Here is a 183749-nt window from a genome sequence, read left to right as displayed (position 1 = left end):
ATTTTCTGACCCGATTCCCTGTCGGCGGGATTGCCGCAGACCTACTCGCTTTCGCTCGTCGGCCTTTCGACATTCACTACGTTAGCCGATTCCCCCGGCGATCTCATAATCGAGATCCGCGGGTTCGAATTCGAACGTGCGGACACGTCGAAAGCGACCCCGCTGAGGGGAAGTCGTTGGTAGTGGGTTGGCCGCTCCGGCTGCAGGCGATCGCCGTACCCGGTTCAGCGGCTCGGGCCACATTACGCGGCCCCCCGGGCGGAGTCAACTTCGGCGCCGCCGGGGGACGTGGGCCCGGTAGGGGCTCACTGTGGGGTCGTCGGCGACCCAGAACCGCCAGGGGTGGACGCCTCCCTCGCCGGCCACACCCGTGCGTGGTCCGTTGCGCACCTGGTCGCGCTCGACGGGGGTGCCGGTGAGCACCCGCAGAGGGGTGTCGCCGGTGGCGCACGCGTCCGTGCCGTCGAGGCTGCGGTCGATCCCGAGGGCCGTCGCCAGGCGGGCCGGGCCCTTGGCGAGTTCCTTGTCGTTGCGGGCCGAGAGCCGGCGGGTGCGGGCCAGTTCCGCGCCCTCGACGATCTCGCCGGCGCGTAGCAGGACCGCGCTGGACCGGCCCTCGGGGCCACAGACGAGGTTCATGCAGTGCCACATGCCGTAGGTGAAGTAGACGTACACGTGTCCGGGCGGCCCGAACATCACCGCGTTGCGGGGGGTGCGGCCGCGGTACGCGTGCGACCCGGGGTCGTTCTGGCCGTCGTAGGCCTCGACCTCCGTCAGGCGCAGGACGATCGGACCGTCGGGGGTCTCACGGACGAGGAGGCGGCCGAGGAGGTCGGGCGCGACCTGGAGGACGGGCCGGTCGAAGAAGTCCCGTGGGAGGGGCGTACGGTCGGGGGTCGCGATCATGCCCTCCGAGCGTAGTGCAGCCGCACGCGTGCACGGGGTGGTCAGGGGGCGTCCGGCTTTGCCAGGGTGGGGGCGCGGAACCGGCCACGGTCGGATCGCGTTGGTAGGGGGCAGGGGATCACACCGGTCGCAGGTCGTTCGGGGTCCGCCGCCACGGTCACAAGGGAGAGTCATGGCGTTCAAGAAGCTGCTCGCGAGTCTGGGGGCCGGCGGTGCCTCGGTCGAGACGGTGCTGACGGAGGTCAACGTCGTTCCGGGCGGCGTCGTCCAGGGTGAGGTGCGGATCCAGGGCGGGTCCGTGAACCAGGACATCGAGGGTCTGTCCGTGGGGCTGCAGGCCGTGGTCGAGGTCGAGGGCCAGGACACGGAGTACAAGCAGAACGTCGAGTTCACCAAGGTGCGGCTGGGCGGTGCCTTCGAGCTGCAGGCGGGCGCGGTGCACGCGGTGCCGTTCGGGATCGAGATCCCGTGGGAGACGCCGGTCACGATGATCGACGGGCAGTCGCTGCGCGGGATGAGCATCGGGGTGACGACCGAGCTGGCGATCGCGCGGGCGGTGGACTCCTCCGACCTGGACCCGATCAACGTCCACCCGTTGCCGGCGCAGAAGGCCATCCTCGACGCCTTCATCCAGCTGGGCTTCCGCTTCAAGAGCGCGGACATGGAGCGCGGCCACATCCGGGGCACCCGGCAGACGCTGCCGTTCTACCAGGAGATCGAGTTCTTCCCGCCGTCGCAGTACCGGGGGCTGAACCAGGTCGAGCTGAGCTTCGTGGCCGACGAGCACGCGATGGACGTGGTGCTGGAGATGGACAAGAAGCCGGGTCTGTTCAGCGAGGGCAGCGACACGTTCCGCTCGTTCCAGGTGGGGCTGCACGACTACCAGTCGACCGACTGGGCCGGGTACCTCAACCAGTGGCTGTCGGAGGTCGGCAGCCGGCGCAACTGGTTCTAGGCTCGGTCCCGTACCGGACGCACCGATTCAGGAGGTACCGAGGTGACCGAGCTCAAGCGGCGGCCGCTCCCCCACGACTTCCACCCGCCCGTGCCGTCGTTCACGGTGACGAGCCAGGACGTCGAGGAGGGCGGGACGCTCAAGAGCGACCAGGTCCAGGCGGAGGGGAACACCTCTCCGCACCTGCGCTGGGAGGGTTTCCCGCCGGAGACCAAGAGCTTCGCCGTGACCTGCTACGACCCGGACGCGCCGACCGGCAGCGGGTTCTGGCACTGGGTCCTGTTCGACATCCCGGCCTCCGTCACGGAGCTGCCGGTGGGTGCGGGCGGCGGGAAGTTCGAGGGGCTCCCCGAGGGCGCCGTCCACGCGCGGAACGACTACGGCTCGAAGGACTTCGGCGGTGCCGCGCCGCCGCCCGGGGACGGACCGCACCGGTACGTCTTCACGGTGTACGCGGTGGACCAGGAGAAGCTGGGCCCCGACGCGGACGCCTCGCCGGCCGTGGTGGGCTTCAACCTGCGGTTCCACACGATCGCGCGCGCCCAGCTGATCGGTGAGTACGAGAATCCTGCCGCAGGATGAGTCATCTCGCCATTCACTGAACGTTTGCCCGCCCCTGGCTTTGGAAGTGATCAGGGGCGGGCATTTTTGTCGCCGGGGGTCCCGGGGGTCACCCCTCGTGGGAGCAGCAGATATTGCGTTGTCCATCTCGGCGTGCCCGGCCAGAGTTGTCCCAGCCCGCCACGGGGTGGGCCGGTGCACGGGAGGTGGGCTGGTAATGCGGGACACGCTGGTGCTGAACGCGAGCTTCGAGCCGCTGTCGACGGTGACGTTGAACCGAGCCGTCGTGCTGGTGCTCCAGGACAAGGCCGTCGTCGAGCAGGCCCACCCCGAACTGCGGATGCGCGGCGCCGCGGTCGACATACCGGCGCCCCGGGTGATCAGGCTGTGCAGGTACGTACGGGTGCCGTTCCGAAGACAAGCCCCGTGGTCACGGCGGGGTGTGCTGGTGCGGGACCGGCACCGGTGCGCGTACTGCGGGCGGCGGGCGACGACCGTGGACCACGTGGTGCCGCGGTCCCGGGGCGGGCAGGACTCGTGGCTGAACACGGTGGCCTCGTGCGCGGAGGACAACCACCGCAAGGCGGACCGGACTCCGGACGAGGCCGGGATGCGGCTGCTGCGGGAGCCGTTCGAGCCGACGCCGGCCGACGCGATGCTGCTGGCGCTGGGGGCGGAGGACCTGTCGGCGCTGCCGGAGTGGCTGGCCGGGGACGCGGCCTGACGTAGTCGCCGTCGGGCGCTGGACGCGCGGTTCCCCGCGCCCCCTTGAGGGGCACGGGGAACGTTGCTGTGCGGGACCTTGCGCCGGGCCGGCGGGCCGTCGGTCGGTCGTCAGTCGATCGTCGGTCGCTCGCGGCGCTCCGTGCCGGAGGAGTTGCCGCCGTTGTTGTTGCCGTTGCCGCCACCCGAACCGCCGCCCAGCGGGCCGAAGTTGCCCATGGCGCCGGACAGGCCCTTGAGGGCGTCGCCGATCTCGCTGGGGACGATCCAGAGCTTGTTGGCGTCGCCCTCGGCGATCTTCGGGAGCATCTGGAGGTACTGGTAGCTGAGGAGCTTCTGGTCGGGGTCGCCGGCGTGGATGGCCTCGAAGACCGTGCGGACGGCCTGGGCCTCGCCCTCGGCGCGCAGGGCGGCCGCCTTGGCCTCACCCTCGGCCTTGAGGATCGCGGACTGCTTCTCGCCCTCGGCGGTGAGGATCGCGGCCTGGCGCGTGCCTTCGGCGGTGAGGATCGCGGCGCGCTTGTCGCGGTCGGCGCGCATCTGCTTCTCCATCGAGTCCTGGATGGAGGTCGGGGGCTCGATCGCCTTCAGCTCCACGCGGTTGACGCGGATGCCCCACTTGCCGGTGGCCTCGTCGAGGACGCCGCGCAGGGCCGCGTTGATCTCCTCGCGGGAGGTCAGGGTCCGCTCGAGGTCCATGCCGCCGATGATGTTGCGCAGCGTGGTGACCGTCAGCTGCTCGATGGCCTGGATGTAGCTGGCGACCTCGTAGGTGGCGGCCCGGGCGTCGGTCACCTGGTAGTAGATGACGGTGTCGATGTTGACGACCAGGTTGTCCTGGGTGATCACCGGCTGGGGCGGGAAGGGGACGACCTGTTCGCGCAGGTCGATGCGGTTGCGGATGGTGTCGATGAACGGGACGACGATGTTGAGGCCCGCGTTCAGCGTCCGCGTGTAGCGGCCGAAGCGCTCGACGATGGCCGCGCTGGCCTGTGGAATGACCTGGATGGTCTTGATCAGGGCGATGAAGACCAACACCACCAGAATGATCAGGACGATGATGACCGGTTCCATCGAATTCCCCGTACCCTTCTCCGCCTCGGCGCCTTCGGAAGATCTTATGGGTGTTGAAGATCTTGCTGGTCGAGTCTGACAGACCGTCGCGTGCGTTGGGGCCGTGTTGGGCGCAGTCGCGCCAACTGACCGTCGTACGAGGTCACATGACGATCGCCGTGGCCCCCTCGATGTCCACGACGTCGACCTGCTGACCCGGTTCGTAGCTCTGGTCGCCGTCGAGTGCGCGGGCCGACCAGACCTCTCCGGCGAGCTTGATGCGGCCGCCGGAGCCGTCGACGCGCTCCAGGACTACGGCCTGCTTGCCCCTCAAGGCGTCGACACCCGTGGCGAGTTGGGGCCGCTGTGAGCGGTGCCGGTTGGCGATGGGCCGGACCACGGCGATGAGCGCGACCGAGACGGCGACGAACACGAGCACCTGGGAGACGGCGCCGAAGCCGACCCCGGCGGCCGCGGCGGCGGCGATGGCGCCCACCGCGAGCATGCCGAACTCGGGCATCGCCGTGACCACGAGGGGAATTCCGAGCGCGGCCGCGCCGACCAGCCACCACACCCATGCGTCGATGTCGTTCACATGGTCATGGTAGGACCGCGCGTGCGGCGCGGACAGGGCGCGAGGGGGGCGGTGCGGGGGCGTCGGGGCCCGTGCGGTCCGGGTCTGGCCCGGTGCGGCGGACGGCCGTTCAGGACATCGGGAGGCCCTGCGCCGTCCAGCGGTCGCCGACCTGCTCGACGACGAGCGGGAGGCCGAAGCAGTGGGAGAGGTTGCGCGAGCTCAGTTCGAGCTCGATGGGGCCGGCGGCGAGGACCTTGCCCTGGCGGATCATCAGGACGTGGGTGAAGCCGGGGGCGATCTCCTCGACGTGGTGCGTGACCATGATCATCGAGGGGGCGATGGGGTCGCGGGCGAGCCGGCCGAGGCGGCGCACGAGGTCCTCGCGGCCGCCGAGGTCGAGTCCGGCGGCGGGCTCGTCGAGGAGCAGCAGCTCGGGGTCGGTCATCAGGGCGCGGGCGATCAGGGTGCGCTTGCGCTCGCCCTCGGAGAGGGTGCCGAACTTGCGGTCCAGGTAGTCGCTCATGCCGAGGCGGTCGAGGAAGGCGCGGGCGCGCTGCTCGTCGATCTCCTCGTACTCCTCCTGCCAGGCGGCCGTCATGCCGTACGCGGCGGTCAGCACGGTCTGCAGGACGGTCTGGCGCTTGGGGAGCTTGTCGGCCATGGCGATGCCGGCCACGCCGATGCGGGGGCGCAGCTCGAAGACGTCGGTGCCGGGGCGGCCGAGGGTCTCGCCGAGGATGGTGGCGGTGCCCTTGCTGGGGTAGAGGTAGCTGGACGCGACGTTGAGCAGGGTGGTCTTGCCGGCGCCGTTCGGGCCGAGGATGACCCAGCGCTCGCCTTCCTTCACCGACCAGGAGACCTGGTCCACCAGAGCCCGGCCCTCACGGACCACGGATACGTCCTGAAGCTCCAGAACATCGCTCATGAGCGCGTTGTCTCCCCTTGCAGTGTGGCCGGTCTCGGCTGTCGCGTACGCCAGTGGCTCGGTCCGCCGCGCCGGTGGGCACGGCCCTCGAAGAAATCTACGCCACCGGCCGGGCGGCCCGTTCCATCGGTGGGGTCCTTAGGGTGGAGGGCATGCACTCGGAACCTCGCTCGGGTCGCCTCGCGGCCTGGGGAAATGCCCTCTTGGCCGGACTTGTCCCGCCGGACGACGCCGTGCTCGCCATCGTCGGCGAGGACGCGGTGCACCGGGTGGAGGGGCTGCCCGGTGAGCCGGTGCCCGTCGGGCTGTCGCTGGCGCTCGGACGCCTGCGGGCGCTGGGGGTGACCGGGCTGCGGGTGGCGCTGCCGGCGCCCGGGCACCCGCTGGGGCTCAGCGGTCCGCCCGAGTTCAACGCGCGGGCCCTGGAGGCCGGGGAGGCGGTGGTCGCTCACGGGGTCGCGCTGGGGCTGGTGCCGCAGGTGCACGAGGCCGGCCCCGAGGGTGACGTGCACGTGGAGGTGGTCTGGCACTGCCTGCCGGTGCGGGAGGCGCCGCCCGCGGACGTGCCGTCGCTGGGCGAGGCGGAGCGGGAGCTGGCGGAGGCGCTGCGGGGCGCCACGGAGGTGCTGACGCGGCTGGACGTGGCCGGGTCGGGGCCGGTGGCCGCGGCGGCGATCGAGGCGTACCGGGCGCGGGCCGAGCGGGAGCGGGAGGCGCTGGCGCCGGGGTACCCGCCGCGGGCGGTGCGGGTGCTGGAGCTGGCCGAGCGGGTGGGGCTGCTGGTCTCGCTGGCGTACGGCAACGGGCACGGGGGCGCGGTCAGCGCGTCCGAGATGGCGGCGCGGACCCACGCGCTGCGTCCGGTGGAGCGGACGGCCCGGCGGGCGCGGGTGGCGGCGTACAACGCGTACGTGGAGGAGCGCGAGCGCGGGGTGCGCTGAGCGTACGCGCGCGTACGGCGGCGGGGTGGGCCCGGAGCGGCGGTCGGCGTACGGCGCCGGGACGGGCGTACCGCGGCGCCGTACGGCCGGGGAGCTGTGGCCGGACCGGTCGTCGTCAGCCGGCCATGCCGTGGCGTACGGCCCACAGCGCCGCCTGGGTGCGGTCGGCGAGGTCGAGCTTCATGAGGATGTTCGAGACGTGGGTCTTGACCGTCTTCTCGGACAGCACGAGGGCGCGGGCGATCTCCCGGTTGGAGCGGCCGTCCGCGATGAGGCCCAGCACCTCGCGCTCCCGGTCGGTGAGCGAACCGCCCCTGCCCTGGCCGCCGCCCGCCTCCTCCTGGGACAGCAGGGCGCCGGCGACCTCGGGCTGGAGCAGCACGTGGCCGGCGTGCACCGAGCGGATGGCGGTGGCGAGGGCGTCCGGGTCGACGTCCTTGTACACGTACCCGGCGGCGCCCGCGCGCAGGGCGGGGACCACCGTGCGCTGCTCGGTGAAGCTGGTGACGATCAGCACGCGCGCGGGGTTGTCGAGCTCGCGGAGCCGGCGCAGGGCGTCGACGCCGTCCAGGCCGGGCATCTTGACGTCCATCAGCACGACGTCGGGCCGCAGCTCCTCGGCGCGGTCGACCCCTTCCGCGCCGTCGGCGGCCTCGCCGACGACCTCGATGTCGTCCTGCACCTCCAGGAAGGTGCGCAGGCCCCGGCGGACGACCTGGTGGTCGTCGACGAGCAGCACCCTGATTGCGTCAGCCACCGGGGACCTCCATCTCGATCACGGTGCCCTTGCCGGGCGCCGACTCCACCGTCAGTGCGCCGCCGACGCCGCTCGCGCGGTCCCGCATGGAGACGAGGCCGAGGTGGCGGCCGGCCCGGCGCACCACCCGGGTGTCAAAGCCGCGGCCGTCGTCGGTGACGCGCAGGACGGCGCCCTGGCCGTGCTTGTCCAGGGTGACGTCGACACGGGTCGCGTCCGCGTGGCGCAGGGCGTTGTGCAGGGCTTCCTGGGCGACGCGCAGCAGGGCCTCCTCCTGGGCGGCGGGCAGGGCGCGCACCCCCTGGCTGCGGAAGGTGACGTGCGCGGTGTGGGCGCGGTCCAGGACGTGCACCTGGGTGCGCAGGGTGGCGACGAGGCCGTCCTCGTCGAGGGCGGCGGGGCGCAGCTCGACCACGGCGGCGCGCAGCTCGTCGGCGGCCTCGGCGGCGAGCTGGGCGACCTGCTGGAGCTCGCCCTTGGCGCGGGAGGGGTCCCGGTCGACCAGGGCGGTGGCGGCCTGGGCGGTCAGGCGCAGGGAGAACAGCTTCTGGCTCACCGCGTCGTGCAGCTCGTGGGCCAGCCGGGAGCGCTCCTCGGCGATGGTCAGCTCGCGGCTGCGCTCGTACAGGCGGGCGTTGGTCAGGGCGATCGCGGCGTGCTGCGCGAGGATCGACAGCAGCTCCTCGTCGTCCTCGGTGAAGCCGCAGCCGCCGTCGGGCTTGGGGCAGTCCTTGTTGGCGAGGAACAGGGCGCCGATGACCTCGTCGCCGTCGCGGATGGGCAGGCCCAGGAAGTCGGACATCTCGGGGTGCGCGGACGGCCAGCCCTCGAAGCGGGGGTCCTCGCGCACGTCGGCCAGGCGCTCGGCCCTGGCCTCGTGGAGCATCGCCGCGAGGATGCCGTGCTGGCGGGGCAGGGGCCCGATGGCCCGCCACTGCTCGTCGCTCACCCCGTCGACGACGAACTGGGCGAAGCCCCCGTGGTCGTCCGGCACGCCGAGGGCCGCGTACTGCGCGCCGAGCAGCTCGCGGGCCGAGGCGACGATCGTCTTCAGGACGTCGCGCACCTCGAGGTGCCTGCTCATGGCCAGCAGCGCGGAGCTCACCGCGGCGAGGCCGGACCGGGGGCCGTGACTCATGGTCCTCACGGTACCGGCGGGCCGTGACACCGCGGATCGGGCTGTGGACGGCACCGTCTCGGGCGGGGGTCCTAGGCCTAGTCCGGGTCGTGGGCCGGGCCGGGTCCTAGGCCGCTGGTCGCGGGCTCGGCGGCGTAGGGCGAAGGGCCCGCGCGGGGCGAGTCCGCGGTCCGACGCGGTGGCGGTCCCGGCGTCCCTACGGTGACGGCACCGCCGAGGTGCGGCGGAGCGGACGAGGGGACGGGCGTCATGCCGGTTGCGATCATCACGGGGGCGTCGAAGGGACTGGGGCGCGCGCTGGCCGAGGGGCTGGCCGCGCGGGGCTGGGACCTGGTGCTGGACGCCAGGACGGCGCCGGAGCTGAAGGAGGCGGCGGGGGCCCTCGCCGTGCACGGCACGCGCGTGGAGGCGCTGCCGGGCGACGTGACGGACGCCGCGCACCGTGCGGAGCTGGTCGGCGCGGCCCGGCGGCTGGGCGGGCCGGACCTGGTGGTGCACAACGCGAGCGCACTGGGCGCCGAGCCGCTGGTGCCGCTGGCGCGGCTGCCGCTGGACGGGCTGCGCCGGGCGCTGGAGGTGAACGTGGTGGCCGCGCTGGGGCTGGTGCAGGAGGCGCTGCCGTCGCTGCGGGCGTCCGCGGCCGGCGCGGTCGTCGTGGTGAGTTCGGACGCGGCGGTCGAGGCGTACGGCACGTGGGGCGGGTACGGGGCGTCGAAGGCGGCCGCGGACCACCTGGCGGCCGTGCTGGCCGTGGAGGAGCCGCGGCTCCGGGTGTGGGCGGTGGACCCCGGGGACCTGGCCACGGACCTGTACGCGGCGGCGGTGCCCGACGACGGCGCGCCACGGCCCGAGCCCGCCGCGGTGGTGCCGGGCTTCCTGCGGCTGCTGGACGAGCGGCCGACGAGCGGCCGCTACAGCGCGCCGTCGCTGGTGGAGGGACGATGACCGCGGCGCTGCGGGTGCCCGAGGAGCTGTCCGCGCGCGTGCCCGCGGAGCAGCGCGGTCCCGGGCTGCGCCGGGACGACGTACGGCTGCTGGTGTCGCGCGGGGCGGAGGTGGCGCACCACGCGTTCCGGGAGCTGCCGGAGCTGCTGCGGGCCGGGGACGTGCTGGTCGTGAACACTTCGTCCACGCTGGCCGCCGCCGTGGACGGGTGGGTCGGGACCGCGCGCGTGGTGGTGCACTTCTCCACGCGCGGGGACGACGGACGGTGGGCGGTCGAGCTGCGGGAGCCGGACGGGAGAGGAACCACGCGTGCGCGTGCGGGCGGCCCCGCGGGCACGCGCGTGCGGCTGCCGGGGGCCGTGCTGGTGCTGGAGGAACCGCTGAGCGGGCGGGGTGAGCGGCTGTGGTGGGCGCGGGTGTCGGCGCCGGGCGCCCCCGCGCGGGCAGCGGGGCGGGGGTCCGCGGGGGCCGACCCCGCGCGCGGGGTCGTGGCCGACGTCCCGGCGCTGCTGCGGGAGCACGGGCGGCCCATCCGCTACTCCTACACGGAGCGGGACCAGCCGCTGTCGGTCTACCAGACGGTGTTCGCCCTGCCCTCGCCGGACGGTTCGGGCAGCGCGGAGATGCCGAGTGCCGCACGTCCCTTCACGGCGGCTCTGGTGGCGGAGCTGGTGAGCCGGGGGGTGCAGTTCGCGCCGGTCACGCTGCACACCGGGGTGGCGTCGGCGGAGGCGCACGAGCCGCCGTACCCGGAGCGGTTCTCGGTGCCGGAGGCGTCGGCGCGGCTGGTGAACGCGGCGCGGGCCGGGGGCGGCCGGGTCGTCGCCGTGGGGACGACGGCGGTGCGGGCGGTGGAGTCGGCGGCCGGCCCCGACGGCGTGGTCCGCGCGCGGGAGGGGTGGACGGACCTCGTGGTGACGCCGGAGCGCGGTGTGCGGGCGGTGGACGGGCTGCTGACCGGGCTGCACGAGCCGGAGGCCTCGCACCTGCTGATGCTGCGGGCGGTCGCGGGGCGGGCGGTGGTGGAGCGCAGTTACGAGGCGGCGCTGAACGGGCGCTACCTGTGGCACGAGTTCGGGGACGTCCACCTGCTGCTGCCCGGCAACCGCGTCACGCACAGCATTGCGCCAGCAACGCGCGGTGAGAACGCTGTGTCCACGGTGTGAGCCCGCACATAGGGTCCACATCACGTACGAAGGACATTAGGAGACAAAGGGATTCGTCGCGAGCGGGGCAGACGGCATGGTCTGTCCCGCTTTGCCCTTGCCTGATCCACTACCCGGCATCGTAGGTCACACCTTTGCCTGGCGATTTTGCGGCCGCTAAGAATTGCTCTCGTCGCTCAGCGCCGCGGAGTCTTCCCCGCGGCGTTCGTGCCGAAACGCAGCCTTTGTCCCCACGGCCGCCGAGCGACCTCCGCGCTATTCGAAGAGGTCCATCCCGCCATGCCCAAGAACACCCACAAGATCGCGCTCGCCGGAGTCGCCACGCTCGGCGCCGCCGCCGTCGCCTTCACGGTGGTCCCGGCCGACGCGCAGACGACCACCCGCGAGGCCGCCGCGTCGACCCGTGTGGCGTACAGCTCCGAGCAGCTCACCGGCGTCAAGGCCGACATCACCGACCAGCTCGCCGGCAGCAGCGTGAAGGTCGACGCCATCGAGGCGAAGAAGAAGGCGGCCGCCGACGCCGTGAAGAAGGCCGCTGCCGCCAAGAAGGCCGCCGCCGCGAAGAAGGCGGCCTCCGCCGCCGCCGCGAAGAAGGCCGCGGCCAAGAAGGCCGCCGCCGCGAAGAAGGCCGCTGCCGCGCGCAAGGCCAAGGCCGCGAGCCGCTCCGCGCACCGCCCGCAGGTCAAGCAGGTCGCCGTCAAGACCTACAGCAACAACCTGGACGGCTGGATCCGGAAGTCCCTGGACATCATGAAGTCCAAGGGCATCCCGGGCAGCTACAGCGGTCTGCACCGCAACATCATGCGGGAGTCCTCGGGCAACCCGTACGCGATCAACGACTGGGACATCAACGCCATCAACGGCATCCCGTCCAAGGGTCTGCTGCAGGTGATCCCGCCGACGTTCGCCACGTACCACGTGGCCGGCACGTCCTGGAACATCTACGACCCGGTCGCCAACATCACGGCCGCCGCCAACTACGCGGCGCACCGCTACGGCTCGATCGACAACGTGAACAGCGCCTACTGACCGGCGCCCCCGAAACGCCGAAGGGCGGCCCCCACCTGACCGGGGGCCGCCCTTCGGGGCGTCCGGGACCTCACTCCCGTACGCCTGCTACTTGCGCATGACCTCGGGCTCGTGGCGGCGCAGGAAGCGGGCCACGAAGAAACCGCAGACCACGCCGAGGGCGAGCAGGGCGGCCATGTCCAGGCCCCAGGCGCCGACCGTGTGGTCCCACAGCGGGTCGGTGTCCCCGGCCGTCTCCGGCGGGCTGATCCTGTTGAAGTCCAGCGTGGCGCCCGCCGCGGCGACCGCCCAGCGCGAGGGCATCAGGTACGAGAACTCATTGACGCCGATCGAGCCGTGCAGGGTGAACAGGCAGCCGGTGAAGACGACCTGGATGATCGCGAACATCACCAGCAGCGGCATCGTCTTCTCGGCGGTCTTCACCAGCGAGGAGATGATCAGGCCGAACATCATCGAGGTGAAGCCCAGCGCCATGATCGGAACGGAGAGTTCGAGCATGGTGGCGCCGCCGAACACGAGGCCCTTCTCGGGGATCTCGCGGCTGGAGAAGCCGATGACGCCGACCAGCAGGCCCTGCAGCACGGTGATCATGCCGAGCACGAACACCTTCGACATCAGGTACGCCGAGCGCGACAGGCCGGTCGCCCGCTCCCGCTCGTAGATGACCCGCTCCTTGATCAGCTCGCGGACCGAGTTGGCGGCCCCCGCGAAGCAGGCGCCCACGGCGAGGATCAGCAGGACCGTCGTGGCCGTGCCGTTGGGGATGATCCGGCCGGTGTCCGGGTTCGCCGGGTTGGGCAGCAGGCCCTTGTCGGAGTCGATCAGGAGGCTCACCGCGCCGAGCACCGCCGGCAGGATCACCATCAGGCCGAGGAAGCCCTTGTCGGACGCGATCACCGAGACGTAGCGGCGCACCAGCGTGAGGAACTGGCTCAGCCAGCCCTGCGGCTTCGGCGGCTTCATCGCCTGCATCGGCGGCACCTGTACGGCCTGCGGCGCCACCGCGTCGATGTCCGCGGCGTACATCTGGTAGTGCTGCGAGCCCTTCCAGCGGCCCGCCCAGTCGTAGTCGCGGTAGTTCTCGAAGGCGGAGAAGACGTCGGCCCAGGTGTCGTAGCCGAAGAAGTTCAGCGCCTCCTCGGGCGGCCCGAAGTAGGCGACCGCGCCGCCCGGCGCCATCACCAGCAGCTTGTCGCACAGCGCCAGCTCGGCCACGGAGTGGGTCACCACCAGGACCGTGCGGCCGTCGTCGGCGAGGCCGCGCAGCAGCTGCATGACGTCGCGGTCCATGCCCGGGTCGAGGCCCGACGTGGGCTCGTCGAGGAAGATCAGCGACGGCTTGGTCAGCAGCTCCAGGGCCACCGAGACGCGCTTGCGCTGGCCGCCGGAGAGCGAGGTGACCTTCTTGTCCTTGTGGATGTCGAGCTTGAGCTCGCGCAGCACCTCGTCGATGCGGGCGTTGCGCTCGGCGCCCGTGGTATCGGCCGGGAAGCGCAGCTTGGCCGCGTACTTCAGGGCCTTCTTGACGGTCAGCTCCTTGTGCAGGATGTCGTCCTGCGGGACCAGACCGATGCGCTGGCGCAGCTCGGCGAACTGCTTGTACAGGTTGCGGTTGTCGTAGAGGACCTCGCCCTGGTCGGCGGGCCGGTACCCGGTGAGCGCCTTCAGCAGCGTCGACTTGCCGGAACCGGACGGGCCGATGACCGCGACCAGCGACTTCTCCGGGACGCCGAACGAGACGTCCTTGAGGATCTGCTTGCCGCCGTCGACCGTGACGGTCAGGTGGCGGGCCGAGAAGGAGACCTCACCGGTGTCGACGAACTCCTCGAGCCGGTCGCCGACGATGCGGAACGTCGAGTGGCCGACGCCGACGATGTCCGTCGGGCCGAGCAGCTGCGTGCCGCCCTTGGGGATCGGCTGGCCGTTGACGTAGGTGCCGTTGTGCGAGCCCAGGTCGCGGATCTCCATGCGGCCGTCGGGCGTCGCGTGGAACTCGGCGTGGTTGCGCGAGACCTGCAGGTCGGAGACGACCAGGTCGTTCTCCAGCGCACGGCCGATGCGCATCACGCGGCCCAGCGAGAACTGGTGGAACGTGGTGGGGCTGCGGTCGCCGTGGGCCGGCGGTGCCCCCGCGGCACCACCGGGGACCTGCTGCGCGAACTGCCCGCCCGGGCCCGGCTGATGGGGGACGGGCGAGGCGGGCTGCGGCGCCTGGTGCGGCTGCTGCCAGCCCTGCTGCGGAACCTGCTGCGGCGGTGCCTGCTGCGGGACCTGCTGCGGCGGAGCCTGCTGCGCCCAGCCCGGGTTCGCGCCCTGCGCCGCGTACGGCTGCTGCGCCTGCGGCGCCGGTACGGCGGCCCGGCCGGCGGTGAGGTTCAGGCGGGGGCCGTCGGTCGCGTTGCCCAGGTGCAACGCCGTGCCCGGGCCCAGCTCCAGCTGCTGGACGCGCTGTCCCTGCGCGTACGTGCCGTTGGTGCTGCCGTGGTCCTCGATGACCCAACCACGGCCGTTGAAGCTGACCGTGGCGTGACGCCAGGAGACCCTGGCGTCGTCGAAGACGATGTCGCCCTGCGGATCACGTCCGAGGGTGTAGGCCCTGGACGGATCGAGCGTCCAGGTACGTCCGTTTGTTTCCAGTACGAGTTCCGGCACTCCATGCCCCACTGAGTTGTCCCCCGAATTGCCCCCGTCGCGGGGAGTCTAGGGATGTCGAACATCGGGGGGAACTATTTCAGGAGTGGCCCTCTGACCGAAAGTCGGGCCTTGTGAACGGAGCCGGCCTCCTCATCGGCCGTTCCCGTTGACGGGGTTGAAACCTGCCCGGAGAGTGGTAAACGCACGCGAGGGGGACACGGGCGGCCGTACCGCACCGGAGTGCGTCGCCCCGCGTCGCGGATCGGGGGGTCTGCATGGGTGCCGGGACGGAGACCGGGACGGCCGGGAACGCGCGCCGCCCCCGGGGGGTGCCGTGGGGGGACGTGCTGCTGTCCGCGATCGCCGCGGTGAGCTGGGCGTTGATCGGGATGGCGGGCGTGGCGGCCCTGGGGCTGCACCTGCTGGAGGCCGACGCCGAGGGCTCGTTGGGCCCGATGACGGCGGCCGTGGTGGCGCTCGGGGCCGGGGGTTCGGTGACGCCGTCGGGCGACGTGTCCGCGTTCGGGCTGTCCGGCGCGCGGACGGCCACCGCCATCGAGATCACGCCACTCGGGGTCGGTCTGGTCGGCGCGCTGCTGCTGTCGTGGTTCTTCCTGCGCTCCCTGCGCGCGGCCGGGGCGGTGGTCGCGCCGGCCGAACTCCTCGCCCGCGCGGGCGCGGTGGTCGCCCTGTTCGTGGCGATGCTCGGCGGACTGGCGTGGGCCGGGCACGACGTCGTCACGCTCGACGGCGGCTCGCTCGGGCTGGACGACCTGCCCGGCGGGAGCGGCCGGACCGGGGTGACCCTCCCCGGGGTCGGGGACATCGGGGGGCTGCTGCCGGACCGGCTCGGCGACCTGGTCGACGCTAAGGCGGCCGTCGGCTTCACGGTGGACACCGCGCCGACGCTGCTCGGCGGGCTGGCCTGGTCGGCCGGGGTGCTGCTGATCGCCCTGCTGGCCTCGCGCCGCACACCGCTGCCGCGTGGCTGGGAGGCCGTGCACCGGGTGGTGCGGCCGGCCGTGTCCGCCCTGGTCACCGTGGTGCTGACGGCGGTTCTGGCCGGTCTCGCCGCGGCGGCCTACGCGGCCGTCGGCGACGCGCACCCGCAGCGGATCGCGGGCGCCGCGCTGCTGGGGGCGCCGAACGGGGTGTGGCTCGGGGTCGACGTCGGCCTGCTGGTGCCGTTCGACGGGCGGGCGTCCGGGGCCCTGACGAAGGTGCTGCCCGACCCCTTGGACGACCTGCTGGGCTCGGGCGGGGACCGGTCGGTGACCCTGGCGCGGCTGGCCGAACTGGACGGCCGGGTGTGGCTGTTGGGGGTCGCGGCGGGGCTGATGATGCTGCTGGCGGGGGTGTTGGTGGGCGTACGGACGCCGGTGGGGGGTGTCGGCGGGGGTGCGCGGGGAGTCGGCGCGGGGGCCGGGCCCGGCGGTGACGGCGGTCCTGTCCGGGTCGGCGGGTTCATGGGGCGCTGCGCGCTGCGGCTGGGGGTCGCCACGGCCGTGACGCTTCCGCTGCTGGCCTGGCTGACGGAGGTGTCGGCGGACGCGTCGCTGTCGGTGCTGGGCTTCGACGCGTTCGGTGCGGGGATCGAGCTGCGGGGGCGTCTCGGGACGGCGCTGGTCTGCGGGGCGTTGTGGGGCGCGGGTGCGGGAGCGGTCGGGGGCTGGCTGGCGTGGGTGTGCGGGGCGGCGGGGGCGCGGGCGGTGCCCGTGCGGACGGCAACGGCGGGGGTACGGGGTGGGGCGGCCGTCTCCCCCGGTGCGGGCGCCGGTCCGTACGCGCCGGGTACGCCGTACCGGCCGCCGAACCCGGGGACGAACCCCTACCTGCGGCTGCCGGAGGAACTCCGGGAGCAGCGGGACGGTGAGCCGGAGCCGCTGGGCGGTGAGCCGGAGCCGCGCGCCGGTGAGCCGGAGCCGCAGGACGCCCTGCCACCGGCCTGGGGGGACGCGTCGGGTGCGCCGACGGTAGCGGGGCCGCTCGGGCCGCCGCCGGGGCGGAAGCCGCGGACCTCCTGGGGCGACGGTCCGCCACCGCCGCCCCCTCCCCCGCCGGTGGGCCCGCCGAAGGGGCCGAAGGGGTAGGGGCGGCGGGGGCGGTGCCCCGTCGGCCGTGGGCGCATCCGCCCTCCCGCCGCGTCTGCCATGGCCCGGGGGTCCGTCACCACGGCGGCCGGCCGTTCCGTCGCCACCTCGTCGTCACCCACTGTTCCGTGTCCGCCAGACGGACCGGGGCGGCGGGAGGCACCGAGTGCCGGATACGGTGGTCACACCATGAGCGCTTCGCAGACTCCGCCCGCCGACGTTCCCACTCTGCTCGTCAAGATCTTCGGCAAGGACCGGCCGGGCATCACGGCCGGCCTCTTCGACACCCTCGCGGCCTACTCCGTGGACGTGGTCGACATCGAGCAGGTCGTCACCCGTGGCCGCATGGTGCTGTGCGCGCTGGTCACAGCACCGCCGCACGCCCTGGAGGGCGAGCTGCGGTCGACCGTGCACAGCTGGGCCGAGTCGATGAAGATGCAGGCGGAGATCATCTCCGGCACCGGTGACAACCGTCCGCGCGGTCTGGGCCGGTCCCTCGTCACCGTGCTGGGCCACCCGCTCACCGCCGAGGCCACCGCCGCCGTCGCCGCGCGGATCGCGAAGGCCGGCGGCAACATCGACCGTATCTTCCGGCTCGCCAAGTACCCGGTCACGGCCGTCGAGTTCGCCGTGTCCGGCGTGGAGACCCCGCCCCTGCGCACCGCCCTGGTCACGGACGCCGCCGCGGTCGGCGTGGACGTCGCGGTCGTCTCGGCCGGCCTGCACCGGCGGGCCCAGCGGCTCGTGGTGATGGACGTCGACTCGACGCTGATCCAGGACGAGGTGATCGAGCTCTTCGCGGCGCACGCCGGCTGCGAGGACAAGGTCGCCGAGGTCACGGCGGCGGCGATGCGCGGTGAGCTGGACTTCGAGCAGTCGCTGCACGCGCGCGTGGCGCTGCTGGAAGGGCTGGACGCGTCGGTGGTGGAGAAGGTCCGCGCCGAGGTGCGGCTGACCCCGGGCGCCCGCACGCTGATCCGCACCCTGAAGCGCCTCGGCTACCAGGTGGGCGTCGTCTCCGGCGGGTTCACCCAGGTCACCGACGACCTCAAGGAGCGGCTGGGCCTCGACTTCGCCCAGGCCAACACCCTGGAGATCGTCGACGGGCGGCTCACCGGCAGGGTGACCGGCGAGATCGTGGACCGCGCGGGCAAGGCGCGGCTGCTGCGCCGGTTCGCCGCGGAGGCGGGCGTGCCGCTGTCGCAGACCGTGGCCATCGGCGACGGCGCCAACGACCTGGACATGCTGAACGCGGCCGGCCTCGGGGTCGCCTTCAACGCCAAGCCCGTGGTGCGGGAGGCCGCGCACGCCGCGGTGAACGTGCCGTTCCTGGACACCGTGCTGTACCTGCTGGGCATCACCCGCGAAGAGGTCGAGGCGGCGGACACCCACGACGAGCAGTGACGGGACGCGGCTGACGGTCCCCCGCCCGACGGGTCGCCGCCCGCGGCCCGGCCGACGCGGACACCCCGTCGGCCGGCCGGATCCGCTCGGCGGGTCAGTCGCTCGGGGCCCAGTAGTCGCGCAGGGTCGCCACCCGGGGTTCCAGGGACTTCCAGGGGCCCTCGAAGGACAGGACGGCGAAGGCGGCGGCCGGGAAGCCCCGGCGGTCCATCCGTTCGCCGGCGTCGGGCTCGGCGGAGCCCGCGAGGATCTCGGCGAGGCCGTGCACCCCCGGGTTGTGGCCCACCAGCAGGAGGTTGCCGACGTCGTCCGGGGTCTCGTTGAGCAAGGCGATCAGCTCACCCGGCGAGGCCTCGTAGATCCGCTCCTCGTAGATGGTCTTCGGCCGGTGCGGGAACTCGTGGACGGCCAGTTTCCAGGTCTCCCGGGTCCGGGTCGCGGTGGAGCACAGCGCCAGGTCGACGGCGACGCCCGTGTCGAGCAGTCTGCGTCCGGCCTCGGCCGCGTCCTTGCGGCCGCGTTCCGCGAGCGGTCGCTCGTGGTCGGTCACCTGGGGCCAGTCGGCTTTCGCATGCCGGAAGAGGACGATCGTGCGGGCTTCTGCGGCGCTCATGACTCCCAGCTTCGCACGAAACACGCCACCGGGCTCAGGGAGTTGGCGGGCGGCTTCACCCGCGCCGCCGGCTACCGGGCGAGCAGGTCCCGGAGCCGCTCCAGGACGTGGGCGAGGACCGGGTCGCCGGTGGCCGCCTGGGCGTCGGCCGGGTTGAGTATCAGCGCGAGCAGGGTGATGAAGGCGAGCGTGGGCAGGGCCAGGGCCCACCAGGGCAGCCGGGTGCCGACGCCGCCCGTGGTCGCCGGGTGGGGCCGGGTGTGCGTAGGGGCCGACATGGGTGCCTCCGCGGGTCGCCGATCGTCTCCGAGTGGGTGCGGACCGCCGTCCGCGGCCACATCTCGACGCTACGGAATCCGCGGGCCGCGTCCCATCCGGTGATCCACCCACTTGACCCTGACCCTGGCCCCCTAGGGGACAGGGGGGCTAGCACCACCCCGACGGGCGGGAGCGACGGCTCAGGGCGAGGCGATCGTCGCGATGACGGCGATGACCACGAAGATGGCGAGGAACGAGCCGAAGACGATCAGCATCTTCTTCTGGCCGTTCTGGGGATTCGGATCGAGCACGGGCATGCGGTCAGTCTCCCACCCCGTGCGCCCGGTCCGTCCCCCGGGGCCCGCGCGCCGCCGCCTCGTCCTCGATCGTGCGGTCGCGGCCCGCGAGGACGCCGACGACCATCTGCGGCACCATCAGGGCCGCCATCAGCGCGAGCGGCACGCCCCAGCCGTCGGTGGCCTCGTAGAGCACACCCACCAGGAGCGGGCCGGGGATGGAGATCAGGTAGCCGGTGCTCTGCGCGAAGGCGGACAGCTGGACCACGCCCGCGCCCGTGCGGGCCCGCATCCCGACCATGGTGAGGGCCAGCGGGAAGGCGCAGTTGGAGACGCCGAGCAGCAGGGCCCACGCCCAGGCGCCCGCCGCCGGGGCGAGGTACAGGCCGGCGTAGCCGACGAGGCCGCAGACGCCGAGCACGACGACGATCGGGCCCTGCCGGGGCAGCCGGGCGGCCACGCGCGGGATGAGGAAGGCCAGCGGGACGCCCATCACCATGGTCACCGCGAGCAGCAGCCCGGCGGTGCCGGCGGCGACGCCCGCGTCCCGGAAGATCTGCGCCATCCAGCCCATCGTGATGTAGGCGGCGGTGGCCTGGAGCCCGAAGAACACCGCGAGCGCCCAGGCGGTGCGGCTGCGGGTGATGCGCAGCGGCGCCGACGGCTCCACCCGCGCGGTGCGCGCCTCGGTCACGGCCCGCCGCTCCGGTGCGCCGGACTCGTCACCCCGGTCGCGGACGAGCAGCAGCCAGGGCAGGACGGCGACGCCGGCCAGTCCCGCCCACACGGCGAGCCCGGTCTGCCAGCTGCCGCCCAGCGACTCGGTCATCGGCACGGTCGCCGCGGCGGCGAGGGAGGTGCCGAGGGCCAGGGCCATCGAGTACAGCCCGGTCATGGAGCCGACCCGGTCGGGGAAGTGCCGCTTGACGATGACCGGCATCAGCACGTTGCTCACCGCGATGCCCATGAGGGCCAGGGCGCTGGCGGCCAGGAAGCCCGCCGTACCGCCCGCGTAGGGGCGCACGAGCAGGCCGGCCGTGATGGCGACCATGCCGGCGCACACCACGGCGCCCGGGCCGAAGCGGCGGGCGAGGCGCGGCGCGGTGACGCCGAAGACGGCGAAGCACAGGGGCGGCACGGAGGTGAGCAGCCCGGCCACGCCGCCGCTCATGCCGAGTCCGTCGCGCACCTCCTCCAGGAGGGCGCCGAGGCTGGTGATGGCCGGACGCAGGTTCAGGGCGGCCAGGACGATGCCCACGACCACCAGCCGGGTCCGCCACACGCGCGGGGCCGAGGGGCGGTGCGCGTCGGCGGCCGGGGCTCCGGCGGGTGCCGGGGCGGGGTGGGGGGCGGATGTCGTCGTCCGGGTCTCCTCGGGTGCCATGGCGCCATCATAGAATCATGGGATGATTGGTTGTCCACTCCCGGTCGGCCCGGGTGGCCCCGCCCCGGCCCGTTCGTGCGAAGGTGTGCCATGCCTCTGAGCCATCCCCGTCGCTCGGCGCTGTCCGAGCAGGTCATCTCCGCGCTGCGACACCAGATCACCTCGGGCGAGTGGCCGGTCGGCTCGCGCATCCCGACCGAGCCGGAGCTGGTCGAGCAGCTCGGGGTCGCCCGCAACACGGTGCGCGAGGCCGTCCGGGCCCTCGCCCACAACGGCCTGCTGGACATCCGGCAGGGTTCGGGCACCTACGTGGTCGCGACCAGCGAGCTGGCGGGCGTGATGCACCGCCGGTTCGCCGACGCCGACCCCCGCCACATCGCGGAGCTGCGGGCCACCCTGGAGTCGAGCGCGGCCCGGATGGCCGCCGAGCGGCGCACCGAGAAGGACCTCAAGCAGCTCGACGCGCTGCTGCTGCGCCGCGAGGAGGCGTGGGAGTCCGGCGACGCGGAGGCGTTCGTGGCGGCGGACGCGACGTTCCACCTGGCGGTCGTGGCGGCCTCCCACAACGACGTCATGACGGCGATGTACGCCGACCTGGGCGAGGTGCTGCGGGACTGGCTGCGCGAGGACGTCGGCCGTGAGCTGACCCCGGAGACCCGCATGGACCACACGCGGCTGGTCGACGCCGTCCGCGCGGGTGACGCGGAGGCCGCGGCGGCGGAGGCCGCGAGCTACCCCTTCCTGTGCCGCCCGGGACGCTTCACCGCCACCGGCTGATCGGGGCGGCGCACGCGCCGCCGCTCACGCCTTCTCGTGGCTGACCCAGGCCCTGCCGACCTCCATCCAGCAGCGGCCGGTCAGCCGTACGGTCTCGGCGGGTCCCGCCTCGACGGGGGCGCCGTCGGTGTCCAGGTCCCACCAGCGGGCGCATTCGACGTGCAGCCGGACGCGGTCCGTGTCGGCATAGGGGTTGTGGCAGTCGGCGACCACGTGGGAGCCCTGCACACGCGTGCGGCACTCCGCCCCGAACGGCGCGGCGGAGGCGTCCACGCGTGCGTGCGAGACCGCGTCGTACGGCGCGCACAGGACGAGGGCGGCGGCGACGGTCACTGGGGCCAGGCTTCGGGACAGGCGCACAAGGGGCCTCCTCGGACCGTGCGGCGGCGGGGCGGTGCGGGGCGGGCGGTGCGTCCTCCCAGCGTGCCGTGTCACCCGTACGGACCGCCCGGCCGACTGGGCCGAACGGGCGACGCCCCGCCCCCCGCGCGCTGCGGGGGACGGGGCGTCGGGGCCGGTGTGCGGACCGGTCAGGCACCGATGGCGTGCAGGCCGCCGTCGACGTGGATGATCTCGCCGGTGGTCTTCGGGAACCAGTCGCTCAGCAGGGCGACGACGCCGCGGCCGGCCGGCTCCGGGTCCTTCAGGTCCCACTCCAGCGGGGAGCGGCTGTCCCACACGGCGGCGAGGTCCGAGAAGCCCGGGATGGACTTGGCGGCCATGGAGCCGATCGGACCCGCCGAGATGAGGTTGCAGCGGATGTTCTGCTTGCCCAGGTCGCGGGCCACGTAGCGGCTGGTGGCCTCCAGGGCGGCCTTGGCCGGGCCCATCCAGTCGTACTGCGGCCAGGCGTACTGGGCGTCGAAGGTGAGGCCGACGACCGAGCCGCCGTTCTGCATCAGCGGCAGGCAGGCCATGGTCAGCGACTTCAGGGAGAACGCCGAGACGTGCATGGCGGTGGCCACCGACTCGAACGGGGTGTTGAGGAAGTTGCCGCCGAGGGCGTCCTGCGGGGCGAACCCGACGGAGTGCACGACGCCGTCGAGGCCGCCGAGCTCCTCGCCGACCACGTCGGCCAGCCGGGCGAGGTGCTCGGCGTTGGTCACGTCGAGCTCGATGACCTTGGTGGGCTTGGGCAGCTTGCGGGCGATGCGCTCGGTCAGCGTGGGCCGCGGGAACGCGGTCAGGATGATCTCGGCACCCTGCTCCTGGGCCAGCTTCGCGGTGTGGAAGGCGATGGAGGACTCCATCAGCACACCGGTGATCAGGACGCGCTTGCCCTCGAGAATTCCGCTCATGGTGATCAGTGACCCATTCCCAGTCCGCCGTCAACGGGGATGACGGCTCCAGTGATGTACGAGGCGTCGTCCGAGGCGAGGAACCGCACCGTCGCGGCGATCTCCTCCGGCTTCGCGTACCGTCCGAGGGGCACCCCCGCGAGGATGCCGGCGCGCTGCTCGTCGCTGAGCGCCTTGGTCATGTCGGTGTCGACGAAGCCGGGTGCGACGACGTTGAAGGTGATGTTGCGCGAGCCCAGCTCTCGGGCCAGGGAGCGCGCGAAGCCGACCAGGGCGGCCTTGGAGGCGGCGTAGTTGGCCTGGCCGGGCGAGCCGAGCAGGCCCACCACGGACGAGACGAGGACGACGCGCCCCTTCTTGGCGCGCAGCATGCCGCGGTTGGCGCGCTTGACCACGCGGAAGGTGCCGGTGAGGTTGGTGTCGATGACCGAGGTGAAGTCCTCCTCGGACATCCGCATCAGGAGCTGGTCCTTGGTGATGCCGGCGTTGGCGACCAGGATCTCGACGGGGCCGTGCTGCTCCTCGATCTCCTTGTAGGCCTGCTCCACCTGCTCGGGGTCGGTGATGTCGCACTTGACCGCCAGGAAGCCCTCCGGGGGCTCGCCCGAGCGGTACGTGATCGCGACCTTGTCGCCGGCGTCGGCGAACGCGCGGGCGATGGCGAGGCCGATGCCCCGGTTGCCTCCGGTGACGAGAACCGAGCGGCTCAACGGATCACCCTTTCGATAGGGGTCTGACACACCCGCCCGATGACGTGGATGACAGGCGGCTTCACCTGAAACCTATCGGTCCGCCCGCGCCCGCGGACATTGGGGCACCGACAGTGGCGCAGGGGCCGCGCTGTGGGGTCCCTACAGAAAGTTTGCGGAACGGCGCCGGAAACGTGTGGTCCGCGGGGCGGTCGGCGCGACATGATCGGAGGCTCACGGCCGCGGTGTGACGATCACCGTCCGTCGCCCCCACCGGTCCTCGGTCGTCCCCGGTCGTCATCGGTCGTTCACGGTCGTCCCGTCGGCAGAAAGAGACGCAGGTGCCTCATACCATCGACGAAGCCTTCACGGCGCTCCCCCTACGCGCCCTGGCCGACGCCGCGCTCGCCCGCGCGCGTGCGCTGGGGGCCCAGCACGCGGACTTCCGGTTCGAGCGGGTGCGCAGCGCGTCCTGGCGGCTGCGGGACGCCCGGCCCGCGGGGACGTCGGACACGACCGACCTCGGGTACGCGGTGCGGGTCGTGCACGGCGGGACGTGGGGGTTCGCCTCGGGCGTGGACCTGACCATGGACGCGGCCGCCCGGGTCGCGGGCCAGGCCGTGGCGATGGCGAAGCTGTCCGCGCAGGTGATCAGGGCGGCGGGCTCGGACGAGCTGGTCGAGCTGGCCGACGAGCCGGTGCACGCCGACCGGACCTGGGTGTCGTCGTACGAGACCGATCCGTTCGCCGTGCCCGACGCGGAGAAGACCGCGCTGCTGGCCGACTGGAGCGACCGGCTGCTGGCGGCCCGCGGGGTGGACCACGTGGACGCCTCGCTGCTCACCGTCCACGAGAACAAGTTCTACGCCGACACGGCGGGCACGGTGACCACGCAGCAGCGGGTACGGCTGCACCCGCAGCTGACCGCCGTGTCGGTGGACGAGTCCAGCGGCGAGTTCGACTCCATGCGCACCCTGGCGCCGCCCGCGGGGCGCGGCTGGGAGTACCTCACCGGCACCGGCTGGGACTGGGACACCGAGCTGGAGCAGATCCCCGAGCTGCTGGCCGAGAAGATGCGCGCGCCGAGCGTCGAGCCGGGCCTGTACGACCTGGTCGTCGACCCGTCCAACCTGTGGCTGACCATCCACGAGTCGATCGGGCACGCCACCGAGCTGGACCGGGCGCTCGGCTACGAGGCGGCCTACGCGGGCACCTCGTTCGCCACCTTCGACCGGCTCGGCACGCTGCGCTACGGCTCCGAGCTGATGAACGTGACCGGTGACCGCACCGCCGAGCACGGCCTGGCCACCGTCGGCTTCGACGACGAGGGCGTCGAGGCGCAGTCCTGGGACCTGGTGAAGGAGGGCACCTTGGTCGGCTACCAGCTCGACCGGCGGATCGCCCGGCTGACCGGGTTCGAGCGGTCCAACGGGTGCGCCTACGCCGACTCCCCCGGCCACGTGCCGGTGCAGCGCATGGCGAACGTGTCGCTGCGGCCGGACCCGGCCGGGATGTCGACGGAGGACCTGATCGGCGGTGTCGACCGCGGCATCTACGTGGTGGGCGACCGCTCCTGGTCGATCGACATGCAGCGCTACAACTTCCAGTTCACCGGGCAGCGCTTCTTCCGGATCGAGAACGGGCGGCTGACCGGGCAGCTGCGGGACGTGGCCTACCAGGCGACGACCACCGACTTCTGGGGCTCGATGGCGGCCGTCGGCGGCCCGCAGACCTACGTGCTCGGCGGCGCCTTCAACTGCGGCAAGGCCCAGCCGGGGCAGGTGGCCGCGGTGTCGCACGGCTGCCCGTCCGCCCTGTTCAAGGGCGTCAACATTCTGAACACCACGCAGGAGGCCGGTCGATGAGCGCCCCCACCCCCAAGCCGCACGAGATCGTCGAGCGGGCCCTGGAGCTGTCGCGGGCCGACGGCTGTGTCGTCATCGCCGACGAGGAGTCGACGGCCAACCTGCGCTGGGCGGGCAACGCGCTCACCACGAACGGCGTGACGCGCGGCCGGACGCTCACCGTCGTGGCGACCGTCGACGGCCGCGAGGGCACCGCCTCGGGCGTGGTGTCGCGGTCCGCCGTGACCGTGGACGAGCTGGAGTCGCTGGTGCGGGCCGCCGAGGCCGCCGCGCGCGGCGCCGGCCCCGCCGAGGACGCGCAGCCGCTGATCACCGGGGTGCCGCAGGCGCCGGAGTTCACCGAGCCGCCCGCCGAGACGTCCTCCGCGGTGTTCGCCGACTTCGCGCCCGCGCTGGGCGAGGCGTTCGCCCGCGCGCGGGCCGGCGGACGCGAGCTGTACGGCTTCGCCAACCACGAGATGGTCTCCACGTACCTGGGCACCTCGACCGGGCTGCGGCTGCGGCACGACCAGCCCACGGGCACGCTGGAGCTCAACGCCAAGTCGCCGGACCGCACGCGCTCGGCGTGGGCGGGGCGCTCCACGCGCGACTTCAAGGACGTCGACCCGGGCGCGCTGGACGCCGAGCTCGCCGTCCGCCTCGGCTGGGCCGAGCGGCGCGTGGACCTGCCGGCCGGGCGGTACGAGACGCTGCTGCCGCCGACGGCCGTGGCGGACCTGCTGATCTACCAGATGTGGTCGGCGTCGGGCCGGGACGCGGTCGAGGGGCGCACGGTGTTCTCCCGGCCCGGCGGCGGCACCCGGCTCGGCGAGCGGCTGACCGGGCTGCCGCTGACGCTGCGCAGCGACCCGCACGCGCCGGGGCTGGAGTCGGCGCCGTTCGTCGTCGCGCACTCCTCCGGCGGCGACCAGTCGGTGTTCGACAACGGCCTGCCCGTGCCGGCCACCGAGTGGATCGCGGACGGGGCGCTGAAGAACCTGGTCACCAGCCGGTTCGCCGCCGCGCTGACGGGGCTGCCGCTGGCGCCCTCGCTCGGCAACCTGATCCTGGACGGCGGCGAGGACCGGTCCCTCGAGGAGATGGTCGCGGGCACCGAGCGGGGCCTGCTGCTGACCTGCCTGTGGTACATCCGCGAGGTCGACCCGGCCACGCTGCTGCTGACCGGGCTGACCCGGGACGGGGTGTACCTCGTGGAGGACGGCGAGGTCACCGGCGAGGTGAACAACTTCCGGTTCAACGAGTCGCCGGTGGACCTGCTGGGGCGGGCGACCGAGGCCGGGCGCACCGAGAAGACGCTGCCGCGCGAGTGGAGCGACTGGTTCACCCGGGCCGCGATGCCCGCGCTGCGGGTGCCCGATTTCAATATGAGCTCTGTCAGCCGGGGCGTATAACCTCGTAGGCGTTCACCGACGGGCGGCGCTCGCCGCCCGGGACCATCCAAGGAGACACGAGAACCGTGACGGACATCGTCGACGAGCTGAAGTGGCGGGGCCTGTTCGCCCTGTCCACCGACGAGGACGCCTTGCGCAAGGCGCTCGCGGACGGTCCCGTCACGTTCTATTGCGGCTTCGACCCGACCGCGCCCTCCCTGCACGTCGGGCACCTGGTCCAGGTGCTCACCGTGCGCCGGCTCCAGCAGGCCGGGCACCGGCCGCTGGCGCTGGTGGGCGGCGCGACGGGCCTGATCGGCGACCCCCGCCCGACGGCGGAGCGCACGCTGAACGACCCGGAGACGGTGGCCGGCTGGGTCGGCCGGCTGCGCTCCCAGATCGAGCCGTTCCTGTCCTTCGAAGGCGAGAACGCCGCCGTGATGGTGAACAACCTCGACTGGACCGCCGGGCTGTCCGCGATCGAGTTCCTGCGGGACATCGGCAAGCACTTCCGCGTCAACAAGATGCTGACGAAGGACTCCGTGGCCCGCCGCCTGGAGTCCGACCAGGGCATCAGCTACACGGAGTTCAGCTACCAGATCCTCCAGGGCATGGACTTCCTCCAGCTCTACCGGCGCTACGGCTGCACGCTCCAGCAGGGCGGCAGCGACCAGTGGGGCAACCTCACGGCGGGTCTGGACCTGATCCACCGGCTGGAGCCGGAGGCGAGCGTGCACGCGCTGGCCACGCCGCTGATGACGAAGGCCGACGGCACCAAGTTCGGCAAGACCGAGGGCGGCGCGGTCTGGCTGGACCCGGAGATGACGACGCCGTACGCGTTCTACCAGTTCTGGCTGAACGTGGACGACCGGGACATCTCGCGGTACTCGCGCATCCTGTCCTTCCGGTCCCGCGAGGAGCTGGAGGAGCTGGAGCGGCAGACCGAGGAGCGTCCGCAGGCCCGGGCCGCGCAGCGCGCGCTGGCGGAGGAGCTGACGACGCTGGTGCACGGCGCCGACCAGACGGCCGCGGTGATCGCCGCGTCCAGGGCGCTGTTCGGACAGGGCGAGCTGGCGGAGCTGGACGAGCGGACGCTGGCCGCGGCGCTGTCGGAGGTGCCGCACGTGCGGGTCGCCGAGCCGGCCCCGGTGGTGGACCTGCTCGCCGAGGTGGGCCTGGTCGCCAGCAAGTCCGCGGCGCGGCGGACCGTGAAGGAGGGCGGGGCCTACGTGAACAACGTCAAGGTGACCGCTGAGGACGCGGTGCCCTCGGCCGAGGACCTGCTGCACGGCCGGTGGCTGGTGCTGCGGCGCGGCAAGAAGAACCTGGCGGCCGTCGAGGTCACCGGGGCGTAGTCGTCGACACGGCGCGGGGCGGGTGCGGGCTCATGGCCCCGCACCCGCCCCGCGCCGTTGACGGGCTCCTGCCGTTCAGGCCCGCTGCTGCTTGCGCTTGCCGAGCGTGGCCATGTAGGCCATGTCGCCCAGGCCGACGATGACGATCGCCGCGATCAGCTGGAAGATGTGGCGGCTCCAGTCGATCCCGGGCGTCTCCTCGACGCCGAAGCCACGGGCGATGGCGTTGCCCACGATCGCGCCGAGCATGCCGAAGATCGTCGTCAGCCACAGCGGGCTGTGCTGCTTGCCGGGAATGATCGCCTTGGCGATGAGGCCCAGTACGAATCCCACGATGATCGCCCACAACCAGCCCATGGCTGCCTCCTCGTCGGCTCAGGGGTGAGCAGTGCCCCCAGTCTGTTTCCGGGGGCCCTACGCCGCATGCCGGGTACCGCCGTACGCGGGACGGCGCAGCCGGCTCGCCCGGCCGGGGGGCCACCCGGTCTCGAAGGCGGCGCACCCCCGGCGTACCGTGGAGGGGCAGGTCGCGACGCGGGCGGATGGTGGAATGTGATGCGGAAGCAGGGTGGCGGGACCGGCGTCCAGGTGTTCCGGATCACCGGGGCGCGGCAGGGGTTGCAGGAGGACGTGCGCGGACGGCAGCGGCGGTACGTCATCTCGATGACGGTCCGTACGCTGGCGGTGATCCTCGCGGCGTCGCTGTGGAACGTCGAACGGCACGTGGCGCTGGTGGCGCTGGTGCTCGGCGCGGTCCTGCCGTACATCGCGGTGGTGATCGCGAACGCCGGGCGGGAGAACGCGCCGGGCATGCCCACGACGTTCGTGCCCACGCCCCTGCCGCTCGGCACGCCGCACGCGCTGCCGGGCCCGGCGGAGACCACCGTGCCGCACGGCGCGCGGCCGAAGGCGGAATCCGTCCCGGAGGACGGGACCCGTGGGCCGGGCGAGCGGCCCTGAGTCATACGCGTGCGAAGCTCAAGAAAACCTCAGATCCAATCATGTGGTTGAGGTGCCCCGGGGACGGTCCTCCGTGACATACTGCGTACGCGCTCCGCATCCCCCGTCGGAGCGACGGACCGACGCCGGGCAGCTCCCCCCGTGGCTGCTCGGCGTCGCCTTTGTGTGCGGGGACGTTCGGAAGTGATCAAGTGCGCGGGGAGCGCGAGTGGGCGGGACACAGGGTGTGCGCAGGGGCGGAGCGAAGCGGTGAGTGACGAGACCCCGGTCTGTTCCGCCAAGGGCTGCCGCACCGCCGCGGTGTGGGTGCTGGCCTGGAACAACCCGAAGATCCACACGCCGGAGCGCCGCAAGACGTGGCTGGCCTGCGAGGAGCACCGCGAGCACCTGTCGCAGTTCCTCGGGGTGCGGGGCTTCCTCAAGGACGTCGTGCGGTTCGAGGACTGGCGGGAACCCGAGGGCTCCTAGGGCGCGCCCCCGTGCTCAGCCGCCGATCGCCGACATCGGGCGGTCGGGCTGGACGAACGACGGGTCGTCGAGGCCGGCGCCCGCCTTCTTGCCCCACATCGCCAGCCGCCACAGGCGGGCTATCTCCTCGTCGGGGGCCCCGGAGCGGAGCGCGGCGCGCAGGTCCGTCTCCTCGCGGGCGAACAGACAGGTGCGGACCTGGCCGTCGGCCGTGAGGCGGGTGCGGTCGCAGGCCGCGCAGAACGGGCGGGTGACGGAGGCGATGACCCCGACCACGTGCGGGCCGCCGTCCACCAGCCAGCGCTCCGCCGGTGCCGAGCCGCGCTTCTCCTCGCCCTCGGGGGTGAGGGTGAAGCGGGTGCGCAGGGAGGTGAGGATGTCGCCGGCGGTGACCATGCCGTCGCGCTTCCAGCCGTGCTGGGCGTCCAGCGGCATCTGCTCGATGAAGCGCAGCTCGTAGTCGTGCTCGACGGCCCAGGCGAGCAGGTCGGGGGCCTCGTCGGCGTTCAGCCCGGGCATCAGGACCGCGTTGACCTTGACCGGGGTCAGGCCCGCCTCGCGGGCGGCCTCCAGGCCGGCCAGGACGTCCTGGTGGCGGTCGCGGCGGGTGAGCGTCTTGAAGACGTCCGGTCGCAGGGTGTCCAGCGAGACGTTGACCCGGTCCAGGCCGGCCGCCTTCAGGGCCGTCGCCGTGCGCCGCAGGCCGATGCCGTTGGTCGTCAGGGACATCTGGGGGCGGGGCGTCAGGGCGGCGACGCGCTCGACGATGCCGACCAGGCCGGGCCGCAGCAGGGGCTCGCCGCCGGTGAAGCGGACCTCCTCGATGCCGAGGGTGCGCACGGCGACGTCGATGAGGCGGACGATCTCGTCGTCGGTGAGCAGGTCGGGCTTGGCCAGCCACTGCAGGCCCTCCTCGGGCATGCAGTACGTGCACCGCAGGTTGCACCGGTCGGTCAGCGAGACCCTCAGGTCGGTGGCCACCCGGCCGTAGGTGTCGATGAGCACGTGGGCCCCCTCCCTCGTCGCGAACGTCATCTCTTCCGTCACCTGCGAGCCTACGTGACGCCGCTGACAACGACAGTTCCCGATCCCACAGGTACGACACGGCCGCGTCGTAGGGACCTACGACGCGGCCGTGGGGTGCGTTCCGTGCGGCGTGGGCTCAGTGGGCTCAGTGGGCGCCGGTGCCGGTCAGGGAGCGGACCTCCAGTTCGGCGTACTTGCGGGTGTCGGGCTCCTCCTTGGACAGCAGGGTGCCGACGATGCCGAGCAGGAAGCCGACGGGGATGGAGATGATGCCGGGGTTCTCCAGCGGGAACCAGTGGAAGTCGACGTCCGGGAACATCGAGGTGGGCTTGCCGGAGACGACCGGGGAGAACAGCACCAGGCCGACCGCGGTGACCAGGCCGCCGTAGATCGACCACAGGGCCCCGGCGGTGGTGAACCGCTTCCAGAAGAGGCTGTAGAGGAGCGTCGGCAGGTTGGCGGAGGCGGCGACCGCGAAGGCGAGGGCGACGAGGCCGGCCACGTTCAGGTCGCGGGCGAGGGCGCCCAGCAGGATCGAGACGGCGCCGATGCCGACGGTCGCCCAGCGGGCCGCGCCGATCTCCTGCTTCTCGGTGGCCCGGCCCTTCTTGATGACGTTCGCGTAGATGTCGTGGGCGAACGACGAGGACGAGGCGAGCGTGAGGCCCGCGACGACCGCGAGGATCGTGGCGAACGCGACCGCGGAGATGGTGGCGAGCAGGACGGCGCCCCAGTTGGAGTCGACGCCGCCGAGGTGCAGGGCGAGCAGCGGGGCCGCCGTGTTGCCCGCCTTGTTGGACGCGACGATCTCGTCCGGCTTGATCAGGGCGGCGGCGCCGAAGCCGAGCGCCAGGGTCATCAGGTAGAAGGCGCCGATCAGGCCGATGGCCCAGATGACCGACTTCCGGGCGGCCTTGGCGGTGGGCACGGTGTAGAAGCGGATCAGGATGTGCGGCAGGCCCGCGGTGCCCAGGACAAGGGCGATGCCGAGCGAGATGAAGTCCAGCTTGGTGGTGCCGGTGGCGCCGTACTTCAGGCCGGGCTCCAGGAACGCGGCGCCCTTGCCGCTGTTGTCGGCGGCCGAGCCGAGCAGGTCGGAGACGTTGAAGTCGAACTTCAGCAGGACCAGGAAGGTCAGCAGCAGCGCGCCCGCGATGAGCAGCACCGCCTTGACCATCTGGACCCAGGTGGTGCCCTTCATGCCGCCGATGGTGACGTACACGATCATCAGCACGCCGACCAGCGCCACGATGCCGATCTTGCCGCTGTCGCTGGTGATGCCGAGCAGCAGCGAGACCAGCACGCCGGCGCCGGCCATCTGCGCGAGCAGGTAGAAGATCGACACGACGATCGTGGAGGTGCCGGCCGCGGTGCGCACGGGGCGCTGGCGCATGCGGTACGCCAGCACGTCGCCCATGGTGTAGCGGCCGGAGTTGCGCAGCGGCTCGGCGACCAGCAGCAGCGCGACGAGCCAGGCGACCAGGAAGCCGATGGAGTACAGGAAGCCGTCGTAGCCGAAGAGGGCGATGGCGCCGGCGATGCCGAGGAAGGACGCGGCGGACATGTAGTCGCCGGAGACGGCGAGTCCGTTCTGGAAGCCGGTGAACTGCCGTCCGCCGGCGTAGAAGTCGGCGGCGTCCTTGGTCTGGCGGCCGGCCCACACGGTGATGACGAGGGTCGCGAGGACGAACACCGCGAACAGGCTGACGATCAGCCCCCGGTGCTCGCTGGCCTCTCCGGCGGCGAGCAGGGTGTGCTGGTGTACGGGGCTCATGCGCCGCCCTCCATCCGGGACTTGATGGACTCGGCCCGCGGGTCGAGCTTGGCGGCGGCGTGGCGCGCGTACCACCAGGCGATGAGGAAGGTGGTGAGGAACTGGGCGAGGCCCAGCACGAGGGCCACGTTGACGTTGCCGGCCACCTTGGTGCCCATGAAGTCGCCCGCGTAGTTGGACAGCAGGACGTACAGCAGGTACCAGACGATGAAGGCGAGCGTCAGCGGAAAGGCGAACGAGCGGTGGGCGCGGCGCAGTTCACCGAACTCCGCGCTCTCCTGCACCGCGACGAACTCCTCGGCGGAGGGGAGTTGGGCTGGGGTTCTCGAGGGGGGCGGTGTCTCGGTGGCCACGGAGTCTCCTCGTGTTGCGGGTGGCTGGAATCCGGGGGCTCGACGGTCCTCGGGCTCCCTGTTCAACGTCACGGCGCCACGGATGGACCGGTTCAACGGGCCCGGGTTCTTTCGCAAGTGCGTGCACGAGATCGCCGTAAGTCATTGCTGGCCAGCGACTGCGGGAGATAGCTTCGGTGCCTGCACCACCCGTCATGTACCTGCCCGAGCACACCTGCGTCTCGGGCCGGTTTCGTTTCAGGATGATGTGGAGACCCCATGGCTCATCTGCCTTCCAGACGCCGACTCGCCCTCGCGGTGCCGGTCGTGCTGTCCCTGACCGCCTCCCTCGGCTTCCTGCCGGCGGCGGCCTCGGCGGCCCCGGCCACGACCTCCGCCACGCAGGCGGCGGACGCCGGCACGCTGGCGTACGTCGTCAACACCAAGGTGGACCACCGCACGATCGAGTCGGTGAAGAAGGCGATCGCCGCGGCCGACGGCACCGTCGTCGCCACGTACGACAAGATCGGCGTGATCGTCGTGCACTCCGCCAACCCCTCCTTCGGCGCCCAGATACGCGCGGTGCGCGGGGTGCAGTCGGCGGGTGCCACGCGGACCTCGCCGCTCAGCCCCGCGGGGACCACGGACGAGGGCGCGGCGCAGCCCCTGTCGCAGGCCGAGGCCGCGAAGGCCGCCGCCGCGTCCGCCGCGGCGGGCCAGAGCGAGCCGCTCGAGGCCGACCAGTGGGACCTGCGCGCGATAGGCGCCGACAAGGCGGCCGAGATCAACCCCGGCAGCAGCAAGGTCACCGTCGCGGTGATCGACACCGGTGTGGACGACACCCACCCGGACCTCGCGCCGAACTTCTCGGCGTCCCAGTCGGCCAACTGCGTCGGCGGTGTCGCGGACACCACCCCGGGGGCCTGGCGGCCCTACAACCCGACCGAGGACTACCACGGCACGCACGTCGCCGGTGAGATAGCCGCGGCCCGCAACGGCATCGGCGTGGCCGGTATCGCGCCCGGCGTGAAGGTCGCCGGCATCAAGGTCAGCGACCCGACGAACGGCCTGTTCTACCCGGAGAACGTGGTCTGCGCGTTCGTGTTCGCCGCCGACCACGGCGTGGAGATCACGAACAACAGCTACTACGTCGACCCGTGGCTGTACAACTGCATGGACGACCCGGACCAGAAGGCCATCGTCGACGCGGTCAACCGGGCGCAGCTGTACGCCCAGCGCAAGGGCACGCTCAACCTGGCGTCCGCCGGCAACTCCGCCGACGACCTGGACTCCGACGCGATCGTGGACGACAGCAGCCCCGACGACGCGACGCCGGTGACCCGCACGATCGACCCGCACGAGTGCTTCGACGTGCCGACCCAGCTGCCGGGCGTGGTCACGGTGAGCGCGACGGGCGTCAAGAACGACAAGTCGTACTACTCGTCGTACGGCTACGGCGTGATCGACGTGGCCGCGCCGGGCGGTGACCGGCTCTACCAGATCCCGACCGACACCCCGTCGGCCAACGGCCGCATCCTGTCCACGATGCCGGGCGGCGGGTACGGCTGGCTCCAGGGCACCTCGATGGCCTCGCCGCACGCGGCGGGCGTCGCGGCGCTGCTGAAGTCCAAGCACCCGTGGGCGACCCCGGCGCAGCTGCAGGCGCTGCTGAAGGCGCAGGCGGTCAACCCGGGCTGCCCCGCGTCGTACGACCAGGACGGCAACGGCACGCAGGACGCGACCTGCGTGGGCAACAAGCGCGTCAACGGCTTCTACGGCTGGGGCATCGTCAACGCGCTGCGGGCCGTCAAGTAATCGGTCCGGCTGAGGGTCGGGGCCGGACGGGGAACCGTCCGGCCCCTTCTTCACGCCGGGATTCATATTGATTCGATCAATCATGCATAGTGGCAGTCATGACAGCCATGCCTGACATCGGGTCCGTCTGGGGGGAGCTGGGCGGCGACCCCGCGCTCCTCGCGCGCGTGTCGACCGTCGTCCGGCCGGGCGCCCTGCCCGCGCGGCTGCCCGTGCGGGAGCTGGCGCGCGCCTGCGTCGGCGCGTGCGCGCTGGCCGCGGCCGAACTCGGGGCCCACCGGGCCGGTCGCGCCGGGGTGCCGCGGGTGACGGTCGACGACGGGGCCGTGGCCACGGCGTTCACCGGCGAGCGGCACCTGCTCGTCGACGGACGCGCGCCGCAGGCCTTCGCCCCGCTGTCGCGGTTCTGGCGGACCGCGGACGGCTGGGTGCGCACCCACGCCAACTACCCCCACCACCGGGCCCGGTTGGTGCGCACCCTGGGCGTCCCCGAGGACCCGGCGGCCGTGGAGTCCGCCCTGCGGGACCGCCTCACCCTGGAGGTGGAGGAGACCGTGTACGCCGCCGGCGGCCTGGCCGTGGCGCTGCGCACGCCCGCGGAGTGGGCCGCGCACGGCCAGGCGGCGGCCCTCGCCACCCGGCCGCTCGTCGAGCACGTACGCCTGGACACCACGCGCGCGCGGGCGCTGCCGCCCCTCGACGGCACTCCCCTGCTGCCCGCCGCGGGACTGCGCGTCCTGGACCTGACCCGGGTCCTCGCCGGGCCGGTGGCCACCCGTACCCTCGCGCTGCTCGGCGCGGACGTGCTGCGCCTGGACGCGCCGCACCTGCCCGAACTGCCGGACCAGCACGCCGACACCGGGTTCGGGAAGCGGTCGGCGACGCTGGACCTCGCGGTCGGCGGCGACCGGTTCGCGGAGCTGCTCGCGGCGGCGGACGTCGTCGTGACCGGCTACCGGCCGGGCGCGCTGGACCGCTTCGGCCTCTCCCCCGAGGCGCTGGCCGAGCGCAGGCCGGGGCTGGTGGTGGCGCAGGTGTCGGCGTGGGGCGCGTACGGGCCGTGGGGCGGGCGGCGCGGCTTCGACAGCCTGGTGCAGGTCGCCACCGGCATCGCGGCCGTCGAGGGCTCCCCGCAGCGCCCGGGCGCCCTGCCGGCCCAGGCCCTCGACCACGGCACGGGGTACCTGCTGGCGGCCGCCGTCCTGCGGGCGCTGACCGAGCAGGCCTACGGCGACGCGGCGGGCCGGGGGCGGCTCGTCCGGCTGGCGCTGGCCCGGACGGCGGCGTGGCTGCAGGACGGGAGCCATCGCCCCGAGGACGGCGCGGCGGCGCACGGTGCGGGGGCGGACGGCGCGGGGGCGGACGGTGGGGAGGCGCCCGGCGCGGGGGGCCGCGTCGCCCCGTACGACGGCCCCGCGCCGTGGCTCGCCGAGACCGACAGCCCGGTGGGACGCCTCAGGTACGCCCGCCCGGCCGTGTCGTTCGCGGACGGACCGCACGACTGGGCACGCCCGCCGGGGCTCTGGGGCGCGGACGCGGCGCGCTGGTGAGCCGGTCGCGCGCCGGGACGGGCGGGCGACCGGTGCCGGTCGTCGCGGGACGCCCGGGCGGGCGGCCGGGTCAGTTGGTGACGAGGACCTTCAGCGCGGTGCGCTCGTCCATCGCCTTGTAGCCGTCCGGCACGCCCTCGATGCCGACGGTCAGGTCGAACACCGGCGACGGGTCGATCGTGCCGTCCAGCACGTCGGGCAGCAGGTCCGGGATGTACGCGCGGACCGGGGCGACCCCGCCGCGCAGGGCGACGTTGCGGTCGAACAGGACGCTCAGGTCGACGCCCGTGCTGCTGCCGTGCGGCACGCCGACGAAGCCGACCGCGCCGCCGTCCCGGGCGACGCCGATCGCCGTGCGCATGGACTGCTCGGTGCCGACGGCCTCGACGACGGCGTGCGCTCCCTGGCCCCGGGTCAGCTCATGGACGGCCTCGACCGCCGCGTCACCGCGCTCGGCGACGACGTCGGTGGCGCCGAAGCGGCGCGCGATGCCGGTGCGGACCTCGTGCCGGCCGAGCGCGATGATCCGCTCGGCGCCCAGCCGCTTGGCGGCCAGCACCGCGCACAGGCCCACCGCGCCGTCCCCGACGACGGCGACCGTGGCGCCGGGGCGGACGCCCGCACCGAGCGCGGCGTGGTGACCGGTGCCGAGGACGTCGGAGAGGGTCAGCAGCGCGGACAGCAGGTGGTCGTCGGAGGCGGCGTCCTTGGGGAGCTGCACGAGGGTGCCGTCGGCGAAGGGCACGCGCACGGCCTCGCCTTGACCGCCGTCGTAGCCGACGGAACCCCAGAAGCCGCCGTGCTCGCAGGACGTCGTCAGGCCCTCGCGGCAGTAGTCGCAGACGCCGTCGGACCACATGAAGGGGGCGACCACCAGGTCACCGCGCCGGACCGTGGCCACCTCGGAGCCGGTCTCCTCGACGACGCCGAGGAACTCGTGCCCGATCCGCTGGCCCGGCTGCCGGGCCGCCTCGCCCCGGTACGCCCACAGGTCGCTGCCGCAGATGCAGGCGCGCAGCACCCGGACCACGGCGTCGGTCGGCAGCTGCACGACGGGCTCGGGCACGTCCTCCACGCGCATGTCGTAGGGGGCGTGGATGGTGGTGGCGCGCATGGGCGGGGGTCCTTCTCGTGCGGGGTGGCCGACGGTGAACGCTGCGCTCGACGGGGTGGGTGAGCGCACTTCACCGTACGCCGCGCCGGACGCGGGCCGCGCGCCGAGGGGGCTCGAGCTGCGTCCCGACGGCGTGGGTCGGAGGCCCGCCGCCCCCGACGGCGTCCCCACGGCGTGGGTCAGACGCCCGCCGCCCCCAGCAGCGTGCCGACGGCGTAGGTGACCCCCATCGCCAGCGCGCCGCCCGCCACGTTGCGCACCACGGCGCGGCCCGGGGGCGCGGCGCCCAGCCGGGCGCTCGACCAGCCGGTGAGGACGAGGGCGGCCAGGACGGACCCGACCGTGACCCACAGCCGCCACCCGGCGGGCGGCAGCACGATCGCGAGCAGCGGCAGCAACGCGCCCACGGTGAAGGCGAGGAAGCTCGCCCAGGCCGCGTGCCAGGGGTTGGTCAGGTCGTCGGGGTCGATGCCGAGCTCCACGCGCGCGTGGGCGCGCAGGGCGTCGCGCTCGGTCAGCTGTTCCGCGGCCTCGCGGGCCACCTCGCGGCTGAGCCCGCGCTCCTGGAGGAGGTCGGCCAGCTCCTCCAGCTCCGCCTCGGGCTGGTCGCGCAGCTCCCGCTTCTCCAGGGCGAGGGCCGCCTTCTCGGAGTCCCGCTGGGTCGACACGGACACGTACTCCCCCGCCGCCATCGACATCGAGCCGGCGAGCAGTCCGGCCAGGCCCGCCGTCAGCAGCGCCGCGCGGTCGTCGGTCGCGCCGGCCACGCCGACCACCAGGCCCGCCGTGGAGACGATGCCGTCGTTGGCGCCCAGGACGGCCGCCCGCAGCCAGTTCAGCCGGGCACCGAGGGTGCCGCCGTGGGCCTCGTCGTGCGTCGGTGCGTTCACACGGGGAGGATGCCACCCCTGGTGCAGGGGCGCCCGCACCGACTCCGGCCGGACGGCCCGGCCCCGGCCGACCGTGCGAACGTCCATCCGATCGTGGAGAGTTGCCGCAGCGCATCCGCGGGTCGGCGTCACCGCAGGCACGCAGATCCGGCCGCCCCGCACCTGACACACCGCCAGGAGACCACCCCCCGCGCGCCGCAGGCGGGGGTCCGGCTGTCGGTCCCGGCCCGTATCCTCAGTGACCATGCTCGAAGACCGCACCACAGTGTCCTCCCCCACCGGGTGGCCGGCCGCGTATCCCCAGGGGTACGCGGTCGTTGACGTGGAGACCACCGGCCTGGCCCGCGACGACCGGATCATCTCGGCGGCCGTGTACCGGCTGGACGCGCGCGGCGAGGTCGAGGACCACTGGTACACGACGGTCAACCCGGAGCGGGACCCGGGACCGGTGTGGATCCACGGTCTGACGAGCGAGGCGCTGGAGGGCGCGCCCCTCTTCCAGGAGATCGCCGAGGAGTTCGCGGCCCGGCTCGCGGGCCGGGTGCTCGTCGCGCACAACGCCGTCTTCGACTGGCAGATGATCGCCCGGGAGTACGCGCGGGCCCGGTCCGAGGCCCCGGTGAAGCACCGGCTGTGCACCATCGCGCTCGCCAAGGAGCTGCGGCTGCCGCTGCCCAACCACAAACTGGAGACGCTCGCCGCCCACTTCGGGGTCGTCCAGCAGCGGGCCCACCACGCGCTGGACGACGCGCGCGTGCTGGCGGAGGCGTTCCGGCCGAGCCTGCGGGCCGCCGCGGCGGGCGGTCTGCGCCTGCCGCTGCACGAGTGCCGGCCGCTGACGGAGTGGCAGGACCGCCCGGCGCCGCTCATCGGCCGCCAGGCGGGCGGCGGTTACGGCGGCGGGGGGTACGGCGGCCACGGCGGTCAGCGCGGCGGGGGGTGGCGCCCGTCCCGCAAGAGGCCCGCGTGCCCCTATCCCAACCCGGGGCGCTACGAAGCGGGCAAACCGCTCAAGCAGGGCATGCGGGTCGCCTTCTCGGGTGACACGTCGGTCGAGCGGGAGCTGCTGGAGGACCGGGCCACCGAGGCCGGGCTGCACGTGGCGACCAGCCTGTCCCGGCTGACCAGCCTGCTGGTCACCAACGACCCCGACTCGGGCACCTCGAAAGTGGTCAAGGCCCGGCAGTACGGCACCCCGGTCGTCGACGAGGCGGCGTTCGGGCAGCTGCTGGGCGACGTGGAACCGGCCGACGCGTGACCGACCCGGGTCCCTCCGGGTGATTTGCCGCGCGACTCGCCCCGCGTCCGCCCGCCCCCGCCGCGGGGACGGCCCACCCTGTGGCGCATGGCGAGATGCGAAGTATGCGGCAATGACTACGGCATGACCTTCGAGGTGCACGCGCAGGGCGCGGTGCACGTCTTCGACTGCTTCTCCTGCGCGATCCACCGCATGGCCCCGATCTGCGAGCACTGCCGGGTCCAGATCATCGGGCAGGGCGTCGAGGTCGACGGCCACTGGTACTGCGGCGCCCACTGCGCCCGGGCGGAGGGGAGGGCGGGAATCGTGGACCGCGTCTGAGGCCCCCTGCGCGCACCACCCCACGGTCCGAGTTGTACGGTCGTGGGGTGTACCGCTTCCTGTTGTCCCGGCAGTGGGTGATCCTCACGCTGGTCGCCCTGCTGCTCATCCCCACGATGATCAGGCTGGGCGTGTGGCAGATGCACCGCTACGACGAGCGGTCCGCGCGCAACCAGCTCGTCTCCGACGCGCTCGGCGCCGATCCGGTGCCGGTGGAGCGGCTGACCTCGCCCGGGCACACGGTCACCACCGGCCAGCGGTACCGCACGGTGACCGCCACGGGCCACTTCGACACCGCGCGCGAGGAAGTCGTGCGGCGCCGGGTCAACGGCGACGAGCAGGTCGGCTTCCACGTACTGACCCCGTTCGTCCTGACGGACGGCAGCGTCGTCCTGGTCAACCGGGGCTGGATCCCCGCCGACGCCCCCAGCCAGACCGCGTTCCCGAAGGTCCCCGCGCCGCCGGCCGGCCGGGTCACCGTCACCGGGCGGCTGATGCCCGACGAGACGACCGCGGCCAGCGGCATCAAGGACCTCAAGGGGCTGCCGGCCCGGCAGGTCATGCTGATCAACAGCGAGCAGGAGGCCCGCCGCCTCGGCGCCCGGGTGCTCGGCGGCTACCTCGCCCAGACCGCGCCGGAGCCCCGGGGCGGCACCCCGGAGCTGGTCGGCAGGCCTGGCATGGAGAACGCCGCCCTGAACTACGCGTACGCCATCCAGTGGTGGCTCTTCGCCGCGTGCGTCCCGGTCGGCTGGGTGGTCCTCGCCCGCCGCGAGGCCCGCGACCGCGGCGAGACGGCGCGCGCCTCCCAGGAGGAGACCGAGCCGGCGCCGGTGTGACCCCGGACCGTCACTCCCCCGGCCGCACCCCCTGATTGCCCCCGGGGCCCGCCGGGAACCCGGTCCTGCGTGCAACCCCGCATCGAGGACTACGCCCTGATCGGTGACGAGCAGACCGCCGCCCTGGTCGGCCCGGACGGTTCCGTCGACTGGCTCTGTCTGCCGCGCTTCGACTCCGGCGCCTGCTTCGCCCGGCTCCTCGGCGACGAGGACAACGGCCACTGGCGCATCGCCCCCAAGGGCGTCCGCGGACCCTGCACCCGCCGCGCCTACCGCCCCGACACCCTCGTCCTGGACACCGAGTGGGAGACCGACGAGGGCGTCGTCCGGGTCACCGACCTGATGCCGCAGCGCGACGTCGCGCCCGACCTCGTCCGGATCGTCGAGGGCGTCCGCGGCCGGGTCACCGTGCGCAGCACGCTGCGGCTGCGCTTCGACTACGGCGCGGTCATCCCCTGGATGCGCCGGGCCGACGGGCACCGGGTGGCGATCGCCGGCCCCGACGCGGTGTGGCTGCGCACCGAGCCGCCCGTGCGCACCTGGGGCGAGGACTTCGGCACCCACTCGGAGTTCACGGTGGCCGAGGGCGAGCGGGTGGCGTTCGTCCTGACCTGGCACCCCTCGCACCACCCGCGCCCGCCGCTGGTCGACCCCTTCGAGGCCCTGCGCACCAGCGTGGAGGACTGGCGGGCCTGGGCGGCCCGGTGCACGTACGACGGCCCGTACCGGGACGCGGTCGTCCGCTCCCTGATCACCCTGAAGGCGCTGACGTACCGCCCTACTGGCGGGATCGTCGCCGCGGCCACCACCTCGCTGCCGGAGCAGCTGGGCGGGGTGCGCAACTGGGACTACCGGTTCTGCTGGCTGCGCGACTCCACCCTCACCCTGGGCGCCCTGCTGGCCGCCGGGTACCACGAGGAGGCCGAGGCCTGGCGGAACTGGCTGCTGCGCGCGGTCGCCGGCGACCCCGCCGACCTGCAGATCATGTACGGCCTCGCGGGTGAGCGCCGGCTGCCCGAGGCGGAGCTGCCGTGGCTGTCCGGGTTCGCGGGCTCGGCCCCGGTCCGCATCGGCAACGCGGCCGTGGAACAGCTCCAGCTCGACGTGTACGGCGAGGTCATGGACTCGCTCTCGCTGGGCCGCAGGGCGGGCCTGTCGCCCCGGCCGCACGTGTGGTCGCTGCAGTGCGTGCTGATGCGCTGGCTGGACGAGAACTGGCGGCAGCCCGACGAGGGCCTGTGGGAGGTGCGCGGCGGCCGCCGGCAGTTCGTGCACTCCAAGGTGATGGTGTGGGTGGCCGCCGACCGGGCGGTGCGCGCCCTGGAGGAGCACCCCGAGCTGCGCGGCGACCCGGACCGCTGGCGGGCGCTGCGCGACGAGGTGCACCAGGAGGTGTGCGAGAAGGGCTACGACCCGGAACGGAACACTTTCACGCAGTCCTACGGCTCCCGTGACCTGGACGCCTCCCTGTTGCTGATCCCCCGCGTCGGCTTCCTGCCGCCCGACGACCCGCGCGTCGTCGGCACCGTGGACGCGATCCGCGACGAGCTGGGGCACGGCGGGCTGGTGCGCCGCTACACCACCGACGGCGCCACGGTCGACGGCCTGCCCGGCGACGAGGGCACCTTCCTGGTGTGCTCGTTCTGGCTGGCGGACGCCCTGCACATGACGGGCCGGACGAAGGAGGCCCGGGAGCTGTTCGAGCGGCTGGCAGGGCTGGCCAACGACGTGGGCCTGCTGTCCGAGGAGTACGACCCGGTGGCCGGCCGCCACGTCGGCAACTTCCCGCAGGCGTTCAGCCACATCGGGCTGGTGAACACCGCCCTCACGCTGTTCGCGGACGAGGCAGGATAGGTCCATGGATCTTGGACTGAAGGACCGGGTGTACGTCGTCACCGGAGCGACCCGCGGCCTCGGCAACGCCGTGGCGCGTGAGCTGGTCGCCGACGGGGCGAAGGTCGTCGTGACCGGGCGGGACGAGCAGCGGACGGCCGAGGCGGCGGCCGCGCTGGGGCCGAACGCGGTCGGGGTCGCCGTGGACAACGCCGACCCGGGGGCGCCGCAGCGGCTGGTCGCGGCCGCGCGGGACGCCTTCGGGGCGTTCCACGGGGTGCTCGTCAGCGTGGGCGGGCCGCCGCCCGGGTTCGTCGCCGACAACACCGATGAGCAGTGGCAGACGGCGTTCGAGTCGGTGTTCCTCGGCGCGGTGCGGCTCGCCCGCGCAGCGGCTGCCGAGCTGGACGCCGGGGGTGTCATCGGGTTCGTGCTGTCGGGGTCCGTGCACGAGCCGATCCCCGGGCTGACCATCTCCAACGGGCTGCGGCCCGGGCTCGCCGGGTTCGCGAAGTCGCTCGCGGACGAGCTGGGCCCGCGGGGCATCCGGGTCGTGGGGCTGCTGCCCGCGCGGATCGACACCGACCGCGTGCGGGAGCTGGACGCCCTGTCCGCCGACCCCGAGGCCACCCGCGTGGCCAACGAGTCGCGCATTCCGTTGCGCCGGTACGGGACGCCGGAGGAGTTCGGGCGGACGGCGGCGTTCCTGCTGTCGCCGGCCGCCTCCTACCTGACGGGGATCATGGTGCCGGTGGACGGCGGGATGCGGCACGGGTTCTGACGCCGGGGGCGGGACGGGCGCGTCAGGTGACCCGTTCCGCCTTGTGGCTGACCGCGCGCAGGCGGACCTCCGCCGGGAGCGCGGGCAGCGCCGCCGCGTCGCGCGCGTGGGCCAGGGGCCCGTCCGCGAGGTCCCGCAGCGTGGTCCCGGGGTCGACGTGCGGCTCCGTCCGGAGCCTCAGGCGCGCCTCCGGTGCCGTGCGGCGGCCCCTCAGGTGGGCCCGGGCGTGGGCCACGCCGTCCAGTCCCGCGGCGTCGGCGCCGAGCGCGTGCTCCAGGGCGCGTCCGCGCAGCGTCGCACCGGCGCCGTCGCCCGTGTCGACCAGGACCTCGCGCAGCCTGCGGCGGCGCAGGACCGCCACCAGCCACCACAGGGCGAGCAGCACCAGCACCGCCAGGGCTGCGATCACCACCGGCCACCACCAGTCCTCACCGCGCCAGCGGGTGCGCTCGGCGGTGGACAGCAGCACGTCGTGCCGGCCCTGGTGGATCCACCAGGAGGGCGACTGCGCGCCGAAGCCGACGGCGAGCACCGCGCCGCCCACGGCCAGCAGCACCAGCCCGACCAGGGCCAGCAGGACGCGGTTGACCGTCCTCAGCACCGCCCTCACCCCTTCTTCCCGGGTCGCCGCACGCGCACCGACAGCTTCGGCGGGCGCGACAGGCCCAGTCCGGTGACCGCCTCGGTGAGCGCGGTGTCCAGGTCGTCGTGCACGTCGTCCAGTTCACGGAAGTGCGCGAGCGCGCGCACGTCGGCCTTGCGGCGGTGGACCCGGACCCGCGCCGACTGCACGCCGGCCACCTCCATGGCCCGGTCGCGCAGCACCTGAGCGGCGGCGTCCCGGTCCAGTCCGGCGCGCAGGTCCGGGTGGACGGGGCGCATGGGCAGCAGGGAGCGCAGTCCGGGGGTGAGGGCGAGGAGCAGCAGCCACAGGCCGAGGGCCGCGGCGACGCCGGCGCCCACCCGCACCCAGATGTCGTCCAGCGGGCGTTCGGCGAGCTCCCGCGCCAGGGTGCGCCGCCAGGACAGGGCCTGCCGGTCGGCGCGCACGGCGGCGATGTCGTAGAGGAAGGCCCCCGCGACGACGAAGAGGGCGACGGCGACGATGCCCGCGGGCACACGGCGCGCCGACCAGAAGCGGTGGGCCCGGGAGGGCAGTTCCTCCGACCGGGCGGGGGGTGCTCCCTGGCTCTCGCGGCCGGTCGGGGCTCCCTCGCGCTCCTTCTCGAGGACCGGCAGGCGCTGCGTGGTGTCACCGGGTTCACGGGACTCGCGGGGTTCGCGGGGTTCGCGGGGTTCGCTCATCGCGGCCTCCCCGGCGCGGGGCCGGCCGTCGCCGTCAGGTGCAGGTGCTCCACCTGCACGGCGACCTCCGGCACCTCCATCGACGTCCCCGTGCGTACCCGCTCGGCCACGTTCCGGCGCACCGCGTGACAGCGGGCGCCGATGTCGCACGGGTAGTCGAGGTCCAAGTGCACGCGCACGTAGGCGGCACGGCTGGGGGCCGTGCCGCCGCCGGGGTGCGCGTGGGGGCGCACCACGACGGTGGCGTGCGGGGGCGCGGCGTCCGGCGGCAGCGCGCCGACCGCCTCGCGCGCCGCTTGGGAGGCGATCTTGGCGACGACCCGGTCCGCGATCCGGGTCGCGCCGCGCTCGGCCGCCGGGACGACGCTCCCGCGCCGGCCGGTCGCGACGGTCCCTTCGCTCACCGGGTCACCGCCGTCGGTCCTCGCGCGTGCGGAAGAAGTCGCCGAACTCCAGGTCCCCTTCCAGGAACCGGCCGGCGACGAACCCGACGGCGCCGAGCGCCGCCACCAGCAGGAAGGCTCCGAAGCCGCCGAAGTACCCGGCGAAGCCCAGCACCATGCCGGCGATCAAGCCGACCACGGCCATGCTCAACGTGCTCTCCCCTCAGCCGTACGGCTGTCCGGCCGCCGACGGGTCACTGGATCCGGGGCTCCGGCTCGTCTTCCTCTTCCTCGGGCAGCTTGACGTCGCTCACGGCGATGTTGACCTCGACGACCTCGAGGCCGGTCATCCGCTCGACGGCCGCGATGACGTTCTCGCGCACGTCGCCCGCCACGTCCGCGATCGCGACGCCGTAGTCCACCACGATCTCCAGGTCGAGCGCGGTCTGCACCTCGCCGACCTCGGCCTTCACCCCGCGCGCCGCGGACTTCGAGCCGCCGGGCACCCGGTCCCGCACGGCGCCGAAGGTGCGGCTGATGCCGCTGCCCATGGCGTGCACGCCGACGACGTCGCGTGCCGCGAGGCCTGCGATCTTCTCCACCACCCCGTCCGCGATGGTGGTCCGGCCCCGTCCGGCCGGGTCACCTCCGCCGCGCCTCGGGGTCTTGCGGACCTGTCCGGGCGTGTCCACGCCGTCGTCGGGGGTCTGCGTCCGGTTCCGCTCCGTCATCTCGGTCATCGCCGTACGTCCCTTTTTCGATGGTCGTCCTGTACCCACCGTAAGCGCGGTTGTCCGACTTCGCTCCGGGGATGCGGCAGGCTGGAGGAATGACGACGGCGGACGATTGGACGCGGGCGGTGCGCGCGCAGGTGGGTCTGGGCAGGCTGCTGCCCCTGGGCGGGCCGCGGGACGGCGCGTGGATCACGGAGGACGCGGTGGCGACGGTGCTGCGGGCGGCGGGGCGGGAGGTGCCCGGGGTGCGCCTGGGCAGGCTCCGGGTGGGCCCTGCGGACGAGCAGGGCACGACGGAAGCGGCCGATGCCGGGCAGGAGGCGCACGGGCCCGTCGTGCCGGTTCCGCCGAGCGGGTTGCCGCCGGGGCCGTTGCGGGTGTCGGCGGAGTGCGCGGCGGGTCCGGCGGAGCCGTTGCCCTCGGCGGCGGCGCGGCTGCGGGCCGTGCTGTCCGCGGCCGCCGCCGAACGGCTGGGCCTGACGGTGACCGAGGTGGACGTGCGGGTGACGAGGCTGCTGGACGAGGACCCGGCACCCGAACCCGCGCCGGAGCCCGGACGGGAGCCTGAGGCGGCGCGGCTCGACGTCCCCGACGGCGGCGACGAGGCGCGCGTGGCGCTCGTCGCGCTCGACGTTCCCGGGGTGGCCGGGCTGACCGGCCGCCTCGGCGGGCTCGGCCGGGCCGTCCACCTGGAGTACCCCCGTCCGGGTGAGACCCGGGAGGCGGCGGCCCTGCCGCGTCGTCACGCGCGCGTGGAGCTTGCCCTGCGCCCCGGCCACCGGGCCGTGGACGTGGCCCGGCAGGTCAGGACGGCGGTGAGCGACGCGCTCACCGACCATCCGACCGTGGCCGTGGTGATTACGGCGATCGGGTGAACGCGCGGTGAGCCGGCCGGCTCACCGCGCGTTCACCCGAGGTCAGTCGCCGAGGCCGGCCAGGTCGCGCAGGCGGCGGGACTGGGCGGCGCGTTCGGCCGCGCGCTGCTCGTCGTAGGTGCGGTCCGCGGCGCCCTGGAGCAGCGCCTTGGTCTCGATCACCGCGTCGCGCGGAGCCGCGAGGATCGCGGACGCCAGTTCGGTGACGGTCGCGTCGAGCTGGTCGACGGGCACGGCGATGTTCGCCAGCCCGGTGCTCACCGCCTCCGCCGCCTGCACGAACCGCCCGGTCAGGCACATTTCGACCGCGCGGCCGTAGCCGACGAGGGAGACCAGCGGGTGGGTGCCCGTCAGGTCCGGGACCAGGCCCAGACCGGTCTCACGCATCGCGAACTGCACGTCGTCGGCGACGACGCGCAGGTCACAGGCGAGGGCCAGCTGGAAGCCCGCGCCGATGGCGTGCCCCTGGACGGCGGCGATCGACACGAGGTCGCTGCGCCGCCACCAGGTGAAACCCTCCTGGAACCGCGCGATGGCGGCGTCGAGTTCGGCGTCGCCGCTGCGCGCGAGGTCGATGAAGGACGGCTCGCCCTCGATGCCCTCGGGCGTGAACATCTGCCGGTCGAGGCCGGCGGAGAAGGACTTGCCCTCGCCGCGCAGCACGACGACCCGCACGGCGCCCGGCAGCAGCCGGCCGGCCTCGGCCAGCGCACGCCACATCGCGGGGCTCTGGGCGTTGCGCTTGGCCGGGTTGGCCAGCGTCACCGTGGCGAGCGCGTCGTCGACGGTGAGACGTACGCCGTCCTGGTCGAGGAGCGGGTCGGACGAAGCCATGCGGTGCCTCCGGTGGGTGCGGTCAGTCAGCGGTCAGCTAAGTGACTGCACAGTAACCACCCGGCCGGGCGGGAACACCCCCAGGGCCCCTGTGGGGCCGCGGTGGAATCAGGGGGTCCGGCCGACCGGGTGGCCACCGGCGGAGCCGATGGGCCGCCCGGGCTCAGGACGCCGGGGTCTTCTTGCCCCGCGTCGCCCCGCCACGCCCACGGAGCGTGACGCCCGACTCGCTGAGCATCCGGTGGACGAAGCCATACGAGCGGCCGGTTTCCTCGGCCAGCGCTCGGATGCTCGCACCGGAGTCGTACTTCTTCTTCAGGTCTGCCGCGAGCTTGTCGCGCGCGGCGCCGGTCACCCGGCTGCCCTTCTTCAGAGTCTCGGCCACCCGTGCCTCCTCATGGGAAGTGCGCTCTGGTCTCCTCATGATCACCCCTCCGGGGCGTGATGGCCACCCATTCGGCAAGGTCCGTGCGACCTGGTTGTGACGACAGGAGTGCGTCCCCACGAACGGAATATGTGATTCCGCACACATCCGTCCGCAGGGTCGAACGTCCGTCCACACGAATCAGCAGGTCAGGGACGCACCGCGGCCGGTCGCCCCGGGTGAGGGGGACCGGCCGGAAAATGCGTGTACGACACACCTCGATACGAGGAGATCTCACACAGATGAGGGATCACCGATGGGCCGAATGATCCACCCGGAGTGGATCACTCACGCCAGCGCGACCAGGTCGGCGTAGTCCGAGCCCCACAGGTCCTCGACGCCGTCGGGCAGCAGGATGATCCGCTCCGGCTGGAGCGCCTCGACGGCGCCCTCGTCGTGGGTGACGAGGACGACGGCGCCCTTGTAGGTGCGCAGCGCGCCGAGGATCTCCTCGCGGCTGGCCGGGTCGAGGTTGTTGGTGGGCTCGTCGAGCAGGAGGACGTTGGCCGAGGAGACGACCAGGGTGGCGAGGGCCAGCCGGGTCTTCTCGCCGCCGGAGAGGACCCCGGCCGGCTTGTCGACGTCGTCTCCGGAGAACAGGAACGAGCCGAGCACCTTGCGGACCTCCACGAGGTCCATGTCGGGGGCGGCCGAGCGCATGTTCTCCAGGACCGTGCGGTCCGGGTCCAGGGTCTCGTGCTCCTGGGCGTAGTAGCCGAGCTTGAGGCCGTGGCCGGGGACGACCATGCCGGTGTCCGGCTGCTCGACGCCGCCCAGCAGCCGCAGCAGCGTGGTCTTGCCGGCGCCGTTGAGTCCGAGGATGACGACCCGGGAGCCCTTGTCGATGGCCAGGTCGACGTCGGTGAAGATCTCCAGCGAACCGTACGACTTGGACAAGCCCTCGGCCATCAGCGGGGTCTTGCCGCAGGGCGCGGGCTCGGGGAAGCGGAGCTTGGCCACCTTGTCCTGCATGCGGACGTCGTCGAGACCGGCGAGCAGCTTGTCGGCGCGGCGGGCCATGTTCTGCGCGGCGACCGTCTTGGTGGCCTTGGCGCGCATCTTGTCGGCCTGCGAGTGCAGGGCGGCGGCCTTCTTCTCGGCGTTGGCCCGCTCGCGCCTGCGGCGCTTCTCGTCGGCCTCGCGCTGCTGCTGGTAGAGCTTCCAGCCCATGTTGTAGACGTCGATCTGGGAGCGGTTGGCGTCCAGGTAGAACACCTTGTTGACGACCGTCTCGACCAGGTCGACGTCGTGGGAGATCACGATGAAGCCGCCGCGGTAGGTCTTGAGGTAGTCGCGCAGCCAGATGATCGAGTCCGCGTCGAGGTGGTTGGTCGGCTCGTCGAGCAGCAGGGTGTCCGCGTCGGAGAACAGGATGCGGGCCAGCTCGATGCGGCGGCGCTGACCGCCGGAGAGCGTGTGCAGGGGCTGGCCGAGCACCCGGTCGGGCAGGTTCAGCGCGGCGGCGATGGTGGCGGCCTCGGCCTCGGCGGCGTAGCCGCCCTTGGTGAGGAACTCCGTCTCCTGGCGCTCGTACTGCTTCATCGCCTTGTCGCGGGTGGCGCCCTGGCCGGTGGCGATGCGCTGTTCGTTCTCGCGCATCTTGCGCAGCAGGACGTCCAGGCCGCGCGCGGAGAGGATGCGGTCGCGGGCGAGCACGTCGAGGTCGCCGGTGCGGGGGTCCTGCGGGAGGTAGCCGACCTCGCCGGAGCGGGTGATGGTGCCCGCGGCGGGGAGGCCCTCGCCCGCCAGGCACTTGGTGAGGGTGGTCTTGCCGGCGCCGTTGCGGCCGACCAGGCCGATGCGGTCGCCCTTGGCGACACGGAAGGTGGCGTTCTCGATGAGGACGCGGGCGCCGGCGCGCAGCTCGATACCGGTGGCGGAGATCACGGACAGACTCCAGGGCGGGGAAAGGGGCGGGATGGACGGCTGAGGACGATCCCGTCGTCTAATGCGCGAGGAGAATGGCCATGGGGCCCAGTCTAACGGGGGTGTGCAACGGCTTTTCCCGGACCGGACGGACGATCACCGGACGATCACCAGGGACCACACGGTGGACCAGCGACGGACCACGAGGGAGTGAGCGGTATGACCGGCACGAACGGCACCCGGCCCAGCATCTACCCGACCCTGCTGTACGCCGACGCGAAGGCGGCGATCCGGCAGCTCACCGAGGCACTCGGGTTCACGGAGCTGTCGGTGTACGAGGGCGAGGACGGCACGGTGCTGCACGCCGAGCTGGTGCAGGGCAACGGCGTGGTGATGCTCGGCTCCCGGGGTCGCGGCGGCGTGTTCGACGCGGCGATGAAGAACGCGGGCACCACCGGGGTCTACGTCGTGGTGGACGACGTCGACGGGCACCACGCGCACGCGGTGGAGCACGGCGTGGACGTCCTGATGCCCCCGACCGACCAGGAGTACGGCTCCCGGGACTACATGGCCCGGGACCTCGAGGGCAACGTGTGGAGCTTCGGCACGTACGCCCCCGAGATACCGGCCTGACGGGACCGGCCGGCCCGCATGCGCTAGTGGCCGCCGGTGTGCACCTGGAAGGCGGCGCGGCGGACGGCCTTGGCGAGCGCCGGGTCCGGGTGGGCGGCGGCCAGCGCGACCAGCACCTGCACGGTGCGCGGGTGCCCGACCGCGCGGACCTCCTTGAGCAGCGCGGGCACGGTCGGCTGGAGCGCCGACTCCAGGTGCCGCACCAGCATCGGGGCCTCGCCGTGGTCCGCGACGGCCGCCGCGGTGTCGACCCACAGCCAGGTGGCCTCCTCGCGGGTCAGCACCTCGTGGGCGTCCTCGGGGTCCACGCCGTCGTGCTCGGCGAGCCACAGCAGGGCGTACGGCCGCAGCGCGGGCTCCTCGACGACCGCGCGGACGTCGGGCTCGGCCGGGGCGCCGACCACGCGCAGCGCCTCGAAGGCCAGGCCGCGCAGCAGGGCGTCCTCGCCGCGGGCGGCGGCCAGCAGCTCGGTGACGGCGCTGCCGACGGGGCGGGCGGCGAGCCAGGCGCGGTACTCGGCGCGGGCGGCGTTGGGGCGCAGCTGGGCGCAGCCGCGCAGCATGTCCTCGGCGGACTGCTCGATGTTGCCGGCGGGGCTCTGCGCGGCCACGCAGATCTGCTCCAGCTTGACCCACACCGCCCAGTTGCCGAGGGGGGTGAGGGTGGCCTGCCCGTCGCCGTAGGTGAGGGCGCCCACGGAGGCGAGGGCGTGCAGGGCCCAGTCCAGGAGCGGGGCCAGTTCGGCGGCCTGCGCGGGGTCGGCCGGTTCGCCCTCGGTCTCGGCGGGGCCGGCCGCGGCGGCCAGGGCGGGGCGCGCGGGGGTGTCCGCGGCGGCGGTCCCCGGGTCGGCGGCGGCGTCCGCGTCGTAGACGACCTCGCAGCGCTCGGTGCGCAGTTCGGTGACGCGCTGGCGCAGCAGGTCCAGGAGCTGGTCGACCGGGACGGATCCGGCGGACAGCTGGAGGAAGGAGAGCACCTGGGGCATGGCCGAGACGACCTCGGCGACGGTGGCGGGCTCCTGGTCCCCGGGTTCGGGGGTGGCCAGCGACCAGGCGTCGAACAGGGCGACCCAGCCGCGCAGCACGGCGCTGTCGTCGCGGTCCCAGGCGCGCAGCCGCCAGCCGGGGCGGGCGCTGGCGCCGTGCACCTCGATCAGTCCGGCGAGGCGGGCCGTGTCCCAGTCGGCCCGGACCCGGTCGGGGGTGAGGCCGAGGTCGCGGGCGGCGCGCTCGGCGGTCGCGTCGGCCAGGGTGGCCTTGCCGTCGGCGGTCGCCGCGTCGCTGCCGGGGCCGAGGGCCGCGTCGGCCCAGCGGGCGACCCGGGCGGCGGGGGCCAGTCCGGAGCGTGCCATTCTGGCCAGCTCCGCGGGGGCGGGGGTGCCCTCCGGCGGGCGGGGCGCGGGGCGGCGCGGGCGCCGCTGGTTCACAGCTGAGGGGGCGGCGGCCAGGGGTCGGGGGCGGACGAGTCGAAGCCTGGAGTCGCGCGGGATACGGGACGTCACGGGTGCAGTCTTCCGGTTGACGGTCCGAAAACCCAAACGGAACGTCACGGGGGGCTACGGGACTGGCCAAGGGGTGGCGCCGGGAGGGGAGGTGAAGGGGGTGTTCCGGCCAGTCGTACGGCGCTAAACGGAACCGTTCCGCCCGCCCCGCACGTGCGGGTGGCGGCGCGGGCGGCGGGGGCTCACATCAGGGGGGTGAGGAAGCGGCGCAGGACCTCCTCGTAGGCGCCCGGGTCGGCGTTCCACATCGCGGCGTGCGGGGCGTCCCGGACGGTGTGCAGGGAGACGAGGTCGGGGCGCCGGGCGGCGAGGCGGCGGGAGAGCCGCCACGGGGCGACCGTGTCGTCGGGGCCGTGGAGGACCAGGGTCGGCACGGCCAGCCGGGCGGGGTCGAACGCGGGCCGGCCGCCGTCGGGGCCGATGCCCAGTCCGGCGCGGCCCTGAGCGGCCCGCACGGCCAGCGGCAGCAGGGCGCCCGGGGTGTGGCGGGCGGCGGCGAGGGCGCGCAGGGTGGTCTGCCAGTCGAGGACCGGGGAGTCCAGCACCAGGCCGCTGATCCGGTCGCGCAGCCCGGAGCGGTCGGCGGCGCGCAGCGCCATGGTGGCGCCGGTGGACCAGCCGAGCAGGACGACGCGGACGGCGCCGTGGCGGACGGCGTAGCGGATCGCGGCGTCCAGGTCGCGCCACTCGGTCTCGCCGAGGTGGTTCAGGCCGTCCGGGGAGCGGGGCGCGCCCAGGTCGCCGCGGTGGGCGAGGGCGAGCACGGGCAGGTTGCGGCCCGCGAGGAAGCCCATGAGGTTCAGGGCGTGCTCCCGGGTGGTGCCCAGGCCGTGCACGGCGATCACCCAGGTGCGGCGGGAGCCGGGCAGGAACCAGGCGGGCAGCGGGCCGAGTTCGCCGGGCACGTCGACGTCGGCGTGGTCCAGGCCGAGGGCGCCGCGCGGGTCGCCGACGTAGAGGTTCGGGGTGAGCCAGACCGCGTCGCCGGGGCTGAGGCTGCCGTGGGTGACGCGTTCGAGCCGGCGCACGACCGTGTCGGCGGACGGGGCCGCCCGGTCGAGGACGGGCCCGACGACCGCGTGGGAGCCGTCGCCGGCCAGGCCGTAGGTGCCCGGGCGCAGGCTGGCCAGGTGGCGGGTGAGGACGATCTGGCCCGCGGCGGTGCCGTGCACGGTGAGCCGGGGCTCGGTCGGCAGCGGGCGGCCCGGGGGCGCCTTCAGGGCGGCGTCGCTGGCGAGGCGGCCGGCGGCGACGCTCGCGGCACCGGCGGCGAGGGCTGCGGTGACGGCGACGGCCGTCGCTTTGACAGGGCGCACGGGTCCAGTGTCCAGGTCCCGTGCGCGTAGGGCCAGCGGTGGGCCACGAGGGGTCACCGGGGGTGGGGCGGCTGCGTCCGGCCGGGGTGGGGGTGCGGTCGCGTCGGCGGGTGCGGGTGCGTGGGGGTGTTCGCGCAGTTCCCCGCGCCCCTTGAGGGACGGACAGCGGGCCGGGTACGGAGCTCGTCCATGTCCCCCGCGTCCGGTGCAGCCATGGGCCTCAGGCCCGTTGGCCGTAGTCGCGGAGCTTTTCCGTGGCCTCGGTCAGTTGGTCGGGGGTCAGGAGGGTGGGGGTCAGGTGGGGGACGGAGGACGCCGTCAGCCAGAGGCGGCACATCCACTCCAGCTGGGCGGTGCGGTCGTAGGCCTGGTCGAGGCCGGTGCCGTGGGTGAGGGTGCCGTGGTTCCGCAGGAGGCAGCCGGTGCGGCCGTCGAGGGCGCGCAGGGCGTTCCGGGCCAGTTCGGCGCTGCCGTACGTGGCGTAGGGGGCGACCCGGACGGGGCCGCCGAGCGCGGCCGCCATGTAGTGGACCAGCGGCAGCTCCTCCACGAGCGTGGAGACGGCGGTGGCGTGCACGGCGTGGGTGTGGACGACCGCGGTGGCGTCCGTCGTTTCGTATACGGCGAGGTGCAGCGGCAGTTCGCTGGTGGGGACGAGGGTGCCGAGCACCTGGCGGCCGTCGAGGTCCACGCCGGTCACGTCGTCGGGGGTGAGCCGGTCGTAGGGGACGCCCGAGGGGGTGACCAGGACGAGGTCGCCGACGCGTACCGAGACGTTGCCGGAGGTGCCGACGACCAGTCCGTCGGTGACGGTGCGGCGGGCCGTCGCGACCAGCGCCTCCCAGGCGGCGGAGACGTCGCCGTGATCGCCGTGGTCCGTCCGGTGGTTCCGCTGCTCGCTCATGCGGTGATCCTCCCAGGTCGCCGCGCGGTCCGGTGGGCCCGCATGTGACGGGAATCTCCTCATCCGTCCCCCCGGCCCGCCGCGCCCGCTCCCCCCAAGCCCCGGCGCGGGCGGTGCGGCCGAGAACCGGCCGGACGGACACCACGGCGCCCTCCCCAGTTCATCTTCCGTTCACCCACGTTGCCTACGGTCAACCGACCGATGACTTCGAACGATTGCCTGGGTAAATGGAAAGCTTCTCGCTGATCCTCGCGATTGTGGTGGTAACCGCACTCGCGTTCGATTTCACGAACGGTTTCCACGACACCGCCAACGCGATGGCCACGACCATCTCGACCGGCGCTCTCAAGCCCAAGGTCGCGGTGGCCATGTCCGCCGTGCTCAACCTGGTGGGCGCATTCCTCTCGGTGGAGGTCGCCAACACGATCTCCAAAGGTCTCGTCGACGAGACCGGCATCCGTCCCGAGGTCATCTTCGCCGCCCTGGTCGGCGCGATCCTCTGGAACCTCCTGACCTGGCTGGTGGGCCTGCCCTCCAGCTCCTCCCACGCCCTGATGGGCGGCCTGGTCGGCGCCACCATCGCCTCGGCCGGCTTCGGCGCGGTCCACGGCGAGGTGCTCGTCACCAAGGTGCTGATCCCCGCGGTCGCCGCGCCGATCGTGGCCGGTGTGGCCGCGGCCGTCGCGACCCGCCTGTCCTACCGGGCCGGCCGCAGCGCCGACGGCAAGGCGGCCGAGAAGGGCTACCGCGCGGGCCAGATCGCCTCCGCCGGCCTGGTCTCCCTCGCCCACGGCACCAACGACGCCCAGAAGACGATGGGCATCATCACCCTCGCGCTGGTCGCCGGCGGCGCCGTCGCCCCCGACTCCGACCCTCCCACCTGGGTCATCCTGTCCGCGGGCCTGGCCATCGCGCTCGGCACCTACATCGGTGGCTGGCGCATCATCCGCACCATGGGCAAGGGCCTGACCGACCTGGCGCCGCAGCAGGGCTTCGCCGCCCAGACCAGCGCCGCCACCGCGATCCTGGCCTCCTCCCACCTGGGCTTCTCGCTGTCCACCACGCACGTCGTCTCCGGCTCGGTGATGGGCGCGGGCCTCGGCCGCAAGGGCGGTGTGGTGCGCTGGTCCACGGCGACCCGGATGTTCGTCGCCTGGGGCCTGACGCTGCCGGCCGCCGCGCTGGTCGGCGCGCTCGCCGAGTCGGTCACCGACCTCGGCGACTGGGGCACGGCCGTCGTGGCCGTCTTCCTGATCGCCTCCAGCGCGGCCATCTGGAAGCTCTCCCGCCGCCAGGTCGTCGACCACACCAACGTCAACGACGCCGAGGAGCCGGCCGGCGTGGTCACCGCCGCGATGGCCGCCGTCACCCCGCCCCCGGCGGGCCTCCCGGCCACCGACGAGCCGTCGGCGGTCATCCCGTCCCCGGCCATGGCCTCCCCGGCCGTCGCCGCCCCCGCCGTCGCCGCCCCCGCCGTGGCCGCCCCCGTCGGGGCCACGGCGACCGCCGCCGTCGCCGCGGAACCGGCCGCCCCGCCGGCCGCCGTCTGAGCCCGCCCGGCCGGAAGGAAGAGAAGCAGCATGAAGATCGACTGGGCAGCCCTGGGCTCCGTCTTCGGCGTCAGCCTCGTGGTCACCGTGGGCCTCGTGGCCCTGTTCACCCTCGGCGTGGCCGGCCTGTCCGCCCGTGAGCGGGCCCAGGCCCGGGGCGGCTCGGCCGCCCTCGCGGTCACCGGCGCGTACGCCTGCTTCGCGGCGTGCGCGGCGGCGGTGGCGTACGGCATCAGCCTGATCGTCGCCTGAGCCGGACGTTTCGCCGGCGCAGGACCACACGACGCGGGGTGCCCCTCGGGCACCCCGCGTCGCTGTGACCCCGCAGGCCCCTTCCGTGTGGGCCTCCACACACTCCTCCGCCCCAGGTCAACGGCAAGTTGACGGTCGTTCGGGGGGCGTGGTGGACTGCCGGGGCCATGTACGGCGGCAAGGAGAGGAAGCCGGTGCGAATCCGGCGCGGTCCCGCCACTGTCACCGGGGTGCGAACCCCGGGAGCCAGGAACTCTCACCGCCGGTCTCGTCGAACCAGGGCGTGGACACCCTGAGTGAGGACATACCGCCATGCTCGGCTGCCATGTGAGGACCACCCCCCGGCCCGCCCCCGCGCGCACGGCCGGCTGAGCCGATGGGTGCCGATCGCTCGTATGCGTACGGCGCCGCCGCCGGACTCCTCGGTGACCTGCTCCTCGGTGACCCGCGCCGCGGGCATCCGGTCGCCGCGTTCGGACGCGCGGCCGGGGCCGTGGAGCGCCTCCTGTGGCGCGACCACCGCGGCTGGGGCGCCCTGCACACCGCCGTGTGCGCCGGAGGCGCCGTCGCCCTCGGGGTCGTCGCCGAACGGGCCGTGCGCCGCTCCCCCGCCGCCTCCGTCGCCCTGACCGCCGCGGCGACCTGGGCGGTCGTCGGGGGCACCTCGCTCGCCCGCGAGGCCGGGGCCGTCGGGCGGGCGCTGCGGGACGGGGACGTCGAGGCGGCCCGCGCGCGGCTGCCGCACCTGTGCGGCCGCGACCCGCAGGCGCTGGACGCCGACGGGATCGCCCGGGCCGTCGTGGAGTCCGTCGCCGAGAACACCTCCGACGCGGTGGTCGGCGCCCTGGTGTGGGGTGCCGTCGGGGGGGTGCCGGGGCTGCTCGGCTTCCGCGCGGTGAACACCCTGGACGCGATGGTCGGCCACCGGTCGCCGCGCTTCCTGCGCTACGGCTGGGCCTCCGCCCGCCTCGACGACGTCGCCGGCTGGCCGGGGGCCCGGCTGACCGCCGTGCTCGCCGCGCTCGCCGGACCCGACCCGCGCGGCGCGGTCCGCGCCTGGCGCGCCGACGCCGGCCGCCACCCCAGCCCCAACGCCGGCCCCGTGGAGGCCTCGTTCGCGGGCGCGCTCGGCGTGCGCCTGGGCGGGACGCTCTCCTACGGCGGCCGGGTCGAGCACCGGCCGGTGCTCAACGGGGCCGCCGGGCGCCCCGTCGCCGTCACCGACATCGACCGGGCCGTACGGCTGTCCCGGCGCGTCGGCCTGCTCGCGCTCGGCGTCACCGCCGGGGCGCGCCTGCTGTGGAAGGGACGTGGGAAGTGAACGGGGGGCTCCTGGTCGCCGGTACGACCTCCGACGCCGGCAAGAGCGTCGTCACCGCCGGGATCTGCCGGTGGCTGGTGCGCCGCGGCGTGAAGGTGGCGCCGTTCAAGGCGCAGAACATGTCGCTGAACTCGTTCGTGACGCGCGAGGGCGCCGAGATCGGGCGGGCGCAGGCGATGCAGGCGCAGGCCTGCCGGATCGAGCCGACCGCGCAGATGAACCCGGTACTGCTCAAGCCCGGGGGCGAACAGAGCAGTCAGGTCGTGCTGTTGGGCAAGCCGGTGGGCGAGATGAGCGCCCGCGGCTACCACGGCGGACGCCAGCAGCGGCTGCTCGGCACCGTGCTGGACTGCCTGGCCGAGTTGCGGGGCACGTATGACGCGGTGATCTGTGAGGGGGCGGGCAGCCCGGCCGAGATCAACCTGCGGCGCACCGACATCGTCAACATGGGGATCGCGCGGGGCGCGCGGCTGCCGGTGCTGGTGGTCGGCGACATCGACCGCGGTGGCGTCTTCGCCTCCTTCTTCGGCACCGTCGCCCTGCTCGCGCCCGAGGACCAGGAGCTGGTCGCCGGGTTCCTGGTGAACAAGTTCCGCGGCGACGTGTCGCTGCTGGAGCCGGGCCTGGACATGCTCCACGGCCTCACCGGACGGCGCACCTACGGCGTGCTGCCGTTCCGGCACGGGCTCGGCATCGACGAGGAGGACGGACTGCGTGTGTCGCTGCGCGGCACCGTCCGCGAGTCCACGGTCAGCCCGCCCGTCGGCGAGGACGTGCTGCGGGTCGCCGTGTGCGCGGTCCCGCTGATGTCCAACTTCACCGACGTGGACGCCCTGGCCGCCGAACCGGGCGTCGTGGTGCGGTTCGTGGACCGGCCCGAGGAACTGGCCGACGCCGACCTGGTGATCGTCCCGGGCACGCGCGGCACCGTGCGGGCGCTGGCCTGGCTGCGCGAACGCGGCCTGGCCGACGCCCTGGTGCGCCGGGCCGCCGAAGGACGCCCGGTCCTCGGCATCTGCGGCGGCTTCCAGATCCTCGGCGAACACATCGAGGACGAGGTCGAGTCACGGGCCGGCGCGGTCGACGGGCTCGGTGTGCTGCCCGTGCGGGTGCGGTTCGCCCGCGAGAAGACCCTCACCCGGCCGGCCGGACAGGCCCTCGGCGAGCCGGTCGAGGGGTACGAGATCCACCACGGTGTCGCCGACGTGCGGGGCGGGGAGCCCTTCCTGGACGGCTGCCGCGTCGGCCACACCTGGGGCACGCACTGGCACGGCTCGCTGGAGTCGGACGGCTTCCGGCGGGCGTTCCTGCGCGAGGTGGCCGCCGCCGCGGGCCGCCGCTTCGTGCCGGCCCCCGACACCTCGTTCGCCGCGCTGCGCGAGGAGCAGCTCGACCGGCTCGGCGACCTGATCGAACAGCACGCGGACACGGACGCGCTGTGGCGGCTCATCGAGTCGGGCGCGCCGCAAGGACTGCCTTTCATTCCACCGGGAGCGCCCGCATGAGCACAGTGTTGTTGTTGTCGACCGCCGACACCGATCTGCTGGCGGCCCGGGCCTCCAGCGCCGACTACCGCATCGGCAACCCCACCCGCGTCGACGTCGCCGGGGAACTGCCGGACCTGCTGCGCGGCGCGGACCTCGCCGTCGTACGGCTGCTCGGCGGCAAGCGCGCCTGGGAGGACGGGCTGGCCGCGCTGAAGGCGTCCGGCGTGCCGACCGTGCTGCTGGGCGGCGAGGCCGTGCCGGACGCGGAGCTGATGGCCGAGTCCAGCGTGCCCGCGGGTGTGGTCGCGGAGGCGCTGAAGTACCTGGTCGAGGGCGGTCCCGCGAACCTGCTGGAGCTGTCCCGGTTCCTCTCCGACACCGTGCTGCTGACCGGCGAGGGCTTCGCCGAGCCGCACCGGATGCCGGAGTACGGCGTGCACGAGGGGTACGCGCTGCGCGACGGACGCCCCACCGTGGGCGTGCTGTTCTACCGGGCGCACGAACTGAGCGGCAACACCGCCTTCGTGGACACCCTGTGCGAGGCGATCGAGGCCCACGGGGCCAACGCCCTGCCGGTGTACTGCGGTTCACTGCGCGGCGCCGACGCCGGGCTGTACGAGCTGCTGGGCCGCGCCGACGCACTGGTCGCCACCGTCCTCGCGGCCGGCGGCACGCACGCCTCGCAGGCGTCCGCGGGCGGCGACGAGGAGGCGTGGGACGTCGGCGCGCTCGCGGAGCTGAACGTCCCCGTGCTGCAGGGCCTGTGCCTCACCTCCTCGCGGAGCGCCTGGGAGGAGTCCGACGCGGCCCTCGCGCCCATGGACGCCGCGATGCAGGTCGCGATCCCCGAGTTCGACGGCCGGCTCATCACCGTGCCGTTCTCCTTCAAGGAGCAGGGCCCGGACGAGGTCCCGGTGTACGTGGCCGACCCCGAGCGGGCGTCCCGCGTCGCCGGGATCGCCGTCCGGCACGCGCGCCTGCGGCACACGCCGAACGCCGAGAAGAAGGTCGCGCTGGTCTTCACCGCCTACCCGACCAAGCACTCCCGGGTCGGCAACGCGGTCGGCCTGGACACGCCCGCCTCGGCGGTGCGGGTCCTCGACGCGCTCCGCGACGCGGGCTACTCGCTCACCGAGTACCCCGACGGCGGCGACGAGTTGATCCACCGGCTGATCGAGGCCGGCGGGCACGACGTGGAGTGGCTGACCGAGGACCAGCTCGCCGCCGCGCCCGCCCGGGTGCCGCTCGCCGACTACCAGGAGTGGTTCGGCCGGCTCGACCCGGAGCTGCGGGACGCGATGACCGAGGCGTGGGGCGAGCCGCCGGGCTCCCTGTACGTCGACGGCGACGACATCGTGCTGGCCTCCCTGCAGTTCGGGAACGTCGTCGTGATGATCCAGCCGCCGCGCGGCTTCGGCGAGAACCCCATCGCCATCTACCACGACCCCGACATGCCGCCCTCGCACCACTACCTGGCCGCCTACCGCTGGCTGGACAACAGCTTCGGCGCCGACGCGATCGTGCACATGGGCAAGCACGGCACGATGGAGTGGCTGCCCGGCAAGGGCCTCGGCCTGGGCGCCGGGTGTGCCCCGGACGCCGTGCTCGGCGACCTGCCGCTGGTCTACCCGTTCATCGTGAACGACCCCGGTGAGGGCACCCAGGCCAAGCGGCGCGGGCACGCCACGGTCGTCGACCACCTGGTGCCGCCCATGGCCCGCGCCGACACCTACGGCGACCTCGCCAAACTGGAGCAACTCCTCGACGAGTACGCCCTGGTGAGCGACCTCGACCCGACCAAGGCGCCGGCCGTGCGGGCGCAGATCTGGACGCTGGTCAAGGCGGCCGAGCTGCACCACGACCTGCACGTCGACGAACAGCCGGACGACGAGGCGTTCGACGAGTTCGTCATGCACATCGACGGCTACCTGTGCGAGATCAAGGACGTCCAGATCCGCGACGGCCTGCACGTCCTCGGCGGCGGTCCGGTCGGCGAGCCCCGGGTGAACCTGGTCCTGGCCGTGCTGCGCGCCTCGCAGGTGTGGGGCGGGCAGGCGAACGCGCTGCCGGGTCTGCGGGCCTCGCTGGCCGCCCACTTCGGGCTGGACGAGAAGGAACTGCTGGCCGAGCCCGGCGCCCCGGTGAAGGTGCCGGTGGAGCTGACCGACCTGGTGGAGGGGCCGGCGCGCACCGCGTCCGACGCGGTCGACCTGCTGGAGCAGCTGTGCCGGCGGCTCGCGGAGGGCCTGGAGGAGCGCGGCTGGGACGTCTCCGCCGTCCGGTCCCTCGTCGCGGACGTGGTCGGCACCGAACTGCCCGACGCCGTCGCCGTGCTGGAGTTCGCGTGCACCGAGGTCGTGCCGCGCCTGGCCCGCACGACCGACGAGATCGGGCACATCCTGCGGGCCCTGGACGGCGGTTACGTGCCCGCGGGCCCCTCCGGCTCGCCCACCCGCGGCCTGGTCAACGTGCTGCCGACGGGCCGCAACTTCTACTCCGTCGACCCCAAGGCCATCCCGTCCCGCCTCAGTTGGGAGGTCGGGCAGTCCCTCGCCGACTCCCTGGTCGCCCGGTACCTCCAGGACACCGGGGAGTACCCGAAGTCCGTCGGGCTCACTGTCTGGGGCACCTCCGCGATGCGCACCCAGGGCGACGACATCGCCGAGATCCTGGCGCTGCTGGGCTGCCGCCCCGTGTGGGACGACGCCTCGCGCCGGGTGACCGGCTTCGAGGTGGTGCCCCTCGCCGAGCTGGGCCGGCCGCGCATCGACGTGACGGTCCGTATCTCCGGGTTCTTCCGGGACGCCTTCCCGCACGTCGTCGGGCTGATCGACGACGCGGTGCGGGCCGTCGCCGAGCTGGACGAGCCCGCCGACCGCAACTTCGTCAAGGCGCACGCCGACGAGGACACCGCCGGGCACGGCGACCGGCGCCGGGCCACGGCCCGCGTCTTCGGCTCCAAGCCGGGCGCGTACGGCGCCGGCCTGCTGCCGCTGATCGACGCCCGCAACTGGCGCTCCGACGCCGACCTCGCCGAGGTGTACGCGGTGTGGGGCGGCTACGCCTACGGGCGCGGGCTCGACGGGCGGGCGGCGCGCGGGGACATGGAGACCGCGTTCAAGCGGATCGCGGTGGCGGCGAAGAACGTCGACACCCGCGAGCACGACCTGGTCGACGCGGACGACTACTTCCAGTACCACGGCGGCATGGTCGCCATGGTCCGGCACCTGACCGGCGCCAACCCCGAGGCGTACGTGGGTGATTCGGCCACCCCGGACCAGGTCAGGACGCGCACGCTGGGCGAGGAGACGCACCGTGTGTTCCGGGCCCGCGTGGTCAACCCCCGCTGGATGGCGGCGATGCGCCGGCACGGCTACAAGGGCGCCTTCGAGATGGCGGCGACCGTGGACTACCTGTTCGGCTACGACGCCACGGCGGGCGTGGTCGACGACTGGATGTACGAGAAGCTCAGCGCCGAGTACGTCTTCGACCCGGAGAACCGGGACTTCATGAAGCAGTCCAACCCGTGGGCGCTGCGCGGGATCACCGAGCGGCTGCTGGAGGCGGCGGACCGGGGCCTGTGGGCCGAGCCGGACGCGGACACGCTGGAGCGGCTGCGGGCCACCTATCTGGAGCTCGAAGGCGACCTGGAGGGCGACGACCAGTGACCACCCCCTTTCCCTTCACCGCCGTCGTCGGTCAGGACGACCTGCGGCTCGCGCTGCTGCTGAACGCCGTCTCGCCGGCCGTCGGCGGGGTGCTGGTGCGCGGCGAGAAGGGCACCGCGAAGTCCACCGCCGTGCGCGCGCTGTCGGCGCTGCTGCCCGAGGTGGCCGTGGTGCCCGGCTGCCGGTTCTCCTGCGACCCGGCCTCCCCCGACCCCTCGTGCCCGGACGGGCCGCACGAGGCGGGGCTGGGCGCGCACCGGCCCGCCCGGATGGTCGAACTCCCCGTCGGCGCCTCGGAGGACCGGCTGGTCGGCGCGCTCGACATCGAGCGGGCGCTCGCCGAGGGCGTCAAGGCGTTCGAGCCGGGCCTGCTGGCCGACGCGCACCGCGGCATCCTGTACGTCGACGAGGTCAACCTGCTCCACGACCACCTGGTCGACCTGCTCCTGGACGCGGCGGCGATGGGCGCCTCGTACGTGGAGCGCGAGGGCGTCTCGGTGCGGCACGCGGCGCGGTTCCTGCTCGTCGGCACCATGAACCCCGAAGAGGGCGAGCTGCGGCCGCAGTTGCTCGACCGGTTCGGGCTGACCGTGGAGGTCGCCGCCTCCCGCGAGCCCGACCAGCGGGTGGAGGTGGTCCGGCGCCGGCTCGCGTACGACGACGACCCGGCCGGCTTCGCCGCGCGCTGGGCCGGCGAGGAGGCCGCCGTACGGCAGCGGATCGTGGCGGCGCGGGAGCTGCTGCCGCAGGTGCGGCTGGGCGACGGGGCGCTGCGGCAGATCGCGGCGACCTGCGCGGCGTTCGAGGTGGACGGCATGCGCGCGGACATCGTGATGGCGCGCACGGCGACCGCGCTGGCCGCGTGGGCCGGGCGGACCGACGTGCTCGCCGAGGACGTGCGGCAGGCGGCGCTGCTCGCGCTGCCGCACCGGCGCCGCCGCAACCCCTTCGACGCGCCCGGGCTGGACGAGGACAAACTGGACCGGACGCTGGAGGAGTTCTCCGGCGAGTCCCCCGACGACGACCCCGACCCCGACGGTCCGGGCGGCGGCGGTGGCGGGCCGGCGCCCGACGCGGGCCCGCAGGGCGGCGGCGACACCGGGGCGCGCCCCGAGGAGGGCGACGGCGGCGAGCCGCAGCCGTCCGGAGCGGGCGCGGGCGAGCAGCCGGCGGCGCGGGCCGCGGAGCCGTTCCGCACCAAGGCGCTGAGCGTGCCCGGCATCGGCGAGGGCGCCGCCGGGCGGCGCTCGCGGGCCCGGACCGAACACGGCCGCACCACCGGGGCCCGGCGCCCGCGGGGCGCGCTGACCAAGCTGCACCTGGCCGCCACCGTGCAGGCGGCGGCCCCGCACCAGCGGGCGCGCGGCCGGTCCGGGCCGGGTCTGGTGATCCGCCGGGACGACCTGCGGCAGGCGGCGCGGGAGGGGCGCGAGGGCAACCTCGTGCTGTTCGTGGTGGACGCCTCCGGGTCGATGGCGGCACGGCAGCGGATGAGCGCCGTGAAGGGCGCCGTGCTGTCGCTGCTGCTGGACGCCTACCAGCGGCGGGACAAGGTGGGGCTGGTGACCTTCCGGGGCTCCGCCGCCGACGTGGCGCTGCCGCCGACCTCGTCGGTCGACGCGGCCGCGGCACGGCTCGAGTCGCTGCCGACCGGTGGCCGCACCCCGCTGGCCGCCGGGCTGCTGAAGGCGCACGAGGTGCTGCGCGTGGAGCGGCTGCGGGACCCGGCGCGCCGGGCGCTGGTCGTGGTGGTGACCGACGGCAGGGCCACCGGTGGTCCCGAGCCGGTGGCGCTCGCCGGGCGGGCGGCGCGGCTGTTCGCGGCCGAGCAGGTCGCGTCGGTGGTCGTGGACTGCGAGTCGGGGCCGGTGCGGCTCGGGCTCGCGGGACAGCTCGCCGCCGAGCTGGGCGGCACGGCCGTCACGCTCGACGAGCTGCGGGCGGACGCGATCGCCGGACTGGTCAAGGACGTTCAAGGGACGAGCAGGAGGGCAGCGTAATGCCGCAGGGACAGCCGAGTGTCGTACCGGACGACGGCCTGACGACCCGTCAGCGACGCAACCGTCCGCTGGTCGTGGTGCACACCGGCGTCGGCAAGGGCAAGTCGACGGCCGCCTTCGGGCTCGCGCTGCGCGCCTGGAACCAGGGGTGGCCGATCGGGGTGTTCCAGTTCGTCAAGTCGGCGAAGTGGAAGGTCGGCGAGGAGAACGCGCTGCGCGTCCTCGGCGCCTCCGGCGAGGGCGGCACCGTCGACTGGCACAAGATGGGCGAGGGGTGGTCCTGGGTTCAGCGGGACGCCCAGATGGACAATGAGGAGAAGGCCCGCGAGGGCTGGGAGCAGGTCAAGCGCGACCTGGCCGCCGAGACGTACCGGCTGTACGTGCTCGACGAGTTCGCCTACCCGATGCACTGGGGGTGGGTCGACACCGACGAGGTCGTCTCCGTGCTGCGGGACCGGCCCGGCACCCAGCACGTGGTGATCACCGGGCGCAACGCCCCGGAGAAGTTGGTGGACTTCGCCGACCTCGTGACCGACATGTCCAAGGTCAAGCACCCGATGGACGCCGGCCAGAAGGGCCAGAAGGGCATCGAGTGGTGACCTCCCCGTCGTCCGTGCCCCGGCTGGTGGTCGCCGCGCCCTCCTCGGGCAGCGGCAAGACCACCGTCGCCACCGGGCTGATGGCCGCGTTCGCCGCGCGGGGGCTCGCCGTGTCCCCGCACAAGGTGGGCCCGGACTACATCGACCCCGGGTACCACGCGCTCGCCACCGGGCGGACCGGCCGCAACCTCGACGCGTACCTGTGCGGACCGGAGCTGATCGCCCCGCTGTTCCTGCACGGCGCGCGCGGGTGCGACCTCGCCGTGGTCGAGGGCGTGATGGGGCTGTACGACGGGGCCGCCGGGGAGGGCGAACTGGCCTCCACCGCGCAGGTCGCCAAGCTGCTCGGGGCGCCGGTGGTGCTGGTGGTGGACGCCTCCGCGCAGTCGCGGTCGGTGGCGGCGCTGGTGCACGGGTTCGCCTCGTGGGACCCCGGGGTGCGGATCGGGGGCGTGATCCTGAACAAGGTCGGCTCGGACCGGCACGAGGCGCTGTTGCGGGAGGCGTTGGAGTCGTGCGGGGTGCCGGTGCTGGGCGCCCTGCGGCGGGCCGAGCCGGTGTCCACGCCGTCGCGGCACCTCGGGCTGGTGCCCGTGGCCGAGCGGCGGGCCGCCGCGGTCGACTCCGTCGCGGCGATGGCCGACCTGGTCGTACGGGGGTGTGATCTGGATGCCCTCGAAACACTGGCCCGGGGTGCCGGTGCCGTACCAGGGGGCTCCGCCCCCTGGACCCCCGGCTCGCCCACCCACGACCGCCCGCCTCGGTCGGTCGAGGGGCGCGGGTCGAAACCCGTGGTCGCTGTTGCCGGTGGTGAGGCGTTCACCTTTTCCTACGCCGAGCACGCCGAGCTGCTCGCCGCCGCCGGGGCCGAGGTCGTCACGTTCGATCCGTTGCGGGACGAGCGGCTCCCCGAGGGGACGCGGGGGCTGGTGATCGGCGGCGGGTTCCCGGAGGTGTACGCCGGCGAGCTGTCCGCCAACGAGCCGCTGCGCAAGGCCGTCGCCGACCTGGCGTACTCCGGCGCCCCCGTGGCCGCCGAGTGCGCGGGGCTGCTCTACCTGTGCCGGGAGCTGGACGGGCGGCCGATGTGCGGGGTGCTCGACGCGACCGCCCGCATGACGGACCGGCTGACGCTCGGCTACCGGGACGCCGTGGCCGTCGGGGACAGCGCGCTGGCCGCGGCCGGCACGCGGATGCGGGGCCACGAGTTCCACCGCACCGTCGTCGAGCCCGGCGCCGGTGCCGCTCCCGCCTGGGGCGTGCGGACGCCCGTGCGGCGGGTCGAAGGCTTCGTGCAGCACGGCGTGCACGCCAGTTATCTGCACACGCACTGGGCGTCCGAGCCCGGTGTCGCCCGTCGGTTCGTGGAGAGGTGCCGGACGTCATGAGCAGCGGCAGGTTGATCGGCATCGGGGTCGGTCCCGGGGATCCGGAGCTGGTGACCGTCAAGGGCGTCAACGCCCTGCGGGCCGCCGACGTCGTCGTCGTGCCGGTGATGGACACCGGGGAGCGGGGGCGCGCGGAGGCGACGGTGCTGCACTACGTGCCCGCGGAGAAGGTGCTGCGCGTGGTGTTCGCGCTGAACGAGCGGACCGACCGGGCGCGCCGCGAGGCCGCCTGGGACGAGGCCGGCCGGCAGGTCGCCGAGCTGCTCGGGCGGCACGGCACGGTCGCGTTCGCCACCATCGGCGACCCGAACGTGTACTCGACGTTCACCTACCTCGCGCACACCGTCGGGGAGCTGGTGCCGGGCGTGGCCGTGGAGACGGTGCCGGGCATCACCGCGATGCAGGACCTGGCCGCGCGCTCGGGCGCCGTGCTGACCGAGGGCACCGAACCGCTGACGCTGGTGCCGGTGACCGCCGGGTCGGCGGTGCTGAAGGACGCGCTGGCCGGGCCGGGCACCGTGGTGGCGTACAAGTTCGGCCGGCACGCCGCCGAGGTCGCCGAGGTGCTGCGGGAGACCGGGCGGCTCGACGACGCCGTGTGGGGCGCCTCGCTCGGGCTGCCCGGGGAGAGCATCCGGCCGGCGGCCGGGATGGACGCCGAGCCGCTGCCGTACCTGTCGACGCTCATCGCGCCCGCGCGGCGCGACGGCGGGCGGGGCGGCAAGCTGTGAGCCCCGCCGTCGCCCGGTCAGCTCGCCAGGCCCACCACCAGCCAGATGAAGGCCGTACCGGCGACCGTGCACAGCAGGGTCGAACGGGCCGGGTGGGCGTGGTGGGCCTCGGGCAGGATCTCGGCGGCGGCGAGGTAGAGCAGCGCTCCGCCGAAGAGGCCGAGGTAGCCGCCGAGCAGTTGCTCCGGAATGGTGACGAACGCCGTCGAGGCGGCGCCGGCCACCGGGGCCACGGCGTCCGCGAACAGCATGGTCAGTGCCTTGCGGCGGTCGTTCCCGTACAGGCTCGTGATCGTGTACGTGTTGAAGCCGTCGGCGAAGTCGTGGGCCACGACCGCCAGCGCGACCGCGGTGCCCATGCCGCCGCCGACCTGGAAGGCCGCGCCGATCGCCACGCCGTCCATGGCGCTGTGGCCGACCATCGCGGCCGCGGCCGTCAGGCCCACCTCGGGGACGCGGTGGCCGTGCTCCCCCGCGCCGTGCGCGGCCGTGCGCCCGGCGAGCAGGTGCTCCATCAGGTGGGCCAGCAGGAAGCCGGCCACGAACAGCAGCAGCGCGGCCGGGACGCCGAACACCTCCGCGCCGGCCGCCTCCAGGGCCTCCGGCAGCAGGTCCAGGCCGACCACGCCGAGCATCAGCCCGCCGGCCAGGCCCAGCACCAGGTGGCGACGGTCGGTCACACGCTGTGCCGTCCAGCCGCCGGCCAGCGTCATCAGGAACGCGCCGAGCGCGACGAGGACCGCCATGGCCCCTTCGTATCCGATCAACCCCCGGCCGCGCACATCCGGCCACCCCGGGACGGCTGATCCGTCCCGCGACGCCCGTTACATCCCTGCTTGTTCCGCACGTTTCGAGAGGACCGAACCCATGGCCGATGCCCCCACCGGCAAGGTGACCTTCGTCGGTGCCGGCCCCGGCGCCGCCGACCTGCTGACGTTCCGCGCCGCGCGCGCCATCGCCGAGGCCGACGTGGTGATCTGGGCGGCCAGCCTGGTCCAGGCGGAGGTCCTCGAGCACGCGCGCGAGGGCGCGGAGGTGCTGGACTCGGCGACCATGTCCCTGGAGGACGTCGTCGCCGTGTACGAGCGGGCCCACCGCGAGGGCCTGCGCGTCGCCCGCATCCACTCCGGCGACCCGGCGCTGTGGGGCGGTACCCAGGAGCAGCTGGACCGCTGCCACGCGCTGGGCATCGCGACCGAGGTCGTCCCGGGGGTGTCGTCGTTCTCGGCGGTGGCGGCGCTCGCGCAGCGCGAGCTGACCATCCCGGAGGTCGCCCAGTCGGTGGTGCTGACCCGGCTCGGCGGCGGCAAGACGCCCATGCCGCCCGGTGAGGAGGTGCGGGAGTTCGCCCGGCACGGGACCACCATGGCGGTCTTCCTGTCGGCCGCTCGCAGCGGGCAGCTGGTGCGGGAGCTGCTGGAGGGCGGCTACCCCACGGACACCCCGGTCGTCGTCGCCCACCAGGCGACCTGGCCGGAGGAGCTGGTCGTGAAGTGCACGATCGGCACGCTGGAGGAGACGGTCAAGGAGCACAAGCTCTGGAAGCACACGCTGTTCCTGGTCGGGCCGGCGCTGGACGCGCACGGCACGCGCTCGCACCTCTACCACCCGGGGCACTTCCACGGCTTCCGCAAGGCGGACCCGCAGGCCCGCCGGGCGCTGCGCGAGCGGGGGGCGAGTACGTGATCACGGTCGTGGGCACGGGGACGGGCGGGCCGGCCGGCGCGGACGCCTCCCCCGACGTCCTGGCGGGCGCCGAGCTGGTCGTGGGCGGCCGGCGGCACCTGGACGCGGCCGCGGTGCCGGGGACGGCCGAGCGGGTCGTGCTCGGGCCGCTGGCCCCGGCGCTGGACGCGATCGAGGCGTCCGTCCACGCGGGGCGCCGGGTGGTCGTGCTGGCCTCCGGCGACCCGGGGTTCTTCGGGATCGTACGGGTGCTGGCCGAGCGGTTCGGCCCCGACCGGCTCACCGTGCGGCCCGGGGTGTCGTCCGTCGCGGCGGCGTTCGCGCGGCTCGGGCTGACCTGGGAGGACGCCGTCGTCGTCAGCGCGCACGGGCGGGACCTGCGCACCGCGGTGAACGTGTGCCGGGCGCAGCCGAAGGTGGCGGTGCTGACCGGCCCGGGCGCGGGCCCGGCGGAGATCGGTGCCGCGCTGCGGCCGTACGCACGCACGCTGGTCGTGGCGACCGCGCTGGGCTCCCCGCAGGAGCGGCTGGAGCGGGTGACGCCCGCCGAGGCCGCGGAGCGCGACTGGGGCATGGCGGTGAGCGTGGTCGTCAGCCTGGACGAGCGGCGCACGCCGGGCGGCGGCGCGCGGACGCTGGCGGGGCGGGGGCCGGGGCCCGCGGGCTGGGCCCTGGCGGAGGAGGCGTTCGCCCACCGGGACTCGATGATCACCAAGTTCGAGGTGCGGGCGCTGGCCCTGGCCCGGCTGGGGCCCCGCCCCGGCGACCTGGTGTGGGACGTCGGCTCGGGCTCCGGCTCGGTGGCCGTGGAGTGCGCGCGGCTGGGCGCCGCGGTCTCGGCGGTGGAGAAGGCCGCCGACGGGGCCGGGCGGATCCGCGCCAACGCGGCCGCGCACGGCGTCGACGTGCACGTGGTGCACGGCACCGCGCCGGAGGCGCTGGACGCGCTGGACGACCCCGACGCGGTGTTCGTCGGCGGGGGCGGGCGCGAGCTGGCGGACGTGGTGGCCGCGTGCGCGCGGCGGGCGCGCCGGACCGTGGTCGTGGCGCTGGCCGCGCTCGACCGGGTGCCGGCGGCCCGGGCGGCGCTCACCGGCGCCGGGTTCGCCTGCGACGGCGTGCTGCTGCAGTCGTCGCGGCTGGCGCCGCTGCCCGGGGACGTGACCCGGCTGGCCGCCACCAATCCCGTTTTCCTGCTGTGGGGGGTACGGCCCCCCGCGACGAACGAAGGAGTTGCTCAGTGATCGGCCTGATTTCCGCCACCGCGGCGGGGGCGGCGGCGCGCGACCGGCTGGCCGCGGCGTGGCCGGACCGCACGCGCGTGTACGAGGGTCCCGTGGCGGACGCCGTGCGGCGGGCGTTCGCGGAGTGCGAGCAGCTCGTGTGCTTCCTGGCCACGGGGGCGGTCGTCCGGCTCGTGGCGCCGCTGCTCGCCGGCAAGGCGGCCGACCCCGGGGTGGTGTGCGTCGACGAGGCCGGCCGGTTCGCCGTGTCGCTGCTCGGCGGCCACGGGGGCGGCGCGAACGCCCTCGCCGTCGAGGTCGGCGAGGTGCTGGGCGCCCGCCCGGTGGTGACCACGGCCACCGACGCCGTGGACCTGCCGGGCCTGGACACCCTGGGCCTGCCGGTCGAGGGCGACGTCGCGGGCGTGAGCCGGGCGCTGCTCGACGGCGAACCGGTCGCGCTCGACGCGGAGGTGACCTGGCCGCTGCCGCCGGTGCCGTTCGCGGACGGGCCCGCGGCGCACACGGTGCGGCTGACGGACCGTGCCGTCGAGGCGGGGCCGCGCGAGGTGCTGCTGCGTCCGCCGACCCTGGTCGTCGGCGTCGGCGCTTCCCGGGGCGTCCCGGCCGACGAGGTGCTGGGCCTGGTCGAGGAGGCGCTGCGGGACGCGGGCCTCTCGGCGCGCAGCGTGGCCGAACTGGCCACCGTGGACGCCAAGTCGGACGAGCCGGGCATCCTCGCGGCCGCCGCGAGGCTCGGGGTGCCGGTGGTGACGTACTCCGCCGGGGAGCTCGCGGCCGTCGACGTGCCGAACCCGTCGGCGGCGCCGCTCGCGGCCGTCGGCACGCCCTCGGTCGCGGAGGCCGCCGCCCTCGTGCGGGGCGGGCAACTCCTCGTGCCCAAGCGGAAGTCGGCCATGGCCACCTGCGCCGTCGTCCGGCGGCCGGGGCGCGGACGGCTCGCGGTGGTGGGCCTCGGGCCCGGCGCCCGGGACCTGCTCACCCCGCGCGCCCGGGACGAACTGCGGCGCGCCTCCGTGCTGGTGGGGCTCGACCAGTACGTCGACCAGATCCGCGACCTGCTGCGGCCCGGCACCCGGGTGCTGGAGTCGGGGCTCGGCGCGGAAGAGGAGCGGGCCCGCACCGCGGTCGCCGAGGCCCGCGCGGGCCACGCGGTGGCGCTGATCGGCAGCGGCGACGCGGGCGTGTACGCGATGGCCTCCCCGGCGCTCGCCGAGGCGTCCGACGACATCGACGTGGTCGGCGTGCCCGGCGTCACGGCGGCCCTGGCCGCCGCCGCGATCCTCGGGGCGCCGCTGGGCCACGACCACGTGTCGATCAGCCTGTCCGACCTGCACACGCCGTGGGAGGTCATCGAGCGGCGGGTGCGGGCCGCGGCCGAGGCGGACCTCGTGGTGACCTTCTACAACCCCCGCTCGCGCGGCCGGGACTGGCAGCTGCCCAAGGCGCTGGCGGTCCTCGCCGGGCACCGGACGCCGGACACGCCCGTCGGCGTGGTGCGCAACGCCTCCCGGCCCGACGGGTCCGCGCGGCTGACCACGCTGGGCGCCCTGGACCCGGCGACCGTCGACATGATGACCGTGGTGACCGTGGGCAACACCGCGACCCGGGACATCGCGGGCCGCATGGTGACCCCGCGCGGCTACCGCTGGCAGGAGGGGGCCGAGTGAACCGCGTCGTCCACCCCATCGAGGAGGAGTCCTACCGGCGGCTGCGCGCCCGGCTCGACACCTCGCACTTCCCGCCGCTGACCCGGGCGGTGGTGGAGCGGGTGATCCACTCCGCCGCCGACCTGGAGTACGCCGACGACCTCGTCATGGACGAGGCCGAACTGGTCGCGGCGCACGCCGCGCTGCACGCCGGGGCGCCGGTCGTCGTCGACGTCGAGATGGTCGGCGCCGGCATCACCCGCCGGGAGACCGTGTGCCGGCTGGGGGACGCCGTCGCCGGTCCCGGACTGACCCGGTCCGCGCACGGCGTCCGGCTCGCGTACGAGCAGGTCGGGCCCGGCGCCCTCTGGGTGATCGGCAACGCGCCGACCGCGCTGGAGGAACTGCTCACGCTGGACGCGCGGCCCGCGCTCGTGATCGGGCTGCCCGTCGGCTTCGTCGGCGCCGTCGAGTCCAAGGCCGCGCTGCGCGAGAGCGGGCTGCCCGCCGTGAGCAACGTGTCCGAGAAGGGCGGGTCGGCGGTGGCCTCGGCCGCGCTCAACGCCCTGCTGTACCACCCCACTTCCGTCGAGGAGACATCGTGACCACCCCGCCGCCCGCCCTGCTCATCGCCGGCCACGGCACGCGAGACGACGCCGGAGCCGAGGCGTTCCGCGACTTCGTCCGGGAGCTGGGGCGCCGCCACCCCGAACTGCCCGTCGCGGGCGGGTTCATCGAGCTGTCGCCGCCGCCGCTGGGCGACGCGGTCACCGACCTGGTCGAGCGGGGCGTACGGCGCTTCGCCGCCGTCCCGCTGATGCTGGTGTCCGCCGGGCACGCCAAGGGCGACATCCCGGCCGCGCTGGCCCGCGAGAAGGAGCGGCACCCGGGGATCTCGTACACCTACGGCCGTCCGCTGGGCCCGCACCCGTCGCTGCTGCGGGTCCTGGAGCGCCGCCTGGACGAGGTGCTGGACGGGGTGGACCGCGCCGAGGTGACCGTGCTGCTGGTCGGGCGCGGTTCGACCGACCCGGACGCCAACGCCGAGGTGTGCAAGGCGGCCCGGCTGCTGTGGGAGGGGCGCGGGTACGGCGCGGTGGAGACGGCGTTCGTGTCGCTGGCGGCGCCGGACGTGCCGAGCGGCCTGGAGCGGTGCGCGCGGCTGGGCGCGCGGCGGATCGTCGTGCTGCCGTACTTCCTGTTCACCGGCATCCTGCCGGACCGGGTGCGCCGGCAGACCGAGGAGTGGGCGGCCGCGCACCCGGACGTGGACGTGCGCTCGGCGGACGTCATCGGGCCGGAGCCGGAGCTGCTGGACCTGGTGATGGAGCGGTACGCGGAGGCCGTGAAGGGCGACCTGCGGATGAACTGCGACTCGTGCGTGTACCGGATCGCGCTGCCCGGGTTCGAGGACAAGGTGGGGATGCCGCAGCAGCCGCACTTCCACCCGGACGACGACGGCGACCACCACCACGGGCACGGGCACCACCACGGGCACGGTCACGCCCATGCCCACTGAGCACGACCTGCGCCACCACGGGGACGCGGAGGTCCGCGACGACGGGGCGGCGCTGGTCGACCTCGCCGTGAACGTGCGGGCCGGCACCCCGCCGCCCTGGCTGCGCGAGGTGGTCGCCGGTTCGCTGGCCTCCCTGGCCGCCTACCCCGACGGGCGGGCGGCGCGGGCGGCGGTGGCCGCGCGGCACGGGCTGCCGGCCGAGCGGGTGCTGCTGACGGCGGGCGCGGCCGAGGCGTTCGTGCTGCTGGCCCGGGCGCTGCCGGTCCGGCGGCCGGTCGTGGTGCACCCCCAGTTCACGGAGCCGGAGGCGGCGCTGCGGGACGCGGGGCACGAGGTGGGCCGGGTGCTGCTGCGGGCGGAGGACGGCTTCCGGCTCGATGCGGGGGCCGTGCCCGAGGACGCCGACCTGGTGGTGATCGGGAACCCCACGAACCCGACGTCGGTGCTGCACCCGGCGGACGTGATCGCCGGGCTGGCCCGGCCCGGGCGGACGCTGGTCGTGGACGAGGCGTTCATGGACGCGGTGCCCGGCGAGCGGGAGGCGCTGGCCGGACGGACCGACGTACCCGGCCTGGTGGTGCTGCGCAGCCTCACCAAGACGTGGGGGCTGGCGGGCCTGCGGATCGGGTACGTCCTGGCCGGGCCCGGGACGATCGCGGCGCTGGAGCGGGCGCAGCCGCTGTGGCCGGTGTCGACCCCGGCGCTGGCGGCGGCCGAGGCGTGCGTGTCCGCGCGGGCCCTCGCGGAGGCGGACCGTGCGGCACACCGGGTGGCGACCGACCGGGCCCATCTGGTGGCCGGGCTCGAGGAGTTCGCCGCGGACGGCGTACGGGTCGCGGGCCCGGCCGAGGGGCCGTTCGTGCTGCTCGGCGTCCCGGGTGCCACGGCGGTACGACGGCGGCTGCGCGACCTGGGCTTCGCGGTGCGGCGCGGAGACACGTTCCCGGGGCTGGGCGAGGACTGGCTGCGGGTGGCGGTGCGGGACCGGGGGACGGTGAACGCGTTCCTCCAGGCCCTGGACAAGGCCCTGACGTCCCGCACCTGACCCCGCCCCTGTCCCCGCCGCTCCCCCGGCGTCAGTTCCTGCGCCGCGCCAGGGCCACCGCTCCCGCCCCCGTCGCCAGCAGGACCGTCGCGCCCGCGGCCAGCCACGGGGTCACGGAGGTACCGCCCGTCTCCGCCAGGTCGGCCGTCTGCGGGGCGCCCTGGGGCTTCACCTCGGGCTTCGGGGCGGGGTGGGACGCGGGGCGGGGCGGCGGGGCCTCGCACGCCGCCTCGGCCAGGGTGAGGGTGCCCTCGACCTCGGCCACGTTCAGGTGCAACGGGTTGACCGTGACCCGCAGTCGGAGTGCGGTCGCCGCCGCGGTCCGGGACGTCGTCGCACGGTGGGCGAAGTCGAGGCGGACCTCGCCCACGCCGGGCACCTTCACGTCGGTGGTGCCGCCGGTGGTCACGGAGACGCGCTTGCCGAGGACGGTCACGGAGGCCGGGAGCGTCGCGGAGGCCACCGGGGCCGCGCCCCGCGCGCAGGTGGCCTTCGCGGTCACCGCGTCCACCTCGACCACCGACAGCAGCGGCAGGCCGGGGACGTGGAGGCGGGCCCGGGCCAGCCGGGTCGACGCCTCGGCCCGGTCCGCGGTCACCGTCGCCTCCGCCCGGGCGACCTCCGCCTTCAGCACGTTGAAGGGGCGGCCCCCGTCGACGCCGTCCAGCGTCGCCGTGAGCGAGGTCTTCTCCGCGCTGCGCGGGGCCCGCACCTCGTCGAGGGAGAGCGCCAGCGGGACCTGGACGGTCTTGTTGAGCAGGGACACGTCCAGGCCGGTGCGCAGGACGGCGGCGCGCGCGCTGCCCCGGTCGCCGGTGGCGTGGGCGGGCGCCGCGCCGGCCAGGACCGCGGGACCCGCGGCGAGGGCGGTGGCCGCCGCGGCGGCGGCGAGACGGTGTGCGGGCATGCGGAAGGTGGTGCCGTTCACGGTGTGGGACCCCCAGAGGAGACAGTCTCGGGACCAGCACAGAATTACGCACTCCGGGTGAACGGGCGGCGATCCGGACGGACTTCACCCCATCGTGGGGTTTCCGCGCGCAGTTTCGAATCCTGCGGCACGGGTGTTCCCTTCCGTCGCGCGCGTCCCTCCGGACGGGCGGGCCGGCCGCTCGACGCCCGGCGCGCGGGACGGAGTGCACAACGCCCGCCGGCCCGCGGGGTCACGGTCCGTCAACCCGTCGGCTGTCAGCCGACCACCGTGCCGTTCAGCACGATGCGGCGCGGTGCCGCGAGCACCCGGACGTCCTCGCGCGGGTCCGTGTCGTAGACCACCAGGTCGGCGGGGGCGCCCTCGTCGAGCCCGGGGCGGCCGAGCCAGGCGCGGGCCGACCAGGTGGCCGCCGCGAGGGCGTGCAGGGGCGGCAGGCCCGCCGTGACGAGTTCCCCGACCTCGGCGGCCACCAGGCCGTGCGGGAGGGAGCCGCCGGCGTCGGTGCCGACGAACACCGGGACGCCGGCGTCGTACGCGGCGCGCACGGTGTCGTAGCGGCGTGCGTGCAGCCGGCGCATGTGGGCCGACCAGGCCGGGTACCTCTGCTCGCCGCCCGCGGCGAGGTCGGGGAACGTGGCGATGTTGACGAGCGTCGGGACGATGGCGACACCGCGCTCGGCGAACAGCGGGACCAGGTCCTCGGTGAGGCCGGTCGCGTGCTCGACGCAGTCGATGCCCGACTCGACCAGGTCGCGCAGCGAGTCCTCGGCGAAGCAGTGCGCGGTGACCCGCGCGCCCAGCCGGTGCGCCTCGGCGATGGCCGCCTCCGCCGCCTCGCGCGGCCAGCAGGCGGCCAGGTCGCCGAGGTCGCGGTCGATCCAGTCGCCGACCAGCTTGACCCAGCCGTCGCCGCGCCGGGCCTCACGGGCGACGTACGCGACGAGGTCGGCGGGTTCCACCTCGTGGGCGTAGCCGCGGATGTAGCGGCGGGTGCGGGCGATGTGCCGGCCCGCCCGGATGATCTTCGGGAGGTCCTCGCGGTCGTCCACCCAGCGGGTGTCCGAGGGCGAGCCCGCGTCGCGGATCAGCAGGGTGCCCGCCTCGCGGTCGGTCAGGGCCTGCTTCTCGGCCACGTCGGCGTCGACCGGGCCGTGGGCGCCGAGGCCCACGTGGCAGTGGGCGTCGACGAGTCCGGGCAGGGCCCAGCCCTCGACGGTGGTGACGTCCCGGGCGCCGGCCGGGCGGTCGTAGGAGACCCGGCCGCCGACCACCCACAGCTCGTCCCGGACGTCCTCGGGCCCGGCCAGGACCCTGCCCCTCACGTGCAGCACCGCGCGATCGCTCATGCACCGCACCTTAGCCAGCGGGCCGGTGCCCGGTCACCGCCCCCGGGAAGGGCGGCACGGCGGTCGGGTCAGCCGTCCTTGCCGACCTGGTCGGAGGTGCCCTCCTCGACGTCGGCCATCGCCGGGTCGAGGAGGCGGGACAGGAAGTGGCGGGTGCGCTCGTGGCGGGGGTGGGCGATGACCTGCCCGGGGGCGCCGTCCTCGACGACCACCCCGCCGTCCATGAAGACGACCCGGTCGGCGACCTCGCGGGCGAAGGTCATCTCGTGGGTGACGACCATCATCGTCATGCCCTCCTGCGCGAGCATGCGCATCACCGCGAGGACGTCCCCGACCAGTTCCGGGTCGAGGGCCGAGGTGGGCTCGTCGAAGAGCATCACCTCGGGGCCCATGGCGAGCGCGCGGGCGATGGCGACGCGCTGCTGCTGGCCGCCGGACAGGGAGGACGGGTAGGCGTCCGCCTTCTCCGCGAGGCCGACCCGCTGGAGGTTCTCGGCGGCGACCCGCGCGGCCTCGGCCTTGCCCCGCCGCAGCACCCGGCGCTGCGGCAGGGTGAGGTTCTCGGTCACCGTGAGGTGCGGGAACAGGTTGAACTGCTGGAAGACCATGCCGATGCGGCGGCGTACGGCGTCGATGTCGACGTCCGGGTCGGTGACCTCGGTTCCGCCGACGACGACCTGCCCCTGGCTGGGCTCCTCCAGCAGGTTGACGCAGCGCAGCAGGGTCGACTTGCCGGAGCCGGAGGGGCCGATGACGCAGACGACCTCGCCCTGGCCGATCTCCAGGTCGATGCCGCGCAGCACGTGGTTGTCGCCGAAGGACTTGTGCAGGCCCTTGATCTCGATCTCGGGTCGGCTCACTTGACGGCCTCCTGGGCCTTGGCCTCCATGCGGCGCACGACGAAGCCGAGCGGGATGGTGATCAGCAGGTAGCACAGGCCGGCCACCAGGATCGGCGTGGAGTTGGCGGTGGTGCTGGCCAGGTCGCGGCCGTACTTGGACAGTTCGCGCTCCTCCAGGGTGACGCCGAGGAAGAGGACCAGCGAGGAGTCCTTGAACAGCAGCACCAGTTCGTTGGTCAGCGGCGGGAGGATGATGCGGAACGCCTGCGGGATGATGATCGAGACCATCGCCCGGGCCGGGGAGAAGCCCAGCGAACGGGCCGCCTCCATCTGCCCCTTGGGCACCGCCTGGATGCCGGCACGGATCGTCTCGGCCATGTAGGCGGCGGCGACCAGGCCGAGCGCGAGCGCGACCTTGCCGTAGGTGCCGCCGACGATCTCCGTGCCGGGGAAGGCGAGCGGGACCGCGACGCCGATGAAGATGAAGATCAGCAGGGCGGGCAGGCCGCGGAAGATCTCGATGTAGATCCCGGCCAGCCAGCGGTAGGGGCCCACCGACGACAGCCGCATCAGCGCGACGATCATGCCGAGCGCGAGTCCGACGACGAAGCCGGACACCGTGTACAGCACGGTGTTCTTCAGCGCGAGCGTGATGACGTCGGGGAACATCTGCCGGGCGATGTCCCACTGCGCGAACTGGTTCTTCAGCCGTCCCCAGTCCGCCGTGACCGCGAGGGCGACCACGGCGGCGACGAAGACGACGTACTGCGCGCCGCGCGACAGACGGCGCTTCTGACGCCGGGTCAGCCCCTTGGCGCGGGGCTGGAGTTCGGTGTCGGTGGCGGTCATGAGGCCGACGGGGAGGCCGCGGACGCGTCGTACGGGCCGATCCACTTCTCGTACAGCTTCTTGTACGTGCCGTCCGCCTTGGCGTCGGCGATGGCCTTGTTGATGGCGGTGCGCAGCTTGGTGTTGCCCTTCTTCACCGTGAAGCCGTACTCCTCACCGGTGTTGAGGTTGTCGACCACCTTGAACGCGGAGGCGTTGGCCTTGTCCTTCAGCCAGCCCTGCACCACCGGGTAGTCGATGATGACGGCCTTGACCTGGCCGGTGCGCAGGCCGTTGAGGACGGCGTCGGAGGACTCGAAGGAGACCGGGTCGAAGCCCTGCTTCTTCGCGTAGTCCTCACCGGTGGTCTGCGCCTGGGCGCCGAGCTTGACGCCCTTGGCCTTGACGTCGGCGAGGGAGTTGACGCCGCTCTTCTTGTCGACCAGGACGGCCTGGGTGGCGTCGAAGTAGGGGTCGGAGAAGTCGACGTTCTTCTTGCGCTCCTCGGTGATGGTCATGCCGGCGGCGGCCAGGTCGCACTCACCGGAGTTGAGGAACGCGCCGGTCTTGAAGTTCTCGAACGGCGTGTCGAGGATGCTCTGCTGCACGCCGAGGTCCTTGGCGACCAGGTCGATGAGGGAGACGTCGAAGCCCTGCACCTTGCCGTCGATCTCCGACTGGAAGGGCGGGTAGGGCAGGTGGGTGCAGGTGGTGAGCCGGCCGGCCTTGACGAGCTCGACCCCGCCGGCGGCGGTCTTGGAGCCGCTGCCGCCGTCGTCGCTCGACGTGCAGCCGGCCACGAGGACCAGTCCGGCCGTCGCGGTGGTGGCGGCCAGGATGCGGGCGCGGCGCCCGAGGAGCGTGTTCATGGGGGAATCTCCCTGGGTGGGAACTGTGCGTTCCGATTATAAGGAGGCGTTTGGGGGCCTCAAACCAAACCGATGGTACGGGGGCCGTCCGGCCTAAGAAGTCGCCGGTCGCCCCGCGCGGGGACCAGGGACCGGGTGCGGCGGACCAAGGATTAGGCTCGGGCGGGTCGACCCTGCGAGCGAAAGAGCACTGCCGTGACCCATCCCTTCCTGGACCTCGCCCCGCTGAGCGCCGCCCGCTTCGCCTCCATCGAGGACCGGGTGGCGAAGCTGCTCGACACCCGCCAGGACGTCGTGGTCACGCAGGGCGAGGCGCTGCTGCCGCTGGAGGGCGCGATCCGCGCGACCGCCGGTCCCGGCACGACCGCGCTGAACGTGATCACCGGTCCCTACGGGCAGACGTTCGGCGACTGGCTGCGGGACTGCGGCGCCACGGTGATCGACCTCGCGGTGCCGTTCCACACGGCGGTCAAGGCCGCGCAGGTCCGGAAGGCGTTCGCCGAGCACCCGGAGATCGACTTCGTGTCGCTGGTGCACGCCGAGGCGGCGACCGGCAACACCAACCCGGTCGCGGAGATCGGCGAGGCGGTGCGTGCTCAGGGCGCGCTGTTCTACCTGGACGCGGTGGCCTCCGTCGGGGCCGAGCCGGTGCTGCCGGACGCGTGGGGCGTGGACCTGTGTGTCATCGGGGCGCAGAAGGCGATGGGCGGCCCGGCAGGAGTGTCCGCGGTGTCGGTGAGCGAGCGGGCGTGGGCCCGCATGGCGGCGAACCCGAGGGCGCCGCGCCGCTCCTACCTGTCGCTGCTCGACTGGAAGGAGCGCTGGATCGACGGCGGCCGCAAGGCGCTGCTGCACGCACCCGCGCAGCTGGAGATGCTGGCGCTGGAGGCGTGCCTGGAGCGGATCGAGGCGGAGGGCCTGGACGCGGTGACGGCCCGGCACTCCTCGGCCGCGGCGGCGACCCGGGCGGGCGTGGCCGCGCTCGGCGGCGGCCTGGAGCCCTACGTCCACGAGGCCGGTGAGGCGGCCCCGGTCGCCACGACGCTGCGCACGCCGGACGGGGTGGTGGCCGCCGAGCTGGTGGCGCGGGCCCTGGCGGCGGACCCGGCCGTTCCGCTGGCCGCGGGCGGCGGCGCCCTGGCCCGGGAGATGATCCGGGTCAACCACTACGGCCCCGACGCGACGCCGGGCGCGGTACGGGCGTGCCTGGCAGCCCTCGGCACGGCGCTGGCGGAGTCCGGCGCGCAGGACGTGGACCTGACCGGCGCCCTGCGGGCGGCGTCGGAGGAGTGGCGGTAGGACGCGCGGGGGCATAGGGGAGGAGCGGCGCGGGCGGCCGGTGGAGCCATCCGGCACACCGGGCGCCCCTCCCCCGCCCCCGTTGTCACACCCCCGTGCCATGCTCCGCGCATGACCACTGACACGTCCGGCGACCCGTCCCGCGACACCTCCGGCGCCCTGCCCGACGGCCGTCCCGTCCCGCCGCTGACCGGCGACGAGCGGTCCCAGCTCCTCGGCTGGCTCGACTTCCACCGCGCCACGCTGGAGGCGAAGTGCGCGGGGCTGGACGACGAGCAGCTGCGGCGCGCGTCGGCCGAGCCGTCGACGCTGACGCTGCTGGGACTGGTGCAGCACCTGGCCGAGGTGGAGCGGACCTGGTTCCAGCGCGTGTTCGCCGGTCTGGACGTGCCGCCGGTCTTCGAGGAGGGGACGGGGTACGCGCTCACTCCGGAGCGGGGTCTCGACGAGGTGCTCACCGCCTGGCGCGGGGAGGTCGCCCGCGGCCGGGAGCTGATCGCCGGGCGGTCCCTGGAGGACACGGGGCGGCTCGTGGATCCGCCGATGGCCGGTCTCGAGGTCGGTCTGCGCTGGGTGCTCCTGCACCTGGTCGAGGAGTACGCGCGGCACAACGGGCACGCCGATATTCTTCGCGAACGCATCGACGGAGTGACCGGGGTCTGAGTCCACGCTATTCCAGCGCATTCACCGGGGAATTCCACGAGGTGGTTTCCCGCTTTCTCCTGCCCGGTTTCCCGTGGGTCAAACGCGAAGATTTCGCGAACACCGTCCGCAGGATTCCGGGCGGGTTCCGTGATGGTTCCGATCTTGTGACGGGTTCCACATGGCGTCCGTTTTGCGCCGTAATACACCGACATAGCCGGGCAGGATACCGGCGGTCCGCGCGCTCGCACCCACCCGCGCGATAACACATAGGCCCGCCCCGCCCAACCCTCTCCGGCCATGCATTTTTGCATTTCGCTCGGTAAATTCGTTCCGCATGACCGCCGCACATGCAGACCTGCTCACCGACCGTCTCGCGGACCGGCCCTCGCTCGCGGACGGGGCCGCGCTCTGGCGAATCGCAAAGGACTCCCGGACCCTCGACCTGAACTCGTCGTACAGCTACCTGCTGTGGTGCCGTGACTTCGCCGGCACCTCCGCCGTGGCGCGCGGCGAGGACGGGACGCCCGTCGGCTTCGTCACGGGCTACGTCCGGCCGGACGCCCCGCGCACCCTGCTGGTCTGGCAGGTGGCGGTCGACGCCGCGCAGCGCGGGCGCGGGCTCGCGGCGGCGATGCTCGACGGCCTGGTGCGCCGGCTCGCCGCCGAGCAGGGGGTGGACACCGTCGAGACCACCATCACCCCCGACAACACCGCCTCCGAGCGGCTGTTCACGTCGTTCGCGGCCCGCCACGGCGCGCAGGTCACGCGGGAGGTCCTGTTCGGTACGCCGCTGTTCCCGGACGGTCCGCACGACCCGGAAGTCCTGTACCGCATCGGGCCGTTGCCCCCGCCCCAGCACTGATCCAGGCGCGCGCGGGCACCTGTCCCGCCCGCGTCCCCGGCACGAGCACCAGCCCACCCCGACCGAGGAGTTCCTTCACCGTGACCATCACCCAGCCCGACCTGAGCGTCTTCGAGACCCTGGAGTCCGAGGTGCGCAGCTACTGCCGCGGCTGGCCCGCCGTCTTCGACCGCGCGCAGGGCAGCCGGATGTACGACGAGGACGGCCACGCGTACCTGGACTTCTTCGCCGGGGCCGGCTCACTGAACTACGGCCACAACAACCCGGTCCTCAAACGGGCGTTGATCGACTACCTGAGCCGGGACGGCGTCACCCACGGGCTCGACATGTCGACCGTCGCCAAGCGGACGTTCCTGCAGACCTTCCAGGACCTGGTGCTGCGGCCGCGTGACCTGCCGTACAAGGTCATGTTCCCGGGCCCGACCGGCACCAACGCCGTGGAGTCCGCGCTGAAGCTGGCGCGGAAGGTGAAGGGGCGCGAGGCGATCGTGTCGTTCACCAACGCCTTCCACGGGATGTCGCTGGGGTCGCTCGCCGTGACCGGCAACGCCTTCAAGCGGGCCGGGGCCGGTGTCCCGCTGGTGCACGGCACGCCGATGCCGTTCGACAACTACTTCGACGGCCGGGTCCCGGACTTCCTGTGGTTCGAGCGGCTGCTGGAGGACCAGGGCTCCGGGCTGAACAAGCCGGCCGCGGTGATCGTGGAGACCGTGCAGGGCGAGGGCGGCATCAACGTGGCCCGGCCCGAGTGGCTGCGCGCGCTCAAGGAGCTGTGCGAGCGGCAGGACATGCTGCTGATCGTCGACGACATCCAGATGGGCTGCGGCCGTACCGGCGCCTTCTTCTCCTTCGAGGAGGCGGGCGTCACCCCGGACGTCGTCACCGTGTCCAAGTCGATCAGCGGCTACGGGCTGCCCATGTCGCTGTGCCTGTTCCGGCCCGAGCTGGACGTGTGGGAGCCGGGCGAGCACAACGGCACCTTCCGCGGCAACAACCCCGCGTTCGTCACCGCCGCGGCCGCGCTGGAGACGTACTGGACCGACGGCGCGGCGATGGAGAAGCAGACCCGTGCGCGCGGCGAGCAGGTCGAGCAGGGGCTCATCGCGATCTGCGAGGAGAACCTGGCCGACGTGAAGGAGTACCGCGGGCGCGGCCTGGTGTGGGGCCTGGAGTTCCACGACCCGGGCCGCGCCGAGCGGGTGGCCCGGCGCGCCTTCGAACTGGGCCTGCTGATCGAGACGTCGGGCCCGCGCAGCGAGGTCGTCAAGCTGCTGCCCGCGCTCACCATCGGCCCGGACGAGCTGGACGAGGGCATGAGCGTCCTCGCCCGCGCCGTCCGGGAGACCGTCTGACCCGCCCCCCCACAGAAGGGATCGCACCACGTGATCGTCCGTTCGTTCAAGGACATCGAAGGCACCGACCGGCACGTACGGGCGGCGTCCGGCACCTGGGAGAGCAAGCGCATCGTGCTCGCCCGGGAGCGGGTCGGCTTCTCGCTGCACGAGACGGTCCTCCACGCGGGGACCGAGACGTCCATGTGGTACGCCCACCACGTCGAGGCCGTCGTGTGCGTGGAAGGCGAGGCCGAACTCACCGACCACGAGACCGGGCAGACCCACACGATCACCCCCGGGACCATGTACCTCCTGGACGGCCACGAGCGGCACACGCTGCGCGTCAAGGAGGACTTCCGCTGCATCTGCGTGTTCAACCCGCCGGTCACCGGCCGGGAGGACCACGACGCCGACGGCGCCTACCCCCTGCTCACCGAGCCCGAGGAGGTGTGAGCCGGCCATGACCACCCTCACCGATCCCTACCCCACCCGGGGCACCACCGAGGTGGCCGTGCCCCGCCAGGACCCGGTCGTCTGGGGCGCCCCGGACACACCCGGTCCCCTCCCCGAGACCGACCTGCGGGCGTTCGAGCGCGACGGCTTCCTCACCGTCGACCAGCTGATCACGGACGACGAGGTCGCCGTGTACCGGCGCGAGCTGGAACGGCTGGTCGCCGACCCGGCGGTCCGGGCCGACGAGCGGTCGGTCGTGGAGCCCGGGAGCGGGGAGATCCGCTCCGTGTTCGAGGTGCACCGGCTCAGCGCGGTCTTCGACCGGCTGGTGCGGGACGAGCGGGTCGTCGGGCGGGCCCGGCAGATCCTCGGCTCGGACGTGTACGTCCACCAGTCGCGGATCAACGTCAAGCCGGGCTTCGGGGCCGGCGGCTTCTACTGGCACTCGGACTTCGAGACCTGGCACGCCGAGGACGGGCTGCCGGGCATGCGGACGGTGTCCGTCTCGATCGCGCTGACCGAGAACCACGACACCAACGGCGGGCTGATGATCATGCCCGGCTCGCACCGCACGTTTCTCGGGTGCGCGGGCGCCACCCCGCGGGACAACTACAAGAAGTCGCTGCAGATGCAGGACGCGGGCACCCCGTCCGACGAGGCGCTGACGACGATGGCCTCGCAGTTCGGCATCAAGCTGTTCACGGGCCGGGCCGGCTCGGCGACCTGGTTCGACTGCAACTGCATGCACGGCTCCGGTGACAACATCACGCCGTTCCCGCGCAGCAACGTGTTCATCGTCTTCAACAGCGTGGAGAACACGGCGGTCGAGCCGTTCGCGGCGCCCGTACGGCGGCCGGAGTTCATCGGGGCGCGGGACTTCACACCGGTGCGCTAGGGACGCCCTGCGGCGGCTCGCGCCGCCCTCCTCGACCCCGGGCCGGGGCCTCCTCGTGGGACGGGAGGCTCCGGCCCGGTCGGTGTCAGCCGGCCAGGGCCGCGAGCAGCCGGTCGACGTCGTCGGGGGTGTTGTACAGGTGGAAGGCCGCGCGCAGGTTCCCGGCGCGGTCGGAGACCTCGATGCCGGCCCGGCTCAACTCGCCCTGGCGGCCGCCCAGTCCGGGCACCGAGACGATCGCGGAGCCCGGCGCGGGCACCGGCGTGTGACCGAGGTCGGCGAGCCCGGCCCGGAACCGGTCGGCGAGCGCCACGTCGTGGGCGTGGACGGCCGCCACGCCCAGCTCCTCGATCAGCTCCAGGGAGCGGCGCAGGCCCGCGAAGGTGAACAGGGCCGGGGTGAGGTCGAACCGCCGCGCGGAGCGGGCGAGTTCCTGGACGGGGCCGTAACAGCTGTCCCAGGGCGCCTCGCCCGCGACCCAGCCCGCGAGCACCGGGGTGAGCCCGCCGAAGTCCTCGGGGACCACCAGGAAGGCCGCCCCGTGCGGGCCGAGCAGCCACTTGAAGGAGACCGAGGCGCTGAAGTCGAAGGCGTCGGCGGCCATCGGCAGCCACCCGGCGGACTGGGAGAAGTCCACGTAGGTGCGGGCGCCGTGCTCCCGGGCGGCCTCGCGCAGGGCCGGGAGGTCGGCGACGCGGCCGTCGGCGGACTGGGCGGCGCTGACCGCGACGAGGGCGGTACCGGGCCGGACGGACTCGGCGATCCGCTCCAGCGGCACCGCGCGCACCTTGAGGTCGCCACGGACGTGGAACGGGTTCAGCACGGAGGTGAAGTCGTCGTCCGCGGTGAGGACTTCGGCGCCCGCCGGCAGGGAGGCGGCGATCACCCCGGTGTGCGCGGCGACGCTGGCGCCGGTCGCCACCCGGGTGACCGGGACGCCCGCGAGCCGGGCGTACGCGGCGCGGCACGCCTCGACGTCCTCGTGCAGCGGGGTCAGCGGGCGGCCCTCGGCCCGCAGCACGGCCGCCTCGTGCAGGGCGGCGACGGTGCGGGCGGGCAGCAGGCCGTTGCTCGCCGTGTTGAGGTAGGTGCTCCGGGGAGCGAACTCGGCGCGGACGAGACGGTCGAACGTCTGCGTGGTCTCCATGGCTCCACTGTGCGGTCCACGGCAGTTCACGTCCATTGCGATTTTTTGCGCGGTTTCCCCAAGCGACGCTTATGGAACCGCGCCGAGCTGCGGTTTCCCGGGGTCGGTCCGGGCGGTCCGGGTGCTCCCCGGGTCAGTGCTGCGGCACCGCGCAGCCGTCCGGGCCGCACGCGTCGGCGTCGCCCTGGTCGAGGAGGGTCAGCGGGGAGCGCTCGCCCCACGCCTGGGTGAGCGCCTGGGCGAACACCTCGGCGGGCTGGGCGCCGGAGACGCCGTACCTGCGGTCGAGGACGAAGAAGGGGACGCCGTTCGCGCCGAGCTCGGCGGCCTCGCGCTCGTCGGCGCGGACCTCGTCGGCGTAGGCGGCCGGGTCGGCGAGCACCGCGCGGACCGCGTCGGCGTCCAGCCCGGCCTCGACGGCCAGCTCGACGAGGCGGTCGTCGCCCTCGGTGAACAGGGACCGCTCCTCGGCGAAGTTCGCCCGGTAGAGGATCTGGACCAGCTCGTCCTGCCGGCCGTGCTCCTTGGCGAGGTGCAGCAGGCGGTGCAGGTCGAAGGTGTTGCCGTGGTCGCGGCCGCGGGTGCGGTACGCCAGTCCCTCGGCGGCCGCCTGGGCGCCGAGGTTGTCCTCGCCGGCCCGGGCCTGCTCCTCGCTCAGCCCGTACTTGCGGCTGAGCATGGTGATCACGGGCTGGACGTCGTCCTTGGCGCGGCCGGGGTCCAGCTCGAAGGAGCGGTGCACCACCTCGACCTGGTCACGGTGCGGGAAGGTGGCGAGCGCCTTCTCGAAGCGGGCCTTTCCGACGTAGCACCACGGGCAGGCGATGTCCGACCAAATCTCGACGCGCATACTGTCGGCTCTTCTCCAGGTCTCATCGGTACGGGGGCTCTCTCCGTACCGGGTTCCTGAACGTTCAAGCAGTGCCGTTCATTCCCGCGGCGGCACGGCGTAGCGCAGGTACAGGTGGTGGTCGTCCTCGGCCGGCGGGTTCTCCGGGTCCGGGCTCCAGCCTTGGCGGGCGTAAAACGCCTGGGCGCGCCGGTTGTCCACGTGCACGTCGAGGACGGCCGTGCGCCTGCCCTCGGCCCGCCACTGGTCGACGCAGGCGGCGTGCAGGCGGGTGCCGATCCCGGTGCGCCAGCGGTCGGGGTCGACGTGGAACTGGAACAGCTTCACCATGTCGGCGGGGGCGTCCTGCGGTGTGCGGAAGGAGGCGAGGGCCACGATCCGGCCCTGCTCGACCGCGCACAGCACCTGGCCGTCGGCGCGTGCGACGGCGGTGCGCCAGGCGGCGGCCCAGTCGAAGCCGTCGTCGGGGAGCCCGTCGGGGTAGTACGTCGCCCGGGCCCGGGCGTGCAGCGCGGCCACGGCCGGTGCCTCGGCGGGCACGGCGGTGCGGATCACGAGGGTGCGGGGCAGCCGGTCACGGATCATGCCACGGAGGACGAAGCGGCCCGCCCGGCGGTTCCGAGCCGGCTGAACTGGGCCCGGTAGGCGCTCGGGGTGAGGCCGGTGCGGCGCAGCACGTGGGCGCGCAACGAGTCGGCGGTGCCCAGGCCGCAGGCGCGGGCCACCTGGTCCATCGGCAGGGTGCTGGTCTCCAGGAGTTCCTTGGCGCGTTCGACGCGCTGGTGCAGCAGCCACTGCAGCGGGCTCACCCCGCTCTCGGCGTGGAAGCGGCGGGTCAGGGTGCGCACGCTCACCCCGGCGTGCCGGGCGAGGTCGGTGAGGGTGAGCGGCGTGTCGAGGTGGCGCATGGCCCAGCCGCGCACGTCGGCGCAGGCGGTGCCGCGCTCGGGCGGCAGCGGCGTCTGGGTGAACTGGGTCTGCCCGCCGGGGCGGACCGGGGCGACGAGGGCGAGCCGGGCCACCCGGTTGGCGACGGCGGCGCCGTAGTCGGTGCGGATGACGTGCAGGCACAGGTCGATGCCGGCGGCGTAGCCGGAGGCGGTGAGGTAGGGGCCGTCCTGGACGTAGAGGACGTCGCCCTGGAGGTCGACCTGCGGGTAGCGCCGGCGCAGTTCGTCGGCGTGCTCCCAGTACGTGGTGGCCCGGCGGCCGTGCAGAAGGCCGGCCTCGGCGAGCTGGAACGCGCCCGTGCACAGGGACGCGATCCGCTTGCCGTCGGCGGCCGCGGCGCGCACGGCGGCCACGATGCGGGGGTCCGGCTCGAAGGGCGCCCCGGTGCCCGCGACGATCACCGTGTCGGCGTCCTCCAGCGCGTCGAGGCCGTGGGGCACGTACAGGTCGAGTCCGCCGGTGGTGGGGACGGGCCCCGGGTCGGCGGTGCACACCAGCACCTCGTAGCCGGGGCGCCCCTCCGTCTCGACCTTGCCGAACAGCATCTCCGGAATGGCCAGGTTGAACATCGACACGGGCGAGGGCGCGACGACGGCGACACGGTGCGCGGACATGGCCAGAACCTCCGGGTGCATGGCATTCGGGCCACTACTGTACGGGGCTCGTCCTGCGGAGCATGGACGCATGACGACGAACCCCACCCTCGACGAAGACGAACGCAGCGCCGATCAGGCGGAGTTGGCGCCTCCAGGGCGTTCCTCGCCGGCCCTCGCCCTGACCGCCGGGCTGCTCGGCTTCACCCTGGTCTGCCTCGACGCGTCCGTGGTGAACGTGGCGCTGCCCGCGATCGGTTCCTCCCTCGGGGGCGGGATGTCCGGGCTGCAGTGGGTGGTCGACGCCTACACGCTCGCCTTCGCGGCGCTGATGCTGTCCACCGGCGCCTTCTCCGACCGGGCGGGCGCGAGCCGGGCGTACGCCCTGGGCACGGCGGTGTTCACGCTCGCCTCGGCCGCCTGCGGGCTGGCGCCGGGCCTGCCGTCGCTGATCGGCGCGCGGGTGGTGCAGGGCGTGGCGGCGGCCGTGGTGCTGCCGGCCTCGCTGGCGCTGGTGCGGCAGGCCTACCCCGATCCGGCGCGGCGGGCGCGGGCGGTGGCCGCCTGGGCGGCGGGCGGTTCGGCGGCGGTGGCGCTGGGGCCGGTGGCCGGCGGGGTGCTGACCTCGGCGTGGGACTGGCGGGCGATCTTCTTCGTCAACCTGCCAGTGGGCGCGGCGATCCTGCTGCTGCTCCTGCGCGCCCCGCGCTCCGAGCGCCGTCCGGCGCCGCTGGACCTGCCGGGGCAGGTGACGGCGGTGGTGGCGCTGACCGCACTGACCTTCGCGGTGATCGAGCGCGGGGCGACGGGCGCGGTGGCGCTCGCGGTGGCCGTCGTGGCGGGGGTGGTGTTCTTCCGCGTGGAGGCCCGCGGGCCGCACCCGGTGGTGCCGCTCGGTCTGTTCCGGGACCGGACGGTGGCCGTGGCGGTCGCGACGGGCGCGGCGGTGAGCGTCGCCTTCTACAGCGTGGTGTTCGTCTTCTCGCTGTACTTCCAGCAGGTGCGCGGGCTCGGGCCGCTCGCGGCGGGGCTGGCGTTCCTGCCGATGACGGGCCTGATCGCGGTGACGAACGTGGTGGCGGGCAAGCTCGCGGGGCGGTTCGGGCCACGGCTGCCGATGGTGGTGGGCCAGTGGGTGGCGGTCGCCGGGCTGCTCCTGCTGCTGTCCGTCGGCGCGGACACGCCCGCGCCGCTGGTGGCCGTGGAGCTGGTGCCGCTGGCGCTGGGCTGCGCGCTGACCGTGCCGCCGCTGACGGCCGCGATGATGGACGCCGTCCCGGCCGAGCGGGCGGGACTGGCGGCCGGGGTGCTCAACGCGGCGCGTCAGGTGGCGGGCGGTCTGGGCATCGCGGTGTTCGGCACGCTGGTCGCGGACGGGTTCGCCACGGGGATGCGGCTGAGCCTCGCGGTCGCGGCCGTCCTGCTCGCGGTGACGGGCGCGTTCAGCTTCCGTCTCGCAGGTCGTCCGGCCACGCGTCCCTGAACTCCAGGTGGTCGTACGTCACGACGCAGCCCTCGCCCAGCGGCGCCTGCGTCATGAAGCCGACCAGGGCCGCCCCGGTCTCCTTCTCGTCGCCGAGGGTGAACAGCCGGACGAACACCCAGCGCCGGCCGTCCCGGGAAGCGTGGAAGGCGAACGCCCGCCCGGTCCTGCTGACCCGCAGCCAGACCGAACTTCCCTCCACGGTGAAGGAGTTGGCGTCGTCGGAGTGGCCCCGGGTGACCACCGTGCAGACGGTGGGCACGTCCGGGGAGTACTCCAGGCACAGCTTGGCCCAGGCCCGCTCGCCGACGTGGACGTACAACACGCCCGCGTCGAAGGAGGAGTTGAACCCCACGGTGACCCGCGCGATCAGCTGGAAGTCGCCCTCCGGCGCCCCCAGCAGCCGGGGGGCGTCGGAGGCGGGCTCCAGCGCCTCCCCGGTGGGTGTCACGAACCGGTCCTGCCGGGCCCCGGCCCAGCCGGTGAGCACACCGTCCTCGTAGGACCAGTGCCCGTCGGGTCCGTAGGTGCGCAACGAGAAGGGGAGTTCGGGGAGTTCGACGTCCATGGGGGCGAGTTTTCCAGTCCGCCGGCCCGGGTCGGTTGCCGGGGGGTGGCTCAGTGTTCGAGGCGGCCGTTGAAGCGCCGCGGCAGGCCGAGCGGGTTGTCGTCGCGCAGCTCGGGCGGCAGCAGGGCCTCCGGCGCGTTCTGGTAGGCGACCGGCCGCAGCCAGCGCTCGATCGCCGTGCCGCCCACGGAGGTGGACGTGGACGTCGTGGCGGGGTAGGGCCCGCCGTGGTGCTGCGCGGGCGCGACGGCGACACCGGTCGGCCAGCCGTTCACCAGCACGCGCCCGGCCAGCGGGGTCAGCTCCGCCAGGATCTCCGCCCCGCGGCCCCGCCCCTCGGCCTCCTCGGTGGAGAGGTGGACGGTCGCGGTGAGGTTGCCGGGCAGCCGGGACAGCACGGCCCGCGCCTCGGCCTCGTCGTCGTAGCGCGCGACGACGGTCACCGGGCCGAAGCACTCCTCCAGCAGGACGTCGTGCTCGCCCTCGTCGGCCAGCTTCCCGGCCGGCACCGTCAGGAAGCCCGCGCTCACCGTGTGCTCGCCGCCCGCGCCGGGCGTCACCGGCGACTGGACGTCGGGCAGCTGCGTGCGCTCGGCGATCCCGGCGAGGAAGTTGTCGCGCATGCGGTGGTCGAGCAGGACCCCCGTGTCGGTGTCGCTGACCGCGTCGGTGAGGGACTTGACCAGTCCGTCGCCCGCCGCGCCCGACGGCACCAGCACCAGGCCCGGCTTCACGCAGAACTGCCCGACGCCCAGCGTCATGGAACCGGCCAGCCCGGCGCCGATCGCCTCGGCGCGCTCGGCGGCGGCCGCCTCGGTGACCACCACCGGGTTGAGCGAACCGAGTTCGCCGTGGAAGGGGATCGGCACCGGCCGCGCGGCCGCCGCGTCGAACAGGGCGCGGCCGCCCTTGACCGAGCCGGTGAAGCCGGCCGCCGCGACCAGCGGGTGGCGGATCAGCTCCAGGCCGGCCTCGAAGCCGTGCACCAGGCCCACCACCGCGTCGGGGACGCCCTGTTCGCGGGCGGCCCGGCGCAGCACCTTGGCGACCAGCTCGGACAGGCCCGGGTGGTCCGGGTGCGCCTTGACGACGACCGGGCAGCCGGCCGCGAGGGCGCTCGCCGTGTCACCGCCGGCGACGGAGAACGCGAACGGGAAGTTGGAGGCGGAGTACACGGCGACGACGCCGAGCGGCACCTTGTAGCGCCGCAGGTCCGGGACGGGCGGGGTGGCGGTGTCGTCGGGGTGGTCGATGACGACGCCGAGGAAGGCGCCCTCGTCCACGATGTCCGCGAAGGCGCGCAGCTGGTAGCAGGTGCGGGCGAGTTCGCCGGTCAGCCGGACCGGGCCGAGCGCGGTCTCCGCGTCGGCGGTCTCCACGAGGCCGTCCCGGGCCGCCTCCAGCGCGTCGGCGGCGCCGCGCAGGAAGGCGGCGCGCACGGCGCGGTCGGCGAGGGAGCCGCGCACCTCGTGGGCGGCCCGGACGGCGGCGTCCACCTCCTGGGCCGTGGCCTCCACCGCAACCTGCTCGCGCTGCTTCCCGGTACGGGGGTCGACACTCCAGACTGGTGCTGCCACAGCGGGTCCCTTCCACATCGATGCCGCAGGCAATGCCGCAGTGTGTACGTCAGCCACCAGGACTGTTCGATATACTGAACGCTGTCTCTGATGGTGAATGCTGTGGAGACTATTTCTCGTCGAACGAAGGGGTCAAGGGCGATGTCGGCAGGCGAGACGGGGGGCGGGTCCCAGGTCAAGTCCGCGGTGCGGACGGTCGAACTGCTCGAGTACTTCGCCGGGCGGCCCGGCATGCACTCCCTGGCGTCGGTCCAGGAGGCCGTCGGCTATCCCAAGTCCAGCCTGTACATGCTGCTGCGCACCCTGGTCGAGCTGGGCTGGGTGGAGACCGACGCGACCGGCACCCGGTACGGCATCGGCGTGCGGGCGCTGCTGGTCGGCACCTCCTACATCGACGGCGACGAGGTGGTCGCGGCGGCCCGCCCGACCCTGGACCGGCTGTCCGACGACACCACCGAGACCATCCACCTGGCCCGGCTGGACGGCACCAACGTCGTCTACCTCGCCACCCGGCAGTCCCAGCACTACCTGCGGCCCTTCACCCGCGTCGGCCGCCGGCTGCCCGCCCACTCCACCTCGCTGGGCAAGGCGATCCTCGCGAGCTACACCGACGAGCAGGTGCGCAAGCTGCTCCCGGAGACGCTGCCCGCGCTCACCGAGAACACGATCACGGACCGCGAGAAGCTCATCGAGGAACTGCACCAGGTCCGCGAGCAGGGCTTCGCCGTCGACCGCGAGGAGAACACCCTGGGGCTGCGCTGCTTCGGCGTGGCGATCCCCTACCGCACGCCGGCCCGCGACGCGATCAGCTGCTCCGTGCCGGTGGCCCGGCTGACCCCGGCGCACGAGCAGATGGTCAAGGACGCCCTGTTCGACGCCCGCGACCGGCTGACCCTCGCGACGCGCAGGCTCTGAGCGCACGGGCGCGCTCCCGCCCGGGTCCGCGCCCGCTCCCGCCGTGCCCCGCCCGTTGTCGGTGCCCTCTCGTAGGCTCGGGGCATGGAGATCGCCCTTCGTCCGGTGCACGACAGCGACCTGCCGGTGTTCTTCCGGCAGACGAACGACCCCGAGGCCCTGCGCATGGCGGCCTTCACCCCGAAGGACCCGGCCGACCGGGACGCCTTCGAGGCGCGGTGGGTGCGCATCCGCGCCTCCGACGCCGTCACGCGCACGGTCCTGGCCGACGGGGACGTGGTCGGCAGCGCCGCGGTCTACGGCGCGCCCGGCGAGCGCGAGGTCACCTACTGGCTGGACCGGGCGTACTGGGGGCGCGGCATCGCCACGAGCGCCCTGCGGGCCCTGCTCGCCGAGGTCACCGAGCGCCCGCTGTACGCCCGCACCGCCACGGACAACACCGGGTCGCTGCGGGTGCTGGAGAAGTGCGGGTTCCGGGTGACCGCCACGGCCTCCGGGTACGCCGAGGCGCGCGGCGCGCAGACCGACGAGTTCGTGCTCGTCCTGGACTGACGCCCGCCGGCCGGGACCTACTTGGTCGCCCCCCGGGTGAAGCCGTTGTAGATGTAGCGCTGCAGGAAGAGGAAGACCAGCAGGGTCGGCAGGATGACCAGGATCGCTCCCGCCGAAATGGTCTCCCAGTGCGCGCCGTAGGGGCCCTTGAACCGGAAGAGGGCGGTGGAGATGGTGCCGAGGTCCTCCGAGGGCATGTACAGGAAGGGGATGTAGAAGTCGTTGTAGGTGGTGATGCCCTTGATGATGACCACGGTCGCGATCGCCGGCTTCAGCATCGGGAAAATGATCTTCCGGTAGATCGTGAACGCGTTGGCCCCGTCCAGGCGTGCGGCCTCGTCCAGGGACCTGGGGATGCCCCGGATGAACTGCAGGAAGATGTAGATCGAGACGATGTCCGTGCCCATGTAGAGCAGGATCGGGGCCCAGCGGGTGTCGATCAGGCCGAAGCTGTTGATGACCTGGAAGGTCGCCACCTGCGTGGTGACGCCGGGCACCAGGGTCGCGATCAGGAACAGGGCCATGACGGCCTTCTTGAAGCGGAACTCGAAGCGGTCGATGGCGTAGGCGGCCATGGAGCCGATCACCACGGTGCCGGTGATCGAGAACAGCAGGATGAACGCCGTGTTCCCGAAGGCCATGAGCATGTGGCCGTCGGTGAAGGCAGTGCCGTAGTTGGAGAAGTTCAGCCAGTCGTGGGGCAGGCCCAGCACGTCGGTGCCGTCGGCGACTTCGTCCGACGTCTTCAGCGAGGTGAGGAAGACGACCAGGAGCGGCACGAGCACCACGAGTGAGGCGGCCACCAGCGACGCGTAGGTCAGGACGGTGCTGACGCGTGGGGGCCTGCGCCGGGCCGGCCGGTCGTCGACGGGGGCGGACGTGCGCGCGGGGACGGAGGTGCGGGCAGGGGCGGTCATACGAGGTCCACCTTCTCGTCGGGCACCAGGCGCCGCTGGACCCAGGTGACGGCCAGGATGATGAGCAGCAGCACGACGGCGCAGGCCGAGGCCAGGCCGGTCTTGTTGAACTGGAAGGCGAGCTTGACCGTCTGGATGACGAAGGTCTGGGTGCCGGTCGCGCCGCCGGTCATGATGAACGGGATCTCGAACACCGACAGGGAGCCGGAGATCGCGAGGATGACGCTGAGGCTGAGCACCGGCCGGATGCCAGGGGCGATCAGGTGGCGGAACTGCTGCCAACGGGTGGCGCCGTCGATCTGCGCGGCTTCGTACAGCTCACCGGGGATGGACTGGATCGCACCGAGGAACAGCACGAAGTTCAGCCCGGTGAAGCGCCACACCGAGACCCCGGCCAGGGCGGTGTTGGCGGACTGCGGATCACCGAGCCAGGCGTGGTCGCCGTCGGTGCCGAGGAGGGACAGGACGGAGTCCAGGGTGCCGCCGTCCTGGAAGAAGTAGAGGAAGACGAAGCCGATCGCGACCCCGTTGATCAGGTAGGGGAAGAACAGGATGCCCTTGAACAGGTTGCGCAGCCGCAGGTCGAAACTGAGGATCGTCGCGAAGTACAACGCGGCGGCGATCTGCACGACGGACGCCGCCAGGTAGTACAGGCCGACCGCGAAGACGCGGAAGAGCTCGGGCCGGGTGAACAGTTCCTCGTAGTTGTCACCGCCGACGAAGGAGCGGTCGGGGCTGACGCCGTCCCAGTCGGTGAAGCTGTAGTAGACCATGTTGCCCACCGGCACGTACGTGAACGTGATCAGCAGGGCGAGCGGTACCAGCAGGAACAGCCACGGAGTGGCGCGGCGCAGCGGGTGGTCCTGCCAGGAGCGGCGCCGGGAGCGCCCGTCGGCCGGGCGGTGCCGGGGACGGTGGGCGGGGGGCGGCCCGGTGAGCGGGTCGGGCGGTGGTGCGGTGCGGGTGGAGTCGGTCATGGCGGGGCCTTTCGTCGTCCGCGGACAGCGCTCGTCGGTCGGCCCACCGGGCTCGCCGTTCGCCCGGCCGTCGGGCGTGGGGCCGGGAGCCCGGTGGCGCGGCCGGTTCAGGAGCCGGCGGTCTGCTTGGCGTCGGCCCACCGCTTGTTCAGGTCGGCGAAGTAGTCCTCGAGGGAGCCGCTCTGCGCGCCCCGGGCGATGTCGATCAGCTTCTGCCGGTAGTCCTGCTTGTTCAGCCCGATCTCCGAGGCGTTGTCGATGGCGTTCACCTCTGCGGTGTCGGCCTCGGACCGTTCCACCAGGGTGACATCGTTATCAACGAATTCCTTGAGCGTTGCGGGCAGGGGGGCGGAGCGCAGGGCCGAGACCGCGCCCTGCGCCTCGGAGAAGCCGGACTTCTCCGTGAACCAGTCGATCCAGGCCCGGGCGGCGGCCTTGTGCGTGGAGTGGATGTTCACGGCCTGCTGGTAGTCGGACAGCAGGGTGGAGCAGTACGTGCCGCTCTTCTGCACGGGGAAGGGCATGAAACCGATCGAGTCGGCCCCGGCGCCGGCCTTCTTCGCGGCGTCCTGCATCTGCGTGATCGCCCAGGAGCCCAGGACCATGCTGCTGATCTTGCCCTTGGCCAGGAGGCTCTTGGAGTTCTCCCAGTTGGTGGTGCTCGGGTCCTTCTCGGCGAGCTTGTCGTGGACGATGTCGTACAGGAGGGTGTCGATCACGTTGAGGTCCGTGCCGGCGCCCCAGGGCTTGTCGGTGATGGCCAGGTTGTCGGAGGCCTTGGCGTCGCAGCTGACCGAGCCGATGCTGTTGGTGAAGGGGCTGACGAGCGGCCAGCCGTCCTTGAAGTTCGTGTAGTAGGTGGCCCCGGTCCTGTCCTTCACCGTCTTGAGGTCGGCGAGGAACTCCTGCGGGCTCGTCGGCCACTCGGTGATGCCGGCCCGCTTCCACAGGGCCTCGTTGTAGACCACGCCGTTGGCGGTGCCGAAGTTGGCGATGCCGTACGTCCGGCCGTCGACGTCGGTCTTGTCGGTGAAGCGGTACTTCTGCTCCATCGTCCCGGTGGAGCCGAGGGGCGCGAAGAACTTCGGGTAGTCACCCTTGGCGACCGCCGCGGGGATCAGCAGGACGTCACCGTACTTGTCGGTGTTCATACGGATCTTCACCTCCCCCTCGTAGTCGGTGATGCCCTCGAACTCCACCTTGACCTTGGGGTACTCCTTGCCGAAGGCAGCCGCGTACTTCTTCATCGTGCCGTCCTGCACGAGGTCGGTGCGGTTGGTCAGCACCTTGATGGTTCCGCTGACGCTGGTCGCGTTCAGCGGTGGCGCGGCGGTCTCGTCCGAGCTGCCCGTCCCGCCCCCGCCGCACCCCGCGACGGCCAGCAGTGCGGTGGTCGTCAGCAGTGCGGTGCCGAGGATCTTCCTACCCATGTGCCCAACTCCCTCTGTGGATTACGGCTCGGGCTGCCTGGCTGATCGGCACTATGTCAGCCACTCATGAACCGGTAAAGCTACTGAGTTGGCCGCGATACATAATCGTTACCCGGATCCGCCGTCGGGCAGCAGATCAAGCCTCCTACCTGCATCGTGTGGTCCGGCCACGATTCATGGCGGGGTCTAGACCGGTTAATCAACGCGGGTTAGGTTGGGGGCGTTCTTGCCCGACCAGCGTCGTACGCACCAGGCCGGCCGCCATGAGGAGCCGCACATGAAGGACGTCATCCAGCTCACCGGGGAGTGGACTCTCCAGCACGACGGGGCGCGCCTGCCCGCGCAGGTGCCCGGCTGCGTGCACACCGATCTCCTGGCCGCGGGTGTGATCCCCGATCCGTACCTCGGACTCAACGAGATGGACGTCGCGTGGGTGGGCCGCCGGGCGTGGACGTACAGCCGCCCGCTGGACCCGCGGGACACGGAGAGCGACGGCCACGAGCGCACCGACCTGGTCTTCGACGGCCTCGACACCGCGGCCGTGATCACGGTGGACGGTCGCGAGCTGGGGCGCACGCGCAACATGCACCGCAGCTACCGCTTCGACGTGACCGGCGCCGCCGGAACGCTCGACGTGCGGTTCGCGTCCGCCTACGACGAGGCCGACGCCGTGCGGGAGCTGACCGGTGAGCGGCCCAACGTGTATCCCGAGCCCTTCCAGTACATCCGCAAGATGGCGTGCAGCTTCGGCTGGGACTGGGGGCCGACCCTGGTCACCGCCGGCATGTGGCGGCCGGTCCGGCTGGAGCGGTGGTCGACGGCCCGTCTGTCGGACGTGCGGCCGCTGGTGACCGTCACCGACGGCACCGGGCGCGTGGAGATCCACGTGGGCCTGGAGCGCACGGCCTCAGCCGCCGGCCGCAGCCTGGCCCTGCGCGCCTCGGTCGCGGGCAGGCAGGCGCGTGCGGAGGTGGAGGGTGATCGCGCCGTCGTCACCCTGGAGGTGCCCGACGTCTCCCTGTGGTGGCCCCGCGGACACGGGGAGCAGCCGCTGTACGGGCTCGACCTGGTGCTCGAGGACGGCGAGGGCCGGCCGCTGGACTCCTGGCGGCGGCGGATCGGCTTCCGCACGGTCCACGTCGACCGTTCCCCCGACGCGCACGGCAGCGGGTTCACCTTCGTGGTCAACGGCGTGCGCCTCTTCACGCGCGGCGTGAACTGGATCCCCGACGACGTCTTCCCCTCCCGCGTCACCCCCGAGCGGTACCGCACCCGGTTGCGCCAGGCGGCCGGGGCGGGCGTGGACCTGGTGCGGGTCTGGGGCGGCGGCATCTACGAGGACGAGGCCTTCTACGACGCCTGCGACGAACTCGGCCTCATGGTCTGGCAGGACTTCCTGTTCGCCTGCGCCGCCTACCCCGAGGAGCAGCCGCTGCGCGGCGAGGTGGAGGCCGAGGCGCGCGACAACGTCGTCCGCCTCATGCCGCACCCGTCGCTGGTGCTGTGGAACGGCAACAACGAGAACCTGTGGGGCTTCAAGGACTGGGAGTGGGAGCCCGCGCTGGCCGGCGACTCCTGGGGCGGCGGCTACTACCTGGACCTCCTGCCCCGCGTCGTCGCCGAACTCGACCCCACCCGTCCCTACACCGCGGGCAGCCCGTGGTCCGGTTCCTGGGAGCACCACCCCAACGACCCGGCGCACGGCACCCACCACTCCTGGGAGGTGTGGAACCGGCGGGACTACGCCGGGTACCGCGACAGCGTGCCCCGGTTCGTCGCCGAGTTCGGCTGGCAGGCGCCGCCCGCCGTGGCCACCCTGCGCCGCGCGCTCCCCGGCGAGGACCTGGCCCCCGGCTCCCCCGGGATGCTGCACCACCAGAAGGCCGAGGACGGCAACGGCAAGCTCGACCGGGGGATCGCCCGCCACTTCGCCCTCCCCGACGGTGACTTCGACCGCTGGCACTACCTCGCGCAGGTGGTGCAGGCCCGGGCCGTGGCCGCCGGCATCGAGCACTGGCGCTCCCACTGGCCCGTGTGCGCGGGCACCGTCGTCTGGCAGCTGAACGACTGCTGGCCGGTCAGCTCCTGGGCGGCCGTCGACGGCGACGGCCGGCTCAAGCCGCTCTACCACGAGCTGCGCCGGGTGTACGCGGACCGCCTCCTCAGCGTCCAGGAGGACCCGGAGGCCCCCGTCGGGCACCTGGTCATCGCCGTGGTCAACCAGTCCGGCGAGGCCTGGCACCCGCACCTCGTCCTGCGGCGGCTGACGGCGGACGGCACCGTCCTCGGCAGCGCGGGACTCGACGCGGCGGCGGCCCCGCACTCCGTCGCCCGCGTCGTCGTCCCGCACGGCCTCCTCCCGGACGCGACGTCGGCGAAGGAGTTCCTGGTCGCGGACGCCGACGGACTGCGCGCCCTGTACTTCCCCGTCCCCGACCTGGACTTCGCCTACCCGGCACCCCGCTACGACGTCGTCGTGCGGTCCCGGGCCGACGACGAGGCGGGTAGTGTCGACGTCGTGGTGACAGCACGAACCCTGGTACGCGACCTCCTCCTCCAGGCCGACCGGCTCGGCCCCGACGCCACATGTGACGCGGGCCTGCGGACCTTGCTGCCCGGCGAGAGCGTCCGGCTGCGGGTCCGGGGTGCGGCCGAGATCGGTGCCAACGCCGTGCAGGCGGCGCTCTTCTGCGTGGAACCGGCGTGAGCACACCGACCGAGCGGGTGACGATCAAGGACGTCGCCGCAGCGGCTGGTGTCTCCAAGGGCGCGGTCTCGCTCGCGTTCAACGACAAGCCGGGCGTCTCCGAGGCCACCCGTGCCCGCATCTTCGCCGCGGCCCGGCAACTGGGGTGGGCGCCGAACTCCTCGGCGCGGAGCCTGTCACGCCAGTCGGTCGACACGATCGGGCTGGCGATCTGCCGGCCCGCCCGGCTGCTGGGCCTCGAACCCTTCTACATGGAGTTCATCTCCGGCATCGAGAGCGTGCTGGCCGAACGCAACTGCTCCCTGCTGCTGCGCCTGGTGGGATCGCTCGAAGAGGAGACCCGGCTCCAGCAGTCCTGGTGGCGGGAGCGTCAGATCGCCGGGTCGATCCTGGTCGACTTCCACCAGGAGGACCCCCGGGTCGGTCCGCTCCGCGAGCTGGGGCTGCCCGCCGTGGCGGTGGGTCACCCGACCCTCACGGGCGGCTTCCCCTCGGTGTGGACCGACGACGCCGTCGCCGTGGCCGAAGCGGTGCGCTACCTCGCCGCTCTGGGCCACCGGCGGATCGCCCGCGTGGGGGGACCGGCCGGGCTGGGGCACAGCGTCATCCGGGCGAAGGCGTTCGAGGAGACGATGGCGGCCCTGGGCCTGGACGGCCGTCCGCACGTGGAGACCGGCTTCTCCGGCGAGGAGGGCGCCCGCGCCACCCGGTCCCTGCTGCTGTCGGCGGACCGGCCCACGGCGATCGTCTACGACAACGACCTGATGGCCGTCGCCGGGCTGGGCGTGGCCGCCGAGATGGGCGTCTCGGTGCCGGACGAGCTGTCGCTGCTCGCCTGGGACGACTCACAGCTGTGCCGGCTCACCCATCCGACGCTGTCGGCGATGAGCCACGACGTGCACGGGTTCGGCGCGCAGGTCACGCGGGTGCTGTTCGACGTCATCGCCGGGCAGGACGTCGTCTCCCGGCCGGTGGCCACTCCGTCCCTCGTACCGCGCGCGTCGACGGCTCCGCCGCGCGGCTAGGGGACACCCCCGGGGTGTCCGACGCACACCGCGTCGGCCGCCGCCACCCTCGACGGGGTGGCGGCGACCGGTGCGGTTCAGGAGACGGTGCAGGTGGTGCCGTTGAGGACGAAGGAGGCGGGGACGCCGTTGGTCCCGGGTGTGGAGGAGGCGTTGAACCCGAAGCTGACCGAGCCGGCCGCCGGGATCGTCTTCGTCCAGGACTCGTTGGTGACGTGGACCAGGCTCCCGCTCTGGGTGGCCCTGGCGTTCCAGACGGAGTTGATCCGCTGGGCCGCGGGGAAGGAGAAGTCGAGGGTCCAGCCGTCGACGGCCTGCGCGGAGGTGTTGCGGACGGTGACGTCGGCGTTGAAGCTGCTGCCCCAGTCGCTCAGCCGGTAGCTGACGGAGCACGGGCCGGTGGTGCTGCCCGGACGGGTGGCTGCGGTCACCGTGGCCGAGCGGGACGAGCGGTTGCCGGCGGCGTCGCGGGCGTACACGGCGAAGGTGTAGGTGGTGTTCGCGCTCAGCCCGGTGACGGTGGCACCGGTCGTGGTGGAGGTGGCGACGACCGTCTCCGTGGACCCGCTGACGCGGACGACGTCGTAACCGGTCACCCCCGTGTCGTCGGTGGCGGCCGGCCAGCTCAGGCGGATGCTGCTCGCGGTGGTGTCGGAGGCGGTCGGTGTGCCGGGGGCGGTGGGCGCGGTCGTGTCGCCGCCGTTGTTGCCGCCGTCGGAGAAGACGGAGGCTTCCTTGGCGGTGGCCTTGATGCCGTCGGCGCCGTTGAAGAGGCGCTGTCCCCAGGCGGTCGTCCGGGCGGCGTCGAAGCCCTGCACGAGGTCGAGGTACTCGACCCCGCCGCCGTTGCCGCTCCAGGACCAGCCCAGGTAGCCGATGCCCCGCGCCTGGGCCGTGGCCATGATGGCGTCCTCGTCGGGGTCGCCGTCGGAGTGCATGTTGCCGAACTCGCCGATGACGAGCGGGAGTCCGGCCGAGACGAAGTGGCCGACGTAGTCGCCGACCTCGGCCGCGGTGTCGTACACGCCGTACATGTGGATGTCGAAGACGGTGTTGCGGTCGGGGTCGGCGGCGAAGACGCCGGCTGCGTTGTCCCGCATGGTGAAGGACCAGTCCTGGCCCCAGTTGGGCGCGTCGACCAGGAGCGTGTGGTCGATCCCGCCGGCGCGCAGCCGGCCGATGGCGGTCTTGGTGTCGGCGGTCCAGGCGCTGTAACCGGTGTTCCCGTACGGCTCGTTGCCGATGTTCACCAGGACGTACTTCTCCTGGCCGACGAGGGCGCTCTTGACGCCGAGCCAGTAGTCCACGGCCTTGGACAGCGGCGCGGCGGCACCCGCTTCGCCGTAGCCGGTGGTGTCGTGGGCCTCCAGGATGCAGACGAGGCGGTTCGCCTTGCACTGGCTGACGACGTCGGCGACGTCGGCCGTGTCGTTCCTGGTCCACTGGTCACCGGTGGCGAGGACCACGCGCACGGAGTTGGCGCCCTGGGCCTTGATGTCCTTCAGCGCCTGGGTGGTGCGGTCCGGGTACCAGGTGTGCGCGTGGTTGACGCCCCGCAGGACGAAGTCCTTGCCGTTGGCGTCCAGGAGTCTGCCGTCCTGCACGTGGAACCCGGCAGTCGTGCCCGCGGCCTGGGCCTGGGGCGCGCCCGCGAGGAAAGCGGCACACACGGCGAGGACGGCGCCCGTGGCCGCGGCCAGTGTTCTTCTCATTGATGTTCGCTCCCGGCTCGGTCGAGGGGCGGCACGGCGGTCCTGTGGGGCCGTGCCGGCCCGCTCGGGTCCCTGTGGTCGTCTGCCGCGCGGTGGCAACCGTGCGCGGCGCGGTGGGGCAGGGTGGTGCGCCGCCGCCTTCCGTGAACGGCTCTCGGTGCCCGGTCGGGTGCGGATGGGTCCCGTGCGTACGCGTACGGCCTCCGACCGGTGCGGACGGCGGGCTCACTGCGCTGAACGCATTCCTGCCCGTTCGCAACGCCGAGGTTAGGGGCGTTTCCGGATGCCGGGCAATCCTTTTGACAGAACCGGTTAAGTAACCGGTCCGGTGACATCTGCGGCCGCGAGAGGGCATGCCGGAGAAACCGAGTGCGCGGTGCGCGCCTTCGGTCGAAGGGAGTTCCCCGGGCTGGCGGCGCCCGGGGCGCGTCCGACGCGTCGACGACGGTGCGGCTCGTCAGGTCGCGGCGCCGGCCACCGCGGCCTGCCGGCGGGCCGCGGACGCCGCGCCGACGAGGCCCGCGTCCTGCGCCAGGGCCGCGGGCCGCACCTCGACCCGGCGGGCGAAGTCGAGCGTCGCGTACGTCCTCAAGTGCCGCCTCAGCGGCGTGAACAGCGTGTCGCCCGCCTGCGCGACGCCCCCGCCGATGACCGCGACCTCGATCTCGAGCAGCGTGGCGCTGCCCGCGATCGCGGCAGCCAGGGCCCTGGCGGACCGGTCGTACGCGGCCAGGGCCCGTTCGTCGCCCTCGCGCGCGGCCACCGCCACGGCGGCGGCGGTGGCCGGCACTCCGGCCGGCGGCGCCCAGCCGGCCCGCTGGGCGTGCCGGGCGATGGCGGTCCCGCTGGCGTAAGCCTCCAGGCACCCGCGCGCCCCGCACGCGCAGGGCGGCCCGTCCAGCTCCACGGAGATGTGGCCGATGTGGCCGGCGTTGCCCGACGGGCCCGGGTACAGCCTTCCACCGAGCACGAAGCCGCCTCCCACGCCGGTGGAGACGACCATGCACAGCGCGTTGTCCACGCCCCGGGCGGCGCCGCGCCAGTGCTCGGCGGCGGCCACCGCCACGGCGTCCCCCAGGAGCACCGGCTCGATGGTCCCGGGCAGCGCGTGGTGGGAGCGGACGCTCTCGACCAGCGGGAACTCCCGCCACGCCGGAATGTTCACCGGGCTGACCGTGCCGGCCGCCGTGTCCACCGGCCCCGCGCTGGCGATACCCAGCCCCCGGACGGCCGACCAGGCCGGCTCGACCGCCAGTGCGTCGATCACCGCGTCCAGGGTGCTCACCAGCCGAGCCTCCGACTCCTTCGCAGGGGTGGGTAGTTCGACCCTGCGGACGACGGAGCCCGCTTCGTCGACGAGCGCCCCGGCGATCTTGGTGCCGCCTATGTCGAGAGCTGCGTACATGGGTGTGCTCATTCCTCTCCGGATGCCGGCACGAGTCCTCCTCGGCCGATCTGACAACGTTGTCTCACTGATGGGGGCGGGGCGCGCTCGGACCGACCGGCCCGGTGGAGCAGGGCCGTCCCGGGGACGCCACGAAGAGCGTGCCGTCCCCCTGCGCCGTCACCCCCTCGTCCGCGGCGGACAGGAAGCAGGAGGCCCCGGAGCGCAGCAGGACCTCCTCACCGTCCGGCGTGCCCAGCCGCGCCGTTCCGTCCAGGCACAGGACGATGCGGGGACCCGCCGTCGGCACCACCGGCCGGGGTGCCGCACCCAGTGCGGTCCGGTGCAGCGCGAACTCCTCCACGGGGCAGTCGTAGGCCCAGGTACGTCCGGGACCGCCGAGGGCCCGCGGTGCCACCAGGGCGACCCGGGCGCCCGGGTCGGTGATCCGCAGCAGTTCCGGGACGTCGACCTCCTTGCCGGTCAGGCCCGCACGGAGCACGTTGTCGGAGTTGGCCAGCAGTTCGACGCCGACTCCGCGCACATAGGCGTGCAGGCCACCGGGCGGCATGTACAGCGTGGCGCCCGGCTCCAGCACCTGGTGCCGCAGCAGCAGGGAGGCGACGAGTCCCAGGTCGCCGGGATGGTGCCGGGCCATGCCGGCCACCGTGGCGTAGGCGGCGGCGTACGGCCCCGGGGAGGCGCCCAGCCGCGCGCTCGCCGCCACCACCGCAGACACCAGGGAGCGGCGGTCACCGGAGGGCCAGTTCAGCACGGTGCGCAGCGCCTCGCGCAGGGCGTCGGCGCCGTCGCCCGTCCGCAGGACGGCCACGACAGGCGCGAGGGCGGGGACGCCGAGCCCGTCGTACACCTCGACGGCCTCGGCACGACTGCGGAAGCCCGCCAGCACCTCGAACGCGGTCAAGGCGTGGAGCAGTTCCGGCTTCGGCCAGTCGTCGGCGTAGACCCGCCGCCCGGGGGTCGCGGTCTGGGCGGCGAAGCCGGAGCGCGCCTGCTGCCGGTCGGGGTGCACCTGGACGGACAGGGGCCGGTCGGCCGCGAGGATCTTCAGCAGGAAGGGCAGGCGGCCGCCGAACCGACGGGCGCACGGGGCCCCGAGCTCCCGTTCGGGGTCCGCGGCGACGAGGTCCTGGAGGGTGGTCCGCCGCCCGTCCCGGGTCAGGCCCGAGGGGCCGGCCGGGTGCGCGCCCATCCACAGCTCGGCCTCGGGGCCGGCCGCGGGAACGTCCCGGCCCTGCAGACGGGCCAGCGCGTCGCGCGAACCCCAGTGATAGGGCTTGATGATCGGTTGCAATACGTCCACGGCCGTACGCTAACTTCGCGAACGGATGAGGAACCGCCCCTGATGGGCCTTGTTATTGAACCGGTATAGTGACTCATCTCCTGTCGCGGCACACCGGCTGGACGCCTGCCTGCCGGACCGGACACACCGGCCGTTTCATGAACGTCCGATGAGAATCCGGGCGCCGGGGAACGTCTGCTCCCATTCCGTTCGTCCTTCCGCGTGCGATGAACAAGACGATCAGGCGTGCCTCGCTCTTCACCCTGCTCCTGGTGTTCGCCCTGCTGGTCCGGGCGACCTGGGTGCAGTTCTACGAAGGCCGGGCACTGGCGGACGACCAGCACAACCGGCGCAACGCGATCCAGACGTACGCGGAGCCGCTCGGGAACATCGTCGTGGCCGGCCGGGCGGTCACCGGCTCGGCGGTCACCGAGGGCAGCGACCTGCGGTACAGACGCACGTACACGAACGGCCCGCTGTACGCGGCGGTGACGGGCTACGCCTCGCAGGCGTACGCGCCGACCCAGCTGGAGGGCATCTACGCCGACCTGCTCAGCGGCACCGACACGCGGCTGAAGACCGTGCTGGACACCCTCACGAACGAGCGGGCCGATCCGGGCAACGTGGTCACGACCATCGACCCGGACGTGCAGGAGGCGGCGTACGACGCGCTGGGCGACACCAAGGGCGGGGCCGTCGCGATCGACCCGGGGACCGGCCGGATCCTCGCCGCGGTGTCGACGCCGTCGTACGACCCGTCGACGCTGACCGACGCCACCACCGCGGGCACCGCCTGGAAGCGGCTGAACGCCGACCCGGACAAGCCGCTGACCAACCGAGCCCTGCGCCAGCCGCTGCCGCCGGGCTCGACGTTCAAGCTGGTGGTCGCGGCGGCCGCGCTGGAGGACGGGCTGTACTCGTCGGTCGACGAGCCGACCGTGAGCCCGAGCCCTTACACCCTGCCGGGCACGGTGACCCCGCTGCGCAACGAGAGCGCCTCGGCGCCCTGCACGAACGCCTCGATCCGGGTCGCCCTGCAGTACTCCTGCAACACCGTCTTCGCGAAGATGGCCGTCGACCTGGGCCAGGACAAGGTGCGGGCGACGGCCGAGAAGTTCGGCTTCAACGACAGCACGCGGGACGTGCCGGTGCGGGCGTACACCAGCGTGTACCCCACGGGCATGGACCGGGCGCAGACCGCGCTGACCGGCATCGGCCAGTTCGACGTGACGGCCACCCCGCTGCAGATGGCCATGGTCTCCGCGGCCCTCGCCCATGACGGCGAGCTGGTGGCGCCGCACATGGTCGACCGGATCACCGACGGCGGCGGCGACACCCTGGAGGACTACGACGACGGCGCGCGGACCACCCGCATCGTCAGCTCCCGCACCGCCGCGCAACTGCGCTCCGCGATGCAGACGGTGGTGGAGGAGGGCACCGGCACCAACGCGCGGATCGCCGGCGTCACCGTCGGCGGCAAGACGGGCACGGCCCAGCACGGCGAGAACAACAGCAAGACGCCGTACGCCTGGTTCACGTCCTACGCGACGGCCGGGGACAAGCAGGTGGCCGTGGCCGTCATGGTCGAGCAGTCGGACGCGGCCCGCTCCGAGGTGAGCGGCAACGGCCTGGCGGCCCCGGTGGCCCGGGCGATGATGAAGGCGGCGCTCACGTAGGGCGGACCGATCTGCGCAAGCGCGCCCGGCGGCGGTTCGGGCTGTCATACGGTGCTCGAAGCCCCGTACGAGCAACGCCGTGGGGCGCTGCTACGCTTCCGGGTCGCGTCCCGATGATCTTCCCGGGACCTCCTCCCCCGCCGTCCGCCCGACGCGCACAGGCGCCCCGCCCGGCGCCGCCCGCACCGAGAAGAGGTCGCCCGTGGGCACAGTCGTCGACGACGCCGCCTCGGTGGAGTTCCACGCCTTCTTCGAAGCCCACTACGCGGAACTGTCGCGCCTGGCCCGGCTGTTGACGGGCGAGCCGGACGCCGCCGACGACCTCGCGGCGGACGCGCTGCTCGCCCTGTGGCACCGCTGGGACCGGGTGCGCGCGGCCGACCACCCGGTGGCCTACGCGCGGGGCGTCGTCGCCAACCTGGCCCGCACCCGCGTGCGCAGCGCCGTGCGCGAGCGGCGCAGGATCTCCCTGTTCTGGTCCCAGCGCGAGGAGCGGACGGAGAACCCCGACGTCGCGGGCGTGGTGGACGTCCAGTCGGCGCTGCGCCGGCTGCCGTTCCGCAAGCGGGCCTGCGTGGTGCTGCGGCACGCCTTCGACCTCTCGGAGAAGGACACCGCTCTCGCCCTGGGGATCTCGGTGGGTACGGTGAAGAGCCAGACGTCCAAGGGGGTGGCCGAGCTGCAGAAGCTGCTCGGCGCGCAGGGAGCGCCGCACAGGGTGCACGCGGTGATGGCGCGCACCAGCGAGGCCGGAGGAAGGGACCGATGACGACGCAGCGGGACGTGCACGACGAGCTGCGCGCCCGGCTGCGGGAGGCGGCCGGGGCGCACCAGCCCGACCGCGCGCGCATCCTGGCCCGCATCGAGCGCGGCATGGCGGGCCAGGAGCGGCCCGGCCACCGGGCGACCCGTACCCCGGTGGCCGGCTGGGCGCGGATCGCGGGGGCCACGGCGGCGGTCGCCGGGCTGCTCGCGGCCGGCGGCTACGCCGTCGCCTCGGTGGTCGGCGACGACGCCCCCGCCCCGCAGACGGTCGCCGTGTCCCCGACACCGGCGACCAGCCGTCCCCCCGCGTCCTTCCCCTCGGCGAGCGCGAGCGGCGGGACCCCGGAGCGGGACCGGCCGGGCTCCACACCGTCCCGTCCGGCGACCTCCCCGCCCTCCGCCCCGCTGCCCGCCACGGACGACACCGAGGCCGGCCCGCTGTGGTCGGACGGCTCGGTCGACCCGCACAGCAACGACTTCTGGGCGCAGAGCAACGTCACCTTCAAGACCTCCACCGAACTCACCGCCCTCACCGTGCAGTTGAGGATCGCCCAGACCGGCGGGGTGTCCTCGACGGGCGCCTGGCGGTCGCTGCCCGAGGCCGACTTCACGTTCACGCTGGCCGAACGCGACGGCTTCCTCGTCTACACCTGGGTGCTCAAGGAGGGTCGTACGGTCCCCCGGGGCGAATGGGTCTTCGCGGGACAGTACGACCACGCACGCGGCGGACGCGACGCCCGCGAGGACGACTACGCGGTCCGGGCGACCACCGCCGGCGACCGCTACGACGTCGGCGGCGACTTCGCGGCCCGCGGGGACAGCGGCGGCTAGGCCGGGTTGAGCGGGTGCGCGACGGGTGGTGTACGCGCCCCCTGCGCGCCCCTGCGCACGCCCTTGCCCCGATCGGCTGCTCCGCCTTGGCACGAACCCGTTTCTGACCATGCTGCGGCTGCTAGCTTCGCGACAGTGAGGCGGGGCGCAGCGCATCGGGGGAAGCGGCAGCCATGGCTTGGGGTACGCAGGGTGACGACGACACGAACGGGCGGGCCACGGATCCGGCCGTGGACGCGGCCGAGCATCTCGCCGCAGCCATCGGCACGGAGGCGTGGCCGCAGGCACGGGACCAGGTCGTCGGTCTGCTGGACGACGAGGAAGGTTCGGCCGGTGACCGCGTCGAGGCCTGGGCCGCCGAGGCGCTGCGTCGCGAGCGGGAGGACGAGGACCCGAATGCCTATCTGATCGACTCGCTGCCGCAGTGGCAGCAGGAGATCGCGGCGGCACTCGCGGATGACCCCGAACGAGCGGAAGAGGCGCGCCGGTTCACCGAGACCGTACGGTCTCTGCTGCCCAGGCCGGACGACACCGGTACGCAAGTCGCCGTGGCAACCGGCCACGGCACAGTCAACGCAGTCCAGAACGGCAACATCTACTACCAGGTCGTGCTGGGCCTCGCCCCGCGCCCCGGCGGACTCAGCCGAGGCGGCGCCATCGTTGCGACCGCCATCGGGGGAACGGGCGCGGCGACCGGTGGAGTCGCCGCCGCTCGCCACTTCGCCGCCGAGGCCGTGGACGCAGCGGGCCGGGGTCAGCTTCCGCAAGCGCCACTGGCGAACCCGGCAGCCGCCCCCGGCGCCGGGGCCACGGCAGGCGGCGCCACGACCCCGGGCACCACCGCGGCGGCCAAGGTCGGCTCCACCGCCATGGGCAAGGCCACTTCCGGCCTGTCCGGGAGGATCGCGGGAGCCGTTGGTAGCGGGACCGGTGGTGTCGGCGTCCCAGCGGTGGCGGTTGTGGTGTCGGTGGTGGTGGTCGTGGTCACCACGGTGACCGTCGTACTGACGCGGACGTCCGACCACGGCTCGTGCGACGCCGCGGTCCACGGCCAGTCGTCGCGCGCCGTCCTTGCGGAAGCCGCCCGCCGTGTCGAGTTGACGAGCTTCCGCTTCGACATCACCCGGGGCCCGCACCAAGTCACGGGCGCGGCGGACCCGCAGTCCCGCAACGCGTGGTTCACACAGGGCCTGACCGACGGACCGGTGGTGACCGGCACGATCGCCCAGGGCGAAGTCGTCCTCCCCGCTGGAACCACCGTTCCCTCAGGCGCGGATCCCCGCTGGGTACGCAGCGACGGATCCTTCACCGACGCGGTCGATCCCGCGGCCCCCGCACGCCAACTTCGGTCGGTGGTGACGGCACGGCGCAACGGCTGCGAGTTCACGGGAACGTTGTCCCCCTCCGCCGCGCCGGCGGCAGCGGGGGCGGCGAGCCCGATGGCCGCAGCTCTGGCCGTCCGCGCGGGCACAGCGTCTGCCACACCGACGACCGGCGCGTCCACCTCACCTCCGGCCGGCGGATCCGGCGTGCCGTTCACGGCCCGCATCGACGACGAGGCCCGACTGGTGCGGCTCAGGACAGGGGCACCGGCCGACGGACTTCCCGTCTCCGTCCGGTACTCGGACTTCGGACTGGCCGTCACGCCGTCCGTGCCACCGTCGGCAACGGCACAGCGGTCCCCGTCTCCCAGCGCTACGCACACCCTGACCGGCGATTGGGCCGGAGTGTGGGCGACCGACTTCGCCACAGGTGATTTCACGGCGAAGCTGGCCCAGAACGGCAACCGCATGACCGGCCGACTCACTGTCGACGGTACGGGCTGCGACCTCGGCGGTCCCGTCAGCGGCGCGGTCGAGGGCGACCGCATCACCTTCGGCACCGTGAAGAGCACCGGGAAGATCACCTTCACCGGAAGCATGGACGGCGCCGGCATGCACGGCACCTTCAGCACCGACTGCTACAACGCCACCGGGGACTGGAACGCGCGCCGTTCCCCGACCCCACACTAGAACCAGCACCGCAGGAGGACGCGCCCGTGATCTCCGACTGGCTGACCCAACTCGCTGCGGCCGGCTCCGCGGCCCTCGTCTCTGCCGCCTCTACGGACGCCTGGCAGACGACCCGCGACCGCTTCGTGCGGCTCCTGAGCCGGGGCGACCCGGACCGGGTCGAGGCGGCGTCCCGGCGCCTCGACGCCCTGCGGCACACCGCGCGAACCCAGGACGGTGACCGCGCGTTGGCCGAGGCCCGCCGCACCTGGCAGGTCCGCCTCCAGGACCTGCTCGAGGAGCATCCCGAGGCCGCCGACGAACTCCGTTCCACCATCGCGTCACTGCCACCGCCCCGGCCCGCCACCACCTCGTACCGGCAGCAAGGCACGGCTCAGGACCATGGCAAGGTGTTCATGAACCAGCACGGCGACCAGATCATCCGCGAGACGCGCCCGGGGACGCCTGACGCCTGACAGGTCGTCGGCATGCCCGTCCGGGCTGCTTGTTGTTCGGCCGACCAGCGGGCACAGGTCGCATGTAGGAGAGGGCGGAGGCCGGACGACGTCGGCTCAGTCGCTGCGCCGGGCTCGCGAGGGTCTCCGCCAGGACGTCTGCCGGCGTCCGCCGCCTTGGGCCACGTCATGGCTCCTCGTCAGCCCGACCGGTCTTGACCACTCGTGGTCGGCTTGGGTGCGCATTCTGCTGGGCCGACGTCACGGGCACGTCATCTGTTCCTTTTGCTGATCAGAGCCACAGGCACGCACAGAACTCCACCCGCAACGAGCAGCAGTCCGACTGCGCCCGCCGGGCCTTTGGTGGAGAGCGCCAAGAGAAGGGCACCGCAGACGAGAGCCAGCATGCCGAAGAGTAAGATCTGTCGCCCTCTTCCCGGTTGAATCATCTCGTCCCCCCTGTACGGCTGGTCAGCAGCTCGCGGGCGCTCCCGCCGCCACCCTCCCCTGCGGTTACTCGGAACTCAGGCGCTCACACCTGGCCGAAGCGGGCGACGGGTACGGTGGTGCCGAGTGCGAAGCCCTGGAGTGTCGTGACGCGTTCGATGACCAGGACCAGGAGTACGGCCGCGGTGATCATCAGCGCCTCCGCCACCACCAGCAGGGGCATCGAGTCCGGGGCCGTCCGGTTCGCCAGCATGAGTACCAGCGCGTGGGCGACCCACGCGGCCCACCACAGGTTCACCAGCGCCGTGTCCCGGTTCTCCCGCCAGGCCAGGGAACTCGCCCGCCCGATGTCCAGGACGAACCGGCGCGGAACGACGAAGTTGACCCCCGGGACGAACCACGCCCCGACGGTCCACACCGCACCCGGCAACGAGGCTCGTGGGGACAGTTCCCGGGCGTTGCGCCGGGACCGGGCGAGCCACACGAGGAACAGCACGACCGCGACGGTCATCAGATCGACGAAGACCACGGAGACGAGGCCCGAGCGGTGCTGGGACGCCCCGGTGGCCTGCAGGACGTCGTCCCGGACCGCCACGGCACGGAACACGTCCGCCGCCGCGGCCACCGCTGTCGCCGTCTGCGCACAACGGGCAAGGACCCACGGAGCTTTCCGGGCGGTACGCGTCATCGTCCTCGGCCCTGTCCTTATGGAGTACGCGGGCACGGCGGACGCCGAGCCGGGATGATCATAGGGCGCACGGGCTGGGCGCGCCGAGGGCCGAGCGGCGCCTCCTCGGGCTGCGCCCCGCACCGCGACGGCCGCGGTGCGGGACGTGAAGCAGCACCGACTCTCAACAACCGGCCCAGTGGGCCCGGTTCAGCCGACGAAGTACGTCGGGTTCGGCAGCTTGTAGGTGCGGTCGGCGTGGCCGCCCTCGAGGTCGGAGTACTGGTCGCCGACGTTGGCGATGATGTCGTACCCCAGGTCCCGCTCGATGTGCTCGCGGGTGCCGGACTTGTACTGCACGGTGGTGCAGGTCCAGGTGCCCGGCGTGGCGCAGGCGCTCAGGTAGGCGGGCGGGGTGGCCGTGTTCTTGAGGAACATGTGGTCGGCGTCCAGGTTGACGTCGACACCGACCTTCTTCAGGTTGGCCACGGCGGCGGAGCGCTGGGCCTCGCTGAGCCCGGAGTTGTAGAAGACCTCGACGCCCTTGGACTCGGCGTAGCGGACGAGTTCCGGGCTGCCGAAGACCGCCGGGCGGTCGGCGCGGTTGACGTAGGCCGCCCAGCTGGCCGAGTTGTAGGTGTAGTTGTAGCGCTTCTCGTAGTCGAGGCTCAGCAGCAGGGTGTCGTCGATGTCGAAGACGACCGCGGGCTTCTCGCCCTTGTGCAGCGCCTTGCGGGCCGCCTTGTCGATGTACGTGCGCGCCGCCCGGTCGACGGACGCGAGGTCCTGGGCGTACGGGCTGGTCGGCGAGGCCTGGTACACGCCGTCGGCGTCGGCCGCCGTGCCGTAGTAGGCGTCGATGTCCTTCACCAGCAGCCCGATGTTGTAGGGCTCGTGGGTGGAGTTGGCCGTGGTCTGGCCGGCGGTGGCGGCGCCGGCGCCGTACAGGGCGGCTCCGGCGACGGCACAGGTGGCGGCGACCGCCGCGAGGCGCAGTGACTTATGCATGACATGCTTTTCTACGCGCGTCACCCCGGCGGGCGCGAGACCCGCCGGGCAAAAAACGGGTCAAGCGCCCGCTTGCGTGCGGCGCGGGCTCCACGGATCAGCAGCCCTCCGTCCAGGGCGTCCAGTCCCCGAGGTACGCCTCACGGGTCGCCGACGCGGCCTGCACCCGGGTGAGTTGCGGACGGTTCGCGGGGACGGTGATCACGGCGCCGGGGCCGGTGTTGCGGTACTCGGCGAAGCGCTGGTCCTGCCACGGGTGGGCGCTCGACATGTCGGCGTACGGCGCCACCGCGTCGATGCCGGGGCCGAGGCGGGTCTCGCGGACGGTGAGCATGGGGCGGGCGGTGGTGTCGGAGCTGGGCACCCAGGGGCGGGCCAGCTTGTACGCGGCGTCGGGGGCCGCGCTGCCGACCCGGCCGTGGGTGACCAGGTAGCCGCGCGGGTTGGCCCCGGCGGTCGAGGGCGCGAACACGAAGCCGTACGGGGCCGCCGCCAGGTCGGTGCGGTCCAGGGTGCGGAAGTGGCAGTGCTCGAAGACGGCGGTGGCCCGGCCGAACACGAAGTCGACGTCGCCCTCGACGTGGCAGTGGGCGTAGTACTGGCGGGCGAACGCGGTCAGCGCCGTGGAGTCGGCGTACAGGGTGTCCTGGTGGCCGAGGAACCGGCAGTGGAAGAACGCGCTGCGGTCGCCCTGCACCTTCAGGGCCACCGCCTGGGTGCCGGTGACGCCCGGGTGGTCGGCGCGCAGCCAGTCGTTGGCGAAGGTGATCCAGCGGGCGGTGAAGCCGTCGGCCTGGACGGTGGTGGTGGCCGAGCCGGTGGTGCCGAGGGTGCCGCCGCCGGGCTTGGGGGTGCCGGCCGCGTTGTCGTACACGATCACCACGTCGCGGGGGTCCTCGGAGGCGCCGATCCAGGTCGCCCCGGTGCGCGCGGCGGACACGGCGACCGTCTCGCGGTAGGTGCCGGGCGCCAGGACGAGCGTCCAGCCGCTGCCGGACGCGGCGGACACGGCGGCGGAGACGGTGGTGTGGTCGCCACGGCCGGCAGGGTCGACGTACAGGGTCCGCGGGGTGGGGCGGGCGGCGGGGGAACCGAAGCGGCCGAACGGGGGCCGCCCCGGACCGGCCCACGACGGCGCGGCGCTCAGCGCGAGCGCGGCGCCGGCCCCGGCGCCGGCGCCCGCCAGGAGGAATCGCCTGCGGGACGACGACGGGTGCGGGTGGGGTGAGCGCATACGGGTGCTCCTCGGATGGGGTGTGCGGCCGGGGCGGACGCCTCCCGGGTGGGGAGGCGGTGCGGTCCGCCCCGGCCGGGCGGGGCGGGGTGTCAGCGCAGGCGGCCGGCGCCCGCGCGGTGGTGGACGATCCCGGGGACGGCCCTCGCCGGGTCGACCCGGGTGCGCAGGGCCGGGGTCCAGCCGGCGCCCGGCTGGAGGGTCTCGGCGGGGATCTGCGCGTTGTGCACGGCGATCAGGTCGACGCGCTCGCCGTTGACGTAGTTGTCGTCGGCGGTCACCGGCGAGACGTTCCAGCGCTTGAGGATCCTGCCCGCGGCGACGCCCTCGGGCAGCGTGAACGCGTTGTGCTCGGCGACGAGCTGGGACTCCTTGCCGACGCCGAAGCTGTAGGAGTAGTCCCCGTCCGCCACGAAGTGGTTGTTGTAGGAGTCGACCTGCCCGAACCGCACGCGCGGGGCGCGTTCGACGAGGTTCTCGAACAGGTTGTGGTGGAAGGTCACCTTGAGCTTGCCGCGGTCGCCGGCCGCGGTGGACTCGCTGTCGCTGTTGCCGATGAGGATCGTCTTGTCGTGCTCGGTGAAGACGTTCCAGGAGGCGGTCACGTAGTTCGCGCCGCGGACGATGTCGAGCTCGCCGTCGTGCTGCTGGTAGAGCATCCCGAAGTAGGTGGGCGCGGCACTGTCGGGGTGGCTGCCGTCGGTGAAGGTGTTGTGGTCCAGCCACACGTGGGTGGAGCCGTACACCACGGCGGTGTCGTACTCGGAGTTCCAGTTGCCCCGGCTGCCGTCGGTCGGGTCCCACTGGGGGAAGCAGTCGACGGGGCTCTCGAACGTCAGGTTGCGGACGATGACGTCGTCGACGGCCTTGATCTGGAGGCTGGCGCCCTTGAACCCGGCGCCCCGGCCGACCCCGATGATCGTGGTGTTGGAGGGGACGTTCGCCTTGACGGACTGGTCCTGCCGGGCGGCCGAGGCACGCCGCAGCCCCTCGGGGCTGTCGTCGGGCTCGGCGCTGAGGTCGGTGTCCAGGCCCCAGGTCTCCGGCGCGTACGCCGCCAGGTAGGCGTCGAAGTCGTAGCCGGGGACGGCGAAGGCGTCGCACCCCTCGGAGACGGCGTCGATGACGCCCTTGACCTTGATGATCCTGGGTGCGTCGCCGCCGGCGGCGAGGGCGGCCTTGAACTGGTCCCAGGTGGTGACGGTGTACACGTGCGCCGCGTCGGCCGCCGCGCCACCGGTGGTCCCGGTGCCGTACGCCCCCCAGCCGTCCTGGGCGCCCAGCACCTGCCGGGCGGGGTCGCGGGGGTGCGCCTGGGCCACCGTGCCGGTCAGGGCCACCACCAGGCCGGTGCAGCCGACCACCGCGGCGGCTCGCGCAATGGCATGCGCATGCCACTTCTGTACGTTCATCGTGTGCGGCTCTCTCTTCTCGGAACGTCTCCGGACTTGCCTGGACGGGGTGTCACTCGCCCCTCAGGGGCGCGGGGAACTGCGCGACAGGCCAGGGGCGGTCCGCACCCCGCGACGAACAGACCGCCCCCACGCAATCCGGCACCCGCTCAGCCGGCGGCTACCCCTGCCGCTTCCACTCGGCCTGCGCCTCGTTCAACTGCTCGGCCAACGTGTCCAGGAACTTCTTCGCGCTCATCTTCCCGAGCAGCACCTTCTGGAAGTTCGGCTCGTTGTCGGCCTTGGAGATCGTGTTCCAGTCGGGCAGGTAGTACGGCAGTTGCACGATGGTCGTCGAGCCGTCGCTCAGCGCCGCCGCGGCGAGCTTCGTCGGCTCGGACTTCTGCACCCAGGGGTCCTGTGCGGCCTGGGTGTTGGCCGGGACCTGGCCCGCCGACTCGTTGAACTTCGAGTTCTCGGCGCGCGAGGCCGCGAACTCGATGAACTTCCAGGCGGCCTCCTTGTTCCTGGAGCTCTTGAACAGGCCGAGCCCGTCCACCGGGTTGGACACCTGCACCCGCTTGCCGTCGGGCCGCGTCGGCTGCGGGATGCCGCGGAACTTGGCGGCGCCGAACGCCTTCACGTGGTCCTGGTACGACCCGAGGTTGTGGTTGAGCATCCCGATCGTGCCGGAGTCCCACTGCGCGACCATCTTGGTGAAGTCGTTGTTGACGTCGGCGGCGGGGGTGGCCTTCTTGTACAGCCCGGCGTACTTCTCCAGCGCGGCCACGTTCGCGGGGTCGTTGACGGTGGTCCTGTCGCCGTTCCAGAACGAGGTGATGCCGGACTGCCCGTACATCGCGTCCAGGGCCTGGGCGATGGAGCCGGCGCCGCCGCGGATGGTGTAGCCGAACTCGTTCCGGCCCGCGTTCGTGAGCTTCTCGGCGGCCGTGAAGAACGCGTCCCAGGTGGTCGGCGCCTGGAGGCCGGCCTTCTGGAACAGGTCGGTGCGGTAGTACAGGACGCCGTTGTTGGCGGACGTCGGCACCGAGTACAGCCGGCCGTCGCGGCCGCCCGCGGCCTTCAGCGAGGTGAGCATGTCCTTGTTGAGCAGCCCGTTGAGCGAGGACTTCGCCAGCCGCCCGTCGAGCGGCTCCAGCGCGTCCTGCGCGGAGAACCCGGCGAGCATCGCCGCGCCGACCCCGCCGACGTCGGGCAGGCCGCCGCCCTGGATCGCGGTGTCCACCTTGGACTGGTACTCGGTGGAGGCGATGCCGACGTACTCGACGTCGACGTCCGGGTTGGCCTTCTCGAAGTCGGCGATGATCTGCTTCCAGACGTCGGTGCGCACACCGCCGTTGTTGTCCCAGAAGACGATCCTGCCCTTGCCGCTGCCCTCGGAGCCCTTGTCGCCGGAGCCGCTGCCGTCGTCCCCGCAGGCGGTGGCGGTCAGGGCGAGCACGGATCCCAGGGCGACGGCCACGGCGGCCCGCCTGCTTCTGCTTCTGCTGGTCTTCATTGGTCGGCTCTCTTCTTCTGGATCGACTCTTCTGGATCGACGCGGACGTGACGGCCGTCGGATGACGGGGCGGTGCTGGGGTCGTGCGGTCGCGCGTGGGGGGGGGTGCGTGGGGGGAAGTCACAGAGCTCGGCAAGCGCTTGCTGGACAGATGTGCGTCAAGGCGGCTCCCGACGGACGCGGGGGGGGCGGCGGGCTACCGCGGGCGGATGCGGAACCGGGTGAAGGCGGCCGCTCCCGCGTGCTCCCCGACGTCGTGCGCGTGGCCGGCGGGGGCGAGGGCGAACAGGGCGAGCAGGGCCCCGACCCAGCGCCAGGGGGTGGCGGCGAACACCGGGCCGGACGGCTCGAAGCCCCCGCCGAGGTCGTGGGAGAAGCGGCAGCGGGCGCCCGGAGCGGTCTCGATGCGCAGCCGGACCCGCCCCTCGGGTGCCGGGCGGGACTGCCCGGCGTCGCGTTCCGCCTCGGCGACCGGCTCGGCGAACCGGTGCACCAGGTGGACCCTCCCGTCGGTCCCCCGCTGGAGCCCGATCCAGCAGTAGGCGTCCCCGAGGACGGCGAGCCCGGCCCGCGCCCCCGGTTCCTCCGTGCGCAGTGCGAGGTCCACCTCGACGATCGAGGGCGCGCCCGGCAGCCGCTGGGTGAGCACGTGGGGCACCCGGCGCAGGTCGTGCGCGTCGGGGGTGCGCACGCAGGCGAGCCGCAGTCCGTCGCCGGAGTGCTCGGTGGCCCAGCCGGCCCGGGGGTTGGCCGTCCACTGCCACTGCCGGCCGTACCGGCCGCCGGGGAAGTCGTCGTCGGTGGCCGGTGCGGCGGGCGGCTGCGCGGGCAGGGCGGGCCGCGGGTGGACGAGGACGGGGGCGCCGGCGTCGCCGATCACCGGCCAGCCGTCCGGGCCGTCCCAGCGCATCGGCTGGAGGTGCACGACCCGGCCGTACGCCCCGCGCTGCTGGAAGTGCAGGAACCAGTCCTCGTCGGACGGGGTGCGCACCCAGGCACCCTGGTGGGGCCCGTTGACCTCGGTGTCCTTCTGTTCCAGGACGATGCGTTCCTCGTACGGGCCGAAGAAGTCGCGGGAGCGGAAGGCGCCCTGCCAGCCGGTCCCCACTCCCCCGGCGGGCGCGAGGATCCAGAACCAGCCGTCGTGGCGGTGCAGCTTGGGGCCCTCCAGGGTGAACCAGCCGGGGATGCGGTCCGCGTCCACGATCACCTTGCCCTCGTCGAGCAGCGCGGTGCCCTCCGGGTGCATCCGGTGGCCGGTGAGGCGGTTCTTCACGCCCGACCGGGACCTGGCCCAGGCGTGCACGAGGTACGCCTCGCCGGTCTCCTCGTCCCACAGGGGGCACGGGTCGATCAGGCCCCGGCCCGCCTTCACCAGGTGCGGGCGGGTCCACGGGCCCCTGATGCCGGGGGCGTTGACCTGGAAGACGCCGTGGTCGGGGTCGCCCCAGAAGATCCAGAAGCGGTCGTCATGGTGGCGGACCGACGGGGCCCACACGCCGCGGTCGTGGCGCGGGCGGGCGAACTCCTCCTCGGGTTCGAGGCGTTCGAGGGCGTGTCCGACGAGGGTCCAGTCGACCAGGTTGCGCGAGTGCAGCAGCGGCAGCCCGGGCACACGGCCGAAGCTGGAGGCGGTGAGGTAGAAGTCGTCCCCGACGCGGACCACGTCCGGGTCGGACCAGTCGGCGTTCAGCACCGGGTTGGTGTACGTCGTCACGCGCCCACCGCCTTGCGGACCAGCGCCGCCGCCTCGGCGCGGCCCAGGCGGCCGTCGGCGACGACGGTGACGACCCGGCGCACGGCCGTGTCGCCGGGGGCGACGGCCAGGCGCCGCTCGGGGGCCAGCGAGGAGCCGACGCCGGGGTACTCGGCGGTGCGCACGAACCAGGGGTCGCGGCGGGTGGCGTCGGTGGCGCCCGCGAACACCAGGGTCCACCGGTTTGTCGCGAGGGCCAGCCAGTCGGCGGGGCGGCCGTGCACCCGGTCCTCGCCCTCCGCGTCCGGGGTGAAGGCGTCCGGTGCCCGGTCCTCCTTGCGGGCGCGCCAGAAGAAGCCGCCGTAGGCCGCTCCGGGGCGCCCGTTGGTGGCGGGGCTGCCGATGGTCAGCGGGTCCGGGGTGACGTTGGTCAGGGAGAAGGTGAAGTCCAGCGCCCAGGCGGCCGGGGTGAGTCCGGTGGCGGCGACGGTACGGCGCTCGCGCAGCAGTTCGGTCCCGGCGGCGACCCAGCGCAGCTGGGCCACGAAGCCGTCGGGGTCGCGCAGCTGGAAGCCGGTGTGCCGCTGGGCCCCGTGGTTGTCGAGCTCGGTCGGGCCCTGGTCGCGCACGTAGGTGCGTCCGCCCCAGAAGTTGGTCCCCTCGACGTCGGGAACGGCGACACCGACGCCGAGGTGGTGGGCGTGGTCGGCGGGGGCCAGGTCGGTGACCGTGGTGCCGGCCAGGGTGGTGACGGGGTGCAGGTAGGGGCGCGGCGAGAGCCGGGCGGGCAGCTCGGGCCGGGTGACGTAGCGGGCGACGGGGCGGCCCGCGACGCGCAGTACGGTGACGTCGTCGGTGGTCATCGGGCGTTCCCCCCTCCGGCCGGGTCGGTGGCGGGCCGCGCCCAGTCGGCGTCCAGTTCGGAGTACAGGGACAGCGTGTCGGCGGCGGCGGCGACCAGGGCGTCCACGCCGGGCACCACGCGGCGCCGCTCGCCGGGGGCGAGCTGCCAGGCGGTGGCGGGCAGCGGGGCCGGGTCGGGGGCGGTGCGGACCGCCTCGACGACCTTCATGAAGGCGCCGGTGGCGTCCGGCGGGACCAGCAGGTCCACGCCGTCCACGAGGTGCTCGACGAGGTTCTCCAGCAGGTCGGTGCGGCCGTACCGGAACTCCTCGGGGCCGTGGTCGGCGCGCTGGAGGAGCACGCGGTCCTGCTTGTACCAGTACGTGATCCGGCCGCGGGTGCCGTGCACCAGGACGTAGGGCTCGCCGGGGTGTTCGGCGCACAGGGTCGCGGCGACGGTGACGCGGTGGCCGGCCACGGTGGTGACGCGCACGCACGAGGTGTCGTCGGACTCGATGGCGTTGGCGTGCCACAGCTCGGTCTCGACGCCGGTGACGTCCTCGGCGCGGGTGGCGCCGGCGAGGGCGAGGGCGGTGGCGACGGCGTGCGCGAGCGGGTTGGTCAGCGCCCCGTCGACGACGTCGGCGCCGTCCATCCGCCGCCGGCCGGCCCAGGGGGCGCGCCGGTAGTACGCCTCCGGCCGGGACCAGGCACCGGCCCCGCCGACCCCGGTGACCTCGCCGACCGCCCCGTCGGCGAGCATCCGGAGGATGGCGGGCACGGCGTGGGAGCCGAGCGACTGGAAGCCGATCTGGCAGGCCACACCGGCCTCGGCGACCCCCTCGGCCATACGGCGGAAAGCGGCGTAGGACGGGGCGGGGGGCTTCTCCAGGAGCAGGTGCACGCCGCGGCGGGCGGCCGTGAGCGCCAGGTCGGTGTGGGTCGGGATCGGCGTGCAGACGACCGCGACCCGGGCGCCGGTGGCGTCGAGCAGCGCGCCGAGGTCGGCGGACTGTTCGGGGGTGCCGAGGCCCTCGGGGACCTCGTCGGGAGTGAGCGGGGTCAGCTCGCACAGGCCGGCCAGGCGGACGATGCCCTTGTCCTGGAGGCGGCGGATGTTGTCCAGGTGCCAGCGGCCGTGTCCGCGCGCGCCGGCCAGCACGACGGGGACCGGCATGTCCCGCGCCTCGACGCTTCGGTGACGGTTCGTCATCAGCCCTTCACCGCCCCCGCGCTGAAGCCGGTGATCAGCCACTTCTGGATGAAGGCGAACACGAGCACCACGGGCACGGCGGCGATGATGCCGCCCGCGGCGAGGGCGCCGAGGTCGACGCTGTCCGCGCTCATCAGGGTGTTGAGGCCGACCGGGATCGTCTGCTTGTCCTGGTTGTTGAGGAACATCAGGGCGAACAGGAAGTGGTTCCAGGAGTGCACGAAGGCGAAGGAGCCGACGGCGATCAGGCCGGGGCGCAGCAGGGGTAGCACGACGATCCGGAAGGCCGTCAGCCGGTTGCAGCCGTCCACCCAGGCCGCCTCCTCCAGGGAGTACGGCACGTTCTTGATGAAGTTGCTGAGCAGGATCATCGACAGCGGCAGCTGGAAGACGGTCTCGGCGAGGATGACGCTGCCGAGCGAGTTGATCAGCTGCAGCTTCGCGAAGATCTCGAACAGCGGGACCAGCAGCAGCGCGCCGGGCACGAACTGGGAGCACAGCAGGGCGAGCAGGAACCCGCGCTTGACCTTGAAGTCGAAGCGGGCGAGCGCGTAGCCGCCGGCCAGCGCGACCAGCGTCGTCAGCACCAGCGTGCACAGCCCGACGAGGACGCTGTTCTGGAAGTAGGTGCCGAAGCTGCGCTCGGTCCACACCTTCTCGAAGTGGTCGAAGGTGACGGGCCAGGGCACGAGCGAGGTGGAGCCGGCCGGGCGCAGGGCGAAGAGCACGATCCAGTAGAAGGGGACGAGGGTGAAGACCAGGTAGACCGACAGGGGCAGGTAGACGTGCCAGCGGGGCACCTCGTCCCAGGCCCGGTGGCGGGTGGCGGGGCGGGGCGGCTCGGGCGTCGCGCGCACGGGGGCGGGCGCGGCCTGGGTGGCCTCCTCGGTGATCACTTGGACGCACCTCCGAACTTGCTCAGGCGCAGGTAGACCATCGAGCAGAAGAGCAGGATCACGAACGCGACGGTGGTCAGGGCGGACGCGTAGCCGAAGTTGTGGGCGTCCACGCTGGTGTTGGCGATGTACAGCGGCAGGGTGGTGGTCTCGCCGGCCGGGCCCCCGCCGGTCAGGGTGTAGAGCAGGTCGACGTTGTTGAACTCCCACACCGCGCGCAGCAGCGTGGACAGGACGATCGCGTCCTTCAGGTGGGGCAGGGTGATGTGCCAGAACTGCTGGAGCCTGCCCGCCCCGTCCACCTCGGCGGCCTCGTACAGGTCCTTGGAGACGGACTGGAGGTCGGCGAGGATGAGGATCGCGAAGAAGGGCACCCCGCGCCACAGGTCGGCGACGACCGCGGCCGGGAAGACGGTGGAGGTGTCGGACAGCCAGCTGGTGCCGTAGGAGCCGATGCCGAGGTCGGCGAGGTAACGGGTGAGGCCCGTCTGGGAGTTGTAGAGCAGCACCCAGATCGCGGAGGTCAGCACGCCGGACACGGCCCAGGGCGAGAACACCATGGCGCGGCCCAGTCCCCGCCCGACGAAGGTCTGGTTGACGATGAGCGCGAGCGCCAGGCCGAACAGCAGCTGGAGGCCGACCTCGACGAAGACCCACTTGGCGCTGAAGGTCAGGGTGTCCCAGAACTGCGGGTCGTCGGTGAAGACGCGCACGAAGTTGTCGAGGCCCGCGTAGCCGTTGCGCCAGGGCTTGGTGGGGTTGTAGTGCTGCAGGCTGTAGTAGAAGACGCTGACCACCGGGTAGGCGATGAAGCCCAGCATCAGCAGGGCGGCCGGTGCGATCAGCAGGTACGGCAGTCTGCGCGGCGTGGCGGAGGCACGGCGCCGCCTCGGTGGCGCGGGCGGTTTCGCCACGGCTGCGGCTTGGGCCATGACTGTTCTCCGTTCTCGGTACGTCGTGCGGGAAGCGCTTGCTCCGGTGGCGCGGTGCGGCCGGGCCGGGGTGGTGCGGAGCGTGCGGGGAGTGCGGGGACGTGCGGAGGTGCGGTGCTCAGCCCGCGTACGGATCCGCGACCCGGCCGGGGCGGGCGAGGAACGCGAAGTCGCAGCCGGTGTCGGCCTGGGTGATCTGCTCGGTGTAGAGCGCGCCGTAGCCGCGCTCGTACCGGGTGGGCGGCGGGGTCCAGGCGGCCCGGCGCCGTGCGAGTTCGGCGTCGTCCACGTGCAGGTGGAGGCTGCGCGCCGCGACGTCGAGGGTGACGAGGTCACCGCTGCGCACCAGGGCCAGCGGCCCGCCGACGTACGACTCGGGTGCCACGTGCAGCACGCAGGCGCCGTAACTGGTGCCGCTCATCCGGGCGTCGGAGATGCGGACCATGTCGCGCACGCCCTGCTTGAGCAGGTGGTCGGGGATCGGCAGCATGCCGTACTCGGGCATGCCGGGGCCGCCCTTGGGGCCGGCGTTGCGCAGCACCAGGACGCTGTCGGCGGTGATGCCGAGCGACGGGTCGTTGATGGTGCGCTGCATGGTCCGGTAGTCGTCGAAGACGACCGCGGGGCCGGTGTGCTCGAGCAGGTGCGGCTCGGCGGCGATGTGCTTGATGACCGCGCCGTCCGGGCAGAGGTTGCCCCGCAGGACGGCCACCCCGCCCTCCGCCGCGACGGGGTGGTCGCGCGGGCGGATCACGTCGTCGTGGTGCACCCGCGCGCCCTCGATCTGCGCGCGCAGGGTGTCGTGGGAGACGGTCGGCCGGTCCAGGTGGAGCAGGTCGGGGATCCGGGAGAGGAAGCCGGGCAGTCCGCCCGCGAAGTGGAAGTCCTCCATGAGGTACGTCCGTCCGCCGGGCCGCACGTTGGCGAGGACCGGGACCGTACGGGCGATGCGGTCGAAGTCGTCGAGGGTGAGCCGCACTCCGGCGCGGCCGGCCATGGCGATCAGGTGGATCACCGCGTTGGTGGAGCCGCCGAGGCCGAGCACGGTGGTGACCGCGTCCTCGAAGGCCTCCCGGGTGAGGATGTCGCTCAGCTTCCGGTTCCGGTGGACCAGTTCGACGACGGTCAGGCCGGCCCGGGCGGCCATCCTGTCGTGTCCCGAGTCGACCGCCGGGATGCTGGACGCGCCGGGCACGGTGACGCCGAGCGCCTCGGCGGCGGCCGTGAGCGTGGAGGCGGTGCCCATCGTCATGCAGTGGCCGGGCGAGCGGGCGAGGCCGTTCTCCAGCTCGGCCATCTCGCAGTCGCCGATCAGGCCGGCCCGCTTGTCGTCCCAGTACTTCCACATGTCGGTGCCGGAGCCGAGCACCTCGTTGCGCCAGTGGCCCGGCAGCATCGGGCCCGCGGGCACGAACACGGTGGGCAGGTCCGCGGAGGCGGCGCCCATCAGCAGCGCGGGCGTCGTCTTGTCGCAGCCGCCCATGAGCACCGCGCCGTCCACCGGGTAGGAGCGCAGCAGCTCCTCGGTCTCCATGGCGAGCAGGTTGCGGTAGAGCATCGGGGTCGGCTTCTGGAAGGTCTCGCTGAGCGTGGCGACCGGGAACTCCAGCGGGAAACCGCCCGCCTGCCACACCCCGCGCTTGACGGCCTGGGCGCGGTCGCGCAGGTGGACGTGGCAGGGGTTGATGTCCGACCAGGTGTTGAGGATCGCGACGACCGGCTTGCCGAGGTGCTCCTCGGGCAGGTAGCCGAGCTGGCGGGTGCGGGCGCGGTGGCTGAACGAGCGCAGCCCGTCCGTGCCGTACCACTGGTGGCTGCGCAGGTCCTCGGGGTTGCGCCGCGGTGCTCCGGGTGCGGTCACAGCGACCACCCCGCGGCTATGGCGGCGACCTCGGCCCGCTCCGTCTCCGGCAGCAGCCGGCTCGGCGGGCGCACGTCCCGGCGGCACAGGCCGAGCGAGGCGAGTGCCTCCTTGACGACGGTGACGTTGTCCGCGCTGCCGTCGGCGGCGCGCAGCTCCTCGAAGCGGCGGATCTGCTCCCAGACCTTCATCGCGGCCGGGTAGTCGCCGGCCCGCAGCGCCTCGATCATGTCGCGCGAGACGGACGGGGCGACGTTGACCAGGCCCGAGGTGAAGCCGGTGGCGCCGGCCGAGAAGTAGGACGGCGCGTACGGCTCGGCGAGGCCCGCGACCCACACGAAGCGGTCCAGGCCCGCGTCGCGGGCGAACGCGGCGAACTTCGCGGCGTCCGGCACGGCGTACTTCACGCCGATCACGTTCGGGCAGGCGTCGGCGAGCTGGGCGAGACGGGCGCCGGGCAGTTGCGCGTTGCGGATGTACGGCACGACGCCCAGCTCGGGCACCGCCTCGGCGATCGCGCGGTGGTAGTCGACCCAGCCGCTCTGTGCGACGTAGGGGTGGACGGGCTGGTGGACCATGACCATCCGGGCGCCCAGTTCGCGGGCGTGCCGGGCGGAGGCGACGGCGGTGGGCACGTCGTGGCCGACGCCGACCAGGACGGCGGCCCGGTCGCCGCTCTCCTCGACGGTCAGCTCGGTGACCAGGCGCCGCTCCTCGGGGGTGAGGGCGTAGAACTCGCCGGTGTTGCCGTTGGGGGTGAGGGTGGTGATCCCGCCGTCGAGCAGCCGGCGCAGCAGCGCCCGGTGGGCCCGCCGGTCGACGGAGCCGTCCTCGGCGAACGGGGTCACCGGGATGGCCACCACGTCGGCCAGGGCCGCCCGCTGGCTCTCGAACACCACGCCGCTCATTCCTGGCCCTCCTGCTGGGATGCGGGGACGTCCGCCCCGGGGAACGCCCGCTCGACGAAGGACGCGATGTGGGCGTGCAGGGCGCGGGCCGCGCCGTCCGCGTCGCCGGCCAGCGCGAGGCGCAGGATCTCCCGGTGCTCGCCGGCCTCGCGCTCCCAGGAGGGGTCGGCGGCCCAGGCCACGGCGGAGACCAGGGCGGCCTGGTCGCGGACCTCGTCGAGCATCCGGCCGAGCAGCGGGTTGCCGCACGGCACGTACAGGGCGCGGTGGAACTCCCGGTTGGCGAGGGAGCGTTCGGCGGTGTCGGTGGCGTCGTCGGCCCGGGTGAGGGCGTCGCGCGCGGCGTCCAGGGAGGCACCCCGGCGCACCGCCCGGCGCAGCGCCTCGGGTTCGAGGAGCAGTCGTACGTCGTAGACCTCGCGCGCCATGTCCGCGTCCACCATGCGCACCGTGACGCCCTTGTACTGGCTCATGACGACCAGTCCGGTGCCGGCCAGGGTCTTGAGCGCCTCGCGCACCGGGGTCTTGGAGACCCCGAACTGCGCGGCGAGCTCGGTCTCGACGAGGGCCTGGCCGGGCGTCAGCTGCCCGGTGAGGATGCGGCGCTTGATCTCCTCCAGCACGTACTGCGTACGGGAGGGGATGGGCGTGGGCACAGAGGTCATGCGCGCCTCTCGGAAGTCACGTACCAGATCTCGGGTGTATCTGATCTCGTGTATCGCGTCTCATATATGACGTACGAAGTACGACGCGTTGAAGGTAGGAGGGGGGCCGTGGTTCGTCAATGCTTCCGGCAGAGAAAGCTGCCGCGGCCGCCTGAAGGCGCAGGTGGGCAGGAAAAACAGGGCCGCCCGCCCCCGGTGACGGGAGCAAGCGGCCCTGGGGACGCGGGTGTTCGGGAGGTCACGGGGTCCAGTGCGGGTCGCGGCCGCTCAGGCCCACGGCGCGGTCGAGGAGCGGCGCGTCGTCGGGGACGGGGACGGGCGGGCCGAAGGGGCCCTCACCGCCGCCCTGCGCCACCTGCAGCAGGAAGGCGTGGGCCGCCCCGAGCGCGGCCGGGTCGGGGACGTACTCCTGGCCGGTGGCGCGGGCCAGGTCCCAGCCGTGCACGACCAGTTCGTCGGCGGCCACGGCGAGGGCCACCGCACCGGGCAGGTCGACGCTGCCGGCGCGGGTCGTGCCGCTCGTGGCGGCCGGGTCGCGCCAGGCGTCGGCCAGTTCCTCCAGGGCCTTGGGCAGCTCGGCGCGCCAGCCGGGCCCGACGTCGGGCAGGGCGGCGTCCGGCCGGGTGTCGGTGGTCGGCCCGAAGTCTTTGCGGGCCGCGTCGCGGAACGCCACCGAGAGGCCGGCCAGGTGCCCCAGCAGATGACGCACCGCGTACTGCGGACAGGGCGTCGCGCCGCCCAGCTGCGCGTCCGTCACCCCCTCCGCGAGCCGGGCGACGACCAGCGCCTGCGGTCCGAGGTCGAGCGTCGTGGGGTCGGACATGGGTGCTCCTCCGGGAGACGGGAATCCCTACCGGAGGGTGGACCGCGCGCCCGCCCGGAACTCATCGGTCGTCTGCGGGGCGCCGTGCGTCAGCCGCCGAGCGCCTCCCGCACCGCGTCCAGGTCCGCGTCCGAGGCCAGGCCCGCGTGGTAGAGGCGCAGCTCCGTCGCCCCCAGGTCACGGGCGCGTGAGGCGTCCGCGGCGAGGGTGGCGGGGCTGCCGCCCATGCCGGAGACGATCGTGAGGTTGGCCGCGAGGACGGCGTCCGCGCCCCTCTCCGCGAACGGGGCGAGCAGGCCGGGGCCGCCCGTGCAGGGCACCACCACGCCGTCCGCGACGGACAGCACGTGCGCGGGGTCGACGCCCGCGTTGGCGCCGGTGTGGTGGGTGACCGGGTCGGCGTGCAGCAGCACCTGGAAGCCCTCGGGCGCGGCCGCACGCACGGCGGCGACGGCCTGTTCCTGCAGCGAGCGGGCGGTCGCGTCGCGCCACGCGCGCGTGGCGGTCGCCGTGTCCTGCCCGAGCAGCTTCTCGACCCCCGCCCAGCCCCCGTCGTCCGGCGCCCCCCGCCACACCGGCTCCAGCGCCTGCCGTACGGCGGCGGCGAGCGCGTCGGCGTCCAGGCCCTGTTCGCCGTAGCCGGCCCGGCAGGCGGCGCAGAAGCACAGGGACATCAGGTACTGGCCGGCGTCCCCGAGGGCGACCCCGCCGGTCTTGTCGTGGGCGTGCAGGTGCGCCAGCCCGTACCAGCCGAGGGACTCCAGCTCGGTGCCGGCCGCGCCGGGGCGCACGGCCGCCTCGGCGGCGAGGTCGACGAGGTACGCGCGCGTGGCGGGCTGGGCGATGCAGGGGGCCCAGGGGTAGCGGTCGCCGTAGGCGTTGACCACGGAGGTGTCCGGGTGCTCGGCGCCCAGGCGGGAGCTGTGCGCGAGGACGACCCAGGTGTGCACCTCCAGACCGGCGTCGCCGAGGGCGGCGGCCGCCTCGCCGAAGGCGTCGCCGGGGGCCCAGTCGCCGGCCGGGTGGGGGCGCAGCTCCCGTCCCTCCCAGTGCTCGCCCGGCGGGTACAGCGCGGCCGCGTACGCGGCGGTGACGACGCGGTGGCGCGGGTGGCGGGGGGTCAACGCGCGCGTCGAGTGGTACGCGGAGGCGAGCGTCGCCTGCCGTACGCCGAGCGCGGCGATGCGTGCGGGGGCCTGCGGGTCGCCGTTGACGTCCCAGGGGTAGACGAACGCCGACGCCTTCACCGGTCCCCCGCGCTGTCCTCGTCGAGCAGCGCCAGGCCGCGCTCGATCACCTGGGCGAGCTGTTTGACGTGGTCCTCGCCCGGCTCGTGCAGGGGTGGACGCACCTCCCCCACGTCGAGGCCGCGCAGCCGTACGCCGGCCTTGACGAGCGCGACGGCGTATCCGCGGCCCCGGGCGCGCAGTTCGACGAAGGGGCGGTAGAAGCCGTCCAGCAGCCGCCGGACGGTGGTGTCGTCACCGGTGTGCAGCGCGCGGTGGAAGGCGAGGGCGATCTCGGGCGCGAAGCAGAACACGGCCGAGGAGTACAGCGGGACGCCGAGGGCGCGGTAGGCGAGCTGGGTCTGCTCGGCGGTCGGCAGGCCGTTGAAGTAGAGGAAGTCGCCGGGCACCTCGGTGCGCACGGCGCTGATCACGCGCTGCATCAGGTCGAGGTCGCCGAGGCCGTCCTTGAGGCCCACGATGCCCTCGGTGCGGGCGAGTCCGACGACGGTGGCGGGGGTGAACACGGCGTTGTCGCGCTGGTAGACGATGACCGGGAGCGGGGTGGCGGCGGTGACCTCGCGGTAGTGGCGCAGCAGGCCTTCCTGTCCGGCGACCACCAGGTAGGGCGGCAGGGCGAGCAGTCCGTCGGCGCCCGCCGCGTGGGCCAGGCGCGCGTAGCGGACGGCGAGGGCGGTGCCGTAGCCGACGCCCGCGACGACCGGGACGCGCCCGCCGGTGACCTCGACGGCCGCGCGCACGCAGTCCTCGAACTCCTCGGGGGTGAGCGCGTGGAACTCCCCCGTGCCGCAGCAGGCGAAGACGGCGGCGGCGCCCGCCTCGACCCCGTGGCGGACGTGCGCCCGGAAGGCGTCCAGGTCGAGGGAGCCGTCCGGGCCGAAGGCGGTGACGGGGAAGAACAACGGCCCGCTGGGAACGGCGAGTCGGGCGGCGAACGGGGCTGGCGTCACGGGCTCTCCCTGGGAGCAGGCGCTGTCCGGTGCACGTTTCTGACTGGTGTCCATATTTCTGAACACCGTCACGCTAAGGCGCCCATCCGGGCCGGTCAAGCGGGCAACGCGGCACGAGGGAAGCGAGCGGGAAGACCCGGCCGCCCCTTGACGGTCCGGGCCCGGCTCCCTAGCGTGTCCACGCATGTGAATCACGTTTACGCAGGCGACCGCTGAGACCCCCCACCCCCCACCCCGCCGTCACTCGCCGACGCCCGTCGACCAAGGAGATCCGAGGATGCCCGCTCCGCGCACCGTCCTGCTCACCGGCGCCGCCGGTGGCGTCGGCACCCTGATGCGGGGCCTGCTCCCCGCGTACGGCTACACCCTGCGCCTGCTGGACGTGCGGCCGATCGAGGACGAGCCGGACGCCGTCGTCGCGGACCTCTCGGACCGGGACGCCCTGCGCGAGGCCGTGCGGGGCGTCGACGCGATCATCCACCTCGCGGGCATCTCCCTGGAAGCCCCGTTCGACAAGATCCTCCGCGCGAACATCGAGGGCACGTACCACCTCTACGAGGCCGCCCGCGAGGAGGGCGTCGGCCGCGTCGTCTTCGCCTCCTCCAACCACGCGGTCGGCTTCACCCCGCGCCCCCGGGACGGCGACCCGCTCATTCCGGTCGACACCCCGCGCCGCCCCGACACCTTCTACGGGCTCTCCAAGTGCTTCGGGGAGGACCTGGCGCAGCTCTACTGGGACAAGCACGGCCTGGAGACCGTCTCGGTGCGCATCGGCTCCTGCTTCCCGGAGCCGACCAGCGTGCGCATGCTCTCGGTGTGGATGAGCCCGGCCGACGGCGCCCGCCTGTTCCACGCGGCCCTGACCGCGCCGGACGTCGGCCACACGGTCGTCTACGGCTCCTCCGCCAACACCCGCCTGTGGTGGGACCTGTCGGGCGCGCGGGCGCTCGGCTACGAGCCGCGGGACGACTCCGAACCGTACGCCGAGAAGCTGATCGCCGAGCAGGGCGAGCTGGACGAGGACACCGTCTCGCACGGCTACTTGGGCGGCCACTTCGTCAACGACCCGCCGATCTGGCCGTACTGACGGCACCCCACGGGTCCAGGGCCGACGGGCGACGGCACCCCACGGGCCCAGGGCCGACGGGCGGCGGCACCACGGACGCTGACGCAAAACCGTCGCCCACCACGGCGGGCGGGCACCGAACGGGCCCGCCCGTCGCACATCCGGGCACCGAACGGGCCCGCCTGCGGCCCTTTCGGGCACCGCACCCGGGCAGCGCACCACCCCGGAACCCGTACGGAAGGCGACGCACAGCGCACCGCACACCCGCCCGCACACCCACCCTGACCAGCCACGACACCTCCGCACCCGGCCCGCGCCCACGCCGCCCGCGCCCCCGGCCCGCTCCGGGCAGGCCGTCGACCGAACGGGCACACCCGGGCAGTATCACCTCGGCAACAGACCTGGTAGGCGCCGCGCGCCCCCTGTAGAACTTCCCCCATGAGCCCACCGAGGGCCCGAACGGGCAACACGGCAGGAGGCGGGGAGTCGGCCATGACCAGGACCGCGGAAGAACGCCAGCGCGAGATCGTACGGGTGGCACGCGCCGCCGGGTCGGTCGACGTCGCCGCGCTCGCTGTCGAACTGGGCGTGGCCAAGGAGACCGTGCGCCGCGACCTGCGCGCCCTGGAGGACCACGGCCTGGTCCGCCGCACCCACGGCGGCGCCTACCCCGTGGAGAGCGCCGGCTTCGAGACGACGCTCGCCTTCCGCGCCACCAGCCACGTCCCCGAGAAGCGCCGGATCGCCACCGCGGCGGCCGACCTGCTCGGTGACGCGGAGACGGTCTTCGTCGACGAGGGCTACACCCCCCAGCTCATCGCCGAGGCGCTGCCCCGGGACCGGCCGCTGACCGTGGTCACCGCCTCCCTGCCCGTGGCGGGCGCCCTGGCCGAGGCCGAGAACACCACCGTCCTGCTGCTCGGCGGCCGGGTCCGCTCCGGGACCCTCGCCACCGTCGACCACTGGACCACCCGGATGCTGGCCGGGTTCGTCCTCGACCTGGCCTACATCGGCGCCAACGGCATCTCCCGCGAGCACGGCCTCACCACCCCCGACCCGGCCGTCAGCGAGGTCAAGGCGCAGGCGATCCGGGCCGCGCGCCGCACGGTGTTCGCCGGGGTGCACACCAAGTTCGGCGCGGTCAGCTTCTGCCGGTTCGCGGACATCGGCACGCTGGAGACGATCGTGACCAGCACGCTGCTGCCGTCGGCCGAGGCGCACCGGTACTCCCTGATGGGGCCCCAGGTCATCCGGGCCTGAGGCCGCCCCCCCACGGCACCTTTTCCCTCCTCCTTTTCTCTTCCTCCACGTCGTCATGACGTCACGTCCGTACGTCGGCATGCCGTCATGCCTCTTTGTCCCTACGTCCCTACGTCCCCCACGTTCAGGAGCGATCCATGCGAACCCAGAGCCGACGGAGGCCGCGCGCGATGCTCGCCGCGGCCGCCGCAGGGACGCTGCTCGCCCCGCTGCTCTCCGGCTGCTGGGTCGGAGCGGGCGGGGCCGGATCCGGCGGTGACGCCATCAACGTCCTGATGGTCAACAACCCCCAGATGACCGAGCTGCAGAAGCTGACCGCCGCGCACTTCACCAAGTCCACCGGTATCAAGGTCAACTTCACCGTGCTGCCCGAGAACGACGTCCGCGACAAGATCAGCCAGGACTTCGCCAACCAGGCCGGCCAGTACGACGTCGCGACCCTGTCCAACTACGAGATCCCGATCTACGCCCGCAACGGCTGGCTGCACGCGATGGACTCCTACGTCGCCGGGGACCCGGCGTACGACGAGCAGGACGTCCTGAAGCCGATGCGCGAGTCGCTGACCGCCGACGACGGCAAGCTCTACGGCCAGCCGTTCTACGGCGAGTCGTCCTTCCTGATGTACCGCAAGGACGTCTTCGCCCAGCAGGGCCTGACCATGCCCGCGCACCCCACCTGGCAGCAGATCGCGGACCTGGCCGCACGGGTGGACGGCGCCCGGCCCGGCCTGAAGGGCATCTGCCTGCGCGGACTGCCCGGCTGGGGCGAGGTGATGGCCCCGCTCACCACCGTCGTGAACACCTTCGGCGGCACTTGGTTCGACAAGGGCTGGAAGGCCCGGCTCGACTCCCCCGAGTGGAAGCGGGCCACGCGCTTCTACGTCGACCTGGTGCGCGAGCACGGCGAGTCGGGCGCGGCCCAGTCCGGTTTCGCCGAGTGCCTGAACAACATGACCCAGGGCAAGGTCGCCATGTGGTACGACGCCACGTCGGCGGCCGGTTCCCTGGAGGCGGCCGGCTCCCCGGTGAAGGGCAAGGTCGGCTACGCGCCCGCGCCCGTCGAGCGCACCGAGTCCTCCGGCTGGCTCTACACCTGGGCCTGGGGCATCCAGAAGGCGTCCCGCAACACCGACAAGGCGTGGAAGTTCGTCTCCTGGGCCTCCTCCAAGGAGTACGAGCAGCTGGTCGGTGACACGGTGGGCTGGTCCAACGTCCCGGCGGGCAAGCGCGCCTCGACGTACGCGAACCCCGCCTACGTCAAGGAGGCCGCCGCCTTCCAGCAGATGACCAGGGCGGCCATCGAGGGGGCCCGGCCGAAGGACCCCGGGGTGCAGCCGCGTCCGGCGCCCGGCATCCAGTTCGTCGGCATCCCCGAGTTCACCGACCTCGGTACCAAGGTCTCGCAGGAGATCAGCGCGGCCATCGCCGGCCGCCAGTCCGTCGAGTCCGCCCTGAGGAAGTCCCAGCAGCTCGCCGAGCGCATCTCCGAGGAGTACGAGGGACGATGACCGCCACGACCACGACCCCCGTCAGCACCGCGCCCGTCCCGGCGGTGCGCCGGCCGTCCGCCCGGCTGCGCGCCTGGAGCACCCGCGCCCCGCTGCTGCCCGCCCTGATCTTCATGATCGCCGTGACCCAGCTGCCGTTCGTGGCTACGCTGGTGATCTCGTTCTTCGACTGGAACGCCCTCTACCCCGACGCCCGCCGCTTCACCGGGTTCGACAACTACCACCAGGTCCTCACCGACGCCGACCTGCGCCACTCGGTGGGCACCACGGTGCTGCTGACCGCTGCGGTGGTGATCGCCAGCCTGGTCCTGGGGCTGGCCCTGGCGCTGCTGCTGGACCGCCGGTTCCGCGGCCGGGGCGTGGTGCGCACGCTGCTGATCGCCCCGTTCCTGGTGGTCCCGGTCGCCGCCGCGCTGCTGTGGAAGCACGTGCTCTACAACCCCGAGTACGGCCTGTTCAACGGGCTGTTGCACTACGTCGGCGGGCCCCAGCCGGACTGGATCTCGAACACCCCGCTGCTCGCGGTGGAGGCGTCGCTGGTGTGGCAGTGGACGCCGTTCATGATGCTCATCCTGCTCGCCGGGCTGCAGAGCCGCGACCCCGAGCAGATCGAGGCCGCGCGGGTGGACGGCGCGAGCGACTGGCAGATCTTCCGCCACCTCACGCTGCCGCACCTGCGCCGCTACCTCGAACTCGGCGCGCTGCTCGGCTCGATCTACATCGTGCAGAACTTCGACGCGGTCTTCACGATCACGTCGGGCGGCCTGGGCACCGCCAACCTGCCCTACACCGTCTACCAGAGCTTCTACCAGGCCCACGAGAACGGCCTCGCCTCGGCGGCCGGCGTCCTGGTGGTCATCGGCTCGCTCGTCATCGCGACCCTCGCCCTGCGCGTGGTGTCGTCCCTGTTCCGCGAGGAGGTGTCGCGCGCATGACCGCGACGACCGTACGCCGGGGCGGTCTCGGCCTGCTGGCCTGGCTCGCCGGGATCGTGTTCTTCCTGCCGATCGCCTGGATGGCGCTGACGTCGTTCCACTCGGAGGCCGACGCGGCGACCAACCCGCCCTCCTTCACCGCCGCGTTCACCCTGGACGGCTACCGCGAGTTCTTCGGCACCGGCGGCGGCGCCAGCCCCTGGCCGGCGCTGCTCAACTCGGCGGTGGCATCGGTGGCGTCCACGCTGCTGGTGCTGCTGCTGGCCCTGCCCGCGGCGTACGCGCTGTCCATCCGGCGGGTGCGCAAGTGGACCGACGTGCTGTTCTTCTTCCTGTCCACGAAGATGCTGCCGGCCGTGGCGGGCCTGCTGCCGGTGTACCTCTTCGCCAAGAACGCCGGGATGCTCGACAACATCTGGCTGCTGGTCGTCCTCTACACCTCCATGAACCTGCCGATCGCGGTGTGGATGATGCAGTCGTTCCTGGCCGAGGTGCCGGTCGCGGTGATCGAGGCCGCCCAGATCGACGGCGCCCGCCTGCCGACGGTGCTGGCCCGCGTGGTCGCGCCCATCGCACTGCCGGGCATCGCCGCCACCTCGCTGATCTGCTTCATCTTCAGCTGGAACGAGCTGCTGTTCGCCCGGGTCCTGACGGGCGTGGTCGCCGAGACCGCCCCCGTCTTCCTGACCGGCTTCATCACCAGCCAGGGCCTGTTCCTGGCGAAGGTGTGCGCCGCGTCGCTCGTCATCTCCCTGCCGGTGCTCGCCGCGGGGTTCGCCGCCCAGGACAAGCTGGTCCAGGGCCTGTCGTTGGGAGCCGTGAAATGAAGGCCGCCGTCATCGAGTCCGTGGGCCGCGCCGTGGTCACCGAGGTGCCGGACCCGACGCCCGGGCCGCGCGAGGTCGTCGTGGAGGTCGCCGCGTGCGGCCTGTGCGGCACCGACCTGCACATCCTCCAGGGCGAGTTCGCACCGAAGCTGCCCATCGTGCCGGGGCACGAGTTCGCGGGCGAGGTGGTCGGCGTCGGCACCCAGGTCACCGAGGTCGCGGTCGGCGACCGGGTGGCCGTGGACCCCTCCCTGTACTGCCACGAGTGCCGCTACTGCCGCACCGGGCACAACAACCTGTGCGAGCGGTGGGCCGCGATCGGCGTGACCACGGCCGGCGGCGCCGCCCGGTACGCGGTGGCGCCCGTCGCCAACTGCGTGAAGCTCCCCGAGCACGTGCGCACCGAGGACGCGGCGCTGATCGAGCCGCTGTCGTGCGCGGTGCGCGGCTACGACGTGCTGCGCTCCCGGCTCGGCGCCCACGTGCTGATCTACGGCTCGGGCACGATGGGGCTGATGATGCTGGAGCTGGCCAAGCGCACCGGCGCGGCGAGCGTGGACGTGGTCGACGTCAACCCGGAGCGGCTGCGGACCGCGCGCCGCCTCGGCGTCACTGGGTCGGCGACCGGCGCGGACGAGCTGGAGCGGCCGCAGGGCTGGGACGTCGTGGTCGACGCCACCGGCAACGCCGCCGCCATCCAGGACGGCCTGGGACGGGTGGCGAAGGCGGGCACGTTCCTGCAGTTCGGCGTGGCCGACTACGCGACCCGGGTCACCATCGACCCGTACCGCATCTACAACCAGGAGATCACCATCACCGGCTCGATGGCCGTGCTGCACAGCTTCGAGCGCGCCGCGGAGCTGTTCGCGAACGGGGTGCTGGACCCCGACGTGTTCATCAGCGACCGGCTGCCGCTCGAGCGCTACCCCGAGGCGCTGGAGCAGTTCGCGGCGGGCGTCGGCCGCAAGATCGTGATCGTGCCGTAGGAGCCGCTCGGCGTGGCCCGGTGCGCGGCTCCGCCGAACGGCGGTCGGTAAGGGAACGGTAAAGCGGGTCCGATCGTTCTCGGGGCATGACAGCTATGACCCCTGGCTCGAACATCCCCCTCACGGCCGCGCGCGTGACGGTCGACGTCGCCGCTCCGGTGCGGCTCGACGTGTCGGGCCTGCTGCTCACCGCCGACGGCAAGGTGCGCTCCGACGACGACTTCATCTTCTACAACCAGCCGGCCGGCCCGGGCGTGACCTACCGCCCGGGCGGCGGCGCCGGCCCGGACGCCATCACGGTCGACACCGCGGCGGTGCCCCCGGCCATCGAGAGGATCGTCGTCACGGCGAGCCCGGACGCCCAGGGCCAGACCTTCCAGGGCGTGGAACCGACGGCCACGCTCCGCAACGCGGACGACAACAGCGTGCTGGCCACGTTCACGCCGCCGCAGCTCGGCACCGAGACGGCCCTGGTGGTCGTGGAGATCTACCGCCGCCAGGGCGCCTGGAAGGCCCGCGCGGTGGGCCAGGGCTACGCCGACGGGCTGGCCGGCATCGCCACGGACTTCGGCGTGACGGTGGAGGAACCGGCCCGGCCGGCCCCCGCCGCGCAGGCCGCCCCGCCCGCGCCCCAGGCCGCCCCGCCCGCCCCCGCGGCCCCGCCGCAGGTCACCCCGCAGGCGCCCCCGATGCCGCCCGCGCCGCCCGCACCCCCCGCCCCGGGCACCGGGAAGGTCAACCTCGACAAGGGCCGGGTCAGCCTCCAGAAGAACCAGACGGTGTCCCTGATGAAGGGCGGCCTCCCGCTGCTGTCGCAGGTGCGGATGGGTCTGGGCTGGGAGCCCGCCTACCGCGGCAAGGACATCGACCTCGACGCCTCGGTCATCGCCTACGGCCCGCAGCGCAACCACATCGACAGCTGCTACTTCGGCAAGCTGACCATCGTCAACGGCGCCATCCGCCACTCCGGGGACAACCTCACGGGCGAGGGCGGCGGCGACGACGAGGCCATCACCGTGGACCTCGGCCGCCTCCCGCAGGACGTCACCGGCCTGGTGTTCACGGTGAACAGCTTCTCCGGCCAGAAGTTCACCGAGGTGGCCAAGGCGTACTGCCGCCTCCTCGACGCCACCACCGGCGAGGAACTGGTCCGCTTCGACCTGACCAATGCCGAGCCCCAGACGGGCGTGCTGATGGCCAAGCTGATCCGTCAGTTCTCCGGCGAGTGGGAGATGACGGCACTGGGCGACTTCGTGAAGGCGCGCACCGTGCGGAACATGGTGAAGCCGGGCGCGCAGGCGCTGTAGGGCCCGCCGCGTGGGGGCGCCCGGGCGGGGGCGCCCGGGCGGGGGCGCCCCCACGGGGCCGTCCCTCACCCGGCCGCCGGGCGCAGGCCCTCCGTCAGGAGGCTCAGGTAGCGGCGGATGTGCCGGGGGCCGTCGTCGGCGAGCTCCGAGGCCGTGGCCACGCCGTGGGCGAGGCGCAGCAGCTCGATCGGCTCGACGTCGGGGCGCAGGGTGCCCTCCCGCCGGGCCGCGACGACCAGACGGGTCGCGGCACCCGTGACGGCGGTGCCGCAGGGGGTGCCGGCCGCCGTGCTGCCGTCGGTGACCGCCGAGCCCAGCAGGGACTTCAGGCCGCGCACCTCGATGCCGCCGACGCACACCTCGTACAGCCACTCGGTCAGCGCCTCCCCCGGCGGCAGCCGCTGCGCGAGGTCGTCGGCGCGTGCGGCCAGCGCCTGGACGCGGTCGACGTACGCCGCCTCCAGCAGCGCCTGCCGGGTCGGGAAGTGCCGGTAGAGCGTGCCGGAGCCGACACCGGCCCGCTTGGCGATGTCGTCCAGCGAGGCCCGTTCCCCGTGCTCGGCGAAGGCCTCGGCGGCCGCCCGCAGCAACCGTTCGTAGTTGCGGCGGGCGTCCGCGCGCATGGCCTTGACCTGCGTCATCCACGTCTCCTCGCGAGCAGCGGTCTCCTGCCCGCATGGTCCACCACATCGCCCCGGGGACGCCAGGGAGCGCGGGGGCGGCGACGCGCCCCCCCCTCACCGCACCGACGACGCCCCGACGGCCCCGACCGCCTGCGATCCGATCGTCGCCCGTCGTCGCCCGGAACCGCTCAGTCCGTCTCCCGCTCGTCCGTCTCCCACGGCCACCGGGCGTCGTGGGCCGCCTCCAGCAGGGGCACCATCCGGAAGGCCGCGTCGGACAGGCCGCCGAAGGTGTGCCGGTTGCCCCGGCCGGACGGGCCGTGGCCGGGCCGGTAGCCGGCCAGGTTCCAGGTGTAGACGGGCACGTCGGCCGGGACCTGCTCGGTCGGCTCGCCGTGCGGGCTGTGCGCGTACTGCTCGTCGGTGACGATCAGCACCCGGTCGTGGCGGCGGTAGTGCCGGCGCACCGCGCCCGTGGTGTCGGTGCCGCCCAGGTCGCCGAACCGCTCCAGCACCTTCAGCACGGACTCGCCCTTGCGGAACCGCACCGGGTTGCTCGACGTGCCGAACTCGACGAGGTCCGCGTCCGCCGCCCGCAGCGCGAGCGCCGTGCCGAAGACCGCCGCCGCGTCGGCCCGGGTGAGCTCGGAGCGGTCGGACAGGCGCGAGAAGAACATCGAGCCGGAGCGGTCGACGAGCACCAGCGTGCGGCCGGGCAGCGCGGGCACGTTGGCCAGCGCGTGGCCGAGCGCCTGCTCCAGCGGGTACGCCCAGCGCAGCGACGGCGCGTGCCGGTACGCGGCGAGGTAGCGGAACGGGAACTGCCGCGAGCGCGCGACCTGCTCCGGGTCGCTGATCCGCGCCGCCACCCGGGCCGCGACCTCGTCGCCGACCCCGGCCTCGTCGAAGTTCCGCAGGTTGCGCACCAGCGCCATCGCCCCCATGGACGGGATCACGGCCTCCCAGGCCGCCCGGTCCATCGGACCCCGCAGCCAGCCCGCCAGCGCCTCCCAGGTCATCCCGGCCGCCGCGAGCCGCTCGGCGGCGTCGGGCGCGGTGACCACCGCGCGCCGCTCCTCGACCGGCAGCGCCATCAGCGCGCGGTGCGCGGTCAGGACGGGGTCGGAGGCGGGCGGCACGGCGGTGTCCGGGTGGTGGCGCCGGTCCAGGGCGTACCGGAACAGCTCGCCCTGCCACGGCTTGGCGGGGTCCGGCGCCGCGTGCACGAGGTTCAGCACGTCCCCGAAACGGTAGCCACGGGTCGCGGTGTCGTACTTCAGCAGCGCCTTCCCGCCGTACAGCCGCCGTACGGCGTCGGCGACGCCGCGCTTGACGGGCTTCGGGACGGCCCGGCCGTACGTCGCCGTCCAGTACGCCAGCACCTCGCCGGGCTCGTCCGGACGCTGGAGCACGGAGTCGACGACCCGGCGGTTCGAGGGGCCCTCGGTCACGCCCGCGTCCAGGCGGGCCTTGACGTACTCGGCGGCGCCCACGACGGCGGCGGTGCGGAGGTTGCCCTCGCCGCGCAGCCAGCCGAGCAGGCCGGCCGTCCACGCGGGGTCGGTCACGGCGAGTTCGCGTACGAGCCGGGCGTACCGGTCGTCGCGGTCGGCGCCGCTCTCGTAAAAGGACTGCTGCGTCACGAGGTTGGACACGGCGAGCAGGAAGAGTTCGGAGCGCGCGTCGCGCTCCCGGCCCCGGCCGCCCTCGTAGGTGCGCAGCACCCGGCCCGTCGAGGTGACGCGCGAGGCGGGCTGCGCCCGCGCGGTCCGCGTGTTGAATCGCGTCATGGTGAATTCCCCCCGAATTCGGTGCGGTTCCGTTCTGTTTCGGAGGGAGGCGCGGCATGGGAAGGGGGGCCCGAGATCAGTAGTCGGCGACGGACTTAGTCAGATGCTCTGCCGATTGAGCTACACCGACCCGAAGTCGATGACGGGACTCGAACCCGCAACCGTCCGATCCCAGGAAGTAACCGCTGCCTGCGCACCGGGCCCCCGTCCTGGAGCTGCGCCTCCCGAGATCAGTTCGGCTGCGGCGTGTGATTCTTTGAGAGAGAAGTAGCCGCTGCCTTCGCACCGGGAGGTGCGCTGTCGTGATCTCAGAATAGGAGGCGCAGCACGGGGGCCGCGAGCGAATTGATTACCGCTTGTGGCGCTTCCACGGGCCGGTGATGGCCAGCATGATGCCGGGCTCCTGGATGTTGGCGAACAGGGTCCGCCCGTCGGGCGAGAAGGTGACGCCGGTGAACTCGCTGTACTCCGGCTCGTCCGCGGTGCCGATGTTCAGCTCGTTGCGCGCGATCGGGTAGGTGCGGCCGCTGTCGGTCGCGCCGAACAGGTGCTGCACGCCCTCGCCGTCCTCGGCGATGACGAGGCCGCCGTAGGGGGAGACCGTGATGTTGTCGGGGCCGTCGAAGGCGCCGTCCCGGTCCGGGTCGGGGTTGACCCCGAGCAGCACCTTCAGGGTGAGGGTGCGGCGCTTGGGGTCGTAGAACCAGACCTGGCCGTCGTGCCGGCCGGGGCTCTCCTCACGGGCGTAGGAAGAGACGATGTACGTGCCGCCGTCGCCCCACCACATGCCCTCCAGCTTGCGGGCGCGGGTGACCTGGCCGGCGGTGAACTGCTTGCGCACCGAGACGGTCTTCGCGTCGCGGTCGGGCACGTCCACCCAGTCGACGCCGTACACGGTGCCGGTCTTCGTGGCGCGGGAGAGGTCGTCGACGAACTGGCCGCCGGAGTCGAAGCACTTGAACGCCTGCAGCACGCCCGCGTCGTCGGCGAGGGTGCGCAGCTTGCCGCGGCCGTGGCGGAAGCCGGCCGGCGGGGTCCAGCGGTAGAGCAGGCCGTTGGGGTTGGAGGCGTCCTCGGTGAGGTAGGCCTGCCCGCTCTTCGGGTCGATCACGACGGCCTCGTGCGCGTAGCGGCCCAGCGCCTTGATCGGCTTGGGGTCCTGGTTGGCGCGGCGGTCCTCGGGGTCGACCTCGAAGACGTAGCCGTGGTCCTTGGTCATGCCGTTCTGGCCGGCCTTGTCCTCGGTCTCCTCGCAGGTCAGCCAGGTGCCCCACGGGGTGCTGCCGCCCGCGCAGTTGGTGGAGGTGCCGGCGATGCCGACCCACTCGGCGACGTGGTGGCCGGGGCGCACCTCCACGACCGTGCAGCCACCGGAGGCGGCCGGGTCGTACACGAGGCCCTCGGTGAGCGGCACCGGGTACGCCCAGTTGGCGCGCGGGCCCTTCAGCTCGTGGTTGTTGACCAGCAGGGTCGCGCCGCGCGGGCCGTCGAAGGTGGCGGTGCCGTCGTGGTTGGAGGGGGTGAACTCGCCGGACTCCAGCTTGGTGCGGCCGCTGTGGGTGATCACCCGGTAGGAGAACCCCTCCGGCAGCGCGAGGATGCCCTCCGGGTCCGGGACCAGGGGGCCGTAGCCCACGCCGTGCCGGTCCGCCGACCCGCCCTCGTGGCTGTCGGTCTCCGTCGACGCGAGGGCGTTCGGCGCGGTGGCGAGGGCACCGACACTGCCCGCCAGGGCGACCCCGGCACCGGTGATCGCTGAAGTCCTGGCGAAGTCCCTGCGGGTGAGCGACATGTTGTCTCCTGAGACGCTGGTGAGCCGTGGGGGGTGGCGGACCTCGGTCGGCGGCAACGGTCCCGGCCCCACCTGAACACGACCTGAACACAGCACGACCTGACGTCAGGCACCTGGAGAACTACGCCCTACGCAGAAGGGGCGCGGGGAACTGCGCAAGACCTCAGGCAGACCCCGCGCACACCCCACACCCCACCCCGACCCGTCCCACCCCAAGGGGCGCGGGGAACTGCGCGACCAGCCACAACCGACCCGCACACGCCACCCACACCCCGACACCCCACCCCCGACCGCGCCCGACCCACCCGCACCAACCCCCCGTTCACTAACCCCCGTTGAAAAGCGACCGCGCCTTGAACGCCGCCTTCCGCGCCTCCTTCGCCACCTTCTTGTCGGGATGCAACCGCCCCATCGCCTCCAGCACGTCCGCCGTCGCGGGATGCCGCACCCGCCACGCCGCCGCGAAGAACCCGTCGTGCTGCGCGGCCAGCCCCTCCACCAGCGCCTGCAGCTCCTCGGAGTTGCCCTCCGCCGCGAGCTGCGCGGCCAGCGTGTCGATCGTCAGCCAGAAGACCAGGTCCTGCGAGGGCGCGGGCACGTCCGCAGCCCCGTGCTCGGTCAGCCAGACCCGGGCGAGCCCGCCCAGCTCGGGATCGTCGAGGACCTCGCGCAGGGCCGCCTGCGCGGGCAGCCCCACCAGGGACAGCGCCTGCTGGCAGCGCAGCCGCCGCAGCGGCGCCCCGCTGTCGCTGCCCCGCGCCGCGGACAGCAACTCCCGCGCCGCGGCGAGCGGTTCGCGGCGGGCGAGCCACTGCTCGGTCTCCGCGCGGGCGGCCGTCGGCCCGTAGGTGGCCGTGCCGTCGAGCAGGGCGTCCGCGCCCTTGTCGGCGAGTTCGCCCACGGCGGGCGCCTGGAACCCGGCCTCCATCAGCCGCGCGCGCAGCCCGTACAGCCCGAGGGGGGTGAGGCGGACCATGCCGTAGCGGGAGACGTCGGTCTCGTCGACGTCACCGGTCCCGGTCCCGCCGTCACCGCTGTCGTCGGCGTCCACCATCAACGCCTCGTCCACGGGCTGGTACTCGACCAGTCCGATCGGCTCCAGCAGCCGGAACTGGTCGTCGAGGCGCATCATCGCGTCCGACACCTGCTCCAGGACGTCGTTGGTGGGCTCGCCCATGTCGCCGGGCACGATCATCGACGCGGCGAGCGCGGGCAGCGGCACGGGGCCCTGGCCGGGACCGTCCTCGTTGGCGGTGAGCAGGTAGAGGTTGCCGAGCACGCCGTCGAGGAACTCCGCCTCGGCCTCGGGGTCCCAGTCGAGCCGGGAGAGGTCGACCTCGCCGCCCTCGTCCATGGCGTCGACCAGGTCGTCCAGGTCGGGCACGCTCGCGTCGGCGAGCACGGTCTCCAGGGCGGTCTGCCACACCGCGAGGACGTCGTGCGGGGAGCCGCCGGTGAGCTGCGCCAGCTCCTCGCCGGCCGCGACGGTGCCGGCCTCCTCGTCGGCGATCTCCACCAGCCCGGTGTCGACGGCGACCCGCCAGGCCTCACTGGCGTACGCGGCGGCGTCGTCCCCGGTCAGCCCGAGGGCCTCGGCGGCGGCGGGCAACTGCTCCTCCACGAGTCCGCCGCCGGCGTCGACCCGGGTGTCCGGGCCGGCCCAGCGGGCCAGCCGGGCGGCGCGGGCGAGCAGGGGCGCGGACAGCGCGTCACGCGCCAGCTCGGCCACGGAGGTCAGCCGCACCGGCGGCAGGGGGGAGCTGTCTGACATCGGCGGTTTCTCCTAGGCACGTCGACTCGGACTGAAGCCTAGACGGGTTTCCACCCATGCCGCCCGGTTCATCTCCCCGACGGGTGGCGTACATGGCCGAAACCTTGACAACTGGCGTGATCAACCAGGAGATTGACGCGCGTAGAAACGGGGGGACAACTGTTCACTCGGCTCTACGCGTGTCACGCACATGCCATCAATTGTCACCCTCGTCCCGGCGCTCTCGTTCGTCCCCGGAGGGATTCCCTTGCCGAGCAAGTCGTCCGCGCGTCTCGCCGCGCTCACCGTCGCCGCCGCCTGCTCCGCGGCGACCACCCTGGTCCTGGTCTCGCCCGCGCACGCCGCCGCCGTACGGATCCACGACGTCCAGGGCACGACCCGGACCTCCCCGTACGCCGGCCAGAAGGTCACCGACGTGGCGGGCATCGTCACCGGGGTGCGCACCTACGGCTCGTCCAAGGGCTTCTGGATCCAGGATCCGAACCCGGACGACGATCCGGCCACCAGCGAGGGCGTCTTCGTCTTCACCAGCTCCACGCCGAAGGTCGGGCTCGGCGACTCGGTCACCGTCTCCGGCACGGTCTCGGAGTTCGTCCCGGGCGGCACCACGTCCGGCAACCAGTCGGTCACCGAGATCACCAAGCCGACCGTCACCGTGCTCTCCAGCGGCAACGCGGTCCCGGCCGCCACCGTGATCGACGCCCGCTCGGTCCCGGCCGCGTACGCCCCGGCCGGCGACCCCGCCGCGAACAACTCGGTCAATGGCCTGCCGTTGCAGCCGTCGACGTACGCCCTGGACCACTACGAGTCCCTGGAGGGCATGAACGTCCAGGTCGCCGACACCCGCGTGGTCACCGCGACCGACCCGTACACCGAGCTGTGGGTCACGGTGAAGCCGCGGGAGAACGCGAGCCGCCGCGGTGGCACGGTCTACGGCTCCTACGACGCCCAGAACACCGGCCGGCTCCAGATACAGTCGCTCGGCCGGACCGCCGACTTCCCGGTCGCGAACGTCGGCGACGTCCTGGAGGGCACCACCGCCGGCCCGCTGGACTACAACCAGTTCGGCGGCTACACCCTGGTCGCGAACCAGCTCGGCACGCTCCGCAGCGCCGGTCTGGAGCGGGAGTCGACCGAGAAGCAGAAGAACGGCGAGCTGGCGGTCGCGACGTACAACGTCGAGAACCTGGACCCGTCGGACGCCACCTTCGAGGCGCACGCCTCCGCGATCGTGAACAACCTGAAGTCGCCCGACATCGTGTCCCTGGAGGAGATCCAGGACAACAACGGCGCCACCGACGACGGCACGGTCGCCGCCGACGTCACGGTGAACAAGCTGATCGACGCGATCGTCGCCGCGGGCGGCCCGCGCTACGACTGGCGCTCGATCGACCCGGCCGACGACACCGACGGCGGCGAGCCGGGCGGCAACATCCGCCAGGTGTTCCTGTTCAACCCGGAGCGGGTCTCCTTCACCGACCGCGCGGGCGGCGACGCCACCACCGCCGTCGGCGTGCAGCGCCTGCGCGGCAAGGCCGCCCTCACGGTCTCCCCCGGGCGGATCGACCCGGCGGACACGGCCTGGAAGAGCAGCCGCAAGCCGCTCGTCGGCGAGTTCGTCTTCCGCGGCCGCACGGTCATCGTGATCGCCAACCACTTCAACTCCAAGGGCGGCGACCAGGGGCTGACCTCGCACTACCAGCCGCCGGTGCGCAGCTCCGAGACCCAGCGCCACCAGCAGGCGACGCTGGTGAACGCGTTCGTCAAGGACGTCCTGGACACCCAGAAGAACGCGGACGTCATCGCGCTCGGCGACATCAACGACTTCGAGTTCTCCGGCACCGCGCAGATCCTCGAGGGCGACGGCGAGCTGTGGTCGGCGATCAAGTCGCTGCCCAGGAGCGAGCGGTACACGTACGACTACCAGGGCAACCAGCAGGTCCTGGACCAGATCCTGGTGAGCCCGTCGATCCGGCGCGGCTGCGACTTCGAGTACGACAGCGTGCACATCAACTCGGAGTTCCACGACCAGATCAGCGACCACGACCCGCAGGTGCTGCGCTTCCACCCGTAGCACCCGCAGCACCGGCACCAGCCCCGGCAGCCCCGGCAGCCGTACGGGGGCGCCTCAGGGCCGGCTGAACACCGCGTCCAGCCAGCCCTGCCAGGCGGCCCCCTCGGCCCCGGCGTCGGCGTCCGGCGCGAAGTCGTGGACGCTGATGCCGAGCGGGGCGCCCCAGTTGCCGCGTCCGAAGAAGCGGACGAGGGCGTGGTCGGTGCGCAGCCCGATGAAGTACGGGTTGCGGTAGTCGAGCACGGCGTCCAGGTCCTGCCCGCCGGGACCGCGGACGGTGACCTTCGCCCCGGCCGCCGCGTCGTCGGCGAGACCGAGCGCGCGGGCGGCCGCGGCGAGCGCCCGCGGCGTCCGCGAGCCCTCGGGGCCCTGGAGCTGGGTGAAGGTCACCGGGCGGGGCGCGAAGTGCGTGAGGTACTCGCACAGGGTGTGCAGGTAGAAGTTCGTGTGCTTGCTGGCGCCGTCGTACTGGTTGTTCCAGTCGTCGGTGAAGATGCCGCTGTGCACGTAGCGCACCCAGGAGCGGCGGCCCCCGTCGCGGGGCTCGATGGTGTAGTCGAGCTGGTTGAGCGACTGGGTGGGGAAGCCGACGTCCTCGCTGCGGTTGGTGTAGCGGTGGGGCGGGTCCCAGGCCGTGACGGTCGACCCGAAGGGTCCCTGGCCGCCCTCCCGGGGCTCGGGCGGGTCCATCGGCCAGAGGTAGCCACCGGTGCCGTGGGTGATCGCCTCCCACACCTGCTCCGGCGGGACGTCGACCTCGAACTCGCGGACGATCTCGAACTCCTGGGACATGACGGGCTCCTGCTCACTTCTCGACGAGGGGGGTCGGCGGGACCGGCTGGTCCTTGACCGTGGGGTGGAGGGCGACGACGATCCGGTGGTCGCGCCCCTCCTCGGCGTCCGGGGCGCCGTACTTGCGCACCAGCGCGCTCACGCCCGCCGTCAGCTCCTGCACGAACGCGGCGCGGTCGGCGGCCGAGGCGAAGCGGACCTCGCCGTCCAGGGCGTAGGTCGCCAGCCGCTTGCGGGCCTTCGCGGCGCCGGTGATCAGCGATCCGACGTCCCGGACCAGCCGGGCCCCGAGCGCGAGCAGCCAGCGGGCGGACAGCTGGTCGCGGAAGCGGTCCGGATCGGGCTGCACCGCGGCGAGCGCGAGCGGCGAGATCACGTACGACGCGGCGGTCGCCCGCATCAGCCGCTCGGTGACGTTGCCCTTGCGGCGCTCACCGGCCAGCTCCACCAGGCCGTGCCGCTCCAGGGTCTTCAGGTGGTAGTTCACCTTCTGCCGCGGCAGCCCGACCTTGCCGGCCAGCATCGCGGCCGACGCGGGCCCGGCGGCCAGCTCGGCCAGCAGCCGGGCCCGGACGGAGTCCAGGGAGACGGCGGCGGCGGCGGCGTCCTCGATGACGGTCACATCCAGCATGGGTCCACGCTCTCACCGACAAATTATTTTGTCCAGTCGGGTGGAGTTGTCGGTGACAGGGCGCGCGGCTCGGTGGGGCGGTGGGAGCAGGCGGTTGTGCGCGGCGGGGTGGACAGGGATCCACCGCTCCCGCCGGTCAAGGAGGCGAGGGATCAGCGGCTCCGACGGCGGGCGACGCCGATCGCCACCGCGGCGCCCAGGCCGGCGGAGGTGAGGAACAGGGCGGGGCCCGGGTGGCGGACGCCGAACCGCACGGCCGCGCGGGTGGGGCGGGGCGCCGTGCGCTCCAAGGCGGCGCCGGCCCGGGTGACCTGCGCCGGACCGGTCCGACCGATGCGGGTCAGCCGCTCGTGGGCGACGTACTGGGCCCGGCCCACGCCAGCCTCCAGCTGGACGGTCAGCGCGCCGGCCCGGTCCAGGAGGTCGGCCGCGCGGACGCGGGCACGGTCACCCACGTCGGCGTGGGCGGCCTTGTCGGCCAACTCCCCGAGCGTCCTGCCGAGTCGGGTACCGGCTCCCTGGACCTGCTGCCGCACCTCACCGAGCCCCTTGGCCCTGCTCCCTCTGCCGCTCATCGCGCACCCTTCCCGCTCTCCTCGAAGCCGACCCGGACCGGGTACCCGAACCCCTCGCGCTCCCCCACTCCCCTACTGTTCTCCTCCCCCCGCACCGGATTCTCCGAGCCGGGCGAGCTGGGTCTGGAACCAGTCGAGCCGGGCCTGCAACAGGGCAGCCTCGGCGGTGAGTTCGGGCACGCCGAGGGAGCCGGCGAAGGCGTCGGCGCCGGCCCGGACGACCGGTGCGGCGAGGACCCGCAGGCCGTCGCCGGCCAGCCGGGCGAAGGAGGCGAGGGAGACGGACGTACGGGCGCGGACGCAGGCGGCACAGGAGGGGGCGAGCACGCGCCGGCCGGGCCTGCCCCAGCCGGCGTCGGCCAGCGCGACGGCGGGCGCCCCGCAGGCGCAGGGCCCCACGGTCGCCGTACGGACCCGCTGACGGGCGGAGCGGAAGCCGCGCTCGAAGCGGATGTAGGCGCCGAGGACGGCGACCTCGAGGAGGACGGCCGCCCGGTGCTCAGCGGTGCAGAGCAGGGCCTCGGCGGCCGCGCGGTCGTGCACGCAGTGGAAGCCGCAGTCGCAGCGGCGGTGCGGTGGGCGGTGCCGCAGCCCATAGACGCAGGCCGCGTCGGCCACGACGCCGTACGGGAGCGCACCGCCGAGCGACACACCGGTGAAGCCGGCCCGGGTGCCGTCGTGGGACAGCACCGGGTAGGCGATCTTGTATCCGGTCGGCGGCTCCGCAGGGCGTTCCTCGGGGAGCCGGAACCTCATCGGACGGCCGGTACCTCGTCGGCCGCGGAGCGGTCCCCGGCCTCGGCGGGCAGGTCGGTGTGGGTCGCGCAGTGGACGTCGGTGTCGGTGTCGGTGCGGACGGCCTGCGGCCGCTCCTCCGCGACGCCGGTGGCCAGGGCCTTGCCGAGCTTCATGGTGCCTCCCGTGACAGTGGGCGGATCTGCCGTCGGTGACGCTCCGGCCATGGTGACCCATGGAAGCCCATTGTGGACATAGGGCCTCCTTCGCGGGGACGGAACCGATAAGGAGAAGTTGGCGATACTCGGCAGGATATTTAAGTAGACCTACACTCACCTGTCGCCGAAACTACGCCCATGACGACCGACCGACAGACAACGAACTCGGAAGGCCCGCCGACCCCCTTCGGCCGGGCCCTGTGCGCCATGGTCACGCCGTTCACGGAGGCGGGGGCGCTGGACCTCGACGGGGCGCAGCGGCTGGGCGACCACCTGGTGGCGCGGGGGTGCGACGGACTGGTGCTGTCGGGGACGACGGGCGAGTCACCGACGACGAGCGACGCGGAGAAGGAGGAGCTGGTCCGCGCGGTGCGGGCGGCGGTGGGCGACCGGGTGACGCTGGTGGCGGGCGTGGGCACGGCGGACACCCGGCACACGGTGGGCCTGGCCCGGGCGGCGGCCAAGGCGGGCGCGGACGGCGTCCTGGTGGTCACCCCGTACTACAGCCGCCCTCCGCAGGACGCGCTGGAGTTCCACTTCCGCGAGGTGGCGGACGCCTCGGACGTACCGGTGATGCTCTACGACATCCCGGGCCGCACGGGCACGGCCATCGCGACGGACACGATGCTGCGGCTGGCCGAGCACCCGGGGATCGTGGCGGTGAAGGACTGCTCGTACGACCTCCTGGGCACGCAGAAGGTGCTGTCCCGCACCGACCTGGCGTACTACGCCGGCTGCGACGAACAGATCCTCGCGCTGTGCGCGGTCGGCGCGACGGGGTACGTCAGCACGGTCGCGAACGTCGTCCCGGGGCACGTCCGCACGATCCTGGACAGGTACGCGGCGGGCGCCACCCGCGAGGCGACCGCCGCCCAGCTCGGGCTGACGGACCTCATCGACCGGATGATGAACTCCCCCCTCCCCGGCACGGTCACCACCAAGTCCCTCCTCACGTCCCTGGACCTCCCGGCAGGCCCACCCCGCCCCCCGCTCCGCCGGGCCCCCCGGGAGACGACGGACCAACTACGGTCGGCATACGACCGTTTGACGTCGGCCTGACCTGAGGACATCCCGTACGGTGCCCCCATGACACCGACGGAGCGGCCCCGGGACACAGGGGCACGCGGCCCCTCCTCTTCCTGGACGTCGACGGCCCCCTCAACCCGTACGCCGCACAGCCGGAGCGGCGTCCGGTGGGGTACACGACGATCAGGGCGGCGGTCGGCCCGGGCCGGCCGCTGCGGGTCTGGCTGAACCCGTCCCACGGGGCCGCCCTCCTGGCCCTGCCCTACGACCTGTGCTGGGCGACGACGTGGATGGCCGAGGCCAACCGCTGGATCGCCCCCGTGATCGGCCTGCCGGAGCTGCCGTACGTCGACTTCGGCGACCACCTGTTCGCCGGGCGCCCCGACGGCGTCCACTGGAAGACGGAGGCGATCGTGGCGTACGCGGAGGGCCGCCCCTTCGCCTGGGTCGACGACGAACAGTCCCCCGCCGACACGGAGTACGTCACCCGCCACCACCCGGCGCGGGCGCTGCTGCACCACGTGGACCCGCGACGCGGGCTGCGCGCACCGGACTTCACGGTGCTCGGGGAGTTCGCCGCGGGTGAGTGAAGGCAAAGACCTGGATCCCTCCGGGATCCCGTTCGGGAAAGACGCTGGATCGGGGTCGGGACGGGACCCTACGGTGACGTCATGAGCGATCACCCCCAGGCGCCTGTCGCGCCCGTGCAGGCCTTCGAACCTCCCTACTACCTCGCCGTGTTCACCTCGGTGAAGACCGAGGACCAGAGCGGCTACCGCGAGACCAACGCCCGGATGGAGGAGCTGGTGCGGAAGATCCCCGGCTACCTGGGGATGGACCACGCGCAGACGCCGGGCGGCCTGTCCGTCACCGTCGGCTACTTCCGCGACGCCGACGCCCTGACCGCATGGCGCACCGACGCGGAACACCGCGCCGCCCAACGACGCGGCCGCACCGACTGGTACGAGAGCTACACCCTGCACGTGGCGAAGGTGGAGCGCAGCCACGCGTTCAGCCGGACGGACAGCACGGGGCCCGCTCAGCCATGACGGCGACCGAAACGGACCTCGTGCTCCAGCGGTTCGTCTCCGCGGTACGGCAGGCGGTGCCGACGGTGGCCGTGTGGGCGCACGGTTCGCTCGCGCTGGGTGACTTCCAGCCCGGACGCAGCGACCTCGACCTCATCGCGGTCGTCGACGTCCCGCTGGACCGCGAGGACAAGGACCGGCTGGCGGTCATGCACCAGCGGTTCTCGGAGGAGGAGCCGGCCGCGGCCAAGTTGCACTGCTCGTACGTGGTCCGGGCGGAGCTCGCCGAAGCCGGGGCCGACCACGTCACCTGGGCCCACGGCATGATCCTCGACCGCCCGGTGACTCCGGTGACGCGCCGCGAACTGCTCGAGGGCGGCCTCACCCTCTACGGCCCACCGCCGGTGGAGCTGCTTCCGCCGCTCCTGTCGGGACAGTTGGAGGACTTCATCCGGCGCGACCTGGCGGAGTTCTGGCTCCCGGCCACGGGCAAGCCCCACCTCTGGCTGCGGGACATCTGGGTGGACCTGGGACTCCTCGTCCTGGCCCGCGCCACCGTGACGCTGCGCGACGGACGCCTGATCACGAAGGGTGAAGCCCTCGCGGAGCTACGGAACCTCGGCGCGCCCGCAGACGTGGTCCGCGACATCCACGCCCGCCGCTACGCACGCCCCAAACCCCTCAGCCGTCTGCAACGCATCCACCGGGCCCTACGCGCCCGAGCCTTCGTACGCCGCGGCATCAAGCACACCCTGGCCACGAAGAAGCCCTGAGCGGGCACCGCCGTACACCCCGGCTACGTCACTGTCCTGTCGGGCCTTGGGCTGCCCGGGCGCGGGCTCGCACCCGTAATTCGATGGCGCGCACGGACCAGTGTGCCCACCCTGGTCCTCGTGGCAGAACCCAAATACCGGATCCGGTCCCTGCACACGGGCTCCACGATCACCGTCTACCAGGCGTACTCCCCGGAGATAGGCCTGCCGGCGGCCCGGGACGGCCGTTTTCCCCCGGTGTGGCAGCGGGACCGGATGACGTGGATCAAACCGTCGTTCCTGTGGATGATGTACCGCTGCGGGTGGGGCACCAAGGAGGGACAGGAGACCGTACTCGCCATCGAGATCTCCCGGGACGGCTTCGAGTGGGCGCTGGAACGCGCCTGTCTGTCCCACTACGAGCACGGGCTCCACGCCGACCGCGCAGCGTGGAAGCGCCAGTTGAAGCAGTCACCGGCCCGGGTGCAGTGGGACCCCGAACGCGACCTGCACCTTCGGCCGCTCACCCACCGTTCACTCCAGCTCGGCCTCACCGGCGAAGCCGCCCGCCTCTACACCGATGAGTGGATCGTCTCCCTCACCGACGTCACCGCGCTGGCCCACACGGTGCACGCGCACGTACGAGAGGGAGATCTGGAGGCCGCACGGCGCCTCATACCCCGTGAACGTCCTTATCCCGTGGGCGACGGAGCCCTGGCTCATCTCTGCCCGTGAGACCACCGGCCTCCTAGCAGCCTCATCGGCGAAGCGCACCGGGTGACCGTAGCGAGCAGCCCCTCAGAGGCATGAGACGGCCGAGCGCCCTCCCGGGCCGGCCCCGGGCCGTCGGAAGGGCGCTCGTGCGCTCAGCGCGCCGGTGGCCGCAGGTCACGGCCGCCGGGGATCAGTTGTGGGCGTGCAGGATGTCGTTCAGGCCGCCCCACACCGCGTTGTTCGGGCGGGCCTCCACCGTTCCCGTCACCGAGTTGCGGCGGAAGAGGATGTTCGAGGCGCCCGAGAGTTCGCGGGCCTTGACGATCTGGCCGTCGGGCATGGTCACCCGGGTGCCCGCCGTGACGTACAGGCCGGCCTCCACCACGCACTCGTCGCCGAGCGCGATGCCCACGCCCGCCTCGGCGCCCACCAGGCAGCGCTCGCCGATGGAGATGATGACGTTGCCGCCGCCGGACAGCGTGCCCATCGTCGAGGCGCCGCCGCCGATGTCCGACCCGTCGCCCACGATCACGCCGGCCGAGATGCGGCCCTCGACCATCGACGTGCCCAGCGTGCCCGCGTTGAAGTTGACGAAGCCCTCGTGCATCACCGTCGTGCCCTCGGCGAGGTGCGCGCCCAGCCGCACCCGGTCGGCGTCGGCGATGCGGACGCCCTTCGGCGCCACGTAGTCCGTCATGCGCGGGAACTTGTCGATCGAGGTGACCTGGAGGTGCAGGCCCTCCGCGCGGGCGTTCAGGCGCACCTTCTCCACGTCGTCCACGGCGACCGGGCCGAGCGACGTCCACGCCACGTTGGCCAGGAAGCCGAAGATGCCGTCCAGGCTCTGGCCGTGCGGCTTGACCAGGCGGTGGGAGAGCAGGTGCAGCCGCAGGTAGACGTCGTGCGCGTCGATCGGCTTCGCGTCCAGCGCCGAGATGACCGTGCGCACCGCGATCACCTCGACGCCACGCCGGGCGTCCGGGCCGATCGCCTTCGCCGCGCCCTCGCCGAGCAGCTCCACGGCCCGCTCGGCCGACAGCCGCTCGGTACCGGACGGGCCGGGCTCGGCGACGAGTTCGGGGGCGGGGAACCAGGTGTCGAGGACGGTGCCGTCGGCGGCGAGGGTGGCGAGGCCGGCGGCCACCGCCCCGGTGGTGCTGGGTGCAGTCGTGTCGGTCATGGGGGAAACCTAACCGGCGGCGGCCCGCCGACGCGAACCCACGGCCCGGTGTCTCAGGTGGCGGGCCGCGCCACCCCGTCGCCGGGCTGTAGCCACTCGCCGAACTGCCGTCACCCCGGCACCCGAAGCGTTATGGAAACCGCTCGCCGAAACCCCTGCTCGACCGGCCCGCCCTCCACTACTGTGCAGCCCACCCACCCAGGTCGTCGCAGCCGCGGCCGCCCGCACGGCGCCGCTGGAGGAACCGCGCATGCCACAGAACGAGTCCCGGCCCTCCTCCCACCGGCCGTGGGAGGACGGCTGGGCCCCGGACACCACCCGCGCTCCCGGCACCCGCCGGCTCTGGCTGGCCGGGGCCCTCGCCGTGGCCACGGTCGTCGCCTGCGTCACCGCGATCGCGCTCGGCGACCGGCCCGGCGACGAGGCGTCGCAGCGCACCACCGCCACCGCGCCGACCGGCCCGGACGCCCGCAGGGGACCCGGCCTCATCTCGTTCGCCACACCGCCCACGACGGCCACGACGGCCACGACGGCCGGTGCGGGGCCGGGGGGCGGACCGTCCAGCTCGACGTCACCTTCACCCACGGCCTCCCCCGCCGTCCGGCACAGCACCACGGCCACCCCCTCGGCGTCCTCCCCCACGCGTCCCACGCCGACCGCCCCCGCGCCCGCCTCCCCCCGCCGGTCCCTCCGCTCCGTCAACTACTCCGACCGCTACTGGCACGTCAGCCACGGCCTCGTCCGGCTCGACCCGGCCGCGGCAGGTGACGCCCGCGCGGACTCCACCTTCACCGTCGTACCCGGTCTGGCCGACCGCGCCTGCCTCTCGCTGCGCACCGCCGACGGCCGCTACCTCCGCCACCGCGACTTCGTCCTGCGCGCCGAGCCCGACGACGGGTCCTCCCTGTTCGGCCGGGACGCCACCTTCTGCGCCCGCCCCGCCCCCGCCGCCTCCGGCGCGGTCTCGCTGGAGTCCGTGAACTATCCCGGCCGCTTCCTGCGCCACCAGGACTTCCGGCTCCGGCTGGACCCGTACCAGGACTCCGACCTCTACCGCGCCGACTCGGCGTTCCGCTTCACCTCGCCCCTGGCCGGCTGAGCGGTCCTCAGCGCGGGCCCTTTCGGCAGCCCCAGCCCCCGGACACGCCGATGGCCCCCGGCACACTGTCGTGCCGAGGGCCACCGCGCGATCGTACGGACCGCGCTGCTCAGACGTTGAAGCCCAGCGCGCGCAGCTGCTCGCGGCCGTCGTCGGTGATCTTGTCCGGGCCCCACGGCGGCATCCACACCCAGTTGATGCGCAGCTCGTTGACGAGGCCGTCCGTGGCGGACTTGGCCTGGTCCTCGATGACGTCGGTCAGCGGGCAGGCCGCCGAGGTCAGGGTCATGTCGATCGTCGCGATGTTCGCGTCGTCGATGTGGATGCCGTAGATCAGGCCCAGGTTGACGACGTCGATGCCGAGTTCGGGGTCGACGACGTCGTACAGCGCCTCACGGAGTTCCTCCTCCGTGGCCGGCTTCATCTCAGCGGTGTCGGTCATGCCGTCTTCCTTTCGGCGTCGGCTCCGCCCAGGGCCTGGGCCGTCGCGTCCTTCCACGCCATCCAGCTGAGGAGGGCGCACTTCACCCGGGCCGGGTACTTGGAGACCCCGGCGAACGCGACCGCGTCCTCCAGGACCTCCTCCATCGCGTCGTCCGGCTCGATCCTGCCCTTGGACTGCATCAGCTCCAGGAAGGTCTCCTGGATCTTCTGCGCGTCGGACAGCTCCTTGCCGACCAGCAGCTCGTTGAGCACGGACGCCGAGGCCTGGCTGATGGAGCAGCCCTGGCCCTCGTACGACACGTCCGTGATCGTGGTGCCGTCGTACTTCACGCGCAGGGTGATCTCGTCACCGCACGTGGGGTTGACGTGGTGCACCTCGGCGTCGCCGTCCCGCAAGCCCCGCCCGTGCGGGTTCTTGTAGTGGTCCAGGATGACTTCCTGGTACATCGAGTCCAGCTTCACGGTCTCAGCTCACGCCCTTCAGCCGAAGAAGTTCCGTACGTGCTCCAGCCCCTCGACCAGTGCGTCGATCTCGGCCGGCGTGGAGTACAGGTAGAACGACGCCCGCGTGGTCGCAGGAATTCCGTAGCGCAGACAGACCGGGCGCGCGCAGTGGTGACCGACGCGGACGGCGATGCCCTGCTCGTCCAGCACCTGGCCCACGTCGTGCGGGTGGATGTCGCCGAGCGTGAAGGAGATCGCCGCGCCCCGCTCCTCGGCCGTGGCCGGGCCGATGATCCTGAGGTCGGGGACCTCGGTCAGGCGGCGCACCGCGTACTCGGTGATCGCCTGCTCGTGGGCGAGGATCTTGTCCATGCCGAGCGAGTTGAGGTAGTCGATCGCCGCGCCCAGGCCCACGGCCTGCGCGATCGGCGGCGTGCCCGCCTCGAACTTGTGCGGCGCCGGGGCGTACGTCGAGGAGTGCATCGAGACGGTCTCGATCATCTCGCCGCCGCCCAGGAACGGGGGCAGGTCCTCCAGGAGTTCCTGGCGGCCCCACAGCACGCCGATGCCGGTCGGACCGCACATCTTGTGGCCGGTGAAGGCCACGAAGTCGGCCTGGAGCGCCTGCACGTCCAGCGGCATGTGCGGCGCGGCCTGCGAGGCGTCGATGCAGACCAGCGCGCCGACCTCCTGCGCGCGGCGCACGATGGCCTCGACCGGGTTGACCGTGCCGAGGATGTTCGACACCAGCACGAAGGAGACGATCTTCGTCTTCTCGGTGATGACCTCGTCGATGTTCGACAGGTCGAGCCGGCCGTCGTCGGTCAGGCCGAACCACTTCAGCTTCGCGCCCGTGCGCTGCGCCAGCAGCTGCCACGGCACGATGTTGGAGTGGTGCTCCATCTCGGTGATGACGATCTCGGTCTCGCGGTCCACGCGGTACGGCTCGTCGGCCCAGCCCAGCATGTTCGCGACGAGGTTGAGCGACTCGGAGGCGTTCTTGGTGAAGATGACCTCGTCGCGCGAGGGCGCGTTGATGAACTCCGCGACCTTGTCGCGCGCACCCTCGTACAGCGCCGTGGCCTCCTCGGCGAGCACATGCACACCGCGGTGGACGTTGGCGTTGTACCGCTCGTAGTACTCACTGAGGGCGTCGAGCACCTGGCGCGGCTTCTGCGAGGTCGCCGCGTTGTCCAGGTACACGAGCTTCCGTCCGTCGTGGACCTGGCGGTCCAGGATGGGGAAGTCCTTGCGGATCGCCTCGGTGTCGAGGAGGCCCGGCAGCTGTGTCACGCGGATGCGCCACCCTTCGTGTATGCCTCGTAGCCCTCGGACTCCAGCTTGTCGGCGAGCTCGGGGCCACCCGACTCGACGATCTTGCCGCCCGCGAACACGTGGACGTGGTCGGGCTTGATGTAGCGCAGGATGCGCGTGTAGTGCGTGATCAGCAGGGTGCCGACCTCGCCGGACTCGCGGACGCGGTTGACGCCCTCGGAGACGATGCGCAGGGCGTCGACGTCGAGGCCGGAGTCGGTCTCGTCGAGGATCGCGACCTTCGGCTTGAGCAGTTCGAGCTGGAGGATCTCGTGGCGCTTCTTCTCACCGCCGGAGAAGCCCTCGTTGACGTTGCGCTCGGCGAAGGAGGGGTCCATGTTGAGGCGCTCCATGGCCTCCTTGACCTCCTTCACCCAGGTGCGCAGCTTGGGGGCCTCGCCGCGGATGGCGGTGGCGGAGGTGCGCAGGAAGTTGGAGACCGAGACGCCGGGGACCTCGACCGGGTACTGCATGGCGAGGAACAGGCCGGCGCGGGCACGCTCGTCGACGGACATCTCCAGGACGTCCTCGCCGTCGAGGGTGACGGTGCCGCCGGTGATCGTGTACTTCGGGTGACCCGCGAGCGAGTAGGCGAGGGTCGACTTGCCGGAGCCGTTGGGGCCCATGATGGCGTGCGTCTCGCCCTGCTTCACGGTCAGGTCGACGCCCTTGAGGATCTCCTTCGTGGCGTTGTCGGCCTCGACGGTGACGTGCAGGTCTCGGATTTCAAGCGTTGCCATGGGTGCCTCAGGACTCCTGGGTGAGGGAGGCGTGCACGTCGACGAGGACGCTGCCCCCTTCGATCTTGACGGGGTATACGGGGACGGGGCGGGTCGCGGGGAGGCCCGACGGCTTGCCGGTGCGCAGGTCGAAGGAGGAACCGTGCAGCCAGCACTCGATCTGGCAGTCCTCCACCTCGCCCTCGGAGAGGGAGACGTTCGCGTGCGAGCAGATGTCGTGGATCGCGAACACCTCGCCCTCGGTCTTCACGACCGAGACCGGCGTGCCGTCGAGCTCCACCCGTTTCGGGGTGTCGTCCTCCAGCTCGCTCAGGTCACAGGCGCGTACGAAGGTGCTGGTCATGCGACCGACGCCTCCAGCTCCTGCTCGATCTTGGCGAGCAGGCGCTCCTCGATGTCGGTGACGCCGATCTGCTGGACCAGCTCGGCGAAGAAGCCCCGGACCACCAGACGGCGGGCCTCGTGCTCGGGGATGCCGCGGGCCATCAGGTAGAAGAGCTGCTCGTCGTCGAAGCGGCCGGTGGCCGAGGCGTGGCCGGCGCCGACGATCTCGCCGGTCTCGATCTCCAGGTTGGGCACGGAGTCCACGCGCGCGCCGTCGGTGAGGACGAGGTTGCGGTTCATCTCGTAGGTGTCGGTGCCCTCGGCGGCGGCCTCGATCAGCACGTCGCCGATCCACACCGCGTGCGCCGACTCGCCCTGCAGCGCGCCCTTGTAGACGACGTTCGACTTGCAGTGCGGGGTGTTGTGCGTGACCAGCAGGCGGTGCTCCTGGTGCTGCCCGGAGTCGGTGAAGTACAGGCCGAACAGCTCGGCCTCGCCGCCGGGGCCGGCGTACTCCACGCGCGGGTGCAGCCGGACCACGTCGCCGCCGAAGGTGACGACCACCGACTTGAAGGAGGCGTCCCGGCCGATCAGCGCGTTGTGCTGGGCGACGTGGACGGCCTTGTCGTCCCAGTCCTGCACGGAGACGACGGTCAGCTTGGCGCCGTCGCCCAGGAGGTAGTCGACGTTGGCGGCGAGCACGGCGTCGCCGGTGTGGTCGATGACGACCACGGCCTCGGCGAACGCGCCCAGCTCGATGACCTGCTGGCCGAAGGCGGTGCCGCCCTCACCGTGCACCGCGATGCGGATCGGCTCGGTGAGGACGGTCTCCTTCGGCACGGTCACGACCGAGGCCTTCTCGAAGGCGGAGTACGCCTGCGCGGCGACGCGGTCCACCGGGGTGCCCGCCTTGCCGAGGCGCGCGTCGTCGCGGCCGACGGTCTCGACGGTGACGCCCTCGGGGGCCTGCACGTCGACCTTCACGCCCTCGCCGGTGGCGGTCGCGGTGCCGTCGTGCAGCCCGCGCAGCCGCTCCAGCGGGGTGAACCGCCACTCCTCCTCGCGGCCGTGCGGGACCGGGAAGTCCGACACGTCGAAGGACGGGGGCGCGCTCATGCGCGAGACGACGGTCGACTCGGCGGCGACCGCGATCGAGCCGGCGGTCGTGGAACCGACCGGGATGTTAGGGGCCTCAGCCATGGCTGTCGTAATGCTCGCTTTCTTACGGGTGGGCTTGACGGGGGTGCGGGCGGGGACTAGCCGACCGAACCCTCCATCTGCAGCTCGATCAGCCGGTTGAGCTCCAGGGCGTACTCCATGGGCAGCTCCTTGGCGATCGGCTCGACGAAGCCGCGCACGATCATCGCCATCGCCTCGTCCTCGGACAGGCCGCGGCTCATCAGGTAGAAGAGCTGGTCCTCGGAGACCTTGGAGACGGTCGCCTCGTGGCCCATGGACACGTCGTCCTCGCGGACGTCGACGTACGGGTAGGTGTCCGACCGGGAGATGGTGTCGACGAGCAGGGCGTCGCACAGCACGTTGGACTTGGAGCCCGGGGCGCCCTCGCCGATCTCGATCAGACCGCGGTACGACGTGCGGCCGCCGCCGCGCGCCACCGACTTGGAGACGATGTTGGACGAGGTGTTCGGCGCCATGTGGACCATCTTGGCGCCGGCGTCCTGGTGCTGGCCCTCGCCCGCGAAGGCGATGGACAGGGTCTCGCCCTTGGCGTGCTCGCCCATCAGGTAGACGGCCGGGTACTTCATCGTCACCTTGGAGCCGATGTTGCCGTCGACCCACTCCATGGTGGCGCCCTCGTAGGCGACGGCGCGCTTGGTGACCAGGTTGTAGACGTTGTTCGACCAGTTCTGGATGGTCGTGTAGCGGCAGCGGGCGTTCTTCTTGACGATGATCTCGACGACCGCGGAGTGCAGCGAGTCCGACTTGTAGATCGGGGCGGTGCAGCCCTCGACGTAGTGCACGTAGGCACCCTCGTCGACGATGATCAGGGTCCGCTCGAACTGGCCCATGTTCTCCGTGTTGATGCGGAAGTAGGCCTGGAGCGGGATCTCGACGTGCACGCCCTTGGGGACGTAGATGAAGGAGCCGCCGGACCACACGGCGGTGTTCAGCGCGGCGAACTTGTTGTCACCGGCCGGGATGACGGTGCCGAAGTACTCCTTGAAGAGCTCCGGGTGCTCCTTCAGGGCGGTGTCGGTGTCGAGGAAGATGACGCCCTGCTCCTCCAGGTCCTCGCGGATCTGGTGGTAGACGACCTCCGACTCGTACTGGGCGGCGACACCGGCGACGAGGCGCTGCTTCTCGGCCTCCGGGATGCCCAGCTTGTCGTAGGTGTTCTTGATGTCCTCGGGCAGGTCCTCCCAGGACTCCGCCTGCTTCTCCGTGGAGCGCACGAAGTACTTGATGTTGTCGAAGTCGATCCCCGACAGGTCCGAGCCCCAGTTCGGCATCGGCTTCTTCTCGAAGAGCTTCAGGCCCTTGAGGCGCAGCTTCGTCATCCACTCGGGCTCGGACTTCTTCGACGAGATGTCGAGGACGACGTCCTCACCCAGACCGCGCCTGGCGGAGGCACCGGCCACGTCGGAGTCGGCCCAGCCGTATTCGTACTTGCCCAGGCCCTCGAGTTCGGGGTGGGCAGTCTCCGTGGGGAGAGTCATGCGGGGTTCCTCCCGGCCGTGCTGGCAGATGCGTCAGTGCTTGCAGATGCGTCAGTGGAAATCTTGGGGATGAACGTCGTGCAGACGCCGTCGCCGTGCGCGATGGTCGCCAGCCGCTGGACGTGGGTCCCGAGCAGTTCGGCGAAGAATTCGGTCTCCGCCTCGCACAGCTGGGGGAACTGTTCCGCGACGTGGGCCACCGGGCAGTGGTGCTGGCACAGCTGCTCACCCACGGGCGCGCTCCGCGCGGTAGCAGCGTACCCGTCGGCGGACAGCGCCTTGGCCAGGGCCTCGGCGCGCTTCTCGGGGGCCACGCCCTCGACCGCCCTGCGGTACGCGCCCGCCTGGGCGGCGATCCGGGACCGGGCGAAGGCGGCGACCGCGTCCTGGCCGCCCTCCTGCTGGGCGATCCAGCGCAGCGCGTCCGTGGCGAGCTTGTCGTACGACTGGTCGAAGGCGTCGCGGCCGCAGTCGGTGAGCGCGAAGACCTTGGCCGGGCGCCCGCGCGTGCGCGTGCCGTACACGCGCTGCTCGCGTGCCTCCACGACGTCGTCGGCGACCAGGGCGTCGAGGTGGCGGCGCACGGCGGCCTGGGTCAGGCGCAGCCGGCCGGCCAGCTCGGCGACCGTCGACGGCCCGTGGTCCAGGATGGACCGCGCGACCCGGTTGCGGGTGGACCGCTCCCCGGTCGCGAGCTCCTCCTGAGGGGCCCCCGTGGGGGTCTCCCGAGCCTCGCCGACGTTTTTCACAACGCCATTGTTGCGTAATTCATCCGGCCCCGGCAAGCGGCCTCCGGATCACCGGACGGTGCCCTGCGTCACTTAGGCATACCTAAGGTGACCTGCGGAAACGATCTCTGATCGATCAGCGCGGCCCGCCCCGCGCAGGCCGTTGGCCTGCGAGGACCACCCCTCGGCAGGGGTCAGGGCGCGCCGCCGGGGCCCCTGGCACGTGCCAGTGGCCGGTTCCCGCACCCGGCCGTCCGGACCCCCGTGCGCGAACCTAGACTCGGGGCCATGCGAAGTGAGCCCGTCGTCCGGATCCAGGCCCTGGTGAAGCGGTACGGCACCAAGACCGCGGTGGACGGCCTCGACCTGACGGCCCGGGCGGGCGTCACCGCCGTCCTCGGCCCCAACGGCGCCGGCAAGACGACGACGATCGAGACCTGCGAGGGGTACCGCACGGCGGACTCCGGCACCGTCCGCGTGCTCGGCCTCGACCCGGTGCGGGAGGCGTCCCGGCTCCACCCGCGGATCGGCGTGATGCTCCAGTCCGGCGGGGTCTACTCCGGCGCCCGCGCCGACGAGATGCTGCGCCACACGGCGAAGCTGCACGCCCACCCGCTCGACGTGGACGCCCTGGTCGAACGGCTGGGGCTCGGCTCGTGCGGGCGCACCACCTACCGCCGGCTCTCCGGCGGCCAGCAGCAGCGCCTCGCGCTCGCCATGGCCGTGGTCGGGCGGCCCGAGCTGGTCTTCCTGGACGAGCCGACCGCCGGACTGGACCCGCAGGCCCGCCACGCCACCTGGGACCTGGTGCGCGACCTGCGTGCCGACGGCGTGTCGGTCATCCTCACCACGCACCACATGGACGAGGCCGAGCAGCTCGCCGACGACGTGGCGATCATCGACGCCGGCCGGGTCATCGCCCAGGGCTCCCCCGAGGAGCTGTGCCGCGGCGGCGCCGAGAACACCCTGCGCTTCACCGGCCGCCCCGGGCTCGACGTCGGCTCCCTGCTCAAGGCGCTGCCCGCCGACTCCACGGCCGCCGAGCTGACCCCCGGCTCCTACCGGGTGACCGGCAAGGTCGACCCCCAGCTGCTGGCGACGGTCACCTCCTGGTGCGCCCAGCACGGCGTGATGCCCGACCGCATCTCGGTGGAGCGGCACACCCTCGAAGACGTCTTCCTCGAACTGACCGGCAAGGAGCTGCGCTCGTGACCGCCACCGGCACCTACACCCCCCGGCCGGGCGCGGCGCCCCTCCCCCGCATGATCGCGGCGCAGACGGCGCTCGAGACCAGAATGCTCCTGCGCAACGGCGAGCAGCTGCTGCTCACCGTGGTCATCCCCACGCTGCTGCTGGTGCTGTTCAGCACGGTCGACGCCGTGGACACCGGCCCCGGCGAGGCCGTCGACTTCCTCACCCCGGGCGTCCTGGCGCTCGCGGTGATGTCGACCGCGTTCACCGGCCAGGCCATCGCCACCGGCTTCGAGCGCCGCTACGGCGTCCTCAAGCGCCTCGCCTCCTCCCCGCTGCCCCGCTGGGGCCTGATGACCGCGAAGACGGCGTCGGTGCTGGTCACCGAGGTGCTCCAGGTGATCCTGCTGACGGTCGTCGCGTTCGCGCTCGGCTGGTCCCCGCACGGCGACCCGTTGAGCGTCCTGCTCCTGCTCGTCCTCGGCACGGCCGCCTTCTCCGGCCTCGGCCTGCTCATGGCGGGCACCCTGAAGGCGGAGGCCACGCTGGCCGCCGCCAACCTCGTCTTCCTGCTGCTGCTGGTCGGCGGCGGTGTGATCGTGCCGCTGGACAAGTTCCCGCAGGGCGCCCAGGACGTCCTCGGGCTGCTGCCGATCTCGGCCCTCTCCGACGGCCTGCGGGACGTGCTCCAGCACGGCGCCGGGACGCCCTGGGGCGACCTGGGGATCCTGGCCGTGTGGGCGGTGGCGGGCCTCGCCGCCGCCGCGGCGTTCTTCCGCTGGGAGTAGGAGTCGTGCCGGACCCTCGTGAAAGGGTGCACAAGCGGCGGCCTACGATGGGGGGCGTGCCCAACCTGACCCGCGCCGACGCCGCAGCCGCCGTGCGCAACCCGCTCGCCTTCGTCGCCGCACGCTGGACCCCGCAGCCCCGCACGGTCCGGCGGGCGGCCCTCGCCGCCCTCGTCATGTCGGTGATCATCGTGGTCACCGGCGGCGCGGTGCGGCTCACCGGCTCCGGCCTCGGCTGCCCGACCTGGCCCAAGTGCACCGACGACTCGCTCGCCACCACCAGCGCCATGGGCGTGCACGGCGTGATCGAGTTCGGCAACCGCATGCTGACGTACGTGCTGTGCGCGGCCGTCGGCTGGGCGATCGTCGCCGCGCGCTCCCAGAAGCCGTTCCGGCGCAGCCTGACCCGGCTGGGCTGGGCGCAGTTCTGGATCGTGATGGGCAACGCGGTCCTGGGCGGCATCGTCGTCCTGGTCGGCCTGAACCCCTACACGGTCGCGGCGCACTTCCTGCTGTCCTCGGCGCTCATCGCGGTCGCCACGGTGATGTGGCAGCGCACCCGGGAGGGTGACACGGCACCGCGCCCGCTGGTCGGCACGGCGGTGCGGCAGCTGGTGTGGTTCCTGGTGGCCGCGTCGGTGCTGCTGATCGCGGTGGGCACCGTGGTCACCGGCTCCGGGCCGCACGCGGGCGACTCCAGCGAGGTCGAGCGGATGCCGCTGGACTGGGAGACGGTCAGCAAGCTGCACGCGGTGCTGGCCTGGATCGTCGTCACGCTGACCTTCGCGCTGTGGTTCGTGCTCAAGGCCGTGGACGCGCCCCGGGAACCGCTCGCGCGCACCCGTGAGCTGTTCGTCGTGCTGCTGTGCCAGGGCGTGATCGGCTACGTCCAGTACTTCACCAAGCTGCCCGAGGCCCTGGTGGCCGCCCACATGCTCGGCTCCTCGGTGATGTGGATCTGGGTGCTGCGGGTGCTGCTGTCCCTGCGGGAGCGCCCCGCGACCACGGCGGACCTGCCGGGCCCCTCCGAGGCGGCGGCCGTCCCGACGCGCGCCTGACGCGTCCCGCGGCCCACCGGGCGCAGGGGGAGGTCTCGCCGGAGCCTGCGCTCAGAGCCCGTACACCCGGCGGGCGTTGCCCGCCGCGATCATCCCGGCGACGCGCTGCGCGTCGTCGGGGGACCACGCCCCCTCGGCCACCCAGTCGCCCAGCACCCGGGCCAGCGCCTCACGGAACAGCTGGGCCCCGACCACGTGCAGCTCGGGCAGCCCGCCGGCCCCGCTGGAGAACAGGATCTTGCCGAAGGGGGCCAGCTCCAGGATCTCCGCGAGGACGGTCGCGGCCCGGGCGCCGGTGCGCACCAGCGCGGCGCCCGCGTCGGCGTACACGTGCGGGAAGACGCCGGCCAGGTGGGCGGCGTGCCGGTGGTAGGGGTAGCCGTGCAGCAGGACCAGGTGGGCGCCGAGGCCGGCCGTGGCCCGCACGAAGTCGGTGAGCAGGACCGGGTCGGTGCGGTCGGTGCGCGCGCCCGGCTCGCCCAGCCCGGCGTGCAGCTGCACCGGCAGCCCCGAGGCGACCGCGATCCACAGCAGGTGGCGCAGCAGCACGGGGTCGGTCAGCGCGCCGCCGACCCGGCGGTCCCCGAGCCAGCGTCCGGCGGCACCCCTGACCTCGCCGGGGCCGGGCGGTTCGGGCGCGAGGGCGAGGCCGTGCCGCACGCCCGCGACCGAGGTGAAGGCCACGGCGTGCGCGGCGGCGGCGTGCACCGACTCGGCGAGGTTGGCGAGGAAGGACTCCACGGTGCCGGAGGTGTCGGCGACCTGCTCGGCGAGCAGTTCGAGCCGGACGATCTCGCGCGCCTCGCCGCCCCCGGCGCCGGCCATCTCGTCGGGCGCGGTCAGGTCGCCGGGCAGCCCGGTGTCGACCAGGTAGGTCGTGATGCCGCTGCCGCGCAGCAGCCTGCGCCCCGCCTCGAGGAACCCCAGCTCCCGGCGCCGGGCCAGGTACAGGGCGGGCGGGCAGTGGGGTTCCAGGCCGAGCAGGGGCGGGCACCAGCGCCGTACGGCGAAACCCGTCTGGGTGTCGAAGAGGGTGGTGCCGGGCGCGGGCGGGCCCTCGGTGCGGGCCAGCTGGGCCTCGAAGGTGCCGAGGCCCAGTTCGGTTCTCAGGATGCCGTGGCAGTACTGGTCCACGAGGGACGAGGGGTCGATCATCCGGGCTCCCGTGTAGGCGTGTCACCCGTCCTAACGGGTGAACCGGGACCGGGGTACCGCCCGCCGGGGGTCAGCCGCGGATCTGCATGCCCGCCATGCGCTTCCACTCGTACGGGCCCGTGGTCACCTTGGCCGCGAACTCGCCGTCGAAGGACTCGTGGCGGGTGATGCCGGCCTTGGCCACGGCCTGCTCGGCGATCTCGAAGGTCGGGGCCACCAGGTCGCCCCAGTCACCGTCCTCGCCGACGAGCACGATGCGGGCGCCGCGCTCGCCGACGTAGGCGATCTGGCCCTCGGCGCCGCCGTGGGCCCGGGCGAAGGTGCTGATGCGCTGGGCGAGCCGGGCGACCTTGCGCTCGGCCTTCGGGTCAACCTGCTGCGTGTCTGCCATGAGCAGGATGTTACCGAGGGGTAGATCGTTCGGCGACGGGCGGGCGCAGTGACCCTTGCCTCAGGGTGACCCGGAGCGTCCGGGGAACGCCTAGCGCAGGAAGGGGTCGACCGCGATCGCCACGAACAGCAGCGACACGTACGTGATCGACCAGTGGAACAGGCGCATCTCCTTGAGCTTCGCGCCCGTCACCTCGGCCTTCGCGCGGTTCTGCAGCGCGTGCGCCTCCCACAGCCACCAGCCGCCCGACACCAGGGCGACCGCCGTGTAGAACCAGCCGGTGTAGCCCAGCGGGGTGAGCAGCAGCGAGACGCCGACCATGACCCAGCTGTAGAGCACGATCTGGCGGGCGACCACCTTGTTGGAGGCGACGACCGGGAGCATCGGCACGCCCACGCGCGCGTAGTCGTCCTTGACCTTCATGGACAGCGGCCAGTAGTGCGGCGGGGTCCAGAAGAAGATGACCAGGAAGAGGATGAGCGGCGCCCAGGACAGCGAGTCCTTCACCGCCGACCAGCCGATCAGCACCGGCATGCAGCCGGCGATGCCGCCCCAGACGATGTTCTGCGCGGTGCGGCGCTTGAGGATCATCGTGTAGACGACGACGTAGAAGAGGAGCGCGCCGAGGGACAGCCAGGCGCTCAGCCAGTTGACGGTGAGGCCGAACAGCAGGGTGGAGACGACCGCCAGGGAGATGCCGAAGGCGAGGCACTCGCGCGGGCTGACCATCCCGGTGACCAGGGGCCGCTGCGAGGTGCGGTCCATCAGCGCGTCGATGTCCCGGTCGATGTACATGTTCAGCGCGTTGGCGCCGCCCGCCGAGAGGTAGCCGCCCAGACAGGTGAGCAGGACCAGGCCGAGGTCGGGGACACCCTGCTGGGCCAGGAACATCACCGGCACGGTGGTGATGAGCAGCAGCTCGATGATCCGCGGCTTGGTCAGCGCCACGAACCCCTTGACCCGGGCCCCCAACGGCCGACGGCTCGGGCTCTTGCTCGCACCGAGTAGCCCCGCAGGACGGGATTCAACGGCCGTCACGCACACCCCTGACAGAGACATCCCAGCGAGCCTCCCGGGTGAACCGGCGGTAGAGGGCTCGCGCGTACCACGCCACTGTAGACGTTGCCCAGACCCGGACATTCGCGGGGGTCGGTTCGTGTTGGCGCACGCGCTCCGACGTGCGGACGACGACACGATTGAGACGTCGGATGAGCGGCTGCGTATTCACTTGTCGACGACGGTCCCGACCAGGTCAGCGGGCGCGTCGGGACGACTCCCGGCACTCTGGAACGACCCGAAAGAATGCACGTCCTCCGGGGGTAGGCTCAGCTACGGCCGGTGGGCGACCAGTCGCCGGTTATTCGACATGTGGAGAGGAGCCCTGACTCAGGGTGAGCACCAAGCCGACCACCACAGACCTCGAGTGGACCGAGTTGGACCAGCGGGCCGTGGACACCGCCCGCGTCCTGGCCGCCGACGCCGTACAGAAGGTCGGCAACGGCCATCCGGGTACGGCGATGAGCCTGGCGCCCGCCGCCTACACCCTCTTCCAGAAGGTGATGCGGCACGACCCGTCGGACACGGACTGGGTCGGCCGCGACCGCTTCGTGCTGTCGGCGGGCCACTCGTCCCTGACCCTCTACACGCAGCTCTTCCTGGGCGGCTTCGGCCTGGAGCTGGAGGACCTGGAGTCGTTCCGCACCTGGGGCTCGAAGACCCCGGGCCACCCGGAGTACGGCCACACGGTGGGCGTGGAGACGACGACCGGCCCGCTGGGCCAGGGTGTCGCCAACGCCGTCGGCATGGCCATGGCCGCCCGCTACGAGCGCGGCCTGTTCGACCCCGAGGCGGCGCAGGGCGAGTCGCCCTTCGACCACTTCGTCTTCTGCATCGCCGGTGACGGCTGCCTCCAGGAGGGCATCTCCGCCGAGGCGTCCTCGCTGGCCGGCCACCAGAAGCTGGGCAACCTCGTCCTGCTGTGGGACGACAACCACATCTCGATCGAGGGCGACACCGAGACGGCCGTCTCCGAGGACACGGTCAAGCGGTACGAGGCGTACGGCTGGCACGTGCAGCGCGTCGCCCCGAAGCCGGACGGCGACCTCGACCCGCAGGCGCTGTACGAGGCGATCGAGGCGGCCAAGCAGGTCACCGACCGGCCGTCCTTCATCGCGATGCGCTCGATCATCGCCTGGCCCGCCCCGAACGCGCAGAACACCGAGGCCGCCCACGGCTCGGCGCTCGGCGACGAGGAGGTCGCCGCCACCAAGCGCGTCCTCGGCTTCGACCCGGAGAAGACCTTCGAGGTCGCCGACGAGGTCCTCGCGCACACCCGCAAGGCCCTGGACAGGGGCCGGGCGGCCCGCGCCGTCTGGGAGAAGTCGTACCAGCAGTGGCGGGACGACAACCCCGAGCGCGCCGCCGAGTACGACCGGATCGCCAAGGGCGAGCTGCCCACCGGCTGGGAGGAGAAGCTTCCGGTCTTCGAGCCCGGCAAGGGTGTGGCCACGCGGGCCGCGTCCGGCAAGGTGCTCCAGGCGCTCGGCGCGGTCATCCCGGAGCTGTGGGGCGGCTCGGCCGACCTGGCCGGCTCCAACAACACCACGATCGACAAGACGTCGTCGTTCCTGCCCGAGGGCAACCCGCTGCCCGAGGCGAGCCCCTACGGCCGCACGGTGCACTTCGGCATCCGCGAGCACGCCATGGCCGCGGAGCTCAACGGCATCACGCTGCACGGCAACACCCGCGCCTACGGCGGCACCTTCCTGGTGTTCTCCGACTACATGCGCAACGCCGTGCGCCTGTCGGCCCTGATGCACCTGCCGGTGACGTACGTCTGGACGCACGACTCCATCGGCCTCGGCGAGGACGGCCCGACCCACCAGCCGGTCGAGCACCTGGCCGCGCTGCGCGCGATCCCCGGTCTGAACGTCGTCCGCCCGGCGGACGCCAACGAGACCGCGATCGCCTGGCGCGAGGTCCTCAAGCGGTGGACCAAGGTGTACGGCAAGGGCGCCCCGACAGGCCTGGTCCTCACCCGGCAGGGCGTGCCGACGTACGAGCCGAACGAGGACGCGGCGCGCGGCGGTTACGTGCTGGCCGAGGCCGAGGGCGGCGAGCCGCAGGTGGTGCTCATCGCGACCGGTTCCGAGGTGCACGTGGCCGTCGAGGCGCGTGAGCAGCTCCAGGCCGACGGCGTGCCCACCCGGGTGGTGTCGATGCCGTGCGTGGAGTGGTTCGAGGAGCAGGACCAGGGGTACCGGGAATCCGTGCTCCCGCCGTCCGTGAAGGCCCGTGTCGCCGTCGAGGCCGGGATCGGCCTCACCTGGCACCGGTACGTCGGGGACGCCGGCCGCATCGTTTCCCTGGAGCACTTCGGTGCTTCGGCCGACGGCAAGGTGCTCTTCCGCGAGTACGGCTTCACCGCCGAGAACGTGGCCGCCAAGGCCCGGGAATCCCTCGCGGCCGCCCAGCGCTGACGCTCACACACGACCGTAGGAGATGTAATTCCATGACAGACGCACTGAAGCGCCTCTCCGAAGAAGGCGTCGCGATCTGGCTGGACGACCTGTCGCGCAAGCGGATCACGTCCGGCAACCTCGCCGAGCTGATCGACCAGCAGCACGTCGTGGGCGTCACCACCAACCCGACGATCTTCCAGAAGGCGATCTCCGAGGGCGACGGCTACGACCAGCAGCTGTCCGACCTCGCCGCCCGCAAGGTCACCGTCGAAGAGGCCATCCGCATGATCACCACGGCGGACGTCCGCGACGCCGCCGACATCCTGCGCCCGGTCTTCGACGCCACCGACGGGCAGGACGGCCGGGTCTCCATCGAGGTCGACCCGCGCCTGGCCTTCCACACCAAGGCCACCGTCGCCGAGGCCAAGCAGCTGGCCTGGCTGGTGGACCGGCCCAACGCGCTCATCAAGATCCCGGCCACCGAGGCGGGTCTGCCGGCGATCGCCGAGACCATCGGCCTGGGCATCAGCGTGAACGTGACGCTGATCTTCTCGCTGGAGCGCTACCGCAGGGTGATGGACGCCTACCTCACCGGCCTGGAGAAGGCCAAGGAGCGCGGCCTGGACCTGTCGCAGATCCACTCGGTGGCGTCCTTCTTCGTCTCCCGTGTGGACACCGAGGTCGACAAGCGCCTCGACGCGCTGGGCACCGACGAGGCGAAGGCGCTGCGCGGCAAGGCCGCCCTGGCCAACGCGCGCCTGGCCTACCAGGCGTACGAGGAGGTCTTCTCCTCCGACCGCTGGCAGGCCCTGGAGAAGGCGGGCGCCAACAAGCAGCGTCCGCTGTGGGCCTCCACCGGCGTGAAGGACCCGGCCTACAAGCCGACCCTGTACGTCGACGACCTGGTCGCGCCGAACACGGTCAACACCATGCCGGAGGCCACGCTGCAGGCCACCGAGGAGCACGGCTCGATCACCGGCAACACCATCGCCGGGACGTACGAGCAGGCGCGTGCCGACCTCGACGCCCTGGAGAAGCTCGGCATCTCGTACGACGAGGTGGTGCAGCTGCTGGAGGAGGAGGGCGTCCAGAAGTTCGAGGCGTCGTGGACCGACCTGCTGAAGTCGACCGAGGCGGAGCTGGAGCGCCTCGCCCCCTCGGAGGGCTGACGTCTTGGCTCCCTTCTCCGGATCCGGGGCGAATCCGCTCCGTGACCCCGCGGACCGACGGCTCCCGCGCATCGCGGGGCCGTCGGGCCTGGTCATCTTCGGCGTCACGGGCGACCTGTCCCGCAAGAAGCTCATGCCCGCCGTGTACGACCTCGCCAACCGGGGTCTGCTGCCGCCGGGCTTCTCCCTGGTGGGGTTCGCCCGCCGCGAGTGGGAGCACGAGGACTTCGCCGCCGAGGTCCACGACGCGGTCAAGGCGCACGCCCGCACCCCCTTCCGCGAGGAGGTCTGGCAGCAGCTCATCCAGGGGATGCGCTTCGTGCAGGGCACCTTCGACGACGACGAGGCGTTCGAGCGGCTGCGCGGCACGATCGAGGAGCTGGACAAGGCGCAGGGCACGGGCGGCAACTTCGCCTTCTACCTGTCGGTGCCGCCGCGCTCCTTCCCGGTGGTCATCCAGCAGCTGAAGAAGCACGGGCTGGCCGACCAGAAGAACGGCGCCTGGCGCCGCGCGGTGATCGAGAAGCCCTTCGGCCACGACCTGAAGTCGGCCGAGGAGCTCAACGCGATCGTCCACGAGGTCTTCGCCCCGGACCAGGTCTTCCGCATCGACCACTACCTGGGCAAGGAGACCGTCCAGAACATCCTGGCGCTGCGCTTCGCCAACACGATGTTCGAGCCGATCTGGAACCGGTCCTTCGTGGACCACGTGCAGATCACCATGGCCGAGGACATCGGCATCGGCGGCCGGGCCGGCTACTACGACGGCATCGGCGCCGCCCGGGACGTCATCCAGAACCACCTGCTGCAGCTGCTGGCGCTCACCGCGATGGAGGAGCCCGCCTCCTTCGACGCCGACGCGCTCGCGGCGGAGAAGACCAAGGTGCTCGGCGCGGTCCGGCTGCCGGAGAACCTGGGCGAGCACACCGTGCGCGGCCAGTACGCGGCCGGCTGGCAGGGCGGCGAGAAGGCCGTCGGCTACCTCGAAGAGGACGGCATCGACGCCAAGTCGAAGACCGACACCTACGCGGCCGTGAAGCTGGAGATCGACAACCGCCGCTGGGCGGGCGTCCCCTTCTACCTGCGCACCGGCAAGCGGCTGGGCCGCCGGGTCACCGAGATCGCGGTGGTCTTCCAGCGGGCGCCGCACTCCCCCTTCGACACCACCGCCACCGAGGAGCTGGGCTCCAACGCCATCGTCATCCGGGTCCAGCCGGACGAGGGCGTCACGGTCCGCTTCGGCTCGAAGGTGCCGGGCACGTCGATGGAGATCCGGGACGTGTCGATGGACTTCGCCTACGGCGAGTCGTTCACCGAGTCCAGCCCCGAGGCGTACGAGCGGCTGATCCTGGACGTCCTGCTGGGCGACTCCAACCTCTTCCCGCGCACCGAGGAGGTCGAGCTGTCCTGGAAGATCCTCGACCCGATCGAGGAGTACTGGGACACCCACGGCAAGCCCGCCCAGTACCCGGCCGGTACCTGGGGGCCCGTCGAGGCGGACGAGATGCTCGCACGAGAGGGACGGAGCTGGCGCCGGCCATGAAGACAGACCTGACGGACACCACGGCCAGCAAGATCAACAAGGCCCTGGTGCAAGGACGCCGGGCCATCGGCACCCCGGCCGTCGGCATGGTGCTCACGCTGGTCATCGTCACGGACGAGGAGAACGCCTACGACTCCCTGAAGGCCGCCAACGACGCGTCGCGCGAGCACCCCTCGCGCACGCTGGTGGTCGTCAAGCGCGTCTCCCGCTCCCCGCGCGACCGCACGCAGTCCCGGCTGGACGCCGAAGTGCGGCTCGGCGCGGACGCGGGCAGCGGCGAGACGGTGGTGCTGCGGCTGTACGGCGAGGTGGTCGACCACGCCCAGTCGGTCGTGCTGCCGCTGCTGCTGCCGGACGCGCCGGTCGTCGTCTGGTGGCCGGTCAACGCGCCGCTCGACCCGGCGAAGGACCCGCTGGGCGCCCTCGGACAGCGCCGGGTCACCGACACCTACGCCGCCGAGCAGCCGGTGCGGGAGCTCACCGCCCGCGCCGAGACCTACACCCCCGGCGACACCGACCTGTCGTGGACCCGCATCACGCCCTGGCGCTCGATGCTGGCCGCGGCCCTGGACCAGGTCAGCTGCCGGGTGGAGTCGGTCGAGGTGGAGGGCGAGGAGTTCAACCCGAGCTGCGAGCTGCTGGCGATGTGGCTCGCGGACCGGCTGGACGTGCCGGTGAAGCGCTCGCTGTCCGGCGGGCCGGGGCTGACCGCGGTGCGCATGTCGACGGACTGCGGTCCGGTCGTGCTGGACCGGGCGGACGGCTCGCTGGCCACCCTGTCCATCGAGGGCCAGCCGGACCGCGCGGTGGCGCTCAAGCGCCGGGACACGGCCGAGCTCATAGCGGAGGAGCTGCGCCGGCTGGACCCGGACGACACCTACGCGTCGGCGCTGCGCTACGGCGTGGACCGGCTGAACGCCACGTCGGACGCGGCGGAGGCGTTCTCGGTCGACGGCGTCGGTGACGGTGACCGTGACCGTGACCGTGACCGTGACGGGGAGGCTGCCGGGGACGCCGCTGCGGAACCGGAGGCGCCGGAAGCGGTGGCCAAAGGAGCCGACGGGGACGGGGAGCGGGAAGCCGTGGAGACCCCTGTCGAAGAGGCTGCGAAAGCTCCCGCGCGCGAGGCGGCGGCGTCGGAGCCGGTGACCAAGGGGGCCGCGAAGTGAACGCGCCGCAGCTGGTCGTGCACCGCGACAAGGAGCTGATGGCGCAGGCCGCCGCGGCCCGGCTGATCACGAAGATCGTGGACGCGCAGGCCTCCCGGGGTCACGCGTCCGTGGTCCTCACCGGCGGCCGCAACGGCAACGGCCTGCTGGCCGCGCTGGCCGCCGAGCCCGCCCGGGACGCCGTCGACTGGGGCCGGCTCGACCTGTGGTGGGGTGACGAGCGGTTCCTGCCCGAGGGCGACCCGGAGCGCAACGTCACGCAGGCCCGCGAGGCCCTGCTGGACGCCGTACCGCTGGACCCGAAGCGGGTGCACGCGATGCCCGCGTCGGACGGTCCGTACGGCACGGACGTCGAGGCGGCCGCGGAGGGCTACGCCGAGGAGCTGGCGCGGGCGGCCGGACCCGAGAACCACGGGAGCGTGCCGACCTTCGACGTGCTGATGCTGGGCGTCGGACCGGACACCCACGTGGCGTCGCTGTTCCCGGAGCTGCCGGCGGTCCGCGAGACGGAGCGCACGGTGGTCGGCGTGCGCGGGGCCCCCAAGCCCCCGCCGACCCGGGTCACCCTGACCCTCCCGGCGATCCGCGCGGCCCGCGAGGTGTGGCTGCTGGCGGCCGGCGAGGACAAGGCCCGGGCCGCGGCGATCGCCCTGTCCGGCGCGGGCGAGATCCAGGCCCCGGCGGCGGGCGCGCGCGGCCGTGCCCGCACCCTGTGGCTGCTGGACACGGCGGCGGCCTCCCAGCTGCCCCGCTCGCTGTACCCGCCGGCGTCCCCCTGATCCCGGCGGGAACCACGCCCACCCCGAAGGGGCCGGACTCGCGCGAGTCCGGCCCCTTCGGCGTACGGCGGGGCGGGTGTCAGGTCCCGCCCGGGCCGCGTCACTTCACCGACCCCGCCATCACCCCCTGCACGAAGTGCCGCTGGAAGGCGAAGAACACGGCCACGGGCACGATCAGGGACAGGAACGCGCCGGGCGCCAGGACGTCGATGTTGCTGCCGAACTGGCGTATCTGCGACTGGAGTTCCACGGTCAGCGGCTGGGAGGAGCTGTCCGCGAAGAGCAGGGCGACCAGCATGTCGTTCCATACCCACAGGAACTGGAAGATGGCGAGGCTGGCGATGGCGGGCCGGCCCACCGGGAGCACCAGGCGGGTGAAGATGCGCCATTCGCTGCCGCCGTCCATGCGGGCCGCCTCCAGCATCTCCTTCGGCATCTCGGCGAAGTAGTTGCGCAGCAGGAACACCGCGAACGGCAGTCCGTAGGCCACGTGGAAGAGCACCACACCGGGGATCGTGCCGAACAGGCCCAGCTGGCCGAAGAGTTTGGCCACCGGCAGCAGGCCGATCTGCACCGGCACCACCAGCAGGGCCACCACGACCAGGAAGACGGTGTCACGGCCGGGGAAGTCCAGCCAGGCGAAGGCGTACCCGGCGAGCGCCGCGACGACCACGACCAGGACGGTGGTGGGCACCGAGATCAGGACGGTGTTCCAGAACGCCCGGGTGATGCCCGCGTTCTGCAGCAGCGCGGAGTAGTTGTCGAAGGACAGCTGCCCGGGCGCTGCGAACGCCGTCCACCAGCCGCCCTTGGCCGTGTCCTGGGCGGACCGCAGCGAGGACAGGAACAGCCCGGCAAGCGGGGTCATCCACACCAGGCCGATCACCACGAGGAAGGCCTGCACCACGGCGTTGCCCAGGCCGCGCCGGACCGCGTTCATCGCTGACTCCTTCGGAAACGGCGGACGTTGAAGACCATCGCCGGGATCACCAGCAGCAGGAGCAGCACGCCGAGGGCGCTGCCGAGGCCCTGGTTGTTGCCGCCGCCGAACGACACCAGCCACATCTGGGTCGCGAGCACGGTCGCGTCCTCCTGCACGGGGCCGGGGGCGATGATGTACACGAGGTCGAAGACCTTCAGCACGTTGATCACGAGCGTCACGAACACCACCGTGAGCACCGGCGCGAGGAGCGGAACGGTGATCCGGCGGAAGATCTGCCACTCGTTGGCGCCGTCCATCCGCGCCGCCTCCAGCGCGTCCCGGGGCAGCGCCGCCAGGCCGGCGCCGATCAGCACCATGGCGAAGCCGGTCCAGATCCACAGGTACGCCCCGATGATCGCCGGGGTGACGAGCGCCGGGCCGAGCCAGGAGACGCCCTCGTAGGGCGGGGCGAAGTTGGCGGCGGGCAGGCGCACGCCGTACGCGCCGTCGGACAGGCCGGTGAAGCGGAACGATCCGTCGGCCGCCGTGGTCGTGGTGGCGACCGTCCGCCCGTCGCGCACGGCCTGGACCGTCATCTCGGGCAGGCCGCTCTCCTTCGGGTCGACGGCGCCCTGCCTGCCTCCCCCGCCGGGCGTGAAGTCCAGGTAGACCACGCCGCGCAGTTCGTCGGGGGCCGCCGCGCGGGCCGCCGCCGGGGAGGCGGGCCGGGCCGTGCCGGGCAGGTCGCCGGGGCGGACGCCGACCAGGCCGAGCGCCACTGTTTTCCCCGGCGCGAGTGCGCCGCTCGTGTAGGAGCCGTCCCGGCCCTTGGTCAGGCCCTGGCCGTCGCGGGCCCGTGCCGTCGGGTAGGTCGAGGAGTCCTCGAAGGCGTCGTGGACGGAGACCACGGCGGCGTTCAGTACGCCCTTGTCCGGGTCCTCGTCGTAGGCGAGCCGGAAGATGATGCCGGCGGCGAGGAAGGACACCGCCATCGGCAGGAACAGCAGCAGCTTGAAGGCGGTGGCCCAGCGGACCTTCTCCACCAGCACGGCCAGGACCAGGCCGAGGCCGGTCAGCAGCGCCGGGGCGACGACGACCCAGATCGCGGTGTTGCGGACGGCCTTGACGGTCGCCGGGTCGTGGAACATCTCGGTGTAGTTGCCGCCGCCGACGAAGCGGGTCCCGGAGGCGTCGAAGAAGCTGCGGCCGACCGAGAACAGCACCGGGTAGACGACGAGCGCGCCGAGCAGCAGCAGGGCGGGGAAGACGAACAGCAGGGCGGCGACCCGGCCCCGCCGCCGGGTGCGCCGTGCGCCACCGGGGACGGGAGCGGCCGGGGCGCGCGTCTCTTTCACCAGGGTCGTGGTCATGGTCAGCCCTGGTACGCCTTGGCCGCCGCGGCCTCGAGCCGGCCCGCCGTGGCCTTCGGGTCGGACGGGTCGCGCAGGAAGTCCTGGAGGATCTTCCACTCGCCGGCGCCCTTGGTGCCGCCGAAGGCCGCGGGGGCCTGGTCGGACATGTCGAAGCGGACCGAGTCGCCGGCCTCGACGAGGGACTTCGCCGTCGCGCGGGTGACGTCGTCGCCGTAGGAGGCGAGGTCGAGCTTCTTGTTCGGGGAGAGGAAGCCGCCCGCACCGGCCCAGACGGCCGCGGCCTCGGGGGTGGCGAGGTACTCCACGAGCGCCATGCCGGCCTGGTGGTTCTTGCCGTCCTTCAGGACGACGGCCGCGTCACCGCCGCTGACCACGGGTGCGTGCCCGGCGCCGACCTTCGGGAAGGGGAAGAAGTCCGCGTCCTCGCCGATCGCCCGGCCGAACTGGTCCTTGGCGACCCCGGCCACGAAGTCGCCCTCGTAGACCATGCCGGCCTCGGGCTCGGGACCGAACACCTTTTCGACCGAGCCGGGGAAGTCGGTGTTCAGGGCCCCCTTCTGGCCGCCCGCGACGAGTTCCTTGTCCTTGAACAGCGTGCCGAGGGTCCCCAGGGCCCGGACGACGCTCGGGTCGGTCCACTTCAGCCGGTGGGCGGCGAGGGCGTCGTACTTCTCGGGTCCGGCCTGGGAGAGGTAGACGTTCTCGAACCAGTCGGTGAGCGTCCAGCCGTCCTGCCCGGCGACCGAGAAGGCGGCGAGGCCGGAGTCGGAGACGGCCCGTCCGGCCTTCAGCAGGTCGTCGAAGGCGGCCGGCGGCTTGACGCCCGCCTGGTCGAGGGCGTCGGGGCTGTACCAGACGGTCGACTTGTGGGCGGCCTTGAAGTAGAGGCCGTACAGGGTGCCGTCGACGCTGCCGTAGTTCCTCCACACGGGGGCGAAGCCGGCGGTCACGGACTTCTGCGCGGTGGCGGACAGCGGCTGGAGCCAGCCGTTCTTGGCGAACTGCTGGAGCACGCCGACCTGCGGGACCATCACGACGTCGGGGGCGTTGCCGCCCTCGATCTTGCTGCCGACGACGGTGGAGACGTTGTCCCCGGTGGACGTGAACTGCGTCTTCGCACCGGTCTTGGCGGTGAACGCGTCCAGCACCTTCTGGAAGTTCTTCTGCTCGGTGCCGGACCAGACGCCGGCCACGCTCACGGTCTGGCCGCTGAGCGCCTTGTCGCCGCCGCCGGCCGAGACGGGTCCGCTGCCGCCGCAGGCCGTCGCGCCGAGCGCGAGGACGAGGGCGGTGCAGCCGGTGAGCAGGGTGGTGCGTCGTCGCATCATCGTTGATGTCCCTTCGGGGATGGGGAACTGACGGAGGCTCAGGAAAGGGGTGGGTTCAGAGGTCCCTGATCCACCAGGCGGCCGTGGAGCCGGGCAGGACGCCGGGCGGGCAGGGGGCGCTGGCCAGCAGCGGGGTGCCGGGGACCGGTGCGGGGGTGGGGGCCGTGCCGAAGTTGACGGCGCAGACCAGGTCGTCCCGGGCGAAGGCCAGGACGCCGGGCGGGGTGTCCAGCCAGCGCAGCGTGCCGTCGCCCAACTGGGGCAGCGCGGACCGCAGGTGGAGCCCGTCCCGGTACAGGTGCCAGAAGGAGCGGGTGTCGGCGAGGGCCCGGTCGGTGGCGTACTCGGCGAAGTACTCCGGCTGCGGCAGCCACGGCTTCGCGCCCTCCGCGCCGGAGGTGAAGCCGAACGGCGACGCCTGCCCGGACCAGGGCAGCGGCACCCGGCACCCGTCGCGGATCCGGGCCCGGCTGCCGGTGCGGCGGAAGATCGGGTCGGTCAGCACGTCGTCGGGCAGGTCGACGACCTCGGGCAGGCCCAGTTCCTCGCCCTGGTAGATGTACGCGGCCCCCGGCAGCGCCAGCATCAGCAGTGCGGCGGCGCGGGCCCGGGCGGGACCGAGGCCGCTGCTCTCGGGGGTGGGCTCGCCGTAGCGGGTGACGGTGCGCACCTGGTCGTGGTTGTTGAGGACCCAGGTGACCGTGGAGCCGGTGCCGGCGATGTCCTGCATGGCCTCGGAAATGACCTTGCGGAAGGCGTCCGGGTTCCAGGGGGCGCTGAGCAGGTCGAAGAAGAAGGCCTGGTGGAGTTCGTCGGGGCGGACGTAGCGGGCGTGCTCGCGGGCGGTCGGCACGGAGACCTCGCCGACGAGGAGGCGTTCGCGGCCGTCGCGGGCGGTGTACTCCTCGCAGACCGCGCGCCAGCGCCGCCACACGTCGTGCACCTCGGGCCGGTTCCAGGCGAGCGGGTTGACCGAGTCGCGGGTGCGGGCGTCGGCCTCGGGGTCGTCCGAGTCGGGCAGGTCGGGGTGCTTGAAGAGGCCGGCGGCGACGTCGATGCGGAACCCGTCGACGCCCCGGTCCAGCCAGAAGCGCAGGATCCGCTCGAACGCGGCGGGCACCTCGGGGGTGCGCCAGTTCCAGTCGGGCTGTTCGGGCGTGAACATGTGCAGGTACCACTGGCCGGGGCGGCCGTCGGCCTCGGTGACGCGCGTCCAGGCCGGGCCGCCGAACATGGCGTGCCAGTTGTTGGGCGGCTCGGCGCCGTCCGGTCCGCGGCCGTCGGCGAAGTGGAAGCGGGCCCGGGCGGCGCTGCCGGGTCCGGCGGCCAGCGCCTCGGTGAACCACGGGTGCTCGCTGGAGCAGTGGTTGGGGACGATGTCGAGCAGCACCCGGACACCGAGCCGCCGGGCGGCGGTGACCAGCCGGTCGAACTCGGCGAGGTCGCCGAAGAGCGGGTCGACGTCGCAGTAGTCGGCCACGTCGTAGCCGTGGTCGTGCTGCGGCGAGGGGTAGAAGGGGCTCAGCCAGATCCCGTCGACCCCGAGCTTCTTCAGGTACGGCAGCCCGGCCCGGACGCCGGCCAGGTCGCCGACGCCGTCGCCGGTGCTGTCCAGGAAGCTGCGGACGTACACCTGGTAGATCACGGCGTCGCGCCACCAGCGGTGCTTACTCAACATGCATGCATGTTAGGTAGGCGTGTCGCGAGGGTGTCAATGAAAAGAACAGGCGTTACCGGCCAGTTGGGGACACAAAGAGGGGCGAAACAGGGCGGATGGCCGCCAGATGAGACGCGCCCGTTACCTAACATGTAAGTAGGTGGGGTGCGGGTGCCGGGCCTAGCGGCGGGAGATGGCCGCCAGCTCGCGGGCCAGCCGCCGTACCGTCTGCGCGGGCGTGGCGTGGCCGGTCAGCGCGTCGTGCAGCACCGCCTGGACGGCGAGGCTGACCTGGTCGTAGCGCGGGCTCTTGGGGCGCGGGGCGGCACTCAGCACGCTCTCGCGCAGCGTCGGCAGGTACGGGAAGCGCCGGACCAGCTCCGGGTCGTCGTACAGGTCGGCGCGTACCGGCGGCAGCGCGCCGCGGGTGAGCACCTGGCGCTGGACGCCCTCGCCGGTGAGGTAGGCGATCAGGCGGGCGGCCGAGTCGGGGTGGCGCGCGTGCGTGGTGACGGCCAGGTTGGAGCCGCCGAGGACGCTGGTCCCCGGGCCGTCGGGCCCGGGCAGCGGCACGGCGCCGACCCGCCCGGCGACCGGGGAGCCCGGGGCCGACGCGACGACGTACGCGTAGGGCCAGTTGCGCAGGAAGAGCAGCCGGCCGTCCTGGAACGCCTGCTTGGACTCCTCCTCCTTGTACGTCAGCGCCGCCTTCGGGATCCAGCCCTCGCGCACCCCGCGCACCAGGAAGCCGATGCCCTCGCGGGCGGCGGCGGAGTCGACCGTGACGCGCTCGCCCTCGTCGCCGAGGATCGAGCCGCCCGCCGAGTAGACGGCCTCGGCCGCGTTCACCGTGAGGCCCTCGTAGGGCAGGAACTGGCCCGCGTAGCCGTCGAGTCCGTACTTCGGCGCGATCGTCCGCGCCGCCCGCTCCAGTTCGGCCCAGGTGCGCGGCGGCGGGACGCCCTCCTTGGCGAGGACGTCCTTGCGGTACAGCAGGAGCCCGGCGTTGGTGACGTACGGGACGGCGTACAGGCGCCCGTCGTAGGTCGCGGTGTCGACGACCGGCGGCAGGAACGTGCCCAGCGGGAAGCGCTCGCGCGGCAGCGGGCGTACCCAGCCCGCGGCGGCGAACTCCGAGGTCCAGTTCACGTCGATGTTCAGCACGTCGAAGCGGCCGCGCTCGCCCCCGCGCAGGTCGGTGACCATCTGGGCGTGGGTCTCGTCGGCCGCGTCGGGCAGCTCGACGAGGGTGACCCGCTCGCCGGGATGGGTGCGGTTCCAGCCCTGGAGCAGCGGGCCGAGATAGCCGGTGAGGTCGCCGGCGGTGGCGAGGGTCAGCGGCCCCCGGCCGCCCGCGGGGCCGTCGCCGGCCCGCGCCCCGGAGGCGACGTAACCGGTCAGGACCACGACGAGAACGAGGAGGCCCCTACCGGCGGCGTGGATCCACCGCATAGGTTCCTCCCTGTACACCTGGCGCCGGGCGTCTTCGCACGGGGTCAGAGGCCATGTATACCTGTTAGGTATGCGCGATACTAGGGCCTGCGGCACATTACTCGGGACGCGGGAGGAGAGCACGAGTGCGGCTGCCCCTCCTGGCCCTGCTGGCGCGCGGCCCGGCGCACGGCTACGAGCTGAAGCAGGACCTTGAGCAACTGCTGGGCTCCGCGTACCCTCAGCCGAACGTCGGCCAGATCTACGTCACCCTCGGCCGCCTCGAGAAGCAGGGACTGATCGAGGGCGAGGACGTCGAGCAGTCCGGCCGGCCCAACAAGAAGGTCTACCACCTGACCGACTCCGGCCGGGAGGCGCTGCGCGGCTGGTTCGCCGAGCCCGAGGACGAGCCACGGGTGCGCGACGAGTTCTTCATGAAGCTGGCGCTCGCCCCGCGGACCGGCCTGGCCGACCAGATCGCCCTGATCAACCAGCAGCGGCGCCAGTACCTGAACACCATGCGCCAGCTGTCGCGGCTGGCCTCCGCCGAGGACCGGGACAACCGCATCGCCCACCTGCTCATCGAGGGCGCGATGCTGCACCTGCAGGCCGACCTCGACTGGCTGGAGCGCTGCCAGGAGGAGCTGGAGGACCTGTAGGAACCGGGACCGCTGCACGAAACCGGACGAGCTGGAGGAGTTGGGGTGAGCGACGACCGTCCCGCCGAGCTGCTGCGCGCCGAGGGGCTGGTCAAGACGCACCACGGCGAGGGCGCCCCGGCGCACGCCGTGCGCGGGGTCGACCTGTCCGTGCGACGGGGCGAGTTCGTGGCGATCACCGGGCCGTCCGGGGCCGGGAAGTCGACCCTGCTGCACCTGCTGGGCGGGCTCCAGCGGCCCGACGCGGGGAGCATCCGGCTGGACGGCACGTGCACGGACGCCTACAGCGAGGCCCGCTGGGCCGTCGAGCGCCGCACCCGGATCGGGATCGTCTTCCAGTTCTTCAACCTGGTGTCCAACCTGTCCGTCGCCGACAACGTCGAACTGCCCGCCCTGCTCGCCGGGGTCGCGCCGAAGAAGGCCCGCGCCGAGCGGGCCCGGCTGCTGTCCGAGCTGGGCCTGGAGGGCAAGGAGCGCAGCATGCCGGGCGAGCTGTCCGGCGGGGAGCAGCAGCGGGTGGCGCTGGCCCGCGCCCTGGTCAACCACCCCCCGCTGCTGCTGGCGGACGAGCCGGCGGGCAGCCTGGACAGCAAGGGCACCCGCGAGGTCATGCGGCTGCTGTCCCGCTTCCACCAGCGCGGGCAGACGATCCTGCTCGTCACGCACGACGCCCGGCTGGCCAGTGCGGCGGACCGGGTGATCAGCTTCTTCGACGGGCGGATCGTCGACGACGCCCAGCTGGACGGGGGCACGCCGCCGCGCCGGGCCGGGATCTCCGGGGTGCTGGAGCTGAGGGACTGATATGACCGCCCCCTCCCGGACCTGGAGCCGAGCCACCGGGATGACCGCCGTGACCCGGCCGGCTCCCCCTGGCGGCCGTCCGCGCGCCCGGCGCGCGCCGGGCGGGTGGTGACGCCCGTGCGAGCCACCCTGCGCTGGGCCCACTCCGACCTGCGCACCCACCGCGGCGAGGCGCTGTTCCTGGTGCTCGCCACGGCCGGCGTCGTCGCCTCGCTGCTGCTGGCCACCGCCCTGTTCGGGTACGCGACCAACCCCTGGCAGCGCGTCTTCACCCAGGGGCGCGGCGCCCACGTGTGGCTGCACACGGCGCCCACCGCCGACACCGCGAAGCTCGCCGCGCTGGACGGCGTCGAGGCGGTCGCGGGCCCCTTCCCCAGCGCGTCGGCCACGCTCGCCTCGCGCGGCAGCCGTGCCGCCGTGGAACTGCGCGGCGTGTCCGAGCAGCCCTCCGTCGGCCGGCCGCTGCTCACCGCGGGCCACTGGCTGGACGCCACCGTGCCCGACGGCGTCGTCCTGGAGAGCGGGCTCGCCCGCGCGCTGCTGGCCCAGCCCGGCGACACGCTCACCGAGGCGGGCACCGCCCGCCGGCTGACGGTGGTCGGCGTCGCCGACAGCGCCGAGCCCCGCTACCGGCCGGGCGAGCAGCGCGGCCTGGTGTGGACGCTGCCGTCCGCCGTGCCCGCCCCCGACGCCCGGGTCATCGGCATGCGGCTGACCGACCCGGAGGGCACGGACTACGCCGTGCAGCGCGCCGTGACCGTGCTGGGCGCGGGGGCCATCGGCGAGGTCTCCACCTGGACGCAGGCGCGCGCCGAGGCCCAGGGCGACTACCGGCTGCTCGGGCAGGTGCTCGGCCTGTTCGGGCTGGGCGCGCTGATCGCCGCCTGCCTCGCCGTGCACGGCGCGATCGGCACCCGCATCCGCGGCCACCTGCGGGACATCTCCGTCCTCAAGGCCATCGGCTTCACCCCCGGCCAGGTGGTCCGGGTCTTCCTGCTCCAGCACCTGGCGTACGCCCTGCTGGGCGCCGTGGCGGCCGCCGCGCTCACCGAGGCGCTGGGCGAGCGGGTCCCCGGGCGGCTCGGGGACGCGGTGGGCGTGTGGCAGGGCCTGCCGGGGCACGCCATGGCGCTGTTCGCGGTGCCGGTGGGCGTGGTGCTGTTCATCGGCGCGACGACCGGGCTCGCGGCCTGGCGGGCGGGGCGGGTGCCGCCGGTGCCGGTGCCTCGCCCCGCGGGGCCCGCGGGCGGGCGGCTCGCCGGGGCGGGCGCCTGGGGACTGCGGGCCCTGGGCGTGCGGGTCGCCGGGCTGCGGGTGTCGCCGGCGCTGGTCCTGGGGTGGCACACCGCCGCCACCCGGCGGGGCCGTTCGCTGGGCACCGTCGCCCGGCTCGCCCTGCCGCTGCTGCTGATCGTGGTCGCGCTGAGCGCCTGGACCACCATCGACCGCGCCCACGGCAGCCCCGAGCGGATCGGCCTGCCCGCCGCGCTCACCGTTCGCGCCGACGCCGGTCTGACCGACGCCCGGGCCCGCGCCCTGCTGGAGCGCGACCCGCAGGTCGCCGCCGCCTACCCGGGCGTCGAGGTGGCCGCCCTGGTGCCGGGCCAGACCGCGACCATCGCCCTGCGCGGCCTCGGCACCCACGCCGACCCCTACCCGTACGCCCTGGCCGAGGGACGGGCCGCGCGCGGTCCCGACGAGGCGGTGGCCGGGCAGGGACTGCTCGACCTGCTGGACGTCCGGGTGGGCGACTGGGTGCGGATGACCGTGGGCGACCAGCCGCAGGTCCTGCACCTCGTAGGCCGCAGCATCGAGCCGGAGAACGCCGGCCGGGTCGTCTCCACCTCGCTGGACACCCTCCGCGAGAACGACCCCGCGCTGCGCCCCACGCTCTACCAGCTCCGGCTGGTCCCCGGTGCCGACCCCACCGAGGTCGCCGACCGCCTCGCGCGGTCCGGGGGCGGCCGGCTCGACCTGCACACGGTGCCCAACCCGGCCGACGGGCTGTCCGCGCTGCGCGGCGTCGTCGTCGGGCTGATCGCGGTCCTCGCCCTGATCGGGCTCATCGAACTGCTGACCGCGATCGGCGGCACGGTCCGTGAGGGCGAGCGCGATCTGCTGGCCCTGAAGGCGATCGGGCTGTCCCCGCGCCAGATCACCGCGATCACCGTCACGGCCATGGGCGGTACGACGCTGGTGGCCGTGCTCGCCGCGCTGGCGCTGGGGCTGCCGCTGGCGCACTGGATCATCGACGCGCAGGGCCGGTCGAGCGGCATCGGCGCGGGCATCGCCCAGGGCCCCTCCCCCGCGCTGGTGGTACTGCTCGCGGGGTCCGCCGTGCTCGGCGCGACCGCCCTCGCGGCCGTACCGGCGGCCCGGGCGGCCCGCAGACGGCTGGCGGACACCCTGAGCGCGGCGGCGTGAGCGGGGGGCGCGGCGGCGTGAGGGGTGCGGGCGGCGGCGTGAGCGGGGTGGGCGAGCGTGGCCCGGCGCCTCAGCCGGTGCCCGTCGTCTCCGCCAGCCCGCTCACGCGCCGGTAGCTGCTGCCGTCCCGCTCGCGCACCAGCAGGCCGCTCTCCACGCAGTACCGGCGCAGCGCCGAGGTGTCGTCGTGGACGGTGCGGAACGCGTCGTTGACCTCGCGCTCGCTGTAGCTGCGGTCGGGGTCGAAGAAGCTGTCCGTGAGGTGGGAGAGCAGTTCACGGCGGACCGCCGGGCGGACGGGTATGGCGGTGAGCCTGCCCTGGGCGAAGAACCCGGAGAGGGCGCGCGGCACTCCGGGCGGTGCCTTGTCCCGCGTCGGCCGGATCCGCCGGAACACCGAGGGGTCGGCGCGCAGGGAGCCGTCCGGCAGGCGCTTCACCAGACCGGCGGCGAGCAGCTTCCCGAGGTGACCGCGCACCGCGGGCGCGCTCTCCTCGCCCGGCGGGAGGTCGTCGAGCACGATCCTGGCGTAGACCCTCAGGCGGTGCGGATCGGCGAGGGCGGCGAGCAGTCGGTCCATCGGTACCTCTCGGCGGGTGACACGGACGGGACGGAGGCGTCAGTGTCACCCGGCCGAGTGGACTGCCGCATCCGGTTTAACGGCCGCGCAGCTCGCGGTACTTGGCGACCAGGGCCTGGGTGGAGGCGTCCAGGCCGGGGACGTCGGCGCCCTCGGTGAGGGCGGGTTCGACGCGCTTGGCGAGGACCTTGCCGAGCTCGACGCCCCACTGGTCGAAGGAGTCGATGTCCCAGATCGCGCCCTGGACGAACACCTTGTGCTCGTACAGCGCGATGAGCTGGCCGAGCACCGACGGGGTCAGCGCGCGGGCGAGGATCGTGGTGGTCGGGTGGTTGCCCCGGAAGGTCTTGTGGGCGACCAGCTCCTCCGGGACGCCCTCCGCGCGGACCTCCTCGGGGGTCTTGCCGAAGGCGAGCGCCTGGGTCTGCGCGAAGAAGTTGGCCATGAGCAGGTCGTGCTGGGCGGCGAGCCGGTCGTCCAGTTCGGCGACCGGCTCGGCGAAGCCGATGAAG

General features: G+C 73.2%; 172 protein-coding genes, 1 pseudogene and 1 riboswitch. Of the genes and pseudogenes, 80 read left to right on the top strand and 93 right to left on the bottom strand.

From position 1 onward, the window contains the following. Positions 1-264: 264 nt before the first annotated feature. Positions 265-906 carry a DNA-3-methyladenine glycosylase gene (locus tag AQJ30_RS12475; RefSeq protein ID WP_067232563.1) on the bottom strand — a complete coding sequence of 214 codons (642 nt, stop codon included), beginning with the start codon at positions 904-906 and terminating at the stop codon, positions 265-267. 172 nt (positions 907-1078) lie between these two features. Here AQJ30_RS12475 and AQJ30_RS12470 point away from each other — a divergent pair, with 172 nt between their 5' ends. The 3 genes from AQJ30_RS12470 (at position 1079) to AQJ30_RS12460 (ending at position 3146) form a co-directional block, all read left to right on the top strand. Beyond that, complete coding sequence (locus AQJ30_RS12470; protein ID WP_067232561.1) at positions 1079-1861, top strand: sporulation protein; 783 nt, start codon at positions 1079-1081, stop codon at positions 1859-1861. A 42-nt stretch (positions 1862-1903) separates the two neighbouring features. After that, positions 1904-2443: a YbhB/YbcL family Raf kinase inhibitor-like protein gene (locus tag AQJ30_RS12465; protein ID WP_067232558.1), complete on the top strand. Its 540-nt coding sequence runs from the start codon at positions 1904-1906 to the stop codon at positions 2441-2443. Positions 2444-2639: 196 nt separating this feature from the next. Further along, positions 2640-3146 (top strand): HNH endonuclease, encoded by a 507-nt coding sequence (locus tag AQJ30_RS12460; protein ID WP_067232555.1) that lies wholly within the window; start codon positions 2640-2642, stop codon positions 3144-3146. A gap of 110 nt (positions 3147-3256) precedes the next feature. Here AQJ30_RS12460 and AQJ30_RS12455 read toward each other — a convergent pair whose 3' ends face one another. From AQJ30_RS12455 to AQJ30_RS12445, 3 genes are all read right to left on the bottom strand, one after another. Further along, the gene (locus AQJ30_RS12455) at positions 3257-4219 is read right to left on the bottom strand and encodes an SPFH domain-containing protein (protein WP_067232552.1); all 963 of its coding nucleotides are present in this window, start codon (positions 4217-4219) and stop codon (positions 3257-3259) included. A 142-nt stretch (positions 4220-4361) separates the two neighbouring features. Then, on the bottom strand, positions 4362-4793 hold the full coding sequence (locus tag AQJ30_RS12450) for an NfeD family protein (RefSeq protein ID WP_067232549.1): 432 nt from the start codon (positions 4791-4793) through the stop codon (positions 4362-4364). A 109-nt stretch (positions 4794-4902) separates the two neighbouring features. Beyond that, entirely contained in the window at positions 4903-5700 is a 798-nt protein-coding gene (locus AQJ30_RS12445) for an ABC transporter ATP-binding protein (protein ID WP_067232546.1), read from the bottom strand. Between the two features lie 152 nt (positions 5701-5852). On the opposite strand from AQJ30_RS12445, the gene AQJ30_RS12440 reads away from it, so the two are divergent. Further along, positions 5853-6641 (top strand): hypothetical protein, encoded by a 789-nt coding sequence (locus tag AQJ30_RS12440; protein ID WP_067232544.1) that lies wholly within the window; start codon positions 5853-5855, stop codon positions 6639-6641. 115 nt (positions 6642-6756) lie between these two features. On the opposite strand, the gene AQJ30_RS12435 is transcribed toward AQJ30_RS12440, so the two are convergent. Next, positions 6757-7398 (bottom strand): response regulator, encoded by a 642-nt coding sequence (locus AQJ30_RS12435; RefSeq protein WP_067232541.1) that lies wholly within the window; start codon positions 7396-7398, stop codon positions 6757-6759. Continuing rightward, a complete protein-coding gene (locus tag AQJ30_RS12430; RefSeq protein WP_067232538.1) occupies positions 7391-8536 on the bottom strand; it encodes a GAF domain-containing sensor histidine kinase in 1146 nt (381 codons plus the stop codon). Before AQJ30_RS12430 ends, AQJ30_RS12435 begins: the two co-directional genes overlap by 8 nt. Before the next feature lie 249 nt (positions 8537-8785). On the opposite strand from AQJ30_RS12430, the gene AQJ30_RS12425 reads away from it, so the two are divergent. The 3 genes from AQJ30_RS12425 to AQJ30_RS12415 all read left to right on the top strand — a co-directional run bounded on the left by AQJ30_RS12425 (position 8786) and on the right by AQJ30_RS12415 (position 11676). Further along, the gene (locus AQJ30_RS12425) at positions 8786-9481 is read left to right on the top strand and encodes an SDR family NAD(P)-dependent oxidoreductase (protein ID WP_067232535.1); all 696 of its coding nucleotides are present in this window, start codon (positions 8786-8788) and stop codon (positions 9479-9481) included. Next, positions 9478-10647: an S-adenosylmethionine:tRNA ribosyltransferase-isomerase gene (locus AQJ30_RS12420; RefSeq protein WP_107119558.1), complete on the top strand. Its 1170-nt coding sequence runs from the start codon at positions 9478-9480 to the stop codon at positions 10645-10647. The genes AQJ30_RS12425 and AQJ30_RS12420 overlap by 4 nt, the downstream gene beginning before the upstream one ends. Positions 10648-10926: 279 nt before the next feature. Next, positions 10927-11676 carry a transglycosylase SLT domain-containing protein gene (locus AQJ30_RS12415; protein WP_067232533.1) on the top strand — a complete coding sequence of 250 codons (750 nt, stop codon included), beginning with the start codon at positions 10927-10929 and terminating at the stop codon, positions 11674-11676. Positions 11677-11763: 87 nt separating this feature from the next. On the opposite strand, the gene AQJ30_RS12410 is transcribed toward AQJ30_RS12415, so the two are convergent. Further along, on the bottom strand, positions 11764-14328 hold the full coding sequence (locus AQJ30_RS12410) for an FHA domain-containing protein (RefSeq protein ID WP_211278969.1): 2565 nt from the start codon (positions 14326-14328) through the stop codon (positions 11764-11766). A 257-nt stretch (positions 14329-14585) separates the two neighbouring features. Here AQJ30_RS12410 and AQJ30_RS12405 point away from each other — a divergent pair, with 257 nt between their 5' ends. Both AQJ30_RS12405 and serB read left to right on the top strand, forming a co-directional pair. After that, complete coding sequence (locus AQJ30_RS12405) at positions 14586-16400, top strand: streptophobe family protein (protein ID WP_067232526.1); 1815 nt, start codon at positions 14586-14588, stop codon at positions 16398-16400. Between the two features lie 189 nt (positions 16401-16589). Next, on the top strand, positions 16590-17804 hold the full coding sequence (gene serB, locus AQJ30_RS12400; protein WP_067232523.1) for a phosphoserine phosphatase SerB: 1215 nt from the start codon (positions 16590-16592) through the stop codon (positions 17802-17804). Positions 17805-17898: 94 nt separating this feature from the next. On the opposite strand, the gene AQJ30_RS12395 is transcribed toward serB, so the two are convergent. From AQJ30_RS12395 to AQJ30_RS12385, 4 genes are all read right to left on the bottom strand, one after another. Beyond that, complete coding sequence (locus AQJ30_RS12395; protein WP_067232522.1) at positions 17899-18417, bottom strand: SixA phosphatase family protein; 519 nt, start codon at positions 18415-18417, stop codon at positions 17899-17901. A gap of 71 nt (positions 18418-18488) precedes the next feature. Continuing rightward, positions 18489-18695 (bottom strand): hypothetical protein, encoded by a 207-nt coding sequence (locus AQJ30_RS12390; protein ID WP_067232519.1) that lies wholly within the window; start codon positions 18693-18695, stop codon positions 18489-18491. A gap of 180 nt (positions 18696-18875) precedes the next feature. After that, positions 18876-18992 carry an SGM_5486 family transporter-associated protein gene (locus AQJ30_RS39775; protein ID WP_107104192.1) on the bottom strand — a complete coding sequence of 39 codons (117 nt, stop codon included), beginning with the start codon at positions 18990-18992 and terminating at the stop codon, positions 18876-18878. 4 nt (positions 18993-18996) lie between these two features. Then, positions 18997-20355: a CynX/NimT family MFS transporter gene (locus AQJ30_RS12385; RefSeq protein WP_067232516.1), complete on the bottom strand. Its 1359-nt coding sequence runs from the start codon at positions 20353-20355 to the stop codon at positions 18997-18999. Between the two features lie 90 nt (positions 20356-20445). Between AQJ30_RS12385 and AQJ30_RS12380 the strand changes: the two genes are divergently transcribed. Continuing rightward, complete coding sequence (locus tag AQJ30_RS12380) at positions 20446-21132, top strand: FadR/GntR family transcriptional regulator (RefSeq protein ID WP_067232512.1); 687 nt, start codon at positions 20446-20448, stop codon at positions 21130-21132. Between the two features lie 24 nt (positions 21133-21156). On the opposite strand, the gene AQJ30_RS12375 is transcribed toward AQJ30_RS12380, so the two are convergent. The 3 genes from AQJ30_RS12375 to fabG form a co-directional block, all read right to left on the bottom strand. After that, positions 21157-21492, bottom strand: coding sequence for a hypothetical protein (locus tag AQJ30_RS12375; protein ID WP_067232509.1), 336 nt, complete (start codon positions 21490-21492; stop codon positions 21157-21159). Between the two features lie 170 nt (positions 21493-21662). Then, complete coding sequence (fabI, locus tag AQJ30_RS12370) at positions 21663-22430, bottom strand: enoyl-ACP reductase FabI (RefSeq protein WP_067232507.1); 768 nt, start codon at positions 22428-22430, stop codon at positions 21663-21665. A 5-nt stretch (positions 22431-22435) separates the two neighbouring features. Beyond that, on the bottom strand, positions 22436-23140 hold the full coding sequence (fabG, locus tag AQJ30_RS12365) for a 3-oxoacyl-[acyl-carrier-protein] reductase (RefSeq protein WP_067232505.1): 705 nt from the start codon (positions 23138-23140) through the stop codon (positions 22436-22438). A gap of 320 nt (positions 23141-23460) precedes the next feature. Between fabG and AQJ30_RS12360 the strand changes: the two genes are divergently transcribed. The 3 genes from AQJ30_RS12360 (at position 23461) to tyrS (ending at position 27709) form a co-directional block, all read left to right on the top strand. Next, complete coding sequence (locus AQJ30_RS12360) at positions 23461-24984, top strand: TldD/PmbA family protein (RefSeq protein ID WP_067232502.1); 1524 nt, start codon at positions 23461-23463, stop codon at positions 24982-24984. Continuing rightward, a complete protein-coding gene (locus AQJ30_RS12355; RefSeq protein ID WP_067232500.1) occupies positions 24981-26375 on the top strand; it encodes a metallopeptidase TldD-related protein in 1395 nt (464 codons plus the stop codon). Before AQJ30_RS12360 ends, AQJ30_RS12355 begins: the two co-directional genes overlap by 4 nt. Before the next feature lie 65 nt (positions 26376-26440). Continuing rightward, on the top strand, positions 26441-27709 hold the full coding sequence (gene tyrS, locus AQJ30_RS12350) for a tyrosine--tRNA ligase (protein WP_067232498.1): 1269 nt from the start codon (positions 26441-26443) through the stop codon (positions 27707-27709). A gap of 75 nt (positions 27710-27784) precedes the next feature. Here the strand turns inward: tyrS and AQJ30_RS12345 are convergent, their stop codons facing one another. After that, positions 27785-28066: a GlsB/YeaQ/YmgE family stress response membrane protein gene (locus AQJ30_RS12345; protein WP_067232495.1), complete on the bottom strand. Its 282-nt coding sequence runs from the start codon at positions 28064-28066 to the stop codon at positions 27785-27787. Positions 28067-28264: 198 nt separating this feature from the next. Between AQJ30_RS12345 and AQJ30_RS12340 the strand changes: the two genes are divergently transcribed. Further along, complete coding sequence (locus AQJ30_RS12340) at positions 28265-28669, top strand: DUF3099 domain-containing protein (protein ID WP_067232492.1); 405 nt, start codon at positions 28265-28267, stop codon at positions 28667-28669. A 249-nt stretch (positions 28670-28918) separates the two neighbouring features. Next, positions 28919-29137, top strand: a complete 219-nt coding sequence (locus AQJ30_RS12335; protein ID WP_067232491.1) for a hypothetical protein — start codon at positions 28919-28921, stop codon at positions 29135-29137. Positions 29138-29152: 15 nt separating this feature from the next. Here AQJ30_RS12335 and moaA read toward each other — a convergent pair whose 3' ends face one another. The 3 genes from moaA to AQJ30_RS12320 all read right to left on the bottom strand — a co-directional run bounded on the left by moaA (position 29153) and on the right by AQJ30_RS12320 (position 32290). Continuing rightward, a complete protein-coding gene (moaA, locus tag AQJ30_RS12330; RefSeq protein WP_067232713.1) occupies positions 29153-30142 on the bottom strand; it encodes a GTP 3',8-cyclase MoaA in 990 nt (329 codons plus the stop codon). Between the two features lie 166 nt (positions 30143-30308). Continuing rightward, positions 30309-31937: a solute symporter family protein gene (locus tag AQJ30_RS12325; RefSeq protein WP_067232488.1), complete on the bottom strand. Its 1629-nt coding sequence runs from the start codon at positions 31935-31937 to the stop codon at positions 30309-30311. Further along, the gene (locus tag AQJ30_RS12320) at positions 31934-32290 is read right to left on the bottom strand and encodes a DUF485 domain-containing protein (RefSeq protein WP_067232486.1); all 357 of its coding nucleotides are present in this window, start codon (positions 32288-32290) and stop codon (positions 31934-31936) included. Before AQJ30_RS12320 ends, AQJ30_RS12325 begins: the two co-directional genes overlap by 4 nt. 258 nt (positions 32291-32548) lie before the next feature. Here AQJ30_RS12320 and AQJ30_RS12315 point away from each other — a divergent pair, with 258 nt between their 5' ends. Both AQJ30_RS12315 and AQJ30_RS12310 read left to right on the top strand, forming a co-directional pair. Then, positions 32549-34084: a S8 family peptidase gene (locus AQJ30_RS12315; RefSeq protein WP_067232484.1), complete on the top strand. Its 1536-nt coding sequence runs from the start codon at positions 32549-32551 to the stop codon at positions 34082-34084. A gap of 107 nt (positions 34085-34191) precedes the next feature. Beyond that, complete coding sequence (locus AQJ30_RS12310; protein WP_067232481.1) at positions 34192-35634, top strand: CoA transferase; 1443 nt, start codon at positions 34192-34194, stop codon at positions 35632-35634. A 70-nt stretch (positions 35635-35704) separates the two neighbouring features. Here the strand turns inward: AQJ30_RS12310 and AQJ30_RS12305 are convergent, their stop codons facing one another. Continuing rightward, positions 35705-36748, bottom strand: coding sequence for a zinc-dependent alcohol dehydrogenase family protein (locus AQJ30_RS12305; RefSeq protein WP_067232479.1), 1044 nt, complete (start codon positions 36746-36748; stop codon positions 35705-35707). A gap of 179 nt (positions 36749-36927) precedes the next feature. Beyond that, positions 36928-37638, bottom strand: coding sequence for a VIT1/CCC1 transporter family protein (locus AQJ30_RS12300; RefSeq protein ID WP_067232476.1), 711 nt, complete (start codon positions 37636-37638; stop codon positions 36928-36930). Positions 37639-37882: 244 nt separating this feature from the next. On the opposite strand from AQJ30_RS12300, the gene AQJ30_RS12295 reads away from it, so the two are divergent. The 5 genes from AQJ30_RS12295 (at position 37883) to AQJ30_RS12275 (ending at position 42670) form a co-directional block, all read left to right on the top strand. Next, on the top strand, positions 37883-38896 hold the full coding sequence (locus AQJ30_RS12295) for a DEDDh family exonuclease (RefSeq protein WP_067232473.1): 1014 nt from the start codon (positions 37883-37885) through the stop codon (positions 38894-38896). 87 nt (positions 38897-38983) lie between these two features. Then, positions 38984-39217, top strand: coding sequence for a hypothetical protein (locus AQJ30_RS12290; protein ID WP_079083979.1), 234 nt, complete (start codon positions 38984-38986; stop codon positions 39215-39217). A 47-nt stretch (positions 39218-39264) separates the two neighbouring features. Further along, complete coding sequence (locus AQJ30_RS12285; protein ID WP_067232467.1) at positions 39265-40056, top strand: SURF1 family cytochrome oxidase biogenesis protein; 792 nt, start codon at positions 39265-39267, stop codon at positions 40054-40056. 69 nt (positions 40057-40125) lie between these two features. Continuing rightward, positions 40126-41910: a glycoside hydrolase family 15 protein gene (locus AQJ30_RS12280; protein ID WP_067232465.1), complete on the top strand. Its 1785-nt coding sequence runs from the start codon at positions 40126-40128 to the stop codon at positions 41908-41910. A gap of 4 nt (positions 41911-41914) precedes the next feature. Beyond that, on the top strand, positions 41915-42670 hold the full coding sequence (locus tag AQJ30_RS12275) for an SDR family oxidoreductase (protein WP_067232462.1): 756 nt from the start codon (positions 41915-41917) through the stop codon (positions 42668-42670). 22 nt (positions 42671-42692) lie between these two features. On the opposite strand, the gene amaP is transcribed toward AQJ30_RS12275, so the two are convergent. The 5 genes from amaP to AQJ30_RS12250 are packed head-to-tail and all read right to left on the bottom strand — an operon-like array spanning position 42693 to position 45098. Further along, positions 42693-43280: an alkaline shock response membrane anchor protein AmaP gene (gene amaP / locus AQJ30_RS12270; protein WP_067232459.1), complete on the bottom strand. Its 588-nt coding sequence runs from the start codon at positions 43278-43280 to the stop codon at positions 42693-42695. Beyond that, positions 43277-43975, bottom strand: coding sequence for a DUF6286 domain-containing protein (locus AQJ30_RS12265; RefSeq protein WP_067232456.1), 699 nt, complete (start codon positions 43973-43975; stop codon positions 43277-43279). The genes amaP and AQJ30_RS12265 overlap by 4 nt, the downstream gene beginning before the upstream one ends. Then, a complete protein-coding gene (locus AQJ30_RS12260) occupies positions 43972-44379 on the bottom strand; it encodes an Asp23/Gls24 family envelope stress response protein (RefSeq protein ID WP_067232453.1) in 408 nt (135 codons plus the stop codon). Before AQJ30_RS12260 ends, AQJ30_RS12265 begins: the two co-directional genes overlap by 4 nt. A gap of 4 nt (positions 44380-44383) precedes the next feature. Then, the gene (locus AQJ30_RS12255) at positions 44384-44569 is read right to left on the bottom strand and encodes a hypothetical protein (protein WP_067232452.1); all 186 of its coding nucleotides are present in this window, start codon (positions 44567-44569) and stop codon (positions 44384-44386) included. Positions 44570-44612: 43 nt separating this feature from the next. Beyond that, the gene (locus AQJ30_RS12250) at positions 44613-45098 is read right to left on the bottom strand and encodes an Asp23/Gls24 family envelope stress response protein (RefSeq protein WP_211278968.1); all 486 of its coding nucleotides are present in this window, start codon (positions 45096-45098) and stop codon (positions 44613-44615) included. Positions 45099-45187: 89 nt separating this feature from the next. Between AQJ30_RS12250 and AQJ30_RS12245 the strand changes: the two genes are divergently transcribed. Continuing rightward, positions 45188-45967, top strand: coding sequence for a nucleopolyhedrovirus P10 family protein (locus AQJ30_RS12245; RefSeq protein ID WP_067232450.1), 780 nt, complete (start codon positions 45188-45190; stop codon positions 45965-45967). A gap of 42 nt (positions 45968-46009) precedes the next feature. Here the strand turns inward: AQJ30_RS12245 and AQJ30_RS12240 are convergent, their stop codons facing one another. From AQJ30_RS12240 to AQJ30_RS12230, 3 genes are all read right to left on the bottom strand, one after another. Then, the gene (locus AQJ30_RS12240; RefSeq protein WP_067232447.1) at positions 46010-46801 is read right to left on the bottom strand and encodes an enoyl-CoA hydratase/isomerase family protein; all 792 of its coding nucleotides are present in this window, start codon (positions 46799-46801) and stop codon (positions 46010-46012) included. Positions 46802-46964: 163 nt separating this feature from the next. Then, on the bottom strand, positions 46965-47186 hold the full coding sequence (locus AQJ30_RS12235) for a helix-turn-helix domain-containing protein (protein WP_067232444.1): 222 nt from the start codon (positions 47184-47186) through the stop codon (positions 46965-46967). 327 nt (positions 47187-47513) lie between these two features. Beyond that, the gene (locus AQJ30_RS12230) at positions 47514-49112 is read right to left on the bottom strand and encodes an ABC-F family ATP-binding cassette domain-containing protein (RefSeq protein ID WP_067232442.1); all 1599 of its coding nucleotides are present in this window, start codon (positions 49110-49112) and stop codon (positions 47514-47516) included. 198 nt (positions 49113-49310) lie between these two features. Here AQJ30_RS12230 and AQJ30_RS12225 point away from each other — a divergent pair, with 198 nt between their 5' ends. Continuing rightward, entirely contained in the window at positions 49311-49724 is a 414-nt protein-coding gene (locus tag AQJ30_RS12225) for a VOC family protein (protein WP_067232439.1), read from the top strand. Positions 49725-49747: 23 nt separating this feature from the next. On the opposite strand, the gene AQJ30_RS12220 is transcribed toward AQJ30_RS12225, so the two are convergent. From AQJ30_RS12220 to AQJ30_RS12210, 3 genes are all read right to left on the bottom strand, one after another. Next, on the bottom strand, positions 49748-51076 hold the full coding sequence (locus AQJ30_RS12220; protein WP_067232437.1) for a hypothetical protein: 1329 nt from the start codon (positions 51074-51076) through the stop codon (positions 49748-49750). Positions 51077-51408: 332 nt separating this feature from the next. Beyond that, positions 51409-52542: an alpha/beta hydrolase gene (locus AQJ30_RS12215; RefSeq protein WP_067232435.1), complete on the bottom strand. Its 1134-nt coding sequence runs from the start codon at positions 52540-52542 to the stop codon at positions 51409-51411. A 220-nt stretch (positions 52543-52762) separates the two neighbouring features. Then, positions 52763-53446, bottom strand: a complete 684-nt coding sequence (locus AQJ30_RS12210; RefSeq protein ID WP_067232432.1) for a class II aldolase/adducin family protein — start codon at positions 53444-53446, stop codon at positions 52763-52765. Between the two features lie 227 nt (positions 53447-53673). Here AQJ30_RS12210 and AQJ30_RS12205 point away from each other — a divergent pair, with 227 nt between their 5' ends. From AQJ30_RS12205 to cobI, 9 genes are all read left to right on the top strand, one after another. Further along, complete coding sequence (locus tag AQJ30_RS12205) at positions 53674-54996, top strand: inorganic phosphate transporter (RefSeq protein WP_067232430.1); 1323 nt, start codon at positions 53674-53676, stop codon at positions 54994-54996. 30 nt (positions 54997-55026) lie between these two features. Continuing rightward, positions 55027-55248 carry a hypothetical protein gene (locus AQJ30_RS12200; RefSeq protein ID WP_067232427.1) on the top strand — a complete coding sequence of 74 codons (222 nt, stop codon included), beginning with the start codon at positions 55027-55029 and terminating at the stop codon, positions 55246-55248. A gap of 135 nt (positions 55249-55383) precedes the next feature. Further along, positions 55384-55523, top strand: a riboswitch (cobalamin riboswitch). Positions 55524-55624: 101 nt separating this feature from the next. Continuing rightward, a complete protein-coding gene (locus AQJ30_RS12195; protein WP_067232424.1) occupies positions 55625-56569 on the top strand; it encodes a cobalamin biosynthesis protein in 945 nt (314 codons plus the stop codon). Beyond that, a complete protein-coding gene (locus tag AQJ30_RS12190) occupies positions 56566-58074 on the top strand; it encodes a cobyric acid synthase (protein ID WP_067232422.1) in 1509 nt (502 codons plus the stop codon). Before AQJ30_RS12195 ends, AQJ30_RS12190 begins: the two co-directional genes overlap by 4 nt. Beyond that, on the top strand, positions 58071-61724 hold the full coding sequence (gene cobN, locus AQJ30_RS12185) for a cobaltochelatase subunit CobN (RefSeq protein ID WP_211278966.1): 3654 nt from the start codon (positions 58071-58073) through the stop codon (positions 61722-61724). Before AQJ30_RS12190 ends, cobN begins: the two co-directional genes overlap by 4 nt. Next, positions 61721-63724 carry a putative cobaltochelatase gene (locus AQJ30_RS12180; RefSeq protein ID WP_067232417.1) on the top strand — a complete coding sequence of 668 codons (2004 nt, stop codon included), beginning with the start codon at positions 61721-61723 and terminating at the stop codon, positions 63722-63724. The genes cobN and AQJ30_RS12180 overlap by 4 nt, the downstream gene beginning before the upstream one ends. Further along, positions 63724-64323 (top strand): cob(I)yrinic acid a,c-diamide adenosyltransferase, encoded by a 600-nt coding sequence (gene cobO / locus AQJ30_RS12175; RefSeq protein ID WP_067232415.1) that lies wholly within the window; start codon positions 63724-63726, stop codon positions 64321-64323. Before AQJ30_RS12180 ends, cobO begins: the two co-directional genes overlap by 1 nt. After that, the gene (locus AQJ30_RS12170) at positions 64320-65711 is read left to right on the top strand and encodes a cobyrinic acid a,c-diamide synthase CobB (protein ID WP_425424139.1); all 1392 of its coding nucleotides are present in this window, start codon (positions 64320-64322) and stop codon (positions 65709-65711) included. Before cobO ends, AQJ30_RS12170 begins: the two co-directional genes overlap by 4 nt. Further along, entirely contained in the window at positions 65696-66442 is a 747-nt protein-coding gene (gene cobI / locus AQJ30_RS12165) for a precorrin-2 C(20)-methyltransferase (RefSeq protein ID WP_067232410.1), read from the top strand. The genes AQJ30_RS12170 and cobI overlap by 16 nt, the downstream gene beginning before the upstream one ends. A gap of 17 nt (positions 66443-66459) precedes the next feature. Here the strand turns inward: cobI and AQJ30_RS12160 are convergent, their stop codons facing one another. Then, the gene (locus AQJ30_RS12160) at positions 66460-67188 is read right to left on the bottom strand and encodes a ZIP family metal transporter (RefSeq protein WP_067232408.1); all 729 of its coding nucleotides are present in this window, start codon (positions 67186-67188) and stop codon (positions 66460-66462) included. Between the two features lie 121 nt (positions 67189-67309). Between AQJ30_RS12160 and cobM the strand changes: the two genes are divergently transcribed. From cobM to cobC, 6 genes are read left to right on the top strand one after another with little or no spacing between them, the layout of a single operon-like run. Further along, complete coding sequence (cobM, locus tag AQJ30_RS12155) at positions 67310-68128, top strand: precorrin-4 C(11)-methyltransferase (RefSeq protein ID WP_067232406.1); 819 nt, start codon at positions 67310-67312, stop codon at positions 68126-68128. After that, positions 68125-69372 carry a bifunctional cobalt-precorrin-7 (C(5))-methyltransferase/cobalt-precorrin-6B (C(15))-methyltransferase gene (locus AQJ30_RS12150; RefSeq protein ID WP_067232403.1) on the top strand — a complete coding sequence of 416 codons (1248 nt, stop codon included), beginning with the start codon at positions 68125-68127 and terminating at the stop codon, positions 69370-69372. Before cobM ends, AQJ30_RS12150 begins: the two co-directional genes overlap by 4 nt. Further along, positions 69369-71042, top strand: a complete 1674-nt coding sequence (gene cobJ, locus AQJ30_RS12145; protein WP_067232401.1) for a precorrin-3B C(17)-methyltransferase — start codon at positions 69369-69371, stop codon at positions 71040-71042. The genes AQJ30_RS12150 and cobJ overlap by 4 nt, the downstream gene beginning before the upstream one ends. Beyond that, a complete protein-coding gene (locus AQJ30_RS12140; RefSeq protein WP_067232399.1) occupies positions 71039-71626 on the top strand; it encodes a precorrin-8X methylmutase in 588 nt (195 codons plus the stop codon). Before cobJ ends, AQJ30_RS12140 begins: the two co-directional genes overlap by 4 nt. Continuing rightward, on the top strand, positions 71623-72540 hold the full coding sequence (locus tag AQJ30_RS12135; RefSeq protein ID WP_067232396.1) for a sirohydrochlorin chelatase: 918 nt from the start codon (positions 71623-71625) through the stop codon (positions 72538-72540). The genes AQJ30_RS12140 and AQJ30_RS12135 overlap by 4 nt, the downstream gene beginning before the upstream one ends. Then, a complete protein-coding gene (gene cobC, locus AQJ30_RS12130) occupies positions 72530-73585 on the top strand; it encodes an Rv2231c family histidinol phosphate aminotransferase CobC (protein ID WP_067232394.1) in 1056 nt (351 codons plus the stop codon). The genes AQJ30_RS12135 and cobC overlap by 11 nt, the downstream gene beginning before the upstream one ends. Before the next feature lie 31 nt (positions 73586-73616). Here the strand turns inward: cobC and AQJ30_RS12125 are convergent, their stop codons facing one another. The 5 genes from AQJ30_RS12125 to AQJ30_RS12105 form a co-directional block, all read right to left on the bottom strand. Then, entirely contained in the window at positions 73617-74513 is an 897-nt protein-coding gene (locus tag AQJ30_RS12125) for an SCO1860 family LAETG-anchored protein (protein WP_067232392.1), read from the bottom strand. Between the two features lie 257 nt (positions 74514-74770). Continuing rightward, positions 74771-75862 carry an amidohydrolase family protein gene (locus AQJ30_RS12120; protein WP_067232389.1) on the bottom strand — a complete coding sequence of 364 codons (1092 nt, stop codon included), beginning with the start codon at positions 75860-75862 and terminating at the stop codon, positions 74771-74773. Between the two features lie 68 nt (positions 75863-75930). Next, positions 75931-76722 carry an amino acid ABC transporter ATP-binding protein gene (locus tag AQJ30_RS12115; RefSeq protein ID WP_067232386.1) on the bottom strand — a complete coding sequence of 264 codons (792 nt, stop codon included), beginning with the start codon at positions 76720-76722 and terminating at the stop codon, positions 75931-75933. Next, a complete protein-coding gene (locus AQJ30_RS12110) occupies positions 76719-77552 on the bottom strand; it encodes an amino acid ABC transporter permease (protein ID WP_067232384.1) in 834 nt (277 codons plus the stop codon). Before AQJ30_RS12110 ends, AQJ30_RS12115 begins: the two co-directional genes overlap by 4 nt. Continuing rightward, positions 77549-78400 (bottom strand): ABC transporter substrate-binding protein, encoded by an 852-nt coding sequence (locus tag AQJ30_RS12105; RefSeq protein ID WP_067232381.1) that lies wholly within the window; start codon positions 78398-78400, stop codon positions 77549-77551. Before AQJ30_RS12105 ends, AQJ30_RS12110 begins: the two co-directional genes overlap by 4 nt. Before the next feature lie 195 nt (positions 78401-78595). On the opposite strand from AQJ30_RS12105, the gene AQJ30_RS12100 reads away from it, so the two are divergent. The 6 genes from AQJ30_RS12100 (at position 78596) to thpD (ending at position 83888) form a co-directional block, all read left to right on the top strand. Then, complete coding sequence (locus AQJ30_RS12100; RefSeq protein ID WP_067232380.1) at positions 78596-79699, top strand: pyridoxal-phosphate-dependent aminotransferase family protein; 1104 nt, start codon at positions 78596-78598, stop codon at positions 79697-79699. Positions 79700-79810: 111 nt separating this feature from the next. Continuing rightward, positions 79811-80362 carry a DinB family protein gene (locus AQJ30_RS12095; protein ID WP_067232378.1) on the top strand — a complete coding sequence of 184 codons (552 nt, stop codon included), beginning with the start codon at positions 79811-79813 and terminating at the stop codon, positions 80360-80362. 316 nt (positions 80363-80678) lie between these two features. Continuing rightward, positions 80679-81206: a diaminobutyrate acetyltransferase gene (gene ectA, locus AQJ30_RS12090; RefSeq protein WP_067232376.1), complete on the top strand. Its 528-nt coding sequence runs from the start codon at positions 80679-80681 to the stop codon at positions 81204-81206. Between the two features lie 80 nt (positions 81207-81286). Further along, complete coding sequence (gene ectB / locus AQJ30_RS12085; RefSeq protein WP_067232374.1) at positions 81287-82558, top strand: diaminobutyrate--2-oxoglutarate transaminase; 1272 nt, start codon at positions 81287-81289, stop codon at positions 82556-82558. Between the two features lie 30 nt (positions 82559-82588). After that, entirely contained in the window at positions 82589-82993 is a 405-nt protein-coding gene (locus AQJ30_RS12080; protein ID WP_067232372.1) for an ectoine synthase, read from the top strand. A gap of 7 nt (positions 82994-83000) precedes the next feature. Beyond that, a complete protein-coding gene (gene thpD / locus AQJ30_RS12075; protein ID WP_067232370.1) occupies positions 83001-83888 on the top strand; it encodes an ectoine hydroxylase in 888 nt (295 codons plus the stop codon). An 85-nt stretch (positions 83889-83973) separates the two neighbouring features. Here thpD and AQJ30_RS12070 read toward each other — a convergent pair whose 3' ends face one another. The 4 genes from AQJ30_RS12070 to AQJ30_RS12055 all read right to left on the bottom strand — a co-directional run bounded on the left by AQJ30_RS12070 (position 83974) and on the right by AQJ30_RS12055 (position 87450). Further along, positions 83974-85035, bottom strand: coding sequence for an aminotransferase class V-fold PLP-dependent enzyme (locus AQJ30_RS12070; RefSeq protein WP_067232368.1), 1062 nt, complete (start codon positions 85033-85035; stop codon positions 83974-83976). A gap of 133 nt (positions 85036-85168) precedes the next feature. After that, positions 85169-85885 carry a DsbA family oxidoreductase gene (locus tag AQJ30_RS12065; protein ID WP_067232366.1) on the bottom strand — a complete coding sequence of 239 codons (717 nt, stop codon included), beginning with the start codon at positions 85883-85885 and terminating at the stop codon, positions 85169-85171. A gap of 78 nt (positions 85886-85963) precedes the next feature. Beyond that, complete coding sequence (locus AQJ30_RS12060) at positions 85964-86470, bottom strand: GNAT family N-acetyltransferase (RefSeq protein ID WP_211278965.1); 507 nt, start codon at positions 86468-86470, stop codon at positions 85964-85966. Continuing rightward, entirely contained in the window at positions 86467-87450 is a 984-nt protein-coding gene (locus AQJ30_RS12055; protein ID WP_067232709.1) for a GlxA family transcriptional regulator, read from the bottom strand. Before AQJ30_RS12055 ends, AQJ30_RS12060 begins: the two co-directional genes overlap by 4 nt. A 70-nt stretch (positions 87451-87520) precedes the next feature. Between AQJ30_RS12055 and AQJ30_RS12050 the strand changes: the two genes are divergently transcribed. Beyond that, positions 87521-88912: an MFS transporter gene (locus AQJ30_RS12050; protein WP_067232364.1), complete on the top strand. Its 1392-nt coding sequence runs from the start codon at positions 87521-87523 to the stop codon at positions 88910-88912. Here AQJ30_RS12050 and AQJ30_RS12045 read toward each other — a convergent pair. Both AQJ30_RS12045 and AQJ30_RS12040 read right to left on the bottom strand, forming a co-directional pair. Next, the gene (locus AQJ30_RS12045) at positions 88872-89480 is read right to left on the bottom strand and encodes a DUF1349 domain-containing protein (protein ID WP_067232362.1); all 609 of its coding nucleotides are present in this window, start codon (positions 89478-89480) and stop codon (positions 88872-88874) included. The two genes, AQJ30_RS12050 and AQJ30_RS12045, sit on opposite strands and share 41 nt — an antisense overlap. Positions 89481-89530: 50 nt before the next feature. Beyond that, a complete protein-coding gene (locus AQJ30_RS12040) occupies positions 89531-91075 on the bottom strand; it encodes an aldehyde dehydrogenase (NADP(+)) (RefSeq protein WP_107119555.1) in 1545 nt (514 codons plus the stop codon). 123 nt (positions 91076-91198) lie between these two features. On the opposite strand from AQJ30_RS12040, the gene AQJ30_RS12035 reads away from it, so the two are divergent. Both AQJ30_RS12035 and AQJ30_RS12030 read left to right on the top strand, forming a co-directional pair. Continuing rightward, complete coding sequence (locus tag AQJ30_RS12035; protein ID WP_067232357.1) at positions 91199-91972, top strand: IclR family transcriptional regulator; 774 nt, start codon at positions 91199-91201, stop codon at positions 91970-91972. 84 nt (positions 91973-92056) lie between these two features. Continuing rightward, positions 92057-92524: a GNAT family N-acetyltransferase gene (locus tag AQJ30_RS12030; protein WP_067232354.1), complete on the top strand. Its 468-nt coding sequence runs from the start codon at positions 92057-92059 to the stop codon at positions 92522-92524. A gap of 17 nt (positions 92525-92541) precedes the next feature. Here the strand turns inward: AQJ30_RS12030 and AQJ30_RS12025 are convergent, their stop codons facing one another. From AQJ30_RS12025 to AQJ30_RS12015, 3 genes are all read right to left on the bottom strand, one after another. After that, a complete protein-coding gene (locus AQJ30_RS12025; RefSeq protein WP_079083977.1) occupies positions 92542-93441 on the bottom strand; it encodes a carbohydrate ABC transporter permease in 900 nt (299 codons plus the stop codon). Continuing rightward, positions 93438-94418, bottom strand: coding sequence for a carbohydrate ABC transporter permease (locus AQJ30_RS12020; RefSeq protein ID WP_067232352.1), 981 nt, complete (start codon positions 94416-94418; stop codon positions 93438-93440). The genes AQJ30_RS12025 and AQJ30_RS12020 overlap by 4 nt, the downstream gene beginning before the upstream one ends. A 107-nt stretch (positions 94419-94525) precedes the next feature. Continuing rightward, on the bottom strand, positions 94526-95848 hold the full coding sequence (locus AQJ30_RS12015) for an ABC transporter substrate-binding protein (protein WP_067232350.1): 1323 nt from the start codon (positions 95846-95848) through the stop codon (positions 94526-94528). A 277-nt stretch (positions 95849-96125) separates the two neighbouring features. Here AQJ30_RS12015 and AQJ30_RS12010 point away from each other — a divergent pair, with 277 nt between their 5' ends. Next, positions 96126-98555: a glycoside hydrolase family 2 protein gene (locus AQJ30_RS12010; protein WP_067232348.1), complete on the top strand. Its 2430-nt coding sequence runs from the start codon at positions 96126-96128 to the stop codon at positions 98553-98555. After that, positions 98552-99580, top strand: coding sequence for a LacI family DNA-binding transcriptional regulator (locus tag AQJ30_RS12005; protein ID WP_067232345.1), 1029 nt, complete (start codon positions 98552-98554; stop codon positions 99578-99580). Before AQJ30_RS12010 ends, AQJ30_RS12005 begins: the two co-directional genes overlap by 4 nt. 77 nt (positions 99581-99657) lie before the next feature. On the opposite strand, the gene AQJ30_RS12000 is transcribed toward AQJ30_RS12005, so the two are convergent. The 3 genes from AQJ30_RS12000 to manA all read right to left on the bottom strand — a co-directional run bounded on the left by AQJ30_RS12000 (position 99658) and on the right by manA (position 104000). Continuing rightward, complete coding sequence (locus tag AQJ30_RS12000; protein ID WP_067232343.1) at positions 99658-101292, bottom strand: cellulase family glycosylhydrolase; 1635 nt, start codon at positions 101290-101292, stop codon at positions 99658-99660. 457 nt (positions 101293-101749) lie between these two features. Next, positions 101750-102709: an ROK family protein gene (locus AQJ30_RS11995; protein ID WP_067232341.1), complete on the bottom strand. Its 960-nt coding sequence runs from the start codon at positions 102707-102709 to the stop codon at positions 101750-101752. A gap of 52 nt (positions 102710-102761) precedes the next feature. Next, complete coding sequence (gene manA, locus AQJ30_RS11990; RefSeq protein WP_067232339.1) at positions 102762-104000, bottom strand: mannose-6-phosphate isomerase, class I; 1239 nt, start codon at positions 103998-104000, stop codon at positions 102762-102764. 206 nt (positions 104001-104206) lie between these two features. Between manA and AQJ30_RS11985 the strand changes: the two genes are divergently transcribed. The 5 genes from AQJ30_RS11985 (at position 104207) to AQJ30_RS11965 (ending at position 109718) form a co-directional block, all read left to right on the top strand. After that, the gene (locus tag AQJ30_RS11985) at positions 104207-105655 is read left to right on the top strand and encodes a peptidoglycan D,D-transpeptidase FtsI family protein (protein WP_067232336.1); all 1449 of its coding nucleotides are present in this window, start codon (positions 104207-104209) and stop codon (positions 105653-105655) included. A gap of 202 nt (positions 105656-105857) precedes the next feature. Beyond that, positions 105858-106424 (top strand): SigE family RNA polymerase sigma factor, encoded by a 567-nt coding sequence (locus tag AQJ30_RS11980; protein WP_067232334.1) that lies wholly within the window; start codon positions 105858-105860, stop codon positions 106422-106424. Then, the gene (locus AQJ30_RS11975; protein ID WP_067232332.1) at positions 106421-107251 is read left to right on the top strand and encodes a hypothetical protein; all 831 of its coding nucleotides are present in this window, start codon (positions 106421-106423) and stop codon (positions 107249-107251) included. The genes AQJ30_RS11980 and AQJ30_RS11975 overlap by 4 nt, the downstream gene beginning before the upstream one ends. A 173-nt stretch (positions 107252-107424) precedes the next feature. Continuing rightward, entirely contained in the window at positions 107425-109263 is a 1839-nt protein-coding gene (locus AQJ30_RS11970; protein ID WP_067232330.1) for a hypothetical protein, read from the top strand. 26 nt (positions 109264-109289) lie between these two features. Further along, positions 109290-109718, top strand: a complete 429-nt coding sequence (locus AQJ30_RS11965; RefSeq protein WP_067232328.1) for a hypothetical protein — start codon at positions 109290-109292, stop codon at positions 109716-109718. A 511-nt stretch (positions 109719-110229) separates the two neighbouring features. Here AQJ30_RS11965 and AQJ30_RS11960 read toward each other — a convergent pair. The 16 genes from AQJ30_RS11960 to AQJ30_RS11885 all read right to left on the bottom strand — a co-directional run bounded on the left by AQJ30_RS11960 (position 110230) and on the right by AQJ30_RS11885 (position 127997). Then, positions 110230-110769 carry a DUF4328 domain-containing protein gene (locus tag AQJ30_RS11960; protein ID WP_245726892.1) on the bottom strand — a complete coding sequence of 180 codons (540 nt, stop codon included), beginning with the start codon at positions 110767-110769 and terminating at the stop codon, positions 110230-110232. Positions 110770-111021: 252 nt separating this feature from the next. After that, entirely contained in the window at positions 111022-111819 is a 798-nt protein-coding gene (locus AQJ30_RS11955; protein WP_067232322.1) for an HAD family acid phosphatase, read from the bottom strand. Positions 111820-111916: 97 nt separating this feature from the next. Beyond that, positions 111917-113053, bottom strand: a complete 1137-nt coding sequence (locus AQJ30_RS11950) for a pectinesterase family protein (protein WP_067232319.1) — start codon at positions 113051-113053, stop codon at positions 111917-111919. Positions 113054-113145: 92 nt separating this feature from the next. Continuing rightward, positions 113146-114465, bottom strand: a complete 1320-nt coding sequence (locus tag AQJ30_RS11945) for a pectate lyase family protein (protein WP_067232316.1) — start codon at positions 114463-114465, stop codon at positions 113146-113148. Positions 114466-114625: 160 nt separating this feature from the next. Then, positions 114626-115963, bottom strand: a complete 1338-nt coding sequence (locus AQJ30_RS11940) for an ABC transporter substrate-binding protein (RefSeq protein ID WP_067232315.1) — start codon at positions 115961-115963, stop codon at positions 114626-114628. Positions 115964-116159: 196 nt separating this feature from the next. Next, positions 116160-117680 carry a glycoside hydrolase family 43 protein gene (locus tag AQJ30_RS11935; protein WP_067232311.1) on the bottom strand — a complete coding sequence of 507 codons (1521 nt, stop codon included), beginning with the start codon at positions 117678-117680 and terminating at the stop codon, positions 116160-116162. Further along, on the bottom strand, positions 117677-118522 hold the full coding sequence (locus AQJ30_RS11930; RefSeq protein WP_067232308.1) for a DUF6807 domain-containing protein: 846 nt from the start codon (positions 118520-118522) through the stop codon (positions 117677-117679). The genes AQJ30_RS11935 and AQJ30_RS11930 overlap by 4 nt, the downstream gene beginning before the upstream one ends. Further along, the gene (locus AQJ30_RS11925; protein WP_067232305.1) at positions 118519-119715 is read right to left on the bottom strand and encodes a Gfo/Idh/MocA family protein; all 1197 of its coding nucleotides are present in this window, start codon (positions 119713-119715) and stop codon (positions 118519-118521) included. The genes AQJ30_RS11930 and AQJ30_RS11925 overlap by 4 nt, the downstream gene beginning before the upstream one ends. Continuing rightward, the gene (locus AQJ30_RS11920; protein ID WP_067232303.1) at positions 119715-120611 is read right to left on the bottom strand and encodes a carbohydrate ABC transporter permease; all 897 of its coding nucleotides are present in this window, start codon (positions 120609-120611) and stop codon (positions 119715-119717) included. The genes AQJ30_RS11925 and AQJ30_RS11920 overlap by 1 nt, the downstream gene beginning before the upstream one ends. Further along, complete coding sequence (locus tag AQJ30_RS11915; RefSeq protein ID WP_067232301.1) at positions 120608-121543, bottom strand: carbohydrate ABC transporter permease; 936 nt, start codon at positions 121541-121543, stop codon at positions 120608-120610. Before AQJ30_RS11915 ends, AQJ30_RS11920 begins: the two co-directional genes overlap by 4 nt. A gap of 118 nt (positions 121544-121661) precedes the next feature. Then, positions 121662-123404 carry an L-arabinonate dehydratase gene (gene araD / locus AQJ30_RS11910; protein ID WP_067232299.1) on the bottom strand — a complete coding sequence of 581 codons (1743 nt, stop codon included), beginning with the start codon at positions 123402-123404 and terminating at the stop codon, positions 121662-121664. Next, positions 123401-124312 (bottom strand): dihydrodipicolinate synthase family protein, encoded by a 912-nt coding sequence (locus tag AQJ30_RS11905; protein ID WP_067232297.1) that lies wholly within the window; start codon positions 124310-124312, stop codon positions 123401-123403. The genes araD and AQJ30_RS11905 overlap by 4 nt, the downstream gene beginning before the upstream one ends. Next, positions 124309-124977: a GntR family transcriptional regulator gene (locus tag AQJ30_RS11900; RefSeq protein ID WP_067232294.1), complete on the bottom strand. Its 669-nt coding sequence runs from the start codon at positions 124975-124977 to the stop codon at positions 124309-124311. The genes AQJ30_RS11905 and AQJ30_RS11900 overlap by 4 nt, the downstream gene beginning before the upstream one ends. 238 nt (positions 124978-125215) lie before the next feature. Continuing rightward, positions 125216-125800: a TIGR03086 family metal-binding protein gene (locus AQJ30_RS11895; protein WP_067232292.1), complete on the bottom strand. Its 585-nt coding sequence runs from the start codon at positions 125798-125800 to the stop codon at positions 125216-125218. 89 nt (positions 125801-125889) lie between these two features. After that, the gene (locus AQJ30_RS11890; RefSeq protein WP_067232289.1) at positions 125890-127047 is read right to left on the bottom strand and encodes a hypothetical protein; all 1158 of its coding nucleotides are present in this window, start codon (positions 127045-127047) and stop codon (positions 125890-125892) included. Further along, positions 127044-127997, bottom strand: a complete 954-nt coding sequence (locus AQJ30_RS11885; protein WP_067232287.1) for a 5-dehydro-4-deoxyglucarate dehydratase — start codon at positions 127995-127997, stop codon at positions 127044-127046. Before AQJ30_RS11885 ends, AQJ30_RS11890 begins: the two co-directional genes overlap by 4 nt. A 277-nt stretch (positions 127998-128274) precedes the next feature. On the opposite strand from AQJ30_RS11885, the gene AQJ30_RS11880 reads away from it, so the two are divergent. From AQJ30_RS11880 to AQJ30_RS11850, 7 genes are all read left to right on the top strand, one after another. Beyond that, positions 128275-129084 carry an NAD-dependent epimerase/dehydratase family protein gene (locus AQJ30_RS11880; protein WP_067232284.1) on the top strand — a complete coding sequence of 270 codons (810 nt, stop codon included), beginning with the start codon at positions 128275-128277 and terminating at the stop codon, positions 129082-129084. Between the two features lie 471 nt (positions 129085-129555). Next, positions 129556-130323: a DeoR/GlpR family DNA-binding transcription regulator gene (locus AQJ30_RS11875; RefSeq protein WP_067232282.1), complete on the top strand. Its 768-nt coding sequence runs from the start codon at positions 129556-129558 to the stop codon at positions 130321-130323. 137 nt (positions 130324-130460) lie between these two features. Then, positions 130461-131831, top strand: a complete 1371-nt coding sequence (locus tag AQJ30_RS11870; RefSeq protein WP_067232279.1) for an ABC transporter substrate-binding protein — start codon at positions 130461-130463, stop codon at positions 131829-131831. Then, entirely contained in the window at positions 131828-132766 is a 939-nt protein-coding gene (locus AQJ30_RS11865) for a carbohydrate ABC transporter permease (protein ID WP_067232276.1), read from the top strand. Before AQJ30_RS11870 ends, AQJ30_RS11865 begins: the two co-directional genes overlap by 4 nt. Next, on the top strand, positions 132763-133593 hold the full coding sequence (locus AQJ30_RS11860; RefSeq protein WP_067232274.1) for a carbohydrate ABC transporter permease: 831 nt from the start codon (positions 132763-132765) through the stop codon (positions 133591-133593). Before AQJ30_RS11865 ends, AQJ30_RS11860 begins: the two co-directional genes overlap by 4 nt. Continuing rightward, a complete protein-coding gene (locus AQJ30_RS11855) occupies positions 133590-134579 on the top strand; it encodes a zinc-dependent alcohol dehydrogenase family protein (RefSeq protein WP_067232272.1) in 990 nt (329 codons plus the stop codon). Before AQJ30_RS11860 ends, AQJ30_RS11855 begins: the two co-directional genes overlap by 4 nt. A gap of 95 nt (positions 134580-134674) precedes the next feature. Then, positions 134675-135886, top strand: a complete 1212-nt coding sequence (locus AQJ30_RS11850; RefSeq protein WP_067232270.1) for a TerD family protein — start codon at positions 134675-134677, stop codon at positions 135884-135886. A gap of 65 nt (positions 135887-135951) precedes the next feature. On the opposite strand, the gene AQJ30_RS11845 is transcribed toward AQJ30_RS11850, so the two are convergent. The 4 genes from AQJ30_RS11845 to AQJ30_RS11830 form a co-directional block, all read right to left on the bottom strand. Next, the gene (locus AQJ30_RS11845) at positions 135952-136527 is read right to left on the bottom strand and encodes a TetR/AcrR family transcriptional regulator (protein ID WP_067232267.1); all 576 of its coding nucleotides are present in this window, start codon (positions 136525-136527) and stop codon (positions 135952-135954) included. A 170-nt stretch (positions 136528-136697) separates the two neighbouring features. Beyond that, positions 136698-138299 carry a TROVE domain-containing protein gene (locus AQJ30_RS11840; protein WP_067232265.1) on the bottom strand — a complete coding sequence of 534 codons (1602 nt, stop codon included), beginning with the start codon at positions 138297-138299 and terminating at the stop codon, positions 136698-136700. A gap of 349 nt (positions 138300-138648) precedes the next feature. Beyond that, on the bottom strand, positions 138649-140091 hold the full coding sequence (locus AQJ30_RS11835; protein WP_067232263.1) for an alkaline phosphatase PhoX: 1443 nt from the start codon (positions 140089-140091) through the stop codon (positions 138649-138651). Between the two features lie 325 nt (positions 140092-140416). Next, positions 140417-141862, bottom strand: coding sequence for a hypothetical protein (locus AQJ30_RS11830; protein ID WP_067232261.1), 1446 nt, complete (start codon positions 141860-141862; stop codon positions 140417-140419). Positions 141863-142109: 247 nt separating this feature from the next. Here AQJ30_RS11830 and AQJ30_RS11825 point away from each other — a divergent pair, with 247 nt between their 5' ends. Further along, entirely contained in the window at positions 142110-143936 is a 1827-nt protein-coding gene (locus AQJ30_RS11825; RefSeq protein ID WP_067232258.1) for an endonuclease/exonuclease/phosphatase family protein, read from the top strand. Between the two features lie 54 nt (positions 143937-143990). Here AQJ30_RS11825 and AQJ30_RS11820 read toward each other — a convergent pair whose 3' ends face one another. From AQJ30_RS11820 to AQJ30_RS38715, 5 genes are all read right to left on the bottom strand, one after another. Next, a complete protein-coding gene (locus tag AQJ30_RS11820) occupies positions 143991-144728 on the bottom strand; it encodes an SRPBCC family protein (protein WP_067232256.1) in 738 nt (245 codons plus the stop codon). 13 nt (positions 144729-144741) lie between these two features. Beyond that, the gene (locus AQJ30_RS11815) at positions 144742-145359 is read right to left on the bottom strand and encodes an ArsR/SmtB family transcription factor (protein WP_067232254.1); all 618 of its coding nucleotides are present in this window, start codon (positions 145357-145359) and stop codon (positions 144742-144744) included. A gap of 152 nt (positions 145360-145511) precedes the next feature. Beyond that, on the bottom strand, positions 145512-145934 hold the full coding sequence (locus AQJ30_RS11810; protein WP_067232252.1) for a hypothetical protein: 423 nt from the start codon (positions 145932-145934) through the stop codon (positions 145512-145514). Positions 145935-146006: 72 nt separating this feature from the next. Then, positions 146007-146690, bottom strand: a complete 684-nt coding sequence (locus AQJ30_RS11805) for a hypothetical protein (protein WP_067232249.1) — start codon at positions 146688-146690, stop codon at positions 146007-146009. Beyond that, positions 146687-146845 (bottom strand): hypothetical protein, encoded by a 159-nt coding sequence (locus AQJ30_RS38715; protein ID WP_169808468.1) that lies wholly within the window; start codon positions 146843-146845, stop codon positions 146687-146689. The genes AQJ30_RS11805 and AQJ30_RS38715 overlap by 4 nt, the downstream gene beginning before the upstream one ends. A 180-nt stretch (positions 146846-147025) precedes the next feature. Between AQJ30_RS38715 and dapA the strand changes: the two genes are divergently transcribed. From dapA to AQJ30_RS11780, 5 genes are all read left to right on the top strand, one after another. Next, the gene (dapA, locus tag AQJ30_RS11800; RefSeq protein WP_067232246.1) at positions 147026-147946 is read left to right on the top strand and encodes a 4-hydroxy-tetrahydrodipicolinate synthase; all 921 of its coding nucleotides are present in this window, start codon (positions 147026-147028) and stop codon (positions 147944-147946) included. Positions 147947-148026: 80 nt separating this feature from the next. Beyond that, complete coding sequence (locus tag AQJ30_RS11795) at positions 148027-148503, top strand: hypothetical protein (RefSeq protein WP_067232243.1); 477 nt, start codon at positions 148027-148029, stop codon at positions 148501-148503. An 81-nt stretch (positions 148504-148584) separates the two neighbouring features. Next, a complete protein-coding gene (locus tag AQJ30_RS11790) occupies positions 148585-148962 on the top strand; it encodes an antibiotic biosynthesis monooxygenase family protein (protein ID WP_067232241.1) in 378 nt (125 codons plus the stop codon). Continuing rightward, the gene (locus tag AQJ30_RS11785; RefSeq protein ID WP_067232239.1) at positions 148959-149714 is read left to right on the top strand and encodes a nucleotidyltransferase domain-containing protein; all 756 of its coding nucleotides are present in this window, start codon (positions 148959-148961) and stop codon (positions 149712-149714) included. The genes AQJ30_RS11790 and AQJ30_RS11785 overlap by 4 nt, the downstream gene beginning before the upstream one ends. Positions 149715-149834: 120 nt before the next feature. Then, positions 149835-150428, top strand: coding sequence for a DUF4291 domain-containing protein (locus AQJ30_RS11780; protein WP_067232700.1), 594 nt, complete (start codon positions 149835-149837; stop codon positions 150426-150428). Positions 150429-150597: 169 nt separating this feature from the next. Here AQJ30_RS11780 and dapD read toward each other — a convergent pair whose 3' ends face one another. Further along, on the bottom strand, positions 150598-151587 hold the full coding sequence (dapD, locus tag AQJ30_RS11775) for a 2,3,4,5-tetrahydropyridine-2,6-dicarboxylate N-succinyltransferase (RefSeq protein WP_067232237.1): 990 nt from the start codon (positions 151585-151587) through the stop codon (positions 150598-150600). Positions 151588-151837: 250 nt separating this feature from the next. Between dapD and AQJ30_RS11770 the strand changes: the two genes are divergently transcribed. Further along, the gene (locus AQJ30_RS11770) at positions 151838-152686 is read left to right on the top strand and encodes an AbfB domain-containing protein (RefSeq protein WP_067232236.1); all 849 of its coding nucleotides are present in this window, start codon (positions 151838-151840) and stop codon (positions 152684-152686) included. Between the two features lie 109 nt (positions 152687-152795). Here the strand turns inward: AQJ30_RS11770 and AQJ30_RS11765 are convergent, their stop codons facing one another. The 8 genes from AQJ30_RS11765 to AQJ30_RS11730 are packed head-to-tail and all read right to left on the bottom strand — an operon-like array spanning position 152796 to position 159379. Then, positions 152796-153128, bottom strand: coding sequence for a metal-sulfur cluster assembly factor (locus AQJ30_RS11765; protein ID WP_067232234.1), 333 nt, complete (start codon positions 153126-153128; stop codon positions 152796-152798). Then, positions 153125-153592, bottom strand: coding sequence for a Fe-S cluster assembly sulfur transfer protein SufU (gene sufU, locus AQJ30_RS11760; protein ID WP_067232231.1), 468 nt, complete (start codon positions 153590-153592; stop codon positions 153125-153127). Before sufU ends, AQJ30_RS11765 begins: the two co-directional genes overlap by 4 nt. 18 nt (positions 153593-153610) lie before the next feature. Further along, the gene (locus AQJ30_RS11755) at positions 153611-154867 is read right to left on the bottom strand and encodes a cysteine desulfurase (RefSeq protein ID WP_067232216.1); all 1257 of its coding nucleotides are present in this window, start codon (positions 154865-154867) and stop codon (positions 153611-153613) included. Then, the gene (gene sufC / locus AQJ30_RS11750) at positions 154864-155628 is read right to left on the bottom strand and encodes a Fe-S cluster assembly ATPase SufC (protein ID WP_067232214.1); all 765 of its coding nucleotides are present in this window, start codon (positions 155626-155628) and stop codon (positions 154864-154866) included. The genes AQJ30_RS11755 and sufC overlap by 4 nt, the downstream gene beginning before the upstream one ends. A 7-nt stretch (positions 155629-155635) precedes the next feature. Further along, positions 155636-155971 carry a non-heme iron oxygenase ferredoxin subunit gene (locus AQJ30_RS11745; protein WP_067232211.1) on the bottom strand — a complete coding sequence of 112 codons (336 nt, stop codon included), beginning with the start codon at positions 155969-155971 and terminating at the stop codon, positions 155636-155638. Then, complete coding sequence (gene sufD, locus AQJ30_RS11740) at positions 155968-157152, bottom strand: Fe-S cluster assembly protein SufD (RefSeq protein ID WP_067232208.1); 1185 nt, start codon at positions 157150-157152, stop codon at positions 155968-155970. Before sufD ends, AQJ30_RS11745 begins: the two co-directional genes overlap by 4 nt. Positions 157153-157208: 56 nt before the next feature. After that, positions 157209-158630, bottom strand: a complete 1422-nt coding sequence (gene sufB / locus AQJ30_RS11735) for a Fe-S cluster assembly protein SufB (protein ID WP_067232207.1) — start codon at positions 158628-158630, stop codon at positions 157209-157211. Then, positions 158627-159379, bottom strand: a complete 753-nt coding sequence (locus AQJ30_RS11730) for a helix-turn-helix transcriptional regulator (protein ID WP_067232204.1) — start codon at positions 159377-159379, stop codon at positions 158627-158629. The genes sufB and AQJ30_RS11730 overlap by 4 nt, the downstream gene beginning before the upstream one ends. Before the next feature lie 267 nt (positions 159380-159646). Here AQJ30_RS11730 and AQJ30_RS11725 point away from each other — a divergent pair, with 267 nt between their 5' ends. From AQJ30_RS11725 to AQJ30_RS11715, 3 genes are read left to right on the top strand one after another with little or no spacing between them, the layout of a single operon-like run. Further along, positions 159647-160570 (top strand): ABC transporter ATP-binding protein, encoded by a 924-nt coding sequence (locus tag AQJ30_RS11725; protein WP_067232201.1) that lies wholly within the window; start codon positions 159647-159649, stop codon positions 160568-160570. A gap of 50 nt (positions 160571-160620) precedes the next feature. After that, the gene (locus AQJ30_RS11720; RefSeq protein WP_245726901.1) at positions 160621-161337 is read left to right on the top strand and encodes an ABC transporter permease; all 717 of its coding nucleotides are present in this window, start codon (positions 160621-160623) and stop codon (positions 161335-161337) included. A gap of 47 nt (positions 161338-161384) precedes the next feature. Beyond that, positions 161385-162395, top strand: coding sequence for a COX15/CtaA family protein (locus AQJ30_RS11715; RefSeq protein ID WP_067232196.1), 1011 nt, complete (start codon positions 161385-161387; stop codon positions 162393-162395). A gap of 51 nt (positions 162396-162446) precedes the next feature. Here the strand turns inward: AQJ30_RS11715 and AQJ30_RS11710 are convergent, their stop codons facing one another. The 3 genes from AQJ30_RS11710 to AQJ30_RS11700 form a co-directional block, all read right to left on the bottom strand. Then, the gene (locus AQJ30_RS11710; RefSeq protein WP_067232190.1) at positions 162447-163550 is read right to left on the bottom strand and encodes an amidohydrolase family protein; all 1104 of its coding nucleotides are present in this window, start codon (positions 163548-163550) and stop codon (positions 162447-162449) included. A gap of 70 nt (positions 163551-163620) precedes the next feature. Continuing rightward, positions 163621-163941, bottom strand: coding sequence for a hypothetical protein (locus tag AQJ30_RS11705; RefSeq protein ID WP_067232188.1), 321 nt, complete (start codon positions 163939-163941; stop codon positions 163621-163623). A 90-nt stretch (positions 163942-164031) separates the two neighbouring features. Then, on the bottom strand, positions 164032-164985 hold the full coding sequence (locus tag AQJ30_RS11700) for a heme o synthase (RefSeq protein ID WP_067232186.1): 954 nt from the start codon (positions 164983-164985) through the stop codon (positions 164032-164034). A 347-nt stretch (positions 164986-165332) separates the two neighbouring features. Between AQJ30_RS11700 and tkt the strand changes: the two genes are divergently transcribed. The 5 genes from tkt to pgl are packed head-to-tail and all read left to right on the top strand — an operon-like array spanning position 165333 to position 172062. Next, the gene (gene tkt / locus AQJ30_RS11695) at positions 165333-167420 is read left to right on the top strand and encodes a transketolase (RefSeq protein WP_067232183.1); all 2088 of its coding nucleotides are present in this window, start codon (positions 165333-165335) and stop codon (positions 167418-167420) included. Between the two features lie 32 nt (positions 167421-167452). Continuing rightward, positions 167453-168571, top strand: a complete 1119-nt coding sequence (gene tal, locus AQJ30_RS11690) for a transaldolase (protein WP_067232179.1) — start codon at positions 167453-167455, stop codon at positions 168569-168571. A gap of 4 nt (positions 168572-168575) precedes the next feature. After that, on the top strand, positions 168576-170114 hold the full coding sequence (gene zwf / locus AQJ30_RS11685) for a glucose-6-phosphate dehydrogenase (RefSeq protein WP_067232176.1): 1539 nt from the start codon (positions 168576-168578) through the stop codon (positions 170112-170114). Continuing rightward, the gene (opcA, locus tag AQJ30_RS11680; protein ID WP_067232173.1) at positions 170111-171283 is read left to right on the top strand and encodes a glucose-6-phosphate dehydrogenase assembly protein OpcA; all 1173 of its coding nucleotides are present in this window, start codon (positions 170111-170113) and stop codon (positions 171281-171283) included. The genes zwf and opcA overlap by 4 nt, the downstream gene beginning before the upstream one ends. Further along, entirely contained in the window at positions 171280-172062 is a 783-nt protein-coding gene (pgl, locus tag AQJ30_RS11675) for a 6-phosphogluconolactonase (RefSeq protein ID WP_067232170.1), read from the top strand. Before opcA ends, pgl begins: the two co-directional genes overlap by 4 nt. A gap of 100 nt (positions 172063-172162) precedes the next feature. Here the strand turns inward: pgl and AQJ30_RS11670 are convergent, their stop codons facing one another. The 5 genes from AQJ30_RS11670 to AQJ30_RS11650 form a co-directional block, all read right to left on the bottom strand. Beyond that, the gene (locus AQJ30_RS11670) at positions 172163-173002 is read right to left on the bottom strand and encodes a carbohydrate ABC transporter permease (protein WP_067232169.1); all 840 of its coding nucleotides are present in this window, start codon (positions 173000-173002) and stop codon (positions 172163-172165) included. Beyond that, the gene (locus AQJ30_RS11665; protein ID WP_067232167.1) at positions 172999-174354 is read right to left on the bottom strand and encodes a carbohydrate ABC transporter permease; all 1356 of its coding nucleotides are present in this window, start codon (positions 174352-174354) and stop codon (positions 172999-173001) included. The genes AQJ30_RS11670 and AQJ30_RS11665 overlap by 4 nt, the downstream gene beginning before the upstream one ends. A gap of 2 nt (positions 174355-174356) precedes the next feature. Then, positions 174357-175685, bottom strand: coding sequence for an ABC transporter substrate-binding protein (locus AQJ30_RS11660; RefSeq protein WP_067232165.1), 1329 nt, complete (start codon positions 175683-175685; stop codon positions 174357-174359). Between the two features lie 55 nt (positions 175686-175740). Next, a complete protein-coding gene (locus tag AQJ30_RS11655; RefSeq protein ID WP_211278963.1) occupies positions 175741-177363 on the bottom strand; it encodes a glycoside hydrolase family 13 protein in 1623 nt (540 codons plus the stop codon). A 159-nt stretch (positions 177364-177522) separates the two neighbouring features. After that, complete coding sequence (locus AQJ30_RS11650) at positions 177523-178794, bottom strand: ABC transporter substrate-binding protein (RefSeq protein WP_067232163.1); 1272 nt, start codon at positions 178792-178794, stop codon at positions 177523-177525. A 125-nt stretch (positions 178795-178919) separates the two neighbouring features. On the opposite strand from AQJ30_RS11650, the gene AQJ30_RS11645 reads away from it, so the two are divergent. The 3 genes from AQJ30_RS11645 (at position 178920) to AQJ30_RS11635 (ending at position 182657) form a co-directional block, all read left to right on the top strand. Beyond that, entirely contained in the window at positions 178920-179432 is a 513-nt protein-coding gene (locus AQJ30_RS11645; RefSeq protein ID WP_067232160.1) for a PadR family transcriptional regulator, read from the top strand. A gap of 45 nt (positions 179433-179477) precedes the next feature. After that, positions 179478-180233, top strand: coding sequence for an ABC transporter ATP-binding protein (locus AQJ30_RS11640; protein ID WP_067232158.1), 756 nt, complete (start codon positions 179478-179480; stop codon positions 180231-180233). 117 nt (positions 180234-180350) lie between these two features. Further along, the gene (locus tag AQJ30_RS11635; RefSeq protein ID WP_067232155.1) at positions 180351-182657 is read left to right on the top strand and encodes an ABC transporter permease; all 2307 of its coding nucleotides are present in this window, start codon (positions 180351-180353) and stop codon (positions 182655-182657) included. A gap of 70 nt (positions 182658-182727) precedes the next feature. Here the strand turns inward: AQJ30_RS11635 and AQJ30_RS39320 are convergent, their stop codons facing one another. Continuing rightward, positions 182728-183042 carry a DUF2087 domain-containing protein gene (locus tag AQJ30_RS39320; protein ID WP_425424142.1) on the bottom strand — a complete coding sequence of 105 codons (315 nt, stop codon included), beginning with the start codon at positions 183040-183042 and terminating at the stop codon, positions 182728-182730. 271 nt (positions 183043-183313) lie between these two features. Next, positions 183314-183749, bottom strand: a pseudogene (locus tag AQJ30_RS39315) (glucose-6-phosphate isomerase); the annotation flags it as partial.

The organism is Streptomyces longwoodensis, from assembly GCF_001514125.1.
Classification (GTDB): Bacteria; Actinomycetota; Actinomycetes; order Streptomycetales; family Streptomycetaceae; genus Streptomyces; species Streptomyces longwoodensis.
The sequence above is the reverse complement of the archived record's forward strand: the minus strand, read 5'-3'. Positions and strand labels throughout refer to the sequence as shown.

Excerpts from the sequence above, each read along its gene's own strand:
- AQJ30_RS12020 (WP_067232352.1), bottom strand. The coding sequence starts at position 94,418 with ATGACCGACTCCACCCGCACCGCACCACCGCCCGACCCGCTCACCGGG.
- AQJ30_RS12025 (WP_079083977.1), bottom strand. The coding sequence starts at position 93,441 with ATGACCGCCCCTGCCCGCACCTCCGTCCCCGCGCGCACGTCCGCCCCC.
- AQJ30_RS12120 (WP_067232389.1), bottom strand. The coding sequence starts at position 75,862 with ATGAGCGATCGCGCGGTGCTGCACGTGAGGGGCAGGGTCCTGGCCGGG.
- AQJ30_RS11875 (WP_067232282.1), top strand. The coding sequence starts at position 129,556 with ATGACCAGGACCGCGGAAGAACGCCAGCGCGAGATCGTACGGGTGGCA.
- dapD (WP_067232237.1), bottom strand. The coding sequence starts at position 151,587 with ATGACCGACACGACTGCACCCAGCACCACCGGGGCGGTGGCCGCCGGC.
- AQJ30_RS11880 (WP_067232284.1), top strand. The coding sequence starts at position 128,275 with ATGCCCGCTCCGCGCACCGTCCTGCTCACCGGCGCCGCCGGTGGCGTC.
- AQJ30_RS12055 (WP_067232709.1), bottom strand. The coding sequence starts at position 87,450 with ATGTCCGCGCACCGTGTCGCCGTCGTCGCGCCCTCGCCCGTGTCGATG.
- AQJ30_RS11975 (WP_067232332.1), top strand. The coding sequence starts at position 106,421 with ATGACGACGCAGCGGGACGTGCACGACGAGCTGCGCGCCCGGCTGCGG.
- ectA (WP_067232376.1), top strand. The coding sequence starts at position 80,679 with ATGACCGCCGCACATGCAGACCTGCTCACCGACCGTCTCGCGGACCGG.
- cobM (WP_067232406.1), top strand. The coding sequence starts at position 67,310 with ATGGCCGATGCCCCCACCGGCAAGGTGACCTTCGTCGGTGCCGGCCCC.
- AQJ30_RS12340 (WP_067232492.1), top strand. The coding sequence starts at position 28,265 with ATGCGGAAGCAGGGTGGCGGGACCGGCGTCCAGGTGTTCCGGATCACC.
- AQJ30_RS12425 (WP_067232535.1), top strand. The coding sequence starts at position 8,786 with ATGCCGGTTGCGATCATCACGGGGGCGTCGAAGGGACTGGGGCGCGCG.
- AQJ30_RS11955 (WP_067232322.1), bottom strand. The coding sequence starts at position 111,819 with ATGCATAAGTCACTGCGCCTCGCGGCGGTCGCCGCCACCTGTGCCGTC.
- AQJ30_RS11970 (WP_067232330.1), top strand. The coding sequence starts at position 107,425 with ATGGCTTGGGGTACGCAGGGTGACGACGACACGAACGGGCGGGCCACG.
- AQJ30_RS12420 (WP_107119558.1), top strand. The coding sequence starts at position 9,478 with ATGACCGCGGCGCTGCGGGTGCCCGAGGAGCTGTCCGCGCGCGTGCCC.
- AQJ30_RS11895 (WP_067232292.1), bottom strand. The coding sequence starts at position 125,800 with ATGTCCGACCCCACGACGCTCGACCTCGGACCGCAGGCGCTGGTCGTC.
- tal (WP_067232179.1), top strand. The coding sequence starts at position 167,453 with ATGACAGACGCACTGAAGCGCCTCTCCGAAGAAGGCGTCGCGATCTGG.
- AQJ30_RS12205 (WP_067232430.1), top strand. The coding sequence starts at position 53,674 with ATGGAAAGCTTCTCGCTGATCCTCGCGATTGTGGTGGTAACCGCACTC.
- AQJ30_RS12445 (WP_067232546.1), bottom strand. The coding sequence starts at position 5,700 with ATGAGCGATGTTCTGGAGCTTCAGGACGTATCCGTGGTCCGTGAGGGC.
- AQJ30_RS11810 (WP_067232252.1), bottom strand. The coding sequence starts at position 145,934 with ATGAGCGGCAGAGGGAGCAGGGCCAAGGGGCTCGGTGAGGTGCGGCAG.
- AQJ30_RS11835 (WP_067232263.1), bottom strand. The coding sequence starts at position 140,091 with ATGTCGCTCACCCGCAGGGACTTCGCCAGGACTTCAGCGATCACCGGT.
- AQJ30_RS12345 (WP_067232495.1), bottom strand. The coding sequence starts at position 28,066 with ATGGGCTGGTTGTGGGCGATCATCGTGGGATTCGTACTGGGCCTCATC.
- AQJ30_RS12415 (WP_067232533.1), top strand. The coding sequence starts at position 10,927 with ATGCCCAAGAACACCCACAAGATCGCGCTCGCCGGAGTCGCCACGCTC.
- AQJ30_RS12250 (WP_211278968.1), bottom strand. The coding sequence starts at position 45,098 with ATGACCGAGATGACGGAGCGGAACCGGACGCAGACCCCCGACGACGGC.
- AQJ30_RS11660 (WP_067232165.1), bottom strand. The coding sequence starts at position 175,685 with ATGATGCGACGACGCACCACCCTGCTCACCGGCTGCACCGCCCTCGTC.
- AQJ30_RS12385 (WP_067232516.1), bottom strand. The coding sequence starts at position 20,355 with ATGGCACCCGAGGAGACCCGGACGACGACATCCGCCCCCCACCCCGCC.
- AQJ30_RS11995 (WP_067232341.1), bottom strand. The coding sequence starts at position 102,709 with ATGAGCACACCCATGTACGCAGCTCTCGACATAGGCGGCACCAAGATC.
- AQJ30_RS12455 (WP_067232552.1), bottom strand. The coding sequence starts at position 4,219 with ATGGAACCGGTCATCATCGTCCTGATCATTCTGGTGGTGTTGGTCTTC.
- AQJ30_RS11820 (WP_067232256.1), bottom strand. The coding sequence starts at position 144,728 with ATGTCCCAGGAGTTCGAGATCGTCCGCGAGTTCGAGGTCGACGTCCCG.
- dapA (WP_067232246.1), top strand. The coding sequence starts at position 147,026 with ATGACGACCGACCGACAGACAACGAACTCGGAAGGCCCGCCGACCCCC.
- AQJ30_RS12000 (WP_067232343.1), bottom strand. The coding sequence starts at position 101,292 with ATGAGAAGAACACTGGCCGCGGCCACGGGCGCCGTCCTCGCCGTGTGT.
- AQJ30_RS11670 (WP_067232169.1), bottom strand. The coding sequence starts at position 173,002 with ATGAACGCGGTCCGGCGCGGCCTGGGCAACGCCGTGGTGCAGGCCTTC.
- thpD (WP_067232370.1), top strand. The coding sequence starts at position 83,001 with ATGACCACCCTCACCGATCCCTACCCCACCCGGGGCACCACCGAGGTG.
- AQJ30_RS12040 (WP_107119555.1), bottom strand. The coding sequence starts at position 91,075 with ATGTGGAAGGGACCCGCTGTGGCAGCACCAGTCTGGAGTGTCGACCCC.
- AQJ30_RS12460 (WP_067232555.1), top strand. The coding sequence starts at position 2,640 with ATGCGGGACACGCTGGTGCTGAACGCGAGCTTCGAGCCGCTGTCGACG.
- AQJ30_RS11865 (WP_067232276.1), top strand. The coding sequence starts at position 131,828 with ATGACCGCCACGACCACGACCCCCGTCAGCACCGCGCCCGTCCCGGCG.
- AQJ30_RS11830 (WP_067232261.1), bottom strand. The coding sequence starts at position 141,862 with ATGTCAGACAGCTCCCCCCTGCCGCCGGTGCGGCTGACCTCCGTGGCC.
- AQJ30_RS12015 (WP_067232350.1), bottom strand. The coding sequence starts at position 95,848 with ATGGGTAGGAAGATCCTCGGCACCGCACTGCTGACGACCACCGCACTG.
- AQJ30_RS11860 (WP_067232274.1), top strand. The coding sequence starts at position 132,763 with ATGACCGCGACGACCGTACGCCGGGGCGGTCTCGGCCTGCTGGCCTGG.
- sufC (WP_067232214.1), bottom strand. The coding sequence starts at position 155,628 with ATGGCAACGCTTGAAATCCGAGACCTGCACGTCACCGTCGAGGCCGAC.
- AQJ30_RS11790 (WP_067232241.1), top strand. The coding sequence starts at position 148,585 with ATGAGCGATCACCCCCAGGCGCCTGTCGCGCCCGTGCAGGCCTTCGAA.
- AQJ30_RS12195 (WP_067232424.1), top strand. The coding sequence starts at position 55,625 with ATGGGTGCCGATCGCTCGTATGCGTACGGCGCCGCCGCCGGACTCCTC.
- AQJ30_RS11870 (WP_067232279.1), top strand. The coding sequence starts at position 130,461 with ATGCGAACCCAGAGCCGACGGAGGCCGCGCGCGATGCTCGCCGCGGCC.
- AQJ30_RS12430 (WP_067232538.1), bottom strand. The coding sequence starts at position 8,536 with ATGAGTCACGGCCCCCGGTCCGGCCTCGCCGCGGTGAGCTCCGCGCTG.
- AQJ30_RS12325 (WP_067232488.1), bottom strand. The coding sequence starts at position 31,937 with ATGAGCCCCGTACACCAGCACACCCTGCTCGCCGCCGGAGAGGCCAGC.
- AQJ30_RS11710 (WP_067232190.1), bottom strand. The coding sequence starts at position 163,550 with ATGATCGACCCCTCGTCCCTCGTGGACCAGTACTGCCACGGCATCCTG.
- AQJ30_RS11950 (WP_067232319.1), bottom strand. The coding sequence starts at position 113,053 with ATGCGCTCACCCCACCCGCACCCGTCGTCGTCCCGCAGGCGATTCCTC.
- AQJ30_RS11765 (WP_067232234.1), bottom strand. The coding sequence starts at position 153,128 with ATGACCGACACCGCTGAGATGAAGCCGGCCACGGAGGAGGAACTCCGT.
- AQJ30_RS12225 (WP_067232439.1), top strand. The coding sequence starts at position 49,311 with ATGACCGGCACGAACGGCACCCGGCCCAGCATCTACCCGACCCTGCTG.
- AQJ30_RS11940 (WP_067232315.1), bottom strand. The coding sequence starts at position 115,963 with ATGAAGACCAGCAGAAGCAGAAGCAGGCGGGCCGCCGTGGCCGTCGCC.
- AQJ30_RS11805 (WP_067232249.1), bottom strand. The coding sequence starts at position 146,690 with ATGAGGTTCCGGCTCCCCGAGGAACGCCCTGCGGAGCCGCCGACCGGA.
- sufB (WP_067232207.1), bottom strand. The coding sequence starts at position 158,630 with ATGACTCTCCCCACGGAGACTGCCCACCCCGAACTCGAGGGCCTGGGC.
- AQJ30_RS12395 (WP_067232522.1), bottom strand. The coding sequence starts at position 18,417 with ATGAGCGCCGCAGAAGCCCGCACGATCGTCCTCTTCCGGCATGCGAAA.
- AQJ30_RS12200 (WP_067232427.1), top strand. The coding sequence starts at position 55,027 with ATGAAGATCGACTGGGCAGCCCTGGGCTCCGTCTTCGGCGTCAGCCTC.
- opcA (WP_067232173.1), top strand. The coding sequence starts at position 170,111 with ATGAAGACAGACCTGACGGACACCACGGCCAGCAAGATCAACAAGGCC.
- AQJ30_RS12290 (WP_079083979.1), top strand. The coding sequence starts at position 38,984 with ATGGCGAGATGCGAAGTATGCGGCAATGACTACGGCATGACCTTCGAG.
- AQJ30_RS11905 (WP_067232297.1), bottom strand. The coding sequence starts at position 124,312 with ATGAGCGGCGTGGTGTTCGAGAGCCAGCGGGCGGCCCTGGCCGACGTG.
- serB (WP_067232523.1), top strand. The coding sequence starts at position 16,590 with ATGAGCGCTTCGCAGACTCCGCCCGCCGACGTTCCCACTCTGCTCGTC.
- sufD (WP_067232208.1), bottom strand. The coding sequence starts at position 157,152 with ATGGCTGAGGCCCCTAACATCCCGGTCGGTTCCACGACCGCCGGCTCG.
- AQJ30_RS12440 (WP_067232544.1), top strand. The coding sequence starts at position 5,853 with ATGCACTCGGAACCTCGCTCGGGTCGCCTCGCGGCCTGGGGAAATGCC.
- AQJ30_RS11715 (WP_067232196.1), top strand. The coding sequence starts at position 161,385 with ATGGGGGGCGTGCCCAACCTGACCCGCGCCGACGCCGCAGCCGCCGTG.
- AQJ30_RS11930 (WP_067232308.1), bottom strand. The coding sequence starts at position 118,522 with ATGACCACCGACGACGTCACCGTACTGCGCGTCGCGGGCCGCCCCGTC.
- AQJ30_RS12265 (WP_067232456.1), bottom strand. The coding sequence starts at position 43,975 with ATGAGCGAACCCCGCGAACCCCGCGAACCCCGCGAGTCCCGTGAACCC.
- AQJ30_RS11850 (WP_067232270.1), top strand. The coding sequence starts at position 134,675 with ATGACCCCTGGCTCGAACATCCCCCTCACGGCCGCGCGCGTGACGGTC.
- AQJ30_RS12470 (WP_067232561.1), top strand. The coding sequence starts at position 1,079 with ATGGCGTTCAAGAAGCTGCTCGCGAGTCTGGGGGCCGGCGGTGCCTCG.
- AQJ30_RS11815 (WP_067232254.1), bottom strand. The coding sequence starts at position 145,359 with ATGCTGGATGTGACCGTCATCGAGGACGCCGCCGCCGCCGCCGTCTCC.
- AQJ30_RS12305 (WP_067232479.1), bottom strand. The coding sequence starts at position 36,748 with ATGCGCGCCACCACCATCCACGCCCCCTACGACATGCGCGTGGAGGAC.
- AQJ30_RS12275 (WP_067232462.1), top strand. The coding sequence starts at position 41,915 with ATGGATCTTGGACTGAAGGACCGGGTGTACGTCGTCACCGGAGCGACC.
- AQJ30_RS11900 (WP_067232294.1), bottom strand. The coding sequence starts at position 124,977 with ATGACCTCTGTGCCCACGCCCATCCCCTCCCGTACGCAGTACGTGCTG.
- AQJ30_RS12380 (WP_067232512.1), top strand. The coding sequence starts at position 20,446 with ATGCCTCTGAGCCATCCCCGTCGCTCGGCGCTGTCCGAGCAGGTCATC.
- cobO (WP_067232415.1), top strand. The coding sequence starts at position 63,724 with ATGCCGCAGGGACAGCCGAGTGTCGTACCGGACGACGGCCTGACGACC.
- AQJ30_RS12060 (WP_211278965.1), bottom strand. The coding sequence starts at position 86,470 with ATGATCCGTGACCGGCTGCCCCGCACCCTCGTGATCCGCACCGCCGTG.
- AQJ30_RS12160 (WP_067232408.1), bottom strand. The coding sequence starts at position 67,188 with ATGGCGGTCCTCGTCGCGCTCGGCGCGTTCCTGATGACGCTGGCCGGC.
- AQJ30_RS12355 (WP_067232500.1), top strand. The coding sequence starts at position 24,981 with ATGAGCGCCCCCACCCCCAAGCCGCACGAGATCGTCGAGCGGGCCCTG.
- AQJ30_RS11745 (WP_067232211.1), bottom strand. The coding sequence starts at position 155,971 with ATGACCAGCACCTTCGTACGCGCCTGTGACCTGAGCGAGCTGGAGGAC.
- AQJ30_RS12110 (WP_067232384.1), bottom strand. The coding sequence starts at position 77,552 with ATGACCGCCACCGACACCGAACTCCAGCCCCGCGCCAAGGGGCTGACC.
- AQJ30_RS11855 (WP_067232272.1), top strand. The coding sequence starts at position 133,590 with ATGAAGGCCGCCGTCATCGAGTCCGTGGGCCGCGCCGTGGTCACCGAG.
- AQJ30_RS11725 (WP_067232201.1), top strand. The coding sequence starts at position 159,647 with ATGCGAAGTGAGCCCGTCGTCCGGATCCAGGCCCTGGTGAAGCGGTAC.
- AQJ30_RS11665 (WP_067232167.1), bottom strand. The coding sequence starts at position 174,354 with ATGACCACGACCCTGGTGAAAGAGACGCGCGCCCCGGCCGCTCCCGTC.
- AQJ30_RS38715 (WP_169808468.1), bottom strand. The coding sequence starts at position 146,845 with ATGAAGCTCGGCAAGGCCCTGGCCACCGGCGTCGCGGAGGAGCGGCCG.
- AQJ30_RS12240 (WP_067232447.1), bottom strand. The coding sequence starts at position 46,801 with ATGGCTTCGTCCGACCCGCTCCTCGACCAGGACGGCGTACGTCTCACC.
- fabI (WP_067232507.1), bottom strand. The coding sequence starts at position 22,430 with ATGAGCGGAATTCTCGAGGGCAAGCGCGTCCTGATCACCGGTGTGCTG.
- AQJ30_RS12245 (WP_067232450.1), top strand. The coding sequence starts at position 45,188 with ATGACGACGGCGGACGATTGGACGCGGGCGGTGCGCGCGCAGGTGGGT.
- AQJ30_RS12065 (WP_067232366.1), bottom strand. The coding sequence starts at position 85,885 with ATGCGCGTCGAGATTTGGTCGGACATCGCCTGCCCGTGGTGCTACGTC.
- AQJ30_RS12475 (WP_067232563.1), bottom strand. The coding sequence starts at position 906 with ATGATCGCGACCCCCGACCGTACGCCCCTCCCACGGGACTTCTTCGAC.
- AQJ30_RS12035 (WP_067232357.1), top strand. The coding sequence starts at position 91,199 with ATGTCGGCAGGCGAGACGGGGGGCGGGTCCCAGGTCAAGTCCGCGGTG.
- AQJ30_RS39775 (WP_107104192.1), bottom strand. The coding sequence starts at position 18,992 with ATGCCCGTGCTCGATCCGAATCCCCAGAACGGCCAGAAGAAGATGCTG.
- AQJ30_RS12210 (WP_067232432.1), bottom strand. The coding sequence starts at position 53,446 with ATGAGCGAGCAGCGGAACCACCGGACGGACCACGGCGATCACGGCGAC.
- AQJ30_RS11845 (WP_067232267.1), bottom strand. The coding sequence starts at position 136,527 with ATGACGCAGGTCAAGGCCATGCGCGCGGACGCCCGCCGCAACTACGAA.
- AQJ30_RS12390 (WP_067232519.1), bottom strand. The coding sequence starts at position 18,695 with ATGTCGGCCCCTACGCACACCCGGCCCCACCCGGCGACCACGGGCGGC.
- AQJ30_RS12405 (WP_067232526.1), top strand. The coding sequence starts at position 14,586 with ATGGGTGCCGGGACGGAGACCGGGACGGCCGGGAACGCGCGCCGCCCC.
- AQJ30_RS11840 (WP_067232265.1), bottom strand. The coding sequence starts at position 138,299 with ATGACGCGATTCAACACGCGGACCGCGCGGGCGCAGCCCGCCTCGCGC.
- AQJ30_RS11915 (WP_067232301.1), bottom strand. The coding sequence starts at position 121,543 with ATGGCCCAAGCCGCAGCCGTGGCGAAACCGCCCGCGCCACCGAGGCGG.
- AQJ30_RS12010 (WP_067232348.1), top strand. The coding sequence starts at position 96,126 with ATGAAGGACGTCATCCAGCTCACCGGGGAGTGGACTCTCCAGCACGAC.
- AQJ30_RS11770 (WP_067232236.1), top strand. The coding sequence starts at position 151,838 with ATGCCACAGAACGAGTCCCGGCCCTCCTCCCACCGGCCGTGGGAGGAC.
- cobC (WP_067232394.1), top strand. The coding sequence starts at position 72,530 with ATGCCCACTGAGCACGACCTGCGCCACCACGGGGACGCGGAGGTCCGC.
- AQJ30_RS12070 (WP_067232368.1), bottom strand. The coding sequence starts at position 85,035 with ATGGAGACCACGCAGACGTTCGACCGTCTCGTCCGCGCCGAGTTCGCT.
- AQJ30_RS12295 (WP_067232473.1), top strand. The coding sequence starts at position 37,883 with ATGCTCGAAGACCGCACCACAGTGTCCTCCCCCACCGGGTGGCCGGCC.
- AQJ30_RS11655 (WP_211278963.1), bottom strand. The coding sequence starts at position 177,363 with ATGTTGAGTAAGCACCGCTGGTGGCGCGACGCCGTGATCTACCAGGTG.
- AQJ30_RS12220 (WP_067232437.1), bottom strand. The coding sequence starts at position 51,076 with ATGGCACGCTCCGGACTGGCCCCCGCCGCCCGGGTCGCCCGCTGGGCC.
- cobN (WP_211278966.1), top strand. The coding sequence starts at position 58,071 with ATGAGCACAGTGTTGTTGTTGTCGACCGCCGACACCGATCTGCTGGCG.
- AQJ30_RS12095 (WP_067232378.1), top strand. The coding sequence starts at position 79,811 with ATGACCACTGACACGTCCGGCGACCCGTCCCGCGACACCTCCGGCGCC.
- AQJ30_RS11720 (WP_245726901.1), top strand. The coding sequence starts at position 160,621 with ATGATCGCGGCGCAGACGGCGCTCGAGACCAGAATGCTCCTGCGCAAC.
- AQJ30_RS11650 (WP_067232163.1), bottom strand. The coding sequence starts at position 178,794 with ATGCGGTGGATCCACGCCGCCGGTAGGGGCCTCCTCGTTCTCGTCGTG.
- AQJ30_RS12105 (WP_067232381.1), bottom strand. The coding sequence starts at position 78,400 with ATGAACACGCTCCTCGGGCGCCGCGCCCGCATCCTGGCCGCCACCACC.
- AQJ30_RS11985 (WP_067232336.1), top strand. The coding sequence starts at position 104,207 with ATGAACAAGACGATCAGGCGTGCCTCGCTCTTCACCCTGCTCCTGGTG.
- AQJ30_RS12030 (WP_067232354.1), top strand. The coding sequence starts at position 92,057 with ATGGAGATCGCCCTTCGTCCGGTGCACGACAGCGACCTGCCGGTGTTC.
- AQJ30_RS12050 (WP_067232364.1), top strand. The coding sequence starts at position 87,521 with ATGACGACGAACCCCACCCTCGACGAAGACGAACGCAGCGCCGATCAG.
- AQJ30_RS11705 (WP_067232188.1), bottom strand. The coding sequence starts at position 163,941 with ATGGCAGACACGCAGCAGGTTGACCCGAAGGCCGAGCGCAAGGTCGCC.
- AQJ30_RS11945 (WP_067232316.1), bottom strand. The coding sequence starts at position 114,465 with ATGAACGTACAGAAGTGGCATGCGCATGCCATTGCGCGAGCCGCCGCG.
- AQJ30_RS11785 (WP_067232239.1), top strand. The coding sequence starts at position 148,959 with ATGACGGCGACCGAAACGGACCTCGTGCTCCAGCGGTTCGTCTCCGCG.
- AQJ30_RS12045 (WP_067232362.1), bottom strand. The coding sequence starts at position 89,480 with ATGGACGTCGAACTCCCCGAACTCCCCTTCTCGTTGCGCACCTACGGA.
- AQJ30_RS11925 (WP_067232305.1), bottom strand. The coding sequence starts at position 119,715 with ATGACGAACCGTCACCGAAGCGTCGAGGCGCGGGACATGCCGGTCCCC.
- AQJ30_RS12315 (WP_067232484.1), top strand. The coding sequence starts at position 32,549 with ATGGCTCATCTGCCTTCCAGACGCCGACTCGCCCTCGCGGTGCCGGTC.
- AQJ30_RS12310 (WP_067232481.1), top strand. The coding sequence starts at position 34,192 with ATGCCTGACATCGGGTCCGTCTGGGGGGAGCTGGGCGGCGACCCCGCG.